The sequence below is a fragment of the Streptomyces sp. NPDC057697 genome, from assembly GCF_042799335.1.
In the GTDB taxonomy this organism is placed as follows: Bacteria; Actinomycetota; Actinomycetes; order Streptomycetales; family Streptomycetaceae; genus Streptomyces.
The window spans coordinates 131,040-332,365 of sequence record NZ_JBHVJA010000011.1 but is presented as its reverse complement, the minus strand read 5'-3'; the positions used below and the strand labels follow the sequence as shown (position 1 = coordinate 332,365).

At 71.4% G+C, this 201,326-nt stretch carries 162 protein-coding genes, 5 tRNA genes, 1 pseudogene and 1 riboswitch; of the genes and pseudogenes, 117 read left to right on the top strand and 51 right to left on the bottom strand.

The features are described from left to right. Positions 1–44 precede the first annotated feature (44 nt). The 3 genes from ACFVFH_RS27020 to ACFVFH_RS27010 are packed head-to-tail and all read right to left on the bottom strand — an operon-like array spanning position 45 to position 1,163. Positions 45–455, bottom strand: a complete 411-nt coding sequence (locus ACFVFH_RS27020) for a DUF6507 family protein (protein ID WP_383773181.1) — start codon at positions 453–455, stop codon at positions 45–47. 42 nt (positions 456–497) lie between these two features. Then, positions 498–809 (bottom strand): pore-forming ESAT-6 family protein, encoded by a 312-nt coding sequence (locus tag ACFVFH_RS27015; RefSeq protein WP_383773179.1) that lies wholly within the window; start codon positions 807–809, stop codon positions 498–500. Positions 810–830: 21 nt separating this feature from the next. Beyond that, positions 831–1,163, bottom strand: a complete 333-nt coding sequence (locus ACFVFH_RS27010; protein ID WP_329919275.1) for a hypothetical protein — start codon at positions 1,161–1,163, stop codon at positions 831–833. A gap of 331 nt (positions 1,164–1,494) precedes the next feature. Between ACFVFH_RS27010 and ACFVFH_RS27005 the strand changes: the two genes are divergently transcribed. Then, complete coding sequence (locus ACFVFH_RS27005) at positions 1,495–2,787, top strand: cytochrome P450 (protein ID WP_383773177.1); 1,293 nt, start codon at positions 1,495–1,497, stop codon at positions 2,785–2,787. 61 nt (positions 2,788–2,848) lie between these two features. On the opposite strand, the gene ACFVFH_RS27000 is transcribed toward ACFVFH_RS27005, so the two are convergent. The 5 genes from ACFVFH_RS27000 to gcvT all read right to left on the bottom strand — a co-directional run bounded on the left by ACFVFH_RS27000 (position 2,849) and on the right by gcvT (position 8,967). Beyond that, positions 2,849–4,351, bottom strand: coding sequence for a SulP family inorganic anion transporter (locus tag ACFVFH_RS27000; RefSeq protein WP_383773175.1), 1,503 nt, complete (start codon positions 4,349–4,351; stop codon positions 2,849–2,851). A gap of 207 nt (positions 4,352–4,558) precedes the next feature. Further along, entirely contained in the window at positions 4,559–5,941 is a 1,383-nt protein-coding gene (locus ACFVFH_RS26995) for an L-serine ammonia-lyase (RefSeq protein WP_383773173.1), read from the bottom strand. Between the two features lie 160 nt (positions 5,942–6,101). After that, entirely contained in the window at positions 6,102–7,361 is a 1,260-nt protein-coding gene (gene glyA, locus ACFVFH_RS26990) for a serine hydroxymethyltransferase (RefSeq protein WP_383773171.1), read from the bottom strand. A gap of 20 nt (positions 7,362–7,381) precedes the next feature. After that, entirely contained in the window at positions 7,382–7,759 is a 378-nt protein-coding gene (gene gcvH / locus ACFVFH_RS26985; protein ID WP_383773169.1) for a glycine cleavage system protein GcvH, read from the bottom strand. 92 nt (positions 7,760–7,851) lie between these two features. After that, positions 7,852–8,967 (bottom strand): glycine cleavage system aminomethyltransferase GcvT, encoded by a 1,116-nt coding sequence (gene gcvT / locus ACFVFH_RS26980; RefSeq protein ID WP_383773167.1) that lies wholly within the window; start codon positions 8,965–8,967, stop codon positions 7,852–7,854. 141 nt (positions 8,968–9,108) lie between these two features. Then, a riboswitch (glycine riboswitch) is annotated at positions 9,109–9,206 on the bottom strand. Positions 9,207–9,365: 159 nt separating this feature from the next. On the opposite strand from gcvT, the gene ACFVFH_RS26975 reads away from it, so the two are divergent. The 10 genes from ACFVFH_RS26975 (at position 9,366) to ACFVFH_RS26930 (ending at position 20,392) form a co-directional block, all read left to right on the top strand. Next, the gene (locus ACFVFH_RS26975; RefSeq protein WP_383773165.1) at positions 9,366–10,058 is read left to right on the top strand and encodes an AAA family ATPase; all 693 of its coding nucleotides are present in this window, start codon (positions 9,366–9,368) and stop codon (positions 10,056–10,058) included. Between the two features lie 70 nt (positions 10,059–10,128). Further along, a complete protein-coding gene (locus tag ACFVFH_RS26970) occupies positions 10,129–10,899 on the top strand; it encodes an enhanced serine sensitivity protein SseB (protein ID WP_383773163.1) in 771 nt (256 codons plus the stop codon). Positions 10,900–11,077: 178 nt separating this feature from the next. Next, positions 11,078–11,857, top strand: a complete 780-nt coding sequence (locus ACFVFH_RS26965) for an enhanced serine sensitivity protein SseB C-terminal domain-containing protein (RefSeq protein ID WP_383773161.1) — start codon at positions 11,078–11,080, stop codon at positions 11,855–11,857. Between the two features lie 511 nt (positions 11,858–12,368). Beyond that, complete coding sequence (locus ACFVFH_RS26960; RefSeq protein WP_093549230.1) at positions 12,369–13,373, top strand: ABC transporter permease; 1,005 nt, start codon at positions 12,369–12,371, stop codon at positions 13,371–13,373. Positions 13,374–13,468: 95 nt separating this feature from the next. Continuing rightward, positions 13,469–15,241 (top strand): ABC transporter substrate-binding protein, encoded by a 1,773-nt coding sequence (locus ACFVFH_RS26955; RefSeq protein ID WP_383773159.1) that lies wholly within the window; start codon positions 13,469–13,471, stop codon positions 15,239–15,241. Between the two features lie 144 nt (positions 15,242–15,385). Continuing rightward, positions 15,386–16,387 (top strand): ABC transporter permease, encoded by a 1,002-nt coding sequence (locus ACFVFH_RS26950; protein WP_383773217.1) that lies wholly within the window; start codon positions 15,386–15,388, stop codon positions 16,385–16,387. Continuing rightward, a complete protein-coding gene (locus tag ACFVFH_RS26945) occupies positions 16,384–17,484 on the top strand; it encodes an ABC transporter ATP-binding protein (protein WP_383773157.1) in 1,101 nt (366 codons plus the stop codon). The genes ACFVFH_RS26950 and ACFVFH_RS26945 overlap by 4 nt, the downstream gene beginning before the upstream one ends. 14 nt (positions 17,485–17,498) lie before the next feature. Continuing rightward, the gene (locus tag ACFVFH_RS26940) at positions 17,499–18,698 is read left to right on the top strand and encodes an ABC transporter ATP-binding protein (RefSeq protein ID WP_383773215.1); all 1,200 of its coding nucleotides are present in this window, start codon (positions 17,499–17,501) and stop codon (positions 18,696–18,698) included. An 18-nt stretch (positions 18,699–18,716) separates the two neighbouring features. After that, positions 18,717–19,388: a trimeric intracellular cation channel family protein gene (locus ACFVFH_RS26935; protein ID WP_383773155.1), complete on the top strand. Its 672-nt coding sequence runs from the start codon at positions 18,717–18,719 to the stop codon at positions 19,386–19,388. 113 nt (positions 19,389–19,501) lie between these two features. After that, the gene (locus ACFVFH_RS26930) at positions 19,502–20,392 is read left to right on the top strand and encodes a thioesterase family protein (RefSeq protein ID WP_383773153.1); all 891 of its coding nucleotides are present in this window, start codon (positions 19,502–19,504) and stop codon (positions 20,390–20,392) included. Positions 20,393–20,608: 216 nt separating this feature from the next. On the opposite strand, the gene ACFVFH_RS26925 is transcribed toward ACFVFH_RS26930, so the two are convergent. Beyond that, complete coding sequence (locus ACFVFH_RS26925) at positions 20,609–21,250, bottom strand: TetR family transcriptional regulator (RefSeq protein WP_383773151.1); 642 nt, start codon at positions 21,248–21,250, stop codon at positions 20,609–20,611. 117 nt (positions 21,251–21,367) lie between these two features. On the opposite strand from ACFVFH_RS26925, the gene ACFVFH_RS26920 reads away from it, so the two are divergent. The 4 genes from ACFVFH_RS26920 to ACFVFH_RS26905 all read left to right on the top strand — a co-directional run bounded on the left by ACFVFH_RS26920 (position 21,368) and on the right by ACFVFH_RS26905 (position 24,552). Next, positions 21,368–21,529, top strand: coding sequence for a hypothetical protein (locus ACFVFH_RS26920; RefSeq protein WP_383773149.1), 162 nt, complete (start codon positions 21,368–21,370; stop codon positions 21,527–21,529). A gap of 52 nt (positions 21,530–21,581) precedes the next feature. Further along, positions 21,582–21,905 carry a DUF4190 domain-containing protein gene (locus tag ACFVFH_RS26915; RefSeq protein ID WP_383773147.1) on the top strand — a complete coding sequence of 108 codons (324 nt, stop codon included), beginning with the start codon at positions 21,582–21,584 and terminating at the stop codon, positions 21,903–21,905. A 196-nt stretch (positions 21,906–22,101) separates the two neighbouring features. Then, positions 22,102–23,112, top strand: coding sequence for a helix-turn-helix domain-containing protein (locus ACFVFH_RS26910; protein ID WP_383773145.1), 1,011 nt, complete (start codon positions 22,102–22,104; stop codon positions 23,110–23,112). A 231-nt stretch (positions 23,113–23,343) separates the two neighbouring features. Continuing rightward, a complete protein-coding gene (locus tag ACFVFH_RS26905) occupies positions 23,344–24,552 on the top strand; it encodes an IS701 family transposase (RefSeq protein ID WP_383773143.1) in 1,209 nt (402 codons plus the stop codon). 334 nt (positions 24,553–24,886) lie between these two features. Here the strand turns inward: ACFVFH_RS26905 and ACFVFH_RS26900 are convergent, their stop codons facing one another. Further along, positions 24,887–28,693: a S8 family serine peptidase gene (locus ACFVFH_RS26900; protein ID WP_383773141.1), complete on the bottom strand. Its 3,807-nt coding sequence runs from the start codon at positions 28,691–28,693 to the stop codon at positions 24,887–24,889. A 403-nt stretch (positions 28,694–29,096) separates the two neighbouring features. Between ACFVFH_RS26900 and ACFVFH_RS26895 the strand changes: the two genes are divergently transcribed. Then, positions 29,097–30,266: a cysteine desulfurase family protein gene (locus ACFVFH_RS26895; RefSeq protein WP_383773139.1), complete on the top strand. Its 1,170-nt coding sequence runs from the start codon at positions 29,097–29,099 to the stop codon at positions 30,264–30,266. Between the two features lie 36 nt (positions 30,267–30,302). Here the strand turns inward: ACFVFH_RS26895 and ACFVFH_RS26890 are convergent, their stop codons facing one another. After that, positions 30,303–30,989, bottom strand: coding sequence for an N-acetylmuramoyl-L-alanine amidase (locus ACFVFH_RS26890; RefSeq protein WP_383773213.1), 687 nt, complete (start codon positions 30,987–30,989; stop codon positions 30,303–30,305). Between the two features lie 61 nt (positions 30,990–31,050). On the opposite strand from ACFVFH_RS26890, the gene mnmA reads away from it, so the two are divergent. Then, on the top strand, positions 31,051–32,187 hold the full coding sequence (gene mnmA / locus ACFVFH_RS26885; protein WP_383773137.1) for a tRNA 2-thiouridine(34) synthase MnmA: 1,137 nt from the start codon (positions 31,051–31,053) through the stop codon (positions 32,185–32,187). Between the two features lie 133 nt (positions 32,188–32,320). Here the strand turns inward: mnmA and ACFVFH_RS26880 are convergent, their stop codons facing one another. Together ACFVFH_RS26880 and ACFVFH_RS26875 are read right to left on the bottom strand one after the other, a co-directional pair. Continuing rightward, positions 32,321–33,121 (bottom strand): alpha/beta fold hydrolase, encoded by an 801-nt coding sequence (locus ACFVFH_RS26880; protein ID WP_383773135.1) that lies wholly within the window; start codon positions 33,119–33,121, stop codon positions 32,321–32,323. 96 nt (positions 33,122–33,217) lie between these two features. Then, positions 33,218–33,553, bottom strand: coding sequence for a DUF427 domain-containing protein (locus ACFVFH_RS26875; RefSeq protein ID WP_383773133.1), 336 nt, complete (start codon positions 33,551–33,553; stop codon positions 33,218–33,220). Positions 33,554–33,716: 163 nt separating this feature from the next. On the opposite strand from ACFVFH_RS26875, the gene ACFVFH_RS26870 reads away from it, so the two are divergent. The 13 genes from ACFVFH_RS26870 (at position 33,717) to ACFVFH_RS26810 (ending at position 51,772) form a co-directional block, all read left to right on the top strand. Continuing rightward, the gene (locus tag ACFVFH_RS26870; RefSeq protein WP_383773130.1) at positions 33,717–34,256 is read left to right on the top strand and encodes a TIGR00730 family Rossman fold protein; all 540 of its coding nucleotides are present in this window, start codon (positions 33,717–33,719) and stop codon (positions 34,254–34,256) included. A gap of 28 nt (positions 34,257–34,284) precedes the next feature. Continuing rightward, positions 34,285–34,974: an SDR family oxidoreductase gene (locus ACFVFH_RS26865; protein ID WP_383773128.1), complete on the top strand. Its 690-nt coding sequence runs from the start codon at positions 34,285–34,287 to the stop codon at positions 34,972–34,974. A gap of 58 nt (positions 34,975–35,032) precedes the next feature. After that, positions 35,033–36,058 carry a methionine synthase gene (locus ACFVFH_RS26860; protein ID WP_383773126.1) on the top strand — a complete coding sequence of 342 codons (1,026 nt, stop codon included), beginning with the start codon at positions 35,033–35,035 and terminating at the stop codon, positions 36,056–36,058. Between the two features lie 30 nt (positions 36,059–36,088). Further along, complete coding sequence (gene ligA / locus ACFVFH_RS26855) at positions 36,089–38,281, top strand: NAD-dependent DNA ligase LigA (protein ID WP_383773124.1); 2,193 nt, start codon at positions 36,089–36,091, stop codon at positions 38,279–38,281. 359 nt (positions 38,282–38,640) lie between these two features. Continuing rightward, the gene (locus ACFVFH_RS26850; protein ID WP_383773122.1) at positions 38,641–40,803 is read left to right on the top strand and encodes a putative bifunctional diguanylate cyclase/phosphodiesterase; all 2,163 of its coding nucleotides are present in this window, start codon (positions 38,641–38,643) and stop codon (positions 40,801–40,803) included. Positions 40,804–41,370: 567 nt separating this feature from the next. Beyond that, entirely contained in the window at positions 41,371–41,667 is a 297-nt protein-coding gene (gene gatC, locus ACFVFH_RS26845) for an Asp-tRNA(Asn)/Glu-tRNA(Gln) amidotransferase subunit GatC (RefSeq protein ID WP_015036350.1), read from the top strand. Between the two features lie 6 nt (positions 41,668–41,673). Continuing rightward, on the top strand, positions 41,674–43,176 hold the full coding sequence (gene gatA / locus ACFVFH_RS26840; RefSeq protein ID WP_383773120.1) for an Asp-tRNA(Asn)/Glu-tRNA(Gln) amidotransferase subunit GatA: 1,503 nt from the start codon (positions 41,674–41,676) through the stop codon (positions 43,174–43,176). Beyond that, positions 43,173–43,412, top strand: coding sequence for a hypothetical protein (locus ACFVFH_RS26835; RefSeq protein ID WP_093549278.1), 240 nt, complete (start codon positions 43,173–43,175; stop codon positions 43,410–43,412). The genes gatA and ACFVFH_RS26835 overlap by 4 nt, the downstream gene beginning before the upstream one ends. Positions 43,413–43,427: 15 nt before the next feature. After that, positions 43,428–44,936 carry an Asp-tRNA(Asn)/Glu-tRNA(Gln) amidotransferase subunit GatB gene (gatB, locus tag ACFVFH_RS26830; RefSeq protein ID WP_383773117.1) on the top strand — a complete coding sequence of 503 codons (1,509 nt, stop codon included), beginning with the start codon at positions 43,428–43,430 and terminating at the stop codon, positions 44,934–44,936. Between the two features lie 193 nt (positions 44,937–45,129). Further along, complete coding sequence (locus ACFVFH_RS26825; protein WP_383773115.1) at positions 45,130–47,250, top strand: phosphocholine-specific phospholipase C; 2,121 nt, start codon at positions 45,130–45,132, stop codon at positions 47,248–47,250. 79 nt (positions 47,251–47,329) lie between these two features. Continuing rightward, positions 47,330–48,805 (top strand): hypothetical protein, encoded by a 1,476-nt coding sequence (locus ACFVFH_RS26820; protein ID WP_383773113.1) that lies wholly within the window; start codon positions 47,330–47,332, stop codon positions 48,803–48,805. A gap of 187 nt (positions 48,806–48,992) precedes the next feature. Then, positions 48,993–51,218 (top strand): MMPL family transporter, encoded by a 2,226-nt coding sequence (locus ACFVFH_RS26815; protein WP_383773111.1) that lies wholly within the window; start codon positions 48,993–48,995, stop codon positions 51,216–51,218. Further along, positions 51,218–51,772 carry a GNAT family N-acetyltransferase gene (locus tag ACFVFH_RS26810; RefSeq protein ID WP_383773211.1) on the top strand — a complete coding sequence of 185 codons (555 nt, stop codon included), beginning with the start codon at positions 51,218–51,220 and terminating at the stop codon, positions 51,770–51,772. The genes ACFVFH_RS26815 and ACFVFH_RS26810 overlap by 1 nt, the downstream gene beginning before the upstream one ends. Positions 51,773–51,781: 9 nt before the next feature. Here ACFVFH_RS26810 and ACFVFH_RS26805 read toward each other — a convergent pair whose 3' ends face one another. After that, on the bottom strand, positions 51,782–54,244 hold the full coding sequence (locus ACFVFH_RS26805) for a helix-turn-helix domain-containing protein (RefSeq protein ID WP_383773109.1): 2,463 nt from the start codon (positions 54,242–54,244) through the stop codon (positions 51,782–51,784). A 314-nt stretch (positions 54,245–54,558) separates the two neighbouring features. On the opposite strand from ACFVFH_RS26805, the gene ACFVFH_RS26800 reads away from it, so the two are divergent. The 6 genes from ACFVFH_RS26800 (at position 54,559) to ACFVFH_RS26775 (ending at position 61,780) form a co-directional block, all read left to right on the top strand. Beyond that, positions 54,559–54,786, top strand: coding sequence for a hypothetical protein (locus ACFVFH_RS26800; protein ID WP_383773107.1), 228 nt, complete (start codon positions 54,559–54,561; stop codon positions 54,784–54,786). A 64-nt stretch (positions 54,787–54,850) separates the two neighbouring features. After that, a complete protein-coding gene (locus ACFVFH_RS26795) occupies positions 54,851–56,128 on the top strand; it encodes a serine hydrolase domain-containing protein (RefSeq protein WP_383773105.1) in 1,278 nt (425 codons plus the stop codon). An 82-nt stretch (positions 56,129–56,210) separates the two neighbouring features. Further along, on the top strand, positions 56,211–57,299 hold the full coding sequence (locus ACFVFH_RS26790) for an alpha/beta hydrolase (RefSeq protein ID WP_383773103.1): 1,089 nt from the start codon (positions 56,211–56,213) through the stop codon (positions 57,297–57,299). A gap of 135 nt (positions 57,300–57,434) precedes the next feature. Beyond that, positions 57,435–58,109, top strand: a complete 675-nt coding sequence (locus ACFVFH_RS26785) for a hypothetical protein (protein WP_383773101.1) — start codon at positions 57,435–57,437, stop codon at positions 58,107–58,109. Between the two features lie 178 nt (positions 58,110–58,287). Continuing rightward, positions 58,288–58,473, top strand: coding sequence for a hypothetical protein (locus tag ACFVFH_RS26780; protein ID WP_383773099.1), 186 nt, complete (start codon positions 58,288–58,290; stop codon positions 58,471–58,473). Between the two features lie 151 nt (positions 58,474–58,624). Further along, positions 58,625–61,780 (top strand): AAA family ATPase, encoded by a 3,156-nt coding sequence (locus ACFVFH_RS26775; protein WP_383773097.1) that lies wholly within the window; start codon positions 58,625–58,627, stop codon positions 61,778–61,780. Between the two features lie 133 nt (positions 61,781–61,913). Here ACFVFH_RS26775 and ACFVFH_RS26770 read toward each other — a convergent pair whose 3' ends face one another. The 3 genes from ACFVFH_RS26770 to ACFVFH_RS26760 all read right to left on the bottom strand — a co-directional run bounded on the left by ACFVFH_RS26770 (position 61,914) and on the right by ACFVFH_RS26760 (position 64,544). Then, on the bottom strand, positions 61,914–62,183 hold the full coding sequence (locus tag ACFVFH_RS26770; protein ID WP_383773209.1) for a DUF6191 domain-containing protein: 270 nt from the start codon (positions 62,181–62,183) through the stop codon (positions 61,914–61,916). Between the two features lie 30 nt (positions 62,184–62,213). Further along, complete coding sequence (locus ACFVFH_RS26765; RefSeq protein WP_383773207.1) at positions 62,214–63,422, bottom strand: PQQ-dependent sugar dehydrogenase; 1,209 nt, start codon at positions 63,420–63,422, stop codon at positions 62,214–62,216. Between the two features lie 165 nt (positions 63,423–63,587). After that, positions 63,588–64,544: an aldo/keto reductase gene (locus tag ACFVFH_RS26760; RefSeq protein WP_383773205.1), complete on the bottom strand. Its 957-nt coding sequence runs from the start codon at positions 64,542–64,544 to the stop codon at positions 63,588–63,590. Positions 64,545–64,810: 266 nt separating this feature from the next. Between ACFVFH_RS26760 and ACFVFH_RS26755 the strand changes: the two genes are divergently transcribed. From ACFVFH_RS26755 to ACFVFH_RS26725, 7 genes are all read left to right on the top strand, one after another. Next, a complete protein-coding gene (locus tag ACFVFH_RS26755) occupies positions 64,811–65,791 on the top strand; it encodes a 2-hydroxyacid dehydrogenase (protein ID WP_383773095.1) in 981 nt (326 codons plus the stop codon). Between the two features lie 276 nt (positions 65,792–66,067). Continuing rightward, positions 66,068–68,902: a putative bifunctional diguanylate cyclase/phosphodiesterase gene (locus tag ACFVFH_RS26750; RefSeq protein WP_383773093.1), complete on the top strand. Its 2,835-nt coding sequence runs from the start codon at positions 66,068–66,070 to the stop codon at positions 68,900–68,902. Positions 68,903–69,118: 216 nt separating this feature from the next. Further along, entirely contained in the window at positions 69,119–70,975 is a 1,857-nt protein-coding gene (locus tag ACFVFH_RS26745) for an acetolactate synthase large subunit (protein WP_383773091.1), read from the top strand. A gap of 22 nt (positions 70,976–70,997) precedes the next feature. Continuing rightward, positions 70,998–71,525, top strand: a complete 528-nt coding sequence (ilvN, locus tag ACFVFH_RS26740; protein ID WP_361494352.1) for an acetolactate synthase small subunit — start codon at positions 70,998–71,000, stop codon at positions 71,523–71,525. Between the two features lie 100 nt (positions 71,526–71,625). Further along, positions 71,626–72,627 (top strand): ketol-acid reductoisomerase, encoded by a 1,002-nt coding sequence (ilvC, locus tag ACFVFH_RS26735; RefSeq protein WP_136203890.1) that lies wholly within the window; start codon positions 71,626–71,628, stop codon positions 72,625–72,627. A 272-nt stretch (positions 72,628–72,899) separates the two neighbouring features. After that, on the top strand, positions 72,900–74,492 hold the full coding sequence (gene serA / locus ACFVFH_RS26730) for a phosphoglycerate dehydrogenase (protein WP_383773088.1): 1,593 nt from the start codon (positions 72,900–72,902) through the stop codon (positions 74,490–74,492). A gap of 78 nt (positions 74,493–74,570) precedes the next feature. Beyond that, positions 74,571–75,173, top strand: coding sequence for a TetR/AcrR family transcriptional regulator (locus ACFVFH_RS26725; protein ID WP_383773086.1), 603 nt, complete (start codon positions 74,571–74,573; stop codon positions 75,171–75,173). On the opposite strand, the gene ACFVFH_RS26720 is transcribed toward ACFVFH_RS26725, so the two are convergent. Further along, complete coding sequence (locus tag ACFVFH_RS26720) at positions 75,170–76,312, bottom strand: PucR family transcriptional regulator (RefSeq protein WP_383773084.1); 1,143 nt, start codon at positions 76,310–76,312, stop codon at positions 75,170–75,172. The genes ACFVFH_RS26725 and ACFVFH_RS26720 overlap by 4 nt on opposite strands. A gap of 179 nt (positions 76,313–76,491) precedes the next feature. Here ACFVFH_RS26720 and ACFVFH_RS26715 point away from each other — a divergent pair, with 179 nt between their 5' ends. Continuing rightward, positions 76,492–77,418, top strand: coding sequence for a proline dehydrogenase family protein (locus ACFVFH_RS26715; protein ID WP_383773082.1), 927 nt, complete (start codon positions 76,492–76,494; stop codon positions 77,416–77,418). A gap of 42 nt (positions 77,419–77,460) precedes the next feature. Next, a complete protein-coding gene (pruA, locus tag ACFVFH_RS26710; RefSeq protein WP_383773080.1) occupies positions 77,461–79,092 on the top strand; it encodes an L-glutamate gamma-semialdehyde dehydrogenase in 1,632 nt (543 codons plus the stop codon). 118 nt (positions 79,093–79,210) lie between these two features. Here the strand turns inward: pruA and ACFVFH_RS26705 are convergent, their stop codons facing one another. Next, the gene (locus tag ACFVFH_RS26705; RefSeq protein ID WP_383773078.1) at positions 79,211–79,921 is read right to left on the bottom strand and encodes a nitroreductase family protein; all 711 of its coding nucleotides are present in this window, start codon (positions 79,919–79,921) and stop codon (positions 79,211–79,213) included. An 81-nt stretch (positions 79,922–80,002) separates the two neighbouring features. Continuing rightward, positions 80,003–80,305, bottom strand: coding sequence for a hypothetical protein (locus ACFVFH_RS26700; protein WP_383773076.1), 303 nt, complete (start codon positions 80,303–80,305; stop codon positions 80,003–80,005). 584 nt (positions 80,306–80,889) lie between these two features. Here ACFVFH_RS26700 and ACFVFH_RS26695 point away from each other — a divergent pair. Next, positions 80,890–81,018, top strand: coding sequence for a hypothetical protein (locus tag ACFVFH_RS26695; protein WP_093545276.1), 129 nt, complete (start codon positions 80,890–80,892; stop codon positions 81,016–81,018). 12 nt (positions 81,019–81,030) lie between these two features. On the opposite strand, the gene ACFVFH_RS26690 is transcribed toward ACFVFH_RS26695, so the two are convergent. Next, positions 81,031–82,593: a purple acid phosphatase family protein gene (locus ACFVFH_RS26690; RefSeq protein WP_383773074.1), complete on the bottom strand. Its 1,563-nt coding sequence runs from the start codon at positions 82,591–82,593 to the stop codon at positions 81,031–81,033. Between the two features lie 129 nt (positions 82,594–82,722). On the opposite strand from ACFVFH_RS26690, the gene ACFVFH_RS26685 reads away from it, so the two are divergent. The 8 genes from ACFVFH_RS26685 to cimA all read left to right on the top strand — a co-directional run bounded on the left by ACFVFH_RS26685 (position 82,723) and on the right by cimA (position 92,621). Beyond that, positions 82,723–83,766: a 3-isopropylmalate dehydrogenase gene (locus ACFVFH_RS26685; RefSeq protein WP_383773072.1), complete on the top strand. Its 1,044-nt coding sequence runs from the start codon at positions 82,723–82,725 to the stop codon at positions 83,764–83,766. Positions 83,767–84,005: 239 nt separating this feature from the next. Beyond that, positions 84,006–85,094 (top strand): branched-chain amino acid aminotransferase, encoded by a 1,089-nt coding sequence (locus ACFVFH_RS26680; protein ID WP_383773070.1) that lies wholly within the window; start codon positions 84,006–84,008, stop codon positions 85,092–85,094. Between the two features lie 207 nt (positions 85,095–85,301). Beyond that, on the top strand, positions 85,302–85,982 hold the full coding sequence (gene ureA, locus ACFVFH_RS26675; protein WP_383773068.1) for an urease subunit gamma: 681 nt from the start codon (positions 85,302–85,304) through the stop codon (positions 85,980–85,982). Continuing rightward, on the top strand, positions 85,979–87,667 hold the full coding sequence (locus ACFVFH_RS26670; RefSeq protein WP_383773066.1) for an urease subunit alpha: 1,689 nt from the start codon (positions 85,979–85,981) through the stop codon (positions 87,665–87,667). The genes ureA and ACFVFH_RS26670 overlap by 4 nt, the downstream gene beginning before the upstream one ends. Before the next feature lie 22 nt (positions 87,668–87,689). Further along, entirely contained in the window at positions 87,690–88,691 is a 1,002-nt protein-coding gene (locus tag ACFVFH_RS26665) for an agmatine/peptidylarginine deiminase (protein WP_383773203.1), read from the top strand. Between the two features lie 3 nt (positions 88,692–88,694). Then, positions 88,695–89,300, top strand: a complete 606-nt coding sequence (locus ACFVFH_RS26660) for a TetR/AcrR family transcriptional regulator (RefSeq protein WP_383773064.1) — start codon at positions 88,695–88,697, stop codon at positions 89,298–89,300. 98 nt (positions 89,301–89,398) lie between these two features. Next, positions 89,399–90,733 (top strand): MFS transporter, encoded by a 1,335-nt coding sequence (locus tag ACFVFH_RS26655; RefSeq protein WP_383773062.1) that lies wholly within the window; start codon positions 89,399–89,401, stop codon positions 90,731–90,733. 280 nt (positions 90,734–91,013) lie between these two features. After that, positions 91,014–92,621 carry a citramalate synthase gene (gene cimA / locus ACFVFH_RS26650; RefSeq protein ID WP_383773060.1) on the top strand — a complete coding sequence of 536 codons (1,608 nt, stop codon included), beginning with the start codon at positions 91,014–91,016 and terminating at the stop codon, positions 92,619–92,621. Positions 92,622–92,696: 75 nt separating this feature from the next. On the opposite strand, the gene ACFVFH_RS26645 is transcribed toward cimA, so the two are convergent. Further along, entirely contained in the window at positions 92,697–93,611 is a 915-nt protein-coding gene (locus tag ACFVFH_RS26645; protein ID WP_383773058.1) for a GNAT family N-acetyltransferase, read from the bottom strand. A gap of 285 nt (positions 93,612–93,896) precedes the next feature. On the opposite strand from ACFVFH_RS26645, the gene ACFVFH_RS26640 reads away from it, so the two are divergent. From ACFVFH_RS26640 to ACFVFH_RS26600, 9 genes are all read left to right on the top strand, one after another. Beyond that, the gene (locus ACFVFH_RS26640; protein WP_383773056.1) at positions 93,897–94,871 is read left to right on the top strand and encodes a LacI family DNA-binding transcriptional regulator; all 975 of its coding nucleotides are present in this window, start codon (positions 93,897–93,899) and stop codon (positions 94,869–94,871) included. Positions 94,872–94,944: 73 nt separating this feature from the next. Then, the gene (locus ACFVFH_RS26635) at positions 94,945–96,618 is read left to right on the top strand and encodes an ABC transporter substrate-binding protein (RefSeq protein WP_383773054.1); all 1,674 of its coding nucleotides are present in this window, start codon (positions 94,945–94,947) and stop codon (positions 96,616–96,618) included. Positions 96,619–96,649: 31 nt separating this feature from the next. Continuing rightward, complete coding sequence (locus ACFVFH_RS26630; protein ID WP_383773052.1) at positions 96,650–97,858, top strand: ABC transporter ATP-binding protein; 1,209 nt, start codon at positions 96,650–96,652, stop codon at positions 97,856–97,858. Continuing rightward, positions 97,855–98,835 (top strand): ABC transporter permease, encoded by a 981-nt coding sequence (locus tag ACFVFH_RS26625; RefSeq protein ID WP_383773050.1) that lies wholly within the window; start codon positions 97,855–97,857, stop codon positions 98,833–98,835. Before ACFVFH_RS26630 ends, ACFVFH_RS26625 begins: the two co-directional genes overlap by 4 nt. Positions 98,836–98,838: 3 nt before the next feature. After that, complete coding sequence (locus ACFVFH_RS26620) at positions 98,839–99,858, top strand: ABC transporter permease (RefSeq protein ID WP_383773048.1); 1,020 nt, start codon at positions 98,839–98,841, stop codon at positions 99,856–99,858. Continuing rightward, positions 99,855–100,883 (top strand): ABC transporter ATP-binding protein, encoded by a 1,029-nt coding sequence (locus ACFVFH_RS26615; RefSeq protein ID WP_383773046.1) that lies wholly within the window; start codon positions 99,855–99,857, stop codon positions 100,881–100,883. The genes ACFVFH_RS26620 and ACFVFH_RS26615 overlap by 4 nt, the downstream gene beginning before the upstream one ends. 119 nt (positions 100,884–101,002) lie before the next feature. Further along, positions 101,003–102,421, top strand: a complete 1,419-nt coding sequence (locus tag ACFVFH_RS26610) for a GH1 family beta-glucosidase (RefSeq protein WP_383773044.1) — start codon at positions 101,003–101,005, stop codon at positions 102,419–102,421. 55 nt (positions 102,422–102,476) lie between these two features. Next, positions 102,477–103,871 (top strand): hypothetical protein, encoded by a 1,395-nt coding sequence (locus ACFVFH_RS26605; protein ID WP_383773042.1) that lies wholly within the window; start codon positions 102,477–102,479, stop codon positions 103,869–103,871. A gap of 218 nt (positions 103,872–104,089) precedes the next feature. After that, positions 104,090–106,834 (top strand): SpoIIE family protein phosphatase, encoded by a 2,745-nt coding sequence (locus ACFVFH_RS26600; protein ID WP_383773040.1) that lies wholly within the window; start codon positions 104,090–104,092, stop codon positions 106,832–106,834. Here the strand turns inward: ACFVFH_RS26600 and ACFVFH_RS26595 are convergent. Continuing rightward, positions 106,797–107,309, bottom strand: a complete 513-nt coding sequence (locus tag ACFVFH_RS26595) for a hypothetical protein (RefSeq protein WP_383773038.1) — start codon at positions 107,307–107,309, stop codon at positions 106,797–106,799. The genes ACFVFH_RS26600 and ACFVFH_RS26595 overlap by 38 nt on opposite strands. A gap of 235 nt (positions 107,310–107,544) precedes the next feature. Continuing rightward, a complete protein-coding gene (locus tag ACFVFH_RS26590) occupies positions 107,545–108,174 on the bottom strand; it encodes a YceI family protein (protein WP_383773036.1) in 630 nt (209 codons plus the stop codon). A gap of 251 nt (positions 108,175–108,425) precedes the next feature. Here ACFVFH_RS26590 and ACFVFH_RS26585 point away from each other — a divergent pair, with 251 nt between their 5' ends. Further along, positions 108,426–108,950, top strand: coding sequence for a hypothetical protein (locus ACFVFH_RS26585; RefSeq protein ID WP_383773034.1), 525 nt, complete (start codon positions 108,426–108,428; stop codon positions 108,948–108,950). A gap of 137 nt (positions 108,951–109,087) precedes the next feature. On the opposite strand, the gene ACFVFH_RS26580 is transcribed toward ACFVFH_RS26585, so the two are convergent. After that, positions 109,088–109,621 (bottom strand): GNAT family N-acetyltransferase, encoded by a 534-nt coding sequence (locus tag ACFVFH_RS26580; protein ID WP_383773032.1) that lies wholly within the window; start codon positions 109,619–109,621, stop codon positions 109,088–109,090. Between the two features lie 506 nt (positions 109,622–110,127). Here ACFVFH_RS26580 and ACFVFH_RS26575 point away from each other — a divergent pair. After that, positions 110,128–112,395, top strand: coding sequence for an RHS repeat-associated core domain-containing protein (locus ACFVFH_RS26575; protein ID WP_383773030.1), 2,268 nt, complete (start codon positions 110,128–110,130; stop codon positions 112,393–112,395). Positions 112,396–112,478: 83 nt separating this feature from the next. Beyond that, positions 112,479–113,132 carry a hypothetical protein gene (locus tag ACFVFH_RS26570; protein WP_383773028.1) on the top strand — a complete coding sequence of 218 codons (654 nt, stop codon included), beginning with the start codon at positions 112,479–112,481 and terminating at the stop codon, positions 113,130–113,132. 100 nt (positions 113,133–113,232) lie between these two features. Here ACFVFH_RS26570 and ACFVFH_RS26565 read toward each other — a convergent pair whose 3' ends face one another. The 3 genes from ACFVFH_RS26565 to ACFVFH_RS26555 all read right to left on the bottom strand — a co-directional run bounded on the left by ACFVFH_RS26565 (position 113,233) and on the right by ACFVFH_RS26555 (position 115,706). Further along, positions 113,233–114,462 (bottom strand): glycoside hydrolase family 64 protein, encoded by a 1,230-nt coding sequence (locus tag ACFVFH_RS26565; protein ID WP_383773027.1) that lies wholly within the window; start codon positions 114,460–114,462, stop codon positions 113,233–113,235. 159 nt (positions 114,463–114,621) lie between these two features. Further along, positions 114,622–114,885 carry a DUF397 domain-containing protein gene (locus tag ACFVFH_RS26560; RefSeq protein ID WP_383773025.1) on the bottom strand — a complete coding sequence of 88 codons (264 nt, stop codon included), beginning with the start codon at positions 114,883–114,885 and terminating at the stop codon, positions 114,622–114,624. Further along, entirely contained in the window at positions 114,882–115,706 is an 825-nt protein-coding gene (locus tag ACFVFH_RS26555) for a helix-turn-helix domain-containing protein (protein WP_383773023.1), read from the bottom strand. The genes ACFVFH_RS26560 and ACFVFH_RS26555 overlap by 4 nt, the downstream gene beginning before the upstream one ends. 111 nt (positions 115,707–115,817) lie before the next feature. On the opposite strand from ACFVFH_RS26555, the gene ACFVFH_RS26550 reads away from it, so the two are divergent. From ACFVFH_RS26550 to ACFVFH_RS26505, 10 genes are all read left to right on the top strand, one after another. Next, the gene (locus tag ACFVFH_RS26550; protein ID WP_383773021.1) at positions 115,818–116,261 is read left to right on the top strand and encodes an ATP-binding protein; all 444 of its coding nucleotides are present in this window, start codon (positions 115,818–115,820) and stop codon (positions 116,259–116,261) included. A gap of 156 nt (positions 116,262–116,417) precedes the next feature. Next, positions 116,418–117,290 carry an MBL fold metallo-hydrolase gene (locus ACFVFH_RS26545; protein WP_383773019.1) on the top strand — a complete coding sequence of 291 codons (873 nt, stop codon included), beginning with the start codon at positions 116,418–116,420 and terminating at the stop codon, positions 117,288–117,290. Between the two features lie 133 nt (positions 117,291–117,423). Next, positions 117,424–121,299: an endo-alpha-N-acetylgalactosaminidase family protein gene (locus tag ACFVFH_RS26540; RefSeq protein ID WP_383773018.1), complete on the top strand. Its 3,876-nt coding sequence runs from the start codon at positions 117,424–117,426 to the stop codon at positions 121,297–121,299. A 241-nt stretch (positions 121,300–121,540) separates the two neighbouring features. Beyond that, on the top strand, positions 121,541–122,923 hold the full coding sequence (locus ACFVFH_RS26535) for a serine protease (protein ID WP_383773016.1): 1,383 nt from the start codon (positions 121,541–121,543) through the stop codon (positions 122,921–122,923). After that, positions 122,920–125,265, top strand: coding sequence for a tetratricopeptide repeat protein (locus ACFVFH_RS26530; RefSeq protein ID WP_383773014.1), 2,346 nt, complete (start codon positions 122,920–122,922; stop codon positions 125,263–125,265). Before ACFVFH_RS26535 ends, ACFVFH_RS26530 begins: the two co-directional genes overlap by 4 nt. Further along, the gene (locus ACFVFH_RS26525) at positions 125,266–126,675 is read left to right on the top strand and encodes a hypothetical protein (RefSeq protein ID WP_383773012.1); all 1,410 of its coding nucleotides are present in this window, start codon (positions 125,266–125,268) and stop codon (positions 126,673–126,675) included. Next, positions 126,672–127,676, top strand: a complete 1,005-nt coding sequence (locus ACFVFH_RS26520; RefSeq protein ID WP_383773010.1) for a hypothetical protein — start codon at positions 126,672–126,674, stop codon at positions 127,674–127,676. Before ACFVFH_RS26525 ends, ACFVFH_RS26520 begins: the two co-directional genes overlap by 4 nt. Further along, positions 127,673–128,905, top strand: coding sequence for a carbohydrate ABC transporter substrate-binding protein (locus ACFVFH_RS26515; protein ID WP_383773008.1), 1,233 nt, complete (start codon positions 127,673–127,675; stop codon positions 128,903–128,905). Before ACFVFH_RS26520 ends, ACFVFH_RS26515 begins: the two co-directional genes overlap by 4 nt. A gap of 153 nt (positions 128,906–129,058) precedes the next feature. Further along, positions 129,059–130,642 (top strand): acyl-CoA carboxylase subunit beta, encoded by a 1,584-nt coding sequence (locus ACFVFH_RS26510; RefSeq protein WP_383773006.1) that lies wholly within the window; start codon positions 129,059–129,061, stop codon positions 130,640–130,642. Between the two features lie 70 nt (positions 130,643–130,712). Further along, a complete protein-coding gene (locus tag ACFVFH_RS26505; protein WP_383773004.1) occupies positions 130,713–130,916 on the top strand; it encodes an acyl-CoA carboxylase subunit epsilon in 204 nt (67 codons plus the stop codon). A 69-nt stretch (positions 130,917–130,985) separates the two neighbouring features. On the opposite strand, the gene ACFVFH_RS26500 is transcribed toward ACFVFH_RS26505, so the two are convergent. From ACFVFH_RS26500 to ACFVFH_RS26465, 8 genes are all read right to left on the bottom strand, one after another. Further along, positions 130,986–131,567 carry an ATP/GTP-binding protein gene (locus ACFVFH_RS26500; protein ID WP_014048542.1) on the bottom strand — a complete coding sequence of 194 codons (582 nt, stop codon included), beginning with the start codon at positions 131,565–131,567 and terminating at the stop codon, positions 130,986–130,988. Continuing rightward, the gene (locus ACFVFH_RS26495; protein ID WP_383773002.1) at positions 131,548–132,171 is read right to left on the bottom strand and encodes a DUF742 domain-containing protein; all 624 of its coding nucleotides are present in this window, start codon (positions 132,169–132,171) and stop codon (positions 131,548–131,550) included. Before ACFVFH_RS26495 ends, ACFVFH_RS26500 begins: the two co-directional genes overlap by 20 nt. A gap of 89 nt (positions 132,172–132,260) precedes the next feature. Next, positions 132,261–132,674, bottom strand: coding sequence for a roadblock/LC7 domain-containing protein (locus ACFVFH_RS26490; RefSeq protein WP_006127847.1), 414 nt, complete (start codon positions 132,672–132,674; stop codon positions 132,261–132,263). A gap of 10 nt (positions 132,675–132,684) precedes the next feature. Further along, positions 132,685–135,852, bottom strand: coding sequence for a nitrate- and nitrite sensing domain-containing protein (locus ACFVFH_RS26485; protein ID WP_383773000.1), 3,168 nt, complete (start codon positions 135,850–135,852; stop codon positions 132,685–132,687). Positions 135,853–136,199: 347 nt separating this feature from the next. Further along, complete coding sequence (locus tag ACFVFH_RS26480; RefSeq protein ID WP_072487286.1) at positions 136,200–136,781, bottom strand: ATP/GTP-binding protein; 582 nt, start codon at positions 136,779–136,781, stop codon at positions 136,200–136,202. Continuing rightward, positions 136,762–137,169, bottom strand: coding sequence for a DUF742 domain-containing protein (locus tag ACFVFH_RS26475; RefSeq protein ID WP_003966010.1), 408 nt, complete (start codon positions 137,167–137,169; stop codon positions 136,762–136,764). Before ACFVFH_RS26475 ends, ACFVFH_RS26480 begins: the two co-directional genes overlap by 20 nt. 133 nt (positions 137,170–137,302) lie before the next feature. Next, positions 137,303–137,725, bottom strand: coding sequence for a roadblock/LC7 domain-containing protein (locus ACFVFH_RS26470; protein ID WP_003966009.1), 423 nt, complete (start codon positions 137,723–137,725; stop codon positions 137,303–137,305). Further along, positions 137,726–141,511 carry a nitrate- and nitrite sensing domain-containing protein gene (locus ACFVFH_RS26465; protein WP_383772998.1) on the bottom strand — a complete coding sequence of 1,262 codons (3,786 nt, stop codon included), beginning with the start codon at positions 141,509–141,511 and terminating at the stop codon, positions 137,726–137,728. Between the two features lie 579 nt (positions 141,512–142,090). Here ACFVFH_RS26465 and ACFVFH_RS26460 point away from each other — a divergent pair. From ACFVFH_RS26460 to ACFVFH_RS26420, 9 genes are all read left to right on the top strand, one after another. After that, entirely contained in the window at positions 142,091–142,279 is a 189-nt protein-coding gene (locus tag ACFVFH_RS26460) for a hypothetical protein (RefSeq protein WP_383772996.1), read from the top strand. A 137-nt stretch (positions 142,280–142,416) separates the two neighbouring features. Further along, positions 142,417–143,193 carry a fumarylacetoacetate hydrolase family protein gene (locus tag ACFVFH_RS26455; RefSeq protein ID WP_353793570.1) on the top strand — a complete coding sequence of 259 codons (777 nt, stop codon included), beginning with the start codon at positions 142,417–142,419 and terminating at the stop codon, positions 143,191–143,193. Beyond that, entirely contained in the window at positions 143,186–144,658 is a 1,473-nt protein-coding gene (gene gltX / locus ACFVFH_RS26450; protein WP_383772994.1) for a glutamate--tRNA ligase, read from the top strand. Before ACFVFH_RS26455 ends, gltX begins: the two co-directional genes overlap by 8 nt. A 203-nt stretch (positions 144,659–144,861) precedes the next feature. After that, positions 144,862–145,581 carry an HAD family hydrolase gene (locus ACFVFH_RS26445; protein WP_383772992.1) on the top strand — a complete coding sequence of 240 codons (720 nt, stop codon included), beginning with the start codon at positions 144,862–144,864 and terminating at the stop codon, positions 145,579–145,581. 87 nt (positions 145,582–145,668) lie between these two features. Continuing rightward, positions 145,669–145,740 (top strand) — tRNA-Gln (locus tag ACFVFH_RS26440). 35 nt (positions 145,741–145,775) lie between these two features. Beyond that, positions 145,776–145,848, top strand: a tRNA-Glu gene (locus tag ACFVFH_RS26435). Positions 145,849–145,908: 60 nt separating this feature from the next. Continuing rightward, positions 145,909–145,981 (top strand) — tRNA-Glu (locus tag ACFVFH_RS26430). A 12-nt stretch (positions 145,982–145,993) separates the two neighbouring features. Continuing rightward, positions 145,994–146,065 (top strand) — tRNA-Gln (locus ACFVFH_RS26425). A 25-nt stretch (positions 146,066–146,090) separates the two neighbouring features. Then, positions 146,091–146,163: transfer RNA gene (locus ACFVFH_RS26420), tRNA-Glu, on the top strand. A gap of 102 nt (positions 146,164–146,265) precedes the next feature. Here the strand turns inward: ACFVFH_RS26420 and ACFVFH_RS26415 are convergent. After that, the gene (locus tag ACFVFH_RS26415; protein WP_383772990.1) at positions 146,266–146,907 is read right to left on the bottom strand and encodes a MerR family transcriptional regulator; all 642 of its coding nucleotides are present in this window, start codon (positions 146,905–146,907) and stop codon (positions 146,266–146,268) included. An 89-nt stretch (positions 146,908–146,996) separates the two neighbouring features. Between ACFVFH_RS26415 and ACFVFH_RS26410 the strand changes: the two genes are divergently transcribed. Next, positions 146,997–147,494: a DUF4188 domain-containing protein gene (locus ACFVFH_RS26410; protein WP_383772988.1), complete on the top strand. Its 498-nt coding sequence runs from the start codon at positions 146,997–146,999 to the stop codon at positions 147,492–147,494. 93 nt (positions 147,495–147,587) lie between these two features. Here ACFVFH_RS26410 and ndgR read toward each other — a convergent pair whose 3' ends face one another. Then, a complete protein-coding gene (gene ndgR / locus ACFVFH_RS26405; RefSeq protein ID WP_014048551.1) occupies positions 147,588–148,304 on the bottom strand; it encodes an IclR family transcriptional regulator NdgR in 717 nt (238 codons plus the stop codon). Between the two features lie 174 nt (positions 148,305–148,478). Here ndgR and leuC point away from each other — a divergent pair, with 174 nt between their 5' ends. The 4 genes from leuC to ACFVFH_RS26385 all read left to right on the top strand — a co-directional run bounded on the left by leuC (position 148,479) and on the right by ACFVFH_RS26385 (position 151,649). After that, positions 148,479–149,906, top strand: a complete 1,428-nt coding sequence (gene leuC / locus ACFVFH_RS26400; protein WP_383772986.1) for a 3-isopropylmalate dehydratase large subunit — start codon at positions 148,479–148,481, stop codon at positions 149,904–149,906. 2 nt (positions 149,907–149,908) lie between these two features. Further along, on the top strand, positions 149,909–150,502 hold the full coding sequence (gene leuD / locus ACFVFH_RS26395; protein ID WP_383772984.1) for a 3-isopropylmalate dehydratase small subunit: 594 nt from the start codon (positions 149,909–149,911) through the stop codon (positions 150,500–150,502). 104 nt (positions 150,503–150,606) lie between these two features. Continuing rightward, positions 150,607–150,834, top strand: coding sequence for a hypothetical protein (locus tag ACFVFH_RS26390; protein WP_093545158.1), 228 nt, complete (start codon positions 150,607–150,609; stop codon positions 150,832–150,834). A 143-nt stretch (positions 150,835–150,977) separates the two neighbouring features. Then, positions 150,978–151,649, top strand: a complete 672-nt coding sequence (locus ACFVFH_RS26385; RefSeq protein ID WP_383772982.1) for an HU family DNA-binding protein — start codon at positions 150,978–150,980, stop codon at positions 151,647–151,649. A gap of 119 nt (positions 151,650–151,768) precedes the next feature. On the opposite strand, the gene ACFVFH_RS26380 is transcribed toward ACFVFH_RS26385, so the two are convergent. Both ACFVFH_RS26380 and cofC read right to left on the bottom strand, forming a co-directional pair. Beyond that, positions 151,769–151,972, bottom strand: coding sequence for a hypothetical protein (locus ACFVFH_RS26380; protein ID WP_383772980.1), 204 nt, complete (start codon positions 151,970–151,972; stop codon positions 151,769–151,771). Between the two features lie 10 nt (positions 151,973–151,982). Continuing rightward, positions 151,983–152,735, bottom strand: a complete 753-nt coding sequence (gene cofC / locus ACFVFH_RS26375) for a 2-phospho-L-lactate guanylyltransferase (protein WP_383773201.1) — start codon at positions 152,733–152,735, stop codon at positions 151,983–151,985. A 166-nt stretch (positions 152,736–152,901) separates the two neighbouring features. Between cofC and ACFVFH_RS26370 the strand changes: the two genes are divergently transcribed. The 3 genes from ACFVFH_RS26370 (at position 152,902) to ACFVFH_RS26360 (ending at position 155,922) form a co-directional block, all read left to right on the top strand. Further along, positions 152,902–153,654, top strand: a complete 753-nt coding sequence (locus ACFVFH_RS26370) for a lysophospholipid acyltransferase family protein (protein ID WP_383772978.1) — start codon at positions 152,902–152,904, stop codon at positions 153,652–153,654. Continuing rightward, positions 153,651–154,661 carry an NAD(P)H-dependent glycerol-3-phosphate dehydrogenase gene (locus ACFVFH_RS26365; RefSeq protein ID WP_383772976.1) on the top strand — a complete coding sequence of 337 codons (1,011 nt, stop codon included), beginning with the start codon at positions 153,651–153,653 and terminating at the stop codon, positions 154,659–154,661. The genes ACFVFH_RS26370 and ACFVFH_RS26365 overlap by 4 nt, the downstream gene beginning before the upstream one ends. A 103-nt stretch (positions 154,662–154,764) precedes the next feature. Further along, on the top strand, positions 154,765–155,922 hold the full coding sequence (locus ACFVFH_RS26360) for a D-alanine--D-alanine ligase family protein (RefSeq protein ID WP_383772974.1): 1,158 nt from the start codon (positions 154,765–154,767) through the stop codon (positions 155,920–155,922). Positions 155,923–155,989: 67 nt separating this feature from the next. On the opposite strand, the gene ACFVFH_RS26355 is transcribed toward ACFVFH_RS26360, so the two are convergent. Next, positions 155,990–156,472, bottom strand: a complete 483-nt coding sequence (locus ACFVFH_RS26355; protein WP_383772972.1) for a DUF3515 domain-containing protein — start codon at positions 156,470–156,472, stop codon at positions 155,990–155,992. Between the two features lie 20 nt (positions 156,473–156,492). After that, positions 156,493–156,726, bottom strand: a complete 234-nt coding sequence (locus ACFVFH_RS26350; protein ID WP_362204036.1) for an Lrp/AsnC ligand binding domain-containing protein — start codon at positions 156,724–156,726, stop codon at positions 156,493–156,495. A 324-nt stretch (positions 156,727–157,050) separates the two neighbouring features. On the opposite strand from ACFVFH_RS26350, the gene ACFVFH_RS26345 reads away from it, so the two are divergent. After that, positions 157,051–158,022 (top strand): thiamine-phosphate kinase, encoded by a 972-nt coding sequence (locus tag ACFVFH_RS26345; protein ID WP_259934913.1) that lies wholly within the window; start codon positions 157,051–157,053, stop codon positions 158,020–158,022. Between the two features lie 10 nt (positions 158,023–158,032). Beyond that, entirely contained in the window at positions 158,033–158,845 is an 813-nt protein-coding gene (thiD, locus tag ACFVFH_RS26340; protein WP_383772970.1) for a bifunctional hydroxymethylpyrimidine kinase/phosphomethylpyrimidine kinase, read from the top strand. Positions 158,846–158,931: 86 nt separating this feature from the next. Here thiD and rpmB read toward each other — a convergent pair whose 3' ends face one another. Further along, a complete protein-coding gene (rpmB, locus tag ACFVFH_RS26335) occupies positions 158,932–159,117 on the bottom strand; it encodes a 50S ribosomal protein L28 (RefSeq protein WP_030928661.1) in 186 nt (61 codons plus the stop codon). 258 nt (positions 159,118–159,375) lie between these two features. Between rpmB and ACFVFH_RS26330 the strand changes: the two genes are divergently transcribed. After that, entirely contained in the window at positions 159,376–160,995 is a 1,620-nt protein-coding gene (locus tag ACFVFH_RS26330) for a DAK2 domain-containing protein (RefSeq protein ID WP_383772968.1), read from the top strand. 382 nt (positions 160,996–161,377) lie between these two features. On the opposite strand, the gene ACFVFH_RS26325 is transcribed toward ACFVFH_RS26330, so the two are convergent. Both ACFVFH_RS26325 and ACFVFH_RS26320 read right to left on the bottom strand, forming a co-directional pair. Next, a complete protein-coding gene (locus ACFVFH_RS26325) occupies positions 161,378–164,329 on the bottom strand; it encodes a tetratricopeptide repeat protein (protein ID WP_383772966.1) in 2,952 nt (983 codons plus the stop codon). Next, complete coding sequence (locus ACFVFH_RS26320; RefSeq protein WP_383772964.1) at positions 164,326–166,215, bottom strand: HSP90 family protein; 1,890 nt, start codon at positions 166,213–166,215, stop codon at positions 164,326–164,328. The genes ACFVFH_RS26325 and ACFVFH_RS26320 overlap by 4 nt, the downstream gene beginning before the upstream one ends. Positions 166,216–166,426: 211 nt before the next feature. Here ACFVFH_RS26320 and ACFVFH_RS26315 point away from each other — a divergent pair, with 211 nt between their 5' ends. The 8 genes from ACFVFH_RS26315 to mutM all read left to right on the top strand — a co-directional run bounded on the left by ACFVFH_RS26315 (position 166,427) and on the right by mutM (position 174,907). Further along, the gene (locus ACFVFH_RS26315) at positions 166,427–169,660 is read left to right on the top strand and encodes a helicase-related protein (RefSeq protein ID WP_383772962.1); all 3,234 of its coding nucleotides are present in this window, start codon (positions 166,427–166,429) and stop codon (positions 169,658–169,660) included. Positions 169,661–169,804: 144 nt separating this feature from the next. Further along, positions 169,805–170,389, top strand: coding sequence for a 16S rRNA (guanine(966)-N(2))-methyltransferase RsmD (rsmD, locus tag ACFVFH_RS26310; RefSeq protein ID WP_383772960.1), 585 nt, complete (start codon positions 169,805–169,807; stop codon positions 170,387–170,389). 26 nt (positions 170,390–170,415) lie between these two features. Beyond that, positions 170,416–170,895, top strand: a complete 480-nt coding sequence (coaD, locus tag ACFVFH_RS26305; protein ID WP_383773199.1) for a pantetheine-phosphate adenylyltransferase — start codon at positions 170,416–170,418, stop codon at positions 170,893–170,895. A gap of 98 nt (positions 170,896–170,993) precedes the next feature. Continuing rightward, the gene (locus tag ACFVFH_RS26300) at positions 170,994–172,073 is read left to right on the top strand and encodes a cell division initiation protein (RefSeq protein WP_383772958.1); all 1,080 of its coding nucleotides are present in this window, start codon (positions 170,994–170,996) and stop codon (positions 172,071–172,073) included. A gap of 169 nt (positions 172,074–172,242) precedes the next feature. Then, entirely contained in the window at positions 172,243–172,917 is a 675-nt protein-coding gene (locus tag ACFVFH_RS26295) for a YceD family protein (RefSeq protein WP_383773197.1), read from the top strand. Between the two features lie 2 nt (positions 172,918–172,919). After that, entirely contained in the window at positions 172,920–173,093 is a 174-nt protein-coding gene (rpmF, locus tag ACFVFH_RS26290; protein WP_003965982.1) for a 50S ribosomal protein L32, read from the top strand. Positions 173,094–173,112: 19 nt separating this feature from the next. Then, entirely contained in the window at positions 173,113–173,937 is an 825-nt protein-coding gene (gene rnc, locus ACFVFH_RS26285; RefSeq protein WP_383772956.1) for a ribonuclease III, read from the top strand. A 100-nt stretch (positions 173,938–174,037) separates the two neighbouring features. Then, complete coding sequence (gene mutM / locus ACFVFH_RS26280; protein WP_383772954.1) at positions 174,038–174,907, top strand: bifunctional DNA-formamidopyrimidine glycosylase/DNA-(apurinic or apyrimidinic site) lyase; 870 nt, start codon at positions 174,038–174,040, stop codon at positions 174,905–174,907. Positions 174,908–175,071: 164 nt separating this feature from the next. Here mutM and ACFVFH_RS26275 read toward each other — a convergent pair whose 3' ends face one another. Next, positions 175,072–175,461, bottom strand: a complete 390-nt coding sequence (locus ACFVFH_RS26275) for a winged helix-turn-helix transcriptional regulator (RefSeq protein ID WP_383772952.1) — start codon at positions 175,459–175,461, stop codon at positions 175,072–175,074. A 75-nt stretch (positions 175,462–175,536) separates the two neighbouring features. Then, entirely contained in the window at positions 175,537–176,448 is a 912-nt protein-coding gene (locus ACFVFH_RS26270; RefSeq protein WP_383772950.1) for a CAP domain-containing protein, read from the bottom strand. A gap of 145 nt (positions 176,449–176,593) precedes the next feature. Between ACFVFH_RS26270 and ACFVFH_RS26265 the strand changes: the two genes are divergently transcribed. The 4 genes from ACFVFH_RS26265 (at position 176,594) to ACFVFH_RS26250 (ending at position 183,357) form a co-directional block, all read left to right on the top strand. Beyond that, entirely contained in the window at positions 176,594–176,875 is a 282-nt protein-coding gene (locus ACFVFH_RS26265; protein WP_383772948.1) for an acylphosphatase, read from the top strand. Between the two features lie 439 nt (positions 176,876–177,314). Further along, positions 177,315–177,527, top strand: a complete 213-nt coding sequence (locus tag ACFVFH_RS26260; RefSeq protein WP_018551753.1) for a hypothetical protein — start codon at positions 177,315–177,317, stop codon at positions 177,525–177,527. 336 nt (positions 177,528–177,863) lie between these two features. Continuing rightward, complete coding sequence (locus ACFVFH_RS26255; RefSeq protein ID WP_383772946.1) at positions 177,864–181,733, top strand: AAA family ATPase; 3,870 nt, start codon at positions 177,864–177,866, stop codon at positions 181,731–181,733. Between the two features lie 205 nt (positions 181,734–181,938). Further along, positions 181,939–183,357, top strand: coding sequence for a sugar porter family MFS transporter (locus ACFVFH_RS26250; RefSeq protein WP_383772944.1), 1,419 nt, complete (start codon positions 181,939–181,941; stop codon positions 183,355–183,357). A 74-nt stretch (positions 183,358–183,431) separates the two neighbouring features. Here the strand turns inward: ACFVFH_RS26250 and ACFVFH_RS26245 are convergent, their stop codons facing one another. Both ACFVFH_RS26245 and ACFVFH_RS26240 read right to left on the bottom strand, forming a co-directional pair. After that, positions 183,432–184,406, bottom strand: coding sequence for an LLM class flavin-dependent oxidoreductase (locus ACFVFH_RS26245; RefSeq protein WP_383772942.1), 975 nt, complete (start codon positions 184,404–184,406; stop codon positions 183,432–183,434). Positions 184,407–184,538: 132 nt separating this feature from the next. Then, positions 184,539–185,942 (bottom strand): purine-cytosine permease family protein, encoded by a 1,404-nt coding sequence (locus ACFVFH_RS26240; RefSeq protein ID WP_383772940.1) that lies wholly within the window; start codon positions 185,940–185,942, stop codon positions 184,539–184,541. 109 nt (positions 185,943–186,051) lie between these two features. On the opposite strand from ACFVFH_RS26240, the gene ftsY reads away from it, so the two are divergent. Next, positions 186,052–187,260: a signal recognition particle-docking protein FtsY gene (ftsY, locus tag ACFVFH_RS26235; protein ID WP_383772938.1), complete on the top strand. Its 1,209-nt coding sequence runs from the start codon at positions 186,052–186,054 to the stop codon at positions 187,258–187,260. A gap of 93 nt (positions 187,261–187,353) precedes the next feature. On the opposite strand, the gene ACFVFH_RS26230 is transcribed toward ftsY, so the two are convergent. Beyond that, on the bottom strand, positions 187,354–188,013 hold the full coding sequence (locus ACFVFH_RS26230; RefSeq protein WP_383772936.1) for a bifunctional DNA primase/polymerase: 660 nt from the start codon (positions 188,011–188,013) through the stop codon (positions 187,354–187,356). A gap of 437 nt (positions 188,014–188,450) precedes the next feature. Here ACFVFH_RS26230 and ACFVFH_RS26225 point away from each other — a divergent pair, with 437 nt between their 5' ends. From ACFVFH_RS26225 to ftsH, 6 genes are all read left to right on the top strand, one after another. Continuing rightward, positions 188,451–189,929 (top strand): hypothetical protein, encoded by a 1,479-nt coding sequence (locus ACFVFH_RS26225; RefSeq protein ID WP_383772934.1) that lies wholly within the window; start codon positions 188,451–188,453, stop codon positions 189,927–189,929. A gap of 368 nt (positions 189,930–190,297) precedes the next feature. After that, the gene (locus tag ACFVFH_RS26220; protein WP_383772932.1) at positions 190,298–191,650 is read left to right on the top strand and encodes an ammonium transporter; all 1,353 of its coding nucleotides are present in this window, start codon (positions 190,298–190,300) and stop codon (positions 191,648–191,650) included. Then, positions 191,647–191,985 carry a P-II family nitrogen regulator gene (locus ACFVFH_RS26215; protein ID WP_383772930.1) on the top strand — a complete coding sequence of 113 codons (339 nt, stop codon included), beginning with the start codon at positions 191,647–191,649 and terminating at the stop codon, positions 191,983–191,985. The genes ACFVFH_RS26220 and ACFVFH_RS26215 overlap by 4 nt, the downstream gene beginning before the upstream one ends. A gap of 28 nt (positions 191,986–192,013) precedes the next feature. Further along, positions 192,014–194,470, top strand: a complete 2,457-nt coding sequence (locus tag ACFVFH_RS26210; protein WP_383772928.1) for a [protein-PII] uridylyltransferase — start codon at positions 192,014–192,016, stop codon at positions 194,468–194,470. 116 nt (positions 194,471–194,586) lie between these two features. Further along, a complete protein-coding gene (ffh, locus tag ACFVFH_RS26205) occupies positions 194,587–196,134 on the top strand; it encodes a signal recognition particle protein (protein ID WP_383772926.1) in 1,548 nt (515 codons plus the stop codon). 205 nt (positions 196,135–196,339) lie between these two features. After that, on the top strand, positions 196,340–198,253 hold the full coding sequence (ftsH, locus tag ACFVFH_RS26200) for an ATP-dependent zinc metalloprotease FtsH (protein WP_383772923.1): 1,914 nt from the start codon (positions 196,340–196,342) through the stop codon (positions 198,251–198,253). Positions 198,254–198,289: 36 nt separating this feature from the next. On the opposite strand, the gene ACFVFH_RS26195 is transcribed toward ftsH, so the two are convergent. Further along, positions 198,290–199,150 carry a class I SAM-dependent methyltransferase gene (locus ACFVFH_RS26195; RefSeq protein ID WP_383772921.1) on the bottom strand — a complete coding sequence of 287 codons (861 nt, stop codon included), beginning with the start codon at positions 199,148–199,150 and terminating at the stop codon, positions 198,290–198,292. A 232-nt stretch (positions 199,151–199,382) separates the two neighbouring features. Between ACFVFH_RS26195 and proS the strand changes: the two genes are divergently transcribed. Further along, complete coding sequence (proS, locus tag ACFVFH_RS26190; RefSeq protein ID WP_383772919.1) at positions 199,383–200,798, top strand: proline--tRNA ligase; 1,416 nt, start codon at positions 199,383–199,385, stop codon at positions 200,796–200,798. A gap of 220 nt (positions 200,799–201,018) precedes the next feature. Beyond that, positions 201,019–201,326 (top strand): annotated as a pseudogene (locus tag ACFVFH_RS26185) (hypothetical protein); the annotation flags it as partial.

Here is a 201,326-nt window from a genome sequence, read left to right as displayed (position 1 = left end):
CTGGCCGAGGTTGCCGGTGTACTGGGGGATCGCTTCGGGTTTGATCACCGCGTCTGCACCCCGGGCTTCTTCGGGTCCAGGTCCACCGCGCCCAGCGCTTTGCGCTGGGCCTCGGCGGCCATGTCGAGGTCACCGTTCAGGTAGGCGGTCGTGGCGTCCACCGCACCCGTCAGGGACTTGCCCGCACGGGCCGCGACGTACTTCAGGTCCCCGGTGGTGTGCTCGGCGAACTGCGACAACGCCAACGCGACCAGACCACCCACGGCCTGGTCCCCGCCCTTGCCACCACCATCACCACCACCACCGCCCTCGGCGGAGATCGTGCCCGCACTCGACGCCGCCGACGTCATGTGATCCCCGTACGACGTCGCATGCGTCTGGATCTTCGACGCGACCTCACCCGTCGTCTTCAGCACACCCTGAATACCCTGCGGCTTCAAATCCCAGCCAGTCACCCGCACACCCCCGTGAACCGATCAGAAAGACTCAGCGACAACTCAGCCGATGTTGTCGACGGCTGCCTTCGCGCGCGTGATCGTGTGCTGCGCGGTGCCGTCGTTCTGCTCCAGCGTCGTCTTCAGCAGCTGGATGATGTTCTTTACCTCCTGCGAGGCACGGTTCCACCGCATTTCCTTGCCGTGGTACTCGTCCGCCACACCATCGGCCGCGAAGTCCGCCATCGCCGCCTTGACCTGGCCGTCCCGCGCCGCGATCACTTCCTCCAGACGCCCGATCACCACCTGGATGTTGCCCTGCGCGTCCGCGGACGCACCGATGTCGTACGAACGACGATCACTGCCACCAGCCATCGGAAACCCAACCCCCCGTTACTACCGGCCGCCGAAGCGGGCCGCGTCGAAATTCGCCGCCGACATCTGCTGCCGCGCGTTGTCACCCTGCTCCTGATCACCCGAACCGAACGCCTGCTCCATCCCCGACTGACCACCGAGGAGAGCCGACAGCGAACCGTTCAACGCCGCCGTGATCTCGTCCGAACGACTCTTGAACGAGTCGAACGCCACACGCCCCGCACCATTGAACTTCCCCTCCAACGGCGCCGCCGCCTGCACCAACTGACGGATCAACGTGCCCAGATCATCACTCGACCCACGCGACTTCGACGACAGATTCGTCAGAACCTGCGCCCCCATGTCGAACTTCATCCAGTCCCCCTGCCGAGTCTGCGCAAACAAATGTCCTGCTATCCCTATCAATCCAGCGGCCCAGAGGCAATTGGGGCCCATGGTGCTGTTGAGAGGCTGTGACATAGCACCGGCCGGTCCGGCGCGCGGGAAGGGCCGGTCAGGGAGCGCCCGGCCGGGCTCCGGCGGGCCCGGGGGACCGTTCCGGAGCCGCCGGGGCGCCGCTTGCGCACGCTCTGAGACAGAATGCCGTTTGGCACAAGCCGTGTCGCCGCCGGCCATTCACATCCATCCGCGCCTGCTGCACAGCTGTTTCCCGTCCGCACCGTGGGTGCGGACCGCGCGACGACTCATGGAGTGCAGATTGACTACGACGTTCCGCTCTCGTATCACCGCCCGCATCGGGCGCACCTACCTGTCCAGAATCCAGAAGTACGGGATCGGCTCCTCCACGGTCAGGCTGCTCCCCGACGACCTGCTGATGATGCTGCGCAGGGACGGCCTCGACCCGGTCGAACGACTCGCCAGGACCCGGGCGAAGCGTCCGGTGCACAAGGTCTCGCTGCCGTTCGGCATGGACGCCTGGGTGGTCAGCGGCTACGAGGAGTCGAAGGCCGTCCTCGGCTCGGCCGACGGATTCAGCACCGATTTCGCCCACCTCGCGACGAACGCCGGAGTGGCCGCCGAACAGAGCCCCGGCGGACTCGGGTTCAGCGATCCCCCGGTGCACACGCGCCTGCGCCGCATCCTGACCCCGGAGTTCACCATGCGCCGGCTGCGGCGTCTGACCCCCAGGATCGACGCCATAGTCGAGGAGCGCCTCGACGCGATGGAGGCGGCCCGGGGCCCGGTCGACCTGGTGCAGGAGTTCGCGCTGCCGATCCCGTCCCTCACGATCTGCGAACTGCTCGGCGTGCCGTACGAGGACCGCGAGGACTTCCAGCAGCTCGCCATGGACCGCTTCGACCTCTTCGCCGGGACGACCGCCCCCTTCGGCGCGATGTCGGAGTCGCTGGAGTACTTCAGGGGCGTCGTCAAGGCGCAGCGCGAGAAGCCGGGCGACGGCCTGCTCGGCATGATCGTGCGGGAGCACGGCGACGACGTCGACGACGAGGAACTCGCCGGTCTGGCCGACGGCGTGCTCACCGGCGGGTTCGAGACGACCGCCAGCACGATCGCCCTCGGCTCCCTCGTCCTGCTCCAGAACGGGGACGTGCTGGAGCGAATACGCCAGGACGACACCATGACCGCCCCCTTCGTCGAGGAGGTGCTGCGCTACCTCTCGGCGGTGCAGATCGCCTTCCCCAGGTTCGCCCGCCGCGACATCGAGATAGGCGGCGTCGTCATACCGCAGGGGGACATGGTGCTCTGCTCGCTGAGCGGCGCCAACCGCGATGCCGGATACGTCACGGACGACGGGCGCTTCGACCCGCACCGCGTCCCGGCGGGCGGCCACCTCGCCTTCGGCCACGGCATCCACCGCTGTGTCGGCGCCGAACTGGCCCGCATGGAGCTGCGCACCGCCTACCCGGCCCTGGTCCGGCGGTTCCCCGGGATGCGGCTCGCCGTCCCGCCCCAGGACCTGGCCTTCCGCAAGCTGTCCATCGTGTACGGCATCGAATCGCTGCCGGTGCACCTGCGCTGAGCCGCCCGTACCGGATCGTGCCACGGGGCCGGCCGCCCGGCCCCGCGACGGTGGCGGCCGGTCAGTGGCTGCCGGTGAGTTCGCCGCTGAGGGACGTGTGGAGCTCGGCGCTCGGCTCGTTCAGGCCGACGATGTCCACGGTCTTGCCGCGCTGCGCGTACTTGGTGGTGATGGCGTCCAGCGCGGCGACGGACGAGGCGTCCCAGATGTGGGCGGCGGAGAGGTCGATGACGACCCGGCCGGGATCGGCGCCGTAGTCGAACCGGGTGATCAGGTCGTTGGCGGAGGCGAAGAAGAGCTCGCCGGTGACGGTGTAGACGATCCGGTCGCCCCCGGGGTCGGTGACCGCCGTGACATCGGCCAGGTGGGCGACCCGCCGGGCGAAGATCACCATGGCGATGACCGTACCGGCCACGACGCCGACGGCCAGGTTGTGGGTGACGACCACACAGACCACGGTCGCCACCATGACGAAGGTCTCCCCGACGGGCATCCGCCTGAGGGTCCTCGGCGCGACGGAGTGCCAGTCGAAGGCCGCGACGGACACCATCACCATGACGGCGACGAGGGCGGCCATCGGAATGCGCGAGACGACGGGCCCGAAGACGATGCACAGCACCATCAGGAAGGCGCCCGCGAGGAAGGTCGACAGGCGGGTGCGGGCACCCGACACCCGTACGTTGATCATCGTCTGGCCGATCACGGCGCAGCCGCCCATCCCGCCGAAGAGGCCGGTGACGATGTTGGCGATGCCCTGGCCGACCGACTCGCGGGTCTTGCTGGAACGGGTGTCGGTGATGTCGTCGACCAGCTTGGCGGTCATCAGGGACTCCATCAGCCCCACCAGCGCCATGGCGAGCGCGTACGGCGCGACGGTCGTCAGGGTGTCCGGTGCGAACGGCACATCGGGCAGGCCGGGTACCGGAAGCGAGGACGGCAGCTCGCCCCGGTCGCCGACGGTCGGTACGGCGATCCCGGCGGCGACGGTGACGGCGGTCAGGATGACGATGGAGACGAGCGGCGCGGGGACCGCCCTGGTGACCCTGGGGAAGAACACCATCAGCGCGATGCCGGCGACGACCAGCGGGTAGACGGCCCAGGGCACGTCGTGCAGCTCGGGGACCTGGGCCATGAAGACCAGGAGCGCGAGGGAGTTGACGAAGCCGACCATCACGCCGCGCGGCACGAACCGCAGCAGCTTCGCGACGCCCAGCGCGCCGAGGACGATCTGGAAGACACCGCCGAGGACGACCGCGGCGATCAGATAGCCGAACCCGTGCTGGCGGTTGAGGGGAGCGACGACCAGGGCGACCGCCCCGGTGGCGGCGGAGATCATCGCCGGACGCCCGCCGACGACCGAGATCACCACCGCCATGAGGAACGAGGTGAACAGCCCGATCGCCGGATCCACTCCGACGATCACCGAGAACGAGATCGCCTCGGGAATCAGAGCCAGCCCGACCACGAGCCCGGCCAGCAGCTCGGTGCGGAACACCCTCGGGGACAGCCGGGCGGGACGGAGACCGCGCAACCGCGCGGCCGGGGACAGTACGGAGAAGGACAAGAGCGGGAAACCTGTCGTGCGGGAGGGGGCGTACGGGGCAGCGGGGGAGGCAGGGGCGTTCCCCCGGCACTCGGCGCATCAGGCCAGGATGCTCCTCCGCCACCCCGCACCCGGGCACCGGGGTGCCCTCCCCGGTACCCGACACGTCCCACCACGACGCTCCCCGGCACCCGGCACCCGTCCCCGCCAGGCCGGGGCCCTACGTGCTCAGCACTCGATGATGTTCACAGCCAACCCACCCCGCGCCGTCTCCTTGTACTTCACGCTCATGTCCGCCCCGGTCTCCTTCATGGTCTTGATGACCTTGTCGAGGGAGACCTTGTGGCTGCCGTCGCCGCGCAGCGCCATCTTCGCCGCCGTGACGGCCTTCACCGCCGCCATGCCGTTGCGTTCGATGCACGGGATCTGGACGAGGCCGCCCACGGGGTCGCAGGTCAGGCCCAGGTTGTGTTCCATGCCGATCTCGGCGGCGTTCTCGACCTGTTCCGGGGTGCCGCCGAGGACCTCGGCGAGGGCGCCCGCGGCCATCGAGCAGGCGGAGCCCACCTCGCCCTGGCAGCCGACCTCGGCGCCGGAGATGGAGGCGTTCTCCTTGAAGAGCATGCCGATCGCCCCGGCCGCGAGGAGGAAGCGGACGACGCCGTCCTCCTTCTCCGCCTCGGTGGCGCCGCCGGCCGCGAAGTTCATGTAGTAGTGCAGCACCGCCGGGATGATGCCCGCGGCGCCGTTGGTGGGCGCGGTGACGACCCGGCCGCCCGCCGCGTTCTCCTCGTTGACCGCCATCGCGTAGAGGGTGATCCACTCCATCGCATGGGTCTGCGGGTCGCCCTCGGCGCGCAGCTGGCGGGCGGTGTTCGCGGCGCGGCGGCGGACCCGCAGGCCGCCGGGGAGGATGCCCTCGCGGGACATGCCGCGCGCGACGCAGGCCTGCATGACGCGCCAGATGTCCAGCAGGCCCGAGCGGATCTCGTCCTCGGTGCGCCAGGCCCGTTCGTTCTCCAGCATCAGGGAGGAGATGGACAGGCCGGTGTCCTTCGAGAGCCGCAGCAGTTCGTCACCGGTGCGGAAGGGGTGCTTCAGCACGGTGTCGTCGAGGACGATCCGGTCCTCGCCGACCGCGTCCTCGTCGACGACGAAGCCGCCGCCGACCGAGTAGTAGGTCTTCTCCAGGAGAGGGGCGCCCTCGTGGTCGAAGGCGAAGATCGTCATGCCGTTGGCGTGGTACGGGAGGGCCTTGCGGCGGTGCAGGACCAGCTGCTCGTCGGCGTCGAAGTCGATCTCGTGCATGCCGAGGAGGTTGATCCGGCCGGTGGTGCGGATCTGCTCCACCCGGTCGTCGGCGGACTCCACGTCGACGGTGCGGGGCGACTCGCCCTCCAGGCCGAGCAGGACCGCCTTGGGGGTGCCGTGGCCGTGACCGGTCGCACCGAGCGAGCCGTACAGCTCGGCGCGTATCGAGGCGGTGTGGGCGATGAGGCCCTCGTTCTTCAGCCGGCGCGCGAACATACGGGCGGCGCGCATCGGGCCGACCGTATGGGAGCTGGACGGGCCGATGCCGATCGAGAACAGGTCGAAGACCGAGATGGCCACGGGTGACTCCTCAAGGGTTGGTAGACATCGTCGTCTGCCGGGTGGTGCGGTACGGACCGGGCCGGGCGGCCCGGAGAGCGGGGGCATGGGACGGGGCACCGCGCTCACCCTTCAGTGTGCGTGGTGCCCCGCCCCAACGTGTTGCCAGAACCTGTCCGGACTACTTCAGGCCGGGGTACAGCGGGAACTTCTCCGCCAGCGCGACGACACGGGCCTTCAGGGCGTCCGCGTCGTAGGACGGCTTGAGCGCGGCGGCGATGATCTCCGCGACCTCGGTGAAGTCCTCGGCCTGGAAACCGCGGGTCGCCAGGGCCGGCGTGCCGATCCGCAGCCCGGAGGTGACCATCGGCGGCCGCGGGTCGTTCGGGATGGCGTTCCGGTTGACCGTGATGCCCAGCTCGTGCAGCCGGTCCTCGGCCTGCTGGCCGTCCAGCTCGGAGTTGCGCAGGTCGACGAGGACCAGGTGGACGTCCGTGCCGCCGGAGAGGACGGAGACGCCGACCTCGGTGACGTCCGGCTGGACCAGGCGCTCGGCGAGGATGCGGGCGCCGTCCAGGGTGCGCTGCTGGCGCTCCTTGAACTCCTCGGTCGCCGCGACCTTGAACGAGACCGCCTTGGCCGCGATCACGTGCTCCAGCGGACCGCCCTGCTGGCCCGGGAAGACCGCGGAGTTGATCTTCTTGGCGAGCTCCTGCGTCGACAGGATGACGCCACCGCGCGGACCGCCGAGGGTCTTGTGCGTGGTGGTCGTGACGACATGGGCGTGCGGCACCGGGTTGGGGTGCAGACCCGCGGCCACCAGGCCGGCGAAGTGCGCCATGTCGACCATCAGGTACGCGCCGACCTCGTCCGCGATGCGGCGGAAGGCGGCGAAGTCCAGCTGACGCGGGTACGCGGACCAGCCGGCGACGATCAGCTTCGGCTTGGCCTCCTTGGCCAGGCGCTCGACCTCGGCCATGTCCACGACACCGGTCTCGTCGACGTGGTACGGGACCACGTTGTAGAGCTTGCCGGAGAAGTTGATCTTCATGCCGTGGGTCAGGTGACCACCGTGGGCCAGGTTCAGGCCCATGATCGTGTCGCCCGGCTTGAGCAGCGCGAACATCGCGGCGGCGTTGGCCTGCGCACCGGAGTGCGGCTGGACGTTCGCGGCCTCGGCGCCGAACAGCGCCTTGATGCGGTCGATCGCGATCTGCTCGACGACGTCGACGTGCTCGCAGCCGCCGTAGTAGCGGCGGCCGGGGTAGCCCTCGGCGTACTTGTTGGTCAGGACGGAGCCCTGGGCCTCCATGACCGCGACCGGAGCGAAGTTCTCCGAGGCGATCATTTCGAGGGTGGACTGCTGACGGTGGAGCTCGGCGTCGACGGCGGCGGCGACGTCCGGGTCCAGCTCGTGGAGGGAGGAGTTGAGAAGCGACATCAGGTGGTCCCTTGGGGTCTTTAGTTGCCGGAGAACTCGGTGTACTCGTCCGCGGAGAGCAGGTCCTTCGGCTCCTCCGCGACGCGTACCTTGAACAGCCAGCCGCCCTCGAAGGGAGCGGAGTTCACCAGCGACGGGTCGTCCACGACGTCCTGGTTCGCCTCGGTGACCTCGCCGGTCACGGGGGAGTACAGGTCGCTCACCGACTTGGTCGACTCCAGCTCGCCGCAGGTCTCGCCCGCGGTCACCGTGTCACCGACCTCGGGGAGCTGGGCGTAGACGACATCGCCGAGTGCGTTGGCCGCGTACTCGGTGATACCGATCGTGGCCACACCGTCCTCGACGGCCGACAGCCACTCGTGCTCCTTGCTGTACCGCAGCTGCTGGGGGTTGCTCATGACCTGAATTCTCCTGTACGCGGGGGAGTGCTGATGAACGGTGGTCTTACGGTGTGAGACGCGACTGCGTCACTTCTCGGTGGGCGCCGACGTCACTTCTGGCGCTTGTAGAACGGCAGTGCCACGACCTCGTACGGCTCGTGGCTGCCCCGGATGTCCACTCCGACGCCCTCGGCGCCGGGCGTGGCGTGCGCGGCGTCCACGTACGCCATGGCGATCGGCTTGCCCAGGGTGGGCGACGGGGCGCCCGAGGTGACCTCGCCGACGACCTCGCCGCCGACGACGACGGAGAATCCGGCGCGCGGCACGCGACGGCCCTCGGCGACCAGCCCGACCAGCTTGCGCGGCGGGGCGGTCTCGGCGCGCCCGGCGGCGGCCCGGAGCGCCTCGCGGCCGACGAAGTCGCCCTCCTTCTCGAACTTCACGACCCGGCCGAGACCCGCGTCGAACGGGGTCAGCGCCGTGGTCAGCTCGTGCCCGTACAGCGGCATGCCCGCCTCCAGGCGCAGCGTGTCGCGGCAGGAGAGACCGCACGGGATCAGGCCGTGGGAGGCGCCCGCCTCGGTCAGCGCCTTCCACAGCTGCTCGGCGTGGTCGGGGGCGACGAACAGCTCGAAGCCGTCCTCGCCGGTGTAGCCGGTACGGGCGATCAGCGCGGGGACACCGGCGACGGTGCCGGGCAGCCCGGCGTAGTACTTCAGTCCGTCCAGGTCGGCGTCGGTGACCGAGGCCAGGATCGTGGGGGACTCGGGGCCCTGGACGGCGAGCAGCGCGTACGCGTCCCGGTCGTCGCGCACCTCGGCGTCGAAGCCCTCGGCCCGCTCGGTCAGCGCGTCCAGCACGATCTGGGCGTTGCCCGCGTTGGCGACCACCATGTACTCGGTCTCGCCCAGCCGGTAGACGATCAGGTCGTCCAGGATGCCGCCGTCCTCGGCGCAGATCATCGTGTAGCGGGCCCGGCCCACGGCGACCGTGCCGATGTTGCCGACCAGCGCGAAGTCCAGCAGGGCCGCGGCCGCCGGTCCGGTGACGGTGATCTCGCCCATGTGCGACAGGTCGAAGAGCCCGGCCCGGGTGCGCACCGCGTTGTGCTCGTCGCGCTCGCTGGCGTACCGCAGGGGCATGTCCCAGCCCGCGAAGTCGGTCATGGTCGCGCCCAGCGAACGGTGCAGGGCGTCGAGGGCGGTGAGACGGGGGGCGGTGCTCATGGATATGACTCCCAGGGCATGACGACGAGGACGATCCCTCCCCATCTGTCATCGGAACCTGAGAGGTTCGCCGAGAGCCCCTGGAAGGGGTCGGCTTGCACCTTGGGTGGGGCCGCGAAGCGGCCCGCTTTTCAGATCTGCCTCATCCACGCGGTACGGGGCCTGAGAGATTCAAGGGAGGAACTTGCTCCTTCGGCGCCCGGCACATGCAGTGACCGGAACTCTCCCGCGCGGATTCAAGCGGCCTTTATGCAGTTGGCCGGGTCATCATCGCATGCATCGCGCCGGAGTGGGGCCCCGGTCCCCCGCCGGAATTCACCGGCGTGGACGGTTGTGCCGCATTACCTTTTCTTTACACTTCAGGGGCATACGTGGGGTGAGCCGACAGGGGGAGGGCGATGACGTTGCAGCGGTACGCGACGACCGCGGAGGTCGCGCACGGCGCGATGCCCGCACAGGCGGGGGCCGCGCCGGGGACGGCCTCCGGCGGGCCCGCGCCGGTGGTGCGGGACCTGCGGGCACGGTCCGGCCACGGGCCCCGCGGCCTGTACTTCGCGGCGGGCGACGTGGTGGTGGTCTCCGGGCTGCCCGGCAGCGGCAAGTCGACACTGATCCGGCGCGCGGTGACGGCGGCCCACGCCGTCGACTCCCAGGACACGCGGGACCGCTGGGCGCGGAGCATGCCCCGCTTACTTCCCTACGCCCTCTACCGCCCGCTCGTCCGCGTCGCCCACTACTGGGGGCTGCGCCGGGTGCTGCGCTCCGGGGAGTCCGTCGTGGTCCACGACTGCGGCACCCAGGCGTGGGTGCGCGCCTGGCTGGGCCGTGACGTCCGGCGCCGGGGCGGCGCCCTGCATCTCGTCCTGCTCGACGTCACCCCCCGGATCGCGCGGGAGGGCCAGCGCGAGCGCGGGCGCGGCGTATCGGGATACGCCTTCGCCCGGCACCGCAGGGCCGTGGGCAGGCTGCTGAAAGCGGTCGACGAGGGCCTGCTGCCGTCCGGCTGCGCCTCGGCGGTGCTGCTGGACCGGGAGGCGGCGGGGCGGCTCGGCCGGATCGCCTTCGGGGACGAACGGCTCGGGGCCGGGTAGCCGCGGGCCGGGCCGGACCGCGGCCGGGCGTTAACCTTCTGCCGGAAAGCGTGGGCGAGAAGGGGAAGCAGTGGACGTTCCGGCACAGCTCCAGTCCCATCCGCAGGGCGGATGGCCGGCCAATGAGCTCGAAGAGGTACTGACGGCCTCGGTGGGCGTCCCGGAGGCGGGCGGACGGCTCGTCGAGGTGCTCGGACGCAGCGATGTCTGGGTCCCGCTGCCCAACGGCGGCGGGCCCGACGCGGAGGCGCTGGACCTGCCGACGCTGGAGATCGAGGGCGCCGCCTACGTCCCCGTGTTCAGCTCCGAACAGCAGTTCCTCGCCTGTGTCGGCACCCGGATGTCCTTCACCGTCGCGCCCGCCCGCGACTTCGCCCGCGGCCTGCCCCCGCAGCTCGGCATCGCGGTGAACCCCGGCGGCGCGGTCGGGATACCGCTGCCGCCCCCCGCCGTGGCCGAACTCTGCCGGGCCGGACGCACCCCGCTGGACGGCCCGGCCACCGGCGGCCGGGTCCGGCTGTACGAGCCGGGCTGGAAGGAGGAGCCGGTCGACTTCCTCGCCGCGGCGGCCGGAGAGTTCGAGGAGAGCGGCGTCGTGCTCACCGCCCGCCGGGCACTGGCCAGCGTCGAGGGCGACGAGCCCGTCCTCTTCATCGGCGTGGAGTTCTCCACCTGGGACGGAGCGGGCCGCAACGCCCCGATGGACGCCCTCGGCCGCGCCCTGGGCCGGGTCGAGGTGCCCTGGCCGGTCAATCTCGTCCTGCTCGACGTCGCACAGGATCCGGTCGGCGACTGGATGCGCGAGAAGGTCCGGCCGTTCTACCAGCGAGCGGCCCGGTAGCCCCGGCGCGGCGCCCGCGGCGGGCACCGGCCCGGAACACCGCCGCGGCCCATGGCGTCAAGTCGGTGTCAGGACCGGCGCATAAGCTGGTTTCATGGCTGGTGCCTCGGCATCATGCCGCCCCCGTGTGCCCGGGAGCGGCCGGCCGACACAGTGGATCGAAGAGGGGCGGGACCAGGTGAGTGCGTCAGGCACCGCGGCGGCCGGGCAGGTCGAGCACATGCTTCGCCAAGTGACGCCCGGACGCTACGACGCGTACGAGGCACTGCTCCAGGCCCTCGCGAACGGCCGGATCTGGATGCTGCTCTGGCACGGCCAGGCGGGCTCGCCCGACGCCCAGTACGGAAACATGGAGGTCGACGGCCTCGGCTACGCCCCCTGTGTGACCTCCGCCCAGGAGCTCTCGGTCAGTGGCTGGAACCGCGCCCATGAGCTGGTCGGCGGCCTGGAGGTCGCCCGCGCCCTCTTCCCCGACCGCTGGGGCATCTGGCTCAACCCGCACGCCCCGGGCGGCGGCGTCGGCATCCCCTGGCTGGATCTGCGCCGGATCGCCACCGGCCTCGACCGGATGCCCGCGGGCCCGCTCCGGCTCACCGAGCCGGCCATCGAGATCCCGCAGTTCTACGCCCTGCTCGCGCAGAACGCCCACCACACCCCCGCGGTCCGCTCGCTGCGCCGCGCCTGGGTGCAGCCCGCGCTGGGCGCCCCGTACCTCACCATCGGCCTCGACCTCTACGACACCAGCCCGCCCTCGGTGGACGCCGCGCGCGCGATGATGCAGCAGTCGGTCTCCGCCGTCCCGGACGGGCTGCCCGTCTCCACCGTCGCCATGTCCGACGAGTACGACCCGGTCGCGATGTGGCTGCGCGCCAACGCCCGGCCGTTCTACGACCGCGAGGCGCACGCCCCGGCGCCCCCCGTCACCGGCTACGGCTACCCGCCCCAGGGCGCGTACTGATCCGTCCGGTACCACCGCTCCCAGGGCGTCGCTCCGGCGGCGCCCTCCGGTGACGTCCTTTCCGGGGTGTTCGTCCCCCGGGAGCCGTAATGCGGGTGTTGTGTTCCGGCGGGTGTTGTGTTCGGGAATTCCGCAACGCCACGATAAGACGCCAACTACCCGCATTTCGGCGCGCGTTCACTTCCACAGCGCCACAACGGGCCTGCCATGTCCGAGATTTCCGTGCTGGTCACGTCTGGTGACGATAGCTTCGTGAATCTTCTTCCGTGCCCCCTTCCACCTCAACTGACCTGTGTTCGACGGGCGTTCACTTCCGTCCGGATAACGGAACACCCAGGGCCGCATCACGGTTAGGCATCCATTCGCCTGTCGGTCTGGCTACCTGTAGTGACGGCAATGAAGACTCCCGCAGCAAGGGCGTCTTGCCGCCTCTGCGTACGACTGACTGATCGCGCCGCCACAGCGGCCAGTTCGGCCCGGCCACCGCCGGTTGAGAGGGGTCCTTGCCACGATGACGGCACCACTGCACGAGCCGACCAAGGAAGCGGATCCGGTCGCGGCCGACGGTCCCGCAGTCGACTCCGGGGTGAAGAAGGTCGAGGGACGGTCTCTCAAGCAGATCGCCTGGAACCGCCTGAAGCAGGACAGAGTCGCTCTGACGGGTGGCATCGTTGTCCTCGTCCTGGTCGTGGTGGCGATCTTCGCGCCCCTCATCGTCGGCCTGCTGGGACATCCGCCGAACGACTTCCACCAGGACAAGCTCGACCCGCTGACCAACCTCCCCACCGGCAGCCTCGGCGGAGTGAGCGGCGACTTCCTCTTCGGCGTCGAACCCAACAAGGGCCGCGACATCTTCAGCCGGATCGTCTACGGCGCCCGGATCTCGCTGCTCGTGGCCTTCCTGGCGGCCCTGGTCGCCGTCGCCCTCGGCACCCTCTTCGGGATCATCGCCGGATACTTCGGCGGCTGGATCGACGCGGTGATCAGCCGGATCATGGACGTGCTGCTCTCCTTCCCGCAGCTCCTCTTCATCATCTCCCTGGTCTCGGTCCTCCCCGACGACCTGCTCGGGCTCACCGGCAGCGGCGTACGCATCGCCGTGCTCGTCGCCGTCATCGGCTTCTTCGGCTGGCCGTACGTGGGCCGCATCGTCCGGGGGCAGACGCTCTCGCTGCGCGAGCGCGAGTACGTGGAGGCGGCGCGCAGCCTCGGCGGCGGCCGGACGCACATCCTCTTCCGCGAGCTGCTGCCCAACCTCGTGGCGCCGATCACCGTCTACGCGACGCTCATGATCCCCACCAACATCCTCACCGAAGCGGCCCTCAGCTTCCTCGGTGCCGGTGTCCGGCCGCCCACCGCCTCCTGGGGCGGGATGCTGCGGGACGCGCTGGAAACGTACGAGCACGACCCGATGTTCATGGTCTTCCCCGGCGTGACGATCTTCATCACCGTGCTGGCCTTCAACCTCTTCGGGGACGGGCTGCGCGATGCCCTGGACCCCAAGGGGACCCGATAACCCACGACTTGCCCCTGCCGCATCGTCAGGTGGCTTTTCCCATGGTTCTCCGGCAAGCAACGGCCTGGGACCGCGATCTCGGAGGTTGCGAGAAAATGTCCACAGTTACCTCGAAACGACGGCTCACCGCTGGTGCGGCCCTCGTGGTCGCGGCGCTGATGACCACCACGGCGTGCGGCGGCGGCAGCGACAACGACGGCGGCGGCAAGTCGAAGGGCGCCGGCTTCAACGCGGCGTTCAACAAGGTCGCCAACCCTTCCACCAAAAAGGGTGGAACGCTGAAGATGATCGGCAAGCAGGACCTCGACTCCGCCGACCCCCAGCGTGCCTACTACGGCATGGCCTGGGACTTCATGCGCTTCTACACCCGCCAGCTGGTCACCTACGACACCAAGCCGGGTCAGGCGTCCACCAAGCTGGTCGGCGACCTGGCCACCGGCCCCGGTGAGATCACGGACGGCGGCAAGACCTACACGTACAAGCTGCGTGATGGTCTGACCTGGGAGGACGGCTCCAAGCTGACCTCCAAGGACGTCAAGTACGGCATCGAGCGCATCTGGGCGACGGACACCATCACCGGTGGCCCGCAGTACCTGAAGCAGACGCTGGACCCGAAGGGCGAGTACAAGGGCCCCTACAAGGACAAGTCCGCGGACAAGCTGGGTCTCAAGACGATCGAGACGCCCGACGACAACACCATCATCTTCAAGCTGCCGAAGCCCAACGGTGACTTCGAGCAGTTCCTCGCCATGCCGTCCGGCTCGCCCGTGCAGGCGGCGAAGGACACCGGCGCGAAGTACACCCAGCGCCCGTTCTCCGCCGGTCCGTACAAGTTCGAGACGTACAAGCCGGGCAAGAACATCGTCCTCGTCCGCAACGACAAGTGGCAGAAGTCCTCGGACCCGGTGCGCGCCGCGCTCCCGGACAAGATCGAGGTGACGATCTCCGCCAACCTGGAGGAGAACGACAAGAAGCTGATGGAGGGCGACTACGACGTCGACCTCAACGGCACCGGCATGACCCAGTCCGGCCGCGTCACCGCCGTCCAGGACCACAAGGCCAGCGTCGACAACATGCTGACGTCCTTCGTCCGCTACGTCGCGCTCGTCCACACGGCGAAGCCGCTGGACGACGTCCACTGCCGCAAGGCCGTCTTCTACGCCACGGACTTCGCCGGTCTCCAGCAGACCCGCGGCGGTGAGATCGCCGGTGGTGAGATCGCCAACAGCACGCTGCCGACCTCCATCAAGGGCCACAGCGACTACGACCCGTACGGCGTCCTCGCCCGCAAGGGCAAGCCGGACCCGGCCAAGGCCAAGGACGAGCTGAAGCAGTGCGGTCACCCGAACGGCTTCTCCACCAAGCTCACCGCCCGTAACAACAACCCGGGCGAGGTCGACACCGCCGAGGCGCTCCAGGAGCAGCTCGGCAAGGTCGGCATCAAGATCGAGGTCGACCCGATCGACGGCGCCGAGGCGTCCAGCATCACCGGTTCGCCGTCCGTCGTGAAGAAGCGCGGCTACGGGATGACGATGAGCGGCTGGGGCCCGGACTTCCCGTCCGGCCAGGGCTTCGGCCAGCCGCTGTGGGACAGCCGGTTCCTCTCCGAGACCGGCAACTACAACGAGTCGCAGCTCAAGGACCCGCAGATCGACAAGCTCTTCGACAACGCGATCGCGGAGACCGACCCGGTCAAGGCCGGTGAGATCTACAAGGAGCTCGACAAGCGGATCCTCGACCAGGCCGACTGGATGCCCTTCATCTACGAGAAGAACATCACCTGGCGCGGCGACCGTCTGACCAACGTCTACATGTCCGACGCCTACAGCGGCCGTTACGACTACGTCTCGCTCGGCGTCGTCAAGTAGTCGCTGGAGTCAACAGCATTCGCAGTCAACCCGGTTGACTGTTCCTCCGCCGCCGAAACCCGCCAGTCCGAAGGGCAGGTGATGGCCGGGGCGGTGGCCGGGAGCCCCCACGAGGGGTTCCCGGCCACCGCCGGGCCGCGCACAGTGCTTGCTTATCTCATCCGGCGCCTGTTCGCCGTAGTCATCATGGTGCTCGTCGTACTGCTCGCGACGTTCACCATCTTCTTCATGCTGCCCAAGTGGGCGGGTCAGGACGTCGCAGTCCTCTTCGCCGGCAAGGCTTCCGGTGCCGAGCAGCTCGCGGGCATCCGGATCAAACTGGGTCTCGACGACCCCCTCCTCGTCCAGTTCTGGGACTTCGTCAAGGGCATCCCGATGGGGCGCGACTACGCGAACGGTGCCGACGTCACCCACTGCGCCGCGCCCTGTTTCGGCTACTCCTTCCGTACCGAAGTGCCGGTCTGGACCACCCTCAAGGACGCGCTGCCCGTCACCGGAGCGCTCGCCGCCGGTGCCTGCGTGCTGTGGCTCCTCGGTGGTGTCGCCACCGGTGTGGTGTCCGCGCTGCGGCGCGGCAGCATCTGGGACCGTGCCGCGATGACCACGGCCCTCGCCGGTGTCTCGCTGCCGATCTTCTTCACCGGCATGGTCGCGATGGGCCTGTTCGTGCACAACTTCGGCTGGGTGCACATCGCGGACAACCTCTCCACGGACGACGGCATCGGCACCTGGTTCCAGACGCTGATCCTGCCGTGGATCGTGCTCGCCTTCCTGAACGCGGCGATGTACGCCCGGCTCACCCGGGCCACCATGCTCGAAGTGCTCGGCGAGGACTACATCCGTACCGCCCGCGCCAAGGGCCTCGGCGAGGGCACCGTCATCACCCGGCACGCCCTGCGGTCCGCGATGACCCCGATCCTCACCGTCTTCGGGCTGGACATCGGCGTGCTCCTCGGTGGCGCCGTCCTCACCGAGTCCACGTTCAACCTGCCCGGTCTCGGGCTGGCCGCGGTCCAGGCCATCAGCAACAAGGACCTGCCGGTGATTCTCGGCGTCACCCTGTTCGCGGCCCTCGCGATCGCCGTCGCCAACCTCGTCGTCGACATCATGTACGCCGTCATCGACCCGCGAGTGAGGCTGGGATGACCGAACTGAACAAGAGCGGCGCCGCGCCGGGCGAACCCTCCCCGGCCGGCTCGCCCGCTCCCACCGCCTTCCTCGAAGTGCGCGACCTCAAGGTGCACTTCCCGACCGACGACGGTCTGGTCAAGTCCGTCGACGGGCTCACCTTCCAGCTGGAGAAGGGCAAGACCCTCGGCATCGTCGGCGAGTCCGGCTCCGGCAAGTCCGTCACCTCGCTGGGCATCATGGGCCTGCACACCACGGGCCAGTACGGCAAGCGCAAGGCGCGGGTCTCCGGCGAGATCTGGCTGGACGGCAGGGAACTGCTGTCCGCCGACCCCGACGAGGTGCGCAGGCTGCGCGGCCGCGACATGGCCATGATCTTCCAGGACCCGCTGTCCGCGCTGCACCCGTACTACACGATCGGCAAGCAGATCGTGGAGGCGTACCGGGTCCACCACGACGTCGACAAGAAGACCGCCCGCAAGCGCGCGGTCGAGATGCTCGACCGGGTCGGCATCCCGCAGCCCGACAAGCGCGTCGACAGCTACCCGCACGAGTTCTCCGGCGGTATGCGCCAGCGCGCGATGATCGCCATGTCGCTGGTCAACAACCCCGAGCTGCTGATCGCCGACGAGCCGACGACCGCCCTGGACGTGACCGTCCAGGCGCAGATCCTCGACCTGATCCGCGACCTGCAGAAGGAATTCGGCTCCGCCGTCATCGTGATCACCCACGACCTGGGTGTGGTGGCCGAGCTCGCCGACGACATCCTGGTGATGTACGGCGGCCGCTGCGTCGAGCGCGGACCGGCCGAGCAGGTGTTCTACGAGCCCCGGCACCCCTACACCTGGGGCCTGCTGGGCTCGATGCCGCGCCTCGACCGCGACCAGACCGACCGGCTCATCCCGGTCAAGGGTTCCCCGCCGTCGCTCATCAACATCCCCTCGGGCTGCGCCTTCAACCCGCGCTGCCCGTACGCGGACGTGCCCAAGGACGACGTCACCCGCACCGTACGGCCCGAGCTCCAGGAGGTCGGCAGCCGGCACTGGGCGGCCTGCCACATGTCGCAGGAGCAGCGGGAGCGTATCTGGACCGAAGAGATTGCGCCCAAGCTGTGAGCGAGGACAAGGCCGTGACGAGCGAGGACAAGGGCGTCGGCGTTCCGGCGCAGAGGCCGGCCGGTGACGCCGCCTCCCGCGAGGTGCTGCTCAAGGTGACCGGGCTGCAGAAGCACTTCCCCATCAAGAAGGGGCTGCTTCAGCGCAACGCCGGTGCCGTGAAGGCCGTCGACGGGATCGACTTCGAGGTGCACTCCGGCGAGACGCTGGGGGTCGTCGGCGAGTCCGGCTGCGGGAAGTCGACGATGGGCCGGCTGATCACCCGGCTGCTCGAACCCACTGCGGGGAGCATCGAGTTCGAGGGCAAGGACATCACGCACCTCGGCGTGGGCGGCATGCGCCCGATGCGCCGGGACATGCAGATGATCTTCCAGGACCCGTACTCCTCGCTGAACCCGCGGCACACGATCGGCACGATCGTGGGCGCCCCCTTCAAGCTCCAGGGCGTCACGCCCGACGGCGGCGTCAAGAAGGAGGTGCAGCGGCTGCTGGAGGTCGTCGGCCTCAACCCCGAGCACTACAACCGCTACCCGCACGAGTTCTCCGGCGGCCAGCGCCAGCGCATCGGGATCGCCCGCGCCCTGGCGCTCAACCCCAAGCTGGTCGTGGCGGACGAGCCCGTCTCCGCGCTGGACGTCTCGATCCAGGCGCAGGTGGTGAACCTGCTCGACGACCTCCAGACCGAGCTGGGCCTCACCTATGTGATCATCGCCCATGACCTGTCGGTCGTCCGGCACGTCTCGGACCGGATCGCGGTGATGTACCTCGGCAAGATCGTGGAGCTGGCCGACCGCGAGTCGCTCTACGGGGCGCCGATGCACCCGTACACGAAGGCGCTGCTCTCGGCGGTCCCGATCCCGGACCCGAAGCGCCGTTCGGCCAAGAGCGAGAGGATCCTGCTCAAGGGCGACGTACCCTCGCCGATCTCGCCGCCCAGCGGCTGCCGTTTCCACACCCGGTGCTGGAAGGCGACGGAGGTCTGCCGGACGCATGAGCCGGCGCTGGTCGCGCTGAAGAGCGGACACCGGGTGGCCTGCCACCATCCGGAGAACGCTCCCGACCAGGTGCCCGGCGAGACGGTGACGGCGGCGGCGCGCGAGGCGATCGAGATCGTCGACGTGAGCAAGCCCGCGGCGGAGGAGCCCGGGGACGGCGGGACCCCGGCGGACGGCGGTGCCGCGCCCGATACGGCGGGGGACGGCCCCAAGGAGTAGTACCGGCACAATTGCCCGGTGCTCAACGAACTGTTCACGCCCTCCGTCCAGCATGCGCTCGACATCGTCGGAATCTTCGTCTTCGCGATCTCCGGCGCTCTGCTCGCCGTACGCAAGAACTTCGATGTCTTCGGCATCGCGGTGCTCGCCGAGGTGACCGCGCTGGGCGGGGGGCTGTTCCGTGACATCGTCATCGGGGCGGTCCCGCCCGCGGCGTTCACGGATCTCGGCTACTTCACCACCCCGCTCCTCGCCGCCGTCCTGGTGTTCTTCCTGCACCCGCACGTCGAGCGGATCCAGGTCGGCGTCAATGTCTTCGACGCGGCGGGCCTCGGGCTCTTCTGCGTCACCGGCACGGTCAAGGCGTACGACTACGGGCTGGGGCTCACGGCCTCCGCGGCCCTGGGGCTCGCCACCGCGGTCGGCGGCGGTGTGCTGCGCGACGTCCTGGCCAACGAGGTGCCCTCGCTGCTGCGCTGGGACCGCGATCTGTACGCGGTGCCCGCCATCGTCGGCGCCACGACCATCGTCCTGTGCATCCGCTTCGGGACGCTCAACGCCTTCACCAGCGGCGCCGCCGTGATCGCGGCCTTCGTGCTGCGGCTGCTGTCGATGCGCTACCACTGGCGTGCCCCGCGTGCCTACAACCGGCGGTCCGCGACGGCCGAGGAGGGCTCCGCGGCCACCTGACCGGCGCTGTGGTCCCGGCCGTGATCCCGGCCGTGATCCCGGCTGTGGTTCCGGCTGTGATCCCCGCCAAAAAAGCTACCGCTCAGTAATACTATCGGTGTACGGTGCGTCGCATGGCACAGGCAGCAGAGCAGACAGCAGCGCAGTCGGCGGAACGGGCGGCGCGGACCGCCCCGGCGACCGTCGGCGACAGCGAGTTCGACCGCGACACCGCCGTCACCCTTCGCGAAGAGGGTGTCTACGACGCCGAGCTCTCGGCGGGCTGGACGATCATCCACGCGGTCAACGGCGGCTATCTGCTGGCCATGCTCGGCCGCGCGCTCGGCCAGGCCCTGCCGCACCCGGACCCCTTCTCCGTCTCCGCGCACTACCTCACCGCGTCCGTCCCCGGGCCCGCGGTGATCCGGACCCAGACCGTCCGCACCGGCCGCACCCTCTCCACCGGCCAGGCGTCCCTCTTCCAGTTCGCGGAGGACGGCACCGAGGTCGAGCGCATCCGGGTCATCGCCACCTACGGCGACCTGGACGGCCTCTCCGACGAGGTCCGCACCTCCGCGAAGCCCCCGGCCATCCCGCCGCGCGAGCACTGCCTCGGACCGGGCGACGGCCCGGCCCCGATCCCCGGCAGCTCCGCCATCACCGAGCGGCTCGACATCAAGCTCGACCCGGCGACGGTCGGCTGGGCCATCGGGCAGCCGTCCGGCAAGGGCGAGATGCGCGGCTGGTTCGGCCTCGCGGACGGCCGCGACGCCGACCCGCTCTCGCTGCTGCTCACCGTGGACGCGCTGCCGCCCACCTCGTTCGAGCTGGGCCTCAAGGGCTGGACGCCCACCATCGAACTGACCACCCACATCCGCTGCCGCCCCGCCCCCGGCCCCCTGCGCGTCTCCATCACCACCCGCAACCTCGCGGGCGGATTCCTGGAGGAGGACGCGGACGTCTGGGACAGCGTGGACCGGCTGGTGGCCCAGTCCCGCCAGCTGGCACGCGCCCCCCGCTCCTGACGGCCGCGGCGGGCCGGTCTCCTGGACGCGCCCGCCGTACGCCGCTCCGGGGCGGCTGCCCGGGGCTCTCCCGCGCGGTCGCGGACCGGGCGCGCCCCGAGGGGTACCGGCCCGGCCCGCGCCGTCCAGCCGGTGCGGTTCGGGACCGGACGCGCCCCGAGGGGTACCGGCCCGGCCCGCGCCGTCCAGTCGGTGCGGTTCGGGACCGGACGCGCCTCAGGCGGTACCGGTGCCGCCCGCGCCGTCCAGCCAGTGCAGTCTGCCGAGGGTGACCAGCCTCAGCCGGCGGCGGGCCACCTCGGCCACCTCCTGCTCGCCCGCCGGTCCCGCGTCCAGCAGGGCCGACGCGGTGATCACCATGTGGTCGACATGGAGGCCGCCCAGCATCAGCAGATCCTCGTCGCTCCAGCCGCGGGACTGCGGCTCCTCGGCGAGCGCCGCCGCCACCTCCTCGGCGAACCGCCGCAGCTGGGCCGCTATGGCCTCGCGGACCGGGCCGACGCCGCCGTGCTGCTCGCGGGCGATGAAGCGGAAGTGGGCGGGCTGTTCGCCGACATGACGCATGAGCAGTTCGATGCTGCGCCCCAGCCGTTCCTCGGTGTCCTCGGTCTCCGCGAGCATCGCGCAGATCATCTCGTGCAGACTTCCGAGAGCCTCCTCGACGAGCGCCACGCCGAGCGCCGCGGTGTCGTCGAAGTGCCGGTAGAAAGCGGTGGGCGTGACGCCCGCGGCCCGGGTCACCTCGCGCAACCCGAGGCTGCTGAGGCTCTGGTGCTCCAGGAGGCCGAGCGCGGCGTCCAGCAACGCCTGACGCGTTCTCAGCTTCTGGGTCCGGCGGACGCCGACGGTGTGACTCATGCCATTCAGTAAACAACTGTTCTCTGGAGTGGGGAAGCATTGCGCGGGTCTAGACTGATGAGTCAGTGAACAGTCGTACTCTCAAATGCTCGTGACGAGCTCGCGGAAAGGCTGAACATGATCGTCCTCGTCGTCGCCCTGCTCCTGCTCGGGGTCGTGCTCGGAGCGGTGGTCCAGATCCCGCTGCCGCTGAGCCTCGCGCTCGCCGCCCTGATCGGCTGCTGGCTGCTGGTCTTCGCCGTACGGGAGCGGACCGGTGCACAGCGCCGTTCGCGCTGACCGCCGCCCCGCGCGTCCTCTCGACCGACCCATCGCCGAAGGAGCAGGCACCATGACCCTCACCGCATCGGTCCACCGCCCCGCAGCGGACGACGCGACGCCCGCCGCCGGAGCCCGCCCCGGCGACCGGGGGGACCGGACCCGGGGCGCCGACGATTCGGCCGTCGCCTCCTTCGTGCTCGGGCTCGTCGGCCTGCTGGTGATGAACGTCCTGCTCGGCCCGGCCGCGATCGTGCTGGCGGTCATCGCCCTCGCCCGTTCCACCTCCCGCCGCGGCCGCGCCCTGCTCGGGCTCGCGCTCGGCGTCGCCGACCTCGTGGTCCTCGCCTTCCTCGTCGCCGGAAACGGCGCCGCCGCCTGGAACTTCGGCGGCTGAACCGGGCGGAGCGGACCTGGGACAGGGCCTGGCCGCCGCGGTCCTGGGACACCCGGTGCCCGCCGTACGCCCCGCCCCGGGCTCGCGGGGACCGCGGTGTCCCCGGATCGCTCGACAGCACCGCCCGCATCCTGTTCGATCATGGCTGGCAGAGCGGGCGTCCGTCCGGGGTGGGCTGCGGCGAGGGAGAGGGCGCGTGCTGGAGATAGCGGGGATCGGGGCGGCGGAGGAGCGGGTCTACCGCCATCTGGTGGAGGTACGGGGGGCGGACGTGGACGAGATCGTCCAACGGCTCCGCATCCGGGAACGCGAGGCGGCGTCGCTTCTGTCCTCCCTGCACGACAAGGGCCTGGTCGGGCGGCTGCCGGGCGACGGCGGCATGCGGTACGTACCCGTCCCGCCGGACGTGGCGCTGCAGCCCCTGCTGTCGCGCGGCCAGGAAGCGCTGGAGTGGGCACGGCGTGGAGTGGAGCAGCTGGCCGAGGAGTACCGCGCGGGCGGCCGGCGCCACGACGCCGGGCAACTGGTCGAGGTGATCACCGGGGCCGGGGCCATCCGTCAGCAGCTGCGCCAACTCGCCTACGGGGCCCGCAGCGACCTGCGGTGGTTCTGCAAGGCCGATCCCGTGGCGCTGCGCGCCCAGGACAACGACGAGGAGTTCGAGCTGCTCGCCCAGGGCATCCGCTACGAGGCGATCTACGAACGGGACTGCCTGGAGCAGCCCGGCATGGTCGACAACGTTGCCCAGGGCATCCGCGCCGGTGAAGTGGCCCGTGCCACCAGCGCACTCCCCGTGCGCATGGTCATCGTCGACAGTTCGGTCGCCGTCTGCCCGCTGATGCCCGGCAGCACGTCCGGCGTCCGCGGCGAGCCGACCGCCGCGATCATCCGCAGCAGCACGCTCCTGGACGCCCTCGTCGCCCTGTTCGACATCCAGTGGGCGGCGGGGACCCCGCTGCACGTCACGGAGGCGGGCGAGCTGGCCGACTTCGCCGGCGGCATGGGACCGGGCGGCAGTCTCGCCGACGACGAACGCTATCTGCTCTCCCTGGTCGTCGCGGGCGTGGCGGACAAGGCGATCGCCACCCAGCTGGGTGTCAGCCAGCGCACGGTGCAGCGCCGGATCACCGCGCTGATGCAGCGGGCGGGCGCGACGACGCGTACACAGCTGGTGTGGCAGGCGGCGCGGCGCGACTGGCTGTCCTAGGCCCTGCCTTCACACTGCCGTCTGCCGTGCGACGCCCGGCACGCACGCTCGCCGCGTTGTCGGGATCACCCCGATACATCCAGTATCGGGGCGACCCTCCGCCTTGCGATCGCACGCACCCGACGCCGCACGGCCCGGCCTCCGGCCGGACGACCGCAGTGTGAAGACAGGTCCTAGTAGGGCTTTGTTACGTCTCTGGGCAAGGGGCCTTTCTGGTGGTTTCCTGATGGTATGAGGGTGGATGAACTCGCCGTGTGTCGGGGCCGGTTGGAGGAGTTTGCTCGGGAGGTGTTCACGCCTTTGGCGCGTGCTGACCAGCGAGTGAAGGGCGGCCTTTACCTGCGGGGTCTGCTGCTGGACGGGCGTCGGAAGTCGATGCAGCCGATGGCCGGGCGCCTGGGTGTGGACCATCAGCAGTTGCAGCAGTTCATGACGTCGTCGACCTGGCCGGTGGACACGGTTCGCATCAGGTTGGCCCGTCGGGCGGTGGCGGTGGTGCGGCCGCAGGTGTGGGTGGTGGACGACACCGGTTTCCCGAAAGACGGAACGTCCTCGCCCGGGGTGGCCAGGCAGTACTCCGGCACCCTGGGCAAGGTCGGGAACTGCCAGATAGGGGTCAGTGTCCATGCGGCGTCCGACACCGCGTCCTGCCCCCTGTCCTGGCGGCTGTTCCTGCCCGGCAGCTGGGACCAGCCGGAGGCTGCGGACCGGCGGGCCCGCTGCCGGATCCCCGAGGGCGAGCATCACCGGCCGAAGTGGCAGCTCGCGCTGGACATGCTCGACGAACTGGCCACGGTCGGCCTGCGGCCCGCAGTGCTGGTCGCGGACACCGGATACGGGGCGAACGCCGACTTCCGCCACGGCCTGGAAGACCGCGGTCTGGCCTACGCACTGCAGGTCAAGGGCGAGATGACCGCCCACACCGAGTCGGCCGTGCCGTATCAGCCGCCTTACGGCGGGCTCGGGCCGCGCCCGCTGCCCCGCTACCGCACACGCCCGGTCAGCCTGCGCGAACATGTCGTGGCCGCAGGACGCGGCAGCGCGGTCGCGGTTACCTGGCGCAAGGGATCGAAGGCTGCCATGTCCGCCCGCTTCGTCTTTCTGCGTGTCCGCCTCGCCGGCCGCCGCCCGAAACCTGCCCCAGACGGAGTCATCGGTCCTCGATGGCTGATCGCCCAGTGGCCCGAAGGAGAGAACGAGCCGGTCAAGTACTGGATCTCCAACCTGCCGGCCGACATCCCGACCCGGGACCTGGTCCGGCTCGCGAAGCTGCGGTGGCGCATCGAGCACGACTACCGCGAGCTGAAGACCACTCTCGGACTCGACCACTTCGAGGGCCGCTCGTTCACCGGCTGGCACCGCCACGTCACCCTCGTCACCGCCGCCCACCTCTTCCTGACCGAACAGAGGTCCTGCCCAAAAGTCCCTGCCAGGGTCTGACCCTCTACCAGGCCCTGGCCCTCCTCCAACACCTGTTAGCCACCTGGACCGGGACCTGCCCCACCTGCCGACAACCCACCCCATGGCAGACCTACAACACCACCTAACAAAGCCCTACTAGGTCCTGCCTTCGAACTGCCGTCTGCCGTGCGACGCCCGGCACGCGTGTCACCGACGTGCCGGGACAACACACCTGGTCCCTGTCTTCGCACCGCGGTCGTCCGGCCGCGGTAGGCGGTTCGGAGACGGGGCCTGGACCCACCGGCGATCCGGGGCGTCGCGGGACGCACGGAAGCCGCGACCGAGGCCGGTCGCGGCTTCCCCGTCCCGCGAACTACCTGAGCGCGTACGCCCGTTCGATCTCCTGCCTCACCTCATTGCCCGCGTCGTCCCAGGCACGGACCCGCAGCGCGACGTACCCGCTGGTGCGCGCGGCCGAGGGGTGGGTGACCCGGACACGGTAGGTGCCGTCGCCCCGGGCGGAAACCGTCGCCGCCCGCCAGTGCCCGCCGTCGTCGTACGAGACGGACACCTCCATGCCCTTCACGGAACGGCCTGTCAGACCGTCCTGGTGACGGGCGCTCACTCCGAAGGCGAAGGACCCCGAGTCGGGGGCGGAGCCCCGGAGGTCGGTGGCCACGTCGTAGTCGAGCTGGAGGAGCGGAAGCGGGGACCGCGCGCCCTCGGCCGGGCGCGGGGCCGTGAACGACCAGCGGGTGCTGGTGGCCCGCGAGAGGGTGCCCTCGGGGCTGGTGCGCTTCACGTCCAGGTCCAACTGGTAACGGCCGTCGTTCCCGCCCGCGGGGAAGGGGCCCCACGCCCGGGGGCCTTCGGCGAGGATCTCGCCGTCGTGACGGAGTACGGCCCGGGTCTCGTCGGGGTAGGGGGTGGCGGCGTCCTTGCGGGGCAGAGCGTAGCCGTAGTGACCGGAGGCGCTGTCGGCGAACTCGGGTATCCCTATGGTCAGCCGGTCGCCCTCGCGGTAGGCGAGCCCTTCGACGCCCCGGGGGATCGCCGGGCGCACCACGGGGGCGTACCAGCTCTCCGTGACGCGCTCACCGGGCCGGTAGGTGCGCAGGGAGCCGAACATTCCGGTCCCCGCGGCCTGGCCTCCCCAGGCGTTGCGGGGGTTGACCCAGTGCAGCCACCGGGTGTCGGCGGGACCGCTGAGGTACTCCGTCCGCGCCTGCCCGGTGCGGACGTACCGGGCCTGCTGGGAGAGGTACACGCCCTCCCACGGACGCCAGGACGGCCGGTTCTCCGTGACGTAGCGCGCCCCGCCGGTGTCCGGGTAGCGCGAGACCACGGTGGCCGTGTTCTTCGGCCCGACCTTGTGGACGACGTGCTCCGGGATGCGCTGTTCGGCGACCTGCACGACGTCGTAGAGGTAGGGGCTTTCCGGGGTCCCCTTCAGCTCCAGCACGGTGCCCGGGGCGCGCAGCCGCTGTGCGGCGGCGTGGGAGGCGTAGAGCCCGATCGCCGGCAGCCGTTGGCCCACCGGCTGCCAGGTCGCTGCCGCGTACCTGTCGCCGCCGGCGGTGGTGACGGCGGCCGCGGCCCCCTCCCGGGCGGCCGTGGCCACCGCCTCGTCGTACTCCACGCCCTCCAGTTCCACGAGCACCGCCGCTCCGCGGACGTCGACGCCCCGTGCGCGCAGCGCCGCGTAGTCCTCGGGGCGTCCGTGACCGGCGTCCACCACCCGCAGGCGTCGCGTGCCTTCCACGGCGGGGGAGTTGTGCAGCAGACGGACGGGGACACCGGATGCGCGGGCACCGGAGACCGCGCGTGCGCGGAGCATCGCTGCCGTCAGCTGCCAGCGGGAGGTGAACTCGAAGGATCCCTCGGTGAACTTCTCGGTGGGCGTGACATAGAGGAGCTGACCGCCGCTGTGTCCGTTGGTGAAGGAGCTGGCGAACTCCCGGTCGCCGGACTTCCAGTGGGTGGAGAAGACCATCGAGCCCCGCTGCTCGGCGGGCTCGGGGGTCCGGATCTCCACGGGGACCGCCTTGCGCGCGTCGAGCACCAGATCCATGGCGCCGCCCACCCGCAGCCGGGGGTCGACCACCAGGCTGCTGGAGACGTTCTCCTCGGAGGCCTGTGTGATGACGCCGTGCAGGTAGTAACTGCCCTCGGGGAGGGCCACCGTCAGGCTCTGCCCCGCCGGCACCGCCTGGACGACGTCGAAGCGGCCCGTGGGGCCCAGCAGGATCAGCGGCCAGATGGTCGCCGGCTGCCCGGCGCGATCGATGCCGCGCACGGTGACCTTGTGCGTGACCGGGTCCTTCGCCGCGGAGAGAACGGTGTGCGCGACGGTCTGCCCGTCGGCCGAGGTGGCGGTGAGGCGGCCGCCGTAGACACCCTCCGGCAGTGCGGACGGGTCAAGGGTCACGGTCACGTCCGCGGTGCCGTGGGCGGGCACGGTGACCTGCTCGGGGGCGTCCATGGCGGCCGCCGGGGCCGGGGAGCCGTAGAGCTTGTCGAAGGTGGTGTCCAGGGCGAGCGAGACGGACGCGTCACCGTCGTTGGTGTAGGTGACGTCCACCTTCTGCGGGCCCGCGTCCGGGGTCAGGGTGCCGAAGCCGGTGGTGCCGGTGGCGCGCACCCGCTGGCGCACCGAGCGGGCCACGTCCACCCGGCCGGTGCCCTGCTCGTAGACCGTCCGGTCGGGGGCGGTACGCGTCGTGCTCATCAACGCGTCCTTGAGTTGCGGGCCGCTCCAGTCGGGGTGCTGCCCGGCCAGGATCGCCGCGGCGCCCGCCACGTGCGGGGTCGCCATGGACGTACCCGAGGCGGCGGTGTAGGCCGCGTCCACCGGGTCGCCCATGGACGTGCCGGCCGCGCGGGCGGCGACGATGCCGACGCCGGGAGCGGTGAGGTCGGGCTTGGCGCCGTTGTCCCCGACGCGCGGGCCGCGGCTGGAGAAGGGGGCCAGCGTGTCGTCGCGGTCGACGGCGCCCACGGTCAGCGCGCTCGCCGCGGCGCCCGGGGAGCCCACCGAGTAGTCGGACCCCGTGTTGCCCGCCGCGACGACGAAGAGGGTGCCGGTCTCCTTGCTGAGGTCGTCGAGGACGAGGCTGAGTATGTCCGTGCCGTCGGTGGCGTCGCCGCCCAGGCTCATGCTGACGACGTCGGCGCCCGAGTGGGCGGCCCAGTCCATGCCGCCCATGATGGCGGAGTACGAGCCGGAGCCGCTGTCGTCGAGCACCTTGCCGATCAGCAGCCGTGCCCCCGGTGCCACGCCCTTGCGCGAGCCGCCCGAGGCGGCGCCGCTGCCCGCGATGGTGGAGGCGACGTGGGTGCCGTGGCCGTGGCCGTCGTTCGCGCTGGGGCCGTCGGTGAAGTTGCGTACCTCGCCGAGCTTCCCGGCCAGGTCGGGGTGGGTGGCGTCGACGCCGGTGTCCAGGACGGCGACGGTCGCGCCGCGTCCGTCGTAGCCCGCCTGCCACGCCTCGGGCGCACCGATCTGCGCGGTGCTGCGGTCGAGGGAGGCATGGACCTTCGCGTCCAGCCACAGCTTCTCGACGCCGCCCTCGAAGGCCGCGTTCTTGAAGGAAGGGCTCTTGGCGGCGTTCTTCGCGCCGCTCCCGGCGAGCGCGTCGTCGTCGATGGCCTTCCAGAAGCGCCCGGCCTGCTTCTTGTCCGCCTTCAGCGCCGAGCCGCGCAGGCTCTTGATGACCAGGCCCTTGCGCGAACCGGTCGGCGCCTGTTTGGACGTGGGGTTCGTACCGCCGGTGTAGCGGGCGATCAGCGGGATGGCGGAGGTGTGGGCGTCGTCGTACCCCTGCTCGACCAGGGAGGTGATGTTGAACAGCTGCCGGTCCAGTTTGCCGGAGGCGATGTACGGGAGCGCGGCGCGGGGCAGCACGTACAGCTGCTTGTCGATCTCCAGCTGGGTGAAGTCGGCCTGCGAGGTGCCCGGGGCCGGATCGACGGAGACGGCCTTCCGGCCGCCGGTGAAGGTCTCCAGCCGCACCCGGTCACCGGTCACGAGGGTGACGGAGCTGACCTGGGGACGCCCGGCGGAGTCCGCGCCGGGGGAGGCGGGTGCCGGGGCGGCGCTCGCGCCGGAGGAAGTGGGGGCCAGGGCGGCGATGAGGACTCCTGCCGCCAGTACGGCGGCGGAGCGATACCGTCTGTGCATCGGAACCTTTCCAGGAGGCAAGGAGAGGGACACGCGGTGCGGCTCAAGACTGGGGTCCCGCTGATCGCTCGCACCAGCCTTTTCCCTGCCGCGCTTGCGACATGTCGCCAAGACGACACGACGCGCTTCCCGGCGCGTACCGGCACGGTCACCGGCGCCGGCAGCCCCTCCTCGTCACCGGCGACGGCCCCGTCGCCCAGGACCTCGTCGGCCGTACCGCCCGCCGAGCCCGACGGACTCCCCGCGGGACGGGCCCGGGAAGGCGGTGAGGAAGACCGCACCGGGCCGTGCGCGGGTGCGGCGCCGAGGGGCACGCTCGATCCGGTGTCCCGGGTACCGCACCGGGCCGTGCGCGGGTGCGCCCTCCCTACGCTCCGCCGGGGCTCGTAGAATCGGGCCCACCATGGCTTACCTCGACCACGCCGCGACCACGCCGATGCTTCCGGAAGCGATCGAGGCGATGACCGCCCAGCTCGCCGTCACCGGCAACGCGTCCTCACTGCACGCCGCCGGGCGCCGGGCCCGCCGTACCGTCGAGGAGTCGAGAGAGACCCTCGCCGACGCCCTCGGCGCACGCCCCAGCGAGGTGGTCCTCACCTCCGGCGGCACCGAGGCCGACAACCTCGCCGTGAAGGGCCTGTACTGGGCCCGCCGTGACGCCGACCCCCGCCGCACCCGGGTGCTGGCCAGTCCCGTCGAGCACCACGCGGTGCTGGACGCCGTCGACTGGCTCGCCGAGCACGAGGGCGCCGACGTCGAATACCTCCCCGTCGACGGACACGGCCGCGTCCACCCGGACGCCTTGCGCGAGGCGATCCTCCGTGACCCCGCCGATGTCGCCCTGATCACCGTGATGTGGGCCAACAACGAGATCGGCACCATCATGCCGGTACGCGAACTGGCGGCGGTGGCCCGCGAGTTCGACGTGCCGATGCATGCGGACGCGGTGCAGGCCTTCGGGCAGCTTGAGGTGGACTTCGCCCGGTCCGGGCTGGCCGCGATGACCGTCAGCGCGCACAAGATCGGCGGGCCCTTCGGCATCGGCGCGCTCCTGCTCGGCCGCGAATACACCCCCGTGCCCGTGCTCCACGGCGGCGGCCAGGAGCGGCACGTCCGCTCGGGCACCCTCGATGTGCCCGCCATCGCCTCCTTCGCCCTCGCGGGCCGGCTGGCCGCCGACGGGCGCGAGGAGTTCGCCCGCGAGATCGGCGGACTGCGCGACGCCCTGGTCGCGGCCGTGCTGGCGGCCGTGCCCGATGCCGTGCTCGGCGGCGACCCGGCCCCCGGGGGGAGGCTCCCCGCCAACGCCCACTTCACCTTCCCCGGCTGCGAGGGCGACTCCCTGCTCCTGCTGCTGGACGCCCAGGGCATCGAGTGTTCGACCGGCTCCGCCTGCACCGCCGGGATCGCCCAGCCGAGCCACGTACTGCTGGCCACCGGCACCGACCCGGACCTCGCCCGCGGCACCCTGCGCTTCTCGCTCGGCCACACCTCCGGCAAGCAGGACATCGACGAGGTGGCCCGCGCGATCGGACCGGCGGTGGAACGGGCCCGTACGGCGGGACTCAGCTGACTCCGGGCCCGCCCCGCGACTGGGCGGGCCCGCCGGTCACCGCTTCGCCGTCGCCGCCGCGCGGACCAGCTTCAGATAGCGGCCCCAGTCCCAGTGCCCGCCCGGGTCGGTGTGGTCGGTGCCCGGTACCTCCACGTGCCCGACGATGTGCTCGCGGTCCACCGGTATCCCGTACCGCCCGCATATCGCCGCCGTGAGCCGCGCCGAGGCCCCGTACATCGCCGCGGTGAAGTCCTGCGGCCGGTCCACGAAGCCCTCGTGCTCGATCCCCACACTGCGCTCGTTGTACGACCTGTTCCCGGCGTGGAAGGCCACGTCCAGCTCACGGATCATCTGCGCCACATGGCCGTCCTTGCGCACCACGTAATGGGACGCCGCGCCGTGCGCCGGGTCCTGGAAGACCTTCACCGCGCTTTGGTAGCTGCCCTGGGTGACATGGATGACGACCCGGTCGACGGGGTAGTCGTCCGGGCGGTCGGCCCGCCGCCAGTTCGCCGGGGCGGCCGCTATCCACTGGGCCCGCGCGTAATCCACCTCGCCGGGTGTGCGGGGTTTCTCCACCCCCGGCAGCCGCCACCAGGCACGCTCCAACTCCTCCCGGGCCAGCGCGGCGGCGCCCACGGCCGTGACGGCGGCGCCGATCAGCAGCCCGCGCCGGCTGATGCCGTGCCCGGACTTCGCGCCGCCGGAGCCGCCGGCGCCCGATGTCCCCTTGGTCCCCATGTGATCCACAACGCATATCCGAGAGCGTTCGGTTCCCGGCGCCCCGTACTCTGGTGGAGCTATGACTGAGACTTCCCAGCGCCCCCTCCGTGTGCTCGCCGCCATGTCCGGCGGTGTCGACTCCGCCGTCGCCGCGGCCCGCGCCGCCGAGGCGGGGCACGACGTGACCGGTGTGCATCTCGCCCTCTCCGCCAACCCGCAGTCCTTCCGTACCGGGGCGCGCGGCTGCTGCACGATCGAGGACTCCCGTGACGCCCGCCGGGCCGCGGATGTGATCGGCATCCCGTTCTACGTCTGGGACCTCGCGGAACGCTTCCGTGAGGACGTCGTGGACGACTTCATCGCCGAGTACGAGGCCGGCCGGACACCCAATCCGTGCCTGCGCTGCAACGAGAAGATCAAGTTCGCCGCGCTCCTCGACAAGGCCCTCGCGCTCGGTTTCGACGCGGTCTGCACCGGCCACTACGCCACCGTCGTCCGGAGCGGGGACGGCGGCCGCGAGCTGCACCGCGCCTCCGACATGGCCAAGGACCAGTCGTACGTCCTCGGTGTCCTGGACGAGAAGCAGCTCGCCCACGCGATGTTCCCGCTCGGCGACACCCTCACCACCAAGGACGAGATCCGCGCCGAGGCCGAGCGCCGGGGCCTGGCCGTCGCCAAGAAGCCCGACAGCCACGACATCTGCTTCATCGCCGACGGCGACACCCAGGGCTTCCTGGCGAGCCGGCTCGGCACCGCGGAGGGCGACATCGTCGACGAGTCGGGCACGAAGATCGGCACCCACGAGGGCGCCTTCGGCTTCACCATCGGCCAGCGCAAGGGCCTGCGCATCGGCCACCCCGCCCCGGACGGCAAGCCGCGCTACGTCCTGGACATCTCCCCGGTGAACAACACGGTGACGGTCGGCCCGGCCGAGTCCCTGGACGTCACGGCCCTCACCGCCATCAAGCCCCGCTGGTGCGGCACGGCCCCGGCCGCCCCCGGCACCTACACCGCCCAGCTCCGCGCCCACGGCGGCGAGACCGAGGTCATGGCCGAGCTCGTCGACGGCACGCTGCACATCACCTTCACCGAGCCGGTACGGGGCGTGGCCCCCGGCCAGGCGGTCGTCCTCTACGACGGCACCCGCGTGGTCGGCTCGGCGACGATCGCCACGACGGTGCGGCGGGAGACGGCGTCGGCGGCGGCGTCCGGCTGACCGGGCCGGAAGCCCCTCGCCGCGGCCGCCGCCGTCCCGGAACGCCGCCCCGCCCATGGGCGCGGCGCCGGGGCGCCCCGCGCGGTCGCGTCCGACCCCCGTACGGGCGGGACCACGCGGGGCGGGTCATGGGTCAGGAAACCTGACGCAGGGGTGCGGACCTGGCGAAGAACTCCGTGAGGACCGGGGCCACCGCCTGGGGTGCCGGCTCGCGGGTCTGGCCCGTCAGGGTGCGGTGGCGGGCCCGGGGGAGGGCGTCGGCGAGCGCGTGGGTGGACTGGCGGGCGGGGGTGGGGCTGGAGCCGCCGGAGAGCACCAGGGTGCGCGCCGTGACCGAGGCGAACCGGGCGGCCGGGATCGAGCCGTCGCCGAGCAGCGCGTCGTCGTACGCGAGGGTGTGGGCCATCGCCACCAGGCCGCTCCACAGCGGGGCGCGGCGCATCCGGGCGATCATGTCGGCCGGTACCCCCGTCACCGAGAGGAACAGCTCGACGGCCCCCGCGCGGTCGGCGCCGGACAGCAGCCGGTGCAGCCGGGAGGTGCAGCACGCCTTGTACTGGAGGCCCGCGGCGCCCGGCGTGTACGGCGGCTCGTACACCGCCAGCAGGTCCACGGGGAGCCCGGCCGCCCTCGCCTCCAGGGCCAGCGCCCCGCCGGCCCCCGTACCGAACACCGAGGCCCGGCCGCCCACCACGGCGACGAGCGCGGCCAGGTCCTCGATCTCGCGCTCCACCGCGTACGGGCTGCTGTCGCCGCTGGAGCCGCGGCCGCGCCTGTCGTAGGTGACGACGTGGAAACGCGGCGCCAGCAGACGCGCCAGCGGCGCGTCGGTCGCCGCGGTGCCCAGCGAGCCGCCCACCAGGATCACCGGAGGGCCTTCGCCCCGGTGCCGGTGCGCGATCATGGTGCCGTCGCGGGAGGGAATCTTGTCCATGCGAGGGTGGACCGCCGGGCCCGCGAAAACTCATCGTTCCGGCCGAAGTTTTTTTGAGATTCTTCAACGGCCCAGGTCAGGGACGTTTCTTGAGGATCAGTCGGCGACGGTCGCGGTGTCGTAGAAGCAGAAGTGGTCCTTGATCGCGGCGACTTCGGGCTTCGGGTCGGGATAGGCCCAGACGAGGTCGGCGGCGCCCGGCAGCGACCAGTACGAGGCATCTCCCTTGAACGGACAGTGGGTTCGGGTGTCCGAGGCCGTCAGGAGGTCCGTACGGACGTCCTCGGGCGGCAGGTAGTAGCGGGCCGGGCAGCCCGTCTCGCGCAGGACGAGCGGGCGCCGGCTCTCGGCCAGCACCTGTCCGTCGCGGACCACGCGTACGTGCGCGGTGCCGGGCTCGACCGTGATGAGGTGTCCTGGTGAGGAGGTCATGTCGAGTACAGCCGTATCACGGGCCGCTTTCTTCCCGCCTCCCCCTCCGGGGCCCGCTTCTCTTCCGGTCCCTCTTTCCGGTCCCCCCTCCCGGCCCCTCTTTCCGGTCCCCTCTTTCTCCGTGCCGGCCGGACGTGTCGGTGGCGGGCTTTACGGTGGTCCCATGAAGATCTGTGTTTTTCTCTCCGCTGCCGACCTCGACGACCGCTACACCCGGCCCGCCCGCGAATTCGCCGAGCTGCTCGGCAAGGGCGGCCACACCCTTGTCTGGGGAGGCTCGGAGAGCGGGCTCATGAAGGTCGTCGCCGACGGGGTCCAGGAGTCGGGCGGGCGGCTGGTGGGGGTCTCGGTCGACTTCCTGGCCGCTAAGGCGCGCACCAACGCGGACGAGATGGTGATCGCCCGCGACCTCGCCGAGCGCAAGGCGCTGCTCCTGGAGAAGTCCGACGCGATCGTGATCATGGTCGGCGGCACCGGGACGCTCGACGAGGCGACCGAGATCCTGGAGCTGAAGAAGCACGGCAAGCACGACAAGCCCGTGGTCCTGCTCAACACGGCGGGCTTCTACGACGGGCTGCGCGAGCAGTTCCAGCGCATGGAGGACGAGGGCTTCCTGCCCCTCCCGCTGACCGACCTGGTGTTCTTCGCCAAGGACGGCGTCGGCGCCCTGGCCTACCTGGAGGAGTGGTCCGGCCTTCAGTGACGGGGCGGCGGGGTGCGATCATGAGGGCATGTCCACTCATGTCATCACCGGTGCCGGCTCCGGCATCGGAGCCGCCGTCACCCGCCGTCTGCTGGAGCGCGGTGACGAGGCCCTGCTGCTCGCCCGCGACGCGGGCCGCGCCAGGGAACTGGCCGCGCTCCACCCCGGTGCCCGCACGCTCGTCGGTGACCTCTCCAACCCGGACCGGCTGTCGTGGGCCTTCGCCCAGCAGGCGATGCCGGAGCGGGTCGACTCGCTGCTGCACATCGCGGGCGTCGTGGAGCTCGGCAAGGTCGGCGACCTCACGCCCAAGGCCTGGCACTTCCAACTCAACGCCAACCTGGTCGCGCCCGCCGAGCTGACCCGGCTCCTCCTGCCGCAACTGCGCGTCTCGCAGGGCCATGTGCTCTTCGTGAACTCGGGCGCCGGTCTCGCCGCACACGCCGAGTGGAGCGCCTACGCCGCGAGCAAGCACGGCCTGAAGGCCCTCGCCGACTCCCTGCGTCACGAGGAGCACGCCCACGGCGTCCGGGTGACCTCCGTCTACCCGGGGCGCACCGCCAGCCCCATGCAGGCCAAGGTCCACCAGCAGGAGGGCAAGGAGTACGACCCCTCCCGCTGGATCGACCCGGAGTCGGTGGCCACCACGATCGTGATGGCCCTCGACCTGCCGCGCGACGCCGAGGTCAACGACCTGACGGTGCGCCCCGGGCGCTGACCCCCGCGGCCCCAGGACCGGAACGAACGCCCCTCGGGACAGCCTTTACGCTTCCCGTGTGAGCGAGAAGAGCAAGTTCAGCGGTTGTCCGGCCACCGGGATCGGCTCCATGCCCGGGGGAGACGCCCGGGAGGCGGCGAAGACCGTCACCGGCTCCTTCGGGGGCGGCGAGGGCCTGCCGTACCTGGCGGAACTGCCCGCCCGCGGCCCCGGCGCGGACATGATCGGTCGGACCATCGGGCTCCTCGTCGACCTGTACGGGCACGTCGAGCCCAGCGGCTGGCGGATCAGCGACCGGCCCGGCCGCGACACCCGCCGGGCCAGGTCCTGGCTCGGCGAGGACCTCGACGCCCTGGAGGAGTTCACTCAGGGGTACGAGGGGCCGCTCAAGGTCCAGGCCGTCGGGCCGTGGACGCTGGCCGCCGCACTGGAACGCCGGGGCGGCGAGGCGGCGCTCGGCGACCCCGGGGCCTGCCGCGACCTGGCGGGCTCCCTGGCGGAGGGGCTGCGCGCCCACCTCGCGGAGGTGCGGCGCAGGGTGCCCGGCGCCGACGTGATCCTCCAGCTCGACGAGCCGTCGCTGACCGCCGTACTGCGCGGGCGGGTCAGGACGGCCAGCGGCTACCGCACGCACCGGGCCGTGGACCGCCAGGTCGTGGAGGGCACCCTGCGCGACGTCCTGGCGGCGGGCGGGGACGCGGCGACGGTCGTGCACACCTGCGCGCCCGAGGTGCCGTTCGCACTGCTGCGCCGGGCCGGGGCCGACGGCATCTCGTTCGATTTCTCCCTGCTCACCGAGCGTGAGGAGGAGGTGATCGGAGAAGCCGTCGAAGGCGGCACCCGGCTCTTCCTCGGAGTGGTACCGGGCACCGACCCGGCCTCGGGCGGATTGTCGGACCCGGGCGGTAGCGTCATGGGGGTCAGGACGCTGTGGCGCAGGCTGGGGCTGAATCCGGGGACTCTGACGGAGTCCGTGGCGATCACCCCGTCGTGCGGGCTCGCGGGTGCCTCGCCCGCGTACGCGCGCGCCGCGCTCGCCCACTGCGTCCGGGCCGCGAGATCGCTCGCAGACAACCCTGAGTAACGGGGCACTGGGTAACGGGAGGACGAGACGATGGCCGGCGAACAGCAGACGACGGCGCCCGCACAGGTCCAGGAGCGGCACGCGCTCCTCGCCGAGCAGATCGAGGAGCACCGCTTCCGGTACTACGTGAAGGACCAGCCGGTCGTCAGCGACGCCGAGTTCGACCGGCTGATGCGTGAGCTGGAGGCCCTGGAGGAGACCTGCCCGGAGCTGCGCACGCCCGATTCGCCGACGCAGAAGGTCGCGGGCCCGTACCGCACGGAATTCACCTCCGTCGAGCACCGCGAGCGGATGCTCTCGCTGGACAACGCCTTCGACGACCTGGAGCTGGCCGCCTGGGGCGAGCGGATCGCCAGGGAGGTCGGCACCACCGACTACCACTTCCTGTGCGAGCCGAAGGTGGACGGCCTGGCGGTCAACCTCACCTATGAGCACGGGCGGCTGACCCGGGCCGCCACCCGCGGCGACGGCCGCACCGGCGAGGACATCACCCCCAACGTCCGTACGATCGCGGAGATCCCGCACCGGCTGAAGGGCGACCGCATCCCCGCGCTGGTCGAGATCCGCGGCGAGGTCTTCTTCCCGATGGAGGCCTTCGAGGAGCTGAACGCCCGGCTCGTCGAGGCCGACGACAAGCCGTTCGCCAATCCGCGCAACGCGGCGGCGGGCTCGCTGCGCCAGAAGGACCCGAAGGTCACCGCCACCCGCCCGCTGCACATGGTGGTGCACGGCATCGGCGCCCGCGAGGGCTTCGACATCGACTGCCTCTCGCACGCCTACGAGCTGCTGCACGAATGGGGTCTGCCCACCGCCAAGTACAACAAGGTGGTGGACTCCCTCGACGGGGTCCGGGAGTTCATCAGGTACTTCGGCGAGAACCGGCACTCCGTGGAGCACGAGATCGACGGAGTGGTCGTCAAGCTCGACGAGATCCCGCTCCAGGGCCGGCTCGGCTCCACCTCGCGCGCCCCGCGCTGGGCCATCGCCTGGAAGTACGCCCCGGAGGAGGTCAACACCAAGCTGGTCAACATCCGGGTCGGCGTCGGCCGGACCGGCCGGGTCACGCCGTACGCCCAGGTCGAGCCGGTCAAAGTGGCGGGCTCCGAGGTGGAGTTCGCCACCCTGCACAACCAGAACGTGGTGAAGGCGAAGGGCGTCCTCATCGGGGACACGGTGGTGCTCCGCAAGGCGGGCGACGTGATCCCGGAGGTCCTCGGCCCGGTCGTCGACCTCCGTGACGGCACCGAGCGGGCGTTCGTGATGCCGACGCACTGCCCGGAGTGCGGCACGGAACTGAAACCCACCAAGGAGGCGGACGTCGACGTCCGCTGCCCCAACGCCCGGTCCTGCCCCGCCCAGCTGCGGGAGCGCATCGCCTATCTCGCGGGCCGCAAGTGCCTCGACATCGACCACTTCGGCTATGTCGCCGCCGCGGCCCTCACCAAGCCGCTGGAGCCCACCGATCCGCCCCTGCACGACGAGGGCGACCTGTTCGGGCTGACCGTCGAGGAACTGCTGCCGATCCGGGCCTACGTCCTCGACCAGGACAGCGGACTGCCCAAGCGGGACCCGAAGACCGGCGAGGAGAAGACCGCCTGGGTCTTCGCCAACCAGCAGGGCGAGCCGAAGAAGAACGCCCTCGCCATGCTCGACGCCATCGCCGCCGCCAAGGAGGCGCCGCTGGCCCGCATCCTCACCGGGCTGTCCATCCGTCATGTGGGCCCGGTCGCCGCCGCGGAACTGGCCCGCCAGTTCCGCTCCATGGACCGGATCGACGAGGCGACCGAACAGGAGCTGGTCGAGGCCGAAGGGGTCGGGGACATCATCGCCGCCTCGGTGAAGCAGTGGCTCGCCGAGGACTGGCACCGGGAGATCCTGCGCAAATGGCGCGAGGCCGGGGTGCGGATGGAGGACGTGGGCACCGGCGAGGACGAGGGGCCGCGCCCGCTCGAAGGACTGACCGTCGTCGTCACCGGCACACTGGCCGACCACACCAGGGATGGCGCGAAAGAGGCGCTCCAGAGCCGTGGAGCGAAGGTGACAGGTTCCGTTTCGAAGAAGACCTCCTTCGTGGTCGTGGGCGACAACCCCGGTTCCAAGTACGAGAAGGCCATGCAGCTGAAGGTTCCGGTACTGGACGAGGACGGCTTCGCCGTCCTGCTCGAACAGGGCCCGGACGCGGCGCGCGAGGCGGCGGTGCCGGCCGAAGAACCGGCGGAATAGGGGCAGATCCCCACCAGGGACCGGGACACAACCGAACAGATCCCGCCAGGGAGCGACGGAACCGGGCGGTCGGCGCAGCAGCGACGGAGCGGAGAGGCGGAACCGGACGCGGGGGGACAGACGGGGGGCAACCTCTCCGCCCCGCGGCCGTTTCACCCGATCGGCGCATAGCAGATGCTGACGGATGGTCGGTCCGCATTCGGGCAAGAGCGTCAGAGCGCTGCCCGTAGGCCCCCTCCGCGGCCTACTGTTGATACGTGCACCTGCCGTGCCCGGCCGCGGGGTGGGAAACCGGGTCGTGGCGGCATGGAACGGAACCATCGGGTGACATCGGCACCGCCGGCTGTGAGAGGGACGGAATGAAACCGACCGAGAGCGCCGCACCGGTGTCGCGGCTGCAAGGTTTCGTCGGCCTCACGCCAAAAGTGGGCGCCGTTGTCATCGCGATCGCCGTCGTCCAGATCGCGACCGGTTTCTATCGGACGGTGAGCGAGGGGCACGCCCTCTTCCCGGACGGCAGAGCGGGCTGGTCCCTCGCCGTCCTGACCGGAATCATCGTCGGCCATCTCGTCGCGCTCGGCCGCGACCGCTGGTGGGGCGGCACCGGCTCCGGGGCCTCGCTCACACTGGCGGTGCTGCTGCTCTACGGCTGGGTGCCCGCCGCGCTGGTCAGCCTGGTCGTCGTCGTCCTGGTCGGGGTCGCCCGCAGACACCGCTGGTGGCAGGGGCTGCTGCACGGCGCGGTGGACATCCTGGGGATCGGCGCGGCGGCCCTGGTGCTCGCCGCGTTCGGCGAGGTGCAGACCGTCGAATCGCCCTGGCGGCCACTCGACTGGGGCATCGACGCCGCCCCCGGCGTCCTGCTCGCCGCCTCCACCTATCTCCTGGTCACCCGGGTTCTGCTGTGGTACGCGCAGGCACCCCAGGGCGGCGGCGGACTGCCGACCATCGCCCGCACCGCCCTGCTGCGCCAGGGCCTCGTCGCGGTCGCCCTGGTCGCCATCGCACCGCTGATCTGCGTCGTCGCGATGGCCACCCCCCTGCTCCTGCCGCTCTTCGCCGTCCCGCTGATCGCCCTCGACTCCGCGCTCTGGATCGCCCGTGCCCGTGCCGAGGAGCAGCTGCGCGACCCGCTGACCGGGCTGCCCAACCGGCAGTGGCTGCTGGAGCGCACCTGGACGGCCCTGGAGGACGCCGAGTCCGCCGGGGCGAGATCCGCTCTGGTCCTGATCGACCTCGACCGTTTCCGTGCGGTCAACGACACCCTCGGTCATCTGGCGGGGGACCGGCTGCTGTTGCAGATAGCGGAGCGCCTGCGCCTCGCGCTGCCCCGGGGCGCGGAGGCGGCGCGGCTCGGCGGCGACGAGTTCGCCGTGCTGCTGCCGACCGCCGACTCCACGACCAGCGCCCAGCGGGTCGCCCGCCATCTCGTCGCCGAGCTGTCCTCCCCGCTGGACCTCGACGGTCTGACCCTGGTGCTGGAGGCCAGCGCCGGGGTAGCCGTCTACCCGGACCACGCGCTGGACGCCGAGGGGCTGCTCAGGCGCGCGGACGTGGCGATGTACCAGGCCAAGCGGGACCGTACGGGGGTGGAGGTCTACGAGTCGAAGCGGGACAGCAACACCCCCGACCGGCTCGGTCTCCTGGGCGATCTGCGCCGGGCCCTGGACGCCGGCGAGGTCGAGCTCCACTATCAGCCGAAGGTCCGGTTCGACGGCCAGGTCGCCGGTCTCGAAGCCCTGGTGCGCTGGGTCCATCCGGAACGCGGCAGGGTCCCTCCGGACGAGTTCATCGCCATCGCCGAGTCGTCGGGCCTCATGCCGCACCTCACGGAGTACGTCCTGGAGACGGCGCTGGCCCAGGTGGCCCGGTGGCGGGCACAGGGCCTGTTCGTCCCGGTCGCCGTCAATGTCTCGCCGCGCGACGTCCACACCCCCGGCTTCGCGGGCGGCGTCGCGGCCCGGCTCGCCCGGCACGGCGTTCCGGCCGGGGCGCTCCAGCTGGAGATAACGGAACACGTGCTCCTGGAGGACCCGCAGCGCGCCGCCGACACGCTCGCCGGGCTGACGGGACACGGCGTGAAGATGTCCCTCGACGACTTCGGTACGGGATACTCCTCGCTCGTCCATCTGCGCCGCCTCCCGGTCAGCGAGCTGAAGATCGACCGCTCGTTCGTGGCCCGGCTGGCCGTGGACAACGAGGACGCGGAGATCGTCCGCTGCACGATCGACCTGGCCCACTCGCTCGGCCTGCTGGTGGTCGCGGAGGGGGTCGAGGACGACGAGACCTGGGAGCGGTTGCGGGATCTGCGCTGCGACGCGGTGCAGGGGTGGCTGGTCGCCGCCGCGATGCCGCCGCAGGAGACCACGGCCTGGCTGCGGGCGCGCGGCGAGCACGGCTGGCGGCGCCCCGCCGAGCTGGCTGCCGCGGCGGCCGCCGCAGCGGCAGCGGCGGGCATCCAGCCGGAGCTGGACCAGCGCCCCCCTGGCCGGGCGATCAATTCACGCCCGGCGACGACCTGAGCCCCGCGACACCGCGGGGCCTCCGGCCCGAGGGGCCTTCGGTGGCGCTGGGCCGACCGCGGTGCCTCGTACGCGGCGAGCGCGGGGCCTCCGGCCCGAGGGGCTTTCACCGGCGCTGGGCCGGTCGCGGGGCCTCGTACGCGGCGAGCGTGGCGGACGACCGCCGCCGGAGCCGCCCGGGATGCGAGTGCGGCCCCAGGGGGCGCCGGTCGCGCCCGCCTCGCGCCCGCCGGTCCGCGTCCGCCTCGCACCCGCCGGGGGTGGCCTCGGGGGCGAGGTCCAGGGTGGCCGGTCCGCGCCCGCCTCGCGCCCGCCGGTCGCGCCCGCCTCGCGCCCGCCGGTCGCGCCCGCCGGTCCGCGCCCGCCTCGCGCCCGCCGGGGGTGGCCCCCGGAGCGAGGTCCAGGGTGGCCGGTCCGGGGCCGCCCGGCCCGTGATGCCCGGCCGGGGGCGTGCCGGGGTCCGGAAATCCTCGTCCGACCAGGGCGTTCGCCCGGGTGGCGGGAGCGGTGGCGGGCGACACCATAGGATTGGGCCAAAACCACACACCAACCCCTGAGGATCGCTGCATGCCTGGCATCACGCGCGAGGAGGTCGCCCACCTCGCCCGGCTGGCGCGTCTGGAGCTGAAGGGCGAAGAGCTCGATCACTTCGCCGGTCAGCTCGACGACATCATCGGCGCGGTCGCCCGCGTCTCCGAGGTCGCCGACCAAGACGTACCGCCGACCTCCCACCCGCTGCCGCTGACCAACGTCATGCGCGCGGACGAGGTCCGTCCGTCGCTCACCCCCGAGCAGGCGCTCTCCGGCGCCCCGGCCCAGGAGCAGCAGCGTTTCAAGGTGCCGCAGATCCTGGGGGAGGACTAAACAGCCATGACGGACAACAGCACCATCATCAAGCTCACCGCCGCAGAGATTGCCGCGGGGATCGTCTCCGGTGAGTTCACGGCCGTCCAGGTCACCGAGGCCCACCTGGCCAGGATCGACGCGGTCGACGAGAAGGTCCACGCCTTCCTGCACATCGACCGCGAGGGCGCCCTCGCGCAGGCCCGCGCCGTCGACGCCAAGAAGGCGGCCGGTGAGAAGCTCGGCCCGCTGGCCGGCGTCCCGCTCGCGCTGAAGGACATCTTCACCACCAAGGACATGCCGACCACCGTCGGCTCCAAGATCCTCGAAGGCTGGATCCCGCCCTACGACGCGACCCTCACCAAGAAGCTGAAGGCCGCCGACGTCGTCATCCTCGGCAAGACCAACATGGACGAGTTCGCCATGGGGTCCTCCACCGAGAACAGCGCCTACGGCCCGACCGGCAACCCCTGGGACCTCACCCGCATCCCGGGCGGCTCCGGCGGCGGTTCGTCCGCCGCGCTCGCCGCGTACGAGGCCCCGCTCGCCATCGGCACGGACACCGGCGGCTCCATCCGCCAGCCCGCCTCCGTGACCGGCACCGTCGGCGTCAAGCCGACCTACGGCGGCGTCTCCCGCTACGGCATGGTGGCCTTCTCCAGCTCCCTGGACCAGGGCGGCCCCTGCGCCCGTACCGTCCTGGACGCGGCCCTGCTGCACGAGGTGATCGCCGGGCACGACCCGATGGACTCGACGTCCATCGACGCCCCGGTCCCGCCGGTCGTCGAGGCCGCCCGCAACGGCAGCGTCGAGGGCATGCGCGTCGGCGTCGTCAAGCAGTTCGCCGGTGAGGGCTACCAGGCGGGCGTCGTCCAGCGCTTCAACGAGTCGGTCGAGCTGCTGAAGTCGCTCGGCGCCACGATCGTCGAGCTGGACTGCCCCTCCTTCGACCTGGCCCTGTCGGCGTACTACCTGATCGCGCCGTCCGAGTGCTCCTCCAACCTGGCCCGCTTCGACGCCATGCGCTACGGCCTGCGCGTCGGCGACGACGGCACGCGCTCCGCCGAGGACGTCACCGCGCTCACCCGCGAGGCCGGTTTCGGCGACGAGGTCAAGCGCCGCGTCATCCTCGGTACGTACGCCCTCAGCTCCGGCTACTACGACGCGTACTACGGCTCGGCGCAGAAGGTCCGCACCCTCATCACGCGGGACTTCGCGAAGGCCTTCGAGCAGGTGGACGTCATCGTCTCCCCGACCACGCCCACCACCGCCTTCCCGATCGGCGAGCGCGCCGACGACCCGATGGCGATGTACCTCGCGGACCTGTGCACCATCCCGACCAACCTCGCGGGCAACTCCGCCATGTCGCTGCCCTGCGGCCTGGCGCCCGAGGACGGTCTGCCGGTCGGGTTGCAGATCATCGCCCCCGCCATGAAGGACGACCGTCTCTACAAGGTCGGAGCCGCCGTCGAGGCCGCCTTCGTGGAAAAGTGGGGTCACCCGCTGCTGGAGGAGGCTCCGTCGTTGTGAGTGCACTGACCAAGGCCAAGGGCTTCAAGAAGTCCAAGACCGGTACGTACCTGTCCATCGGCACCACCGCCTTCGGGGCGGTCGGTGTGCTCAAGCAGGCCAGGAAGGCCCGCTACGAGCACGACACGCTGCGACTGATCGACGCCGTTGTCTCCGCCGCCGCCATCGCCACCGGTGTCGCCCTGCTGCTGCGCGAGCTCAAGCGCCTCGGCGACGACGACGTACTGCTGGGCTGAGAGGGAAGTTTCACCGTGACTGTCACCGACCTGGTGTCGTACGAGGACGCGCTCGCGTCCTACGACCCCGTCATGGGCCTGGAGGTCCATGTCGAGCTCGGCACCAAGACCAAGATGTTCTGCGGCTGCTCCACCGAGCTCAAGCAGGACGCCAACTCCCAGACCTGCCCGGTCTGTCTCGGCCTGCCCGGCGCCCTGCCGGTCGTCAACGAGATCGGCGTCGAGTCCGCCATCAAGATCGGCCTCGCGCTGAACTGCGAGATCGCCGAGTGGTGCCGCTTCGCCCGGAAGAACTACTTCTATCCGGACATGCCGAAGAACTTCCAGACCTCCCAGTACGACGAGCCGATCGCCTACGACGGCTATCTGGACGTCCAGCTGGAGGACGGGGAGATCTTCCGGGTGCAGATCGAGCGCGCCCACATGGAGGAGGACACCGGCAAGTCGACCCACGTCGGCGGTGCCACCGGCCGTATCCACGGCGCGTCCCACTCCCTGCTCGACTACAACCGCGCGGGCATCCCGCTCATCGAGATCGTCACCAAGCCGATCGAGGGCGCCGGCGCACGCGCCCCCGAGGTCGCCAAGGCGTACGTCGCCGAGCTCCGCGAGCTCATCAAGGCGCTCGGCGTCTCGGAGGCCCGCATGGAGATGGGCCAGATGCGCTGCGACGTCAACCTGTCGCTGCGTCCCAACGGCACCGAGACCTTCGGTACGCGCTCCGAGACGAAGAACGTGAACTCGCTGCGTTCCGTCGAGCGCGCCGCCCGCTTCGAGATCCAGCGCCACGCCGCGGTGCTGTCCTCCGGCGGCACGATCGTGCAGGAGACCCGGCACTTCCACGAGGAGGACGGCTCGACCACGGCCGGCCGCATCAAGGACAACGCCGAGGACTACCGCTACTTCCCCGAGCCCGACCTGGTACCGGTCGCCCCGGCCCGCGAGTGGGTCGAGGAGCTGCGCAAGGGCCTCCCCGAGCTGCCCCGGCTGCGCCGGGCGCGGCTCAAGGAGGAGTGGGGTGTCTCCGAACACGACATGCAGTCCATCCTCAACGCCGGCGCGGTCGACCTGATCGTCGCCACGACCGACGCGGGCGCCCCCTCGGACCAGGCCCGCAAGTGGTGGATGGGCGAGCTGGCCCGCAACGCCAACGAGACCGGCCGCGGCCTCGACGAGCTGCCGATCACCCCGGCGCAGGTCGCCCGGGTGGCCGCGCTCGTCGCCTCGGGCGACCTCAACGACAAGCTGGCCCGCCAGGTCATCGAGGGCGTCCTCGCGGGCGAGGGCGACCCGGACACCGTCGTCGAGAAGCGCGGCCTCAAGGTCGTCTCCGACGAGGGCGCGCTGTCCACCGCCGTCGACGAGGCCATCGCGGGCAACGCGGCCATCGCGGACAAGATCCGCGGCGGCAAGGTCGCGGCGGCGGGCGCGCTCGTCGGCGCGGTCATGAAGGCCACCCGCGGCCAGGCGGACGCGGCCCGGGTGCGCGAGCTGATCCTGGAGAAGCTCGGCGTCGAGGGCTGAGCCACCAGGCCGTACGTCCCAGGAGGGGCGGTGCACCCGCGAGCCGGGCGCACCGCCCCTTCGGCAGCTCAGGCGGTGTTGGACTTCCCGTACGACCTGTTGGACGTTCACCACGGAGCCGTACGGAATCCTTCCGCGCGCCACCCGGCTTGATTAGTTTCCCGGCTGTACGACAGGACTCGGGAGGCTCAACTTGACCACGGACATTTCACGGCGACGGCTCTTCGCGCTCGGCGGCGGCGCACTCGGCGCCGCGGCAGCGGGGTCGCTGCTGCCGCCGTCGCTGCAGGCCGCGATCGCCGCGCAGCCGGCGCACTCGGCGGGGTCCGGAGGCCGCGACGGGCTCGGAGCCATCAAGCACGTGGTGATCCTCATGCAGGAGAACCGTTCCTTCGACCACTACTTCGGGACGCTCCGGGGCGTACGCGGCTTCGGTGACCGCAACGCCGTCGAGCTGCCCTCGGGCAAGCCGGTCTTCGAGCAGCCCGCGGCGGCGGGCACCTCCGTGCTGCCGTTCCCGGTGCGCGACGCCGCCGAGACGCAGAAGAAGGACCTCCAGTACATCGGCGCGCTCGACCACTCCTGGAGCGGTGGCGGCAAGGCGTGGGCCGGCGGCTGGATGAACGGCTGGGTGACCGCGAAGACGGCCGCCACCATGGCGTACTACGACCGCCGCGACATCCCGCTGCACTACGAACTCGCCGACACCTTCACCGTCTGCGACGCCTACCACTCCTCCATCCACTCCTCGACCAGTCCCAACCGCAACCACCTGTGGAGCGGCAAGACGGGCAACGAGCCCAACGGCAAGCGGGCCGTCGGCAACGACGCGTACGACGAGGGCACCCACCCCGGCTACGACTGGGGCACCTACGCGGAGCGGCTGGACCGGGCCGGGCACAGCTGGCGCACGTACACCGAGTGGGAGAACTTCACCGACAACCAGATCGAGTTCTTCGCCACCTTCAAGGCGATCGCCCGCAAGGCGCTGGCCAGGACCGACGGCCACACGTACATGGAGTCGTTCTACTCCGCGGTGCGGGACGCGGACGCGGCGGAGCGGGAGCGGCTGTTCGGCCTCCTGGAGCAGGGCGTCGCCACCCTGAACAAGACCGAGCGCCGCCTCTTCGAGAGGGCGCTGCGCCGGGTGGAGACGGGCACGCTGGCCGACGAGTTCGCCAAGGACGTGGCGGCGGGCACCCTGCCCGAGGTCTCCTACCTGGTGCCCTCCGCCGTCGACTCCGAGCACCCGAGCGTCTCCTCGCCGATCCACAGCGCGACGATCGTCTACAAGGTCCTGGACGCGCTGGGCAAGCACCCCGATGTGTGGCGGCACACCGCGGTCTTCATCAACTACGACGAGAACGACGGCTTCTTCGACCACGTGCCGCCGCCGGTCCCCTCGCCCGAGGTGACCGAGGAGCAGTGGGAGGGCAAGCCCACCGGACTCGGCATGCGGGTGCCGATGCTCGTGGTGTCGCCGTGGACCATCGGCGGCTACGTCTGCTCCGAGGTCTTCGACCACACCTCCGTGATCCGCTTCCTGGAGCGCTGGACCGGGGTGAAGGAACCCAACATCGGCCATTGGCGGCGCACCGTCACCGGCGACCTGACCTCGGCCTTCGACTTCACGCGCACCCGCCGCCGCCCCGAGGTGGAACAGCCGGGCGCCATCCCGCCGTTCAGCGGCCGCTGGGCGCCGAAGCCGCCCCTCGTGCAGCAGATGCCCGAGCAGGAGCCCGGCGCCCGCCCGGCCCGCGCGCTGCCGTACCAGCCGGACGCGCAGGCGAGGCTGGTGAACGGCACGGTACGGGTGGCCCTGAGCAACACCGGCCGCTCCTCGGCGCACTTCGCGCTGTACCCGTACGCGGGCGAGTTCCCCGCGCCGCAGCACCGGGACGTGAAGGGCACGGCGCAGTGGACGGTGCCGGTCACCGGGGCGGCGTACCGGTTCACCGTGACGGGTCCGAACGGCTTCCGCCGCGAGTTCGCCGGGGCCGCGAAGAACGGCGCCCCGGCCGAGGTCGCCTCGCGGGTCGACGCCCATGAGCGCGACCTCCACCTCACGCTGCGCAACACGGGCCGCACCACGCTCACCTTCACCGTGCGCCCGCTCGGCTACGTGGACGAGGCGGACCTGCGCGACTGGACCCGGACCGTCAGGGTCAAGCCGGGGCGCAGCCGTACGGTGGTGCACTCGGCGTCCGACGCGCACGGCTGGTACGACCTGGCCGTCACCGTCGACGGGGACGACGTCTTCCGCCGCCGGCTGATGGGGCACATCGAGAACGGCCGCGCGAGCGTCTCGGGCTGACGGCCCGCCCGACAGGCCCTCCGCGGGGGAGTCCGGTGCCCGCCGGAACCACGGCGGCGCGGCCCACGTGTCCCTGATCATGAACGAACTGATCGAGAAGTGGGACGGAGTCACGGCGGGCGCCGCCCCCGAGGAGGCGGACCCCGTCGTCCTGGAGTGCGCCCGCCTGCTCGCCGCCGAACCGGACGGCGGGCAGGCGGTCCTGCTGGTCTTCGGGCTGGTGCACATGGCGCCGTACGTCCTCGGGCGGCGCGGCGCGGCCGTCGAGCGGGCCGTGGTGGCCGCGCTGGGCGCCGCCGCCGACGCGCTGGACGAGCGGGGCCTTCGGGCCGGCGGGTGCGGGCACGCGGACCATCCGTACACCGACAGCCTGGAGGAGTGGGACACGGACGTGGACGGACTGTCCGACGCGCCCGACATCGAGGTTCCGTTCGACGAGTGGGACGGGGCCGATGCCTGCCCCCGCAATGCCGCCGGATGGGCGCGGACGGCCGCCGACGTGATCCTGCCGGGCAGCACGGACGGCATCCCCGAGATCGTCCCCGAAGACCATCAGAGGTACATCCGCAGCCTGGGCAGTGTGCTCAACGACTATCCGAACGGTGAACCGCTCTGGGACCTGGAGATCCACGCCGTACCGCCCGGCGATCCCACCCGGGCCGCTCTCGCCGGCTATGTCGTCGTCGCCCATGCGAACTGCTGGTACGCGGGATCGGGCCGGATCAGACAGCGGTCGCTGCTCGACGACATGATCGGGGGCCTGGAGTCCGTACTGCCGCTGCTGCCGGACGGGGCCTGCGCGCACGGGGACGGCGAGCACCCGGCACTGGGCTCCGGCAGCGACCAGCAGGCAGCCGAGGGCATCCACCTGCAGAGCCCCGGCGGCCGTGCCGTCCTGCGTCAGGAGCACGCGGACGGATACGGGGCCCCGCTGGAGGCATGGACGTGCCCCGCCTTCCTGCGCGCCCTCGCCGTCGAGGCCCGCGACCATCTGCGCGAAGCGGTCGAGCGGCTCTTCGGCACCCGGGAGACGGCACATCTGGACCGGGTGTACCTGCGCCCCGACGGCCGGCTCGACATCGACTCGCTGAGCGCGCGGCACGCCCCGTTCCAGGACGGGACGGCCTCCGAGGAGGCGGCGCTCTGGGCGGCCCGGCGCTACCAGCGGCTCGGCCCGGACGGGCCCGCCCCCGAGCGCACCGTCCTGCTGCTCCTGATGGGCACGGCGGCCGACTCCCTGGAGCTGTCGTACGGAATCGCCCGCGAGATGCTCGGCATCCTCCGTACCGCTGCCACCACCCTGCCCGGCGGCGCCTGCGACCACGCGGACGGCCATGCGCCCGGCCGTGAACGCGCGTCCGACCGCTTGGTACGCATCGTGCGCCTCTACGCCCCCGGGACGTGCCCCGCCCCCGGCGCGGACTCCGGCCAGGGCTTCGGGAGCGAGCCGCTGACCTGCCCCGTCCATCTGGCGGAGGTCGCGAGGAAGGGCATCGCGCAGATCGAGGAGCAGTTCGAGGACGAACTGGAGGCGGAGGAACAACGAGCCGGGTGAGACGGCCGGACCGCCGTCGCGGAGGGGGCCGCGGCGCCCCCTTCCGCACCTGTTGTGAGTAAGGCCACGAAAGAGACAAAGGATCATATTCGGCTGCCAGAGTGACAGTTCTCAGGTCATGCGTTCTTCGCGGCAGATCCATGTTCCATGCTGCCCGGGGACCACGAACCAGCAGGGAGCACGTCCGTTGGCTGCCATCGCCCGCTGGTGCATCAGGCACCGTCTCATCGCCGTTCTCCTCTGGCTGCTCGCCCTCGGCGGCACGGCCACCGCGGCGGTCCTCGCGGGTTCCGCGTACTCCAACGACTACGAGGTGCCCGGTACGGAGTCCGGCCGGGCCGCCGATCTCCTCAGGAACGGCTTCACGGACCTCGGCGGTGACACCGACACCATCGTCTGGCACACCTCCGACTCCACCGTGCGGGCCGACGACGTCCGCCAGACGATGACCCGGACCCTGCACGCCGTCGAGGAACTGCCCGGGGTCGGCGCGGTCACCGGCCCGTACGGGGCGTCCGGCACCGCGCAGATCAGCGGCGACGGACACACCGCCTACGCCTCGATCACCTTCGACCAGCGGGTCGAGGACATCCCGGCGCAGCAGGTCGGGGCCGTCGTCGACACCGCGCGAGCGGCCGCCGGGGACCATCTCCAGGTGGAGCTGGGCGGCCCCGCCGTCGCCCTCACCGAGGCGCCCTCCGCCCATCTCAGCGAGGTCGTCGGGGTCCTCGTCGCGGCGGTCGTCCTGTTCCTCGCCTTCGGCTCGTTCGCCGCCAGCATGCTGCCCATCGCCACGGCGCTGGTCTCCGTCGGCACCGCCTACGCGGGCACCGTGCTGCTCGGCCATCTGATGACGGTGGCCGACTTCGCCCCCATGCTGGGCATGCTGATAGGGCTCGGCGTCGGCATCGACTACGCCCTGTTCATCGTCACCCGGCACCGCAGAGGGCTGCGCGGGGGCCTCTCCGTCACCGAGGCCGCGCAGAACGCCGTCGCGACGACCGGCCGCGCGGTGGTCTTCGCCGGGGCCACCGTCTGCGTCGCGCTGCTCGGCATGCTGATCCTGCGGCTCGGGTTCCTCAACGGGGTGGCGATCGCCGCCTCGCTCACCGTCGTCCTGACCGTGGCCGCCTCGGTGACCCTGCTCCCGGCCCTGCTGTCGTTCATCGGCCCCCGGGCGCTGAGCAGGCGCGAGCGCCGGCGGCTCGCCGAGCACGGCCCGCAGCCCGAGGTGCCCACCGGCTTCGCCGCCCGCTGGTCCGCCTTCGTCGAACGCCACCCCAAACTGCTCGGGGCGCTGGCCGCCGTGGTGATGCTGGTACTGGCGCTGCCCACCTTCTCCCTCCACCTGGGCACCTCCGACCAGGGCAACAACCCCGCCACGTCGACCACCAGGAAGGCGTACGACCTGCTGGCGGACGGATTCGGCCCCGGCGTCAACGGGCCTCTGACGATCGCCGCGCAGCTGGACGGCGCGGACGACCGGCTCGCCATGGACGGACTGCCCGCCGCGCTGCGGTCCACCGAGGGCGTGGCCTCGGTCGGCCCGGTCACGTACAACAGCGGCGGCGACACGGCCTTCGTCACCGTCGTACCGACGTCCTCGCCGCAGTCCCGGCAGACCAGCGAACTCGTGGACCGGCTGCGCACCGAGGTGCTGCCGCGGGCCGAGCAGAACACCTCGCTGCGGGCCCACGTCGGGGGAGTGACCGCCGGCTACGACGACTTCGCCCGGATCATCGTCGGCAAGCTGCCGCTCTTCGTCGGTGTGGTCATAGGGCTCGGCTGTCTGCTCCTGCTGCTGGCCTTCCGGTCGATCGGCATTCCGCTGAAGGCCGCGGCGATGAACGTGGCCGCCGTCGCCTCCTCGTTCGGGGTCGTCGTCGCGATCTTCCAGTGGGGGTGGGGCAGCGAACTGCTCGGGCTCGGAAGCGCGGGTCCCGTCGAACCCTTCCTGCCGGTGATCATGGTGTCCGTGCTCTTCGGGCTGTCGATGGACTACCAGGTGTTCCTGGTGGGGCGGATGTACGAGGAGTGGCTGGAGACCGGGGACAACCGGCGGGCCGTCCGGGTGGGCCTCGCCGAGACCGGCCGGGTGATCAACTCCGCGGCCGTGATCATGATCTCGGTCTTCCTCGCGTTCGTGCTCAGCGGGGACCGGGTCATCGCCATGTTCGGCATCGCGCTCGCCGCGGCCGTCCTGCTGGACGCCTTCGTCCTGCGCACGCTGCTGGTCCCGGCGCTGATGCATCTGCTGGGCGGGGCGAACTGGTGGCTGCCGCGCCGACTGGACCGGCTGCTGCCGCGGATCAGCATCGAGCCTCCCGAATCCGGATCCGGGCCGCCGCGTGCGAAGATCCCGCAGGCGGCGCGGCCCGCGCATGCGGTGGAAGCGGTTCGAGAAGGAGCATGATGTTCGCGGTATCCCTGGGTGACGACGGAGCGGAACTGCGGCCGCTGGAGACCTGGCAGGCGCAGGAGTTCCTCGACCACATGGACCGGGCCCGGGAGTCCGTCGATCCATGGATCCCCTTCGCCTCCTTCGCCACCGACCTGGACTCGGCGCGCGCACTGCTGCGGAAGTACGCGGACAGGCAGGCGGCGGACACGGGCCGGATCTACGGCATCTGGCTGGAGGACACGCTCGTCGGCGGAGTCATGTTCCCGGTCTTCGACGCGGAGTCGGGAAACTGCGAGATCGGCTGCTGGCTGGAACCGGCGGGCCAGGGGCGCGGTCTGATCACCCGGGCGGCCCGCGAGCTCATCGACTGGGCCTTCCGGGTGCGCGGGATGTACCGCGTGGAGTGGGACGCGTCCGCCGCGAACACCGCCAGCATCGCGGTGGCCGAGCGGCTCGGCATGACGCGCGACGGGGTGCTGCGGCAGAACTATCTGTACCGGGGCGAGCGGCACGACTCGGAGATCTGGTCGTTGCTGGCCCCGGAGTGGCGGGCCCGCCGGTCCTGAGACCGGCCCCTACTCCCCGGGACCGAAGCTGGCGGGTGCGTACTTGCTCTGGTGCTCGCGGTACGAGCGGGCGAGGTGGTGCTGGAGCCGGATGTGGCGGAACTGGTACACCGCACCGGTCTGGCGCAGCACGCCCCGGCGGTAGGCGTCGTCCAGGAAGGCCACGGGATCCCAGGGCAGCCTGCCGGTCAGGGGCAGCCAGACCCGCGACAGGACCAGCCACCGCCCCCAGGCGGTGAACGAGAGCGCGTACGAGCACGCGCCGCCGAGCCCGCCCACCGCGCCGATGGCCAGCCCGTCCGGCAGCTGCCAGACCAGCGTTCCCAGCAGCCCCTGGAGGAGACCGGTGATCAGGAAGCCTCCGAGGGTGATCGCGAGGGTGAGCATCGGCACCAGGACGAGGACCTGCCGGGCCACCGTCGCACGGTTCGAGGCCAGCAGGCCGGCCGGGGTGGCCGCCGATGCGACGTCCAGCGGCGCCTCGAACGCGGCCATGAGCCCGAAGACGAGTCCGGCACCTGCCCCGAAGATCAGCCCGAGCACCAGCATGTTGATCAGCGTGCCCTTGATCACCAGTTCGTTCGCGAGCGGAACCCCGTAGTACAGCCAGCGCTGGAGGGCGAGGGCGCACGCGCACCCGACACCCATCACGAATCCGCCCGGCAGAACGGCACCGAACCGGGCGATGAACGTGCGGACCGGTCTGTGACCGATCCCGGTGCCCGCACCGGGCAGCCGCAGCCGCACATGGGCCGGTTCGAAGGCCGCGGTGCCGAACCGGGCCAGGATCGCGTGGACGCACCCGAAGGCGAGGCCCGCGGCACTCCCCAGCGAACCGCCCAGCAGGAGGGCCTCGCCGACTGTGAACGGCAGGTTGACCAGATCGACGAACCACTGGGCGAGGGCGACACAGAGCGCCGACGCCACCACCACCGACAGCAGGCGGGTGGACAGCCGCAGCGAATCGCCGATCCGCCACCAGGCGAGGTCCTGCTGGTCGCGGTCGAGCCGGGCCAGGTGGTGGGCGAGATAGCCGAGCCAGTGCTCGGCGCGTTCCGGGTCCCGGTGCCGCTCCGGGCGGCCCGCGGTGCTCCGCTCGGCGACGCGGCGGCGGTAGACCGTCGGCACGAAGCCGGCCAGCAGGTGTTCCTCCAGGGAGTTCTCGTCGGGGAACCGCTCGGTGTCCAGCAGCTCGGACGGATCCCTGCCCGGTGTCTCGCTGTACATCGTCCGCGCCAGGATGATCATGAGCGGGGTGCTCAGCACCCTGGCCAGAGGGGTGTCCGCGCCGCCCGACCCGGCGGACAGCCGTGCCAGGACGGGGCTCCACACCGCCTCGCCCCCGCTGTCGCCGCGGGAGACCGGGCGGGCCGTGCGGGGCAGGTAGTCGTCGAGGTCGTCGAGGGTGAGATCGGTGAGTTCCAGACCGGCGGCCCACACCAGCGGGGTGTGGGTCTCCTCGACCGCCTCGGCGAACTCGCCGCGCCGGCTGGTCAGGACGAGCGGGAGCGAGGCGGCGTTGAGCGTCTCCAGCGCGGCGCTCCGCAGCCCTTCCGCGATTTCGTCGAAGCCGTCCAGGACGGGCAGTACGAGATCGGCGTCGACCAGCGCGGCGGCCAGCGTCGATCCGCCGGACGCCCTGCGGGTGAGGTGGGGATGGTCGCGGACCAGGAGGTCGATGAGCCAGTCCCGTAAGGCGATGGCCGTGGGATCCCAGGACCCGAGGCTGAAGATCACCGGCACCCGGTCGTGCGGCTCCCGGGCCTCCAACTGGTCCAGGACGAACCTGATCGCCAGGATCGACTTGCCGGATCCGGCCCGGCCGAGCACCACCAGCCGCCCGGACAGAATCCGCCGGTAGACCTCGGCCACGCTGCCCAGATCGCCGCTCAGATCCATGTCCCGCGAGGCCGCGCCGGGCGGCAGGCGCTGGATGTTCTCCGAATGGTCGGTGAGGGATTCGGGGGCATCCCGCCAGCGCACGGGAAGCGGAAAGGGGTCGTGGACCCGGCGGTGTTCCTCCTCGCGCCGCCAGCGGCGCCGGATCTCCTTCGCCAATTCCGAGGCGGCGTCCGCGAGTTCGCTGTCGATCGGGCGCGGGGCGCGGGGTCCATATGCCTTCGGGAGGGAATTCTGTGCGGGAATCGACGAGGAAGCGGGGGCGGGCCCGGAATCCGGCTCGGCGGTGGGCGCGGGGCCGGGAACGGGTCCGTGGGCGGATTCGGGAACGGATACGGGGATTTCCGCCGGCGCTCCCGCGAGCGTGGTCGCGAGCCGCTGGCGGTCCTCCGGCCCGGCCTCCAGCGCGTCCGCCAGCAGGTTCACCGTGCCCAGCCGGTGGTCGCTGGATCTGCCCGTCTCCAGTCTGCGGATCGTACGCACGCTCACCCCGGAACGTGCCTCCAGCTGCTCCTGCGTCAGCCCCGACCGCTTGCGCAGCCGACGCAACAACGTGCCGAGCTGATCCGCCACTTCGCATCCCCTCCACCACCGAGCGCGGGCGGCGAAGAGCCTATCGTGACGACCGGTCATATATGGCCGGTCGGCTGTCCTGTCCGCCGGGCGGCGCGAACGCCACGATCGAGTGGTGCCCGGCCGGAGCGCCGACACGGGGCGGCGCTCCGCGCGGGGCATCGAGAAGCGGACGGCATCGGGAAGCGGGCGGCATCGGGGAAGCGGACGGCGCCGGGACCGGACGGGTCCCGGCGCCGGGCCAGGACCGTCACTCGTGGCCTTCCCATGTCCTGCTCCTGGCCTTCTCCTGTGACGACCGATGAGGAGTTGACATGGCCTATCGATTCTGGTGCGGCGAGTGCGGTTTCAAGACGCCGTGGCTCGCCGAATCCCGGGGTGCGCAGTGTCAGCTGGAGCACTACCTCAAACAGCATCCCGGAATTCCCGCCGGTGGCCATGTGGAGACCAACCGGAAGAACCCGGAAGGCGGCTTCGGATTTCTCGGAGTTGCGGGAGTCGCACTCCTGTTGCTGATCATCGTCGTCTCCTGTCGACGCTGACAAACGATCCGAATGCGACCGCACAACCGGAACGACCATCCAATCGAAAGGGACGGTAAAGAGAATGAGCGTGCTCGATTCGTTCGGTACAGGCGTCGCGGTGGACACGGAGAGCCCGGACGCCCCAGGTGCGGCCCGGCGGCCGCCCTCGCCGTCCCGCGGGCGCCGGCGCAGGCTGCTGCCGGTGGCGGGCCTGACCTGCCTCCTGCTGACCGCCGCCGGCACGGCGAACGCGGCCGCCGGGGCCGACGGCCCGTCGCCCGCCCCGGCCACCGGCTCCTCGGCCGCCGCCGCCCAGACCCCGGCCGAGATCCTTCAGGCCGGGGCCCAGCAGGGGGTCGCCGACGGGTACCCCGGCGTGATCGGCATGGTCCGGAAGGGCGACAGCACCCAGTACGTGCACGCGGGGGTCGGCGACCGTGCGACCAAGGTGCCGGCGGACCCGAAGGCGATGTTCCGGATCGGCAGCAACACCAAGGCGTTCATCTCCACCGTGCTGCTCCAGCTGGAGGGCGAGAAGAAGCTCTCGCTGGACGACACCGTCGACCGGTGGCTGCCGGGAGCGGTCGCCGCCAACGGATACGACGGCTCGAAGATCACGATCCGTCAGCTGCTCAACCACACCTCTGGTCTGCCCGACTACCTCAGCGCCGTGCAGATCAACGGGCCGTACTTCCTCAACATCAACCCGAGGGGGGTCTACCCGCCGCAGAACCTGGTCGACGTCGCCCTCGGCATGCGCGCGCCGACGAGCACGCCGGGCGAGAAGTTCGGTTACTCCAACACCAACTACGCGCTCGCGGGCATGGTGATCAAGGCCGTCACCGGTTCGGAACCGGCCACGGAGGTGCAGCGGCGCATCATCGAACCGCTCGGTCTGCACGACACCGGCTTCCCCACCGCCGACCCCGCGCTCTACGGCAACCATCTGCACGGCTACGTGCTCCGGGCGATCCTCATCGACGACGCCACGGTCTCCAACGTGCAGGTCAGCGGGACCGCCGGTGCCATGGTGTCGACCATGGACGACCTGGCCACGTTCTCCCGGGCCCTGATGACCGGGAAGCTTCTGGAGCCCGCGCAGATGGCCGAGCTCAAGACCGCCGTCCCGGTCAACGACGAGGCCGGATACGGGCTGGGCATCGAACATGTGAAGCTGCCCTGCGGGAAGTGGGCCTGGGGGCACAACGGCGCGGTGCTCGGTTACTTCAGCGAGTGGCTGAGCAGTGAGGACGGCACCGAACAGGCGCTGCACGCGAACAACGAGTTCCACATGCTCGCCGGAACTCCGGGACAGGCCCACACGGGCAAGGCCATGACGGACGCGTTCTGCGCGCTCTGAGGACCGCGACCGGAAGGGCGGGGGCCGGCCCCGGCCGCCCCGCCCGTCCGGGCAGGCCGCCCGCACTCGGAGAGGACACCCGATGAAAACACCGCTGACCGCCCGGTGGACACGTGCGCGGACGGCTGTCGCCGCCGCGCTGGCCATGGCCGCGACCCTCGCGACCCCGCTCGCGCACGCCGAGGGCGCCGCCCCTCCGGTGCTGTCCGACGGATTCGGCCTGACCCAGGTCGCCGGGGGCACCGAGGTGCACTCGGACAACGACTTCACCATCACCGTGACCACCCCGCAGGTGACGGGGGAGCACCGGATCCGCGTCTTCCTGCCCAGTGGCTACCGCACCGCCCCCGACAAGCGATGGCCGGTGGCGTACTTCCTGCACGGCGGCCCCGGGAACCCGGACGACGCCGCGGCCGCCCCGGCGCTGCGCTCGGACTCGATGATCACCGTCGTGCCGGACGGCGGCCGCAAGGGCTGGTACACCGACTGGCTCATGCAGAACACCGCGGAGGGCGCGGCGAACTGGGAGACCTTCCACCTGAAGCAGGTCGTCCCCTTCATCGACGCCAACCTGCGCACCCTCGCCGACAAGGACCACCGGGCCGTCGTCGGCCTGTCGATGGGAGGCTTCGGCGCCCTGCACTACGGCGAGGCCCGGCCCGATCTCTTCGGCCATGTCGCCTCGCTGTCCGGCGGCATCGACTTCGGCATGGCGGAGGTCCGCGCGGCGGTCCTGGCCACGGAACTCAACGTCACGGGCGCCTGGTGCGCCGCGAGCACCTCCAGCCCGTCCGGCACCGGCCGGTGCACCGGGTACGGACCTGTCGTCGACAGCGACGCGATCTTCGGCTCCCCCTATCCGGTCCTGGACGCGGACCGGATCTGGAAGGCGGTCGACCCCGCCGCCCCCGCCAACCTGGCCGAGCTCACCGGGGCCGAGGTCACGCTCTACTCCGGCGACAACGACCTGATCGACCACTTCACCGCGATCGCCGCCAGGAACGTCAAGTCCCGCATGGACAGGCTCGGTCTGCCCAGCCGCCTGGTCGACTACGGCGACGGGTCGGCACTGGCTCCCGGCTGCGACGGCGGCCACGACTACGGCTGCTGGTCGGCCGCCCTCGCCGACTACGTACCCCGGCTCCAGGACTCCTTCGAGGCGAAGAGCTGACACGGCGGACGGCGCCCCGGCCATGACCCCGGCCCCGGCGGGCGCACACCCGCGGGGGCCGGGGTCCGCCCTGGACGCCGTCGCGCGGGGCATGCGTTAAGGGGGTTCTCATACGGGCCGCCTAGCGTGCGCAACATGAACCCCAGGACCCCCACTGACCCCATCGCTCCCGCCGACTCCACAGCAGCCGAAGTATCCGCCGATGCAGCCGGTGCCTCCGGTGCCTCCGGTGCTTCCGGTGCCGAGGAGGCCGTGACCGAGAGGGCCGCGGCCGAGGACCCCTCGTACGACCTGGAGAAGACCACCGGGGACGCGACCACGGAGGCCGCGGCCGAGGGCGGGGCCGAGAACGAGGATCTGGACGGCCTCGACGACGACCCCGACGACGACCCCGCCAAGGAGCCCTCCGGCCTCGGCGCGGCCGCCGCAGCCGTGGTCGCGGCCGCTCTCGGCGTCGTCGCGCTCACCGGGTCCTGGACCGGAAAGGTCGCCGCCGAGCGCGAGACCCTGATCGGCCAGATCAAGACCTCGGGCGGCTCCAGCGCGGCCCAGCAGATCTCCGAGATCTACGGTGACGCCTGGCACTCCACCGCCCTGGTCGACGGGCTCTTCGCCCTGCTCGCCCTGCTGGTCGGCATCTTCGCCCTGGTCCGTCCGGCCTTCGGCGTGGCCCCCGCGCAACCGCAGCCCGGCTGGGTCCGTGCCGTCGCGACCGCCGGCATCGCGCTCGGCGTCCTCGGCCTGCTGCTCTCCGTCGGCATGTACTTCGACCTCGTCGTCGCGCTGCCGACCGCGACCGCCGCCCGGTAGCCACGACGGCCCGAGGACCGTCCTGTAGGGCATCCGGCGCGAGGCCCTAGGGCACCCGGTCCCAGGAAGATGCGGATCTTGCCCGATGTGGTGACACCCCCTGGGGGACGACAGTCGGGGCACGGCGGAAATCCTGCCGCCCCGGCCCGGACGGGCCGTCGTCCCCAGGGAGAAGCACATGTACGCGTATCAACTCCACGAACTGCGCGCCGCCGAACTGCACCGCCGGGCCGAGCGGGACCGGCTCGTCCGGGAGGCCCTTCGCGCCCGCCGGGCCGCCCGCCGGACCGCCCGGCGCTCCGGGCGCAAGGAGGCCGAGGGGCCGGTGAGCACCGACCGGAAGCGATTCGCCCGCGCCGCGTGAAGGCCGTGCCACGATGCCCGATGAACCGGCGCCCGATGAACCGGCCCCCGCCGGGTCAGTGCCCGTCGAGTCACTGCCTGCCCGGCCGTTGCCCGCAGCGGCGGTGGCCGGCCGCCCGGCTCCGGGGCCCGCGCGGCCCGGACCGTATGCGATGCTCGGCGGCGTGGAGAACAGGTCCGTCAGTCCCGTGTTCGTCGGCCGCGAGGGCGAGTTCGCCTCGCTCGTCGATGCGCTCGCCCGCGCACAGGGCGCCGGTGGCTCGGGCGGGACCGGCGGCGCCGACGCTCCCGGCGAGCCACAGGCGCTGCTCATGGGCGGTGAGGCGGGAGTCGGCAAGACCCGGCTGGTCGAGGAGTTCCTCGCGGCGGCGGCACGCCGCGACGCGGTCGTCGCGGTCGGCGGCTGTGTCGAGATCGGCGCGGACGGGCTGCCCTACGCCCCGTTCTCCACCGCGCTGCGGGCCCTGCGCCGCACCCTGCCCGACGAGGTCGCCGCGGCCTGCGCCGGGCAGGAGGGCGAGCTGGCCCGGCTGCTCCCCGAACTCGGCGAGGCCGACCGGGACGCCACCGACGAACACAGCACCGCCCGCCTCTTCGAGCTCACCGCCAGACTCCTGGAACGCATCTCCGCCGCGCGGACCGTCGTCCTCGTCCTCGAAGACCTGCACTGGGCCGACGCCTCTACCCGCCACCTCCTCGCCTACCTCTTCCGCACCGTGCGCAACGGCCGCCTCGTGGTGATCGGCACCTACCGGTCGGACGACATCCACCGCCGCCACCCCTTGCGCCCCCTCCTCGCCGAGCTCGACCGGCTGCGTACCGTCCGCCGGATCGAACTCGCCCGCTTCACCCGCGCCGAGGTCAGCCGCCAGCTCACCGGAATCCTCGCCGCCACCCCCGAGGCCGCCCTGGTGGACGAGATCTTCGAACGCTCCGACGGCAACGCCTTCTTCGTCGAGGAACTCGCGTGCAGCCTGGAGAGCGGTGACCACTCCCGGCTCTCCGACTCCCTGCGCGACCTGTTGCTCGTACGCGTCGAGGCGCTCCCCGACGACGCCCAGCAGATCGCGCGGATCGTCGCCGAGGGCGGCTCCACGGTGGAGTACGGACTGCTGGCCGCGGTCGCCCGGCTGACCGAGGACGCACTCATCGAGGCGCTGCGCGCGGCCGTCGGCGCCAACCTGCTGCTCACCACCCCGGAGGGCAACGGCTACCGCTTCCGGCACTCCCTGGTCCGCGAGGCCGTCAGCGACGACCTGCTGCCCGGCGAACGCTCCCGGCTCAACCGCCGCTACGCCGAGGCCCTGGAGGCCGACCCCACCCTCGTCCGCGCCGGGGAGCGTGCCACCCGCCTCGCCAGCTACTGGTACGGCGCACACGACGCGGCCAAGGCCCTGCCCGCCGTGCTGAAGGCCTCCGTCGAGGCCCGCCGCCGCTACGCGTTCGCCGAGCAGCTCCGGCTGCTGGAACGGGCGATGGAGCTGTGGGACGACGTCCCCGACGACGTACGCCGCACCCTGCGGCCCATCGACTACGCCGAGAGCTACCCGGCCTGCGGCTGCGACCCCGACGCCACCCCGCTGCGCTACCTCGACCTGATGGCCGAGGCCGCCGTCGCCGCACGCTTCGGCGGGGAGCGCGAACGCGCCCTGGCCATCGCGAGGAAGGCCGTACGGGTGCTGGACGGCGAGGACGACCCGCTGCGCGCCGCCTGGTTCTGGGTCCAGCGCTCCCGGCTGATGCAGGACCTCACCCGCGGCGACGGCCGCGAGGAGCTGGACACCGCCCAGGAGCTGGTCCGCGGCCTGCCCCCGTCCGCCGTGCACGCCGACGTCCTGACGAGCGTGGCGGGATGGGGCGCCCTGCACCGCCCCGGCCCCGAGACGCTGCTCGCCGCCGACCGGGCGGTGGAGTACGCCAGGCTGGTCGGCGACGAGTACATCGAGCTGCACGCCCGACTCACCCGCGGCTGGCTCACCGCCGAGGCGGGCGGCGTCGACGAGGGCATCGCCGAGATGTACGCCGTCCGCGACCGCGCCGACGCACTGCACCTGGTCGGCGTCATGAGCCGGGCCGGCGTCAACCTCCCCTCCACCCTCGAATCGATGGGCCGCTCCCTGGAGGCCGTGGCCGCCGCGGACCACGGCATCGAGACCAGCCTCAGCCACGGCATCGTCGACATGGAGACCTGGGTCCGCTGCAACCGGGCGGCCTCGCTGTTCTCCCTGGGGCACTGGGACGAGAGCCGCGCCACCACCGACGCGGCGGACCGCGCCGCCCGGCCCGGCAAGGCCGAGGGGCTCGTGGCCTCGCGCCGTACCGAACTCGCCCTGGCCCGGGGCGACCTGCCCGAGGCCGAGCTGCAACTCGCCCTGGCCCGGCGCAGCTTCGGGTCGTGCGACCCGCAGCCCCAGCACGTCATCTCCCCGGCACGCCATGCCATGGTCCTCGCCGCGCGGCAGGGCCGCCTCAGCGAGGCACGCGCGGAGCTGGAGGCCTGCTCGGCGCAGGGGTTCCCGCCCGGCACCCAGCGGTACGCGCTGCCCCTGTTGCGCGCCGCGGCCGCCATCGAGGCCGACGCCAGGGGGCTGCCCGCCGCCGAGCCCGGCCGGCCGGCGGTCCTCGCCACCATCCGCGCCCATCTGAAGGGGCTGCCGATGCTCGTCCCCGTCTGGGCGGCCCACGGCGTGCTCATCGACGCCGAACTGGCCAGGGCGGAGGGCGAGGACACCCCCGGCCACTGGTCCCGCGCGGCGGACGCCTTCGCGCCCCTGCAGCGCCCGTACGAGCTGGCCCAGGTCCAGCACCGGTGGGCCGAGGCCCTGCTCATCGCCTCGGGGGACCGGTCCACGGCCGCCACCCTGCTGAAGGAGGCCCACGGCACTTCCGTGCGCCTCGGCGCGCGCCCGCTGACCGAGTCCATCGAGCTGCTGGCCGGACGTGCCCGGATCGCGCTCGCCGCACCGGGCAGCGGTAGCGAACCCGTGATCCCGGCCGCCGTCACCGTCCAGGACGGCACCGTCACCGCGCACACGGCCACGGACCGGGAGAGCACCGAGGACCGGCTGCGCGAGGCGGCCGCGGCCGCGGTGGAGTCCTTCGGGCTGACCCGGCGCGAACAGGATGTGCACCGGCTGGTCGCCGCGGGCCACACCAACCGCAGGATCGCCGAGGAGCTCTACATCTCGCCGAAGACCGCGAGCGTGCACGTCTCCAGCATTCTCGCCAAGCTCGGCGTCTCCAGCCGCGGCGAGGCGGCAGCCCTCGCGCACCGGCTCCGCCTGTACCCCGCCGCGACCGTCCCCTGACCCGCCCGGCCGGGCGAGCCACCCCCGCACGTCGGAAGCGGCCGCAGCGTACGCGTCGGTGTGCGCCCGCGCCTGCGTCTCGCTGATCTGACCTGACCTGACCTGACCTGACCGGAACCGGCCGGAGCTGCCGCTACGCGTCCGGAGCGTCCGCGTCCGCCTCTTGGTCCGCTTCCTGCGCCGGGTCGTGGTCGGAGCCCCGGGCCGCGTCGGAGTCCGCGTCGGCGCCCGCCTCGGAGCCCGCGCCGGACGGTCTGACGACCACCTTCCCGGAGGACAGGTCTATCGGACCGCGCCCCGGGTCGCCGACGCCGAGATCCACCCGGGTCAGCTCCAGCCGCTTCTGTTCGTCGGAGGCGTGCTTGCGGCCCGGCGCGAAGAGTTCCTCGAAGAAGTTGAACACCACCGCACGCCCTTTCACCTGCCGTAGCCGCTACCGCACCGCCAGCACCAGGATCCTGTCGTCTCCCGGCTTCGGGGTGCCACGGGTGTCCGTATTGCTCGTGACGAGCCAGAGCTTGTCGCCGCCCGCGGCGAGCACGGTGCGCAGACGGCCGTACTTCCCCTCCAGGAACGACTGCGGGGCCGCGAGAGGTTCCCGGTCGTCCCCGGACAACGGAATCCGCCAGAGGCGCTTGCCGCGCAGGCCCGCCATCCAGACGGAACCCTTGGCGAAGGCGATCCCGCTCGGGGACGCCTCGGACGTCTTCCACTGTGCCACGGGATCGATGAAACCCTTCTTCCCGGCCTTGCCCTCCACCTCCGGCCAGCCGTAGTTCCCGCCCGGCACGATCCGGTTCAGCTCGTCCCAGGTGTCCTGGCCGAATTCGGACGCCCACAACTGCTCGTGCGCGTCCCAGGTCAGCCCCTGCACATTGCGGTGTCCGTACGAATACACCACGGAGTCGGCCGCCGGGTTGCCGTGCAGCGGCTCGCCGTCCGGGGTCATCCGGAGGATCTTTCCGGCCAGCGACTTCTTGTCCTGGGCGAGGCCGTCGTCGCCGGTCTCCCCGGTGCCCGCGTAGAGCATGTGGTCGGGGCCGAAGGCGATCCGCCCGCCGTTGTGGAGGGTCCCCTTGGGGATGCCGCGCAGGATCGTGTCCGGCGCGCCCAGCAGCCTCCCGGGCGTCGTGCCGTTCTCGTCGTACTGCATGCGCGCGATGCGGTTGTCGGACGCGGTCGTGAAATAGGCGTAGATCAGATGGTCCGCGCCGTACGTGGGGGAGACCGCGAGCCCCAGCAGTCCGCCCTCACCGGCGGGCGACACCCCGGGCACCGCGCCCAGCAGCGTCTTCTTCCCGGTCTTCCCGTCGATCCGGGTGATCGTGCCCTTGTCGCGGGAGGAGACCAGCAGATCGCCGCCGGGCAGCGCCGCCAGCCCCCAGGGCGAGTCCAGGCCCTCGGTGAGCGTCGACACCACCCGCACCGAGCCCTTCGCGGGCGGCAGCTCGGGCGAGGCGGACGGCTCCGGGGCGGCGGGGGAGGAGCGGGGGACCGTCGGCGTCCCGACGCCCGCCGTACCGCCGGAGCCGCCGTCCGAGGAACACCCCGCGGTCAGCACCAGCGCGCCCGCGGCCAGCACGGCAACCGCCCCGCGGCGCGGTCCCCGGAACCGGCCCCGCGGGCCGCCGGGGCCTCCCACCGGCCCGGACGGGGCACCGCCAGATCCGAACAGAACACCGCGCACAGCACCGATCCCTTCGACGGCCACCTGATGACGACTGCTGGTCTCGCACCGCGGTCCCGCCACGGAGCTCCCGACGCCCGCCCATTCTGCCGACCGGCGCCCGAGCACGGGCGCGGATCGTCAGTCCCACGACCCCTGGGCCCGGGGCAGTCGGGTGATCTCCGCCAGATCCCGCGGGGTCAGCAGCAGCCCGGCCGCCCCGGCGTTCTCCACCGCCCACTGCTCCCGCTTCGTCCCCGGCACCGGCACCACGTGCGGCCCCTGCCGCAGCACCCAGGCCAGCGCCACCTGCGCGGCGGTGGCCCCGTGCCGCTCGGCGATCCGCCGCAGCCCCACGACCACCGGCTGGTTCGCCGCCATCATCTCCGCCGTGAACCGGGGATGCCGGGCCCGCAGATCCTCCGGTTCGAAGCCCTGCCCGGGTGTCAGCGTGCCCGTCAGATAGCCGTTCCCCAGCGGCATCGCCGCCAGCAGCCCCACCCCGCGCGCCGAGCACCACGGAAGCAGCGACTCCAGCGCCTCCGGCGACCAGACCGAGAGCTCCGCCTCCACCGCGCTGACCGGGAAGACCTGCTGCACCCGGTCCAACTGGCGGATCGTTTCGTCGTACCGGCGGGAACCCGGCCGGCGCGAGGCGCGCGCCCCGACCGCGCAGAGCCCGAGCGCCCGGACCTTTCCGGCGGTCACCAGCTCCGCCATCGCGCCCCAGGTCTCCTCCACGGGGACCTCGGGGTCGGCCCGGTGCAGCTGGTACAGATCGATCACATCGGTCTGGAGGCGGCGCAGCGAGGCGTCGCAGGCCCGCCGCACATAGCCCGGCCGGCCATTGGCCACGATGTGCTGATCCCCCACCAGCAGGCCGCACTTGGTGGAGACGAACGCGTCCGACCTGCGGCCCTTCAACGCCCTTCCCACCAGCAGCTCATTGGTGAACGGGCCGTACATGTCGGCCGTGTCGAGCAGTTGGACACCCGCGTCCAGCGCCGCGTGCACCGTACGCAACGCACGGTCACCGCGCTGCTGCGAGGCGCTGTACGCCCAGCTCATCGGCATGCAGCCGAGACCGACCGCGCCCACGGCGAGCGCCGCCGCACCAAGACTCCTGCGCTCCAACTCCCCGACCCTCCCCGGGCCCCGCCGCCGAACCGGGCCCTTGCCCCGCCGTCCACGGGACCGCACCGCACCCCAAAGTAACCTCTGCCACCCGCCGCCCCTCGCACGGCCTCCGCCGATCAAGGTCCGTGCGGCGGATCACGGGCGGAGCGCGGCCTCCGGGACGGCGCCCCGAGGCGTCGCCGAACCGTCCGGATCCGGCCCGCCGGGCAGGCCTTAACCTCCTGACCATGACGAATACCTCCGCTGTGACGAAGACACCCGACGTGACGAAGACGCCCGAGGTATGGCTGCCGTTCCCGGCCGAAGAGATCGACGGGCTTCCCGACGGACTCACCTACCGGCTGTGGGACGGCGAGCCGGACTATCCCGCGGACCCGGCCGACTGCGCCTTCTACGTCGTGCCGTACATGAAGGGCCCCGAGGTCGCGGTCCGGCCGCTCGGCGCCATGGCGGGCGTCCAGGTCGTGCAGACGCTCTCCGCGGGCATCGACCACGTCGAGCCCGCGCTCGGTCTGCTGCCGGCCGGGGCGCGGCTGTGCAACGCCAAGGGGGTCCACGAGGCGTCCACCGCGGAACTCGCCCTCGCCCTGATCCTCTCCTCCCTGCGGGGTGTGCCCGGGTTCGTCCACGGCCAGGACAAGGAGGAGTGGCGGTCCGGCTTCTATCCCGCGCTCGCCGACAAGACCGTGCTGATCGTGGGGTACGGATCGATCGGCGCCGCCATCGAGGACCGGCTCGTGCCCTTCGAGTGCGCGCGGGTGGTGCGCGTCGCGCGCTCCGCACGGACAACCGGGCGCGGCCCCGTACACCCGCTCGACGACCTGCCGGCGCTGCTGCCCGAGGCCGATGTCGTCGTGCTGTCCACCCCGCTGAACCCGTCCACGCAGGGGCTGGCCGGTGCGGAGTTCCTCGCCGCCATGCGGGACGGGGCGCTGCTCGTGAACGTCGCGCGCGGGGCCGTCGTCGACACCGGGGCGCTGCTGGCCGAGCTCCGGTCCGGCAGGCTGCGGGCCGCCCTCGACGTCACCGACCCGGAACCCCTGCCCGCCGGCCATCCTCTCTGGCATGCTCCGCATGTCCTGATCACTCCCCATGTGGGCGGCAGCACCTCGGCGTTCGAGCCGCGCGCCAAGCGGCTGCTGGCCGCGCAGCTCAGCCTGTTCGCCGCGGGAGAACCGGTGCGGAACGTGGTGCGCACCCTCGGCTGACCACGCTGCGCAGACCCGCTGTCGCACTGCGTTTCGGACAACCCGCAGGTCGTCACGGAGAGTAGAGGAACTATGTCCCTGTGTGACGAGTCTGGTGTATCGTCCGGAAAGGGGGCGCTGCGCGGTGGAAGGGACGGCGCCGGGGAGGAAGCGACACGCTAGGGGGCGACGGGCGATGTACAGCCGATGGGGGCACGATCCGACACCGCCGGAGAGCCGACGGGGGCCGGCGGGACGCCGGGTGCACGCGCGCCCGACGACACCGGGGGCGCCCCGGTGAGCGCGCCGGCCGACACCTTGGGCGCGCTCCTCACCCGGAGGGCGGCCGTGGGCGGCGCACCCGCGCCGGTCTGGCAGATCCTTCTCGGCGTCGTCTGGGCCGGCTTCGCCGCGGGCTCGGCCTTCGGCTGGGGCTCGCGGCAACTGGCGCTGATCATGGGGGATTTCGGTCTCAGCGCGGCGGCGCTGATCGCCGCCGTCTCCTGCTTCCGCTACGCGCGCACCGGCAGCAGCCGGTTCCGTCCCGCCTGGCTGCTCTTCGCGTTCTCCTCGTTCATGGCCTCCGCGGGCAACGCGGTCTGGGGCTGGTACGAGGTCGTGCTCGGGCTTCCGGTGCCGACCCCCTCCCTGGCCGACGTCTTCTTCGTCTGCTTCGCGCCGCCCGCCATCGTCGGGCTGCTCGTCCTCGCCAAGCGCCCCGTCACCCGGGCGGGCTGGCTCTGCCTCGCACTGGACGCCTGGCTGATCGGCGGCTCGCTGCTCACGCTCTCCTGGAGCCTCGCGCTCGCCCACACCGCGCACCTGGTGGACGCCGAGGGCGTGAGCGTGGCCCGTGCGGCGCTCGCGCTGGCCTATCCGCTGCTCGACATCGTGCTGGTCTCCATGGTGCTGGCCCTGCACTTCCGGCGGTCCAGCGTCAACCGCTCCGCGGTGAACACCGCCGTCGCCGCGCTCGCCCTGACGGTCCTGTCCGACGCCCTGTTCACCTCACCGCTGCTGCACCAGACCTACCGCTCCGGCCAGATGCTGGACGCGGGCTGGTTCGCCGGCTCCCTGCTCCTCGCGTACGCCCCCTGGGGCGCGAACAGGGCCGCGGACAACGCTTTCCCGCCACGGAGCGCACAGCCCGCGAGCCGCCCCATCGCGGGATCGCTGGCCGCGCTGACGCCCTATCTCGCCGCCGCCGTCTGCACCCTCGGCATCCTCTACAGCGCCGTCGAGGGCCGCCGGGTGGACCGTGTGGTGATCTTCACCGGCTGCACGGTGGTGCTCGCCCTGGTCGTCCGGCAGGGCATCATGCTCGTCGACAACATCGCCCTCACCCAGGAACTGGCGCAGAAGGAGAACCACTTCCGCTCCCTGGTGCAGGGCTCCAGCGACGTCATCATGATCGCCGCCCCGACCGGGGTGCTGCGCTACGTCAGCCCCGCCGCCGCCGGGGTGTACGGGCGCGAGGCCGACGACCTGGTCGGTGCCGAGCTCGCCTCGATCATCCACCCCGAGGACCTGGGGCGGGTGGTCCACGAGGTGCGCAGGTTCCTCGCCGCCCCGCCGAGCGAGGAGCCCACCACCCGGATCGAGTGCCGCTTCAGGTCCGGTACGGGCGACTGGCTCAATGTCGAATCCACGGTCAACCGCCATCAGGGCGGCCTGATCCTCAACAGCCGCGACGTGACCGAACGGGTCAGGCTCCAGGCCCAGTTGCAGCACAACGCCGAGCACGACCCACTCACCGACCTGCCCAACCGCGCCCTGTTCACCAAACGGGTCCGCCAGGCCCTCGGCGGCCGCCGCTCGGGCGACCCCGGCACCGCCGTGCTCTTCATCGACCTCGACGGCTTCAAGGCGGTCAACGACCGCCTCGGCCACCAGACGGGCGACGAACTCCTCATCCAGGCCGCCCGCCGCCTCCACGAGTCCGTCCGGGCCGGTGACACCGCGGCCCGCCTCGGCGGCGACGAGTTCGCGGCGATCATCCTGGGCGACGGCACCCGGGACCAGTCCGCCCGGGAGTGCCAGGTCCACGAGATCGCCGACCGGCTGCGCCTCACCCTGTCCCAGCCGTACCGGATCGGCACCGGCGACGTCCGGGTGGCCGCGTCCATCGGGGTCGCCTTCGCCGAGCCGGGCATCAGCCCCAGCGACCTCATGCGCAACGCCGACCTCGCCATGTACCGCGCCAAGGCGGGCGGCAAGGACCGCGTCGAGCTGTACGCCCCGCAGATGCAGGCCGACGTCGTACGCCGCTCCGAGCTGACCGCCCGGCTGCGCACCGCCCTGCGCGACGGCGAGTTCGCCCTGCTCCACCAGCCCGTCGTGCACCTCGCCAGCGGCACGGTGGCCGCCGTCGCCGCTCAGGCCCGCTGGCGCTCCGCCCAGGGCATCCTGTTCACCCCGGCCGAGTTCCTCCGTGTCACCGAGGACGGCGACCGCACCGCCGAGCTCGGCCGCTGGCTCCTCGAAGAGGCCGTCGAGCAGGCCGCGGACCGGGCCAGGGCCGGGCACCCGGTCCCCGTCGCCGTGCGGCTGCCCGCCCGCAGGCTCCTCGACAAGGGAATGCCCTTCGGCTCCGTCGAGGCGCTGCTGACCCGGCACGGCCTGCCCTCCGGCGCGCTGATGATCGAGGTCTCCGACAGCGATCCCCGGATCTCCTTCGACGAACTGGAGCAGCGGCTCGTGGCCCTGCGCCGCATCGGTGTCCGCATCGCGCTCGACGGCTTCGGCAGCGGCTACGCCGCGATCAACGCCCTGCGCCGCCTCCCCATCGACGTACTGAAGCTGGACCGCGGCCTCGTCGAGGGCGTGGTGGAGTCCGCCCGGCTGCACAAGATCACCAGCGGCCTGCTGCGCATCGCCTGCGACCTCGGCATGCAGTCCGTGGCCGACGGGGTCGATGTACCGGAACAGGTCCTCGCGCTGCGTGCCATGGGCTGTACGCACGGCCAGGGAATGGCCTTCTCCGGGCCGCTGGACGAGTACCGGCTGCGCCGCGCCCTGGCCCGCGGGGAGTTCCCGGTGCCCGGCAGCGCCCTGGCCCAGCCCGTCCTGACCGGTGGCTCGATCCCCCTCCTCAGCGGCTCACATGCTGAGACGCCCATCCCACCCACTTGACACGCCGAGTGCGTCGGAGAGAGGGTCATTGCCATGCGCACCCGAATTCTCGTACTTGGAAAGCGCGTCGGCTGAAGCAGAGTCCCGCCAGGCACTCTGCAGACCGCACCGACGCGCTCCCCTCGCTTGCCTCACGGCACGAGGGGTTTTTTGTTGCACCGGCACCACGCAAACTGTTGCAAAACACCCGCAGAAACCCTCAGCTTCGAGAAGAGAATGCCGATGACCGAGCAGGCCACCGGGGCCCACCATCCCCAGCCGCGGGCCCGTAACGGCGGACCGTCCGCCGCGACCGTTGAGCACGTCACGGGCGCGCAGTCCCTCATCCGTTCGCTTGAGGAAGTCGGCGCCGACACGGTGTTCGGCCTCCCCGGCGGCTGCATTCTCCCCGCCTACGACCCGCTGATGGACTCCACCCGGGTCCGCCACGTCCTGGTCCGCCACGAGCAGGGCGCGGGCCACGCGGCCACCGGATACGCGCAGGCCACGGGCAAGGTCGGCGTCTGCATGGTCACCTCGGGCCCCGGCGCCACCAACCTGGTCACCCCGATCGCGGACGCCGCCATGGACTCGGTGCCGATGGTCGCGATCACCGGCCAGGTCGCCTCCTCCGCCATCGGCACGGACGCCTTCCAGGAAGCCGACATCTGCGGCATCACCATGCCGATCACGAAGCACAACTTCCTGGTCACCAAGGCCGAGGACATCGCGCACACCATCGCCGAGGCCTTCCACATCGCCTCCACCGGCCGCCCCGGACCGGTCCTCGTCGACATCGCCAAGGACGCGCTCCAGGCGCGGACGACCTTCAGCTGGCCGCCGACGATGGACCTGCCCGGCTACCGCCCGGTCACCAAGCCGCACGCCAAGCAGATCCGCGAGGCGGCCAAGCTGATCACCCAGGCCAAGCGGCCGGTGCTGTACGTCGGCGGCGGCGTCATCAAGGCGGGCGCCACCGCCGAACTGAAGGTCCTCGCGGAGCTCACCGGAGCGCCCGTCACCACCACCCTGATGGCGCTCGGCGCATTCCCCGACAGCCACCCGCTGCACGTCGGAATGCCGGGCATGCACGGTGCGGTCACCGCCGTCACCGCGCTGCAGAAGGCCGACCTGATCGTCGCCCTCGGAGCCCGCTTCGACGACCGCGTCACCGGCAAGCTGGACAGCTTCGCCCCGTACGCCAAGATCGTCCACGCCGACATCGACCCCGCCGAGATCGGCAAGAACCGCGTCGCCGACGTCCCGATCGTCGGGGACGCCCGCGAGGTCCTGGCCGACCTGGTGCAGGCCGTCCAGGCCGAGCACACCGAGGGTCACATCGGCGACTACGCCGCCTGGTGGAAGGACCTCAACCGCTGGCGCGACACCTACCCGCTCGGCTACGACCTGCCCGAGGACGGCAGCCTCTCGCCGCAGCAGGTCATCCAGCGCATCGGACAGCTCGCCCCCGAGGGCACGATCTTCGCGGCGGGCGTCGGCCAGCACCAGATGTGGGCCTCGCACTTCATCCAGTACGAGCAGCCCGCCACCTGGCTGAACTCCGGCGGCGCCGGAACGATGGGGTACGCGGTCCCGGCCGCGATGGGCGCCAAGGCCGGCATGCCGGATCGCACGGTCTGGGCGATCGACGGCGACGGCTGCTTCCAGATGACCAACCAGGAACTCACCACCTGCGCGCTCAACAACATCCCGATCAAGGTCGCGATCATCAACAACGGCGCGCTCGGGATGGTCCGCCAGTGGCAGACCCTGTTCTACAACCAGCGGTACTCCAACACCGTGCTGCACTCCGGCGCGGACACCGAGGGCGTCCCGGCCAAGGGCACCCGCGTCCCGGACTTCGTCAAGCTGTCCGAGGCCATGGGCTGCTACGCGATCCGCTGCGAGGACCCGGCCGACCTGGACAAGGTCATCGAAGAGGCCAACTCCATCAACGACCGCCCCGTCGTGGTGGACTTCATCGTCCACGAGGACGCCATGGTGTGGCCGATGGTCGCCGCCGGCACCTCCAACGACGAGGTCATGGCCGCCCGCGGGGTCCGTCCCGACTTCGGCGACAACGAAGACGACTGAGAGACAGAGAGAGACCGACTCCATGTCCACCAAGCACACGCTCTCCGTCCTGGTCGAGAACAAGCCCGGTGTCCTCGCCCGGATCACCGCCCTGTTCTCCCGCCGCGGCTTCAACATCGACTCGCTCGCGGTCGGAACCACCGAACACCCCGACATCTCCCGCATCACGATCGTGGTGAGTGTCGAGGACCTGCCCCTGGAGCAGGTGACCAAGCAGCTCAACAAGCTGGTCAACGTCCTGAAGATCGTCGAACTGGAGCACTCCGCTGCGATCCAGCGCGAACTCGTCCTGGTGAAGGTCCGCGCCGACAACGAGACCCGCTCCCAGATCGTCGAGATCGTCAAGCTGTTCCGCGCCAAGACCGTGGACGTCTCCCCGGAGGCCGTCACGATCGAGGCGACCGGCGGCGCCGACAAGCTGGAGGCCATGCTCAAGATGCTGGAGCAGTACGGCATCAAGGAGCTGGTCCAGTCCGGCACCATCGCCATAGGACGCGGCGCGCGCTCGATCACCGACCGGTCGCTGCGCGCCCTCGACCGTACGGCGTAGTACCCGCCACCTCGCCGCTCGTATGGCGAGACCCGAAAACGTAACCGACGCAACCCGCCGTACGGTGGGACGCAACACCTGCACACCAAGGAGAGACCCAGTGGCCGAGCTGTTCTACGACGACGATGCCGACCTGTCCATCATCCAGGGCCGCAAGGTCGCGGTCATCGGCTACGGCAGCCAGGGCCACGCCCACGCGCTGTCGCTGCGTGACTCGGGTGTCGACGTCCGGGTCGGTCTGCACGAGGGCTCCAAGTCCAAGGCCAAGGCCGAGGAACAGGGCCTGCGCGTGGTGACCCCGTCCGAGGCCGCCGCCGAGGCCGACGTCATCATGATCCTCGTCCCGGACCCGATCCAGGCCCAGGTCTACGAGGAGTCCATCAAGGACAACCTCAAGGACGGCGACGCGCTGTTCTTCGGACACGGCCTGAACATCCGCTTCGACTTCATCAAGCCGCCGGCCAACGTCGACGTCTGCATGGTCGCCCCCAAGGGCCCGGGTCACCTGGTGCGCCGTCAGTACGAGGAGGGCCGCGGCGTCCCGTGCATCGTGGCGGTCGAGCAGGACGCCTCGGGCAACGGCCTGGCGCTCGCCCTGTCGTACGCCAAGGGCATCGGCGGCACCCGCGCCGGAGTCATCAAGACGACCTTCACGGAGGAGACCGAGACGGATCTCTTCGGCGAGCAGGCCGTTCTCTGCGGCGGCACCGCCGCACTGGTCAAGGCCGGTTTCGAGACCCTGACCGAGGCCGGTTACCAGCCGGAGATCGCCTACTTCGAGTGCCTGCACGAGCTCAAGCTCATCGTGGACCTGATGTACGAGGGCGGCCTGGAGAAGATGCGCTGGTCCATCTCGGAGACCGCCGAGTGGGGCGACTACGTCACCGGCCCGCGCATCATCACCGACGCCACCAAGGCCGAGATGAAGAAGGTCCTCGCGGAGATCCAGGACGGCACCTTCGCCAAGAACTGGATGGCCGAGTACCACAACGGCCTGCCCAAGTACAACGAGTACAAGAAGGCCGACGGCGACCACCTGCTGGAGACCACCGGCCGTGAGCTGCGCAAGCTCATGAGCTGGGTCAACGACGAGGACGCGTAACACCGACGCCCCGGGGGCGGTCCATGGACCCGCCCCCCGGGCGTTTCCCCGTTTCACCGCCGGAAGAGGCGGCGTCGTACGTGTGTACAAGTCGTCCACCCCCGTGCGGGTGATCCTTCCAACGGGGCGCAGTATGCGTCCTGGCGCATGACTACACTTCTCCACACATACACGCGTCAGGCCCACAGTGTCGTGCGTCTTCCACGCGGCAAGCCCCTCCACCGCCTGCGGCCGTCGGGACGGCCGTCCGCACTGGACCTGTGAGGACTCACGTGAGCTCGAAACCTGTCGTACTCATCGCTGAAGAGCTGTCGCCCGCCACGGTGGACGCGCTGGGCCCGGATTTCGACATCCGGCACTGCAACGGCGCGGACCGCGCCGAGCTCCTCCCCGCGATCGCCGATGTCGACGCCATCCTGGTGCGCTCCGCCACCAAGGTCGACGCCGAGGCCATCGCCGCCGCGAAGAAGCTGAAGGTCGTCGCCCGCGCGGGCGTCGGTCTGGACAACGTCGACGTCTCCTCCGCCACCAAGGCCGGCGTGATGGTCGTCAACGCGCCGACCTCCAACATCGTCACCGCCGCCGAGCTGGCCTGCGGTCTCCTGGTCGCCACCGCGCGCAACATCCCGCAGGCCAACACCGCCCTCAAGAACGGCGAGTGGAAGCGGTCCAAGTACACCGGTGTCGAGCTCAGCGAGAAGACCCTCGGCGTCGTCGGCCTCGGCCGCATCGGCGTCCTGGTCGCGCAGCGCATGTCGGCCTTCGGTATGAAGATCGTCGCGTACGACCCCTACGTCCAGCCCGCGCGGGCCGCGCAGATGGGCGTCAAGCTCCTCACGCTGGACGAGCTGCTGGAGGTCGCCGACTTCATCACCGTGCACCTGCCGAAGACGCCCGAGACGCTCGGCCTGATCGGCGACGAGGCGCTGCACAAGGTGAAGCCCTCGGTCCGCATCGTCAACGCCGCGCGCGGCGGCATCGTCGACGAGGCGGCGCTAGCCTCCGCCCTCAAGGAGGGCCGCGTCGCCGGTGCCGGTCTCGACGTGTACGCGAAGGAGCCCTGCACGGACTCCCCGCTCTTCGAGCTCGACCAGGTCGTCTGCACCCCGCACCTCGGCGCCTCCACCGACGAGGCCCAGGAGAAGGCGGGCATCGCGGTCGCCAAGTCCGTGCGCCTGGCCCTCGCCGGTGAGCTCGTGCCGGACGCGGTCAACGTCCAGGGCGGCGTGATCGCCGAGGACGTCCGTCCGGGGCTGCCGCTCGCCGAGAAGCTCGGCCGGATCTTCACCGCGCTCGCCGGTGAGGTCGCGGTCCGCCTCGATGTCGAGGTGTACGGCGAGATCACCCAGCACGACGTCAAGGTGCTCGAACTCTCCGCGCTCAAGGGCGTCTTCGAGGACGTCGTCGACGAGACCGTGTCGTATGTCAACGCCCCGCTCTTCGCGCAGGAGCGCGGTGTCGAGGTGCGCCTCACCACCAGCTCCGAGTCGCCGGACCACCGCAATGTGGTCACCGTCCGCGGCACGCTCTCGGGCGGCGAGGAGGTCGCGGTCTCCGGCACGCTCGCCGGCCCCAAGAACCTCCAGAAGATCGTCGCCGTCGGTGACTACGACGTGGACCTGGCCCTGGCCGACCACATGGTGGTGCTGCGCTACGACGACCGTCCCGGTGTCGTCGGCACGGTCGGCCGGATCCTCGGCGAGGCCGGTCTGAACATCGCGGGCATGCAGGTCTCCCGTACGGACGCGGGCGGCGAGGCGCTGGTCGTGCTCACCGTCGACGACGACGTCCCGGCGTCGGTGCTCGCCGAGATCTCGGTGGAGATCGGTGCCGCCTCGGCCCGCACGGTGAACCTCACCGACTGACGGTCGCGGCGCCTTCACGTACCCGGCATCTAGACGTACGTCTTACACAAACGTCTGCATGCCGGGTACGCTGCTGTCATGGGACACCGTGAGGATCTGCTCGAAGGCGCCAAGCGCTGCCTGCTGGAGAAGGGGTACGCCCGGACGACGGCACGTGACATCGTGGCCGCCTCCGGAACCAACCTCGCCTCCATCGGCTACCACTACGGCTCCAAGGAGGCCCTGCTCAACCTCGCCTTCCTCAAGGTGACGGAGGAGTGGGGCGATGTGCTCACCGAGAAGCCGGACGAGGGCGTGGCGGGCGGCGAGGAGCACAAGGCGCCGCTCGACCAGTTCCGCGACACCTGGCAGCGGGTGATCGACAGCTACGCGGAGACCCGTTCCGTCTGGCAGCTCCAGATGGAGGTCGTCTCCCGGATCGACCAGGACCCGGAGCTGCGGAAGGCCCTGATGGGCCCGCAGCGCGAGGGGCGCGACGGGCTCGCCGAGAACATGCTCGGCATCGACCCGGAGAAGGAGCCCGAGCGTGCGCGGGTGGCCGGACTGTTCTGTCAGGCGCTGCTCGCGGGCGTGATGGTCCAGTGGATGATGGACAGCGAATCCGCCCCGTCCGCGCAGGACTTGACCGAGGGTCTGAAGGTCGTACTGGAGGGCCGGGCTGCCCCGGACGAGGGGTCCTAGGCTCCCAGCCGCGCGCTCTTGAGTGCCATGTGCAGCAGCAGGCGGTCCTCGCCGTCGTTCAGGTCGAGGCCGGTGAGCTGCTGGATCCGGGAGAGCCGGTAGTAGAGCGTCTGGCGGTGGACGCCGAGTGCGGCGGCCGTCCGGGACGCCTGGCCCGCGCAGTCGAGGAACACCTCGGCGGTGCGGGCCAGATCCTTGTGCGGCGGGGTGAGCAGGGCGCGTACCGCGGGATCCGCGGCCGCCTCCGGGGGGAGTCCGGTCAGCAGCCGGTACGCCCCGATGGCCGACCACTCGACGACCGGGCCGAACCGCGCCTCGGCCGTGGCCGCGCGGGCGGCGGCCAGCGCCTCCTGCCAGGCCGCGGCCAGCTCGGCGAGACCCCGGCGGGGCACCGCGACCCCGGCGGTGGCGTCCCGGCCCGCGGCGGCACGCAGCCGGTCCGCGGCGGAGAGCGCCGGGGAGAGCGCATCGGTGGAGCGCAGCCGGACCAGCCCGGCCAGCGAGGGCAGCCTCCCGGTGCCCGGGACCGCGGCCAGCGCCGCCGCCGACGGCACCGTACGGACCGACGGCGGATCGTGCGGCCACGGGATCACGCACACCACCGTGTGGAGCCCCGTCGCGTCCGGTCCCAGCGCCTCGTGCAGCGCGGCGACGGCCATGTCGTGCTGCCAGCCCCGCCCGGCGGTCAGGACCGCGCCGAACTCCCGGGACGGATCGCTGCCCGCCCGCGCCTCCTCGGCGAGCAGCGCCCCGATCCGGGCCGCCACCTCCATCGCCGCCCTCAGCTGCTCGTCGGTCGGGCCCGGGTCCGCGTCGAGCAGCCATACGTAACCGAGCACGGCTCCCCGGTGGCGGACCGGCAGGCAGATCCGGTCCCGGAAGACCCCGGCCTCGGGGGCCGCCGGGATGCGGACCGGGCCGGTGGCGCGGGTGATGCCGAAGCCCTCGAACCAGGCGCGGACGGCGGGCGTGGAGCGGCGCGTCAGGATCGAGCGGGTGCGGACCGGGTCCATCGCGGTGTCGTCGTCGCTGTCGTGGGCGCCGAAGGCGACCAGGCCGAAGTCCCGGTTCTCCAGCGTCGCGGGGGCGCCGAGCAGCCCGGAGATCTCGTCGACCAGCTCCTGGTAATCGCCCTTCACCCGGCCATTCTCGCACCCCTTCAGACATATGTCTGAGAACGGGGGAGCGGATGCGTGACAGCTGTCGATGGCACAGGATCGGAGGGATCCTTAGATTTCACGGTGGTTCTCCGTGCTGTACCGGTCTGTTCCCCCTGTGCCGGTATGGCCTTCGTTCGTACTTTCCGTGGAGGTGCCCCGTGCTGGGTCCCGTGATTCTCGCCGCGTCCCGCAGCGACAAGATGCGCCGTTTCATCTCGGCCGCACCTGGCACCAAGCAGGTCGTCGACCGGTTCATCGCCGGTGAGACCGTCGACCAGGTCGTCCCGATCATCGAGGACGCCGCCGGCAAGGGCCTTGAGGTCACTCTCGACGTGGTGGGCGAGGACATCATCACCCCCGAGCAGGCCGCCGCCGCCCGCGACGCGTACCTCGAACTGATCGGCCGCCTCAAGGACCTCGGCCTGGGCACCCGGGCCGAGATGTCCGTCAAGCTCTCGATGTTCGGCCAGTCCCTGGACGGCGGGCACGAGCTGGCGCTCGCCAACGTCCGCCCGGTCGTCGAGGCCGCCGCCGAGATCGGCACCACGGTCACCCTGGACGCCGAGGACCACACCACCCTCGACTCGATGTTCGCCATCCACGAGGAGCTGCGGAAGGATCACCCGCAGACCGGCTGCGTGATCCAGGCCTACCTGTTCCGCACCGAGGAGGACGCCCGCCGCCTGGCCGCCGCCGGCAGCCGCGTCCGCATCGTGAAGGGCGCGTACAAGGAGCCCGCCTCCGTCGCGTACCAGGACAAGGCCGAGATCGACAAGGCGTACGTCCGCATCCTGCGGATCCTCATGGAGGGTGAGGGCTACCCGATGATCGGGTCCCACGACCCCCGTCTGATAGCCATCGCCCAGGAGCTGGGCCGCAAGGCCGGGCGCAAGCTGGACGAGTACGAGTTCCAGATGCTGTACGGCATCCGCAGCGACGAACACCTCCGGCTCGCGGCCGAGGGCCACCGGATGCGTGTCTACACGGCGTACGGCACCGACTGGTACGGCTACTTCATGCGTCGCCTCGCGGAGAAGCCGGCGAACCTGCTGTTCTTCGGCCGCTCCGTCCTCACCAAGGGCTGAGCCCCCCTCCTCCACCTTTCTACCCAAGGAGCAACGGAACCCATGGACGCTGTGACCCAGGTCCCCGCGCCGGTCAACGAGCCGGTCCACTCCTACGCCCCGGGCTCCCCGGAGCGCGCCCGCCTGGAGGTGAAGCTCAAGGAGCTCAGCCAGAACCCGATCGACCTTCCGATGACCATCGGCGGCGAGAAGCGGATGGGCGGCGGCGAGCGCTTCGACGTCGTGCAGCCGCACAACCACAAGGCCGTCATCGGCACCTTCGCGGCCGCCACGCAGCAGGACGCGCAGGACGCGATCGACGCCGCGCTCGCCGCCGCCCCGGCCTGGCGCGCGATGTCCTTCGACGACCGCGCCGCGATCATCCTGCGCGCCGCCGAGCTGCTCTCCGGCCCGTGGCGCGAGACGCTGGCCGCGTCCACGATGCTCGGCCAGTCCAAGACCGCGCAGCAGGCCGAGATCGACACCCCCTGCGAGCTCGTCGACTTCTGGCGCTTCAACGTGCACTACGCGCGCCAGAACCTGGCCGAGCAGCCCCCGGCCAACTCGCCGGGCGTGTGGAACCGCATGGACCACCGCCCGCTGGAGGGCTTCGTCTACGCGATCACGCCGTTCAACTTCACGGCCATCGCGGGCAACCTGCCCACCGCCCCCGCCCTCATGGGCAACGTCGTGGTGTGGAAGCCGTCCCCGACGCAGACCCACGCCGCCGTGCTGCTGATGCAGCTCCTGGAGGAGGCCGGTCTCCCCAAGGGCGTCATCAACCTGGTGACCGGCGACGGCATCGCCGTCTCCGAGGTGGCCCTGAACCACCGCGACCTGGCCGGTATCCACTTCACCGGCTCGACCCCCACCTTCCAGCACCTGTGGAAGACGGTCGGCACCAACATCGCCAACTACCGCACCTACCCGCGGCTCGTCGGCGAGACCGGTGGCAAGGACTTCGTCGTCGCCCACCCGTCGGCCGACCACGCCGTCCTGAAGACCGCCCTGACCCGCGGCTCCTTCGAGTACCAGGGCCAGAAGTGCTCGGCCTCCTCCCGCGCGTACGTGCCGGCCTCCATCTGGAACTCCGGTTTCAAGGAGGCGTTCGCCGCCGAGGTCGACTCCATCACCATGGGTGACGTCACCGACCTGTCGAACTTCATCGGCGCCGTCATCGACGAGCGCTCGTTCGCCAAGAACAAGGCCGCGATCGACCGTGCGAAGGCCGACCCGTCCTGCACGATCGTCGCGGGCGGCACGTACGACGACTCGGTGGGCTACTTCGTCCGCCCGACCGTCATCGAGTGCGCCGACCCGGCCAACGAGGTCTTCACGACCGAGTACTTCGGCCCGATCCTCGCCGTGCACGTCTACGAGGACGACCAGTACGACGCGATGCTGGAGCAGATGGAGTCGGTCTCCGACTACGCGCTGACCGGCTCCGTCATCGCGAACGACCGCGCCGCGGCCGCGTACACGATGGAGAAGCTGCGGTACGCCGCGGGCAACTTCTACATCAACGACAAGTCGACCGGTGCCGTCGTCGGCCAGCAGCCCTTCGGCGGCGGCCGTGCCTCGGGCACCAACGACAAGGCGGGCGCCCCGCAGAACCTGCAGCGCTGGACCCTGACCCGGGCCATCAAGGAGACGCTGGTTCCGCCGACCGACTACACCTACCCCCACCAGGGCTGACACCCCCCGGGGCGCCGCACCCCCGGCGCCCCGCCATGAATTCCGCCTCCCGCCCGGTTCCCCTGCCGGCCGGGAGGCGGTTTCCATTCCGGGCCGCCCGCGCAGGCCCTCCCCGGGTTCAGATCTCCACGAGCACCTGGTCCAGCGACTTGCGCACCAGTCCGGGCACCTGGCAGTCGTCGGCCGGATACCCGACCGGGATCACCGCGAACGCCTTCTCGTTCTCCGGGCGGTCCAGCACCTCGCGCAGGAACCGCATCGGGCTCGGCGTATGGATCAGCGCCGCCAGCCCCGACAGATGCAGGGCCGAGAGCAGCATCCCGACGGCGATCCCGACCGACTCGTCGACGTAGTAGTGCTTCCGCTTGGCGCCGTCCTCGCCCACCCAGTACCGCTGCTGGAACACCACGACCAGGGCCGGGGCGTCGGTCATGTGGGACTTGACGGCGTCCGTGCCCAGCGGGCGCAGCGCCGCCAGCCACTCCTCGCCGAGCCGACCGTCGTAGCTGATCTGCTCCTCGTGCTCGGCCGCCTCGCGGATGCGCCGGCGCACCTCCGGGTCCTTGACCAGGACGAAGGTCCACGGCTGCTGATGCGCGCCGGACGGGGCGGTCGCGGCACAGGCGATGGCGTCCCTCACGACCTGCTCGGGCACGGGGTCGGCCGAAAACCGGCGTACGGTCCTGCGCTCGCCCATCCGCTCCCGCAACCGGGCGGCACGCGCGAGCGACTCGTCCGCCGCGATCCGTTCGGGGCGGTAGGGGACCGGCTGGTAGGGCGCACCGTGGGTGGGCGTCCACTGAGGGGTTACGGCTGTGGTGTCGGACATGTCGGCAGTGTGGCGGGCGCCCGGCGGTCCGGGACAGGGCGTCCTCGGACAGAACCGGGACGCCCGCCGGTCAGTGTCCGGTCAGGACCAGCCCGTGACGATCAGCGAGAGCCCCGCCGCGAACCCGCCGCCCAGCAGGGCCGGGTAGGGGCCGTACCGGCGGCGGTGGCGCCGCATCAGCAGCCCGAAGGCGCCGAAGCCGAGCCCCACGGTGAGCGTCCGGGAACCCCGTGCCGTCGCCGAAGCGGCGAGCCGGTCGAGCGCGAGGACCCCGGCCCGGCCCGCCTCGGCCCCGTACACCTTGAACGGGATGCCGTTCCACGGCTGGTGCCGCACCGCCGACGCGCCCTCCGCGGCGAGCTCGGAGCGGACCTCGGCCCGCATCCGCTCGTCGGCCCGTGTCGCGGGCCAGCGCGCCGTCCAGGTCGGCGAAGGCGAGCCGGGCCGCGAGCAGCGGGAGAACCATCAGGGTGGCGGCCGGACCGGCGGGCAGCAGGGCCGGCGCGGCGGAGGCACCGGCCGTCGGGGGGGGCGTCCGGCGGGTCCGGGACGCCGGTCCCCGTCCGGCGGAGCGGGGGGTGTGAGGTGGACGACATCGGCCCCCGGGGGAGTGCCGGGGGCGGGCCGTGGCTTCTCGCACCGCCTCTGAGCAGGCACGATCGTTGAAATGCGGGGTTCGTGTGCGGGCGGTGCGGGCGGGCACCGTCAAACCTCCGTCTCAGATAGTAGGAAGTCCGAGTAATTGTGGAGACAGAACGGCCGGGCTGCCCTAGCTTTGTAGAAGCCGAACGTCACGCTAGATCCAGCGACTGGCGGTCGTGAGTACGCGCCCCTGAGCAGGCAACCCCTGCGGCGCCCGCTCCCCGCCCTTCCGGCGCCTCGAAATCCCGATCTCGGAATCCCGATCTCGAAATCATCTTCACGATCTTCGATCTCGAAGCCTCGCGATCTCAAGGAGTCGATCCATCATGGTCCAGACGACTGTCCGCCGTGTCCGTCACGCCCACCGCCCGACCGAGTCGGAGCGCCGGAACGCCGCCGCTGCCCTCCAGCGTGCCCTCGACCGCAGGGACAACGGCGGCTCCACCGGTCACTGAGAACCGGTCCGGTCAGCCCCGGCTGATCTCGAAGTGGTCGATGCGCTCGCCCGACTCGGCGAGCGCGGTGACCTTCATCCGGGCGTGCCGGCCGGGGAGCACCTCCACGGCCAGGAACGAGAAGCCGGTGTAGCGCACCCGGGACCACTCCACGGTCTCGGCCGCCTTCCCGCCCCCCTTGACCACGTGGTACGTGTCCACGCTCTCCCGGTCGGCGACATGCCCCTCGTAGGTGTCGGGTACCGGGAAGTCGTACAGCGCCTTGCCCGCACCGCCCGCGGTGACGTACACGATGCCGTCCCGCGTGGGGTCGGTGCGCTCGCCGATCGGCACCTGGCGCCGGACGGCGTTCCTCAGGATCGCGTCGGTGCGCTCGTAGACGTGGTTGTGGCCGTTGATGACCAGGTCCACCTGGTGCTTCTCGAAGAGCGGCACCCACGCGTCGCGCACCCCGCCGTCGGAGGCGTGCGCGTTGGTCGTGGAGAAGGCGCAGTGGTGGAAGAAGACCACCACGAAGTCGATGTCGTGACGGGCCCGCAGCTCGCCCAGACGCCGGTCCAGCCAGCGGGTCTGGCGGCCGTCGCTGATGCCGAAGTTGGCCGGGATCTCGTACGAGACGTCATTGGCGTCGAGGGCGACGACCCCCACGTTGCCGTGCACGAACGAGTAGGCGCCGGGCTGGTTCACCGGGTCCGGGCCGTTGTCGGGCAGCGTCCAGCGGGCGTTCTGGCCGCCGTAGCCGTCCGGCGAGTACCAGGCCTCCATGTCGTGGTTGCCGGTGGTGACCATCCACGGCACGGTCTTCGACACGGTCTCCGTCTGCGCCAGGAACTGGTCCCAGGTGCGGGCGTCGTAGCTGTCGGTGGTCTGCCCGGAGCCGGACGGGTCGGCGTAGCAGATGTCGCCCGCGTGCAGGTGGAACGCCGGGTTCTGGCCCAGGATCAGCTGGTCGTTGCCGAGCGCGTGGTAGCTGACGCCCTGGTCGCCGAAGGCGGTGAAGGTGAAGGGCTCGGCGCGCGAGGGCGCGGTGGTGAAGGTGCCGAGCGTGCCCAGGTTGCGGGTGTCGGCGGGGTCGAAGCCGTCGTGGCCGACACCGTAGTAGTACGTCGTGCCGGGGTGGAGCCGCTCCAGGCTCGCGTGCACATAGAACTGCTCGGCGGCCGCGATCTTGCCGCCGTTCAGCTCGGGGGTGGTCAGGTGGCGCACCTCGGCCTCGATCCGGTGGCCGAGCGCCCACGGCTTGTGGCCGATCCGGATGTACGGCCGCTTCACGGCGAACGGGACCTGCCAGGAGACCGCCATCTGCGTGCGCGGATCGGCGCCGTACGCCAGGTGCCGGCCGAACGGCGCCACCAGCGAGCCGTCCACCTGGGTGGAGGTGCGGCGCGAGGCGAGGGTGGTGGGGGCGGCCTGGGCGGGCGAGGCGGCGAGCCCGACACCGGCGACCGCGGCGGTCGCCACGCTCGTACGCAGCACGCCGCGCCGGGTCAGCCGGGCCCGCAGATACTCGTGCTGCTCCGCCATGCTCATGCGGTCGGCGAGCTTCTCGGGGATTCCGAAACGGGGGATGTCCATGAAGCAGAACATCCACCCGTTGATCGACGCCGTACCGTCGAATAGGTGAACGGTACACGTACAGCTCCCCATGTGTCCGTATGGTGGACGCCGTATGTCATGGGATGGGACGCGCAGTAGGGTGCGGACATGTCTCGCAGCATCAATCTCGCAGTGATCCCCGGTGACGGTATCGGCCAGGAGGTCGTGGCCCAGGGCCTCAAGGTCCTCCGCGCCGTTCTCCCGCAGGACGTGAAGCTGGAGACCAAGGAGTACGACCTTGGTGCCCGGCGCTGGCACCGCACGGGGGAAACCCTCCCGGACGCGGAGCTCGAAGCCCTCAAGGGCCACGACGCCATCCTCCTCGGGGCGATCGGCGACCCCTCCGTGCCGTCCGGCGTCCTGGAGCGCGGGCTCCTGCTGAAGCTGCGGTTCGCCTTCGACCACTTCATCAACCTGCGGCCGTCGAAGCTGTTCCCGAACACCTCGACCCCGCTGGCCGGCCGCCCGGACATCGACTTCGTCGTCGTCCGCGAGGGCACCGAGGGCCCGTACACCGGCAACGGCGGTTCGCTGCGCACCGGTACGCCCGCCGAGGTCGCCACCGAGGTCAGCGTCAACACCGCGTACGGCGTCGAGCGCGTCGTCCGTGACGCGTTCGAGCGGGCGAACGCCCGCCCGCGCAAGAAGCTGACGCTGGTGCACAAGAACAACGTCCTCGTGTACGCCGGCCACATGTGGAAGAACATCTTCGACCGGGTCGCGGCCGAGTACCCCGAGGTCACCACCGACTACCTGCACGTCGACGCCGCGACGATCTTCTTCGTCACCCAGCCGGAGCGCTTCGACGTCATCGTCACCGACAACCTCTTCGGTGACATCCTCACCGACCTCGCCGCTGCCGTGACCGGCGGCATCGGCCTGGCCGCGTCCGGCAACATCAACCCGACGGGCACCTTCCCGTCGATGTTCGAGCCGGTCCACGGCTCCGCCCCCGACATCGCGGGCCAGGGCAAGGCCGACCCGACCGCCACGGTCCTCTCCGTCGCCCTCCTGCTGCGCCACCTCGGCCACGAGACCGAGGCCGCGCGCGTCGAGGACGCCGTCTCCGCCGACCTCGCGGAGCGCGGGGGCGCGGCGAGCCGCACGACCGAACAGATCGGCGACGCGCTCGCGGTACGCGTAGCGAACTGACCCGACGACTCCGTTTCGAAGCCGCCGGGCAGCAGCCGCACCCGGCGGCTTCACCTTGTGCGGCCCCGGGTGCGACCATCGACCACTGGACCGCACACGTGTCGTTTCGTGCACGGCCACCCGAGAGCGATAATCGAACGGGGCCGTGGCTCGCGACAAAGCTCGGACGTCCTAGCACCTGTCTGACAGGAGCGGCGCGGGTGCGGTCCAACACACACAACGGTGAAGGACACGCACTCATGACGACGCTCACGATCGAGCTCAAGCCCTCCTCGAACCCGCTGTCCGACGCGGAGCGCGAGGCGAGCATGGTCAACCCAGGATTCGGCCGCCACTTCACCGATCACATGGTGACCATCAAGTGGGCCGAAGGCCGCGGCTGGCACGACGCCCAGCTGGTGCCGTACGCACCGCTCTCGCTCGATCCCGCCAACATGACCCTGCACTACGCGCAGGAGATCTTCGAGGGGCTCAAGGCCTACCGCCAGCCCGACGGCTCGGTCGCCACCTTCCGGCCCGAGGCCAACGCCAGGCGCTTCCAGGGCTCCGCCCGCCGGCTGGCCATGCCCGAGCTGCCCGTCGAGACGTTCATCGCGGCCTGTGACGCGCTGGTCAAGCAGGACGAGGCATGGGTCCCGGCGCACGGCGGCGAGGAGTCCCTCTACCTGCGCCCGTTCATGATCGCGACCGAGGTCGGTCTCGGCGTGCGGCCCTCCAACGAGTACCTGTTCCTGGTGATCGCCTCGCCGGCCGGGGCGTACTTCCCCGGCGGTGTGAAGCCGGTCTCGATCTGGCTCTCCGAGAACCGGGTGCGCGCCGTCCCCGGCGGCATGGGCGACGCCAAGACCGGCGGCAACTACGCCGCGTCCCTCCTCGCCCAGGCCGAGGCCGCCGAGAAGGGCTGCGACCAGGTCGCCTACCTCGACGCGGTCGAGCACAAGTGGGTCGAGGAGCTCGGCGGGATGAACCTGTACTTCGTGTACGGGAACAAGATCATCACCCCGACCCTGACCGGCTCGCTGCTCGCCGGGGTCACCCGTGACTCGCTGCTCAAGGTCGCCCGCGACCTCGGCTACGAGTCCGAGGAGGGCCGCGTCTCCATCGACCAGTGGCGCGAGGACAGCGCGAACGGCACCCTCACCGAGGTCTTCGCCTGCGGCACCGCCGCCGTCATCACGCCCGTCGGCACCGTCAAGTGCGAGGGCGCCGAATGGCTCCAGGGCGACGGCACGCCCGGCGAGGTCACGCTGAAGCTGCGCGAGCGCCTGCTCGACATCCAGCGCGGCGTCGCCGAGGACACCCACGGCTGGATGCACCCCCTCGGCTAAAGGTTCTTCCCCGCCGACCGGATCGCCGGTCCGCTCCCCGCAGGACGAAAAGCCGCGCCCCGCTCCCCGCGGGGCGCGGCTTTCGCGTGTCCGCGCGGACCCGGCCGGTAGGCGCACCCCGCACCGCCGGAGTGTGCCTTCTCACAGACTTAGAGCGTCACTCTAACCACGGGTTAGAGTGACGCTCCAAGCGAGAGGTGTGGAGACGTGCGACTGACTCCGACGGAACGTGACCGGCTGCTGCTCTTCGGCGCCGCCGAGCTGGCCAGGGCCCGCCGCGCCCGGGGACTCAAGCTCAATGTCCCCGAGGCCACCGCGCTGATCGCGGACACGGTCTGCGAGGCAGCCCGGGACGGGCGCCGACTGGCCGAGGCCATCGAGGCCGCCCGGTCCGTGCTCGGCCCCGACGACGTACTGCCGGGCGTCGCCGACGTGGTCACCGAGGTCCATGTGGAGGCCGTCTTCGACGACGGCTCGCGGCTCGCCGTGGTCTCCGGGCCGCTCGGCGAGGGGCTGGGCGACCAGGGGCCAGGGGCCGTCGTCCCCGGCCCCGCCACGCCCGAGCCGGAGCCCGCGGTACGGCTGACCGTCCACAACACCGCGACCGTGCCGGTCTCCGTGACCTCGCACTTCCACTTCTTCGAAGCCAATCCCCGGCTCGACTTCGACCGCGGCGCCGCCTACGGGATGCGGCTCGGCGTCCCGGCCGGGTCCTCCGTCCGGTTCGGTCCCGGCGAGTCCGTCGAGGTGGGACTGGTGCCCATCGGCGGCGACCGGATCGCGATCGGCTTCGCGGGCCTGGTCGACGGGGAGCTGGACGCCCCCGGCGCGCGGGAAGAGGCCCTGCGGCGCGCCGCGGCCTGTGGATATCTGGGAGCTGAACGATGAGCATCGATCCGTACGAGTACGCCTCCGTGCACGGGCCGCGCGCCGGGGACCGGGTCAGGCTCGGCGACTCCGGGCTGACCGTCCGCGTCGAGTCCGACGCGCAGAAGCACGGTGAGGAGTTCCTCGCCGGTTTCGGCAAGACCGCCCGCGACGGGCTGCACCTCAAGGCCGCCGCGGTCCGTGACACCTGCGACGTCGTCATCAGCAATGTGCTGGTCATCGACGCCGTGCAGGGCATCCGCAAGGTGTCGATCGGGATCCGCGAGGGCCGGATCTCCGCGATCGGCCGGGCCGGGAACCCGGACACCCTCGACGGCGTCGACGTCGTCGTCGGCACGGGCACCACCATCGTCTCCGGCGAGGGGATGATCGCGACGGCGGGCGCCGTCGACACCCATGTCCATCTGCTCTCGCCGCGGATCATGGAGGCCTCGCTCGCCTCCGGCGTCACCACGATCATCGGCCAGGAGTTCGGCCCGGTCTGGGGCGTCGGAGTCAACTCGCCCTGGGCGCTGCGCCACGCCTTCAACGCCTTCGACGCCTGGCCGGTCAACATCGGCTTCCTGGGCCGCGGCTCGTCCTCCCACCAGGCCCCGCTGGTCGAGGCACTCGCGGAGGGCGGGGCCTGCGGCTTCAAGGTCCACGAGGACATGGGCGCCCACACCCGCGCGCTGGACACCGCGCTGCGGGTCGCCGAGGAGTACGACGTCCAGGTCGCCCTGCACAGCGACGGGCTGAACGAGTGCCTGTCGGTCGAGGACACCCTGCGCGTCCTGGAGGGCCGCACGATCCACGCCTTCCACATCGAGGGCTGCGGCGGGGGACACGTCCCCAACGTCCTCAAGATGGCGGGCGTCGAGAACGTCATCGGCTCGTCCACCAACCCGACCCTGCCCTTCGGCCGGGACGCGGTCGCCGAGCACTACGGGATGATCGTCTCCGTCCACGACCTCAAGACCGACCTGCCGGGCGACGCCGCCATGGCCCGCGACCGCATCCGCGCCGGGACGATGGGCGCCGAGGACGTGCTGCACGACCTCGGGGCCATCGGCATCACCTCCTCCGACGCGCAGGGCATGGGGCGGGCCGGTGAGACGGTGCGCCGCACCTTCGCGATGGCCGGGAAGATGAAGGCCGAACTCGGCCCGATGGAGGGCGACGGCCCGGCGGACGACAACGCCCGGGTGCTGCGCTACATCGCCAAGCTCACCATCAACCCCGCCATCGCCCATGGCCTCGCCCACGAGATCGGCTCCATCGAGACCGGCAAGATGGCCGACATCGTGCTGTGGCGCCCCGAGTTCTTCGGCGCGAAGCCGCAGCTCGTCCTGAAGTCCGGCTTCCCCGCCTACGGCGTCACCGGCGACCCGAACGCCGCCACCGACACCTGCGAACCCCTGATCCTCGGGCCGCAGTTCGGGGCGTACGGAGCCACCGCTGCCGACCTCTCCGTGGCCTTCGTCTCGCAGGCGGCGACCCAGCTCGGCGCGGACTCGATGCCCACCCGCCGCCGCCGCGTCGGCGTGCGCGGCACCCGGGGCATCGGCCCCGGCGACCTGATCCACAACTCCCGCACCGGGTCGGTCGCCGTGGACGCCCGCAGCGGCCTGGTCACCCTGGACGGCGACCCGCTGCGTTCCGAACCCGCCGACTCCGTCTCCCTGAACCGTCTCTACTTCCTCTGAGGACCACACCGTGACCTTCCGCATGCCGCCCGAGTGGGCCCCGCACGAACGCACCTGGATGGCCTGGCCCGGCCCCAACCCCACCTTCGGGACCGAGGCCGAACTGGACGAGGCCCGCGCCGCCTGGGCCACCGTCGCCCGCGCCGTGCGCCGCTTCGAACCCGTGACGGTGGTCGTCGGCCCCGGCCAGGAGGACGGCGCCCGCGCGCTCCTCGGCCCGGACATCGAGCTGGCCGTCCGCCCGCTGGACGACGCCTGGATGCGGGACATCGGCCCCACCTTCGTCACCGACGGACGGCAACTGGCCGCCGTCGACTGGACGTTCAACGGCTGGGGCGCCCAGGACTGGGCCCGCTGGGAGCACGACCAGCACATCGCCCGCTCCGTCGCCGGGCTCGCGGGCGCGCCCGTGCACAGCTCGAAGCTGGTCAACGAGGGCGGCGCCATCCATGTGGACGGCGAGGGCACCGTCCTGCTCACCGAGACCGTCCAGCTCGGCGAGGAGCGCAACCCCGACTGGACCCGCGAACAGGTCGAGACCGAGATCCACGCCCTGCTCGGCACCGAGAAGGCGATCTGGCTGCCGCGCGGACTGGCCGGCGACTACGGCACGTACGGCACCCTCGGCCATGTCGACATCGTCGCCGCCTTCGCCCGCCCCGGCACCGTCGTCGCCCATGTCCAGCCGGACCCGGCCCACCCGGACCACGAGATCACCCGCGAGACCGTGCGCGTCCTGCGCGAGGCCACCGACGCCCGGGGCCGCCCGCTGGAGGTGGTGGAGGTCCTGGCGCCCACCGTGCTGAAGGCGGACGGGGAGTGGGTCGACTACTCCTACATCAACCACTACCTCTGCAACGGCGGCGTGGTCCTCTGTGCCTTCGACGACCCGCGCGACAAGGAGGCGGCGGCCGTCTTCGGCGAGTTGTTCCCCGAGCGCACGGTGACGCTCGTCGACGCCCGTACGATCTTTGCCGGCGGTGGAGGCATCCACTGCATCACCCAGCAGCAGCCGAAGGTCTGAACCGTGCCCCCCGCGCCACGCCGTCGCAACACCGCCCCGCCCCGTGAGGAACTGCTGGCCGCAGCCATGGCCACCATCGCCGAACGGGGGCTCGACGGCCTCACCATGGCCGGACTCGGCCGCGAGGTCGGCATGAGCAGCGGACACCTCCTCTACTACTTCCGCACCAAGGACGAGCTGCTGCTCCAGACCCTGGAGTGGAGCGAGGGACGGCTCGGCGCGGCGCGGCGCGCCCTGCTCGCGGGGCCGGGCACCGCCCGCGAACGGCTCGACGGATACATCGGCCTGTACCTCCCCGACGGCGACCGCGACCCCCACTGGACGCTCTGGCTGGAGGTGTGGAACCGCGCGCGGAGTGCGGACGACGACGCCCGAGCCCGCCAGGCCGCCGTCGAGGCCGCCTGGCACCGCGACCTGGTGGGCCTGCTGGACGGGGGCGCGGCGGCCGGGGAGTTCCGCCCGGTCGACGCGGAGCGGTACGCCACCCGGCTGCGCGCCCTGCTCGACGGCTTCAGCGTCCATGTCGCGGTCGGCCTCCCCGGCACCGGACGGGACCAAGCCCTGGAGCAGGCAAGGGAGTTCGTCGAGGACTCGCTGGCCGTCCGGTAGCGGCCGCGGAGCCGTGAACGAAACGCACGTAAGTACGCGTGATCGTTGCGCATTGCGCCCTTGTTCCGGTCCCGGCTGTTCGGGCACGGTGACGGACCATGGGACGAGAGCAGTGGAAGAAAATCTGGGTCGGCTCGGCCGGCAACATGGTCGAGTGGTTCGACTGGTTCGTGTACGCGACCTTCGCGGTCTACTTCGCGGATTCGTTCTTCCCCGAAGGCAATGAGACCGCCAATCTCATGAACACCATGGGCATCTTCGCCGTCGGCTTCTTCATGCGGCCGGTCGGCGGCTGGCTGCTCGGCCGGATCGGTGACCGCCGGGGCCGCAAGGCGGCACTCACCCTCACCGTCACGCTGATGTCGGCCTCCGCGATCCTCATCGCCGTCGCGCCGACGTACGAGGTCGCGGGGTACGGCGGTGTCGCCGTCCTGCTGGTGGCCCGGCTGCTCCAGGGCCTCTCGGTCGGCGGCGAGTACGCCGCCAGCGCCACGTACCTCACCGAGGCGTCCGCCCCCGACCGGCGCGGCTTCGCCTCCAGCTTCCAGTACGTGTCCATGACCGCCGGGCAGCTGGTCGGTCTCGGCCTCCAGATCGTCCTCCAGCGCAACATGTCCGAGGCGGCCCTGCACAGCTGGGGCTGGCGCATCCCGTTCGTCGTCGGCGCGCTCGGTGCCGCGATCGTCTTCTACCTGCGCCGCTCGATGCTGGAGACCGAGGTGTACGCGGAGTCCGGCGCCGCCGACCAGGACGACCGCGGCACGCTGAAGGCGCTGTGGCGGCACAAGCGCGAGGCGTTCCTGGTGATGGCGCTGACCATGGGCGGGACCGTCGCCTACTACACGTACACGACCTATCTCTCCAAGTTCCTCTCCACGAGCGCGGGCATGGACAAGCCCACCGCCTCGCTCGTCAGCTTCTGCGCGCTGTTCGTCTTCATGTGCATCCAGCCGCTGGCCGGCATGGTCTCCGACCGGGTCGGCCGCCGCCCGCTGCTGATCACCTTCGCCGTCGGCTCCACCTTCCTGACCGTGCCGATCATGACGATGCTCAAGCACGCCGGCACCTTCTGGCCCGCCTTCGGCCTGGCGCTGCTCGCCCTGGTCGTCGTCACCGGATACACCTCGATCAACGCCTGTGTGAAGGCGGAGCTCTTCCCGACCGGCATCCGCGCCCTGGGCGTCGCCCTCCCGTACGCCCTGGCCAACGCGCTCTTCGGCGGCACCGCCGAATACGTGGCGCTCTGGTTCAAGAAGGCGGGCGTCGAGTCCGGCTTCTACTGGTACGTGGCGGGCTGCGCGGCGGTCTCCCTGGTCGTCTACCTGACCATGCGCGAGACCCGCGACATCGACCTGGGCCGGGTCGGGGTCCGGGACGCGGACCGGGAGAGCGCGGAGCCCTCCGGAGCGACCAGCGTCACGCCCGCATCCTGAGACGGGGCGGGGCGCGGAGGCGGCCCTGTGCAAGACTGCCTCCGTGCCCTCGTTCGCCATGATTATCGGCAGCAGGCGCGCCGGTCCGCAGTGATCGCCCCGCACCACCACGTGCGGCGCGGCCATCGTGCCCCAGACCCGCGCGCAGACCTCTCGCACCCGCGAGGGGTTTTTTCGTTTTCCGGCCCTCACCTCGGCCGGAGCGAGGCGCGCACGGGATGATGGGGGCAAGTGGAGCCAGATCGTCCGGATCCGCTCATCCGACAGGAGTCAGACCAGCATGACCACCAAGGCCAAGCCCACCGACGACAGTTTCCATGTCTTCGACACCACACTGCGCGACGGGGCCCAGCGTGAAGGCATCAACCTGACGGTCGCGGACAAGCTCACCATTGCCCGGCACCTGGACAACTTCGGCGTGGGCTTCATCGAGGGCGGCTGGCCCGGCGCCAACCCCCGCGACACCGAGTTCTTCGCCCGCGCGCGCCAGGAGATCACGTTCAAGAACGCCGAGCTGGTCGCCTTCGGCGCGACCCGCAGAGCCGGCGGCAAGGCCGCCGAGGACCCCCAGGTCAAGGCCCTGCTGGCCTCCGGCGCCCCGGTGATCACCCTGGTCGCCAAGTCCCACGACCGCCATGTGGAACTCGCGCTGCGCACCACGCTCGAAGAGAACCTGGAGATGGTCGTCGACACCGTCTCCTACCTCCGGGAGCAGGGCCGCCGGGTCTTCGTGGACTGCGAGCACTTCTTCGACGGCTACCGCGCCAACCCCGAGTACGCCAAGGCCGTCGTCCGCGCCGCCTCCGAGGCCGGCGCCGATGTCGTCATCCTCTGCGACACCAACGGCGGCATGCTTCCCGCCCAGGTCCAGGCCGTGGTCTCCACGGTGCTCGCCGACACCGGCGCCCGGCTCGGCATCCACGCCCAGGACGACACCGGCTGCGCGGTCGCCAACACCCTCGCCGCCGTCGACGCGGGCGCCACCCACGTCCAGTGCACCGCCAACGGCTACGGCGAACGGGTCGGCAACGCCAACCTCTTCCCGGTCGTCGCCGCCCTGGAGCTCAAGTACGGCAAGGCCGTGCTGCCCGAGGGCGCGCTCGCCGACATGACCCGGGTCTCGCACGCCATCGCCGAGGTCGTCAATCTGACCCCCTCCACCCACCAGCCCTACGTGGGTGTCTCCGCCTTCGCCCACAAGGCCGGACTGCACGCCTCCGCGATCAAGGTCGACCCCGACCTCTACCAGCACATCGACCCCGCCCTGGTCGGCAACACCATGCGGATGCTGGTCTCCGACATGGCGGGCCGCGCCTCCATCGAGCTCAAGGGCAAGGAGCTCGGCATCGACCTCGGCGGCGACCGCGAACTCGTCGGCCGGGTCGTCGAGCGGGTCAAGGAGCGCGAGCTCAGGGGCTACACCTACGAAGCCGCCGACGCCTCCTTCGAACTGCTGCTGCGCGCCGAGGCCGAGGGCCGGGTGCGCCGCTACTTCCGCACCGAGTCCTGGCGCGCCATCGCCGAGGACCGCCCCGACGGCACGCACGCCAACGAGGCGACCGTGAAGCTCTGGGCCAAGGGCGAGCGGATCGTCGCCACCGCCGAGGGCAACGGCCCGGTCAACGCCCTGGACCGGGCGCTGCGGGTGGCCCTGGAACGGATCTACCCCCAGCTCGCCAAGCTGGAGCTGATCGACTACAAGGTCCGCATCCTCGAAGGCCGCACCGGCACCGAGTCCACCACCCGGGTCCTCATCACCACCGGCGACGGCACCGGCGACTGGGCGACCGTGGGCGTCGCGGAGAACGTCATCGCCGCGTCCTGGCAGGCGCTGGAGGACGCGTACACCTACGGTCTGCTGCGGGCGGGGATCGAGCCCACGGAGTAGGGCCAGAGGGAGCGGACCCATCGCGCGCCCGCGCCGTGGGTCCGCCGCCCGGCCGTGCCGCCCAGGGCGTGCCGGTCAGGCGGTGGGGCGGGGGAGGTCGCGGTAGCGCACCTCCTCCACGACCCGGTACCCGGCGCTCGTGTACAGGTTCATGGCCACCTCGTTGCCGCCCCACACGGTGAACATCAGCGTGGAGTCGCCGGCCGCGAGCGTCACCGCCTCACCGGCCGACATCGCCGCCCGGCCGTACCCCTTGCCCCGGTACCGCTCCTGGATGTGCAGCCCGTAGCCGTAGGTGGCCCCGGGCAGATGGCGGTGCTTCAGCCAGCCGGTGCCGATGGGGCCGCCCGCCGCCTCCAGCACCAGGAGGGTGTTGTCGGGGGTGTCCAGGCCCTCGGGCAGCAGCTGCGCGAAGTCGCGGTCGGACTTGCGCACGGCCTCCTCCTCGCTCAGCGCGCCGGCCCGGATGATGTCACCGGCGTAGGAGGTCTTCTCGGAGGTGAGCCACCCGGGGAACTCGTCGTGCGTCATCGGCCGGGCGGTGACCTCCCCGGCGGGCTCCGGCGGGGAGCCGAGCAGCCGCGCCCGGACCTGGCCGCGCACGGCGTACGCGTCGAACAGCTCGCCGCCGGGCTCGGTCAGCCGTACGCCGATGCGAGCCGCCCCGCGCCGCGCGCACCACTGCTCCGCCCATTCCCGGGCCGCCCGCCCGTACCCGGCGTCGGCCTGCGGGGCGTCGATGTGCAGATCGCCGATCCGGCCCGCGAGCAGACCGTTGTCGTCGCCCACCGACACCGCGACGTGGCCCACTTCGGCCCCGCCGTCGGTGATCCGGGCGACGGTCCAGTCGCCGATGCTCCCGCGCACGCCGTCGAGCATGCCCTCCGCGGCGGGCAGCCCCAGCCCGGCCGCCCGGTACGAGGCGAGCAACCGCCGCTCCAGGTCCTGCTGCCAGTCGGTCTTGTCGTCGAGGACGCTGAATTCTGTCACCCGGTCACACTAGCCAGGCCGCGGTGGCGCGACAGCGGTCGATCAAGCCGAAGGCGCATCGCGGCCGGTGGCCGCATCGCGCGTGTGCCTTCAGGAAGTGAACGGACAACTTGCCTCAGCCCCACGGGAGATGAGGCGGAGGATGGGTACGGACCAATGTCGGTGTGAAGTATTGACGGCGGTGTTCCGGCGGGGTTAACTCACGCCGCAACGCCGGTACCGGTTCCGGAACCGGTTGCGGTACCGCTGCCAGCTGCCCCGCCATGCCGTGTCCCGGAGGCCCCGATGCGTGTCACCATCGCCGATGTCGCCCGTGTGGCCGGCGTCAGCAAGACGACCGTGTCACGCGTCGTCAACACCAAGGGCGAAGTGAACGGTTCCACGGCCGCGCGCGTTCGTGAAGTGATCGCACAGCTCGGCTACGTACCCAGCTCGGGCGCCGTCGGGCTGGCCCGCGGCAGCAGCCGCACGCTCGGCATGCTGGTGCCCTCGCTCACCTGGCCGTGGATGGGCGAGGTGCTCCAGGGCGTCGTGGACACCGTCGAGGCCGCCGACTACGGGCTGCTGCTCTTCACCTGCAACCGGGGCGCCGAGTCCGTGCAGCGCTTCACCGGCCAGGTGTCGGCACGCGCCTTCGACGGGCTCCTGGTCGTCGAACCGGAGAACACCCTCGACCACCTCACCGCGCTGCACCGCGGCGGTCTGCCGATCGTGCTGATCGACGACCGAGGCCACCACCCCGAGTTCCCCTCCGTCGTGACCACCAATCACGAGGGGGGCGCGAGCGCCGCGCGCCATCTGCTCACCGCCGGACGGACCCGGCCCCTGGTCATCACGGGCCCCCAGCACTTCGGCTGCGTACGCGACCGGCTGGACGGATTCCGTACGGTCCTGCCCACCGAGCTCGTCGTCGAGGGGGACTTCACCGAACGCAGCGGCCGACTGGCCGTGGAGCGGCTCCTCGCCTCCGGCGCGGAGTTCGACTCGGTCTTCGCGCACAACGACATCAGTGCGGCGGGCGTGCTGCGGGCGCTGCGCGCGGCCGGGCGGTCGGTGCCCGACGACATCGCCGTGGTCGGCTTCGACGACATCCCGATGGCCGAGCACACCGAACCGCCGCTGACCACCGTGCGCCAGCCCGCCCGCAGGATGGGCGAGACGGCCGCACGGGTGCTGCTCTCCCACCTCGGCGGCACGGCCGTGCCCGACGCACCGGTCGTACTGCCCACCGAACTGGTCGTGCGCCACTCGGCGCCGTAGCGGTCGGGCCGGACCCGCCGGCCGTCCGCTCCTCCCCATCACCGAGCCTCCCGAATTCCCTCCTGGAGTCGCCATGTCCGCACGACGTCACACCGTCTTGAGAGCGCTCTCGATCGCCACCGCAGTGGTGGCGCTCGCCGCCGGCTGCTCGTCCGCCAACTCGGGTGCCAACAAGGGGGGCGGCGCCTCCGGAGTGCTCACCCTCGGCAAGCCGGACGGACCGCAGACCGACAACAGCAACCCGTTCCTGAACACCTCGGCGGGCGCCACGCTCGGCTACCGCTACATGATCTACGAGCCCCTCGCCATGACGAGCCAGATCCGGCCCGCCGACAAGGCGACCCCGTGGCTGGCGACCGACTGGAAGTGGGAGTCCAACTTCACCAAGGTCACCTTCACCCTCGACGCCAGGGCCAAGTGGGCCGACGGCAAGCCGCTGACCGCCGACGACGTCGCGTACACCTTCGAGCTGCTCAAGAAGCACACCGCTCTCAACTGGAACGGCATCCCGTTCGACGGGGTCGCCGTGCAGGGCCAGAAGGTCGTGCTGACCTTCAAGGAGTCCCAGTACGTCAACCAGAACAAGATCATCCAGCAGTTCATCGTGCCCAAGCACATCTGGGAAGGCGTCAAGAACCCCGAGACCTGGGCCAACCGCACACCCGTCGGCTCCGGCCCCTACAAGCTCAAGACGTTCACCCCGCAGACCACCACGCTGACCGCCACGCCCACGTACTGGAAGGGCGAGACCAAGGTCAAGGAGCTGCGCTACACCGCGTACAACGACAACAGCGCGGCGACCACGGCGCTGGCGAACGGCAAGGTCGAGTGGTCGTTCGTCTTCATGCCCAACTACAAGCAGCTGTTCATAGCCAAGGACCCCAAGAACCACAAGCTCTGGTTCCCCTCGGGGCTCGGCATCCACGGACTGTGGTTCAACACCACGCGCAAGCCCCTCGACAACCCGGCGCTGCGCAAGGCCATGGCGATGGTCGTCGACCGCAAGGCGATCCACACCCAGGCCGAGGCCACGCTCTACCCGGAGATCACCAACCCGACCGGCATCCCGCTGCCCGCCGGTGAGTCCTTCCTCGCCCCCGACTACAAGAACGCCACCACCGCGCCGGACGTGGCGGGCGCCAAGAAGCTCCTCGCCGACGCCGGATTCGAGCTCAGCGGCGGCGTACTGAAGGACCCGGACGGCAAGCCGGTGAAGCTCACCTTCACCGACCCGGCCGGCTGGAACGACTACATCACCGGCCTCGCGATCATCAAGGACAACATCAAGCAGCTCGGTATCGAGGCCAAGGTCAAGACGCAGACCGCCGAGGCCTGGGGCGCGGACGTCGCCAACGGCAACTTCGACGCCACCCTGCACTGGACCAACAACGGCGCCACCCCGTACGACATGTACCAGAACATCATGGACGGCGCGCTGCTCCAGCCCGTCGGCCAGGCGTCCCAGCAGGGCAACTTCGGGCGGTTCAAGAGCGAAGAGGCGACCAAGGCGCTCAAGGCGTTCGCCACCGCCACCGAGGACTCCGCCCGCACCGAGGCGATGAACACCCTCCAGAAGATCATGGTCGAGCAGGCGCCGATGATCCCGACGGCCGCCGCCCCCATCGGAGCCGAGTACTCCACGAAGAACTGGGTGGGCTGGCCCACCGAGGCCGACCCGTACGCCCCGCCGCAGCACACCCAGCCGTCCGCGCTGCAGATCGTGCTGAAGCTCCAGCCCGCCAAGTAGAGCCAGGGGATACGGGACACAGGGACCGGCCATGTCGAAACAGCCCGCACAGAACCAGATCGTGCTCGAAGCACGCTCCGTCACCAAGCACTTCCCCGTACGCCGCACCGGACGCGACCTCGTCACGGGCCGGCGCCGTACCGTCCACGCCGTCGACGACGTCTCGCTGGAACTGCGGCGCGGCACGGTCACCGCGCTGGTGGGGGAGTCGGGCTCCGGGAAGTCCACCGTGGCCAGACTCCTCGCCCGGCTCCACCCGCTGACCGGCGGCGAGATCCGGCTGGACGGCACGGCCGTGAAGACCGGACGGGGCCGGTCCTTCCGCGCCCATGTGCGCCGGGTCCAGCTGATCTTCCAGGACCCGTTCGCCTCGCTGAACCCGGTGCACACCGTGCGCTACCACCTCACCCGGGCGCTGCGGATCCACGGCCGGGCGGGCGACGGGGACGCGGAGCTGGAGAAGAACCTGACCGCGCTGCTGGACCGGGTCCAGCTCACCCCCGCGCACCAGTACCTGGACAGGTTCCCGCACGAGCTGTCGGGGGGACAGCGCCAGCGCGTGGCCATCGCCCGCGCGCTCGGCGCCGACCCCCAGGTCCTGCTCGCCGACGAGCCCGTCTCGATGCTGGACGTCTCGATCCGGCTCGGCGTGCTCAACCTGCTCAAGGACCTCAAGGACCGGCTGCGCCTCGCGATCCTCTACATCACCCACGACATCGCCTCGGCCCGCTACTTCGCGGACACCACGCTGGTGATGTACGCGGGCCGGATCGTCGAGGGCGGGGACAGCGAGACCGTCACCCAGCGCCCCGCCCACCCCTACACCCAGCTCCTCATCGCCTCGGCGCCCGACCCGGACCGGGTGGCCGCCGAGGCGGAGCAGGAGGACACCGGCGGCGGCGAACCGCCCTCGCTGATCGACCCGCCCCCGGGCTGCCGCTTCCACCCCCGCTGCCCGAAGGCCATGGAGCGCTGCCGCACCGAACTCCCGCCCCGCTTCGACCTCGTAGGCGGCCAGTGGGTGGCCTGCTGGCTGTACGCGGACGGCACGGGGACGGGCGACACGGAAGCGGAAGGCAGGGGGACGGACGGTACGGAGACAGCTGGCACCGAGGCCGAAGGCACCGAGACGGACGGCACGGAGACAGCCGGTACGGAAGCGGACGGTACGAAGCCGGTCGGCACGGAGACCGACGGCACCGAGACGCACGGCGAGCACCGGAAGGAGGCCGCGAAGTGAAGTACCTGCTGCAACGGCTCGCCTTCTACCTGGTCACCGCCTGGGCCGCGATCACCATCAACTTCCTGATCCCGCGCATGATGCCCGGCGACCCGGTCCAGGCACTCCTCGCCCGGTTCCAGGGCCAGCTCGACACCGGCGCCATCGCGTCCCTGAAGGCGCTCTTCGGCCTCGACCAACACCGCTCGCTCTGGCAGCAGTACACCGACTACTGGGCGCATCTGCTCGACGGCGACCTCGGACTCTCCTTCACCTTCTTCCCGACCCCGGTCAGCGAGGTGATCGCCCAGTCGCTGCCGTGGACCCTGGCGCTCGTCGGCATCACCACCCTGATCAGCTTCCTGCTCGGCACCGGCATCGGCGTCCTCACCGGCTGGCGGCGCGGCTCCTGGATGGACAGCCTGCTGCCCGTCACCACCTTCATCTCGGCCATCCCGTACTTCTGGCTCGGGCTCATCGCCATCGCGCTCTTCGCCGTGAAGTGGCCGCTCTTCCCGGCCGCCGGAGGCTACGACGACTCGCTCGTGCCCGCCTTCGACTGGCCGTTCATCTCCAGCGCCCTCTATCACGGCGCGCTGCCCGGCCTCACCATCGTGCTCAGCGCCGTGGCCGGGTGGATCCTCGGCATGCGGAACATGATGGTGACGGTCTCCTCCGAGGACTACGTCATGGTTGCCCAGGCCAAGGGGCTCTCCGAGCGCCGGGTGATGTTCGGGTACGCCGCCCGTAACGCGATCCTCCCCAACATCTCCGGCTTCGCCCTCTCGCTCGGCTTCATCGTGGGCGGCACCCTGCTCGTGGAGATGGTCTTCTCCTACCCCGGCATCGGCTACCAGCTCTTCCAGGCCGTGGGCGCCAAGGACTACCCCCTGATGCAGGGCGTCTTCCTGATCATCACGCTCTCCGTCCTCGCGGCGAACCTGCTCGCCGACATCCTCTACATGGCCCTCGACCCCCGTACCCGAAGGGAGGCCTAGGACATGGCCGCCACCACTGCCGAGGCCGCCGTCGCCGAACCGGCCGGGACCGGTCCGGCCGGGCCCCCGGCGTCCGGCCGGCGCGGGCTGCGCTTCCTGCGCGGCCGCAAGACCGTCGTCGGCCTCGGCATCCTCGCCTTCTTCGTGGTCATCGCGGTCATCGGGCCGTGGATCGCCCCGTACGACCCCGACACCATGGGTGACCAGCTGCTCCAGCCGCCGTCCGGCGCGCACTGGTTCGGCACCACGCAGACCGGTCAGGACGTGCTCTCGCAGATCCTGGTCGGCACCCGGGGGGTCCTGGTCGTCGGCTTCGTCGCCGGGATACTCGCGACGATCCTCTCCGTACTGATCGGGGTCAGCGCCGGTTTCCTCGGCGGCACCGCCGACGAACTGCTCTCGCTGCTCTCCAACGTCTTCCTGGTCATCCCCGGGCTGCCGCTGATCATCATCATCGCCAGCTTCGTCTCCGACACCGGTGACCTGCTCATCGCCTCCGTCATCGCCCTCACCTCCTGGGCGTGGGGGGCGCGGGTGCTGCGCGCCCAGACGCTCTCGCTGCGCCGCCGGGACTACGTCGAGGCGGCCCGCGCCACCGGGGAGTCGACCTGGCGGATCATCTTCTTCGAGGTCCTGCCCAACCTGACGGCCGTGATCGCCTCCGGCTTCGTCTCCACCGTCATCTTCGCGATCCTCTCCGAGATCACCCTCGCCTTCATCGGCGTCGCCGACATCTCCGACTGGAACTGGGGGACCGTCCTGTTCTGGGCGCAGTCCAACCAGGCCCTGGCCCAGGGCGCGTGGTGGTGGTTCGTCCCGGCCGGCCTCTGCATCGCCCTGCTCGGCATGTCCCTCGCCCTGATCAACTTCGGCATCGACGAGTTCGTCAACCCGCGCCTGCGCACGCAGACCGGTGCCTCCGGGAAGGTCCGGACACGGGTCGGCTTCACGCCCGTGGTGCGCGCGTCCGAGCCACGCGCGTCCCTGGCACCCGGTACGCACGACAAGGAGCCCCGCCCATGAGCAGCAGCGAGCCCGTTCTCACCGTCCGCGGCCTGAACGTGGACTACGGGACCGGGGACGGCGCCGCGCACGCGCTGCGCGACGTCGACCTCACCCTGCACCGGGGCGAAGTCCTGGGCCTGGCGGGCGAGTCGGGCTCCGGGAAGTCGACGCTGGCGTACGCCGTGACCCGGCTGCTCCAGCCGCCCGGGGTGATCACCGGCGGCCGGGTCCACTACCACCGCCGGGACGGCGAGGCGCTCGACCTGCTGGCCCTGTCGGCGGCCGAGCTGAGGGCCTTCCGCTGGCAGGAGCTGTCGATCGTGTTCCAGGGCGCGATGAACTCGCTCAACCCGGTGCACACGGTCCACAGCCAGCTCACCGATGTGCTCCAGGCCCACCGCCCGGAGCTCGGACGGCACGGACGGACCGCCCGCGCCCGGGAGCTGCTGGCGCTCGTCGGCATCTCCGCCGACCGGCTGGCCGCCTACCCGCACCAGCTCTCCGGCGGAATGCGCCAGCGCGTGATGATCGCGATGGCGCTCGCGCTGGAGCCCGAGATCGTCATCATGGACGAGCCGACGACGGCCCTGGACGTCGTCATGCAGCGCCAGATCCTGCGCCAGCTGGTCAGGCTCCGCGAGGAGCTGGGCTTCTCGGTCGTCTTCATCACCCATGACATCTCGCTGCTGATCGAGTTCTCGGACCGGATCGCGATCATGTACGGCGGCCGGATCGTCGAGGAGGCGGCCGCCTCCTCGATCTACCGGGACCCCCGCCACCCCTACAGCGACGGGCTGCTGCACTCCTTCCCCGCCCTGCACGGCCCCCGCCGCGCACTCACCGGGATCCCCGGATCGCCCCCGCACCTGTCCGCCATGCCGGCCGGCTGCGCCTTCCATCCCCGCTGCGGCAAGGCGGTCGACGCCTGCGCCACCCATGTCCCGGCGCTCACCGCACCGGACGGGGACGCCTCGCGCACGGTGGCCTGCTGGCTCCACCGGCCCGCCCCGGCGACGGCGGTGACCGCCCCGCCCGGCCCGTAGCGGCGCCCGCCGGACCCGTAGCGACCGTGCCACCCCGTTCCCGGCGGTCCCGCGCGCCGCTGTCCGCACCGCCCACGGCATCCCGCCCGCAGTGACCCCACGCACACCACAGGAGACCCATGAACATCGTCACCCCCACGGCCTACGCGCGCGAGATCACCGCCGCGGCCGTCCCCGGCCTGCCCGCGGACTTCCGCTGGGGCGTCGCCACCGCCGCCTACCAGATCGAGGGCGCCGCCGCCGAGGACGGCCGGACCCCGTCCATCTGGGACACGTACTGCCGGGTGCCCGGCATGGTCGTCCGCGGCGAGAACGGCGACGTGGCCTGCGACCACTACCACCGGATGCCCGAGGACGTCCGCCTCATCGCGGACCTGGGCGTCGACACGTACCGCTTCTCGCTGTCCTGGCCGCGCGTCCAGCCGGGCGGGCGCGGCCCGGCCAACGCGAAGGGGCTGGACTTCTACAAGCGGCTGGTCGACGAGCTGGAGGACAAGGGCATCACGCCCTGGGTCACCCTCTACCACTGGGACCTCCCGCAGGAGCTGGAGGACGCCGGCGGCTGGCCGGCCCGTGACACCGCGTACCGCTTCGCCGAGTACGCCGCGCTCGCCCACGACGCGCTGGGCGACCGGGTGAAGCACTGGACGACGCTGAACGAGCCCTGGTGCTCGGCCATGCTCGGCTACGCGTACGGCAACCAGGCGCCCGGCCGGCAGGACTTCGGCGACGCGATCCGGGCCGTACACCATCTGCTCCTGGGCCACGGCCTCGCCGCGCGGCAGCTCCGCGAGGCGGCCGCCGCCCGCGGCCACGCACTCGAACTCGGCATCACCCTCAACCTCGGCACCGCCACCCCCGAGACCGACAGCCCCGAGGACGCCGAGGCATGCCGCCGCGCGGACGGCATGGGACGCCGTCTCTATCTGGACCCGCTGGTCAAGGGCGCCTATCCGCAGGACGTCGTCGCCGACCTCGCGCTGCACGGCGCCCGGCTCCCGGTCCGGGACGGCGACCTGGACACCATCGCCACCCCGATCGACGTCCTCGGCGTCAACTTCTACCGCGGCGCCCTCTTCTCCGGCGTGACCGAGGAGGGCTCCCCGGTGGACGCCGAGGGGCTGCCCGTCACCCGTGGGGTGGAACGCGATCTGCCGCGCACCGCGATGGACTGGGAGATCACCCCCACCGCCCTCACCGACCTGCTGGTGGGCCTGGAGAAGGATTACGGCCTGCCGACGGTGATCACCGAGAACGGCGCCGCGTTCGAGGACACCGTCTCCGAGGACGGAGAGATCCACGACGCCGACCGGACCACCTATCTCGCCGACCACATCGCCGCCGTCGCCGCGGCCCGTGCCGAGGGAGCCGACGTCCGGGGCTACTTCGCCTGGTCGCTGATGGACAACTTCGAGTGGTCCTACGGCTACGACAAGCGATTCGGCATCGTCCGCGTCGACTACGACACGCAGGAGCGGACGCTCAAGGACAGCGCCAAGTGGTACCGCGACACCATTCGGCTCACCCGGGGCCGGTGAACCGGGGCGCGCGACGGCTGTCGCACGCGCCCCCCATCCGGGTTAGCTTCGAACTATGCGGAACAGGTTGTTCCCGGCGATGCTGACCGGCCTGCTGCTGATGCTGGCGGCGGCCCTCCTCGGTACGGCCACGGACGCACCGAGGACGGCCGCCGCGACCGGCGCGTCCGCCTCCGCCGTCGCCGCGTCCACCGTCGACGACGTCGCACGGGCGCTGCGCAAGGGCCCGGTGTACGTCGACCCGGCGGCCTCCGGGCAGCTCCCGCCGCGCCAGGCCGCCGCCCTGGCGAAGAAGATCAGGGACGCCGACAAGCCGGTGTTCGTGGCGGTGCTGCCGCAGAGCTCCGCGTTCCCCGCGAAGACCCTGCTGAACACCCTGCGCACCGCCACCGGCATCACCGGCGTCTACGCGGTCCGCCTCGGCGACGGGTTCGACGCGGGCGCCGATCCCCAGGTGATGTCCACCCGGGCGGTCCACAACCTCACCGCCGCGGTGAAGACGCCCGGCGCGGACACCGACGCCGCCACCCAGCTGAACGCCTTCGTCGACCGCGCCGTCGAGCAGGCCCGGGGCAGCGCCCCCGCCTCCTGGGGCGGCGCGTCCCGCGGCGGCCCGTCCTCCGCCGCGGGGCTCATCACGGCGGGCGCGATCCTGGTCCTGGGCGCCGGCACGGCCTACGCGCTCGTCCGCCGCAACCGCAGGCGCAAGGAGGCCGAGGAGCGGGCCGCGCTCGACAGACTCCGGGTCGTCGTGGACGAGGACGTCACCGCGTACGGCGAGACCCTGGAACGGCTCGACTTCCACCCGGCCGAACCGGGTGCCGACGACGCCATGCGCGCGGACTACGAGCGGGCGCTCGACTCCTACGAGAGCGCGAAGAACCGGATGGACCGGGCCCGGCACCCGTCCGACGTACGCGGGGTCACCCAGGCCCTGGAGGACGGCCGCTTCTCCCTGGCGGTCCTGGAGGCCCGCCGCTCCGGCGGGCCGCTGCCGCAGCGGCGCCCGCCGTGCTTCTTCGACCCGCGCCACGGCCCCTCGGTCGCCGACATCCGGTGGTCGCCCTCCGGCGGCACGGTCCGCGAGGTCCCGGTCTGCGCCTCGGACGAGCTCCGGATCCGTACGGGCGACGAGCCGCTGAGCCGCACCGTCGACACCGGTGACGGGCGGCGCCCCTACTGGGAGGCGGGCCCGGCCTACGGTCCGTGGGCGGGCGGCTACTTCGGCGGCGGCCTGCTCCCCGGCCTGCTCGTCGGCACGATGCTCGGCTCCATGCTGTCGAGCCCCGCCTACGCGGCGGAGTACGGCGGCGGCGACTTCGGCTCCGGCGGGGACTGGAGCGGCGGCGACTTCTCCGGGTCCGACTTCGACCCCTCGGGCTTCGACGACGGCGGCTTCGGGGGCGGCGGCGACCTCGGGGGCGGCGGCTTCGACGGGGGCGGCTTCTGAGCCACTGACCAGCGACCTCTCGGGCAGGTGCGATTCATGCTAGACCTGAAGTTATGTCTGGTATCGGCCGATTCCGGGCGCGGCTGCGACGCTCCGTCCGGCGATCACATCGGCACGATGGAGGACGCCCGGGGCAGGCGGCCCCCGCGCCGTCCGACCGGCGCACGACCGGCCGGTCCCCGAACCGCTCACTGCGCGCCCTGTTCAGCGTGCGCACGGTGGCGGGCCAGGTCTTCGTCTTCGTCCTCGGTCTCGTGCTGCTGCTCGTCACGGCGGGGGCGGTCGCGCTGGTGGTGCAGGGCCGCCGGGACAGCATGGCCGAGGCCCGCGCCCACACCCTGAGCGTCGCCGAGACCTTCGCCTACGCGCCCGGCACCGCCGCCGCGCTGGACAGCCGCAACCCCACCGCGATCCTCCAGCCGCGCGCCGAGGAGGTCCGCAAACGGGCCCAGGTCGAATACGTCGTCGTGGCGGGCCGGGAAGGCGTCCGCTACACCCACCCCGACCCCTCGATGATCGGCGGGCACCTCACCGGCCCGTACAAGCAGGCACTGGCCGGACACGAGTACACCTGGACGTTCACCGGGGAGCACGGGTCCTCGGTCAACTCGGTCGTGCCCGTGCCCCGGGCGAACGGCTCGATCGCCGGACTGGTCTCGGTGGGGATCACCGTCGAGTCGGTGAACGCGGTGGCGGACCGCTCCATCCCGCTCGCCGCGGGCGCCGCGCTGGTCGCCCTCGCGGTCACCACGGCCGGTGCCACCCTCCTGAGCAGACGGCTGAGCCGCCAGACCCACGGCCTCGGCACCGCCGAGATGACCCGGATGTACGAACACCACGACGCGGTGCTGCACGCGGTCCGCGAGGGCGTCCTCATCGTGGAGGCCGACCGGCGGCTGACCCTGGCCAACGACGAGGCCCGCCGGCTCCTGGACCTGCCCCCGGACGCCGAGGGCAGGCCGGTCACCGAGCTGGGGCTGGACCCGGACACCGCTGAGCTGCTGGTCTCCGGCCGGACCGTCACGGACGAGGTGCTGCGGGCGGGCAACCGGCTGCTGGCGGTCAACCTCCGCCCGACCGACACGCACGGCGGCCCGCCCGGCACGGTGGTGACCCTGCGGGACACCACGGAACTGCGCGCGGTCACCGGGCAGGCGGAATTCGCGACCGAACGCCTGCTGCTCCTGTACGAGGCGGGTGCCCGGATCGGCACCACGCTCGATGTGACCCGGACCGCCCAGGAGCTGGCGGACGTGGCGATCCCCGGCTTCGCCGACGCCGCGACGGTGGACCTCGCCGACCCCGTACTGCGCGGCGACGAACCGATCACCTCGGACGCCGGCACGCTGGAGATGCGCCGCACCGCCATCGCGGCGGCCCGCCCCGACCATCCGCTCTACCCGGTCGGCCGGGTGGTGGGCTTCGTCCCCGGCCGGACCCGCGCCATGCGGGTGCACAGCGACGACGCCGACCTGACGGCCGATTTCGTCAGGCTGGGCTGGCGGAACTGGGATCACGGCGTGGCCGCGCGGATCAAGGAGCAGGGGTTCCACTCGATCGTCTCGGTGCCGCTGCACGCCCGCGGCGTCGTCCTGGGCATGGCCAACTTCTGGCGCTCGGGCGATTCGGAACCGTTCGACGACGACGATCTGTCCTTCGCGGAGGAACTGGTGGCGCGGGCGGCGGTCGGGGTGGACAACGCCCGCCGCTACACCCGGGAGCACGCCATGGCCGTGACGCTGCAACGCAGTCTGCTGCCGCGCGTCCTGCCCGAGCAGAACGCCCTCGACGTCGCCCACCGCTACCTCCCGGCGCACGAGGGGGTCGGGGGCGACTGGTTCGACGTGATCCCGCTGTCCGGCGCCCGGGTGGCGCTGGTCGTCGGCGACGTGGTCGGGCACGGTCTGCACGCCGCGGCCACCATGGGACGGCTGCGCACCAGCGTCCACAACTTCTCCTCGCTGGACCCCGCGCCCGACGAACTCCTCGGACACCTCGACGAACTGGTCGCCCGGATCGACCGGGACGAGGCGGAGGACGGCGACGTCGAGATCGCCGGTGCCACCTGCCTGTACGCGATCTACGACGCGGTCTCCGGCAACTGCGCGGTGGCGCGGGCCGGCCACCCCGGACCCGTGCTGGTCCTGCCCGACGGCACCGTCGAATTCCCCGAGGTCCCCACCGGGCTTCCCCTCGGCATCGGCGGCATGCCCTTCGAGGCGGCCGAGTTCCACGTACCCGAGGGGAGCCGGCTGGTCCTCTACACCGACGGACTGGTCGAGCGGCGGGACCGGGACATCGACACCGGCCTCGACCTGCTGCGGGACGCCCTGGCGGGCCGCGACCGGACGCCGGAGGAGACCTGCGACGACGTGCTCGACGCGATGCTGCTGGACCAGCCGATGGACGATGTCGCCCTGCTCGTGGCCCGCACCCGCACCCTCGATCCCGACCAGGTCGCGCAGTGGCCGGTGGCCACCGATCCGGCGGCCGTCGCCGGGGTCCGCAAGAACGTCTCCGAGTGGCTCACCGATCGGGGCCTGGAGGAGGAGGCGTTCGCCACCGAGCTGATCCTGAGCGAGCTGGTCACCAACGCGGTGCGCTACGGCACGGCCCCCATCGAGGTCCGCCTGCTGTACGACCGCAACCTGATCTGCGAGGTGTCCGACAGCAGCAGCACCTCACCGCATCTGCGCTACGCGGCGACGACCGACGAGGGCGGCCGGGGACTGTTCCTCGTCGCCCAGTTCGCCGAACGCTGGGGCACCCGCTACACGGAGACGGGCAAGGTCATCTGGTCGGAGCAGACGGTAGGCGAACCGGAGGAGGGCGCACTCGGCGGCGACGTCCTGGGTGGCGACGTACTGGGCGGCGACGTACTGGGCGGCGACGTGCCGGGCAGCGGTGAGCCGGGCGGCGACGCGCTCAGCGGTGACTCCTCGGATGGGCCGGATCCTCGGTGATCCGGACGCGCTGGGGCGCGTCCCGGGGGAAGGACCAGATCAGCCCGGCGGTACTGACCGCGGTCACCACCGTGTCGTCCAGGGTGACTTCGCGGAACGGATTGGACCAGTTGGAGACGGCGAGCCACTCCAGGGTGCTCCCGTCGTCGTCCCGGGTCAGCGCGACCCAGCCGATGGACCCGTGATCGGCCGACTCGCCCGCCCAGGCACGGCCTCCCGCACGGGCGTGCGTGGCGAGCGCGGAATCGACCTCCACCCAGTTGTCGGTGCTCCACTCGGTGGCGCGCAGGCACTCGGTCCAGTGCCACGTCGAGGACCCCGCACCGTCGAGCGGGTCGGACGACTGCAAGCACAGCAGGTTCATCACGAGGAGGGAGCCGTCGGCGAACACGATGAAGTCCCCGTCGGGCGCCTCCCGGTCGCGCCACCGCCGCTGTACCACCTCGGTCATGGCCGGGGCGGCCGAAACATCCATACGCGGAATTCTGGCACGGCGCGCCGGGGCTGCCCCAGCTGCCGGAACTGCTTGGGCCGCTGGAACCGCTTGGGCTGCCGGGCCTTCAGAACCGCTGACCGTCGGCCCGGCGCCGAGCGCCCGCCTCCCGCCCCCGGCGGGGGAGAGGAGGGCGGGCGCGCTCGGTTCCGTGGGTACGAGGGGACGCGGAGGGGCGAGGGGGCGGCCGGGTCCGGGTGCGGGTGCGGGCGGGGTGTCAGCCCTGCGTCACGGCGGACTTGATGGCGGAGATGTCGAAGTTGAGCTTGACCTTGTCGCTGACCATCACACCGCCGGTCTCCAGCGCCGCGTTCCAGGTCAGGCCCCAGTCGGAGCGGAGGATGTCCGCGCTGCCCTCGAAGCCGACCCGCTCGTTGCCGTAGACGTCGGTGGCGGAGCCGTTGAACTCCAGGTCGATGGAGAGCGGCCGCGTGACGTCCTTGATGGTGAGGTCGCCCGTGACGCGGTACGTGTCGCCGCCGAGCTGCTCGGCGCGGGTGGAGCGGAACGTCATGAGCGGGAACTTCTCGGCGTCGAAGAAGTCGCCGCTGACCAGGTGGTTGTCACGGTCGGCGATGCCGGTGTCGACGCTGCCGATCCTGACGTCGATCGACGCGGTGGAGTTCGCCGGGTCGGAGCCGTCCAGCTTCAGGCTGCCCTCGTGCTCGCCGAAGGTGCCGCGCACATTGGTGACCATGGCGTGCCGCACGGTGAAGCCGATGCTGCTGTGGGCCGGGTCGATCGCGTAGTCGCCGGTCAGGGCGGCGAGGGCCGGGTCCACGGCGGGGGCGACGGCGGTGGCGGTGGCGGACGGGGCGTTGTTGTTCCTGCGGTTGAACAGAGCCATGGCTCCTCCTCGGGGACGTGATCGAGCGGTGGTGGTCGAAGCTTTTGTTTAACCTTCAACGAGATTGACTGTAGCGCGATCTAGTTCAAGGTTCAACATCTTGCGTCGGCCAAGAGGGGAACGCGGGTCGACCGAAGGTCGAACGCCGGCCCAATTGCCGCCCACCGTTCTCGCCACCCTCTGGCGGACGCGCGTAGAACTCGGGCAGTATCTCCATGCCCTTACTTGTCATGAGCAGGAGGAATCCCCCCATGCCGTCCTCTATGAGACTGCGTCCCGTCCTGACCGCGTTCGCCCTCGTCCTGGGTGTTCTCTTCGCCCCGGGCATCGGTGTCCTCGGCGGCGGCGCCACCCAGGCCCACGCCGTCAGCAAGCTCACCCACGCCGAGGCCACCGCCCGGTTCAGCTCCTCCGGGGTCACCTGGTCGTCCTCCGGCGGCTGCTCCAACCGCAACGTCGCCACCTGCACCTCGTTCGACCAGCTCAACCTGGCCACCGCCCAGGGCGCCCAGACCCTCAAGAGCGCCACGGGCTGCGCGCTGAACATCACCGGCGGCACCGAGACCGGGCACGCCAGCGGCACGTACTCCCACTGGAACGGCTACAAGCTCGACTTCGCCAAGTCGACCTGCCTCACCAACTACGTCCACAACGTCTTCACCTACATCGGCCTGCGCGGCGACGGCGCCCCCCAGTACAAGGCGGGTTCCGGCAACATCTACGCGGACGAGGGCAACCACTGGGACGTCACGTACTACAACTGCGGCGGCTGCTGAGCTTCCGTACGGCGAACCCTGGTCCGTGCGGGTGCCCCTTCGTGATCCGGGGTGCCCGCACGGGCGCGTGATCCTGCTGGCGCCCCCAGGGCGCCGCGCCCCGCTGGTTCCGGCTACGGCTACGGCTACGGCTGCGGCTACGGCTGCGGCGTCGCCCTGGTCAGGGACAGCTCGTAGCGCACCTCCGGCACGGGGGTTCCGTCGATGGCGGAGCTCTCCTCGTGGCCGTCGGGGCGGAAGCCCGCCCGCTCGTAGAACCGCCGCCCGGAAGCGTTCTCCTTGAGGACCCAGAGCCTCACCCAGGGCAGCCCACGGCGGCGCGTCTCCGCGACCACCGCCTCCATCAACGCCCGCCCGACCCCCGTGGAACGCTGCTCGGGCAGCACGTACATGGCGTACAACTCACCACCGCGCGGCGGCCCCTCGGACTCCCGGTGGGGACCGAAGCAGGCCCACCCCACGACCTCGCCCCCGCGTTCGGCGACCCAGTTGGCCATGGTGCCGCCCCCGCGCTCCAGCAACGCACGGCGCTGCCGGGCGTCCTCCGCCACCGACATCGAGTCCAGATGGGACCGCGGCACGAGCCCCGCGTAGGCCGTCTGCCAGCCGCGCACGCGCACTTCGGCCACGGCGTCGACATCGTCCGGTGTCATCTCGCGTATGAGAACCATGCCCGATGGTAGGGCGCGCGCATGGGGGCCCTTCGGGACGTGGGGGCTCGGGCCCCGGCGCTCGCCGTGAAGGGGGCGCACGATGTGGGCCTTGCGGGGCAACGAGCGTGCTTCCCGGACGAGTTCACAGCCCGCGACAGAGGGGGACGTGCTCGGGGCGGGGCGCTGCTCCGACGGACGAGCGAGACGATCGCGGGGCGGTCGCGGCTCGTTGTCCGTGACGCAGAGTTGCCGAGTGCGCCTCGGTGCAGTGCATCAACGGTCGGCGGTGGAGCGCTTCAACCTCGGTGGTTGCGCTCCGCGCCGCGCCCGTGCGCACCCCGAGTGAGTCTTCAAGTGCGCTGAGCAAGGTTCGCATTGCGGAACGTGATGCGGTTCGGGGGCGCGGGTGGCCTCGGTGGAGTGAGGGTGCGCAGGAGAGGAGAGCCGGTCTGCCGGGGCGAGTGTTTCCATGGATTTGAGGACCGTGTGGTCTGTTTTCGCCCGCCCCGGGCGACGGGGATCTCGTGAAGGGATCCGCCGCCTTCGCTGCCGCAACTCGCCCAAGACGTGATCCAGTTCACACCGGCATCCTGCTGCCCAGTGACGACCCGCTGGTCACCTCCGGGGCGGTGCAGTCCACGCTCACCTTCGGCGCGGACTACTTCCTCGACGGCAGCCTCAGCAACACCAAGGAGCCGGGGGCCGGTGGGCTTCCCAGCGAGATCGTCGGATTCAAGTACAACTCTGCCGGCCTGCCCGTAGAACTCTCGGGAAAGAGCACCTACCTCCTCGGCGTCTCCTACTCCGCCCTCGGCCAGGCAGAACAGCTCACCCTGGGCGCGGGTGCCAAGAACGCCTACGTCAACAACACGTACGAGGCGGGCACCGGCCGGCTCACCCGCAGCCACGTCACGGACCAGACGCACCCGTACATGCTGCAGGACCTCAACTTCACCCAGGACGACGCGGGCAACGTCCAGTCCATCTTCGACCCCACCACCCTCGGCGGCACCACCAAGGCCGACAACCAGTGCTTCAGCTACGACGCCAACCGGCGCCTGACCGAGGCCTGGACCCCCAAGACCGCCGACTGTGCCACCGGTGGCCGCACCACCGCCAACCTCGACGGCGCCGCCCCGTACTGGACCAGCTACACCTACAACACCGCCGGCCAGCGCGACACCGAGACCAACCACGCGGCCACGGGCGACGCCACCACCACGTACGGATACAAGACGCCGACCGGCCAGCCCCACCCGCTCGTCAAGACCACGGGTGCCAAGGCCGCCACGTACGCGTACGACAAGGCGGGCAACACCACGGGCCGCCCCGGCGCCCAGGCCACCCAGACGCTCGCCTGGAACACCGAGGGCGAACTCGCCTCCACCACCGAACCGGCAGCAGGCACCAAGCCCGCTCTGGGCACCACCTACCTCTACGACGCCGACGGCGAACTCCTCATCCGCCGCGCGACCGGAGACGGCGACACCGTCCTCTACCTCGGCGCCACCGAAGTACGCCTCACCACCAAGGGCACGACCAAGAAGGTCACCGGCACCCGCTACTACAGCGCGGCGGGCCAGACCCTTGCGGTCCGCACCACGACGTCCGGCACCGCGGGCAGCAAGCTCAGCTTCCTGGCCGGGGACCACCACGGCACCAGCAGCATCGCCATGGACGCCACGACCCAGGACGTCACCAAGCGCTACACCACCCCCTTCGGGGCCTCGCGCGGTGCGAAGTCCACGACCTGGCCCGACGACAAGGCCTTCCTGGGCAAGCCCGCCGACACGACTACCGGCCTCACCCACATCGGCGCCCGCGAATACGACCCGACCATCGGCCAGTTCATCAGCGTCGACCCGGTACTGGACCCCGCCCAGCACCAGTCCCTGAACGGGTACGCGTACGGCAACAACACGCCTGTGACCTCCGCCGACCCCACCGGAACGTGGATCGACGACGGCACGGGTCACAGCGAGCCTCGGCGCGACGGTGGGCCGGCTGGGCCGCCGAGTCCTACACCGGGGAGGTCGGGAGGTACTCCCCCTAGCAAAGGCACTCACAGCAGCGGAGGCGGTGGAAAGAGTGGCGGCGGTGTTGGTTCCGCAGTTTCCGGAAGCGGGTGCGACAGTCCTTGCCAGAAGGCTCTCCAGGCGCTCGCAGCGAAGTGGAAGGGAGGACTGTACGGAAGCCTGGCGAGGGAGGTGGGAAAGTATGTGGAGATCATCGCCGGAGATGTGAGGTCGTGCACAGAAGGATCGATGGCTTCCTCAGGTGTTGCCGCAGGTTGTGCGGATGCGGCAGGGATAGGCTCGATGGATACCTGGAATGACCTACTGAACGATTGGGTGAACGGAAAGGGAGGAGTTCGAACATTTGGTGCAGGAAGTTTGATTACGCAACAGCTGGCTGGAAATCGGCACAGCTTGGACATTCTTGAAAGGCTGCAGAAGAAGATCTCTGACGCTGGCTACGAAATTGACCCTTCGTCGCTCGGAGGTAGATCTTCCTATAGTGACCCCAAGTCGAACATATTCAAGGACCTCCGGGGAATGTACACCGATGGGAAGAAGGGCTCTGGAATACCGGAGGCATTCATGGGTTCTTACGATCAAATGCATCAGGTGATCAACGTAAATAAGCGTGATAAATCCTTCACTGTTGCCTTTGCTGCATACAATGAGACCGGTGTCGGTTCGCTGACTCATTTTCTTCCTGAGATAGGTCAAGGTAAGAGCATGGGTACCCTGCATCAGACTTATTACTGGACTGTGACGGTAAGTCAGTGAATGGGGATGGTGATGAGGGGCTGACAGGAATTCGGAGAGGGTTGCACATTCTTGGGCATCCTCTCGTGAACTGGATGGTTCGCGTGGTTGGGATCCTGGTGATCCTCATGGGGGCCGTGAGTGCGGCGGCCGCTGTTTTTCCTGAGAAGTCCGGGATGGCGGATTTTCTCCGTGATGCTCGGGGAGGCCGGATGTCCTCGGTCCACGTCATGTATGTGTCCCCGGTGGAGGCGCGAGCCCGATGGGGGGACGGTTTCGTGGGGAGCAAGGAGTACACGTACCGCTTCGAGTCCCTGCCGGAAGGCCGGGACAGCGGAGAGGCCTTCGGCCGGGTTCTTCGGGAGCGGCTTGAGGGCGACGGGGCGGAACTGGTGTTTGACGACAAGGACCCGCTGGCCGGCCTGGGGGGTCTCTCGACGTTGATTCCGCTGCTTTACTGGCGCTTCATAGAGGTCGCCTGGCTCAAGTGGGCGGTTCTGGCCGTCTTTGCGGCAGGCTTGGGTGCAATGGTCATGCGGAAGATGGAGCGTACGCCCAGTGCCGGATACTGGTTGGCCGCCGCTTGCGTAGGGTCTGGTGTGTTGGCCTACTTCTGGACGGAGCCGCATTCGCTTCGGCAGCCCAGTGGTTCCAGGGCGTGCAATTCTGTGATATCTGGATGGGGTGTTTTCGTTCGTTCGGTCTGCTGGTTCGGGATGACGCTGCTGGTGGTGCTTTCGGTTATGTCTCTCCGATAATGACCGGATGCCGGGGCGTTAATTCATCGAACTTTGTGGATGGCTTGTAGAACTCAGGGCCCGCATCGGTGTGCCTCGGTGTGGGCCCTGAGTCGCCGGCTCAGGCCCCCACCGTCACCGTGAAGCGGCGGGGGTTGCCGTCGTTGGCGGCGCCCGAGACGTCGGGTTCGCCGTCGGGGCGGACGTCGTCGTAAGGGAAGGCGTAGCCGATCGGGGTGTTGGCGTGGACGACTCGGGACCAGTGGTTGGTGGCCGGGTCCTGGTAGTAGTCGGCGGTCGAGGTGCCGTTCGGCTGGTCCGGGTGGGTGAGCATCAGGGAGCGGTTGAAGCCGGAGGCCAGGCGGGCCAGGAGGGCCTTCTTGTCGTCCGGGTCGCCCGGGTTGTTGGCGAACGGGCCGTGGTTGCAGGTGAAGACGTCCTTGGAGACGGGCTTGGTGAAGGTGTGGCCGCCCTCGAAGGTCAGGAGGTCGCCACTGACCCGGCCGGTGCGGACGCCCCGGCCGCCCTGGAGGTCGATGCGAAGGTCGGTGGAGCGGTACTTCTCCCAGACCCGGTCGATGTACGACGTGAACACGTCCCGGAACGGCATCTCGTCCGGGCGGTCGAAGAACGGTGCCATCAGGTTCTGCGGCGAGATCACCCGCAGGACGTTGCCGTCCGACCCACGGATCACCAGCTGGTCCCACGGCTGGCCGTCGGCGGCGGCCTGGGCCGTGAGGCCGTCCGCGATCCGCTGCACCGCGCCGTCCGGGAGCGGCGCCACCGTGTGCGTCGCGTCGCCGGTCAGGGTCAGGCCGATCGGCAGTGCGGTGACCAGGTCGACGTAGCTGATGTTCGCGTACAACTGCTGAGGGTTGAAGGTGAACTCGCAGAACGACCAAGTGCGGCCGTAGTTGGCGTCGGTGGACGTCGCGAACGCCGGCTCGACCAGGGCGGGCCCGGGGTTGAGGTAGAACGTGAGCGTGTCGTCGCGTACGAAGTACACGCGGGCGCCGTACATCTGCGGCAGCGTGAGGACCACCGGAGCACTGCCCGCCGCGTTCAGGGGGATGGCGCAGTCGACCGGCAGCGGGGTCTGCGGGGCGGCGGGGGAGTCGGGGTGGTAGACGCTGCCGTCGGCCCGCAGCAGGACCCAGCGGTCGGTGCCCTGCTCATGGCCGGTGACATAGGCGTTGACCCGGCCCGGCAGCGAACGGTTCTCCAGGGCGAGTTCACAGGTCGCCGGAGCGGCGGAAGCGCTCGGGCTCAGGGCGCTGCCCCAGACCGGGTAGGTGAGGGCGGTCGCGGTGGCGGCGGCGCCGCCCGTCAGAAACAGCCTGCGCGAAATCACGAGAGGACTCCCGAGGTGTGTGGGGGGATCAACCACTCTCCTGAGGGTCGCCTCAGCCGTCAATACTTATGACTGAGAGCGCTCTCAGAAACGGGAAGTCTTCACAACTCGTCGTCATGCGATGGGGGTTGTGGCCCGGCGTGCCGGGCCACAGTGTCGTCAGACCGTGGCGTCCAGGAACGCGGTCCAGGCGGCGGGCGGAACCGTGAGAACGGGGCCGTCCGTCACCTTGGAGTCGCGGATGTGCACGGCGGCGGGGTGGGCGGCCACCTCTACGCAGTCACCGCCCTGACCGCTGCTGTAGCTCGACTTGCGCCAGTCGTAGGCGACTTCGAGGCAGTCACCGCCCTGGGGTCCGCTGTAACTGGACTTGAACCAGGCGAGGGTGGCGGTGCTGGCGGCCGGGTGTGCTGCGCGGGTCATCTCTCTCCAAGCAGTTCGTCCAGTAGGCGCGCGCTCTTCTCGACGGAAAGCGCCTGCGAACGCAGCATCCCATAAATCTGCTGGAGCACACTGACGTCATCCGGGTCGTCGTGCAAGTAGCTGGTCAGCTGCCCCTCGACATAGGCGAGATGGTCGTGGTCGGGGGTCTCCAGCAGCACCATCGGCCCCTCAAGGCCAGCATGCTTCGGCAGCTTTCGCGGCATGATCTGGAGGCCCAGGAAAGGAAGCTCCATACAGCGGCGCAAGTGGGCGATCTGCGCCCGCATCATGGCGGGGTCGCCGATCTCGCTACCCAGGATGCTCTCCTCCAGGATGAAGTGCAGTATCGGGCGGGGCCTCCGCTCCAGGAGCTGCTGGCGGTCGAGTCGGGCGGTCAGTCGCTCCTCCAGTTGGTCCTCTTCGAGAGGTGGGTACTGGCAGGAGAAGAGGAAGCGGGCGTACTCCTCGGTCTGGAGCAGCCCCGGCACCACCTGGTTCTGGTACGAGAGCAGGGTCACCGCCTCCTGCTCGTATCCCACGAAGTTCTGTACGAACGCCGAGAACCGCTCCTTCTGGGGCACCTTCGCCACCGCGACCTGCAACGCACCCTTGGTGTCCAGCAGCTCGTCCAGAACGACCGCGAAGTCCCACTGCAACGCCCTCCGCCCCTGCTCGATCGACGCGATCGTGTCGTCGCCCACCGAGCACCGCTCCGCCAGGGCCGCTTGCGTGAGTCGGGACGCCTTGCGGAACATCGCCAGCTGGGCGCCGATCAGATGCCAGGACGTGACTCGCTTGCTCTTCTTCTTTGCCGGTTGCATGGACTGCCTCTCCCCGTCATGAACCCCGGATGATCCGTCAGAAGTCGTACATCGCCGTTGTACGACCCGACGCGCTGCTCAACCGTAGTGACGTTGTGTGACCTTGGAAGCGTGAACGAGACAACTCAACTCCCCCACTTCCGCGAGGTGTTCCACCGCCGGGAACGCCGGTCCGTCCCGCTCGTACGGCAGTTCGTGCGTGCGGTGCTCCTCGACTGGGCGTGCGAAGCCCGCGCCGACGACGTGTTGCTCTGCGTGAGCGAACTCGTCACCAACGCCCTGCTGCACGGCGTGCCGCCCGGCCGTGGATTCCGCCTCCGGCTCCAGCTGGAACCGGTCGACGGCATCCTCCGCGTCGAGGTCCACGACAGCGGGGGCGGGGAGGTCCGGCTCGCCGATTCCTGGGCGGGCCGGGACGAGGAAGGGGGCCGTGGGCTGCGGCTGGTGGCGGCGCTCGCCGACAAGTGGGGGGTGGGGGAGCGGGCCCCCGGCAAGGTGGTGTGGTGCGAGTTCGCGGTGCCGGTGGAGGCGGGGTGCGGCCTGGCGGGGAGATAGACCCGGGGGCCGAGATACAAGATCGGCGCGGTCTACCGGTTCCGGTCGTGCGTGGGCTATCCCTGGAGCGGTGGCCCTCGACGGGCCGTTCCCGTGAACTCGACGGGCCGTTCCCGTGGAAGCGGGAACAGAAGCCGAAGTGGAAGGAACCCTGCCATGACCGACTGGTACGTGGACGACCGCTGCACCAACTGCGATGTCGCCCGGCAGTTCGCGCCCGAGCTGATCATCGAGGAGGAGCGGGCGTCGCGGATCCTGCGACAGCCGGGCGACGACGCGGAGAACCGGCGCTTACACGCGGCGGTCTTCGCCTGTCCCACCCGCTCGATCCGTTCCGCGTCCGGGCAGCCGGACCCCGCGCTCGACCCGTTCCCGATGGCGCTGGACGACGGCGTACTCATCTGCGGGCACAACTCCCGGCAGACCGCCGGTGCCAACTCCTATCTGCTGCGGCGCCCGTCCGGCACGGCCATGATGATCGACACCCCGCGCTGGAGCCCCGCACTGGCCGAGCGGTACGTGGCGGCGACCGGGCCCGTCACCGATGTGCTGCTCACCCACCGCGACCATGTCGCGCACGGGCGCCGCTACGCCGACCACTACGGCGCCCGGCTGTGGATCCACGAGGGCGACCTCGACGCCGTACCGGACGCCGACCAGGTGATCCGGGGGACCGACCCGGTGGAGATCGGGGAGGGCGTCACCGCCCATCCGCTGCCCGGCCACACCCGGGGCAGCGTGCTCTACCTCGCGGACGACCGGTACTGCTTCACCGGGGACAGCTTCTACTGGTCGCGCACGACCGACGACCTCGAAGTCGCGGAGAGCGTGACCTGGTACTCCATCGGGGAGCTGGCCGCCTCCCTGGCGAGGGCGGACGGGAAGCTGCGGTTCGAGTGGGTGCTGCCCGGCCACGGCGACCGGCGGCGCCGGGACGCCGACGAGATGTCCCGGCGGCTGCACGCACTGGCCGAACGCACCGCACAGGCGCGGCCCCGGCAGATCGACTTCACCGCCGTGCGGTGGTGAGGAGACCCGGGATCCGTCGCCCGGCGGAAACCCGGCGTCCACTTGGACTTACGCGGAGCGGTTGTTGGACTGGAGGGCTCCGAGTCGTCGCAGGTCGTTGACGGTGTCCGGTCACGGGGACTACTCAGGGCACATGTCGCGAAGATTCACTTCGGCGGGCGCTGTCGCCGCCGCCTCAGCCGCCGTCCTGGCGCTGGTGGGGACCGCGCTCCCCGCCACCGCCGCCTCCGCCCCCTCACCCGCCGCAGTCGGACCGGCCGTGCCCGCGGGCGCCACCGTCATCGGGTCGGCGCAGCTCTCGGTCGCCGTCGCGGACGACTTCCCGCGCGTCCTGGCGTACACCGACCGGGCCAGTGGCGCCCGGCTGTACGGCAGCACCCGGCCGGTCACCGTCGTGACCCTCAACGGCACCGCGCACCCGGTGAAGCTCAAGGGCGCCCCCAGGGTCAGCGCCTCGACCGCCCGGTACACGCTGACCTTCACCGACCTGCCCGGCGTCGAGATCGACGCCTCGCTCTCGGTCTCCGGGCGCGCCACCACCTTCAAGGTGACGGCCGTCCGCGACACCGGGGCGTTCCGTGTCGGCACCATCGACATCCCCGGCCACGACCTGGTCTCCGTGGGCTCCACGGACACCGGCGGGGCCACCGCCTTCACCCGGCTGGACAACGACTCGACGAAGACCGCCGACGTCTTCGCGAAGGTCACCGCGGACACCGCCGCCGACACGGCGCCGGTCGGTGCCTCGTACGCGATCGTCAACACCGGCGCGCTCGCCGCGGCCGTCGAGTCCAACTCCTCGTACGACAAGCCGTCCGGTGCCACCGGAGGCGACGACGCCCGGTTCTGGCACCAGGCCCGCAAGGCCGACGACGGCGGTGTCCGGGTCGGCGTCTGGTCCGGCCAGTGGACCTACCGCGGCGACGGGGCGCCGAAGCCGGAGAGCGGGGACGACCTGCCCTGGGCGAAGGTCGTCGTCACCCCCGACGCCAACGGGGACAAGACCGTCGACTGGCAGGACGGCGCCGTCGCGTTCCGCTCCATCGGCGTGAAGGCGCCCGGCAGCGAGGACACCGCGGACCGGGTCGTCACGCACATCCCGTTCAACTTCGCCAGCCAGGCCACCCACCCCTTCCTGCGCACCCTCGACGACGTCAAGCGGATCTCGCTGGCCACCGACGGGCTCGGGCAGCTGGCCCTGCTCAAGGGGTACGCCTCCGAGGGCCACGACTCCGCCCACCCCGACTACGGCGGCGACTACAACAAGCGGGCCGGCGGGCTGAAGGAGCTCAACGAACTCCTGAAGGACGGCAAGAAGTGGGGCGCCACCTTCGGCGTCCACGTCAACGCCACCGAGGCGTACCCGGAGGCCAAGAACTTCGACGAGAAGCTCGTCGACAAGACCAAGCCCGGCTGGAACTGGCTCGGCCAGAGCTACTACATCGACCAGCGCCGCGACATCAACAGCGGCGACCTGGCCAAGCGCTTCCAGCAGCTGCGCGACGAGACCGACCGGAACCTGAGCCTGCTCTACATCGACGTCTACTACACGCACGGCTGGATCGCCGACAAGACCCTGCGGTCCGTGCAGAAGCAGGGCTGGAACGTCGCCACCGAGTGGGCCGACAAGTTCGAGCGGGGCTCGCTCTGGTCGCACTGGGCCAATGACCTCGACTACGGCGGCGCCACCAACAAGGGCCTCAACTCGAAGATCATCCGGTTCATCCGCAACGGCGAGAAGGACGTCTGGAACAACGACCCGGTCCTCGGCCAGGCCGCCATCGACGAGTTCGAGGGCTGGACCGGCGAGACCGACTGGAACGCCTTCTACGACAACATCTGGCAGCGCAACCTGCCCGCCAAGTACCTCCAGCAGCAGAAGATCACCCGCTGGGACGGCAACGACATCACCCTCACCGGCGGTGTCCGGGGCACGGTCGAGAACGGCGCGCGGACCTTCTACGACCACGGCCGCAAGGTCCTCAGCGGCACCGACTACCTGCTGCCGTGGGACGGCGGCAAGAAGCTGTACCACTACAGCAAGTCCGGCGGCACGAGCAGCTGGGCGGTGCCGTCGAACGGCACGTACACCGTCTACGCGCTGACCGACAACGGACGGGTGAAGACCGGCACGGTCAAGCCGGTCGACGGGAAGATCACGCTGACCGCCGAGGCCGGGCAGCCGTACGTCCTCTACCCGAAGCAGGCGCCGAAGGCCGCCGACCCCCGCTGGGGCCAGGGCACCCCGGTCGACGACCCGGGCTTCAACGACCGGGGACTCACCTCCTGGTCCACGACCGGAACGGTCACCCGCGACACCGACGGCCAGGGCCGCAACAGCGCCAAGCTCTCCGGCAGCGGCACCGCCGCGCTCTCCCAGCGCATCGACGGACTCACCCCCGGCAAGCGCTACACCGCCTCCGCGCTCATCGAGGTCCAGCCCGGGAAGACCCGGCACACGACGGTCTCGATCGGCGGGAAGTCCGTCGCCGTGGACCGCTCCACCCTCAAGGACCAGGTCGCCGCGTCCGACTGGCACGGCACCTACTTCCAGCGCGCCAAGGTGAACTTCACCGCCCCCGCGAACGGCCGCACCACCCTGCGTATCGAGGCGGCCAAGGGCAGCGCGGCGAGCGTGCGGGCCGATGACGTACGCATCGTCGCCAACGCCCCGAAGACCCGGGCCGACACCGTCTCCTACGAGGACTTCGAGGCCGTCGACCAGGGCTGGGGCCCCTTCCTCAAGGGCGACGCGGGCGGCTCCACCGACCCCCGCACCGTCATCTCCCAGCTGCACGCCCCGTACACCCAGGCCGGGTGGAACGGAAAGCTGATCGACGACGTGATCGGCGGGAAGGAGTCCCTCAAGTCCCACGAGGAGAACGCCGGGCTCGTCTACCGCACCGCCCCCTGGACCGTGCCGATGACCGACGGCCACCGCTACGAGGTCGCGTACGACTACCAGTCCAGCCACGCGGGCGCCTACGAATGGGTCGACGGCTACGACCGGATCACCGCCGACGGGAAGCCCGACTCGGTCGAGACCCGGACCACCGCCATCGGACAGCAGCGCACCACCGGCCACTTCGCCGAGACCGTCACCGCGGGCTGCGGCGACACCTGGACCGGACTGCGCAAGCGCGACGACGCCCCCGAAGGCGCCGACTTCGTCCTCGACTCCTTCACCGTGACCGACCTCGGACCGGCCCCCGCCTCCGAGCAGGCCGCCTGCGGCACCCTCGGCGTCGAACCGGCCGCCGAGACCCTGGAGCCGGGCAAGGCCAACACCGTCGAGGTCTCGTTCACCAACTACGAGGCGACGGCCGCGACCGGCGTCGCCCTGAGCCTGTCCGTGCCCGAGGGCTGGCAGGCGGAGCCCGCGGGCGCCGTCTCCTTCGACTCCGTCGCGGCGGGCGCCGAGGCCACCGGCAGCTGGCGGGTCACCCCGCCGGTGGACGCCAAGTACCAGACGTACAGCCTGAGTTCCGAGGCCACGTACACCGTCGGCGGCGCCCGGCGCACGCTCGGCGCGCAGACCTCCGTACGGACCCTGCCGCCGCCGCCCACCGCCGACAGCTGGGCCAGCGACCTGGACTGGACGGCCTCCGAGAACGGCTGGGGGCCGGTGGAGCGGGACCTCTCCAACGGTGAGACCGGCACCGGCGACGGCACCCCGCTGACCATCGGCGGCACCGTCTACACCAAGGGCCTGGGCAGCCACGCACCCGCGAGAATCCGCTACTACCTCGGCGGCAAGTGCACCTCGTTCACCGCCCAGGTCGGCGTGGACGACGTACAGAAGAGCGCCGGCAGCGTGCAGTTCTCCGTCAAGGCGGACGGCACCGAGAAGGTGAAGTCGCCCGTGCTGAAGGCGGCCGACAACGCCTGGTCGCTCACGGCCGACATCACCGGAGCCGCCTATGTCGACCTGGTCGTCGGCGACGGCGGCGACGGCAACGGCAACGACCACGCGGACTGGGGCGACGCGCGCTTCCACTGCGGCGGCTGAACCCCGGCGAGGCGGGACGGGCACGCGCACCACGGGCGTACCCGTCCCGCCTCACGCGTGCGCGGGGCAAAAGCTCGGGGGCCGGTGCCCGCACCTGAGACGATGAGCCGCCTCACGCGTGCGCGGGGCAAAAGCCCCGGCGCGAGGCGGCCCCGCGGTGTGACCCCCGGTGGACACGCGGTGACCGGAGTACGTCCAGGGACTGGGTGCGGTGCCCGCTACGCGCGTATTCTCTTGCGGCATGGGGGAGTTGAAGGCCGACTGGCGGCTGCGATTACGGCAGGGCGGCGCGGGCGGGCCGGTCTGCGGCGCCGGAGTGCTGCTCACCCAGGACCGGGCGCTCACCTGCGCGCACGTCGTGAAGGAGCCGGACGCCCGGATCTGGGTGGAGTTCGCCGAGAACCCCGCCATCGCCTCCGTCGGGGCGCGCGTGGCCGAGGGCGGCTGGCTCCCCACCACCGGCGCGAGAGGCGAGGACATCGCCCTGCTCGCCCTGGACAGCCCGCGCCCGCACGCCACCCCCGCCACGCTCGAACGGCGCCTGGAGCGCGGCGACGAGGTGTGGATCGGCGGATACGCGCGCTCCTTCGCCGACGGGATGTGGCTGACCGGGCGGATCAGCGGGGCGCACGGCGCCTGGATCCAGCTCGACGCCGACCGCAACGAACAGGTGGTGAGGCGCGGGTTCAGCGGGGCCGCCGTGCAGGTGCGCCGCGGACCGGCCGGACCGCCCGAGCGGGTCGTCGGCCTGGTCGTCAGCTGGCGCGGCGACCTGGAACTCGCGCTGCCGACCGACAACGACCTGGCGTTCTCGTACATGATCCCGATCGACAAGATCGCCGAACTCGTCCCGCTGGTCGATGAGTTGAGCGGCCCGGACGCCTGGGACCACGGGCTGGACCGGCGGCTGCGGCGCTGGTTCGCCGGGGGCGAGGAACCCGCGGTCCGCTTCAGCGTCGTCCCCCGCGGCGGCGGCCGCGACCGCACCCTCGGCCACCATCTGCACCGCGCCCACCTCGTCTACCGGGGCGGACGCACCACCCCCGAGGAATTCGCCGACGAACTGGTCACCCGGCTGCGGACCCCCCGCCACCAGGCCCACGCCTACCGCGACTGGCTGCTCACGGGCGGCGCCCCGCCGCACCGGCCGGCGGACGCGGAACCCCGGGGCGCGGGGCCCAGCCTCGCCGTGGTCGGACTCGACGAGGACCGCCGGCCGCTCCGCCTGGTGCCGCTGCTCGCCCGGGTGCGGGAACTCGGCTTCCGGCTGCTCGTCATCGTGCGCGGCAGCGGGGGCGACGAGGTGACCGAAGTGGTGCGGCAACTGCTGTCACCGGCCCTCGACGAGCGGGCCGGCCTGCTGATCCGCCGCGTCGAGGGCATCGAGTCGGAGTGGGCCGCGCTGAACGGGCTGGTGGAATCGGCCTCCCTGAGCCCCCCGCCGCGCACCACCGCCGCCCGCCGCCGTCACCAGCTGGCCCGGCTGCGCGCCGTCGACGACCCGTACGAACGGCTCACCGCCCTCCGGGCCCTGCTGCGCGAACTCCGCGCGGACCTGGAGCGGTACGGCGGTGCGGGCGCCTTCGGACCGCGCGACGAGCCGGGCCCGGCCGGTCGCCGATGAGGATTCCCTGCCCGCACCGCCGGTTCACCGGAGCCCCCTGCGAGGGCGCCGTGCAGACCACCGGCCACTGCGACACCTGCGGCCGCTCCGAGGACGGCCCCGGCCTCCCGCCGCTGCCCGCCGCCCCCGAGAAGTGCGGCCCCGGAGGACTGCTGGAACTGCCCCCGCTCAGCCCCAGCACCCCCGCGCAGCGCCTCAGCGCCGCCGTGCCCCGGGCCCACGTCCGGATGAGCTGCTCCTCCAAGTCCTGCGGCCTGTACTTCGGCGTCCCGTACACCGCCGCACCGCCGCCCGACGAGGGCCACTGCCCCCGGTGCGGGGTGCCCTACTCCTACCGCCCCGAACTCACCCGGGACGGCCCGCTCCTCCAGGACCAGTACCGGATCCTCGGGCCCATCGCCCACGGCGGCCAGGGCTGGGTCTACCTCGCCCTCGACACCCACCTGGAAGACCTCGTCGCCGTCAAGGGCATGCTGAACCGGTACGCCGAACGAGGCGCCGCCCAGGCCGCCGAGGAGCGCCGCAGCCTCGTCGCCATCCGGCACGAACGCATCGTCCAGATCCGGGACTTCGTCAGCACCAGCAACGAGGACGGCACGGTCTCCGGCGGCTACATCGTGATGGAGGACGTCGGCGACCGCACGCTCTCGGCCGTCGTCGAGGCGACCCGGCAGGGCCACTTCGTCCTCGACATCGAACACGTCATCACCTACGGCTGCCAGATCCTCGAAGCCCTCGCCCATCTGCACGGCATGGGATTCCTGTACGGCGACATGAAGCCGTCCAACGTCGTCCACCAGCACGACGGCGTCAAGGTCATCGACCTCGGCGGGGTGCGCGGCAGCCGCTCCGTGGGGCTGCCCCCCGTCATCACCCCCAGGTACGCCGCGCCAGAGACGACCGCGGGCGGGGCGCTGACCATCGCCCACGACATCCACACCGTCGGCGCGACCCTGGCCGAACTGGCGGGCTGGGCGGTCGGCGACGACGTGCCCGGCCTCGGCACCAGCTCCTTCCGGCTGGTGGTGGACCGGGCCACCGACCGGGACCCGGAACGCCGCTTCGCCGACGCCGAGGAGATGGCCGGCCAGCTGCGCGGGGTGCTGCGCGAGATCCGGGCGCTGCGCGGGAAGCGGGACCGCACCGAACCCTCCGCCTGCTTCACCCCCTCCACCGAACTGCTCGGGGCGCGGCTGGGCACCGTGCCCGACTACGCGCACTGGCTGGACCGCGCCCCGCACCGCCGCGACGAGACGCGCGAGGCACCCGCCCTGGACCCGGGGATCCCTACCCCCACCGAGATCGCCCGGCGGCTGCCGGTCCCCCGGCCCTACCCGGGGGACCCGGAGGCGGCCCGGTTCCTGGTGAGCAGCTACGACCCCGCCCGGCTGCTGGCCCAGCCCGGCTCGGGGGAGCAGTCGGTGGAGATCTGCCTGCACAACGCCCGGCTGCTGCTCGGCCAGGAGGGCGGCGAGGCGCTGGCGCGGGCGCGCGAACAGGTGGAGGCGGCGAACGCCATCCCCGGCCCCGGGCCCGTGCGGCAGTGGCGCCTCAGCTGGCACTGGGGACTCGTCGCCCTGCGCAGCGCGGACGTCCTGGACGACCGGCGCCAGTTGCTGGAGGCGGCCCTGGAGCACTTCGCCGCCGTCCACCGGGCGCTGCCCGGCGAGTACGCCGCGAAGCTGGCCCTGGCCTATGTCGCGGAGCAGCTCGGCCCGGACCGCCCGGCCGGCGCGATCCCCTCGGCGTACGAACTCTTCCGGGCCGTGCACGCCCGCAACCCCTCCCACGTCGGAGCCGCGCTGGGCCTGGCCCGGCTGGCCCTGGCGCGTGGCGAGCGGGACGCGGCGGCCGGGGTGCTCGACCTGGTGCCGGACGAGTCGCGCGACCACGCCGTCGCCCGGATCGCCGCGCTCCGCATCCGGGCCGCCCGGCTCGCGGCGGGCGGGCGGCCGCTGCCCGGGAAGCGGCAGATCGACACCGTGCTCGCCGCGGTCCCGCTGCGCGAGGGCGGCCCCGGGCCGCATCCGGCCTCCGTGGTGACGGTCGACGAGGCGGCCCGGCTGCTCCGTACCGAGCTGTACGAGTGGAAGCTCGACGCGGTCCGGGCGGAGGCGGGCGGCGTACGGCCCGACGGCCGCTGGTGGCGGCGCGGGCTGCCCCCGGTGCCGGTGCCCGGGGAACCGGCCGTACGGGCGCAACTGGCGGGCTGCTACCGCTGGATGGCCCGCCAGTGCAAGGACACCGGCGACCACGAGAAGCTCATCGACCTCTCGCACGCCGTCCGCCCGCAGACCCGCTACTGGTTCCCGCCCCGACGCCGTACCCCCGGAGGCAGCTGAATGGGCCGCACCCCCGCGTCGTCCGGTCTCGGCATCGGCCTGTCCGTCCGGGTCGCGAAGAGACAGCGGCCGGACCGGGACGCCCGGATCGACGCCCACGTCAGGGTCCGGGCGGTCGCCGTGGGCCCGCGCGACCGGGTGCCGGCCGTGGACATCGCCCTGGTCATCGCGGTGGACGTGGCCGCCGTGCGGCGGGACGCGGCCGTCGCGGCGCTGTCCGGGACCGTGGCGGAGCTGCCCGACGGGATCTCCTACAGCGTGCTGGGCGGCGGGGCCGCGCAGTGCTACCCGCTGCGCGGCCGCTGGGCGCTCGCCGGTCCCGCCGACCGGCGCGACGCCGCCTTCAGCGTCGGGCGGATCGCCCCGGCCGACGAGGGCCGCGAACCGCCCGGGTACAGCGGCTGGCTGGCCACGGCACGCGCGCTCTTCGCCGAACGCGCCCTCCCCGTACGGCACCTGCTGCTGATCACCGATGGCAGCAGCCGCGGCGAGGGCGACGACACCGGCCGCCCGGACAGTGCGCTGAGCCGCGAACTGGGGCGCTGCGCGGGGGAGTTCACCGCCGATGTGATCGCGCCCGGCGCGGGCTGGGACCCGGCCCCGCTGCTCGCCGTCGCGGACCGGCTGCACGGAGCCGCCGTCCCCTCGCCCGACGCCTTCGCCCCCGCCGTCACCGCCGCCCTGGGCAGGCTGCGCCGGGTCCGCAGCCCCGAACTCCCCATCGAGGTGTCCGTGCGCCCCGCGGTACGGGAGGTGACGCTGACCGAGACCGCCCCGCACCAGCAACTGCTGGAGCCGGAGCCCGTCCCCGACGCTCCGCGCCGCCTGTCCTTCCGCACCCACCAGTGGAAACCGGAGTCCCGCGACTACCTCCTCACCCTCCACGCCGACGCGGGCAACGACCCGCTGGGCGTGCCCCTCCAGCTCGCCGCCGTCACGGCGGGCGGCGCCACCGAGGCGGTCGTGGTCAGCTGGCTGCCGTCCGCAACCGCCGCGGACACCGCGCGCGTCTCCGGGGCCGCGGGCCGCGACATCCACACGATGAACGTCTCCACACAGATGCGGACCGCCCTCAACCAGGGCTACACCGCCCTCGACCTGGAGAACCGCGAGCGGGCGGAGGCGCGGCTCGGACTCGCCGTCCGGCTCGCCACCGAGATCGCCGCCGACTGGGCCGTGGACGAGGTCCGCAAGGTCGCCCGCATCGTGGACGCCCCGCGCGGGATCGTCCGGATCGGGCCGGGCGTCGACCCGGGCGCCGTCCGCCAGGGCATGCTCAGCATCACCTCCGGACACCCCGTCGAGCTGCCCCCGGCCGCTCGGACCGGCCCCGGGGCCGCGTGCCCGCACTGCGGCCATCCGGCCGGACCGGCGGCCGTGTACTGCATCGACTGCGGGAGGCGGCTGTGAGACCGCGACGACGACCCGGCCGCGACGCCTACCGGTCCAGGACCCGGCGGCTGCTGGAGTGGCATCTGGCCGCGATGCTGGTGGCCGCCCTAGTCTCGATGAGCGCCCTGCTCGTCTCGTACCGCGAGGTCCAGATCTCGGCGGGCGAGATGCGCACCCGGGGCGCCCCCGCCGTGCAGGGCGTCGCCGCCACCCAGCTCGCCCTGCTGCGCGCCCACAAGGAGGCCGAGGCATCGGTCCACAGCGGCATCGCCGACGTGGTCGGCGCCGGTGCCTGGTACGAGAACCAGCTCGCCGCCGCCGACCAGGGGCTCTCCCGTCTCTCCGACGTGCAGATCGACGGGGACCGGGGCCGCGGAGTGCTGGAGACCGTGAACGGGGTGCTCACCTCCTACAGCAGCTCCATCACCCCCGGCGCGGTGAAGTACGTGTCGGACGAGCCGATGCAGACCGAGAAGTTCACCGAGGCCGAGACGCTCCTCACCCGCGAGGGCACCGGGGTGGTGCCGCGTCTGGACGTCCTCCAGGGGCACCAGATGGCCCGGATCGACACGCTCAGCTCGCTGGACGCCCTCCAGTGGTCCGGCTGGGCGGCCGCCGAACTCGGCCTGCTCGTCCTGGTCCTGATCACCCTCTCCGCGCTGTGGGTGCTGCGCACCCGCTGCGGCCACAGCCTCGACCTCTGTCTGCTGGTCTCGCTGCTGGCCGTCGTCTTCCTGGCGACCGGCCCGCTGATCGCGACGAGCACCACCCAGGACCGGCTGTCCACCGCCCGCGACGGACTGGTCCGGATCGAACAACAGGCCCGCGACCACCGCGATCTGGCCGCCTCCCAGCAGGCCGTCACCGACACGGCGACCCGGGTCCGGGCGGGGCTGGCCGCCCAGGGCTGGCAGGGCGGCATCTACTACGGGGCGCTCGCGGCCGGCGCCCTGGCCGTGCTGCTGCCCGCCGTCGGCATCGGCCGCCACCTCAACGCCGACTACTGGAGGACCGGATGATGCCGCCCGCCCGCGCCCTCCTGCTCGTGCTGTGCCTGGCACTGGCGGCGGCGGGGTGCGGGCTCGCCGCCCCGGGCGGCGGCGACGAACAGCCGAAGGTGACGATCCTCGGGCCGTGGACCGACGACCAGGAGACCCGGTTCAAGGCGGTCCTGGACACCCTGGGCACCCCGTACACCTACCAGGGCACCGCCGCCACCCGGGAGGTCCTGCTCGCCGCGGTGCAGGCGGGCAACCCGCCCGACATCGCGATCCTGCCGGGCGTCGGGGACCTCGTCGAGTACGCCGCGGAGCGGCGGCTCCGCCCGCTGGGCAAGGGCGCGGGCGCGAAGTACGGCAGGCCCTGGCAGCCGGAGGCGAAAGGCATAGAGGCCGATCTCTGGGTGCCGCTCAAGGCGGACCTCAAGAGCATCGCCTGGTACCGGAAGGACCGCCCCCCGGCCTCCGCCCCCGCACCGCTGACCTCCTGGTGCATCGGCATGGGCGACGACGGGGCCTCGGGCTGGCCGGGCAGCGACTGGATCGAGGACCTGATCCTCCAGACGGCCGGCCCGGTGCTGTACGAACGGTGGGCGACCGGGGACCTGGACTGGACGGACCCCCGGGTGGTCCACGCCTGGACCCTCTGGGCCGGTCTGCTGGCCCAGGACCCGGCCGCCGCCCGCCGGGCCCTGCTGCGCGACCACCGGGGCCCGCCGGGCGGCAGCGGACTGCTCTTCGGCGGCGGCTGCGCGCTGGAGCACCAGGGCTCCTTCGCCCGGTTCTTCTACGGGCACGACCGGGACCGGGCCGCCTTCACGGACTCCGCGCCGCTGCTCCCCTCGGGCCCGAGGCTCAAGGGCCGCGAGGTGTCCGCCGACTTCGCCGCGCTCTTCGGCAGCTCCGCCGAGGCCCGCGAGCTGCTCACCCGGCTGACCTCGCGCCGGGCCCAGGAGGAGTGGGGCCGCCGGGCCGGGGTATTCTCGCCGGACTCCGGGGTGCCGGCCCGGAAGGGCATGGTCGAGAAGGCGATCAGCGGCCGCCTCACCGACCAGCGGGTGCCGCTCTGCCTGGACGCCTCCGACGTGATGCCCGCCGCCGTGCGGGACGCGTTCTACGAGGCGGTGCTGCTGACCATCGCCCACCCCGGGGCCCCGGTGCGGGACCGGCTGGACGACGTCCAACGGGTGCAGGAGGCCCAACCGGACCACACCCGGAGGCTGACAGGGGTGTGCAGCAGACCACAGTGAGTCTTTGTCGGACTCGCACAAAGACTGCCCCGTACCGGCTGGTACTTCGCCTGCATCCCGCCCGGCTTCTGTGGAGCCCCGCCAGGAAACGGGTCAGGAGACTGTACGGAGTCGACGGCAGGATTTCCTTGCCGGGCTTCGTAGGGTCGGTACATGACCGTTGTGGACGAAACCCCGGGCGAGCCGAGCGACACCCGTGGCCGGGTGGCCGAACTGCTGGCGCTGCGAGAGCAGGCCCGACGCGGACCGAGTGACCGGGCGACCGAGGCGCAGCACGCCAAGGGCAAGCTGACGGCGCGTGAGCGCATCGCGCTGCTCCTCGACGAGGGTTCGTTCAAGGAGGTCGAGCAGCTGCGCCGGCACCGGGCGACCGGCTTCGGCCTGGAGGAGAAGAAGCCGTACACCGACGGTGTCATCACCGGCTGGGGCACGGTCGAGGGCCGTACGGTCTTCGTCTACGCGCACGACTTCCGGATCTTCGGCGGAGCGCTGGGCGAGGCCCACGCCACGAAGATCCACAAGATCATGGACATGGCCATCTCGGCCGGTGCGCCGCTGGTCTCGCTGAACGACGGCGCGGGCGCCCGTATCCAGGAGGGCGTGAGCGCGCTCGCCGGATACGGCGGGATCTTCCAGCGCAACACCCGGGCGTCCGGCGTCATCCCGCAGATCAGCGTGATGCTCGGCCCGTGCGCGGGCGGCGCGGCCTACTCCCCGGCGCTGACCGACTTCGTGTTCATGGTCCGCGAGACCTCGCAGATGTTCATCACCGGACCGGACGTCGTCAAGGCGGTCACCGGTGAGGAGATCACCCAGAACGGACTCGGCGGCGCGGACGTGCACGCCGAGACCTCGGGCGTCGCGCACTTCGCGTACGACGACGAGGAGACCTGCATCGCCGAGGTCCGCTACCTGATCGGGATGCTGCCCTCGAACAACCGCGAGAACCCGCCGACCGCCGAGAGCGACGACCCCGCCGACCGGCGCGGCGACGTCCTGCTCGACCTGGTCCCGGCCGACGGCAACCGCCCGTACGACATGCACAAGGTCATCGAGGAGCTCGTCGACGACGGCGACTACCTGGAGATCCACGAGCGCTGGGCCCGCAACATCGTCTGCGCCCTGGCCCGGATGGACGGCCAGGTCGTCGGCATCGTCGCCAACCAGCCGCAGTCCCTCGCGGGCGTCCTGGACATCGAGGCCTCCGAGAAGGCGGCCCGCTTCGTCCAGATGTGCGATGCGTTCAACATCCCCATCATCACCCTTTTGGACGTACCCGGCTTTCTGCCCGGCGTCGACCAGGAGCACGGTGGAATCATTCGGCACGGTGCGAAGCTCCTCTACGCGTACTGCAACGCCACGGTGCCGAGGATCTCGCTGATCCTGCGCAAGGCCTACGGCGGTGCGTACATCGTGATGGACAGCCAGTCCATCGGTGCCGACCTGACCTACGCCTGGCCGACCAACGAGATCGCGGTGATGGGCGCCGAGGGCGCCGCCAACGTCATCTTCCGTCGGCAGATCGCCGACGCCGAGGACCCGGAAGCCATGCGCAAGCGCATGGTCAAGGAGTACAAGGCGGAACTGATGCATCCGTACTACGCGGCGGAGCGCGGCCTGGTCGACGACGTCATCGACCCCGCCGAGACCCGCGAGGTGCTGATCGCCTCGCTCGCCATGCTCCGCTCCAAGCACGCCGACCTGCCGTCCCGCAAGCACGGCAACCCCCCGCAGTAGTCCGCACCCCGCGCAGTACCCCTGCCGAGACCGCGAAGACCTGCCTGCCGAGAAGACGGAGAAACCACCCATGAGCACTGCTGCCGAGTCCGTGCTGCGCGTCGAGAAGGGTCTTGCCGACCCCGAGGAACTGGCCGCGATAACCGCGGTCCTGCTCGCCCGTGCCGCGGCCCAGCCCGCCGCACCCCCCGCCCGCCGCGGCCGCAACACGGCCGGCTGGCGCCGCCTGGAGCGCACGCCGGGCTTCCGGGCCCCGCACTCCTGGCAGGGCTGACACGCACCGCGCGAAAGGGCCCCGCACTCCTTCCGGAGCGCGGGGCCCTTTCGTACGTCCGGGGAGGCCCTAGCGGAGCCGGGCCATGAGCGCGTGCTCGACGAGCGTGATCAGCGCGCTCTTGGCGTCGGCGCGGTGGCGCGCGTCCGTGGTCAGGATCGGGGTGTCGGGTCCGATCTGGAGGGCCTCGCGGACCTCGTCGGGGGTGTAGGGCTGGTGTCCGTCGAAGCCGTTGAGGGCGATGACGAAGGGGAGGCCGCTGTTCTCGAAGTAGTCGACGGCGGGGAAGCAGTCGGCGAGGCGGCGGGTGTCGACGAGGACGACGGCGCCGATGGCGCCGCGGACCAGGTCGTCCCACATGAACCAGAAGCGGTCCTGTCCGGGCGTACCGAAGAGGTACAGGATCAGGTCCTGGTCCAGCGTGATGCGACCGAAGTCCATCGCCACCGTCGTGGTGGTCTTGTCCCCGGTGTGCGTCAGGTCGTCGATGCCCGCGGACGCGGACGTCATCACGGCTTCGGTGCGCAGCGGGTTGATCTCCGAGACGGCACCGACGAACGTGGTCTTACCCACGCCGAAGCCCCCTGCCACCACGATCTTCGCCGAGGTAGTGGAGCGGGCTGCTCCGCCGCTAGAGCTTGCGAAGTCCACTGAGCACCCTTTCGAGCAGTGTCACATCTGGCTGGCCGCCGGCGGACTCGTCGCCGCCGGGCTGATGGATAGCGACGAGTCCGGCCTCTGCCAGGTCGGCTACGAGGATCCGGGCAACGCCGAGCGGGATCGAGAGCAGTGCCGAAATCTCGGCGACCGACTTGATCTCGAAGCACAGCCGGCAGATCCGCTGGTGCTCGGGCAACTGCCCTTGCAGCCGGGACGGATCGGCCGTGGTACTGACCAACGCCTCAATGGCGAGTTGGTAGCGCGGTCGGGTCCGGCCGCCGGTCATGGCGTACGGACGAACCAGCGGATTGTGCGCGGAGGGCGCGACGGGCTCGGGGGCCTGCCGCGGCTGCACCGGCTGAATACGGGGCGTCCGGGGCGCGTCGTAGCGGTGGGGACGCTGCGCGGGCCATCCCGGACCCTGTGGGGCTCCCTGCGGCGGCTGCTGGGCCTGCCACGGCTGCTGATGGGGCCGGTAGGGCGGACGGGGGCCCTGTCCGCTGGGTGCGGAGGGGAAGTCGTAACGGTTGTCCCCGTGCTCACCCGGTACGTGTCGGCCACCGTCGTAAGGGTGCCCGCCCTGGGGTGTGTCCACGATTCCTCCTCCGACTGCCGGTCCCGATCCCAGTGGGCCCGCGCCACCGCACCTTATGGCGCGGTGGCGTGAAACGCACTGTCTGTCTACTAGTTAAGAAGACTTCCCTGTAGTTCGGCACGGAGGTCCGGAGTGAGAACACTGCCCGCACGGTCGACGAGAAGTGCCATTTCGTACCCGACCAGACCGATATCGGCATCCGGATGTGCAAGAACGGCAAGCGAGGATCCGTCGGAAATGGACATGATGAAGAGGAATCCGCGCTCCATCTCCACAACTGTCTGATTCACCGCGCCGCCCTCGAAGATCCGCGAGGCACCCGCGGTCAGCGAGGTCAGCCCGGAGGCGACGGCCGCCAGCTGGTCGGCGCGGTCCCGGGGGAATCCCTCGGACATCGCCAGCAGGAGTCCGTCGGCGGAGACCACCACCGTGTGCGACACCCCGGGGGTGTTGTCCACGAAGTTGGTGATCAACCAGTTCAGATTCTGCGCCGCCTGGCTCATCGGGCTCACACTAACGCTCCTGGTCGTAGGTATTACTGTCGTCCGAACCCGCGCTGCGTCCCCGCAGCACACCCCGCCGCAGGTTGCTCAACCTGCCGCGGATGTCCTCGGGGGCACGGGAAACCTGGGGGCCGCCCTGCACGGTCTGTTCCGCCGTGCCCTCGACCAGATTGGCCTTGGGCACCCGACGCGGGAGCCCGGACGGGGTGATCCCGCCCGCCTTCGGCTCCCGGAGCTTCTCGGCCCGCTCCCAGCGCTCGTCGTTGGCCGAGCGCCAGTCGTCGGAGCCGGTGTCGTCCTGCTGCGCGGTCGACGGCTGCTGCGGCAGTTCCTGCTGCGACGGCTGCTGCTGCGCGGCGGGGCGGCTGTTGCCGCGACCGGTGGGCTGCCAGTGCTGCTGCCCGCCCCGGCGCGGCAGACCGGCTTCGGTCAGCTCGGGGCCGGAGTCGGGCGTGGAGCCCTGGGAATCGAAGCCTACGCGCTCCTGCGGCTCCGCGGGGGCGCTCGGGACAGATTCCGCTTCCGCCGGCGCCAAGGGCTCGTACGCACCCTGGTAGGCACCCTGATCCGGCCAGTCGTCCTGATGGGACCGGGGAGCGAACTGCCCCTCGTAGGACGGCTGCGGGAGCTCACCGGTCCCGTACCCGGCTTCCGCATAGCCGCCCGGCAGACCCTGTTCGGGCTGCTGCACGAAACCGGGGGCACTGCCGTAGGACTCGTAGCCGCCCTCGTACGGCGCCTGCGCGTACTGCTCCTGCGCGGCCGGCTGCGGCTCCTGTGCGTAACCGTTCCCGGCGTACTGGCCGTCGGCGTACGGCTCCTGCGGGAACCGCTGGTGCTCGTCCGCCGACTGCGCCCCCAGCGCCGCCCGGCGCTCCCCGCGCAGCAGCGAGCGGCCCACCGGGTCCAGCTGCGGGGTCTGCTCCGAGGGCTGCTCGTAACGGGAGTCGTCGAAGCCGAGCTCCGCCGCCGTGCGCAGCTGCGGCTGGGGCGGCTGGTGCGCGAAGCCCTGCTGCTCCGGAATGATCGAGGAGACGGTGAAGTCGTCCGCCGCGGGGGCCGGTTCGCCACCGCCGCCATGGGTGATCGCGTCCGGCAGCATGACCAGCGAGGTGGTCCCGGCCTGCTCGCCCGAGGGGCGCAGCTGGACCCGGATGCCGTGCCGGTCGGCGAGCCGGCCGACCACGAACAGCCCCATCCGCTGCGACACCGCGGCGTCCACGGTCGGCGGGTTGGCCAGCTTGTGGTTGATGTCGGCGAAGTCCTCGCCGGTGAGGCCGATGCCCTTGTCGTGGATCTCGATCATCACGCGGCTGTCGGGCAGCCGGGTCGCCGTGACCCGCACCTTGGTCTGCGGCGAGGAGAAGGTGGTGGCGTTCTCCAGCAGCTCGGCCAGCAGATGCACGAGGTCGGTGACCGACTGACCGTGGATCTCGGTCTCGGGCACCCCGGAGAGCTCGATGCGCTCGTACGACTCCACCTCGGAGGAGGCGGCGCGGAGCACGTCGACCAGCGGGACCGGCTGGTTCCAGCGGCGGCCGGGCTCCTCGCCCGCGAGGACCAGGAGGTTCTCGCCGTTGCGGCGCATGCGGGTGGCCAGGTGGTCCAGCCGGAAGAGGTTCTCCAGCTGGTCCGGGTCGGCCTCGTTGTTCTCCAGGTCCGTGATGAGGGTCAGCTGCCCCTCGATCAGCGACTGGTTGCGGCGCGAGAGGTTGGTGAAGATCGCGTTGACGTTGCCCCGCAGCATCGCCTGTTCGGCCGCCAGCCGGACCGCCTCGCGGTGCACCTGGTCGAAGGCGCGGGCCACCTCGCCGATCTCGTCGCGGCTGTGGATCGGGATCGGCTGGACACGGGTGTCGACGCGTTCCGGTTCGGCCCGGGAGAGCTGGTCGACCAGCATCGGGAGCCGCTGCTCGGCGATCTGGAAGGCGGCCGTACGGAGCCGGCGCATCGAGCGGCTCATCTGGCGGGCCATCAGACCGGCCAGGACGAACGCGGCCAGCAGGGCGACGATCACGACGGCGGCGTTGACGAAGGCGTCGTTGCGGGCGCCGGACGAGATGTCCGCGGCCTCCTTCACGGCCTTGTCGACGAGCTCGTTCTCCACCGTGGAGTAGCCGTCGAACTTGGCGGTGGAGGCCGCCATCCAGGTCTCCGGGGTGATGCCCTTCGCCGCGAGCTTCTCGGGGGACTTGCCCTGGCCGATCTGCTGGGCCATGCCGTCGAAGACCGAACCGTCGATGCTGGGCGGGGTGACGAACGGGGTCCCCGCCGCCTCGGCCTTCTCCCTGGCCTTCCTGACCGCCTGCGCGCCCTCGTCCGCCTTGGCGGCCATGACCTGCTTCAGCCGGGCCGCGTCGGCCTCCGTGCCGCCGGAGGTGAACTCGCCGAGGGCGATCTGCTCCAGGTAGTTGTACGAGCCGAAGGCCTTGACCTGCGCGTCGAACGTGGCACGCTCCTGGCTCGGGCGGACCAGCAGATGCATGCCGATCGAGCGCTGAAGCGATTCTGCAGCCTTGGCGAGTTCGAGCGCGTAGACCGTACGGCCGTAGCTGGTGATGTTGCCGGTGCCCAGGCCCAGTTCGTTGCTGAACTCCATCAGGGAGTGCTGGACCTTGACGTAGCCCTCCTCCGTCTTCACCGGGTCCATGGCCTCGGCGAAGGCGGCCTTGCGCAGCCCGGGGAGCGTGGGCTCCTCCAGGCGGAAGAGCTGGAGCCGCCGCTCCAGGCCCTGCTTGCGGGGCATCCCCTTCACGGCCTCGTTGAACTTGCCCGCGGCGTTGTCGGTGGCGGACTGGACCCGACCGATGACGGCGGCGTCGCGCTTGTTGGAGAGGAGCGGCTGGGCGGAGAGGTCGCGCTCGTCGAGGAGCGCCTGGCCGTACTCGGCGGCCGCGCGCACGATCAGCGCGGTCTTCTCGGCGTCCTGCGCCTCGCGCCAGGTGTCGATCGACCCCTTCACCTGGAACCCGCCCATGACCAGGCCGACCGCGACGGGGATCAGGAGGATCGCGTTCAGCCGGGTGGGCACGCGCCAGTTGCGCGGGGACAGCCGACTGGCGCTGCCACCGGACACCGGGGCATCGGACGCGTCGGCGGACGCCGCCGCGCGCCGCGGCGGCGGGGTGAAGTTGCCCCGCTCCTGCTGCGCCGTGGAGCCCGCGTTGTTTCGCCTCACTCGACCAACAACCTCTCGGCGTCGGCACCTACGCTGTGCCGTGTTTCGTTCAGGGCCGTACTACTCGGGAGTTCGTCGAATTCCAGCACGGCGACCGGCCGCGTTCCAAACAGTCGGAATCTGTCATTCCGAGTGGCCCAGACCTCAGATAAAACGGGCATAAAGAACGAGCCCCGTCAAAAGGCGGGGCTCAGGTGAGCGGAGTGGCACCAAACGGATGCGTCGGGTGTCGAACGCGGGGCAATTCTCTGTCGAAACGTTATGAATACGGGGGCGGATCGTGTCAAAGGACACAGCCCACCCCCGTCCGACTACGGTAACTACCGTATGGCAATACCGACTTGTGCCTACTTGAGCCGGGCCATGAGCGCATGCTCGACGAGCGTGATCAGACCGCTCTTGGCGTCGGCGCGGTGGCGCGCGTCCGTCGTGATGATCGGGGTGTCGGGTCCGATCTGGAGGGCCTCGCGGACCTCGTCGGGGGTGTAGGGCTGGTGTCCGTCGAAGCCGTTGAGGGCGATGACGAAGGGGAGGCCGCTGTTCTCGAAGTAGTCGACGGCGGGGAAGCAGTCGGCGAGGCGGCGGGTGTCGACGAGGACGACGGCGCCGATGGCGCCGCGGACCAGGTCGTCCCACATGAACCAGAAGCGGTCCTGTCCCGGCGTACCGAAGAGGTACAGGATCAGGTCCTGGTCCAGCGTGATGCGACCGAAGTCCATGGCGACGGTCGTCGTCGTCTTGCCCCCGGTGTGCGTCAGGTCGTCGATGCCTGCGGACGCGGAGGTCATCACGGCCTCGGTACGCAACGGGTTGATCTCCGAGACGGCACCGACGAACGTGGTCTTGCCCACGCCGAAGCCCCCTGCCACCACGATCTTCGCCGAGGTGGTGGCACGGGCCGCACCGCCGCTAGAGCTTGCGAAGTCCACTGAGCACCCTTTCGAGCAGTGTCACATCCGGCGCGCCGCCGGCCTCTCCATTGCCCGGCTGGTGGATGGCCACCATGCCGGCTTCCGCCAGGTCCGCGACGAGGATCCGGGCCACGCCGAGCGGCATCGACAGCAGCGCCGAGACCTCGGCCACCGATTTGACCTCACGGCAGAGGTGGCAGATCCGCTGGTGCTCGGGCAGCAGGGTGCCCAGGTGCGCGGGGTCGGCCGTGGTGGAGACCAGCGCCTCTATGGCGAGCTGGTAGCGCGGCCGGGTCCGGCCACCGGTCATGGCGTACGGGCGGACCAGTGGCTGGTCGCCTTCACCGTCGTACGACGCGTGGTGCAGTGCGCCGTACGGATCGGGTGAGGCGGGTGGCGGGGTCATGAATCCTCCGGGCGTGACAGCAGTGCGTCGGCTTGCCGTCTGAAGGGGCCGGTGGGGGGCTCTAAGCGGCCGGACGGGCGAGGGTTGAGTGCGTTGGCTGGGGCAATCGAGTCTGTCATCGATCCACGGCCGCCTAATGGAGCAGGCTGCCCTGGAGCTCGGCACGGAGATCGGGGGTGAGGACGGTGCCCGCACGGTCGACCAGCAGGGCCATCTCGTACCCGACCAGGCCGATGTCGGCGTCCGGGTGGGCGAGGACGGCCAGCGAGGAGCCGTCCGAGATGGACATCAGGAAGAGGAACCCGCGTTCCATCTCCACCACGGTCTGGCTGACGGCGCCGCCTTCGAAGATCCGGGAGGCGCCCGCGGTCAGCGAGGTCAGCCCGGAGGCGACGGCCGCCAGCTGGTCGGCGCGGTCCCGGGGGAATCCTTCGGACATGGCCAGCAGGAGTCCGTCGGCGGAGACCACCACCGTGTGCGACACCCCGGGGGTGTTGTCCACGAAGTTGGTGATCAGCCAGTTCAGATTCTGCGCGGCCTGACTCATCGGGCTCAACTAACGCTCCTGCTGGTGAGTGGGGCCGAGTGGGAAACTGCCGGTCGACTGGCCGTTGTTGGCCTGCCGGCCCTGCTGGATGCCCCGGCGGAGATTGGTCAACCGCCCGCGTACATCATCGGGGGCGCGTGACACCTGCGGACCTGACTGATGGTTCTGCTGCTGAGCGGTCCCCGGCACCAGGTTGGCGCGAGGCACTCGGCGCGGCAGTCCGGAAGTGGTGACTCCGCCTGCCGCGGGCTTCTTGACCCGCTCCGCCTGCCGTACGAGTTCGTCGTTCGGCGAGGGGCGCCAGGAACTTGTGGCGTTGCCCGTGTCGTCCCCGCCGCGGCGCGGCGCCGCGGGGGGCTCCGGCGCCTGCTGCGGGGAGAGGTGCGCGGGCGCCTGCGGCTCGGCGGGCGGCTGCTGGCCGCCCTGCTGCGGGCCGTGGAACCAGTTGGTCTCCAGGGTGTCGTACAGCGGCGTACGACCGTCCCCGGGCCCGGCGGCCGGAGGCAGCGCCTCGGGCTGCGGCTGCGGCGGCAGCACCGGACGGTACTGGCCGTCACCGGCCGGCGGACGCGGAGCACCGAAGTCCTCGTCGTCCCGGCCGCGCTGACGCGGGGCCGGCAGGCCCTGGTCCGGCGAACGGGTCGGCAGCGGCTGCCCGAAGTCGGGACGGGCGAACTGCGAGGTGCTCGCCGGGTCCTGCGGGGCCTGCGACTGCGGGGCCGGGCCGGAGAAGTCCGGCCGGGCGAACTCGGCGGTGGAGCCGGGGCCCTGCCGGTCGTCCATGGGCGTACGCGGGGGGAGCGGCGGGTTCATCGGCCGCTGGAACTGGCCGGTGGACTCGGGCTCCTCGTGACCGCGCGGGGCGTCCAGCGGGGTACGCCGCGGCGCGGACGGCTCCTCGGTGCCCCAGCTGGTGGTCTGCGGACGCTGCGGCTGAGGGTTGCCGCCGGGCAGCTCGGCGCGCGGGCCGCCGGCCGGGGGCAGCCGGAGTCCGGACTCGCCCTGGCCGCCGGGCTGCGGGAAGCCGCCCTGGCCCGCCGGGTTCTGCCGGGCCTGCTGCGGCTGCGAGGGCTGCCACGGGGCGGGGCCGTTCGGCCGGCCCTGCGGGCCGTTCTGGTCCTGGCGGTCCGGGCCCTGGAAGTTCTGGCCCTCGAAGCCCTGGCCCTGGAAGTTCTGGTCCTGGCGGTTCTGGTCCTGGCGGTTCTGGCCGAACAGGTCGGGCCGGCCGGAGTCCGGACGACCCGGTCCGTCGCCCTGGCCGCGGGCGCCGAGCCGGGCGCCGTTGCCGAAGGCGCCGGCGAGGCCGCCGCCCTGGCGCTGCGGCTCCGGGCGGGAGACGTCCTGCGGGCCGGTGCCGGAGAGCCCGGCGGACTGGAACCCGGCGTTCTGCTGGCCCGGCTGGTTCGGCTGGCCCTGCTGGTGGCGGGGGGAGCCGTCGCGGGAGGGCAGGGCGGCACGCGGTGCGGAACCCGCGCCGACCTGGCCGCGCGAGGCGCCCGGTCCCGGGGCCAGACGGCCGGGCGGGCCCGACGGGGCACCGCCGGGACGGGAGCCGTTGCCCGGACCGCTCGCGCCGCCGCCGGCGAGGAGCCCGCCGGGGGCGCCGGACTGCTGTCCCGGTGCCTGCTTGGGAACCGGCTGCTTGCCGCCGTGCGCGACGTCGACGGGCAGCATGACCAGCGCGGTCGTGCCGCCGGAGTCGGAGGGCCGCAGCTGGATCCGGATGCCGTGGCGCAGGGACAGCCGGCCGACCACGAACAGACCCATGCGGCGGGAGACCGAGACGTCCACGGTGGGCGGCGAGGCGAGCCGCTCGTTGATCGCGGCGAGGTCCTCGGGGGAGAGGCCGATGCCGGTGTCGTGGATCTCGACCAGCACCCGCCCGTCGGGCAGCGCGTGACCGGTCACCCGGACCTTCGTCTGCGGCGAGGAGAACGACGTGGCGTTCTCCAGCAGCTCGGCGAGCAGGTGCACGAGGTCGTTGACCACGCGGCCCGCGACCTCGGTGGCGGGCACCGCCGCCAGTTCGATGCGCTCGTACTGCTCCACCTCGGAGGCGGCGGCGCGGAGCACGTCGACCAGCGGGACCGGGCGGGTCCACCGGCGGCCCGGCTCCTCGCCCGCGAGGACGAGAAGGTTCTCGCCGTTCCGGCGCATACGGGTCGCGAGGTGGTCGAGCTTGAAGAGCGAGGAGAGCTGGTCCGGGTCGGCCTCGCGCGACTCCAGCTCGGAGATGAGCGAGAGCTGGCGCTGGATGAGGCCCTGGCTGCGACGCGAGAGGTTGGTGAACATCGCGTTGACGTTGCCCCGGAGAAGGGCCTGCTCGGCGGCGAGACGTACGGCCTCGCGGTGCACGTCGTCGAAGGCCGCGGCCACCTTGCCGATCTCGTCCCGGGAGTGCACACCGACCGACTCGACCGAGGTGTCCACGTCCTGCGGGTCGGCCTCGGAGAGCTGCTTGACGAGCTCGGGCAGCCGGTCCTGGGCGACGCGCGTAGCGGTGTCCTGGAGACGGCGCAGCGAACGGATCATCGACCGGGCCACGACGAAGGCGCCGACCAGCGAGACGCCGAGCACCAGCAGGATGAGCGCACCGCTGATGATCGCTTCGCGCTTCGACTCGTCGCGGAGCTCGCGGGCCTTGCCCTCCATGTCGCTGAGGAGGGTCTCCTCGATGGTCTTCATGGCCTGGATCTTGGTCGAGCTCTGGTCGTACCAGTCCAGGTAGGAGCGGCGCGCAGTGCCGGACATGCCCGAGGGGCTGTCCAGCACCTTCTTCGCGTAGGTGTTGGCCGCCTTGATCTCGGGGTTGCCCTCGTCCAGCGTGGCGGTCAGCTCGTCGGCGTTGTTGCCGGTCGCCTGGTACACGGCCTTGAACGAGCGGAGGGCCGAGGCCTCCTTGCGCAGCGCGGCGCGGCCGAACTGCTTGTCGTTCTCGTCGAGGTGCGGCTGCTTGTCGTTGCCGCCGGGCAGCGCCGCGGCGATGATCGCGCGCTGGACCGAGGCGTACTCCTTGGCGGAGGAGAAGGCCGCCAGCGCCCGGGTCCGCTTGATCATCTCGGAGTTGCTGGTCGCCTGCGCCATGTCCTGCGAGAGGCTCAGCAGCGAGGTGATCAGCTGGCTGTACTGGTCGACGGTCTGGAGACTCGGGGTGCCCTTGCCGTACGCGGTCTTGCGGATGTCCCGGATCTCGGCCAGCTGGCTCGCGATCTGGGTGACGCTCGAATAGATGCCTTCGAGGGCCTCGTCGCCGGAGGGGTCGCCGATCGAGACCGTCGCGTCGAGGAAGGCCGTCTTCGCCCGGTCGGTCTTCTTGCGGGGCTCGGTGACCTTGAAGTCGTCGGCCTTCACGCCGTTGGCCAGCGGACCGGCCGAGCGGTCGCGCTCCTCCTGGAGCGCCTGGGCCAGCGACGTCGCCTGCTTCGTCATCTTGGTCAGCAGCTGCATGTGGTCCAGCTGCTGGATGTCGTTCATGGAGTCGTTGATCCGCAGTCCGCCCAGGGTGGTCGCGGCGACCACGGGGAGGGCGAGCAGGGAGACCAGGCGGGTGCTGATGCGCCAGTTGCGAAGGGCGACGCGTGAGCCGGTGCTGACGGGGCCCCGGGACTGCGGCGACGCGACCGGATCGGTCTCGTCGTTCGCCGTGGCACCGGGGCGCTGTGCGCGGTCGCCGCTCTCGCCGGCCGCGGCAGGCCCGGGGTTCTGGGCGTGCTGGGCCGAGGAACCGCGGTCGGTCCCGCCGTGCGGCTCCTGCTCCGCCGCAGCGCTGCCATCCCTCTTGAAACGTCCCTGCACTAGCGTCGCAACCTCTGGACCAGGCGTTCCCTCGCGCGAAGCGGTGGAACGGTGTCGGCGTCGTGGGGCGTTGTACCCGCCCCATGGTGGTCGTGAGTGACCGGCGTCCTTCCCCTTTCCGCCGCCACTCGGCGCTCCGTTGCGCCCCCTGCGCGCCGGCTTGAAACCCGCGGCGGTGCGTGGAATTCCAGCACAGTGCCGGATCTCCAACAAGGGCCCCGCGCCGCACCGCGGCCTGAGTGACACGTTGTGATGACTGGGTAACAAGCAGTGCAGCGTGATCATGGATAAAGCGGACCATTAAGGGCGAATCAATGAACCGTAAAGGGTGTCCCAGTCGCCATGGTCAGGAGTGGAATGGATGATTCAGTGACGTAATGTCTGTTTCTGTCGCCCTGATCGACCGCCCGAATTGCGGGAATTGTCCATGCGGCCGTGAGCAAACTCACACGATGATCGCCGTCTCTTCCGGGCTCCCGGAGGGAATTGGATGTTTAGCCTGACGCTTTACAGGGATGGCAAATCCGACAACCGGCGCCCCTCCGGGCGGCGCCCGTACCGACAGGGTCCGAACGGCAGATGAAGACGACGATGACGTTCCGCAACATTGCCAACCCCCGGCGCACCACGCTGGCGCACCTCAAGGACGCCGAGGCGCTGCGGACGCCGGAGCGGCCGGAGCACGCCGTGGACCTGCCGACCCAGACGGCCAACCCCCGGCGCACCATCCTCATGGTGGCCCCGGCCACCGCCGTCGCCGCGGAGTAGCGCGGGCATCGTCCCCTTGCCTCCCGCCCGGCGGGGCGCCCCGTCATGCCGCCCGGCAATTGGGGCAATCGCCGCCGGGCGACGCGTTAGCCTGGAGCGTCAGTCTTCAGCCAGCAAGTGAGGGGCGACAGCATCCCGTGCGCATCGCCAGGTTCTCCATCGACGGCAATGTCGCCTTCGGCGCCGTCGAGGGCGAGGGGCCCGATGGTCTCGTCCTCGACATCATCAAGGGCATTCCGTACGCCGAGTTCGAGCTCTCCGGCACCAAGGTCCCGCTGAGCAAGGTCCGCCTCTTGCCGCCCGTGCTCCCCAACAAGGTCGTGGCCATCGGCCGCAACTACGCGGAGCACGCCGCGGAACTCGGCAACGAGGTACCGGACGTCCCCGTCGCCTTCTTCAAGCCCACCACCTCGGTGATCGGCTCCGGCGACGCGATCGAGTACCCCTCCTTCTCGAACGAACTCCACCACGAGGCCGAACTGGCCGTGGTCATCGGCCGCATGTGCCGGGAAGTGCCGCGCGAGCGCGTGAAGGACGTCGTCTTCGGCTACACCTGCGCCAACGACGTCACCGCCCGCGACGCCCAGAAGCGCGAGAAGCAGTGGGCCCGTGCCAAGGGCTTCGACACGTCGTGTCCGCTCGGCCCCTGGGTGGAGACCGACCTCGACCCCCACGACCTGACCATCCAGGCCACGGTCAACGGCGAGCAACGCCAACTGGGCCGTACGAGCGACATGATCCGCTCGATCGAGGACCTGGTCGTCCACATCACGGAAGCCATGACGCTGCTCCCGGGCGATGTGATCCTCACCGGCACTCCCGCGGGGGTCGGACCCCTCCATGTCGGCGACGAGGTCGCCGTCACCATCGAAGGCATCGGCACTCTCACCAACAAGGTGATCAAGCGTGGCTAACGCACCTCTCCGTGTACGTTTCTGTCCCTCGCCGACCGGCAACCCCCACGTGGGTCTGGTCCGCACCGCCCTGTTCAACTGGGCCTTCGCCCGGCACCACGGCGGCACCCTGGTCTTCCGCATCGAGGACACGGACGCCGCCCGTGACTCCGAGGACTCCTACAACCAGCTCCTGGAGTCGATGCGCTGGCTCGGCTTCGACTGGGACGAGGGCCCCGAGATCGGCGGCCCGCACGCCCCGTACCGCCAGTCGCAGCGCATGGACATCTACAAGGACGTCGCCGACAAGCTCCTCGCGGGCGGGTACGCGTACCACTGCTACTGCACCACCGAGGAGCTGGACACCCGCCGCGACGCCGCCCGCGCCGCCGGCAAGCCGTCCGGCTACGACGGCCACTGCCGCGAGCTGAGCGACGAGCAGATCGCCGCGTACGAGGCCGAGGGCCGGACGTCCATCGTCCGCTTCCGGATGCCCGACGAGGCGCTCACCTTCACCGACCTGGTCCGCGGCGAGCTGACCTTCCAGCCGGAGAACGTGCCGGACTACGGCATCGTCCGCGCCAACGGCGCCCCGCTCTACACGCTGGTCAACCCGGTCGACGACGCGCTGATGGAGATCACCCACGTCCTGCGCGGCGAGGACCTGCTCTCCTCCACCCCGCGCCAGCTCGCGCTCTACAAGGCGCTCATCGAGCTGGGCATCGCCAAGGACACCCCCGTCTTCGGCCACCTCCCGTACGTCATGGGCGAGGGCAACAAGAAGCTCTCCAAGCGCGACCCGCAGGCGTCCCTGAACCTCTACCGCGAGCGCGGCTTCCTGCCCGAGGGGCTGCTCAACTACCTCTCCCTGCTGGGCTGGTCGATCGCCGAGGACCGCGACATCTTCTCGGTCGAGGAGATGGTGGCCGCGTTCGACATCAAGGACGTCAACGCCAACCCGGCGCGCTTCGACCTGAAGAAGTGCGAGCACGTCAACGCCGAGCACATCCGCATGATGGACGTGAAGGCGTTCACCGAGGCCTGCGGCCCCTGGCTGAAGGCCCCGTTCGCGCCGTGGGCCCCGGAGTCCTTCGACGCGGAGCAGTTCGCGGCGATCGCCCCGCACGCCCAGACCCGTGTCACGGTCCTCTCCGACATCACGGCCAACGTCGACTTCCTCTTCCTCGACGAGCCGGCGACGGACGAGGCGTCCTGGAACAAGGCGATGAAGGAGGGCTCCGACGCCCTGCTCGTCACGGCCCGCGCCAAGCTGGCCGACGCCGACTGGAACGCGGAGGCCCTCAAGAGCGCCATTCTCGCCGCGGGCGAGGAGCACGGCCTGAAGCTCGGCAAGGCCCAGGCCCCGGTCCGCGTCGCCGTCACCGGCCGCACGATCGGCCTGCCCCTCTTCGAGTCCCTGGAGATCCTGGGCCGCGAGAAGACGATCGCCCGCATCGACGCGGCACTGGCGAAGCTGGCCGCGTAGCGGTCCGGACCATGCCCCGAGGGGGCGGCACCGGTGGACTCCGGGGCCGCCCCCTGTGCCGTCTCCGAGAGGGCCCGCCGACCGGACCTTCCGGGCCTTCCCCGTCGGGACCCCGCGCCCTGCCGCGGGGCGCCGAGCGGCAACGGTTCCGGTCTCCCGGCGACGCCCTCCCGCCACCGGCACCCGACCGCTAGCCTGGCGGCATGGTCATCCGAGCCGTGCTCTGGGACATCGACGACACGATCTTCGACTACACCGGCGCCGACCGCGTCGGCATGCGCAGGCACCTCGAACAGGAGGGCCTGCCCGATGGGTATGGCGATGTCGGGCAGGCGCTCGACGCGTGGCGGGCGATCACCGATACGCACTGGGCGCGGTTCGCCGCCGGGGAGACGGACTTCCTGGGGCAGCGCCGCGACCGGGTCCGGGAGTTCCTCGCGCGGGCGCTGGACGACGCCGAGGCCGACGACTGGTTCGCCCGTCACGCCGCTCACTACGAGGCCGCCTGGGAGCTCTTCCCGGATGTGCTGCCGGTCCTGGACCTGCTGGCCGACCGGTTCCGGCACGCGGTGCTGTCGAACTCCAGCATCCACAACCAGGACCGCAAACTGCGCGCGCTCGGCGTGCGGGACCGCTTCGAGGCCGTGGTGTGCGCCGTCGAGCTGGGCGTCTCCAAACCGGCGGCCGGGGCGTTCCTCGCCGCGTGCGAGGCGCTGGCGCTGGAGCCGGGGGAGGTGGCGTACGTGGGGGACGAGCCGGACGTCGACGCCGGCGGGGCGGTCGCCGCCGGGCTGATGGGGATCTGGCTGGACCGGGGCGGGCGCGGCGGGCGGCCCGAACTCGTCCGGATCGGCGGGCTCGACCAGCTGCCCGGACTGCTGGCGGGAGATACCCGTTTTGGAGCGCCGGACACCTTCGGGTAATGTTCTTCCTGCGCCGCCCGAGCGGGACGGAAGATCCGAACGGGAGGCGCAAGCGGAACAAAAACCCCGCAAGGGGTTGCGTTTCAGTGGGCTATGGTGTAATTGGCAACACTACGGTTTCTGGTACCGTCATTCTAGGTTCGAGTCCTGGTAGCCCAGCGCAGAAATGCAACAGCAGTAATCAGCAGGAACAAGCCCCCGTTGTGTAGCGGCCTAGCACGCTGCCCTCTCACGGCAGTAGCGCCGGTTCGAATCCGGTCGGGGGTACAGATCCTTCCCGCGAGATCATCTGGGTCGCACCCACGCTCTCGATGCAGGATCGCTAGGGCCCCCGTTGTGTAGCGGCCTAGCACGCTGCCCTCTCACGGCAGTAGCGCCGGTTCGAATCCGGTCGGGGGTACTTGTAACACCATGGGCTATGGTGTAATTGGCAACACTACGGTTTCTGGTACCGTCATTCTAGGTTCGAGTCCTGGTAGCCCAGCGCAGAAATGCAACAGCAGGAACAAGCCCCCGTTGTGTAGCGGCCTAGCACGCTGCCCTCTCACGGCAGTAGCGCCGGTTCGAATCCGGTCGGGGGTACAACAGCAGGACGGACGAAGGCCCTTCACCTCGGTGGAGGGCCTTCTCCGTTGCCAGGAAGGCCCGTTGGGGCCGCAGGGCCCTTCCGGGCCGCCGGGTCGTTCAGAGTCCGTAGCGCCGGGCCGACTCCTCCTCCTGGGCCATCCTGCGCAGAGCCATCAGCAGCGGCTCGTAGAGCACGGCCGACGCCACCGCGATCTCCACCTGCTCCGACTCCGTGGGGTGCGTCTCCATCAGGTCCAGGTCCTGGACGGCGACTTGATGCATCAGACCGGCCTGCTCGGCCAGGTAGTCGGCGTCACAGGGGTAGCCGAGGCGGATCAGGGTGGCCACCGACGACACCAGGGCGCGGTGCGCGGGGGAGAGGGAGCCGATCTCCTGCGACGTCGCCCAGCCGACCCGGTCCAACAGCCGCTCGACGGCCTCCCGGGCCACGGCCGTCTCCGGCGCCTCCTCGTCCGGGTCCGGGCCGTGCGGGAGCGACCACAGCGCCGCGCCCAGCCGGATCGTCCGGCCGAGGGACGCGTCGTCGACGTGGGAGAGGGCCTCGCGCGCCGTGGCCACGGGGAGCCGGCCCACCTGGATCAGGGCCCGCACCAGACGCAGCCGCCGCAGGTGGTCCTCGTCGTACTCGGCCTGCGTCGCGGTGACCCGTCGGCCGGGGGGCAGCAGCCCCTCGCGCAGGTAGTACTTGATCGTCGCGGTCTTGACCCCGCTCCGCTCGCTCAGCTCCGAGAGCCGCATGTTCCGTGCCTTCCCTTGCGCCATCTCTTGGGCAGTGTCACTATCCAATCATTGGATAGTGACGCTCTCCAAAGGGGGAAGGGACAGATATGTTCGCGAAGCCGATACCGGGACGGACCACCGCCGCGGCCGAGGGGGAGGTGGTCGTGCTGCTCATCGGGATGCGCATCAACCACTTCCGGGGTGTGCACCACTGGCTGCCCGTGCTGCTGGCGATGGTGCGCACGCTGCGGGAGTTGGGCCGGGACAGGGGGCGTGGGCTGCTGGGCCACACGCTGCTGACCGGCTCGCCACGGACGTACTACGTCGTCCAGTACTGGGAGTCGAAGGAGAAGCTCTACGCGTACGCGAGCGCTCCCGACATGTTCCACCGCAGGGCCTGGGCGATCATGAACCGCAGGGCGAAGAAGTCCCGGCGGCACGTGGGGCTGTGGCACGAGACGTACGTCGTGCCCGAGGGCGGATACGAATCCGTCTACGCCGACATGCCGGCCCACGGGCTGGCCCGCGCGGTGGGCGTGCTGCCGCTTCAGGCACGGGGCCGTCGGGCGGCCGACCGTCTCGCGCACCGCTCGTCCGCGAGCTGAGGCCCCGGGAGCGGGGTCCCGGCGGCGAGGCGCCGGGAGAGGGGGCCGCCACGACGCTGGGGCGGCCGGGGAGGGGGTTGCCCGGGTGCGGTGTCAGCCGGTACGGCGCAGGGCCTCGCTGAGCCTCGCCGCCGAGTCGATGACCGCCTGGGCGTGCATCCGGCCCGGGTGCCGGGTCAGCCGCTCGATCGGTCCGGAGACCGAGACGGCGGCCACCACCCGGTTCGAGGGGCCGCGCACCGGCGCCGAGACCGAGGCCACACCCGGCTCGCGCTCGCCGATCGACTGGGCCCAGCCCCTGCGCCGTACGCCCGAGAGCGCGGTGGCCGTGAAGCGGGCGCCCTGGAGGCCGCGGTGCAGGCGCTCCGGCTCCTCCCAGGCCATCAGGATCTGGGCCGAGGAACCGGCCTTCATGGTGAGCGTGGAGCCGACCGGCACGGTGTCCCGCAGGCCGGACAGCCGCTCCGCCGCCGCCACGCAGATCCGCATGTCGCCCTGCCTGCGGTAGAGCTGCGCGCTCTCCCCGGTGATGTCCCGGAGGTGGGTGAGCACCGGGCCCGCCGTGGCCAGCAGGCGGTCCTCGCCCGCCGCCGCCGCGAGCTCCGCCAGCCGGGGGCCGAGAATGAAGCGGCCCTGCATGTCCCTCGCCACCATGCGGTGGTGTTCCAGTGCCACGGCCAGTCGATGGGCCGTGGGCCGTGCGAGCCCGGTCGCCGCGACCAGCCCGGCGAGGGTGGCCGGCCCGGACTCCAGGGCGCTCAATACCAGAGCCGCCTTGTCGAGAACGCCGACGCCGCTAGAGTTGTCCATACGACGATACTCCCGTCTCACTCTGTGAAACGCAAGTTCAATATTCGGCGGAAGTTGCGAACCTGTACGGGCGGCCACACAACGGCCCGTAGCCACCGCCCCGCACGGGGATCCGGACGGCGGCGCACCGAATCTCTAGTTGGGCCGGCGAAGACGCCGGCCGGAGGGAAAGCGATGGGTAGGACACTCGCGGAGAAGGTCTGGGACGACCATGTCGTCCGGCGCGCCGAAGGTGAGCCCGACCTCCTCTTCATCGATCTGCACCTGCTGCACGAGGTGACCAGCCCCCAGGCCTTCGACGGCCTCCGGCAGGCCGGACGCCGGGTGCGGCGCCTCGATCTCACCATCGCCACCGAGGATCACAACACCCCGACCCTCGACATCGACAAGCCGATCGCCGACCCGGTCTCCCGCGCCCAGTTGGAGACCCTGCGCAAGAACTGCGCGGAGTTCGGCGTGCGGCTGCACCCGCTGGGCGACGTCGAGCAGGGCGTCGTGCACGTGGTCGGCCCGCAGCTGGGCCTGACCCAGCCCGGCACCACCGTGGTCTGCGGCGACTCCCACACCTCCACGCACGGCGCCTTCGGCGCCCTGGCGTTCGGCATCGGCACCAGCCAGGTCGAGCACGTGCTGGCCACCCAGACACTGCCGATGGCCCGCCCGAGGACCATGGCGATCACCATCGACGGCGAACTGCCCGACGGCGTCACGGCCAAGGACCTGATCCTCGCGATCATCGCCCGGATCGGCACCGGCGGCGGCCAGGGCTACGTCCTGGAGTACCGCGGCTCCGCCATCGAGAAGCTCTCGATGGAGGCCCGGATGACCATCTGCAACATGTCGATCGAGGCCGGCGCCCGAGCGGGCATGATCGCCCCGGACGAGACCACCTTCGACTACCTGCGCGGCCGCGACCACGCCCCGCAGGGCGAGGACTGGGACGCCGCCGTCGCGTACTGGAGGACGCTGCGCACCGACGACGACGCGGTCTTCGACGCCGAGGTCGTCATCGACGCGGCCGAACTGGCCCCGTTCGTCACCTGGGGCACCAACCCCGGCCAGGGCGCGCCCCTGTCGGCCCAGGTCCCCGACCCGGCTTCGTACGAGGACGCCTCGGAGCGCAACGCCGCCGAAAAGGCGCTGGAGTACATGGGGTTGACCGCCGGCCAGCCGCTGCGCGAGATCACCGTGGACACCGTCTTCGTAGGCTCCTGCACCAACGGCCGGATCGAGGACCTGCGCAACGCCGCCGCCGTCCTGGACGGCCGCAAAGTCGCCGACGGGGTACGGATGCTGGTCGTCCCGGGCTCGGTCCGGGTCGCCCTCCAGGCCGTCGAGGAGGGCCTGGACAAGGTCTTCACCGGAGCGGGCGCCGAATGGCGGCACGCCGGCTGCTCGATGTGTCTCGGCATGAACCCCGACCAGCTGGCCCCCGGCGAGCGCTCCGCCTCCACCTCGAACCGCAACTTCGAGGGCCGGCAGGGCAAGGGCGGCCGTACCCACCTGGTCTCCCCGCAGGTCGCCGCCGCCACCGCCGTGCTGGGCCACCTGGCCTCGCCCGCGGACCTGTCCGACACCCGTACGCCCGCCGGAGTCCGATAACCATGGAAGCTTTCACCGCACACACCGGCCGGGCCGTCCCGCTGCGCCGCAGCAATGTCGACACCGACCAGATCATTCCCGCCCACTGGCTGAAGAAGGTCACCCGGGACGGCTTCGAGGACGGACTCTTCGAGGCCTGGCGCAAGGACGAGAACTTCGTCCTCAACCGCCCCGAGCGCACGGGTGCCACCGTCCTGGTCGCCGGCCCCGACTTCGGCACCGGCTCGTCCCGCGAGCACGCCGTCTGGGCGCTCCAGAACTACGGCTTCAAGACCGTCATCTCCTCCCGCTTCGCCGACATCTTCCGCGGCAACTCGCTGAAGAACGGACTGCTGACCGTCGTGCTCGACCAGAAGGTCGTGGACGCGCTCTGGGAGCTGACCGAGGCCGACCCCACGGCCGAGATCACCGTCGACCTGGAGGCGCGCCAGGTCCGGGCCGAGGGCATCACCGCCGACTTCGAGCTCGACGAGAACGCCCGCTGGCGACTGCTCAACGGGCTGGACGACATCAGCCTCACCCTTCAGAACGAAGCGGACATCGCGACTTATGAGGCGGCGAGGCCGACCTTCAAGCCGCGTACAATTAACGCCTGAGCAGCGCGTTTCCAGGACTGCGCCCCCTGCCATCTGGTAGGGGGCGCAGTCGCTTGTTGAGACCCCGTCGGGCGACAACTCGCCCCAGATGGCACAATCGGTGCATGGAACGCGACAGCCAACTCAAGCTTTACGGCCAAGTCGCCGACCGATTGAAGGAAGCGCACACAAGAGTGCGCACACTGCAAGTCCCGGAGGGCGTAAGGATGGCGCTGTCCCGGAAGCTGTTGGTCATCACGGCCGCGGCTAAGCACGATCTCCCGGATGCGGCAAGGCGTCTGGACCGGTTGATGAAGGACCTCGATGAGGGCCGATTCCCCGAAGGTGACTGACTCTGCGGAACTGCGCAGCGGTCGACTTCGTTGCGGCACTAGGGTGATTAGCCCGTTTCGTGTTTGATTTGCGGTATATATCTGCCTAACGTGCGAAAACGCTTGAACACTTTCGTTCTGGCAATGTCTCCGAAGGGGAAGACGTGAACAAGGCGCAGCTCGTAGAAGCGATTGCCGACAAGGTCGGAGGCCGTCAGCAGGCCGCCGACGCCGTCGACGCGGTACTCGACGCGATCGTCCGTGCGGTTGTCGCGGGGGACCGTGTCTCGGTCACCGGCTTCGGCTCGTTCGAGAAGGTCGACCGCCCCGCCCGCTACGCCCGCAACCCGCAGACGGGTGAGCGCGTGCGGGTCAAGAAGACCTCGGTGCCCCGCTTCCGCGCGGGACAGGGCTTCAAGGACCTGGTGAGCGGCTCGAAGAAGCTCCCCAAGAACGACGTGGCCGTGAAGAAGGCGCCCAAGGGCAGCCTCTCGGGCGGTTCTTCCACCCGTACGACGGCCAAGGCCGCGGCCAAGAAGGCCACCGCCAAGAAGGCCACGGCGAAGAAGGCCACCGCCAGGAAGACCGTGACCGCGGCGAAGACCACGGCGGCCAAGAAGACCACCGCGGCGGCCAAGAAGACCACGGCAGCGGCCAAGAAGACCACGGCGGCCGCGAAGAAGGCCACGCCGGCCGCGAAGAAGACGACGGCCGCCAAGAAGGCCGTCGCCAGCAAGACCGCGCCCGCCAAGAAGGCCACGGCGAAGAAGGCGCCCGCGAAGAAGGCCACGGCGCGCAAGACCACGGCGAAGAAGGCCACTGCACGGAAGAAGTGAGACCGAGCAGCTCAGGGCTACTCACACGCGCCGGGCCGGGCTCCCCTCGGGGGAGCCCGGCCCGCGGGCTGTCGTGGTGGTGCGCGGACTCCGGGACGGCCGCTTGCCGGAGCCTGTGCTCAGAACGTCTGCAGGGTCACCAGCGTGATCCGCAGCTCCGCGCCCTCGCCGGTGCCCTCGATGCGCACCCGCTGCCCCGGACGCAGCAGCAGCAGACCGCCCGCGTCGAAGGCACGGGCGTCGAAATCCACCGGGGTGCCGTCGTCGAGCAGCACGCTGCCGGTACGGGTCCCGGGGTCGTAGGTGTACGAGGTCGCCTGCATGGTCGGCAGCCTATCGGTCCGGCGGGAGGTTGGTGGGAAGGGCCGTCGGCCCCTCGCCGCGGGCCCGTCCGGGCGTGACGGCGGCCCGGGAGACCGCCGCGGCCCAGGGCCCCGCCGGGTGCCCGCCGAGGTGTTCCGCCGTGTGCGTGCCGACGCCCAGGACCAGTGCCGCCCGCAGGTCGTCGCCGGTGTCCACGTCCTGGCGGACCGAATCGATGCCGGTCAGACCGATTTCCACCGCGCCGGAGTCCAGATGCCGGGCCCGGGAAGGGCCGCCGAATGCCGGACGCAATTCCACTCCCGGCGCAGCCGACAGAAATGTTGTCCCGATTCCTGCCGCATCGGTCACAAATGCACGGGGGAATTCTGCGGAATAGCCGAGCACCCGGGACAATTCCGCGGGGCGCAGTGCGGGCAGATCCGCGTTGAGGGCGGCGAGCGCGGCCCGGGGGCGCCCGGCCCGTACGGTCCGCGCGCCGTGTGCCAGCGCGGCGTTGAGCCCGCGGTCCGGCGCGTCGGGGACGACCCGTGCCCCGGCGGCGGTGAGGGCGGCTCCGGCCTCCGGGTCGTCCGTGACGACCACCACATCCAGCACCGCCGGGCAGGACAGGGCCGCGGCCACGGTGTCCCGGGCGAAGGCGAGGGCGAGGCGGGGGCGCAGTTCGGCGCCGGTCGCGGGCGTCAGCCTGCTCTTGGCCCGCGCCAGCGGCTTCAGCGGGACGACCAGGGACCAAGGACCGGTCGGGTCGGTGTTCGTGGCGATCTCCCCCTCGATGCGCGTCGCCGCCTATTCTCGCCTGCCGGTGCGAGAACCCGGAGGGTCGGCCCGGAAAGCGGGGCGTACGGTGTTCTCGACAGAGCAGGGGCCGGGGGCGAGACTTGACCGTCGGTAGCCAGGCAGAGTTCAGGTCTTAGAGGAAGGTGTCCGAGTGTCCCGCCGCAGAATCGGCTTCTGGTACCGCCTGGCGGCGGTCATCGCAAAACCGCCGCTGGTGGTTCTGTTCAAGCGTGACTGGCGGGGGATGGAACACATTCCGGCCGACGGCGGATTCATCACCGCGGTCAATCACAACTCCTATCTGGACCCGCTTTCCTACGGCCACTTCCAGTACAACACCGGACGCGTGCCGAGGCTTCTCGCCAAGGCGGGCCTGTTCAAGACGCCGTTCGTCGGAATGATGCTGCGCGGCACCGGGCAGATCCCGGTGTACCGCGAGACGACCAACGCGCTGGACGCCTTCCGGGCGGCCGTGGACGCCATCGAGCGCGGTGAATGCGTCGCCTTCTACCCGGAGGGCACCCTCACCCGCGACCCCGACATGTGGCCGATGGCCGGCAAGACCGGCGCCGCCCGCGTCGCGTTGATGACGAAGGCCCCGGTCATCCCCGTCGCCCAGTGGGGCGCCAACTTCGCGATGCCGCCGTACGCCAAGGAGAACAAGCTCCGGCTGTTCCCCCGCAAGACCCTTCAGGTGCAGGCCGGACCGCCCGTGGACCTCTCCCGGTTCTACGGCAGGGAACCGACGCCCGACGTCCTGCGCGAGGCGACCGAGGTCATCATGGCCGCGGTGACCGCGCAGCTGGAGATCGTGCGGGGCGAACAGGCCCCCGCGCAGCCCTACGACCACCGCAAGGCCCGCGCGGAGCAGCGGCGCAGGGCCGAAGGAGAGGGAACCAAGTGACGCACCCCGCAAAGGCGGCGGTCTTCGGAACCGGCTCATGGGGTACGGCCTTCGGCGTGGTCCTCGCCGACGCCGGCTGCGAGGTCACCCTCTGGGGGCGTCGCGCCGAGGTCGCCGAGGCCGTGAACACGACCCGTACCAACCCGGACTATCTGCCGGGGATCGAGCTCCCCGCGTCGGTCCGGGCCACCACCGACGCCGTCGAGGCGCTGGACGGCGCCGACTTCGCCGTGCTCGTGGTGCCTTCGCAGACCCTGCGGGCCAACCTCGCCGCCTGGACCCCGCATCTCGGCCGGGAGACCGTTCTCGTCTCGATGATGAAGGGCGTCGAGCTCGGCACCGCGAAGCGGATGAGCGAGGTCATCGAGGACGTCACCAAGGTCTCCGCGGACCGGATCGCCGTCATCACCGGCCCCAACCTGGCCAAGGAGATCGCCGAACGCCGTCCGGCGGCGGCCGTCGTCGCCTGCCAGGACGAGTCCGTGGCCCAGCGCCTCCAGACCGCCTGCCACACCTCGTACTTCCGCCCGTACACCAACACCGACGTGGTCGGCTGCGAGCTCGGCGGCGCGGTCAAGAACGTCATCGGCCTGGCGGTCGGCATCGCCGACGGCATGGGGCTCGGCGACAACGCCAAGGGCTCGCTCATCACCCGGGGCCTCGCCGAGACGACCCGGCTGGGGCTGGCCATGGGGGCCGACCCGCTGACGTTCTCCGGACTCGCGGGCCTGGGCGACCTGGTGGCGACCTGCTCCTCGCCGCTCTCGCGCAACCACACCTTCGGCACCAACCTCGGCCGCGGCATGACGCTCCAGGAGACCATCGCCGTCACCAAGCAGACCGCCGAGGGCGTCAAGTCCTGCGAGTCGGTGCTCGATCTGGCCCGCAGGCACGGCGTCGACATGCCCATCACCGAGACGGTCGTCGGCATCGTCCACGAGGGCAAGCCGCCGATGGTCGCACTGGGCGAGCTGATGTCGCGCAGCGCGAAGCCCGAGCGGCGCTGAACCCGGCCGGGCACGGCCGGAGCGGTGAACGTCCCCGGTCAGCGCACCGGCCGCCCCCGCTCGCGCTGACCCGAGGGGTACCAGCAGGTACGCTCAACGCGATATGAGCAGCGAGAACCTCCCCCAGAGCCCGGAGCAGCAGCTCCGCAAGCCGCGCGTGGCCGTCGTGTTCGGCGGCCGCAGCTCCGAACACGGCATCTCGGTCGTCACGGCGGGCGCCGTCCTGAACGCCATCGACCGGACCAAGTACGACGTCCTGCCGATCGGCATCACGACGGACGGACGCTGGGCGCTCACCGCCGACGAGCCCGAACGCATGGCCATCACGGACCGGCGGATGCCGGAAGTGGCCCAGCTGGCCGAGTCCGCCGAGGGCGCCGTGGTGCTCTCCGTCGACCCCGGCAGCCGCGAAGTGGTGTACAGCGAGCCCGGCTCGGTCCCCAAGGCGCTCGGCGAGGTCGACGTCGTCTTCCCCGTGCTGCACGGCCCGTACGGGGAGGACGGCACCCTCCAGGGGCTCCTGGAGCTCTCCGGAGTGCCCTACGTCGGCGCCGGGGTGCTCGCCTCGGCGGTCGGCCAGGACAAGGAGTACATGAAGCGGGTCTTCCTCTCCTTCGGGCTGCCGGTCGGCCCGTACCTGGTGGTCCGGCCCCGCGAGTGGGACAACGACCCCTCCGGCGCCCGCGGGCGCATCGTGGAATTCGCCGGTGAGCACGGCTGGCCGCTCTTCATCAAGCCCGCCCGCGCCGGCTCGTCCATCGGCATCACCAAGGTCGACGGCCCGGCCGGTCTCGACGAGGCGATCGAGGAGGCCCGCCGCCACGACCCGAAGTTCCTGGTCGAGTCGCTGCTGCGGGGCCGCGAGATCGAGTGCGGGGTGCTGGAGTTCGAGGACGGCCCGCGTGCCAGCGTGCCCGCCGAGATCCCGCCGGTGACCTCGCACGACTTCTACGACTTCGAGGCCAAGTACATCGACTCGGCCTCCGGGATCGTGCCCGCCCCGCTCACCGGGGAGCAGACCGCCGAGGTCCAGCGGCTCGCGGTCGAGGCCTTCGAGGCCACCTCCTGCGAGGGCCTGGTCCGTGCCGACTTCTTCCTCACCGAGGACGGCACCTTCGTGATCAACGAGGTCAACACCCTGCCGGGCTTCACCCCGATCTCCATGTACCCGCGGATGTGGCAGGAGAGCGGTGTGAGCTACCAGGAGCTGGTGGACCGACTGATCCAGGCCGCGTTGAGGCGCCCGACCGGCCTGCGCTGAGCCGGGCCGGACACCGCACGGCGTGCGCTCCCGCCGGGAGCGCACGCCCTACAGGCCGGGCACCGTCCTACAGGCCGGGCACCGTCCTGCGGACCGGCGGCCCGAACGCGGCCAAGGGGCTCGCGTCATGGACGTACGCCTCCGAGAGCGTCACCTCGACGTACGCCTTGCGGTAGGTCGTCGTGAACCGCGGACCGGCGCCGTCGGGCTGCTCCAGCAGCCAGTTGACGCCGTTCGCCTCGGTTCCCTTCGCCATGGGGTCGTCCATCTTCGCGGGCCGGGGCACGCCGCAGCGCAGTACGATCTCCCCGTCCCCCCACTCGGCGGTCAGCTCGGACTTCGGCCCGGCGTCACCGAGGCCGAGTCCGGCAACGGTCCTCGGCAGCTCCTTGTGCAGCGCACGGCAGTAGCCCGCGGCTTCCGGGGACGGCGTGGGAACCGTGATCGACACCGCGGCGTCCGTGGAGGAACAGCCCACCGCGGCCAGCAGCAGCGCGGCGACGGACGGGCCGAGGAGGACGGGGTGGCGGAGCCGGCGCGATGATGTCACCGGCCCAGCGTAGACGGGGACTACAGATGAACGACCGGGCAGGTCAGGGTTCGGGTGATGCCTTCCACCTGCTGGACCTTGGCGACCACCATGCGGCCGAGTTCATCGACCGTGTCGGCCTGCGCGCGCACGATCACGTCGTAGGGGCCGGTGACGTCCTCTGCCTGGATCACTCCCGCAACTCGGGCGATGGTCTCGGCGACGGTCGACGCCTTGCCCACCTCGGTCTGAATAAGGATGTACGCCTGTACCACGGAACCTCCAGGGCGGCCACGAGGATCATGTGGGGGAGAAAGGGACGCCACGGTATCGCGTTGTCGCGTGCCGCGGGGAGACCTGTGGGCCGTTGACGCCCACAGCGTGGCGTGCGCCAGACACAAGTTGACGTATCTCTTGACAGTACCGACAGCAGTGACGGCCCGCGACCGCGAGCGCAGCGGTCCGGAAGGGGGACGGGCATGGCGGTGACGAGCGGTGCAGACTGCTCACTGCGGCGGCGGCCGGTCCAGGGTCCGGACCCCCGGCCGCCGAAGCAGCCCGGACGACCGTCCGGCGCGATAGATGAGAGGTGAGACTCGGTGAAGGGAACCGTGGGCGAGTTGGGGGAGTTCGGGCTCATCAGGGAGCTCACTTCCCGGCTCACCACCACTCCGGCGGTACGGCTCGGCCCCGGCGACGACGCCGCGGTCGTGACCGCTCCCGACCGCAGGGTCGTGGCCAGTACGGACATCCTGTTGGAGGGACGGCACTTCCGCCGCGACTGGTCGACGGCGTACGACGTGGGCCGCAAGGCCGCCGCCCAGAACCTCGCCGACATCGCCGCCATGGGCGCGGTGCCCACCGCGCTGCTGCTCGGCCTGGTCGTCCCCGCCGAACTCCCGGTCACCTGGGCCGGCGAGCTGATGGACGGCATCCGTGACGAGTGCCAGGTCGCGGGCGCTGCCGTGGTCGGCGGAGACGTGGTGCGCGGCGAGACGATCACCGTATCGATCACCGCGCTGGGCGATCTGCGCAACCACGAGCCGGTCACCCGCTCCGGCGCCCAGCCCGGCGACGTCGTCGCCGTCACCGGCTGGCTGGGCTGGTCCGCCGCCGGGTACGCGGTGCTCTCCCGGGGCTTCCGTTCCCCGCGCGCCTTCGTCGAGGCCCACCGGCGTCCCGAACCGCCGTACCACGCGGGCCCCGCGGCCGCCGGGCTCGGCGCCACCGCGATGACGGACGTGAGCGACGGGCTCGTCGCCGACCTCGGGCACATCGCCGAGGCCAGCAAGGTCCGGATCGATCTGCGCTCCGGACTCATCGACATCCCCTCGCAGATGTCCGACATCGGGCAGGCCGTCGGAGTCGACCCGCTCCAGTGGGTGCTGACCGGGGGCGAGGACCACGCGATCGTCGCCACCTTCCCGCCGGACGTGAAGCTGCCCGCCCGCTGGAAGGTGATCGGCGAGGTCCTCAATCCCTCCGCGCTGCCCCAGGTGACGGTCGACGGGGCACCGTGGACCAGCAAGAGCGGCTGGGACCACTTCGGCGACATAGAGGACGCCCAGTAGATTCCGGGGTATGTCCCTCTCCGCCGCTGTACCCGCACCCGCCCGTGTGCTCACCGTCGCCGGATCCGACTCCGGCGGCGGTGCGGGCATCCAGGCCGACCTGAAGACGATGCTGGCCCACGGGACGCACGGGATGAGTGTGCTCACCGCCGTCACCGCCCAGAACTCGCTGGGGGTGCAAGGCGCCTGGGAACTCCCCGCCGAAGCCGTGCGCGCCCAGTACCGCAGCGTGGTGGACGACATCGGGGTGCAGGCGGTCAAGACCGGGATGCTGTCGTCGGCCGCCCTGGTGGAGACGGTGGCGGAACTCCTCGCCGCCACCGACGCCCCGGCCGTCGTCGACCCGGTCGGCGTCTCCAAGCACGGCGATCCGCTGCTGGCCGCCGAGGCGCTCGACTCCGTACGGACGAGACTGCTCCCCGTCGCCACGGTCGCCACCCCGAACCTGGACGAGGTGGCGCAGCTCACCGGCATCCACGTGGAGGACGAGACGGGGATGCGGCGGGCCGCCGCCGCGCTGCTGGACTTCGGGCCGCGCTGGGTCGTGGTCAAGGGCGGCCATCTGCCGGGCGACCCCGTCGACCTGCTGACCGACGGCACGGAGCAGCACTGGCTGCGCGCCCCCCGCCACGACAACCGCCACACCCACGGCACCGGCTGCACGCTCGCCTCGGCCATCGCCTGCCGACTGGCCCTGGGTCAGGACGTGCCCACGGCGGTACGGGGCGCGAAGGCGTACGTCACCGGGGCGATCGCCGCGGGCTTCCCGCTCGGCGCCGGGATCGGGCCGGTCGACCACGGCTGGCGGTCCCGCACCGTGTGACGGCGCCCCGGCGCACAGCAAAAAGCCGGTCCACCGAGGTGGACCGGCTTTTTGGGCAACCGGAAGGCTGCGCTACGACGGGAACGTCAGCGCGCGACCTTGCCGGCCTTGATGCACGAGGTGCAGACGTTGAGCCGCTTCGGCGTCCGACCGACCACGGCACGCACGCGCTGGATGTTGGGATTCCAGCGACGGGACGTACGGCGGTGCGAGTGCGAAATGTTGTTGCCGAAGCCCGGCCCCTTGCCGCAGACGTCGCAGTTGGCAGCCACGGGTCACTCCAAAGACTTCAGATGCACTTACAGTGAAATCCGGCGCGCCGGATTCATTTGACTGAAGTGGCGGTGCCGGAGGGATGGCCCGATTCTCATCGGGCAACCGAAGCAGCATACAACGGCTGCGTCGGTAGAACGAAACTACCATGGGTTTCACCGACCTCGTCCCGCCCCCTGTCCCCGCCGGACCCGGCGCGCGGCGCTACTCTGCGATGCAGCCGGACGCCCACGGCCGAATCCGAGGAGGACCGACAGGTGCCGCAGACCGCCGACGACATGGACGCCGTCGCGGTGCGTACCTGGTGCTCGCTGGCCCTGGAGGCGCTGGGCCGCGAGCGCGAGGCGATCGACGCGATCAATGTGTACCCCGTCGCCGACGGCGACACCGGGACCAACCTCTATCTGACCGTCGAGTCCGCGGCCCAGGCCGTCGAAGCGGTCTTCGCCGCCCACGAGACCGGAGCGACCGCCCCGGTCACGGCCGACGCGGTACGGGCCATGGCGCACGGCGCCCTGATCGGTGCCCGCGGCAACTCCGGCACGATCCTGGCCCAGCTGCTGCGCGGGATGGCGGGAGTACTGGCCGCCGGCCATGACGCGGACCACCTGCGCCGGGCACTCGCCGTCGCCGCCGACGCCGCCCGCCGGGCCGTCGCCCACCCCGTCGAGGGCACCGTGCTGACGGTGGCCACCGCGGCCGCCGAGGCCGCCGCGCGCACCGGGGACGACGCCGGAACCGCGGCGGTCGCACGCGCCGCGTACGAAGGGGCGCGGACGGCCCTGGCGGCGACCCCCGGACAGCTCGCCGTCCTCGGCCGGGCGGGCGTCGTGGACGCCGGCGGGCGCGGGCTGGTGACGGTGCTCGGGGCACTCGTCGAAGCCGTCTGCGGACGGGCGCCCGAGCACACCCGCGTGGCGGCGCCCGCCCTGCCCGTGCCGGACGACTGCGCGGCGGACGAGGCGGCGGGCGGACCGGCCTTCGAGGTGATCTACCTGCTGGAGGCCACCGACGAGGCGGTGGACCGGCTGCGGACCCGGCTCGACCGGCTGGGCGACTCGCTGGTCGTGGTGGGCGGCGACGGGCTGTGGAACGTCCATGTCCATGTCGACGACGCCGGTGCGGCCGTGGAGGCCGGGGTCGAGGCGGGGCGTCCGTACCGCATCCGGATCACCCACTTCGGCGCGGACCGGGTGCACCCCCACGCCGAGCCCGTGCAGCGCGCGGTCGTCGTGGTGGTCCCCGGCGACGGGCTGCGCGGCCTGTGCGAGGAGGCCGGGGCCACGACCGTCCTGGCCCGCCCCGGGGAGCCGCCGGCCAGCGGCGAACTGGTCGACGCGATCCGCCGGGCGCACGCCCGCGAGGTGGTCCTGCTGCCCAACGACGCGGAGCTGCGCCACACCGCCGCCGCGGCCGCCGAGCAGGCCCGCGCGGAGGGCATCCGGGTCGCCCTGGTCCCGACCAGGGCCGCCGTCCAGGGCATCGCGGCCCTCGCCGTCCATGAGCCCGACCGCAGCTTCGACGAGGACGTGGTGGCGATGACCGCCGCCGCGGGCGCCACCCGCTACGCCGAACTCGCCGTCGCCGAACGGCAGTCCTGGACCATGGCGGGCATCTGCCAGGCTGGTGACGTGCTGGGCCTGATCGACGGCGACGTCGCGGTCATCGGCGAGGACGTGTCGCAAACCGCCCGCGACGTGCTGGACCGCATGCTGGCGGCGGGCGGCGAACTGGTCACCCTGGTCCTGGGCGAGGACATCCCCGGCAGCCTCGCGGACGCGCTGGAGGAGCACGTGCGCGAGGGACACCTGGCGGTGGACACGGTGGTGTACCGGGGCGGCCACCAGCGCGCTCCGCTGCTCATCGGGGTGGAGTAGCGGCTGGGGGCCGAGGGCTGAAGGCTGGGGCCTGTGGCCGGGTTGTGCCGGGGTGAGTCCGTGCCGGGCGTACGGGAGCCCGGCACGGCTGGTCGTACGCCGCCGGTTCCTCCGGGCCGGGGTGAAGTAGCGGCTGGGGCCGGTCCGGCCCGGGGCGTGCGGAAGCCCGTCGGGGCCGGTCGCACGCCCCGGCCCGTTCGGCCGGGTTCCTTCGGGCCGGCCGGGTCCTGCCGGAACGCCCCGGTCCGTCCGGCCCGGTTCATTCGGGCCGGACGGAGTGCCCCGGTTCAGGGTTCGGACGCGGTTGGCACCGTTCGGCATCCTGGCCCGAACCGGGACGTGGGAACCGGCCCGGAGGAGGCGCTCGGCCGAGGCGACCGGTTCAGGTGCCGGACGTGTCCGGCCTGCGGTCCGCGTACTCCAGCAGCGCCTTGGCCTCCGCGCGGCGCTCCTCCACCGTCTCGTCCGGGTGCCCGCCCCTGTACGTCTCCAGGACGCTGCGGGCCCGTTCCCGGGCCGCGTCCGGACGGCCCAGATCGGCCTCCAGCCAGCCGGCCACCAGCTCGGTGGCCGTGCGCAGGCCGACGTAGCCCTCACCGGCCCCGGCGAAGCCCTCGACCGCCCGCTGCACGTACCCGAGCGCCTCCTCGTACTCCGGCGCCGCGCCCGGCAGGCCCCCGCAGACGTGGATGATCAGCTCGCCGGTCTGGCGGTGGGTGTCGGCGAGCTCCGCGAGCAGTGCGGGCGCTCCGTCCGCCGGGCCTGCGGCCAGGGCCGCCTCGCACTCCCGCGCCGCCGACGCCATGAACGCCCGCGCCGCCGCCGGGCCCGGCTGCCCCTCCCGGATCGCGATCCAGGCCCGCACCCGCAACGTCCGTACCAGCGCGGGAACATCGCCCAGCCCGCGCCAGAGCTCCCCGGCGCGCGCGTACGCCAGCTCCGCCTGCGGGTCGAGATCGGCGCGGTAGAGCGCCTGCGCGGCCAGGTTCGCGAGCATCGCGTGATCGTGCTGCTCGGGCCAGCCGCGGGCGATGTCCGCCGCCCTCAGCCAGTGCTCGGCCGCCTCCCGCGGCTCGCGCAGCTCCGTGAGCGCGTCGCCGAGCCACCACAGCGTCTGCACGACCATGCCGTCGCCGTGCTCCTCGACGGTGAGGTCGGGCAGCACCGCCTCCAGCACCGCGGCGGCCTCCGCCGCCCGGTCCAGCCGGAGGAGCCAGCCGCCGAGCTGGTGACGGGCATGGGCCCCGAGCGTCGTGCTCTCGCCCGACTCGTCCGCCCAGTGCGCCGCGTCCAGCGCCTGCTCGGCCGCCTCGGCGAACCGGCCGGTCCCCGCGAGGATCTCGGCCAGCCGGAGGTGCAGCCGGGCCTGCCCGCGCGCCGGGACGAATGCCGCCCCGTGCTCAAGCGCCGCCCGCGCGGCGCCCTCCGCCCGCTCGTACTCCTCCAGTTGAGCGGCGAGCCCGGACGTCTTGGCCTCGTACTCGACCGCGCACCAGGGCAGCCCGGCGCCGTTGGCCTCCGCGGCGGCCCGCTCGTACCGCTCCAGCGCGGCGTGCGGGTCGCCCCGGTACGCCGCGACGTCGCCGAGCAGATCCAGCGCCTCCGCGATCCGGGTCGCCACCCCGGCCTCCGCGCGCAGCGGTTCGGCGAAGGCGAGCAGCTCCCGTGCCCCCTGTTCGAGACCGGCGACGGCCGAGTCGGCGGCCGCCTCGTCCGGGGCGTCCTGCACCAGCCGGCCGAGAACGCGCGCCCGGCACGTCAGCACCGCGCTCGCCTGGCGGGCGGTGGCCGCGCCCTCGGCGTGCAGGGCCAGGGCCCGGTCCACGAGCGGTGCGATCGATTCCAGGGCCCCGCCCGCCCCGCCGGGCTCCAGCGCACGGGCGAACGCCGCCCTGGCCTCGGCGGCGACGGACTCGCCCCGGTCGCCCGCCGCCCCGTAGAGACCGGCGGCCGACTCGAAGGCCGCCGCCGCCTCGGCGGGCGGCAGCGCGCCGTACATCGCCCGGTGGTCCTCGACGCTCGCCCGGTCGTGGTCCGAGAGCCCGGCCGCCGCCCCGTCCTGCCCGGCGACCAGGCGGCCGACGGCCTCCCAGGCGGGGCCCGCCCCCGGGTGCTGGGCCTCGGAGAGGCGGTGCGCCTCGGCCAGCAGACCGGCCGGGTCGAGCGGCATCTCAGCCGTCCCCGGAGCCGGGGCGGTGCCCGGCCCCCGGTCCGGGGCGGCGGGCACCGCGGCCCGTACCCCGAGCGGCAGCCGGTCCACCAGCGGCCGGCGGTCCAGGCGCTCGCGCACCTCCGTGCCGACGTGCGCGGTGCCGTTGCGTTCGTCGAAACGGGCGGCCAGCTCCAGCGCCCGCGCCCGCGCGTGCGCGGCCAGCGAGGACGCCGTCCAGTCGGTCCCGGCGGGCCCCGGCACCGACTGCCCGCCGTGGCCCAGCGCGGTCAGCCGGTCCATCAGCAGCGCCGTGACGGCCAGGTAGTCCATCAGGCTGCCGGGGTTCCCGCTGTCGGTGAAGTACGCGGGCCGCTCGGCGAGGATCTCCAGCCCACGGGCCTCGTTGCCGGTCAGCGCGCAGAACTCGATGTGCCGCGCGGCCGCGTCCCGCATGCTCTCCATCGACCGGACCATCCGGTACCCGCGCAGATGATGGGCACGGGCCTGCTCGTGGCGGCCGGTCCGCAGCAGCGGCAGGAGCGAGGCCGCCAGCACGGCGTGCGGCTCATGGGCGCAGGTGTGCTCACCGCCCAGCACCGGCGCCCAGGCCTCCAGCGCCTCGGCGTCCCGGCCGAGCTGCGCCCACCAGCTGCCCTGTTCGTTCAGCTCGCAGGCATGGCAGTTGGCCATCCGGTCCCGGTCGGCCGCCTGCCAGGCGGCGTACGCCCGCTCGGCACGCGGCAGATCGCCCAGGTGGCGGGCGATCTCCAGCTCGCCCTGGCACACGGCACGCTCCGAGTGACCGGCCAGCCGGTAGCGGTGCTCCATCTCGCCCTGCCACTTCTCGATGGAGGCCAGGGGGATGTGCGGCTGGTCGACCATCGAGCTGGAGACCCACTTGAACATCCAGAACAGATGGTGGGTCATGAAGTCCGAGAAATCCCCGGGCCGTTCGTCCCACATGCGCAGCAGCCGCGCGAAGGGCACGAACATCTTGTCCTTCTCGGAGCTGTAGTTGTAGACCTGCATCTGGTGGGTGAGCACCTCGATGACCAGGGCGGCGTCCCCGGTCTGCTCGGCCTCCGCCAGCAACAGCTCCGCGCGGGCGTTGCGCGCGGGGCCCTCCGGCTCCGCGTCGTTCTCCCGCAGCGCCCGGCGGATCGTGGTGATGTCGGGGCTCATCGGCCGTCCTCCTGGGGGTCGGTGGGGGAGTCCGCCGGTACCGCGGGATGCGTGGCCCACTCCAGCAGGCCGATGAACGCCCGGTTCAGCAGCGCCGAATCGGCCGGCCGCAGCGGGCGCTGCGCCATCAGCAGCGCCTGCCCGTACAGCGCCTCCGTCGCGGTCGCGGCGAGCTCCGGGGAGTCCAGCGCACCGATCCGGCGGATCAGCGGATTGAGGTGGTTCAGCACGAGCCGGGCACGCGGCGCGCTGCCGCGCAGCGATCCGAGGATGCCCGCCCACAGCTCGTCGGCCTGCTCCTCGGCCTCGGCGCGGGCCTGCTCGTGGCGGACCGACCGGTCGTCGAGGTGGAGCGCGGGCACGGTCAGCGGATGGAAGGCGCGCAGCACCACGTCGCAGCCCAGCGGGTCCAGCCTCGCGCGGGCCGCGGCCAGGAAGGCGCCGAGCGCCAGCTCCCGCGCCGGGTCGACGGCGTCCAGATGCGCGGTGACGGTGTCGGCGTCCAGCTCCGCGACCACCGTCCCGGGCCGGACCGACGGCAGCCGCTCGACCAGCTCGGTGTCGTAGGTGTAGCCGCCGTTGACCACCCCGACGCCCTGCGCGGAGGCGATCGGCGCGACCTGCCGGTACTCCTCCACGGTCCGCGTGAAGTGCACCACCGGGTGGCGCCGGGCGAACTCCTCCAGCGACAGCCGCCCGTCCGTCGTCTCGAACGGCAGCCACGGCAGCATCGTGCGCAGCATGTCCCCGTCGTGCCGGGCGAGCGACTTCACCCCCAGGTGGTGCACGGAGAGGAACTCCGCGAGCCGCTCCGGATCGCCCGCGGCGAGCCCGGTGAGCCACTGCCGGATCCGGTCGCCGAGCGCCTCGCGGACGGCGGCCAGGGTCTCGTCCGCGTACAGCGCCTCGCGCGAGGCGGTGGGCCGCAGGCTGTCCGTGTCGATGACACAGCGCACGAAGAACGCCCAGTCGGGCAGCAGCTCGTCGGCCCGGTCGGTCAGCAGCATCCCCTTCAGGTGCACCCGGTGCCCGGCCCGCTGCGCCGGGCTCACCGCGGACGGCAGCACATAGGCGACCCCGCGGATCCCGGCGAGCGGCAGATCCAGATCGATCGCGTCGAGCGGCGGGAAACCGAACTGCTCCTGGCAGTGGCGGGCGAGCGCCACCCGGCGCGCCGCCGGGCCCGGATACGGCCGGTCCCACGGCGCGGGCAGCGCGGTGACCGCGGCCTCGCCGACCCGCACGTCGTAGGGCAGGAGCGAGCCGAACTCACGGGCCAGGGAGAGCACCCGCTCCTCGGCGAGCCAGTCCCCGCTGCCGGGCCGCGCGGTCAGGTGCACGGTGGTGCCCGGCTCCGGCCGGGCGCTGTCGGGCAGCGTCCGTACGGTGTACGAGCCGTCGTCGCGGGCGCACCACTCCACGGGCGGCGAGGCGGGCGTGCGCGCCGAACGGCTCACCACCCGGATCTCGGCCGCCACGACGAAGCACGCCAGCAGCCCGATGCCGAACTGGCCGAGGAAGTCGGCGCGCGCCGAGGCCAGCCCCTCCGCCCCGGCACGCTTGGAGCTGCGGCCGATCGTCGCGAGCAGGCTGTGTACGTCGGTCTCGGTCAGACCGATCCCGCTGTCCTCGACCCGGAGCCGGCCGCCGTCCGCGTGCAGCCGCACCCGGGCGGGCGCCTCCGGCTGCTCGGCGCGGCGGGCCGTGATGGCGTCCACGGCGTTCTGCAGCAGCTCGCGCAGATAGACCCGGGGAGAGGAGTAGAGGTGGTGGGAGAGGAGGTCGACCAGTCCGCGCAGATCCACCTGGAAGGTGTGCGGCGACCGGTCGGCGGGAGACTCGGTGTGTTCGTGGGACGCGGAATTCGCGGAGGTCTCAGATGTCATCGTCGCAGCGCCGGTGGGGGGAGCTGTGCCTCGCCCGGCGGGACGGCCGAGGGCGGGACAGTGGCGACGGCGCGGGTCGGGCGATCCCGCAGGGGTGATCGCGAGCCGGAAGCGTGGGAGCCGATCCTAGGGCCGTGGCGACGATTCTGACCAGCGGATTCACGGGGCACGGGTGGTGCCCGGCGGACATCTGTCAGTGCGGTGGTGTGCAATGGATCGCGTGTCTGCGTTCGATGAACCCCTCAAGAAGCTGCTCGGCGGGGCCACCGCGAAGGTGATGGCCGAACACCTCGACCTGCACACGGTCGGTGATCTGCTCCACCACTACCCGCGGCGGTACGAGGAGCGCGGCCGGCTCACGGCGCTGGCCGACCTCCCGCTGGACGAGCACGTGACGGTGGTCGCCCAGGTCGCCGACGCCCGCGTCCTGATGTTCAACAACGGCCGGGGCAAGCGCCTCGAAGTGACCCTGACCGACGGCCACGGCCGCCTCCAGCTCGTCTTCTTCGGCCATGGCGTCCACAAGCCGCACAAGGAGCTGCTGCCCGGCCGGCGGGCGATGTTCGCGGGCAAGGTCTCCGTCTTCAACCGGAAGATGCAGCTCGCCCACCCCACGTACCAGCTGCTGGACGCCGAGACCGACGACGAGGCCGGGGCCACCGAGGCGGTGGACGCCTTCGCCGGGCGGCTGCTGCCCATCTACCCGGCCTGCAAGCAGCTGGACTCCTGGCGGATCGCCAAGGCCGTCGACACCGTGCTGCCCAGCGCCCGGGAAGCCGTCGACCCGCTGCCACTGAGCCTGCGCGAGGGCCGCGGGTTCACCACGCTCCCCGAGGCACTGCTCAAGGTCCACCGCCCGCAGACCAAGGCGGACATCGCCGAGGCCAGGGACCGGCTGAAGTGGGACGAGGCCTTCGTCCTCCAGGTCGCGCTGGCCCGCCGCAGATACGCCGACACCCAGCTCCCGGCCGCCGCCCGCGGCCCCCTGCCCGGCGGACTGCTCGACGCCTTCGACGCCGAGCTGCCCTTCACCCTCACCGAGGGGCAGTGCAAGGTCTCCAAGGAGATCTTCGACGACCTCGCGACCGAACACCCGATGCACCGGCTCCTCCAGGGCGAGGTCGGATCGGGGAAGGCGCAGCCACTCGATTCGCTGGTTCTGACCCCTCAGGGCTACAAGCCCATGGGCGACATCCGGCAAGGCGACGAGGTGGTGGTCCCCGAGGGGGAAGTCGCCGTGGTGGACGGGGTCTTCCCTCAGGGAGTGCGAGACGTATGGCGACTTGTTCTCTCCGACGACACGGTCGTCGAATGCGATGACGAGCATCTGTGGATCGTCGGGACCAGCTGCGCCTGGGACCGGGGGCAAGCCCCCAGGGTGATGACCACCCGCGAAATCAGGATGGACACGTTCGAGGCCAACGGTTCGCCGAAATGGTACGTGCCATCGGTCACACCAGTGGATCTCGGTTGCGGTTCCGAACCGCCCCTCGATCCCTATGTCTTCGGACTGTTGCTGGGGGGCGGCTCGTTCCGGCACAACCTTCGTCTGTCCACGGTCGACGACGAGATCCTGGCTGCCGTCCGATCCGTGGTGGCGCCCGACTGCGAACTCGTGCCCGTGCCGGGTTCCCACTGCGACTACACGATCCGGACGACGAGGCCGAAGTCCGGATCACAAAGGAACCCGGTGATCAGTGCACTGCGTGCACTGGGGCTGTGGGGGGCCACCTCGCACGACAAGTTCATCCCACCCGTGTTCAAGAACACGTCGATGAAGAACCGGCTCGCCGTGTTGCAGGGGCTCATGGACACGGACGGGACTCCGGACGCCCAAGGGATGAGCATTTCGTTCTGCTCCGTATCCCGGAGATTGGCCGAGGACGTGGCGTGGCTTGTTCGTTCCCTCGGCGGGCGCGCCAGGGTGCTGTCCAAGAAAGCGGCCTTCAACGTGTCGATTGCCCTGCCTGCCGATCACGTGCCGTTTCAGCTCCCCCGCAAGGTTGCCCGGATCCGGCCCAGGCCGAAGTACAACACGTTCCGGCGCGGGATCCGTGCGGTCGAATACGTCGGTCGCAAACCGGTCCAGTGCATCAGCGTCGCTCACCCGAGCCACGCGTACATCACGGATCACTTCACGGTCACGCACAACACCATGGTCGCGCTGCGCGCCATGCTCCGTGTCGTCGACGCGGGCGGGCAGGCCGCCATGCTGGCGCCCACCGAGGTGCTCGCCCAGCAGCACCACCGCTCCATCACCGAGATGATGGGCGAGCTGGCCGAGGGCGGCATGCTGGGCGGCTCCGAGCAGGGGACGAAGGTGGTGCTGCTCACCGGTTCGATGGGCGTCGCGGCCCGCCGCAAGGCGCTCCTGGACCTGGTCACCGGCGAGGCCGGGATCGTGATCGGCACCCACGCCCTGATCGAGGACAAGGTGCGGTTCCACGACCTGGGCCTGGTCGTCGTCGACGAACAGCACCGCTTCGGCGTGGAGCAGCGCGACGCCCTGCGCTCCAAGGGGAAGCAGCCGCCGCATCTGCTGGTCATGACGGCCACCCCCATTCCCCGTACGGTCGCCATGACCGTCTTCGGCGACCTGGAGACCTCCGTACTCGACCAGCTCCCGGCCGGCCGCTCGCCGATCGCCAGCCATGTCGTCCCCGCCAAGGACAAGCCGCACTTCCTCACCCGCGCCTGGGAACGGGTACGGGAAGAAGTGGAGAGCGGACACCAGGCGTACGTGGTCTGCCCGCGCATCGGTGACGACGCCGAGGAGGCGGCGGCGGGGAAGAAGAAGGAGAAGAAGACGCCCGAGGGCGACGGCGAGAAGCGCCCGCCGCTCGCCGTGCTGGAGATCGCCGAACAGCTCGCCAAGGGCCCCCTGGCCGGTCTGCGCATCGAGGTGCTGCACGGCAGGATGAATCCGGACGACAAGGACGACGTGATGCGCCGCTTCGCCGCGGGCGATGTCGACGTCCTGGTCGCCACCACCGTCATCGAGGTCGGCGTCAACGTCCCCAACGCCACCGCCATGGTGATCATGGACGCCGACCGCTTCGGGGTCTCCCAGCTGCACCAGCTGCGCGGCCGGGTCGGGCGCGGCTCCGCCCCCGGGCTCTGCCTGCTGGTCAGCGAGGCCCACGAGGCCAGTCCCGCCCGCGCCAGGCTCTCCGCCGTCGCCGCCACCCTCGACGGCTTCGAGCTCTCCCGGATCGACCTGGAGCAGCGCCGCGAGGGCGACGTCCTCGGCCAGGCCCAGTCCGGGGTCCGCTCCTCGCTGCGGATGCTCACCGTCATCGACGACGAGGAGGTCATCGCCGCCGCGCGCGAGGAGGCCGTCGCGATCGTAGCCGCCGACCCGGAGCTCACCCGCCTCCCGGAGCTGCGGACCGCGCTGGACGCACTGCTCGACAAGGAGCGCGAGCAGTACCTCGACAAGGGGTGACGCCGGCAGCGCCTCGGCAAGAGCAGGCGGAGGAGCCTGCGGGACGCCGGGCGCGCGGGCCCGATCGGCCGTCACGCCATATCGTGGGTGGCACGGCGCCACGGCACCCCGCGGGGCCGCCCACGAACCGAGGACCAGACACCCATGACCCGCGTGATCGCCGGCTCGGCCGGCGGACGCCGCCTGGCCGTCCCGCCCGGCACCGGCACCCGCCCCACCTCCGACCGAGCGCGCGAGGGCCTCTTCTCCACCTGGGAAGCCCTCCTCGGCAGCCTGGAGGGCATCCGTATCGCCGATCTGTACGCGGGTTCCGGGGCCGTCGGCCTGGAGGCGCTCTCCCGGGGAGCGGTGCACGCCCTTCTCGTCGAGGCCGACGCCAAGGCCGTGCGCACCGTCCGGGACAACGTCCGCACGCTCGGTCTGCCCGGCGCCGAGGTCCGCACCGGCCGGGCCGAACAGATCGTCACCGGCCCGGCCCCCGCGGAGCCGTACGACCTGGTGTTCCTGGACCCGCCGTACGCCGTCACCGACGACGATCTTGGCGAGATACTGCTCACACTCCGTGCCCAGGGGTGGCTCACGGCCGATGCGCTCGTCACCGTGGAACGCAGCACCAGAGGCGGAGAATTCGGCTGGCCCGAGGGATTCGAACCACTGCGGTCCCGCCGATACGGCGAGGGAACGCTTTGGTACGGTCGCGCCGCCTCTACGTGCGAAGACGCACGATGACCGGACCGGAGAGCGAGGGAACCAAGTTGCGCCGCGCCGTCTGCCCGGGGTCTTTCGACCCCATCACCAATGGACACCTCGACATCATTGGCCGCGCCTCGAAGCTGTACGACGTCGTGCACGTCGCGGTGATGATCAACCAGTCCAAGAAGGGCCTCTTCGCGGTCGACGAGCGGATCGACCTGATCCGCCGGGCCACCGCGGACTTCGACAACGTCCAGGTCGAGTCCTTCCACGGCCTCCTGGTCGACTTCTGCAAGGAGCGTGACATCCCGGCGATCGTGAAGGGTCTGCGGGCCGTCAGCGACTTCGACTACGAGCTGCAGATGGCCCAGATGAACAACGGCCTCACCGGCGTCGAGACGCTCTTCGTGCCGACCAATCCCACGTACAGCTTCCTGTCGTCCTCCCTGGTCAAGGAGGTCGCCACCTGGGGCGGCGACGTCTCCCACCTGCTTCCCCCGGTGGTCCAGCAGGCCCTCGCCGAGCGGCTCGCCCGCGACTGAACCGCTGACGGCCCGTCACCAGGTGTCGGACGGGCGCCGACTGGCCTTACAGTCGTCCCGTCCGTCTCCAATCGGCTGTAGAGAGTGGCGAGCACACGGTGGACGTGCAGAAGAAGCTGGACGAGATCGTCGAAACGGTCGGGAACGCCCGGTCGATGCCCATGTCGGCTTCGTGCGTGGTCAACCGCGCCGAACTGCTCGCGATGCTCGAAGAGGTGCGCGAGGCCCTGCCCGGCTCGCTCGCCCATGCCCAGGAGCTCATCGGGGGCCAGGAGCAGCTGGCCGAGCAGGCCCGTCAGGAGGCCGAGCGGATCATCGGGGCCGCCCGCGCCGAACGCACCTCGCTGATCTCCGGCACCGAGGTCGCCCGGCAGTCCCGCAGCGAGGCCGACCGCATCCTGGAGGAGGCCCGCAGGGAGGCCGCCGAGGTCCGCTCCGAGGCCGACGAGTACGTCGACAGCAAGCTCGCCAACTTCGAGGTCGTCCTCACCAAGACCATCGGCTCCGTCGACCGGGGCCGCGAGAAGCTCCTCGGCCGCGGCCAGGCCTTCGACGAGCAGGGCTACGAGGACCCGGACTTCGCCGAGGCCCCCGAGCGCAGCACCGACCCGGAGACGCTCCAGCGCCGGGCGGACGAGTACGTCGACACCAAGCTGGGAGCCTTCGAGGCCGTGCTCGCCAAGACCCTGGAGGCGGTCGGCCGGGGCCGGCAGAAGCTGCACGGCCGGGTCGCCACCGATGAGCTCGGCGCGCACGTGGCCGCCCAGGACGCGGCGGGCAACCAGGTGCACATGAGCGACGAGGACCACTGGGCCGGGCTCGCCGAGATCGCCACCCCCGAGCCGCAGCCGGTGCACCAGCAGCCCCAGCAGCCCCAGCCCCAGTTCCCCGCCCAGCAGCAGCCCGGCTACGCGGAGACCTACGCCTACCAGGGCGGGCAGCAGGACATGTACGGCTACCAGCAGCAGCCGGACCCGTACGCCGCCTATCAGCAGCAGGGCTACGACCAGACCCAGGGCCAGGTGCCGGTCCAGGGGTACGACGGCTGGCAGCAGCAGCCCGCACAGCCCCAGCAGGCGCTCCCGCAGCAGGGCGAGAGCGCCCTCGACGAGACCAGTCTGTTCGACACCAGCATGATCGACCTGGACCAGCTCCGCCGGTACGAACAGGAGCACTGACCGGACGGGGCGGACCCCCGGGCCCGCTCCCGGGCGGTCCCGGCCGCCCGGATTGGGAGCTGGGCGGCGCGTCCAGTATCCTGGCTCTTCGGTCGCGCGTATGTCCGCGATCCCGGCTGCCCGCTTCGACTCCGAATCCGGTCGGCCCTCCCCACGATGTGCGTTGCACATGATTGCGAAAGCAGGAAAAGCCCTGAACGGCCACCTCGACCACCGAAACCCCCTCGTGTTCGATACGCACGAGCTGGGCCGGCGTCCCGGTGCCCTCCAGCGGCTCTCCCGCACGGTGGACGCACCCGGTCCGCCGTCGGTCCTCGGCATCGAAGGGGTCATCGGTGTGCCGGAAGGCGCACCCGTGGAGCTGGACCTCCGCCTCGAATCGGTCATGGAAGGGGTGCTTGTCACAGGCACCGCCCGTGCGTCGGCCGAGGGGGAGTGCGTAAGGTGTCTGGAGCCGCTGCGCCTTGAGGTTGCGGCGGACTTCCAGGAGATGTTCTCGTACCCTGACGCCGATGACCGGGGCCGCAGCACCAAGGCGGAGCCGGCCGACGACGCCGAGGACGACGAGGACAGGCTCTTCATCGAGGACGGCCTGTTCGACCTCGAACCAGTGCTGCGCGATGCGGTGGTGCTCGCACTGCCGATGCAGCCGGTGTGCCGGGAGTCCTGCGCCGGCCTGTGTTCCGAATGCGGAATCAGGCTGGACGAGAATCCCGGTCACCACCATGATGCCGTCGACATCCGTTGGGCGGCATTGCAAGGACTCGCCGACACCGTTCAGGACGGCGAGAAGGACAACATGGGCGGCGCCGAAGCGGGCGTCGACGAGAAGCAGGAGAAGTAGCCGTGGCTGTTCCGAAGCGGAAGATGTCGCGCAGCAACACGCGCCACCGCCGGTCGCAGTGGAAGGCTGCGGTCCCCACCCTGGTTTCGTGTGAGCGTTGCCAGGAACCGAAGCTGCAGCACATCGCGTGCCCCAGCTGCGGCACGTACAACAAGCGCCAGGTCCTCGAGGTCTGAGCGGCTGGTGAGAGGCCCGATGTCTGAGTTGTCCAACGCCAAGAAGAAGGCAGACAACGTCAACACAGCCTCGTCCCACACGCTTCTGGAAGGGCGGCTCGGGTACCAACTCGAGACCGCCCTTCTGGTGCGTGCGCTGACCCACCGTTCGTACGCGTACGAGAACGGCGGTCTGCCCACCAACGAGCGGCTCGAATTCCTCGGGGATTCGGTGCTCGGCCTGGTGGTCACGGACACGCTGTACCGCACCCACCCCGATCTGCCCGAAGGCCAGCTGGCCAAGTTGCGGGCCGCGGTGGTCAACTCACGTGCGCTGGCGGAAGTGGGCCGCGGCCTCGAACTCGGCTCCTTCATCCGGCTCGGCCGGGGTGAAGAGGGCACGGGAGGCCGGGACAAGGCGTCCATCCTCGCCGACACCCTTGAAGCGGTGATCGGCGCGGTCTATCTCGACCAGGGCCTCGGCGCGGCCTCGGAGCTGGTTCACCGGCTCTTCGACCCGCTGATCGACAGGTCCTCCAACCTCGGTGCCGGCCTGGACTGGAAGACCAGCCTCCAGGAGCTCACCGCCGGCGAGAGCCTCGGAGTCCCCGAGTACCTCGTCACGGAGACCGGCCCGGACCACGAGAAGACCTTTACTGCTGCTGCTCGCGTCGGTGGTGTCTCGTACGGCACCGGCACCGGTCGTAGCAAGAAGGAAGCGGAGCAGCAGGCGGCGGAGTCCGCCTGGCGCGAGATCAGCGCCGCCGCGGAGGAGCGGGCGGCCGCGGCGAAGGCCGCTGCCGAAGGAGGGACCGCCGACACGTCGGACGGCCCGCCGCCGTCCACGGACGTCGCTCCGGCCTGACCCCCGGAACCCCTCGGTGCCCCGTGCACCGGGGGGTTCTTCCTGCCCGGAACCGTACGGTTCCCCCCGGATCATCACTTCATCGTTCAGGAGCGACACCGTGCCCGAGCTGCCCGAGGTCGAAGTCGTCCGGCGTGGCCTGGAGCGCTGGGTCACCGGCCGCACCGTCGGCGAGGTCGAGGTGCTGCACCCGCGTGCGGTCCGCCGCCATCTCGCCGGGGGCGCGGACTTCGCGGCCCGGCTCGACGGGGCCCGGTTCGGCACGGCGATGCGCCGCGGCAAGTACCTCTGGGTGCCGCTGGACGACGCGGCCCTCTCGCTCCTCGGCCACCTGGGCATGAGCGGCCAACTGCTCGTACAGCCGCAGGACGCGCCGGACGAGAAGCATCTGCGCGTCCGGATCCGCTTCGACGACGCCCTCGGCACCGAGCTCCGCTTCGTCGACCAGCGGACCTTCGGCGGGCTCTCGCTCCATGAATCCGCCGCCGGCAGCACGGACGGGCTGCCCGACATCATCGCGCACATCGCCCGCGACCCCCTGGACCCTGCGTTCGACGACGCCGCCTTCCACACCGCCCTGCGCCTGCGGCGCACCACCGTCAAGCGGGCCCTGCTCGACCAGTCGCTGATCAGCGGCGTCGGCAACATCTACGCGGACGAGGCGCTCTGGCGCAGCAGACTCCACTACGACCGGCCGACCGCGACCCTCACCCGCCCCCTGTCGGCCGGTCTGCTCGGCCACGTCCGCGACGTGATGAACGCGGCGCTCGCCCAGGGCGGCACCAGCTTCGACAGCCTCTACGTCAATGTGAACGGCGAGTCCGGCTACTTCGACCGCTCGCTCGACGCCTACGGACGCGAGGACGAGCCCTGCCACCGCTGCGGCACGCCGATCCGCCGCCGCCCCTGGATGAACCGCTCCAGCTACTTCTGCCCACGCTGCCAGCGGCCGCCGCGCCCGACGCGCTAGGCCCGATTTTCGAACTGCCGTCTGCCGTGCGACGCCCGGCACGCACGCTCGCCGTGTTGTCGGGATCGCACGCACCGGACGCCGCACGGCCCGGCCTCCGGCCGGACGACCGCAGTATGAAGACAGATCCTAGGACCTGTGCGCCCGGTGGCGCCCGGAGCGCCCTAGGAGGCGGGGTGCGTCTCGTCGTAGTGCTCGCGGGCCCGGAGCACCTCGGGCATCCGGTCCTCGACGAGCTGGATCAGCGAGAGCAGCCGCTCGGCCACCTCCCGGCCCAGGGGCGTCAGCTCGTAGTCGACGCGCGGCGGATTGGTCGGCTGGGCCTCGCGGTGGACCAGGCCGTCCCGCTCCAGGGCGTGGAGCGTCTGGGAGAGCATCTTCTCGCTGACCCCGTCGACCCGGCGGCGCAGCTCGTTGAAGCGGAAGCCGCTCTCGTACAGCGCGCCCAGCGCCAGTCCGCCCCAGCGCCCGGTGACGTGCTCCAGCGTGCCGCGTGAGGGGCACTGTCTGGAGAACACGTCGAAGGCGAGCGCGTCCAGGGTGTTCTCGTCCATACCGAGCAGCGTACGCCCGCACAGCGCTCGCCGCCGGAGTGTGCTTTCTACGGGTGAGCGCCTGCCCGGCGTGGGTCAGAAGCCGAAGTCCTGCGTCCACCAGGGGCCGCCGGTGCCGTAGTGCACGCCGACGCCGAGTGTCTTGTAGTCGCAGTTGAGGATGTTCGCCCGGTGACCTTCGCTGTTCATCCAGGATTCCATCACGGCCTGCGCGCTGGACTGGCCGCGGGCTATGTTCTCGGCGGCGAGGTCCTGTATGCCCGCCTTCGAGGCGCGGTCCCAGGGGGACCGGCCGTCGGGGTCGGTGTGGTCGAAGAAGCCGCGCGCGGCCATGTCCTCGCTGAAGTCCTGGGCGAGCGACGCGAGCGGGGCGTTGGCGGTCAGCGGGCTGCAGCCGACCTTCGCGCGCTCCTGGTTGACCAGGGCGAGCACGGCGGACTGGACGGAGGAGTCGGCCGGGGCCGCGGCGCTGCGGGTGGCGGGCGCGGAGGTCTTCGGTGCGGCCGACGGCTTTCCGGCGGCCGGGGTGGTGGTGCCATCGGTTCCGGCGGAGGCGGACTTCGACGGCTCGGACGGGGACGGCTTCGGCCGTTCGGTCTCCCGGGGGGCCTTGGAGGGGGTGGACGTGGGGGACCCGGAGGGGCTCTTCGCCGCCGGGCCCCCGGCGCGTCCGGTGCCGCGGTCGGCGGCCTCGGAGCCCCGGTCGGCCGGGGCGGAGGCGCCGCCCTGGGTGAGCAGATCCGGGGTACCGTCGGCGCGCACCCGGTCGCTGCTGCCCCCGCCGACCGTGAACGTGTCGCCCCCGGGCACCAGTCCTGAGCTCATCGCCACGGCTCCCACGGCCACGGCCGCGGAGAAGCCGACCAGGCCCGTACGGATCGGTGCCCCGGACCGCTTCCTGCGGTGCCCGCCGTGCTTGCGGTCCGCGCCGCTGCCCGCCGGGTCCTCAGGGGTCGGAACTACGGCGGAGCGTCGATGGCGTCCCATCTGCTGAGCCCTTCTGACGGTCTGGACGCCGGTTCCGGCGTCAACACACTTCACCCGTTGGAGTGAGTCCACTGCGTCGGGACTGTACGCCATGGCCACACGGAACGATGTGCTCCGAGCCCATTCGGACGGTTAGCGTTCGGGCATGAACGAGGACGTACGGCTCACCGCATGGGTGCGCGGACGGGTGCAGCAGGTCGGGTTCCGCTGGTTCACCAGGGCGAACGCGCTGGAGATCGGGGGGCTCACCGGCTTCGCGCTCAATCTCGACGACGGCAGGGTGCAGGTCGTCGCCGAGGGGCGGCGCGAGAGTTGCCGGCGTCTGCTGGACTGGCTGCGCTCGGACGACACACCCGGCCGTGTCGACGGAGTGACTGAGATATGGGACACCCCGCGGGGCGGTTACGAGGGATTCGCGATCCGCTGATCCGGGTCCCTTCCCGGGGTGCGGAGCGGGCCGTGTTCGGACGGTGTTCGAAGGGCGGCGGGAGGTGACCGGGCGGCGCGCTCATCTGCGTACACATGAAATGACCTGCGGAATGTCCGGATGGTTGCCAAGATTCGGTTGGCGTGCGAGGCTGCGGCAGTAAGGATGATCTCCACGCCCCACGGGGTCCCGCAGGAGAGTCGCGCCGCATGATCGTCCAGCCGCGCGCCCCCGGGATGCCCGTCTCTACAGGGCGTGATCGTGTTGACCGTCAAACTTTTTGGTGAGACGCTGAAATCCCCGCGCACCTTAGCTGTTTGGCAGAGCTGTTTGGCAGCAGGACAGCAGTGACGACAGAGCACTGCCGAGCACCGCGGGTGCGATTCCCTCACGACCCACACCGCATCGGTCGGTCACTCAGTGTGGAGGACCATCCATCATGGCAAAGGCGCTTCTCGGTTACGTCGGCGGTTCCGACCCGCGACTCCTCGCCGAGATGCGACGGCTCCAGCAGCGCGTCCAGGACCTCGAATCCGAGCTCGTACGGATCCAGGACGAGAACGACGCGCTGAACGCCGCCGCCCAGCACCAAGAGTCGCTGCTCGACAGCATCGACATCGACGTACCTCAGGCGGAGCCGGCGCTGACCTGACCGATGGCCCCCAGGGGCCGGTCGGGCCGTATCGCGTCAGCCGTCCGAGAACATCGCCCGGATCGTCGCCGGATCATTGAAGATCACTGCTCTTGATCTGTCACTCTCGTGACATGTCCTTGATCCGTCATGCGCAGCTGCACCAGCACCACCGTGCGTAACACCGCAACAAGATTTACAAGGGACGCTTCGGCGTCCCTTCTTTCTTTTCCGCCTGATCCTTTTCCGCCCGGACCTGTGCGGCAGCCGCCCCCGGCATACGCCCCTTCCCTTAACGTCTGATGTGCCCTGCACCTTCATCGGTGAAACCGAGAGCGAAAGGTAGAGTCCGGCGGCGTGCACCTCAAGGCCCTGACCCTGCGTGGTTTCAAATCGTTCGCCTCCGCCACGACGCTGCGGTTCGAACCCGGTATCACCTGCGTCGTGGGCCCCAATGGGTCCGGCAAGTCCAATGTGGTGGACGCGCTCTCCTGGGTCATGGGGGAACAGGGCGCCAAATCCCTGCGCGGCGGCAAGATGGAAGACGTGATCTTCGCCGGGACCACCGGGCGGCCGCCGCTGGGCAGGGCCGAAGTATCGCTCACCATCGACAATTCCGACGGCGCTCTGCCCATCGAGTACGCCGAAGTGACGATCACTCGGATCATGTTCCGCAATGGCGGCAGCGAGTACCAGATCAATGGCGACACCTGCCGTCTTCTGGACATCCAGGAACTCCTCTCGGATTCCGGTATCGGCCGCGAGATGCATGTCATCGTCGGCCAGGGCCAGCTCGACTCCGTGCTCCACGCCGACCCGATGGGCCGCCGCGCGTTCATCGAGGAAGCCGCGGGCGTGCTCAAGCACCGCAAGCGGAAGGAGAAGGCGCTGCGGAAGCTGGACGCGATGGGGGCCAACCTCGCCCGCGTCCAGGACCTCACCGACGAACTGCGGCGCCAGCTGAAACCACTCGGCCGGCAGGCCGCCGTGGCCCGCCGGGCCGCCGTCATCCAGGCCGACCTGCGCGACGCCAGGCTGCGGCTGCTCGCCGACGACCTGGTGTCGCTGCGCACGGCGCTGCGCAGCGAGATCGCCGACGAGGCGGCGCTCAAGCAGCGCCGGGAGGCGGCGGAGGCGGAACTCGGGGCGGCCCTCGCGCGCGAGGCTGAGCTGGAGGACGAGGTGCGGCGGCTGGCGCCGCGGCTCCAGCGGGCCCAGCAGACCTGGTACGAGCTGTCCCAGCTGGCCGAACGCGTACGCGGCACGGTCTCGCTGGCCGACGCCCGGGTGAAGAGCGCCTCCGCCCCCCAGGAGGAGGAGCGACGCGGCACGGGGTTCAGGGACCCGGAGAGCATGGAACGGGAGGCCGCCCGGATCCGCGAGCAGGAGGCGGAGCTGGCGGCGGCGCTGGAGGCCGCGGAGCACGCGCTGGAGGACACCTCGGCGCACCGCGCCGACCTGGAACGCGAGTTGGCGGCCGAGGAGCGCAGGCTCAAGGACGCGGCCCGCGCCATCGCGGACCGCCGCGAAGGGCTCGCCCGGCTGAACGGCCAGGTCAACGCGGCCCGCAGCCGGGCCGGTTCGGCACAGGCCGAGATCGACCGGCTGGCCGCCTCCCGGGACGAGGCGCGGGAGCGGGCGGTCGCCGCCCAGGAGGAGTACGAACAGCTCAAGGCCGAGGTCGAGGGCCTGGACGCCGGTGATCAGGAGCTCGGCGAGCAGCACGACGCCGCCAAGCGGGAGCTGGCGGAGGCGGAGTCGGCGCTCTCCGCGGCCCGGGAGGCGGCCACCGCCGCGGAGCGGAAGCGCGCCGCGGTCGCGGCCCGCCACGAAGCACTCGCCCTCGGCCTGCGCCGCAAGGACGGTACGGGCGCGCTGCTGGGGGCGCGGGACCGGCTGTCGGGGCTGCTCGGTCCGGCCGCGGAACTGCTGACCGTGGCGCCGGGACACGAGGTGGCGGTGGCGGCGGCCCTGGGCGCGGCGGCGGACGCGGTCGCGGTGACGGACCCGGCCACGGCGGCCGAGGCGATCAGGCTGCTGCGCAAGCAGGACGCGGGGCGGGCGGCGTTGCTGCTCGGCGGGGCGCGCGCGGGGGTCCCCGACCAAGGGGGTGCCCACGGTGGCAACGGTGGCACCGAGGCCGGTGGTGCGCGTGGTGCTGCTGAGGTGGGTGGTGCTGCCAGTGCCGGTGGTGCCGGTGGTGCCGGTGGTGCCGGTGGTGCCGGTGAGGCCGGTGGTGCTGCCATGGCCGGTGGTGCCGGTGAGGTGGGTGGTGCTGCCGGTGCCGGTGGTACCGACGCGTCCGCCGTGCATGTACCCGGGCAGGTGCAGGGGACGGGTGGGGCGGCAGGGTCCGGGGAGTCGGCAGGGCCGCTCGCGCCGGTCCGTGTCGCGGCCGTCGCCGTGGGCCAGGGGCCCGCCGGGGAGCCGCCCGCCGTGGCCGACCTGGTCCGAGGCCCCGTCGAACTGATGGGCGCCGTACGCGGACTGGTACGCGACATGGTGGTCGTCGGCACCCTGGAGGACGCCGAGGATCTCGTCGCCGCGCACCCGGAGCTGACGGCCGTGACCGCCGAGGGGGACATCCTCTCGGCCCACTTCGCGCACGGCGGCTCCGCCGGGGCGCCCAGCCTGCTCGAAGTACAGGCCTCGGTCGACGAGGCCGCCGCCCAGCTGGAGGAACTGGCCGTGCGGTGCGCCGCGCTGACCGAGGCGCAGCGGCTGGCGGGGGAGCGGCGCCGGACCGCCGCCGGGCTGGTCGAGGAGCTGGGGGAGCGGCGCCGGGCCGCCGAGCGGGAGAAGTCCGGGGTCTCCCAGCAGCTCGGGCGGCTGGCCGGGCAGGCCCGTGGCGCGGCGGGCGAGGCCGAGCGGATGACCGCGTCGGCCGCCCGCGCCCAGGAGGCCCTGGACCGGGCGGCCGAGGAGGCGGAGGAACTGGCCGAGCGGCTGCTCGTCGCCCAGGAGATGCCGGTCGAGGAGGAGCCGGACACCTCCGTGCGCGACCGGCTCGCCGCCGACGGCGCCAACGCCCGCCAGACCGAGATGGAGGCCCGTCTCCAGCTGCGTACCCACGAGGAGCGGGCCAAGGCGCTCGCGGGCCGGGCGGACGCCCTCGACCGGGGCGCCCGCGCCGAACGCGAGGCCCGTGCCCGCGCCGAGCGGCGCCGGGCCCGGCTGCGGCACGAAGCGGCGGTGGCCTCCGCCGTGGCCTCCGGCGCCCGTCAGCTGCTCGCGCACGTCGAGGTGTCCGTCGTACGCGCCGAGCGGGAGCGGACCGTGGCCGAGGCGGCGAAGGCGGAGCGGGAACGGGAACTGGCGGCCGAGCGCGGCCGGGGCCGCGATCTCAAGGGCGAGCTGGACAAGCTCACCGACTCCGTCCACCGCGGCGAGGTGCTCGGTGCCGAGAAGCGGCTGCGGATGGAGCAGCTGGAGACGAAGGCGCTGGAGGAGCTGGGCGTCGAGCCGGCCGGGCTGGTCGGGGAGTACGGCCCCGACCAGCCCGTACCGCCGTCACCGGCCGCGGAGGGCGAGGAGCTGCCCTCGGACCCGGAGCACCCGCGCAATCGGCCCAGGCCGTTCGTCAGGGCCGAGCAGGAGAAGCGGCTGAAGGCGGCCGAACGGGCGTATCAGCAACTCGGGAAGGTGAATCCGCTCGCCCTGGAGGAGTTCTCGGCGCTGGAGGAACGGCACAAGTTCCTCTCCGAGCAGCTCGAAGACCTGAAGAAGACCCGGGCCGACCTGATACAGGTCGTCAAGGAGGTCGACCAGCGCGTCGAGCAGGTCTTCACGGAGGCGTACCGGGACACGGCCCGGGAGTTCGAGGGTGTCTTCTCGCGGCTCTTCCCGGGCGGCGAGGGCCGGCTCGTCCTGACCGACCCGGAGAACATGCTCGCCACGGGTGTGGACGTAGAGGCCCGGCCGCCCGGCAAGAAGGTCAAGCGGCTCTCGCTGCTCTCCGGCGGCGAACGTTCGCTCACGGCGGTGGCGTTGCTGGTCTCCATCTTCAAGGCCCGGCCGAGCCCCTTCTATGTGATGGACGAGGTCGAGGCGGCGCTCGACGACACCAATCTCCAGCGGCTGATCCGGATCATGGAGGAGCTCCAGGAGAGCTCGCAGCTCATCGTGATCACGCATCAGAAGCGGACGATGGAGGTCGCCGACGCGCTGTACGGCGTCTCGATGCAGGGCGACGGAGTCTCGAAGGTCATCAGCCAGCGGCTGCGCTGAACCCTTTACGCAATCTTCAAGACTTCGACCTGTCCTTCGGGCTTTCCCGGGTACATGTAGGCACTGACCGCATATTGATTTCGAGACCTGAACGAATAATCTCTGCGGCGTCGCCTTTTCCTTCAAGTGGTGGCAGTCGAGAAGTTATGCGCCACTTGGAGGAGTTTCCCCCACCTGACGACGCGGCCAGGCATCAGGAGTTCATGTGACCAACACCTCGCAGGGACCGGCCTCCGGAGCGCGGGCGGCCCACCCGGACCATCTCGGCCACGTCATCTTCATCACGGCGGCCGCCGCCATGGGCGGCTTCCTCTTCGGCTACGACAGTTCCGTCATCAACGGTGCCGTCGAAGCGATCCGCAGCCGCTACGACATCGGCTCCGGAACGCTCGCCCAGGTCATCGCCATCGCGCTGATCGGCTGTGCGATCGGCGCGGCCACCGCGGGGCGCATCGCCGACCGCATCGGCCGCATCCGCTGCATGCAGATCGCCTCCGTGCTCTTCACCATCAGCGCCGTCGGCTCCGCGCTCCCGTTCGCGCTCTGGGACCTGGCGATGTGGCGCATCATCGGCGGTTTCGCCATCGGCATGGCGTCGGTGATCGGTCCGGCCTACATCGCGGAGGTCTCGCCGCCCGCCTACCGCGGCCGGCTCGGCTCCTTCCAGCAGGCGGCGATCGTCATCGGCATCGCCATCTCCCAGCTGGTCAACTACGGCATCCTGCAACTCGCCGACGGCGACCAGCGCGGCCGGATCGGCGGCCTCGAAGCCTGGCAGTGGATGCTGGGCGTCATGGTCGTCCCGGCCGCCCTGTACGGCCTGCTGTCCTTCGCGATCCCGGAGTCGCCGCGGTTCCTGATCTCGGTCGGCAAGAAGGACCGGGCCCGAGCGATCCTGGCGGAGGTCGAGGGCAAGGGCACCGACCTGGACGCCCGGGTCACCGAGATCGAGACCGCCATGCACCGCGAGCACAAGTCCACGTTCAGGGATCTGCTCGGCAGCCGTTTCGGCTTCCTGCCGATCGTCTGGATCGGCATCGGCCTGTCGGTCTTCCAGCAACTCGTCGGCATCAACGTGGCGTTCTACTACTCGGCGACGCTCTGGCAGTCCGTCGGCATCGACCCCACCGACTCCTTCTTCTACTCGTTCACCACGTCCATCATCAACATCATCGGTACCGTCGTCGCGATGGTCCTGGTGGACCGGGTGGGCCGCAAGCCGCTCGCCCTGGCCGGCTCCACCGGTATGGCCATCGCCCTCGCCTTCGAGGCCTGGGCCTTCTCCGCCGATCTGGTCGACGGCAAACTTCCCAGCCCCCAGGGCGCCGTGGCGCTCGTCGCGGCCCATGTGTTCGTGCTCTTCTTCGCCCTGTCGTGGGGCGTCATCGTCTGGGTCTTCCTCGGCGAGATGTTCCCCAACCGGATCCGCGCCGCCGCGCTCGGCGTCGCCGCGTCCGCCCAGTGGATCGCCAACTGGGCGATCACCGCGAGCTTCCCGAGCCTGGCCGACTGGAACCTCTCGGGCACCTACATCATCTACGCGTGCTTCGCCACGCTCTCGATCCCCTTCGTCCTCATGTTCGTGAAGGAGACCAAGGGCAAGGCTCTGGAGGAGATGGGCTAGGCCGCGTCGCCCGGATCGGCATCGGGGCGCGCGAGCCGACGTGGTCCGCACGGAAACCCCTTCCGCGACACGCTTCAGGGAGCCCCCGGCGCGACCGCCTCGCAGAGCAGCCGAAGGCTGCGCCACCCCTCCTCGACCGGCATCCCGCCGCACAGCGGATGCAGTACCAGGCTGTCCAGCTCCCCGGCCGCCGCCGCGCACTCCTCGGGGGTGACGATCCGGTAGACCCCCTCGGCCCGCAGCTCCGCCACCGTCGTCGCGGTCGAACGCACGGCGGAGCGGATGTCCTTGGACTGCCAGGAGGCGTAGGTGCGGGCCTCGTGCAGGAAGTACTCGCCGTACTCCGCCCAGCTCCGGTCCGGGTCCCGCGAGACGTGCAGCAGCGGGGTCTCGGCGGCGGGCATCATGCAGAAGCCGTCCGTACCGAACTCGGCGCGCCGCTCCTGGTAGTACGCCTCCAGCTCCGGCAGGTGCGCGCTCGGGAAGAACGGCAGCCCGAACCGGGCCGCCCGCCGCGCCGCCGCCCGCGAGCTGCCGCCCACCAGCAGCATCGGGTGCGGCCGGGTGTACGGGCGCGGTGTGACGCGGACCGTGCGGCCCCGGTACGGGAACGGCTCACCGGTCCACGCCCGCAGCAGCGTCTCCAGCAGCTCGTCCTGGAGCCTGCCGCGCCTGCCCCATTCGACGCCCGCACGTTCGTACTCCTCGGGCCGGTAGCCGATCCCCGCCACCGTCACCAGCCGCCCGGCGCTCAGCAGGTCCAGGACCGCGATGTCCTCGGCCAGCCGCAGCGGGTCGTGCAACGGGCCGATGATCGCCGAGACGGTGACCGCGATCCGGCGGGTGGCGCCGAAGACCGAGCCCGCGAAGACGAAGGGGGAGGGCAGCCAGGAGTTGGCGGCGCCGTGGTGCTCCTCGGTCTGCACGGTGTCGACGCCGTGCTCGTCGGCGTACGCGGCCATCTCCAGCGCGGCGCGGTAGCGGGCCGAGAGCGCGCCCGGGGAGGCATCGGGATCGACGAGGTTGAACCGGACCACTGTGAAGGCCATGAGACGTGTCCCATCGTCGGGCGGGGCGGGGCCCTTCGTCCGGACCGTTCCTGGCGGGCGTGCCCCCCGTGCCCGGTCCGGCCCGGTCCGGAGAACGCCCCGGGGTGGTCGGGGACAGTAACTGACGCGGCGTCAGAAGTGTAGGGCCGTGCCGTCGCCGCTTCGGCGGGCCCGCCCGGCGGGGCGCGGCAGGATCGCGTACAGGGCGGCGGAGACCGTGATCGTGGCGGCCCAGCCGAGGTTCTGGCGTCCGGGCCAGGTGGTGGCGAGCGGTCCCGAGAACCACCGCACACCGGTGAGGAGCAGGCCGGTCACCAGCCCCGCGGCCCACGCGGTCACGGCCGGCACGGAGAAGCCCCCGGTGTACCAGTAGGCGCCGGCCGGGGTGGTGTCCAGGAGGGCCACCGGATCGTAGACGCGGCCCCGCAGCAGATCCACGGCGAAGACCCCGATCCACGCGGAGAACGTCACGGCGAGCAGGTTCAGGAAGGAGACGAAGGTGTCCAGGAAGCCCGCGGCCGTGAGCATCAGCGACGCGCCCAGCAGGAGGCTGATGGCGGCGTTCACGCCGACCGCCCAGACGCGGGGGACCGCGAAGCCCAGCGTCTGCGCGGTGAACCCGGCCGAGTACATCGACATCGCGTTGATCAGCACCATCCCGGCCACGACGAGCAGCAGATACGGCACCGAGAGCCAGCCGGGCAGCAGCGGGCCGACGAACGCGACCGGGTCGTGGGTGACCGCCAGGCCCGGCTCGGCGACCGCCATCACGGCCCCCATCAGCACCATCGGCAGATACGCGACCCCGGCGCCGCCCACCGTCGCGGCGACCATCGCCCGGCCCGACGCCGTGCGCGGCAGATAGCGGGCGAAGTCGGGGCCCGACGGGGCCCAGCTGATGCCGCCCGCCGCCAGGGTGCCCACCCCGGCGATCACCAGGCCCGTCGGCCCGGCGGGCCTGCCCAGCACCTTCCCCCAGTCCGTCGTTCCGGTCAGATGGACCAGGACGAGCACACTGACGCCGCCGAACAGATACGCCGACCAGGTGCAGCAGACCCGCAGCGCCCCCGCGCCCAGCCCCGACACCAGCCAGCTGCACCCCACGAAGGCGAGCAGGGTCGCCAGGGTCAGGCGGTGGCTGCCGGTGACGCCGAGGAGCAGGTCTAGCACCGCGAGCACCGCGTAGGTGCCGGTGACCGCGTTCACGGTCTCCCAGCCCCAGCGGGCGATCCAGGTCAGCGCTCCGGGCAGCAGATTGCCCCGCTGTCCGAAGACGGCCCGGGAGAGCGCCATGCCGGGCGCCCCGCCCCGTCTGCCCGCGATCGAGACCAGGCCCACCAGGCCGAAGCCGATGACCGAGGACAGGACCGCGACCGTCAGCACCTGCCAGAGATTCAGCCGGTCCAGGGCGACGAGCCCCGCGCCGACGGTGAGCAGGAGCACGGTCAGGTTCGCACCGACCCAGGTGGGGAAGAGGGTCCTGACCCGGCCGGTGCGCTCGTTGTCGGGAACGGGCTCCAGTCCACGGGTCTCCACGGGCAGGATCGTACCTTTACCGCCAAAAGGTGCATAACGCTCAAGGGGATACTCGGGTGATCCTTCGGGGCGGTCCCCTCGGGCGGCCGTGACTGATACTGGGTGGGTTATGGAATTCGTCATCCTTGCTGTAGTCATCGCCCTGGTCGCGGTCGGCGTGATCAGCGGGCTCGTGGTCAGCAGCCGCAAGAAGAAGCAGCTGCCCCCGGCGCCGTCGAGCACGCCGACCATCACTCCCCCCACCGAGCCCCGTGTCGGCGAGGAAGCCGAGACGCCGCGCGAGGAACCGCGCCGCACCATCGAGGAGGCCGGTCCCGAGGCCGGGGCCCCCGCCGAGGAGGCCCCCGGGGCCGTCGAGCCGGAGGCGCCCGCCGCCCCCGCCCTCGACGTGCCCGAGCCCACCGCCGGCCGTCTGGTGCGGCTGCGCGCCCGGCTCGCCCGCTCGCAGAACTCCCTCGGCAAGGGGCTGCTCACGCTCCTGTCCCGCGACAACCTCGACGAGGACACCTGGGAGGAGATCGAGGACACCCTCCTCACCGCCGACGTCGGCGTCGCGCCCACCCAGGAGCTCGTGGAACGGCTCCGCGAGCGCGTCCGGGTCCTCGGCACCCGTACCCCCGAAGGGCTGCGCGCGCTGCTGCGCGAGGAGCTCCTCACCCTGCTCGGCACCGACTTCGACCGTGCGGTCAAGACGGAGAGCGGCCTCGACACCCCCGGCGTCGTGATGGTCGTCGGCGTCAACGGCACCGGCAAGACCACCACCACCGGCAAGCTCGCCCGGGTGCTCGTCGCCGACGGCCGCAGCGTCGTGCTCGGCGCGGCCGACACCTTCCGGGCCGCCGCCGCCGACCAGCTCCAGACCTGGGGCGAGCGCGTCGGCGCCCGCACCGTGCGCGGCCCCGAGGGCGGCGACCCCGCCTCGATCGCCTTCGACGCCGTGAAGGAGGGCATCGCGGAGGGCGCCGATGTGGTGCTCATCGACACCGCGGGCCGGCTGCACACCAAGACCGGGCTGATGGACGAGCTCGGCAAGGTCAAGCGGGTCGTGGAGAAGCACGGGCCGCTGGACGAGGTGCTGCTCGTCCTCGACGCCACGACCGGGCAGAACGGCCTGGTGCAGGCCCGGGTGTTCGCGGAGGTCGTGGACATCACCGGCATCGTGCTCACCAAGCTGGACGGCACCGCCAAGGGCGGCATCGTCATCGCCGTCCAGCGCGAGCTGGGCGTGCCGGTGAAGCTGGTCGGCCTCGGTGAGGGCCCGGACGACCTGGCCCCGTTCGAGCCGGAGGCGTTCGTCGACGCCCTGATCGGCGACTGACGGCACCGCGTACCGCACCCGAGGAGCCCGACCGCACCGCAGCGGTCGGGCTCCTCCGTGTCGGGGGCCGGCGCCGGGCGCGCGGCGGTGCGCTCAGCCGCAGAGCGGCGCGCGATGGCAGCAGTACGCCAGCGTGCCCAGCAGCAGCCGGGCCTGCGGCGGGGCGGCCGCCGTGTCCAGGACCGGCGGGCGCAGCCACCGGACCGGGCCCCGGCCGCCCTCGTCGGACGGCGGGGCGGTGATGTGGCAGCCGGGCCCCAGCGCCCGCAGATCCAGCCCCGCGTCGTCCCAGCCCATCCGGTACAGCAGCTCCGGGAGCTCGGCGGCGGCCCCCGGGGCCACGAAGAACTGGGCCCGCCCGGCCGGGGTCACCGCGACCGGGCCGAGCGGCAGCCCCATCCGCTCCATCCGCACCAGGGCCCGGCGCCCGGCCGCCTCGGCGACATCGAGGACGTCGAAGACGCGGCCCACCGGCAGCAGCATCGAGGCGCCGGGCACCTGGGCCCAGGTGTCGGCCGCCGCGTCGAGCGTGGCCCCCGCGGGGACCTCGGGGGCGAAGTCCAGCGGATGGGCGCCGGGGGAGGCGCAGTCCGCCCTTCCGCACGAGCAGCGGCCCGCCGCGGCCCGCGCACCCGGCGCGACGGCCCACCCCCACAGTCCGGTGTACTCGGCCACTGCCGTGCACTCGGCCGCACGGCCGCGGCGCCGTGAGCCGGTGCGCATCTCTCGGATGCCGCCGATCGTGAAGCCCATGCCCCCTCCAACGGGTCCGGCTCGCCGGTGGTTACGACGTGTGCGGGAGACGTGAGCGGGAGTCGTGACACTCCGCCGTCGCCGTCGCTCCGGAGTGCGCCGGTTGCATTCGGAGCGCGCGGAATCGTTCACGCGCTCCGGTCCGCGTCACTGCGCCCCCCGGTGATCGTCATGTGTCAAGTGAATCGCGCTCCACGGGGGTGGCGTTCATTCGAAGGGGTGGCGAATGGTGGCGTTTCCGTAAGCACCCTGGCCCCAGGGGTGATCGTAGGATTACCGTCGGTACACGAACCATGGAAGTATGTGCGCCCATGGGTATGCCGGAGGCAACCCGATTTCCTGTTCGATGGTGCGCACCCTCCGCATGGGCGGCATCGGCTCAGGGCATTCTGGTAATGGTTCGCGCGACAGGTATGCAGCGGGATGGGGGCGTTCCAGTGAGTGGCAGCGGCGCAGGCGATTCGAATGCCGGTAAGCGCCCCAACGGGCAATTGAGCTCATGGTTCGTGCGAAGCGGCTGGTCGAAGGGCGAGCTCGCCCGCCAGGTGAACCGCCGGGCGCGGCAGATGGGTGCCCACCACATCAGCACCGACACCTCCCGGGTGCGGCGCTGGCTCGACGGCGAGCAGCCGCGCGAGCCGATCCCGCGCATCCTCTCCGAGCTCTTCTCGGAGCGCTTCGGCGCCGTCGTCGCCATCGAGGACCTCGGGCTGCGCGCCGCGCACCAGTCCCCGTCCGTGGCCGGGGTCGACCTGCCCTGGGCGGGACCGCAGACCGTCGCGCTGCTCAGCGAGTTCTCCCGCAGCGACCTGATGCTCGCCCGGCGCGGATTCCTCGGCTCCTCGCTCGCCCTGGCCGCCGGCCCCGCGCTCATCGAGCCCATGCAGCGCTGGCTGGTGCCCGTCGCCGCCGCCGGTTCCGTCGGCCCGGCCGAACCGGCGGCCGCCTCGCACCGCCCCTCCCGCCTCTCCGGCCCCGAGCTCGACCTCCTGGAGTCCACCACCGCGATGTTCCGCCAGTGGGACGCGCAGTGCGGCGGCGGGCTGCGCCGCAAGGCCGTCGTCGGGCAGCTCCACGAGGTCACCGACCTGCTCCAGGAGCCGCAGCCGGAGGCCACCGCCAAGCGGCTCTTCCGGTGCGCCGCCGAGCTGGCCGAGCTGGCGGGCTGGATGAGCTACGACGTCGGCCTCCAGCCCACCGCCCAGAAGTACTTCGTCCTCGCGCTGCACGCCGCCAAGGAGGCCGGTGACAAACCGCTGGGCTCGTACGTCCTGTCCAGCATGAGCCGCCAGATGATCCACCTCGGACGGCCCGACGACGCCCTCGAACTGATCCACCTCGCGCAGTACGGCAGCCGGGACTGCGCCACCCCGCGCACGCAGGCCATGCTGTACGCGATGGAGGCCCGCGCCTACGCCAACATGGGCCAGCCCAGCAAGTGCAAAAGAGCCGTCCGGATGGCCGAGGACACCTTCCTCGACGTGGGGATCGACGGCGAGCCCGAACCCGACTGGATCCGCTTCTTCACGGAGGCCGAGCTCAACGGCGAGAACTCCCACTCCTACCGCGATCTCGCCTATGTGGCCGGCCGCAGCCCCACGTACGCCTCGCTCGCCGAACCCCTGATGGAGAAGGCCGTCCAGCTCTTCGGAGAGGACGACGAGCACCAGCGGTCGTACGCGCTCAACCTGATCGGCCTGGCCACCGTCCATCTGCTCAAGCGCGAGCCCGAGGAATCCACGGTCCTGGCCGGACAGGCCCTGCGCGTCGCCAAGAAGATCCGCTCCGAGCGCGTCAACACCCGGCTCCGCAAGACCGTCGACACCGCCGCCAGGGACTTCGGGGACATCCCCGAAGTCGCCCGGCTCACCGACCTCCTCACCGAACAGCTGCCGGAGACCGCGGAAGCGGTCTGAGCAGCACCCCGGCCCCGGCCACGGCGACCACCCCGCACAGACCGACTTCGGCTCCCCCCATTGCCAGGTCAGCGGGTGGTCGGCGTGGCCGGTTCGCGTTGCCGCGCCGGTACGGAAGAGTCGGCACCGCACCGTATGCGGCCACCGCCGCGGGACGGGCCCGGCCCCGGTCGCGCCACCGGTGGTTCATGGCCGCGTAACACACCGGACCTCTTCGTCATCGCCGTGAAACACCGTGCGGCATCGGCGGAAACCGTGCTGGGCGAATCTCTAGCGCATAACCGGCCCGCACCTTTTCCCAGTGGTCCCGCACGTGGTGCCGCTCCCCCTCACCCGCACGCGGCCGCACCGACGACGAGGAGACGCCGATGCCCCCAGGCATCACGACGCTTGCCGCAGACACCCCGACACTGTCTGCCGCCAACACCGGGTTCATGCTGATCTGCTCCGCCCTGGTGATGCTCATGACCCCGGCCCTGGCCTTCTTCTACGGAGGCATGGTCCGCGTCAAGAGCACCCTCAACATGCTGATGATGAGCTTCATCAGCCTCGGGATCGTCACGGTCCTGTGGGTGCTCTACGGCTTCAGCCTCGCCTTCGGCTCCGACGTCGGCTCCGTCCTCGGCTGGAGCTCGGACTACCTGGGCCTCAGCGGGATCGGCGTCACCCAGCTCTGGGACGGCTACACGATCCCCGTCTACGTCTTCGCCGTCTTCCAGCTGATGTTCGCCGTGCTCACCCCGGCCCTGATCAGCGGAGCCCTCGCCGACCGGGTCAGATTCACCTCCTGGGCCCTGTTCATCACGCTCTGGGTCACCGTCGTCTACTTCCCCGTCGCCCACTGGGTCTGGGGCGCCGGGGGCTGGCTGTACGAGCTGGGGGTCATCGACTTCGCGGGCGGCACCGCCGTCCACATCAACGCCGGGGCGGCGGCGCTCGGCGTGATCCTCGTCATCGGCAGGCGCGTCGGCTTCAAGAAGGACCCGATGCGCCCGCACAGCCTGCCGCTCGTCATGCTCGGCGCCGGTCTGCTCTGGTTCGGCTGGTTCGGCTTCAACGCCGGCTCCTGGCTCGGCAACGACGACGGCGTCGGCGCGGTGATGTTCGTCAACACCCAGGTCGCCACCGCCGCCGCGATGCTCGCCTGGCTCGGCTACGAGAAGCTCCGCCACGGCTCCTTCACCACCCTCGGCGCGGCCTCCGGCGCGGTCGCCGGACTCGTCGCCATCACCCCGTCCGGCGGCGCGGTCAGCCCGCTCGGCGCCCTCGCGGTCGGCGCGATCGCCGGAGTACTGTGCGCCATGGCCGTCGGCCTGAAGTACCGGTTCGGCTACGACGACTCCCTGGACGTGGTCGGCGTCCACCTCGTCGGCGGCGTCGCCGGTTCCCTCCTCGTCGGCCTCTTCGCCACCGGCGGGGTCCAGTCCGACGCCAAGGGCCTCTTCTACGGCGGCGGCCTCGACCAGCTCGGCAAGCAGGCCGTCGGAGTCTTCGCCGTCCTCGCGTACTCTCTGGTCGTCTCCGCGGTCCTGGCCTTCCTCCTGGACCGGACGATCGGGATGCGGGTCACCGAGGACGACGAGATCTCCGGCATCGACCAGGGCGAACACGCCGAGACCGCGTACGACTTCAGCGGCGCGGGCGGCGGAGCGGCCCTGCGTACCGCAGGCTCCGCCCAGGGCAGCACGGCAGCAGCGAGGACCAAGAAGGTGGACGCATGAAGCTCATCACCGCAGTCGTGAAGCCGCACCGGCTGGACGAGATCAAGGAAGCCCTCCAGACCTTCGGCGTCCAGGGCCTCACGGTCACCGAGGCCAGCGGGTACGGACGTCAGCGCGGCCACACCGAGGTCTACCGGGGCGCCGAGTACACCGTCGACCTCGTACCCAAGATCCGTATCGAGATCCTGGCCGAGGACGAGGACTCCGACGAGCTCATCGACATCGTCGTGAAGGCCGCCCGCACCGGAAAGATCGGTGACGGCAAGGTCTGGAGCGTGCCCGTCGACACCGCCGTCCGGGTCCGGACCGGCGAACGCGGCCCGGACGCGCTCTGACCGAGGCCCCCGAACGAAAGGCAGCCGGGTGACGCGCACCGGAACGACCATCGAACCCGCAGACCCGGAACCCGGCGGCTACGCGGCGGCCCGGCTGCGCCTCCTCCAGGGGAAGGCGCGGTCCGGGCCGCCGCGCCGTGCGGCCCTCGCCTCGCTCACCGACGACTGGCTCACCGCGCTGTTCACCGCCGCCGCCCGGCAGACGGGCGTCCGCGGCGCCGCCCTCGTCGCCGTCGGCGGCTACGGACGCGGCGAACTCTCCCCGCGCAGCGACCTCGACCTGCTGCTCCTGCACGACGGGAACGCCGACCCGGCGGCGCTCGCCGCCCTCGCCGACCGCGTCTGGTACCCGGTCTGGGACCTGGGCCTCGCCCTCGACCACTCCGTACGCACCCCCGCCGAGGCCCGCCGGACGGCCGGCGAGGACCTCAAGGCACAGCTCGGACTGCTCGACGCCCGGCCCGTCGCCGGGGACCTCGGACTCGTCGCCGCGATGCGCACCGCGGTCCTCGCCGACTGGCGCAACCAGGCCCCCAAGCGCCTGCCCGCACTCCACGAGCTCTGCCGCGAGCGCGCCGAACGCCACGGCGAGCTGCGGTTCCTCCTCGAACCCGACCTCAAGGAGGCCCGCGGCGGACTCCGGGACGCCACCGCACTGCGCGCCGTCGCCGCCTCCTGGATCGCCGACGCCCCCCACGAAGGGCTCGCCGAGGCCCGCCGCGTCCTCCTCGACGCCCGTGACGCCCTCCACCTCACCACCGGCCGCGCCACCGACCGCCTCGCCCTCCAGGAACAGGACCAGGTCGCCGCGGAACTCGGCCTGCTCGACGGGGACGCCCTGCTCCGCCAGGTCTACGAGGCCGCCCGCACCCTCTCGTACGCCACCGACGTGACCTGGCGCGAGGTCGACCGCGTCCTGCGCGCCCGGTCCGCGCGCCCCCGGCTGCGCGCCCTGCTCGGCGGCGCCAGGACGGCCGCCCCGGAACGCAGCCCGCTCGCCGAGGGCGTCGTCGAGGCCGACGGCGAAGTGGTCCTCGCCCGCACCGCCCGCCCCGAACGCGACCCCGTGCTCGTGCTCCGCGCCGCCGCCGCGGCCGCCCAGGCCGACCTCCCCCTCTCCCGCCACGTCGTACGCCGGCTCGCCACCGCCGCGCCGCCGCTCCCGGTGCCATGGCCCGCCGAGGCCCGCGAGGAACTCGTCACCCTCCTCGGCGCGGGCGAGGCCACCGTTCCCGTCTGGGAGGCGCTGGAAGCCGAAGGGCTCATCACCCGGCTGCTCCCGGACTGGGAACGCGTCCACTGCCGCCCCCAGCGCAACCCCGTCCACACCTGGACCGTCGACCGCCACCTGGTCGAAGCGGCCGTCCGCGCCTCCGCCCTCACCCGGCGCGTCCACCGCCCCGACCTCCTCCTGGTCGCCGCGCTCCTGCACGACATCGGCAAGGGCTGGCCCGGCGACCACTCCGCCGCAGGCGAGGTCATCGCCCGGGACATGGCCGCCCGGATCGGCTACGACCAGCACGACGCGGACGTCGTCGCCACCCTCGTACGCCACCACCTGCTGCTCGTCGAGACCGCCACCCGGCGCGACCTCGACGACCCGGCGACCGTCCGCTCCGTCGCCACCGCCGTCGGGAGCGCCGCCACCCTGGAGCTGCTGCACGCGCTCACCGAGGCCGACGCCCTCGCCACCGGGCCCGCCGCCTGGTCCGCCTGGCGCGCGGCCCTCGTGGCCGACCTCGTGGGGCGCGTCGCCGCCGTCCTCGCCGGCCAGGCCCCCGAGGAACCGGAACCCACCGCGCCCGGCGCCGCACAGGAACGGCTCGCCGTCGAGGCCCTGCGCACCGGCGGACCCGTCCTCGCCCTGCACGCCCGGACCGAGGCCCCGGACGCGGACGGCGAACCGGAACCCGTCGGCGTCGAACTCCACATCGCCCTGCCCGACCGGCCCGGGGTGCTGCCCGCGGCGGCGGGCGTCCTCGCCCTGCACCGCCTCACCGTCCGCGCCGCCGACCTGCGCGCCGTGGAACTCCCCACCGAGCTGGGCGAGCCCGCGGACCTGCTGCTGCTCAGCTGGCGGGTGGCGGCCGAGTACGGTTCCCTGCCGCAGGCCACCCGGCTCCGCGCCGACCTCGTACGCGCCCTGGACGGCTCCCTGGACATCGCGGCCCGGCTCGCGGAGCGCGAGGCGGCCTACCCGCGCCGCCGCGGGGTGAAGGCCCCGCCGCCGAGGGTGACCGTCGCGGCGGCCGGTTCCCGGCTGGCCACCGTGATCGAGGTGCGGGCCCAGGACGCCCCCGGGCTGCTGCACCGCGTCGGCCGGGCGCTGGAACTGAGCGGCGTACGGGTGCGCAGCGCGCATGTGTCGACCCTGGGGGCGAACGCGGTGGACGCCTTCTACGTCACGGACGCGGACGGGAAGCCGCTGTCCGGGGAGCGGGCGCTCGCGGTGGCGGACGCGGTGGAGGCAGCGCTGCGGGCATGAGACACGGCAGGGCCCGGGTCCGGGATTTCCCGGGCAGGGGTCATCGTTTCTGCCGGGCCGGATACCCTGGGGTACCGAATCCACTTTGCCCCCGACCCTGAGGACCGACGAGCGCCGTGTTCGATACTCTCTCCGACCGCCTTGCCGCGACTTTCAAGAACCTCAGGGGCAAGGGCCGCTTGTCCGAGGCGGACATCGACGCCACGGCTCGCGAGATCCGTATCGCCCTGCTCGAAGCGGATGTGGCACTGCCCGTCGTCCGCGCCTTCATCGCCAACGTCAAGGAGCGGGCGCGCGGCGCCGAGGTCTCCCAGGCGCTGAACCCGGCCCAGCAGGTCGTCAAGATCGTCAACGAGGAGCTCGTCGGGATCCTCGGCGGTGAGACCCGGCGGCTGCGGTTCGCCAAGACCGCGCCCACCGTGATCATGCTCGCCGGTCTCCAGGGTGCCGGTAAGACCACCCTCGCCGGAAAGCTCGGCCTCTGGCTCAAGGGCCAGGGCCACTCCCCGCTGCTGGTCGCCTGCGACCTCCAGCGCCCCAACGCCGTCAACCAGCTGAGTGTCGTCGCCGACCGCGCCGGTGTCGCGGTGTACGCCCCCGAGCCGGGCAACGGCGTCGGCGACCCGGTCCAGGTCGCCAAGGACTCGATCGAGTACGCCCGCACCAAGCAGTTCGACGTCGTGGTCGTCGACACCGCGGGGCGCCTCGGTATCGACCAGGAGCTGATGCAGCAGGCCGCGGACATCCGCGACGCCGTCAGCCCCGACGAGATCCTCTTCGTCGTCGACGCGATGATCGGCCAGGACGCGGTCAACACCGCCGAGGCCTTCCGCGACGGCGTCGGCTTCGACGGCGTGGTCCTCTCCAAGCTCGACGGTGACGCCCGCGGTGGTGCGGCCCTGTCGATCGCCCATGTCACGGGCAAGCAGATCATGTTCGCGTCGAACGGCGAGAAGCTCGACGAGTTCGACGCCTTCCACCCCGACCGCATGGCGTCCCGGATCCTCGACATGGGTGACCTGCTCACCCTGATCGAGCAGGCGGAGAAGACCTTCAGCCAGGAAGAGGCCGCCAAAATGGCCTCCAAGCTGGCGTCCAGCAAGGGCAAGGACTTCACGCTCGACGACTTCCTGGCCCAGATGGAGCAGGTCAGGAAGATGGGCTCCATCTCCAAGCTGCTCGGCATGCTGCCCGGCATGGGGCAGATCAAGGACCAGATCAACAACATCGACGAGCGCGACGTGGACCGCACCGCCGCGATCATCAAGTCGATGACCCCGAAGGAGCGCGCCGAGCCGACGATCATCAACGGCTCGCGCCGGGCCCGTATCGCCAAGGGCTCCGGCGTCGAGGTCAGCGCGGTCAAGAACCTGGTGGAGCGGTTCTTCGAGGCCCGCAAGATGATGTCGAAGATGGCCCAGGGCGGCGGCATGCCGGGGATGCCCGGGATGCCGGGCATGGGCGGCGGCCCCGGCCGGCAGAAGAAGCAGGTCAAGCAGGCCAAGGGCAAGCGCAAGAGCGGCAACCCGATGAAGCGCAAGGCCGAGGAGCAGGCCGCGGCGGCCCGTCGTGAGCAGGCGGCGCAGGGCGGCGCCCTGGGCCTGCCCGCGGCGGACGACAAGAACTTCGAGCTGCCGGACGAGTTCAAGAAGTTCATGGGCTGAACCGGCCCCGTCCCCGTCGGGCCGTGACGGCCCGGTGAGCTCCCCGAGGGGGCGCCCGCTCTCCGGCGGGCGCCCCCTCGGGCGTGCGTACGGAACCACTGCCGTACGCCGTCCCCTCCAAGGGCCCATCCGGCAGATGCTGGCAGGGCTTTGCCCGCATTCCTCCCTTACTGTCGCTTCAACGGCTGTCGGCAGAGGAGCGCGCGTGACCAACCCCGTACCTCCCCGCGACCGGACCGATCAGCCCTGGCGCTCCGAGGGAGCCCCGCCGCCCCCCGCACCCGGCCGGAAGATGCCGGGAGGCTGGGGCGGGCTGCTGCTCACCGCGCTCGCCGTCTATCTGATCGCCAATCTGGTGCTCTCCTTCTTCAACGGGGAGGAGGAGCGGACGATCGCGTACACGGAGTTCAGCAAGCAGGTCACCTCGCGCAATGTCTCCAAGATCTACTCCAAGGGCGATGCCATCGAGGGGCAGCTCAAGAAGGAGGCGAAGGTCCCGGGGAGCGACGAGAAGTACACCAAGTTCGTCACCCAGCGGCCGGCCTTCGCGAACGACAACCTCTGGGCCGAACTGGTCAAGGACGATGTCACGGTCACCGCCGAGCCGGTCGTCCAGCAGCGCAGCTTCCTCGCCAACCTGCTGATCTCCCTCGCTCCCATGCTGCTGCTCGTCGTGCTCTGGGTGTTCATCGCCCGGCGTATGTCCAGGGGCATGGGCGGCGGCATGGGCGGATTCGGGCGCAAGGCCCCGCCCAAGCCCGTGGAGCTGGAGGGCGCCAAGCGCACCACCTTCAAGGACGTGGCCGGGATCGACGAGGTCGAGGGCGAACTCAACGATGTCGTGGACTTCCTGAAGAACCCGCGGGCGTACCGGAGGATGGGCGCCCGGATGCCCGGCGGAGTGCTGCTCGCGGGGCCGCCCGGCACCGGCAAGACCCTGCTGGCACGGGCCGTCGCCGGTGAGGCCGGAGTGCCGTTCTTCTCGGCGTCGGCCTCCGAGTTCATCGAGATGATCGTCGGCGTTGGAGCGAGCCGGGTCCGGGAGCTCTTCGCGGAGGCGCGCAAGGTCGCCCCCGCGATCGTCTTCATCGACGAGATCGACACCATCGGGCGGGCCCGGGGCGGCGGCTCGGGCATGGGCGGCCACGACGAGCGCGAGCAGACGCTCAACCAGATCCTCACCGAGATGGACGGCTTCTCCGGCTCGGAGGGCGTCGTCGTGCTCGCCGCCACCAACCGCGCCGACGTGCTCGACCCCGCCCTCACCCGGCCGGGCCGCTTCGACCGGATCGTCCAGGTCAGCCCGCCCGACAGGAACGGCCGGGAGGCCATCCTGGAGATCCACACCCGGCAGATCCCCCTCGCCGAGGACGTGAACCTGGCCCAGGTGGCCGGGACGACCCCCGGGATGACCGGCGCGGACCTCGCCAACCTGGCCAACGAGGCCGCGCTCCTGGCGGTCAAGCGCCGCCAGTCCGAGGTCACCCAGCCCGACTTCTCGGACGCGCTGGAGAAGGTCCAGCTGGGCGCGGAGCGCTCCCTGGTCATGTCCGACGAGGAACGCCGCAGGACCGCGTACCACGAGAGCGGCCACGCCCTGCTCGGCATGGTCCAGCCCGGCGCCGACCCGGTCCGCAAGGTCACCATCGTGCCGCGCGGCCGCGCCCTGGGCGTCACGCTCTCGACGCCGGACGCCGACAAGTACGCGTACACCGAGGAGTATCTGCGCGGCCGCATCGTCGGGGCGCTCGGCGGCATGGCGGCCGAACAGGTGGTCTTCGGCGTGATCACGACCGGCGCGGAGAGCGACCTGGAGCAGGTCACCCAGCTGGCCCGCGGGATGGTCGGCCGCTGGGGCATGAGCCACAAGGTGGGCAGGCTGACGGCGATCCCCGGCGACGCCCAGCAGGCGTACGGCCTCTCGGCGGCCCCCGCCACGCTCGACGCGGTCGACGGCGAGATGCGGCGGATCGTCGACGAGTGCTACGAGGTGGCCTGCCGCCTCCTGCGCGAGAACCGGGACCGGCTGGACTCGCTCTCCGCCGCCCTGCTGGCCAACGAGACGCTGGACGAGGCCGAGGCCTACCGGGCGGCGGGCATCACCCGCCTGTCCAAGTAGGGGAGCGGGGCCGCAGGCCGGACAGGGACGGGGCGGTCAGGTGGCGCAGACGAGATAGCGGAAGACGTTCGGCATCCAGACCGTGCCGTCCGGACGCCGGTGCGGATCGAGGGCCTGGGCGAGCTCCTTCTCCACCTGGGCCCGGTCCGTCGTCCGTACCGCCGCGTCGAAGAGCCGGGTGGAGAGCAGCCCCCGCACCGCGCTGTCCGTGTCCGCGTACCCGAACGGGCAGGCCACCCGCCCCGAACCGTCCGGATGCAGACCGGCCCGGAACGCCAGCTCCTCCAGGTCGTCCCGGCCCGCCGTCCGCCAGCCGCCGGTGCGCGGGGCCCGGTCCAGGCCGGAGAGCCGGTCCGCCACCCGCAGCACGGACGCCGTCGCACAGCGCTCCGGCGGACCCCAGCCGGTGAGCACCACGGCGCTGCCCCGCGCGGCCAGCGGCACCGCGGCCCGCACCTCGGCCACCAGCCCCTCGCCGTCGTCGGACGAACAGCCGATCGGGGTGAAGGCGGTGATCAGGTCGTACGGTGTGCCGTCGGGCGGCAGGGCGGCGGACGGACCGCCCTCCAGCAGCCTCGGCCGCCCGGCCGGGGGCCCCGCGTCGCCGTCCGGACCGGGCAGCAGCCGGGTCCGGGCGAGCGCCAGCCGTTCGAGGTCGGTGTCCACGCCGGTGACGCGGGCCCCGCGGGCGGCCGCGATCAGCAGTGCGAGACCGGAGCCGCAGCCCAGGGAGAGCAGCCGGGTGCCGGATCCCACTTCGAGCCGCGCGTACACCGCCTCGTACAGCGGTGCCAGCATCCGCTCCTGGATCTCGGCCCAGTCCCGGGCGCGGTCGCCCGGGGCCGTTCGGGTGGACGTCTCCGTGCGGCGGTGGTGCCGGACGAGCGTGCGTGTCATGGATAGCGCCCCAATCCGCCGAGAAGTCGGCCGTGTCCGATCGGTAGTGCCCGAGTGCGTACCCCCCGTTCAGGTGTCGCCCGCTTCCCCCGTATGTCAGAGAACCGCGCATCCGCGTCCGCGTCCAGGGGGCCGGGGGTGCGGTGCCGGCGTGGTGCGTCCGTGGGCAGGACCCGTGGCGCCGGGGCCCGTCACCCCGTGCGGTGGGCGATGTCGCCGTACGATGCGCGCCATGGCAAAGGCACCCGTTCTCACGCCCCAGGCCGAGGACTTTCCCCGCTGGTACCAGGATCTGATCAACAAGGCCGAACTCGCGGACAACGGCCCGGTGCGCGGCACCATGGTCATCCGGCCGTACGGATACAGCCTCTGGGAGCGGATGCAGCAGGAGCTGGATGCCCGGATCAAAAAGGCGGGCGCCCGCAACGCCTACTTCCCGCTCTTCATCCCCCAGTCTTACCTGACACGCGAGGCCGAGCACGTCGAGGGCTTCGCGCCGGAGCTCGCGCTGGTCACCCACGGCGGCGGGAAAGCGCTCGAAGAGCCCGTGGTGGTGCGGCCGACCTCCGAGACGATCATCAACGAGTACTTCTCGAAGTGGGTGCGGAGCTACCGTGATCTGCCGCTCCTGATCAACCAGTGGGCCAACGTCGTGCGCTGGGAGATGCGCCCGCGGGTCTTTCTCCGTACGACGGAGTTCCTCTGGCAGGAGGGCCACACCGCCCATGCCACCGACGAGGAGGCCCGGGAGTTCGCCGCGTACATCCACCGCGAGGTGTACGCCGACTTCATGGTCGGCGTGCTGGGCATCGATGTGGTCCTCGGCCGCAAGACCCCGGCCGAGCGGTTCGCCGGGGCCGTCAACACCCTCACGCTCGAAGCGATGATGCGGGACGGCAAGGCCCTCCAGATGGGGACGAGCCACGAGCTCGGCACCAACTTCGCCAGGGCCTTCCACACCTCCTACCTGTCCAGGGAGGGCAGACAGGAGCCCGTGCGGCAGACCTCCTGGGGCTCCTCGACCCGGATGGTCGGGGGCCTGATCATGGCGCACGGCGACGACCACGGGCTCCGGGTGCCGCCCCGGCTCGCGCCCGTGCAGGCGGTCGTCCTCGCGGTCAAGGAGGACGAGGCCGTCCGGGCCGAGGTCCGGACCCTGGGCGAACGGCTGTGCGCGGCGGGCATCAGGACCGAGACGGACGTCCGCACCGACATCCCGTTCGGCCGCCGCGCGGTCGACTGGGAGCTGAAGGGCGTGCCGGTGCGGATCGAGATCGGCCCGCGCGATCTGGCGGACGGCACCGCGATGCTGGCCCGGCGGGTGCCGGGCGGCAAGGAACCGGTCCCGGCCGAGGCCCTGCCCGGACTGCTCCCGGCGCTGCTGGAGGAGGACCAGGCGGCGTTGCTGCGGGAGTCCCGGAGCCGCCGCACGTCCGCCACCAGCGAGGTCACCACCGAGCGGGAGGCCGTGGAGGTGGCGGCCGCGGGCGGCTGGGCCCGGATCGCCTGGTCCGCCCTCGGCCCGGCGGGGGAGGCCCGGCTGGCCGGGCACGGGGTGTCCGTACGGTGCCTGGTGGCCGAGGACGGGTCGGTGCCGGACTCGGACGACGCGCCCGGTACTGTCGCCCTGGTGGCGCGCGCCTACTGACGGCCCGTCCGGCGCCCTGTGCGCCCCGGCGCGCAACGGCCGCACGCACGCCCGGCGTACGCGTCGCTACGTACCACCTTGGTGCGAGCTGTGCGGCTTCTCCGCAGTTCTGCGCACCCGCCCTCGTCGGGACGCATCAATGGCAACTGACTGGTACGTGCAAATTATTTGGGATGGCCCGGAATCGGAACACCGGGGCACTCGTGCTCGTTGTCACGACGTGAGCACGACACCACCTGTACTTGCCGCAGAGCTGGCGCAGGCGTGGGCCGACATTCAGCGGTACCACCCCGAGCTGCCGGATCTAGCCGCGCCCGAGTCCCTGATCGGAGAGTCCTCGTCCGCCTGCGGCGCCGAGCTCTCCTTCGAGCGACTGCTCCATGAGGCAGTCCACGGCATCGCCGCCGCGGGGGGGGTGGGCCGCCCCCCCCCCCCCCCCCCCCAACCCAAACCCACAATACACCCCAAAGCCGAGCAGCAGGGCCAAGACCCCCCCCACGAGACCCACCCCCCCCCCCGCGACTCGCA

Coding starts and splice junctions, on each gene's coding strand:
- ACFVFH_RS26320 (WP_383772964.1), bottom strand. CDS start 166,215: ATGACATCTGAGACCTCCGCGAATTCCGCGTCCCACGAACACACCGAG.
- gatC (WP_015036350.1), top strand. CDS start 41,371: ATGCCTGGCATCACGCGCGAGGAGGTCGCCCACCTCGCCCGGCTGGCG.
- ACFVFH_RS26580 (WP_383773032.1), bottom strand. CDS start 109,621: ATGGTTCTCATACGCGAGATGACACCGGACGATGTCGACGCCGTGGCC.
- gcvT (WP_383773167.1), bottom strand. CDS start 8,967: ATGAGCACCGCCCCCCGTCTCACCGCCCTCGACGCCCTGCACCGTTCG.
- ACFVFH_RS26605 (WP_383773042.1), top strand. CDS start 102,477: ATGCGGAACAGGTTGTTCCCGGCGATGCTGACCGGCCTGCTGCTGATG.
- ACFVFH_RS26530 (WP_383773014.1), top strand. CDS start 122,920: ATGAGGATTCCCTGCCCGCACCGCCGGTTCACCGGAGCCCCCTGCGAG.
- ACFVFH_RS26945 (WP_383773157.1), top strand. CDS start 16,384: ATGACCGAACTGAACAAGAGCGGCGCCGCGCCGGGCGAACCCTCCCCG.
- ACFVFH_RS26955 (WP_383773159.1), top strand. CDS start 13,469: ATGTCCACAGTTACCTCGAAACGACGGCTCACCGCTGGTGCGGCCCTC.
- ACFVFH_RS26810 (WP_383773211.1), top strand. CDS start 51,218: ATGTTCGCGGTATCCCTGGGTGACGACGGAGCGGAACTGCGGCCGCTG.
- ACFVFH_RS26545 (WP_383773019.1), top strand. CDS start 116,418: ATGACCGACTGGTACGTGGACGACCGCTGCACCAACTGCGATGTCGCC.
- ACFVFH_RS26535 (WP_383773016.1), top strand. CDS start 121,541: ATGGGGGAGTTGAAGGCCGACTGGCGGCTGCGATTACGGCAGGGCGGC.
- ACFVFH_RS26615 (WP_383773046.1), top strand. CDS start 99,855: ATGAGCAGCAGCGAGCCCGTTCTCACCGTCCGCGGCCTGAACGTGGAC.
- ACFVFH_RS26630 (WP_383773052.1), top strand. CDS start 96,650: ATGTCGAAACAGCCCGCACAGAACCAGATCGTGCTCGAAGCACGCTCC.
- glyA (WP_383773171.1), bottom strand. CDS start 7,361: ATGTCGCTTCTCAACTCCTCCCTCCACGAGCTGGACCCGGACGTCGCC.
- ACFVFH_RS26665 (WP_383773203.1), top strand. CDS start 87,690: ATGCCGCCCGAGTGGGCCCCGCACGAACGCACCTGGATGGCCTGGCCC.
- ACFVFH_RS26640 (WP_383773056.1), top strand. CDS start 93,897: ATGCGTGTCACCATCGCCGATGTCGCCCGTGTGGCCGGCGTCAGCAAG.
- ACFVFH_RS26960 (WP_093549230.1), top strand. CDS start 12,369: ATGACGGCACCACTGCACGAGCCGACCAAGGAAGCGGATCCGGTCGCG.
- ACFVFH_RS26800 (WP_383773107.1), top strand. CDS start 54,559: ATGGCCTATCGATTCTGGTGCGGCGAGTGCGGTTTCAAGACGCCGTGG.
- ACFVFH_RS26445 (WP_383772992.1), top strand. CDS start 144,862: ATGGTCATCCGAGCCGTGCTCTGGGACATCGACGACACGATCTTCGAC.
- ACFVFH_RS26490 (WP_006127847.1), bottom strand. CDS start 132,674: ATGAGCCAGGCGGCGCAGAATCTGAACTGGTTGATCACCAACTTCGTG.
- ACFVFH_RS26635 (WP_383773054.1), top strand. CDS start 94,945: ATGTCCGCACGACGTCACACCGTCTTGAGAGCGCTCTCGATCGCCACC.
- ACFVFH_RS26775 (WP_383773097.1), top strand. CDS start 58,625: ATGCTCGGCGGCGTGGAGAACAGGTCCGTCAGTCCCGTGTTCGTCGGC.
- proS (WP_383772919.1), top strand. CDS start 199,383: ATGGCAAAGGCACCCGTTCTCACGCCCCAGGCCGAGGACTTTCCCCGC.
- ACFVFH_RS26390 (WP_093545158.1), top strand. CDS start 150,607: ATGGAACGCGACAGCCAACTCAAGCTTTACGGCCAAGTCGCCGACCGA.
- ACFVFH_RS26790 (WP_383773103.1), top strand. CDS start 56,211: ATGAAAACACCGCTGACCGCCCGGTGGACACGTGCGCGGACGGCTGTC.
- leuD (WP_383772984.1), top strand. CDS start 149,909: ATGGAAGCTTTCACCGCACACACCGGCCGGGCCGTCCCGCTGCGCCGC.
- gcvH (WP_383773169.1), bottom strand. CDS start 7,759: ATGAGCAACCCCCAGCAGCTGCGGTACAGCAAGGAGCACGAGTGGCTG.
- ACFVFH_RS26380 (WP_383772980.1), bottom strand. CDS start 151,972: ATGCAGGCGACCTCGTACACCTACGACCCCGGGACCCGTACCGGCAGC.
- ACFVFH_RS26460 (WP_383772996.1), top strand. CDS start 142,091: ATGAAGACGACGATGACGTTCCGCAACATTGCCAACCCCCGGCGCACC.
- ACFVFH_RS27010 (WP_329919275.1), bottom strand. CDS start 1,163: ATGAAGTTCGACATGGGGGCGCAGGTTCTGACGAATCTGTCGTCGAAG.
- ACFVFH_RS26905 (WP_383773143.1), top strand. CDS start 23,344: ATGAGGGTGGATGAACTCGCCGTGTGTCGGGGCCGGTTGGAGGAGTTT.
- ACFVFH_RS26795 (WP_383773105.1), top strand. CDS start 54,851: ATGAGCGTGCTCGATTCGTTCGGTACAGGCGTCGCGGTGGACACGGAG.
- ACFVFH_RS26975 (WP_383773165.1), top strand. CDS start 9,366: ATGACGTTGCAGCGGTACGCGACGACCGCGGAGGTCGCGCACGGCGCG.
- thiD (WP_383772970.1), top strand. CDS start 158,033: ATGTCCCTCTCCGCCGCTGTACCCGCACCCGCCCGTGTGCTCACCGTC.
- ACFVFH_RS26590 (WP_383773036.1), bottom strand. CDS start 108,174: ATGGCTCTGTTCAACCGCAGGAACAACAACGCCCCGTCCGCCACCGCC.
- mnmA (WP_383773137.1), top strand. CDS start 31,051: ATGACTGAGACTTCCCAGCGCCCCCTCCGTGTGCTCGCCGCCATGTCC.
- ACFVFH_RS26475 (WP_003966010.1), bottom strand. CDS start 137,169: ATGACCCCGCCACCCGCCTCACCCGATCCGTACGGCGCACTGCACCAC.
- ACFVFH_RS26260 (WP_018551753.1), top strand. CDS start 177,315: ATGGCAAAGGCGCTTCTCGGTTACGTCGGCGGTTCCGACCCGCGACTC.
- ACFVFH_RS26195 (WP_383772921.1), bottom strand. CDS start 199,150: ATGACACGCACGCTCGTCCGGCACCACCGCCGCACGGAGACGTCCACC.
- ACFVFH_RS26245 (WP_383772942.1), bottom strand. CDS start 184,406: ATGGCCTTCACAGTGGTCCGGTTCAACCTCGTCGATCCCGATGCCTCC.
- ACFVFH_RS26930 (WP_383773153.1), top strand. CDS start 19,502: ATGGCACAGGCAGCAGAGCAGACAGCAGCGCAGTCGGCGGAACGGGCG.
- ACFVFH_RS26900 (WP_383773141.1), bottom strand. CDS start 28,693: ATGCACAGACGGTATCGCTCCGCCGCCGTACTGGCGGCAGGAGTCCTC.
- ACFVFH_RS26880 (WP_383773135.1), bottom strand. CDS start 33,121: ATGGACAAGATTCCCTCCCGCGACGGCACCATGATCGCGCACCGGCAC.
- ACFVFH_RS26890 (WP_383773213.1), bottom strand. CDS start 30,989: ATGGGGACCAAGGGGACATCGGGCGCCGGCGGCTCCGGCGGCGCGAAG.
- ACFVFH_RS26525 (WP_383773012.1), top strand. CDS start 125,266: ATGGGCCGCACCCCCGCGTCGTCCGGTCTCGGCATCGGCCTGTCCGTC.
- ACFVFH_RS26785 (WP_383773101.1), top strand. CDS start 57,435: ATGAACCCCAGGACCCCCACTGACCCCATCGCTCCCGCCGACTCCACA.
- ACFVFH_RS26560 (WP_383773025.1), bottom strand. CDS start 114,885: ATGACCCGCGCAGCACACCCGGCCGCCAGCACCGCCACCCTCGCCTGG.
- ACFVFH_RS27005 (WP_383773177.1), top strand. CDS start 1,495: ATGGAGTGCAGATTGACTACGACGTTCCGCTCTCGTATCACCGCCCGC.
- ACFVFH_RS26510 (WP_383773006.1), top strand. CDS start 129,059: ATGACCGTTGTGGACGAAACCCCGGGCGAGCCGAGCGACACCCGTGGC.
- rsmD (WP_383772960.1), top strand. CDS start 169,805: ATGACCCGCGTGATCGCCGGCTCGGCCGGCGGACGCCGCCTGGCCGTC.
- ACFVFH_RS26780 (WP_383773099.1), top strand. CDS start 58,288: ATGTACGCGTATCAACTCCACGAACTGCGCGCCGCCGAACTGCACCGC.
- ACFVFH_RS26220 (WP_383772932.1), top strand. CDS start 190,298: ATGCCCCCAGGCATCACGACGCTTGCCGCAGACACCCCGACACTGTCT.
- ACFVFH_RS26505 (WP_383773004.1), top strand. CDS start 130,713: ATGAGCACTGCTGCCGAGTCCGTGCTGCGCGTCGAGAAGGGTCTTGCC.
- ACFVFH_RS26820 (WP_383773113.1), top strand. CDS start 47,330: ATGAACGAACTGATCGAGAAGTGGGACGGAGTCACGGCGGGCGCCGCC.
- ACFVFH_RS26360 (WP_383772974.1), top strand. CDS start 154,765: ATGAGCAGCGAGAACCTCCCCCAGAGCCCGGAGCAGCAGCTCCGCAAG.
- gatA (WP_383773120.1), top strand. CDS start 41,674: ATGACGGACAACAGCACCATCATCAAGCTCACCGCCGCAGAGATTGCC.
- ACFVFH_RS26870 (WP_383773130.1), top strand. CDS start 33,717: ATGAAGATCTGTGTTTTTCTCTCCGCTGCCGACCTCGACGACCGCTAC.
- ACFVFH_RS26725 (WP_383773086.1), top strand. CDS start 74,571: ATGGGACACCGTGAGGATCTGCTCGAAGGCGCCAAGCGCTGCCTGCTG.
- cimA (WP_383773060.1), top strand. CDS start 91,014: ATGACCACCAAGGCCAAGCCCACCGACGACAGTTTCCATGTCTTCGAC.
- ACFVFH_RS26315 (WP_383772962.1), top strand. CDS start 166,427: ATGGATCGCGTGTCTGCGTTCGATGAACCCCTCAAGAAGCTGCTCGGC.
- ACFVFH_RS26915 (WP_383773147.1), top strand. CDS start 21,582: ATGACCCTCACCGCATCGGTCCACCGCCCCGCAGCGGACGACGCGACG.
- ACFVFH_RS27015 (WP_383773179.1), bottom strand. CDS start 809: ATGGCTGGTGGCAGTGATCGTCGTTCGTACGACATCGGTGCGTCCGCG.
- ACFVFH_RS26705 (WP_383773078.1), bottom strand. CDS start 79,921: ATGTCCGACACCACAGCCGTAACCCCTCAGTGGACGCCCACCCACGGT.
- ACFVFH_RS26695 (WP_093545276.1), top strand. CDS start 80,890: ATGGTCCAGACGACTGTCCGCCGTGTCCGTCACGCCCACCGCCCGACC.
- ACFVFH_RS26700 (WP_383773076.1), bottom strand. CDS start 80,305: ATGCGGGCCGAGGTCCGCTCCGAGCTCGCCGCGGAGGGCGCGTCGGCG.
- ACFVFH_RS26215 (WP_383772930.1), top strand. CDS start 191,647: ATGAAGCTCATCACCGCAGTCGTGAAGCCGCACCGGCTGGACGAGATC.
- leuC (WP_383772986.1), top strand. CDS start 148,479: ATGGGTAGGACACTCGCGGAGAAGGTCTGGGACGACCATGTCGTCCGG.
- ACFVFH_RS26680 (WP_383773070.1), top strand. CDS start 84,006: ATGACGACGCTCACGATCGAGCTCAAGCCCTCCTCGAACCCGCTGTCC.
- ACFVFH_RS26595 (WP_383773038.1), bottom strand. CDS start 107,309: ATGGATGTTTCGGCCGCCCCGGCCATGACCGAGGTGGTACAGCGGCGG.
- ACFVFH_RS26515 (WP_383773008.1), top strand. CDS start 127,673: ATGATGCCGCCCGCCCGCGCCCTCCTGCTCGTGCTGTGCCTGGCACTG.
- ilvN (WP_361494352.1), top strand. CDS start 70,998: ATGTCCACCAAGCACACGCTCTCCGTCCTGGTCGAGAACAAGCCCGGT.
- ACFVFH_RS26610 (WP_383773044.1), top strand. CDS start 101,003: ATGAACATCGTCACCCCCACGGCCTACGCGCGCGAGATCACCGCCGCG.
- ACFVFH_RS26230 (WP_383772936.1), bottom strand. CDS start 188,013: ATGGGCTTCACGATCGGCGGCATCCGAGAGATGCGCACCGGCTCACGG.
- ACFVFH_RS26690 (WP_383773074.1), bottom strand. CDS start 82,593: ATGGACATCCCCCGTTTCGGAATCCCCGAGAAGCTCGCCGACCGCATG.
- ACFVFH_RS26670 (WP_383773066.1), top strand. CDS start 85,979: ATGAGCATCGATCCGTACGAGTACGCCTCCGTGCACGGGCCGCGCGCC.
- ACFVFH_RS26865 (WP_383773128.1), top strand. CDS start 34,285: ATGTCCACTCATGTCATCACCGGTGCCGGCTCCGGCATCGGAGCCGCC.
- ligA (WP_383773124.1), top strand. CDS start 36,089: ATGGCCGGCGAACAGCAGACGACGGCGCCCGCACAGGTCCAGGAGCGG.
- ACFVFH_RS26685 (WP_383773072.1), top strand. CDS start 82,723: ATGTCTCGCAGCATCAATCTCGCAGTGATCCCCGGTGACGGTATCGGC.
- ACFVFH_RS26410 (WP_383772988.1), top strand. CDS start 146,997: ATGTTCGCGAAGCCGATACCGGGACGGACCACCGCCGCGGCCGAGGGG.
- ndgR (WP_014048551.1), bottom strand. CDS start 148,304: ATGGACAACTCTAGCGGCGTCGGCGTTCTCGACAAGGCGGCTCTGGTA.
- ACFVFH_RS26275 (WP_383772952.1), bottom strand. CDS start 175,461: ATGGACGAGAACACCCTGGACGCGCTCGCCTTCGACGTGTTCTCCAGA.
- ACFVFH_RS26620 (WP_383773048.1), top strand. CDS start 98,839: ATGGCCGCCACCACTGCCGAGGCCGCCGTCGCCGAACCGGCCGGGACC.
- ftsY (WP_383772938.1), top strand. CDS start 186,052: ATGGAATTCGTCATCCTTGCTGTAGTCATCGCCCTGGTCGCGGTCGGC.
- ACFVFH_RS26325 (WP_383772966.1), bottom strand. CDS start 164,329: ATGAGCCCCGACATCACCACGATCCGCCGGGCGCTGCGGGAGAACGAC.
- ACFVFH_RS26925 (WP_383773151.1), bottom strand. CDS start 21,250: ATGAGTCACACCGTCGGCGTCCGCCGGACCCAGAAGCTGAGAACGCGT.
- ACFVFH_RS26755 (WP_383773095.1), top strand. CDS start 64,811: ATGACGAATACCTCCGCTGTGACGAAGACACCCGACGTGACGAAGACG.
- ACFVFH_RS26295 (WP_383773197.1), top strand. CDS start 172,243: ATGATTGCGAAAGCAGGAAAAGCCCTGAACGGCCACCTCGACCACCGA.
- ACFVFH_RS26270 (WP_383772950.1), bottom strand. CDS start 176,448: ATGGGACGCCATCGACGCTCCGCCGTAGTTCCGACCCCTGAGGACCCG.
- ACFVFH_RS26875 (WP_383773133.1), bottom strand. CDS start 33,553: ATGACCTCCTCACCAGGACACCTCATCACGGTCGAGCCCGGCACCGCG.
- ACFVFH_RS26895 (WP_383773139.1), top strand. CDS start 29,097: ATGGCTTACCTCGACCACGCCGCGACCACGCCGATGCTTCCGGAAGCG.
- ACFVFH_RS26555 (WP_383773023.1), bottom strand. CDS start 115,706: ATGCAACCGGCAAAGAAGAAGAGCAAGCGAGTCACGTCCTGGCATCTG.
- pruA (WP_383773080.1), top strand. CDS start 77,461: ATGGACGCTGTGACCCAGGTCCCCGCGCCGGTCAACGAGCCGGTCCAC.
- ACFVFH_RS26585 (WP_383773034.1), top strand. CDS start 108,426: ATGCCGTCCTCTATGAGACTGCGTCCCGTCCTGACCGCGTTCGCCCTC.
- ACFVFH_RS26265 (WP_383772948.1), top strand. CDS start 176,594: ATGAACGAGGACGTACGGCTCACCGCATGGGTGCGCGGACGGGTGCAG.
- ACFVFH_RS26745 (WP_383773091.1), top strand. CDS start 69,119: ATGCCGATGACCGAGCAGGCCACCGGGGCCCACCATCCCCAGCCGCGG.
- ACFVFH_RS26415 (WP_383772990.1), bottom strand. CDS start 146,907: ATGCGGCTCTCGGAGCTGAGCGAGCGGAGCGGGGTCAAGACCGCGACG.
- ACFVFH_RS26655 (WP_383773062.1), top strand. CDS start 89,399: ATGGGACGAGAGCAGTGGAAGAAAATCTGGGTCGGCTCGGCCGGCAAC.
- ACFVFH_RS26920 (WP_383773149.1), top strand. CDS start 21,368: ATGATCGTCCTCGTCGTCGCCCTGCTCCTGCTCGGGGTCGTGCTCGGA.
- ACFVFH_RS26850 (WP_383773122.1), top strand. CDS start 38,641: ATGAAACCGACCGAGAGCGCCGCACCGGTGTCGCGGCTGCAAGGTTTC.
- ACFVFH_RS26540 (WP_383773018.1), top strand. CDS start 117,424: ATGTCGCGAAGATTCACTTCGGCGGGCGCTGTCGCCGCCGCCTCAGCC.
- rnc (WP_383772956.1), top strand. CDS start 173,113: ATGTCTGAGTTGTCCAACGCCAAGAAGAAGGCAGACAACGTCAACACA.